The sequence below is a fragment of the Vreelandella zhuhanensis genome (genome assembly GCF_009793355.1).
GTDB lineage: Bacteria > Pseudomonadota > Gammaproteobacteria > Pseudomonadales > Halomonadaceae > Vreelandella > Vreelandella zhuhanensis.
The window spans coordinates 57,031-284,596 of record NZ_WTKP01000004.1 but is presented as its reverse complement, the minus strand read 5'-3'; the positions used below and the strand labels follow the sequence as shown (position 1 = coordinate 284,596).

215 protein-coding genes, 1 tRNA gene, 1 other RNA gene, 2 pseudogenes and 1 riboswitch (2 of these 220 running past the window's edge) are annotated in these 227,566 nt (G+C 58.3%); of the genes and pseudogenes, 116 read left to right on the top strand and 103 right to left on the bottom strand.

The window, feature by feature from the left end:
- From pstA to GPM19_RS07545, 3 genes are all read right to left on the bottom strand, one after another.
- Positions 1-57 carry the 5' portion of a phosphate ABC transporter permease PstA gene (pstA, locus tag GPM19_RS07555; RefSeq protein ID WP_160418428.1) on the bottom strand. Its footprint begins 1,380 nt before the window's first position, so only the first 57 of its 1,437 coding nucleotides appear in the window; its start codon is at positions 55-57; its stop codon lies beyond the left edge, outside the window.
- Positions 54-1,169 carry an ABC transporter permease subunit gene (locus GPM19_RS07550; protein WP_160418427.1) on the bottom strand — a complete coding sequence of 372 codons (1,116 nt, stop codon included), beginning with the start codon at positions 1,167-1,169 and terminating at the stop codon, positions 54-56. Before GPM19_RS07550 ends, pstA begins: the two co-directional genes overlap by 4 nt.
- A gap of 94 nt (positions 1,170-1,263) precedes the next feature.
- A complete protein-coding gene (locus GPM19_RS07545) occupies positions 1,264-2,226 on the bottom strand; it encodes a PstS family phosphate ABC transporter substrate-binding protein (RefSeq protein ID WP_160418497.1) in 963 nt (320 codons plus the stop codon).
- A gap of 150 nt (positions 2,227-2,376) precedes the next feature.
- Here GPM19_RS07545 and GPM19_RS07540 point away from each other — a divergent pair, with 150 nt between their 5' ends.
- Complete coding sequence (locus tag GPM19_RS07540; RefSeq protein WP_160418426.1) at positions 2,377-3,180, top strand: HAD family hydrolase; 804 nt, start codon at positions 2,377-2,379, stop codon at positions 3,178-3,180.
- Here the strand turns inward: GPM19_RS07540 and yihA are convergent.
- Entirely contained in the window at positions 3,110-3,757 is a 648-nt protein-coding gene (yihA, locus tag GPM19_RS07535) for a ribosome biogenesis GTP-binding protein YihA/YsxC (protein WP_160418425.1), read from the bottom strand. The two genes, GPM19_RS07540 and yihA, sit on opposite strands and share 71 nt — an antisense overlap.
- A 326-nt stretch (positions 3,758-4,083) precedes the next feature.
- On the opposite strand from yihA, the gene GPM19_RS07530 reads away from it, so the two are divergent.
- From GPM19_RS07530 to dtd, 8 genes are all read left to right on the top strand, one after another.
- Complete coding sequence (locus GPM19_RS07530; protein ID WP_160418424.1) at positions 4,084-4,704, top strand: c-type cytochrome; 621 nt, start codon at positions 4,084-4,086, stop codon at positions 4,702-4,704.
- A 137-nt stretch (positions 4,705-4,841) separates the two neighbouring features.
- Entirely contained in the window at positions 4,842-5,474 is a 633-nt protein-coding gene (locus GPM19_RS07525; protein WP_160418423.1) for a thiol:disulfide interchange protein DsbA/DsbL, read from the top strand.
- A complete protein-coding gene (locus GPM19_RS07520; protein WP_160418422.1) occupies positions 5,475-6,272 on the top strand; it encodes an endonuclease/exonuclease/phosphatase family protein in 798 nt (265 codons plus the stop codon).
- Positions 6,273-6,440: 168 nt separating this feature from the next.
- Positions 6,441-7,013 (top strand): TRAP transporter small permease subunit, encoded by a 573-nt coding sequence (locus GPM19_RS07515; protein ID WP_160418421.1) that lies wholly within the window; start codon positions 6,441-6,443, stop codon positions 7,011-7,013.
- Entirely contained in the window at positions 7,013-8,416 is a 1,404-nt protein-coding gene (locus tag GPM19_RS07510) for a TRAP transporter large permease (RefSeq protein WP_160418420.1), read from the top strand. Before GPM19_RS07515 ends, GPM19_RS07510 begins: the two co-directional genes overlap by 1 nt.
- Before the next feature lie 114 nt (positions 8,417-8,530).
- Entirely contained in the window at positions 8,531-9,640 is a 1,110-nt protein-coding gene (locus tag GPM19_RS07505) for a TRAP transporter substrate-binding protein (protein WP_160418419.1), read from the top strand.
- A gap of 101 nt (positions 9,641-9,741) precedes the next feature.
- Positions 9,742-10,551 (top strand): bifunctional hydroxymethylpyrimidine kinase/phosphomethylpyrimidine kinase, encoded by an 810-nt coding sequence (thiD, locus tag GPM19_RS07500; protein WP_160418418.1) that lies wholly within the window; start codon positions 9,742-9,744, stop codon positions 10,549-10,551.
- Between the two features lie 27 nt (positions 10,552-10,578).
- Entirely contained in the window at positions 10,579-11,016 is a 438-nt protein-coding gene (gene dtd / locus GPM19_RS07495) for a D-aminoacyl-tRNA deacylase (RefSeq protein ID WP_160418417.1), read from the top strand.
- 23 nt (positions 11,017-11,039) lie between these two features.
- On the opposite strand, the gene GPM19_RS07490 is transcribed toward dtd, so the two are convergent.
- Complete coding sequence (locus GPM19_RS07490; protein WP_160418416.1) at positions 11,040-12,998, bottom strand: ABC-F family ATP-binding cassette domain-containing protein; 1,959 nt, start codon at positions 12,996-12,998, stop codon at positions 11,040-11,042.
- A 28-nt stretch (positions 12,999-13,026) separates the two neighbouring features.
- Between GPM19_RS07490 and GPM19_RS07485 the strand changes: the two genes are divergently transcribed.
- From GPM19_RS07485 to GPM19_RS07455, 7 genes are all read left to right on the top strand, one after another.
- Positions 13,027-13,599, top strand: a complete 573-nt coding sequence (locus tag GPM19_RS07485; protein WP_160418415.1) for a TIGR02444 family protein — start codon at positions 13,027-13,029, stop codon at positions 13,597-13,599.
- 137 nt (positions 13,600-13,736) lie between these two features.
- On the top strand, positions 13,737-14,753 hold the full coding sequence (locus GPM19_RS07480) for a TRAP transporter substrate-binding protein (RefSeq protein ID WP_160418496.1): 1,017 nt from the start codon (positions 13,737-13,739) through the stop codon (positions 14,751-14,753).
- A 168-nt stretch (positions 14,754-14,921) separates the two neighbouring features.
- Positions 14,922-15,500 (top strand): TRAP transporter small permease, encoded by a 579-nt coding sequence (locus GPM19_RS07475; RefSeq protein WP_160418414.1) that lies wholly within the window; start codon positions 14,922-14,924, stop codon positions 15,498-15,500.
- A 30-nt stretch (positions 15,501-15,530) separates the two neighbouring features.
- A complete protein-coding gene (locus GPM19_RS07470) occupies positions 15,531-16,814 on the top strand; it encodes a TRAP transporter large permease (RefSeq protein ID WP_160418413.1) in 1,284 nt (427 codons plus the stop codon).
- Between the two features lie 21 nt (positions 16,815-16,835).
- On the top strand, positions 16,836-17,279 hold the full coding sequence (locus tag GPM19_RS07465) for a universal stress protein (protein WP_160418412.1): 444 nt from the start codon (positions 16,836-16,838) through the stop codon (positions 17,277-17,279).
- 178 nt (positions 17,280-17,457) lie between these two features.
- Positions 17,458-18,138 (top strand): BamJ family beta-barrel-assembly machinery protein, encoded by a 681-nt coding sequence (bamJ, locus tag GPM19_RS07460; protein WP_160418411.1) that lies wholly within the window; start codon positions 17,458-17,460, stop codon positions 18,136-18,138.
- Between the two features lie 47 nt (positions 18,139-18,185).
- The gene (locus tag GPM19_RS07455; protein WP_227842238.1) at positions 18,186-19,223 is read left to right on the top strand and encodes an alpha/beta hydrolase family protein; all 1,038 of its coding nucleotides are present in this window, start codon (positions 18,186-18,188) and stop codon (positions 19,221-19,223) included.
- Between the two features lie 8 nt (positions 19,224-19,231).
- Here GPM19_RS07455 and GPM19_RS07450 read toward each other — a convergent pair whose 3' ends face one another.
- Together GPM19_RS07450 and GPM19_RS07445 are read right to left on the bottom strand one after the other, a co-directional pair.
- A complete protein-coding gene (locus GPM19_RS07450; protein ID WP_160418409.1) occupies positions 19,232-19,831 on the bottom strand; it encodes an SCO family protein in 600 nt (199 codons plus the stop codon).
- Positions 19,832-19,833: 2 nt separating this feature from the next.
- Positions 19,834-20,385: a hypothetical protein gene (locus tag GPM19_RS07445; protein WP_227842237.1), complete on the bottom strand. Its 552-nt coding sequence runs from the start codon at positions 20,383-20,385 to the stop codon at positions 19,834-19,836.
- Positions 20,386-20,451: 66 nt separating this feature from the next.
- On the opposite strand from GPM19_RS07445, the gene GPM19_RS07440 reads away from it, so the two are divergent.
- Positions 20,452-21,369 (top strand): AEC family transporter, encoded by a 918-nt coding sequence (locus tag GPM19_RS07440; RefSeq protein ID WP_160418408.1) that lies wholly within the window; start codon positions 20,452-20,454, stop codon positions 21,367-21,369.
- A 184-nt stretch (positions 21,370-21,553) separates the two neighbouring features.
- Here the strand turns inward: GPM19_RS07440 and GPM19_RS07435 are convergent, their stop codons facing one another.
- Positions 21,554-22,510 (bottom strand): LysR substrate-binding domain-containing protein, encoded by a 957-nt coding sequence (locus GPM19_RS07435; protein WP_160418407.1) that lies wholly within the window; start codon positions 22,508-22,510, stop codon positions 21,554-21,556.
- Between the two features lie 191 nt (positions 22,511-22,701).
- Between GPM19_RS07435 and GPM19_RS07430 the strand changes: the two genes are divergently transcribed.
- Positions 22,702-24,081, top strand: a complete 1,380-nt coding sequence (locus GPM19_RS07430; RefSeq protein ID WP_160418406.1) for an L-serine ammonia-lyase — start codon at positions 22,702-22,704, stop codon at positions 24,079-24,081.
- Between the two features lie 55 nt (positions 24,082-24,136).
- Here the strand turns inward: GPM19_RS07430 and trmB are convergent, their stop codons facing one another.
- From trmB to thiS, 3 genes are read right to left on the bottom strand one after another with little or no spacing between them, the layout of a single operon-like run.
- Positions 24,137-24,901 (bottom strand): tRNA (guanosine(46)-N7)-methyltransferase TrmB, encoded by a 765-nt coding sequence (gene trmB / locus GPM19_RS07425; protein WP_160418405.1) that lies wholly within the window; start codon positions 24,899-24,901, stop codon positions 24,137-24,139.
- A gap of 27 nt (positions 24,902-24,928) precedes the next feature.
- Entirely contained in the window at positions 24,929-25,726 is a 798-nt protein-coding gene (locus GPM19_RS07420; protein ID WP_160418404.1) for a thiazole synthase, read from the bottom strand.
- Between the two features lie 30 nt (positions 25,727-25,756).
- Complete coding sequence (thiS, locus tag GPM19_RS07415) at positions 25,757-25,957, bottom strand: sulfur carrier protein ThiS (RefSeq protein WP_160418403.1); 201 nt, start codon at positions 25,955-25,957, stop codon at positions 25,757-25,759.
- 103 nt (positions 25,958-26,060) lie between these two features.
- Between thiS and GPM19_RS07410 the strand changes: the two genes are divergently transcribed.
- The gene (locus tag GPM19_RS07410) at positions 26,061-26,435 is read left to right on the top strand and encodes a DUF423 domain-containing protein (protein WP_371829353.1); all 375 of its coding nucleotides are present in this window, start codon (positions 26,061-26,063) and stop codon (positions 26,433-26,435) included.
- Here GPM19_RS07410 and GPM19_RS07405 read toward each other — a convergent pair.
- Together GPM19_RS07405 and GPM19_RS07400 are read right to left on the bottom strand one after the other, a co-directional pair.
- A complete protein-coding gene (locus tag GPM19_RS07405) occupies positions 26,418-26,849 on the bottom strand; it encodes a PaaI family thioesterase (protein WP_160418401.1) in 432 nt (143 codons plus the stop codon). The genes GPM19_RS07410 and GPM19_RS07405 overlap by 18 nt on opposite strands.
- A 118-nt stretch (positions 26,850-26,967) precedes the next feature.
- Positions 26,968-29,142, bottom strand: coding sequence for a malate synthase G (locus tag GPM19_RS07400; protein ID WP_160418400.1), 2,175 nt, complete (start codon positions 29,140-29,142; stop codon positions 26,968-26,970).
- Between the two features lie 155 nt (positions 29,143-29,297).
- On the opposite strand from GPM19_RS07400, the gene GPM19_RS07395 reads away from it, so the two are divergent.
- From GPM19_RS07395 to GPM19_RS07375, 5 genes are all read left to right on the top strand, one after another.
- On the top strand, positions 29,298-29,492 hold the full coding sequence (locus GPM19_RS07395) for a hypothetical protein (protein WP_160418399.1): 195 nt from the start codon (positions 29,298-29,300) through the stop codon (positions 29,490-29,492).
- A 103-nt stretch (positions 29,493-29,595) separates the two neighbouring features.
- Entirely contained in the window at positions 29,596-29,847 is a 252-nt protein-coding gene (locus GPM19_RS07390; protein ID WP_160418398.1) for a hypothetical protein, read from the top strand.
- Positions 29,844-31,127, top strand: a complete 1,284-nt coding sequence (locus GPM19_RS07385) for an MFS transporter (protein ID WP_160418397.1) — start codon at positions 29,844-29,846, stop codon at positions 31,125-31,127. Before GPM19_RS07390 ends, GPM19_RS07385 begins: the two co-directional genes overlap by 4 nt.
- 75 nt (positions 31,128-31,202) lie before the next feature.
- Complete coding sequence (locus GPM19_RS07380) at positions 31,203-31,364, top strand: NapC/NirT family cytochrome c (protein WP_319928102.1); 162 nt, start codon at positions 31,203-31,205, stop codon at positions 31,362-31,364.
- Positions 31,365-31,503: 139 nt separating this feature from the next.
- The gene (locus GPM19_RS07375) at positions 31,504-32,502 is read left to right on the top strand and encodes an alpha/beta hydrolase (protein WP_160418396.1); all 999 of its coding nucleotides are present in this window, start codon (positions 31,504-31,506) and stop codon (positions 32,500-32,502) included.
- On the opposite strand, the gene GPM19_RS07370 is transcribed toward GPM19_RS07375, so the two are convergent.
- The 4 genes from GPM19_RS07370 to GPM19_RS07355 form a co-directional block, all read right to left on the bottom strand.
- Positions 32,450-33,958 carry a YifB family Mg chelatase-like AAA ATPase gene (locus tag GPM19_RS07370; protein ID WP_160418395.1) on the bottom strand — a complete coding sequence of 503 codons (1,509 nt, stop codon included), beginning with the start codon at positions 33,956-33,958 and terminating at the stop codon, positions 32,450-32,452. The two genes, GPM19_RS07375 and GPM19_RS07370, sit on opposite strands and share 53 nt — an antisense overlap.
- 84 nt (positions 33,959-34,042) lie before the next feature.
- Positions 34,043-36,022 carry a Fe(3+)-hydroxamate ABC transporter permease FhuB gene (fhuB, locus tag GPM19_RS07365; RefSeq protein WP_160418394.1) on the bottom strand — a complete coding sequence of 660 codons (1,980 nt, stop codon included), beginning with the start codon at positions 36,020-36,022 and terminating at the stop codon, positions 34,043-34,045.
- Complete coding sequence (locus tag GPM19_RS07360) at positions 36,012-36,884, bottom strand: ABC transporter substrate-binding protein (protein ID WP_160418393.1); 873 nt, start codon at positions 36,882-36,884, stop codon at positions 36,012-36,014. The genes fhuB and GPM19_RS07360 overlap by 11 nt, the downstream gene beginning before the upstream one ends.
- Complete coding sequence (locus GPM19_RS07355; RefSeq protein WP_160418392.1) at positions 36,884-37,651, bottom strand: ATP-binding cassette domain-containing protein; 768 nt, start codon at positions 37,649-37,651, stop codon at positions 36,884-36,886. The genes GPM19_RS07360 and GPM19_RS07355 overlap by 1 nt, the downstream gene beginning before the upstream one ends.
- Positions 37,652-37,835: 184 nt before the next feature.
- On the opposite strand from GPM19_RS07355, the gene GPM19_RS07350 reads away from it, so the two are divergent.
- The gene (locus tag GPM19_RS07350) at positions 37,836-40,037 is read left to right on the top strand and encodes a TonB-dependent siderophore receptor (protein ID WP_160418391.1); all 2,202 of its coding nucleotides are present in this window, start codon (positions 37,836-37,838) and stop codon (positions 40,035-40,037) included.
- A 63-nt stretch (positions 40,038-40,100) separates the two neighbouring features.
- On the opposite strand, the gene fhuF is transcribed toward GPM19_RS07350, so the two are convergent.
- The 3 genes from fhuF to GPM19_RS07335 form a co-directional block, all read right to left on the bottom strand.
- Entirely contained in the window at positions 40,101-40,898 is a 798-nt protein-coding gene (gene fhuF / locus GPM19_RS07345) for a siderophore-iron reductase FhuF (protein WP_160418390.1), read from the bottom strand.
- Positions 40,899-41,121: 223 nt separating this feature from the next.
- Positions 41,122-41,436: a hypothetical protein gene (locus tag GPM19_RS07340; protein ID WP_160418389.1), complete on the bottom strand. Its 315-nt coding sequence runs from the start codon at positions 41,434-41,436 to the stop codon at positions 41,122-41,124.
- 144 nt (positions 41,437-41,580) lie between these two features.
- On the bottom strand, positions 41,581-41,961 hold the full coding sequence (locus GPM19_RS07335; protein ID WP_160418388.1) for an accessory factor UbiK family protein: 381 nt from the start codon (positions 41,959-41,961) through the stop codon (positions 41,581-41,583).
- Positions 41,962-42,302: 341 nt separating this feature from the next.
- Here GPM19_RS07335 and GPM19_RS07330 point away from each other — a divergent pair, with 341 nt between their 5' ends.
- The 3 genes from GPM19_RS07330 to glnK all read left to right on the top strand — a co-directional run bounded on the left by GPM19_RS07330 (position 42,303) and on the right by glnK (position 44,443).
- Entirely contained in the window at positions 42,303-42,641 is a 339-nt protein-coding gene (locus tag GPM19_RS07330) for a P-II family nitrogen regulator (RefSeq protein WP_160418387.1), read from the top strand.
- Positions 42,642-42,709: 68 nt separating this feature from the next.
- Positions 42,710-43,960, top strand: a complete 1,251-nt coding sequence (locus tag GPM19_RS07325; protein WP_160418386.1) for an ammonium transporter AmtB — start codon at positions 42,710-42,712, stop codon at positions 43,958-43,960.
- A 144-nt stretch (positions 43,961-44,104) separates the two neighbouring features.
- The gene (glnK, locus tag GPM19_RS07320) at positions 44,105-44,443 is read left to right on the top strand and encodes a P-II family nitrogen regulator (protein WP_160418385.1); all 339 of its coding nucleotides are present in this window, start codon (positions 44,105-44,107) and stop codon (positions 44,441-44,443) included.
- A 127-nt stretch (positions 44,444-44,570) separates the two neighbouring features.
- Here the strand turns inward: glnK and GPM19_RS07315 are convergent, their stop codons facing one another.
- Positions 44,571-45,347, bottom strand: coding sequence for a ferredoxin--NADP reductase (locus GPM19_RS07315; protein WP_160418384.1), 777 nt, complete (start codon positions 45,345-45,347; stop codon positions 44,571-44,573).
- Positions 45,348-45,571: 224 nt separating this feature from the next.
- Here GPM19_RS07315 and GPM19_RS07310 point away from each other — a divergent pair, with 224 nt between their 5' ends.
- Positions 45,572-46,498 carry a LysR family transcriptional regulator gene (locus GPM19_RS07310; protein ID WP_160418383.1) on the top strand — a complete coding sequence of 309 codons (927 nt, stop codon included), beginning with the start codon at positions 45,572-45,574 and terminating at the stop codon, positions 46,496-46,498.
- Between the two features lie 15 nt (positions 46,499-46,513).
- On the opposite strand, the gene GPM19_RS07305 is transcribed toward GPM19_RS07310, so the two are convergent.
- From GPM19_RS07305 to GPM19_RS07265, 9 genes are all read right to left on the bottom strand, one after another.
- Positions 46,514-46,942 carry a host attachment protein gene (locus tag GPM19_RS07305; RefSeq protein ID WP_160418382.1) on the bottom strand — a complete coding sequence of 143 codons (429 nt, stop codon included), beginning with the start codon at positions 46,940-46,942 and terminating at the stop codon, positions 46,514-46,516.
- A gap of 140 nt (positions 46,943-47,082) precedes the next feature.
- On the bottom strand, positions 47,083-47,811 hold the full coding sequence (locus GPM19_RS07300; protein WP_114485434.1) for an amino acid ABC transporter ATP-binding protein: 729 nt from the start codon (positions 47,809-47,811) through the stop codon (positions 47,083-47,085).
- A gap of 61 nt (positions 47,812-47,872) precedes the next feature.
- A complete protein-coding gene (locus GPM19_RS07295; protein ID WP_160418381.1) occupies positions 47,873-48,973 on the bottom strand; it encodes an amino acid ABC transporter permease in 1,101 nt (366 codons plus the stop codon).
- 25 nt (positions 48,974-48,998) lie between these two features.
- On the bottom strand, positions 48,999-50,189 hold the full coding sequence (locus GPM19_RS07290; protein WP_160418380.1) for an amino acid ABC transporter permease: 1,191 nt from the start codon (positions 50,187-50,189) through the stop codon (positions 48,999-49,001).
- Positions 50,190-50,276: 87 nt separating this feature from the next.
- Entirely contained in the window at positions 50,277-51,302 is a 1,026-nt protein-coding gene (locus tag GPM19_RS07285) for an amino acid ABC transporter substrate-binding protein (RefSeq protein ID WP_160418379.1), read from the bottom strand.
- Between the two features lie 269 nt (positions 51,303-51,571).
- The gene (locus tag GPM19_RS07280; protein ID WP_160418378.1) at positions 51,572-52,582 is read right to left on the bottom strand and encodes an amino acid ABC transporter substrate-binding protein; all 1,011 of its coding nucleotides are present in this window, start codon (positions 52,580-52,582) and stop codon (positions 51,572-51,574) included.
- A gap of 99 nt (positions 52,583-52,681) precedes the next feature.
- Positions 52,682-53,545, bottom strand: coding sequence for a polyamine aminopropyltransferase (gene speE / locus GPM19_RS07275; RefSeq protein WP_160418377.1), 864 nt, complete (start codon positions 53,543-53,545; stop codon positions 52,682-52,684).
- A complete protein-coding gene (gene hemE / locus GPM19_RS07270; protein ID WP_160418376.1) occupies positions 53,545-54,648 on the bottom strand; it encodes a uroporphyrinogen decarboxylase in 1,104 nt (367 codons plus the stop codon). The genes speE and hemE overlap by 1 nt, the downstream gene beginning before the upstream one ends.
- Before the next feature lie 168 nt (positions 54,649-54,816).
- A complete protein-coding gene (locus GPM19_RS07265) occupies positions 54,817-55,320 on the bottom strand; it encodes an invasion associated locus B family protein (protein WP_160418375.1) in 504 nt (167 codons plus the stop codon).
- A gap of 185 nt (positions 55,321-55,505) precedes the next feature.
- Here GPM19_RS07265 and ribA point away from each other — a divergent pair, with 185 nt between their 5' ends.
- Both ribA and GPM19_RS07255 read left to right on the top strand, forming a co-directional pair.
- The gene (gene ribA / locus GPM19_RS07260) at positions 55,506-56,141 is read left to right on the top strand and encodes a GTP cyclohydrolase II (protein WP_160418374.1); all 636 of its coding nucleotides are present in this window, start codon (positions 55,506-55,508) and stop codon (positions 56,139-56,141) included.
- Between the two features lie 35 nt (positions 56,142-56,176).
- Entirely contained in the window at positions 56,177-56,527 is a 351-nt protein-coding gene (locus tag GPM19_RS07255) for a hypothetical protein (protein WP_160418372.1), read from the top strand.
- Between the two features lie 55 nt (positions 56,528-56,582).
- On the opposite strand, the gene GPM19_RS07250 is transcribed toward GPM19_RS07255, so the two are convergent.
- Together GPM19_RS07250 and GPM19_RS07245 are read right to left on the bottom strand one after the other, a co-directional pair.
- Positions 56,583-58,148, bottom strand: a complete 1,566-nt coding sequence (locus GPM19_RS07250) for an alpha/beta fold hydrolase (RefSeq protein WP_227842235.1) — start codon at positions 58,146-58,148, stop codon at positions 56,583-56,585.
- A gap of 30 nt (positions 58,149-58,178) precedes the next feature.
- Positions 58,179-59,162: a DMT family transporter gene (locus GPM19_RS07245; RefSeq protein ID WP_160418370.1), complete on the bottom strand. Its 984-nt coding sequence runs from the start codon at positions 59,160-59,162 to the stop codon at positions 58,179-58,181.
- A gap of 92 nt (positions 59,163-59,254) precedes the next feature.
- Here GPM19_RS07245 and GPM19_RS07240 point away from each other — a divergent pair, with 92 nt between their 5' ends.
- The gene (locus GPM19_RS07240) at positions 59,255-60,139 is read left to right on the top strand and encodes a LysR substrate-binding domain-containing protein (RefSeq protein WP_160418368.1); all 885 of its coding nucleotides are present in this window, start codon (positions 59,255-59,257) and stop codon (positions 60,137-60,139) included.
- Positions 60,140-60,166: 27 nt separating this feature from the next.
- On the opposite strand, the gene djlA is transcribed toward GPM19_RS07240, so the two are convergent.
- From djlA to GPM19_RS07220, 4 genes are read right to left on the bottom strand one after another with little or no spacing between them, the layout of a single operon-like run.
- Positions 60,167-60,928, bottom strand: a complete 762-nt coding sequence (djlA, locus tag GPM19_RS07235) for a co-chaperone DjlA (RefSeq protein ID WP_160418366.1) — start codon at positions 60,926-60,928, stop codon at positions 60,167-60,169.
- A 30-nt stretch (positions 60,929-60,958) separates the two neighbouring features.
- The gene (gene dxs / locus GPM19_RS07230; RefSeq protein WP_202114752.1) at positions 60,959-62,887 is read right to left on the bottom strand and encodes a 1-deoxy-D-xylulose-5-phosphate synthase; all 1,929 of its coding nucleotides are present in this window, start codon (positions 62,885-62,887) and stop codon (positions 60,959-60,961) included.
- Between the two features lie 10 nt (positions 62,888-62,897).
- Positions 62,898-63,815, bottom strand: a complete 918-nt coding sequence (locus GPM19_RS07225) for a farnesyl diphosphate synthase (protein ID WP_160418364.1) — start codon at positions 63,813-63,815, stop codon at positions 62,898-62,900.
- On the bottom strand, positions 63,809-64,108 hold the full coding sequence (locus tag GPM19_RS07220; protein WP_160418362.1) for an exodeoxyribonuclease VII small subunit: 300 nt from the start codon (positions 64,106-64,108) through the stop codon (positions 63,809-63,811). Before GPM19_RS07220 ends, GPM19_RS07225 begins: the two co-directional genes overlap by 7 nt.
- Positions 64,109-64,332: 224 nt before the next feature.
- On the opposite strand from GPM19_RS07220, the gene serA reads away from it, so the two are divergent.
- The 6 genes from serA to ybiO all read left to right on the top strand — a co-directional run bounded on the left by serA (position 64,333) and on the right by ybiO (position 71,760).
- Positions 64,333-65,577 carry a phosphoglycerate dehydrogenase gene (serA, locus tag GPM19_RS07215; RefSeq protein WP_160418360.1) on the top strand — a complete coding sequence of 415 codons (1,245 nt, stop codon included), beginning with the start codon at positions 64,333-64,335 and terminating at the stop codon, positions 65,575-65,577.
- A 277-nt stretch (positions 65,578-65,854) separates the two neighbouring features.
- On the top strand, positions 65,855-67,138 hold the full coding sequence (locus GPM19_RS07210; protein WP_160418358.1) for an ATP-grasp domain-containing protein: 1,284 nt from the start codon (positions 65,855-65,857) through the stop codon (positions 67,136-67,138).
- Between the two features lie 36 nt (positions 67,139-67,174).
- Positions 67,175-67,969, top strand: a complete 795-nt coding sequence (locus tag GPM19_RS07205; protein ID WP_160418355.1) for an enoyl-CoA hydratase — start codon at positions 67,175-67,177, stop codon at positions 67,967-67,969.
- A gap of 79 nt (positions 67,970-68,048) precedes the next feature.
- Entirely contained in the window at positions 68,049-68,876 is an 828-nt protein-coding gene (locus GPM19_RS07200) for an IclR family transcriptional regulator (protein ID WP_160418353.1), read from the top strand.
- Positions 68,877-68,880: 4 nt separating this feature from the next.
- Entirely contained in the window at positions 68,881-69,312 is a 432-nt protein-coding gene (locus GPM19_RS07195) for a YqaA family protein (protein ID WP_160418352.1), read from the top strand.
- A gap of 66 nt (positions 69,313-69,378) precedes the next feature.
- On the top strand, positions 69,379-71,760 hold the full coding sequence (gene ybiO / locus GPM19_RS07190; RefSeq protein WP_160418350.1) for a mechanosensitive channel protein: 2,382 nt from the start codon (positions 69,379-69,381) through the stop codon (positions 71,758-71,760).
- Here the strand turns inward: ybiO and sstT are convergent.
- Together sstT and GPM19_RS07180 are read right to left on the bottom strand one after the other, a co-directional pair.
- Entirely contained in the window at positions 71,757-73,010 is a 1,254-nt protein-coding gene (gene sstT, locus GPM19_RS07185) for a serine/threonine transporter SstT (RefSeq protein WP_160418348.1), read from the bottom strand. The genes ybiO and sstT overlap by 4 nt on opposite strands.
- 252 nt (positions 73,011-73,262) lie before the next feature.
- The gene (locus GPM19_RS07180; RefSeq protein ID WP_160418346.1) at positions 73,263-74,012 is read right to left on the bottom strand and encodes an SDR family oxidoreductase; all 750 of its coding nucleotides are present in this window, start codon (positions 74,010-74,012) and stop codon (positions 73,263-73,265) included.
- A gap of 208 nt (positions 74,013-74,220) precedes the next feature.
- Here GPM19_RS07180 and folK point away from each other — a divergent pair, with 208 nt between their 5' ends.
- Entirely contained in the window at positions 74,221-74,673 is a 453-nt protein-coding gene (gene folK, locus GPM19_RS07175) for a 2-amino-4-hydroxy-6-hydroxymethyldihydropteridine diphosphokinase (protein ID WP_160418344.1), read from the top strand.
- Between the two features lie 52 nt (positions 74,674-74,725).
- On the opposite strand, the gene GPM19_RS07170 is transcribed toward folK, so the two are convergent.
- Complete coding sequence (locus GPM19_RS07170) at positions 74,726-75,148, bottom strand: CBS domain-containing protein (RefSeq protein WP_160418342.1); 423 nt, start codon at positions 75,146-75,148, stop codon at positions 74,726-74,728.
- 253 nt (positions 75,149-75,401) lie between these two features.
- A complete protein-coding gene (locus tag GPM19_RS07165; protein WP_160418340.1) occupies positions 75,402-76,130 on the bottom strand; it encodes a ZIP family metal transporter in 729 nt (242 codons plus the stop codon).
- Positions 76,131-76,511: 381 nt separating this feature from the next.
- Here GPM19_RS07165 and GPM19_RS07160 point away from each other — a divergent pair, with 381 nt between their 5' ends.
- From GPM19_RS07160 to GPM19_RS07140, 5 genes are all read left to right on the top strand, one after another.
- Entirely contained in the window at positions 76,512-78,197 is a 1,686-nt protein-coding gene (locus tag GPM19_RS07160; protein WP_160418338.1) for an ATP-binding protein, read from the top strand.
- 48 nt (positions 78,198-78,245) lie between these two features.
- A complete protein-coding gene (locus tag GPM19_RS07155; RefSeq protein ID WP_160418336.1) occupies positions 78,246-78,977 on the top strand; it encodes a response regulator in 732 nt (243 codons plus the stop codon).
- A gap of 206 nt (positions 78,978-79,183) precedes the next feature.
- Positions 79,184-80,185 (top strand): Bug family tripartite tricarboxylate transporter substrate binding protein, encoded by a 1,002-nt coding sequence (locus GPM19_RS07150; RefSeq protein ID WP_160418334.1) that lies wholly within the window; start codon positions 79,184-79,186, stop codon positions 80,183-80,185.
- Positions 80,185-80,637, top strand: coding sequence for a tripartite tricarboxylate transporter TctB family protein (locus tag GPM19_RS07145; RefSeq protein ID WP_160418332.1), 453 nt, complete (start codon positions 80,185-80,187; stop codon positions 80,635-80,637). The genes GPM19_RS07150 and GPM19_RS07145 overlap by 1 nt, the downstream gene beginning before the upstream one ends.
- Positions 80,637-82,160, top strand: coding sequence for a tripartite tricarboxylate transporter permease (locus GPM19_RS07140; protein WP_160418330.1), 1,524 nt, complete (start codon positions 80,637-80,639; stop codon positions 82,158-82,160). Before GPM19_RS07145 ends, GPM19_RS07140 begins: the two co-directional genes overlap by 1 nt.
- A gap of 107 nt (positions 82,161-82,267) precedes the next feature.
- Here the strand turns inward: GPM19_RS07140 and GPM19_RS07135 are convergent, their stop codons facing one another.
- Entirely contained in the window at positions 82,268-83,818 is a 1,551-nt protein-coding gene (locus GPM19_RS07135) for a BCCT family transporter (protein ID WP_160418328.1), read from the bottom strand.
- 271 nt (positions 83,819-84,089) lie between these two features.
- Between GPM19_RS07135 and GPM19_RS07130 the strand changes: the two genes are divergently transcribed.
- Positions 84,090-86,738 (top strand): AMP-binding protein, encoded by a 2,649-nt coding sequence (locus GPM19_RS07130; RefSeq protein WP_160418326.1) that lies wholly within the window; start codon positions 84,090-84,092, stop codon positions 86,736-86,738.
- A gap of 165 nt (positions 86,739-86,903) precedes the next feature.
- Here the strand turns inward: GPM19_RS07130 and GPM19_RS07125 are convergent, their stop codons facing one another.
- The 4 genes from GPM19_RS07125 to GPM19_RS07110 all read right to left on the bottom strand — a co-directional run bounded on the left by GPM19_RS07125 (position 86,904) and on the right by GPM19_RS07110 (position 91,139).
- A complete protein-coding gene (locus GPM19_RS07125; protein ID WP_160418325.1) occupies positions 86,904-88,016 on the bottom strand; it encodes an RNA-guided endonuclease InsQ/TnpB family protein in 1,113 nt (370 codons plus the stop codon).
- Positions 88,017-88,365: 349 nt separating this feature from the next.
- A complete protein-coding gene (locus GPM19_RS07120; protein ID WP_160418322.1) occupies positions 88,366-89,628 on the bottom strand; it encodes a TRAP transporter large permease in 1,263 nt (420 codons plus the stop codon).
- Entirely contained in the window at positions 89,625-90,143 is a 519-nt protein-coding gene (locus GPM19_RS07115) for a TRAP transporter small permease (RefSeq protein ID WP_319928101.1), read from the bottom strand. Before GPM19_RS07115 ends, GPM19_RS07120 begins: the two co-directional genes overlap by 4 nt.
- Entirely contained in the window at positions 90,144-91,139 is a 996-nt protein-coding gene (locus GPM19_RS07110; protein WP_160418320.1) for a TRAP transporter substrate-binding protein, read from the bottom strand. It abuts the gene before it with no gap.
- A gap of 155 nt (positions 91,140-91,294) precedes the next feature.
- On the opposite strand from GPM19_RS07110, the gene GPM19_RS07105 reads away from it, so the two are divergent.
- Positions 91,295-91,371: transfer RNA gene (locus GPM19_RS07105), tRNA-Arg, on the top strand.
- 323 nt (positions 91,372-91,694) lie between these two features.
- Here the strand turns inward: GPM19_RS07105 and GPM19_RS07100 are convergent.
- The 3 genes from GPM19_RS07100 to GPM19_RS07090 all read right to left on the bottom strand — a co-directional run bounded on the left by GPM19_RS07100 (position 91,695) and on the right by GPM19_RS07090 (position 94,910).
- Complete coding sequence (locus GPM19_RS07100; RefSeq protein ID WP_160418318.1) at positions 91,695-93,395, bottom strand: hypothetical protein; 1,701 nt, start codon at positions 93,393-93,395, stop codon at positions 91,695-91,697.
- A gap of 80 nt (positions 93,396-93,475) precedes the next feature.
- On the bottom strand, positions 93,476-94,051 hold the full coding sequence (locus tag GPM19_RS07095) for an SLATT domain-containing protein (protein WP_160418316.1): 576 nt from the start codon (positions 94,049-94,051) through the stop codon (positions 93,476-93,478).
- Positions 94,029-94,910 carry an SMODS domain-containing nucleotidyltransferase gene (locus GPM19_RS07090; protein ID WP_160418313.1) on the bottom strand — a complete coding sequence of 294 codons (882 nt, stop codon included), beginning with the start codon at positions 94,908-94,910 and terminating at the stop codon, positions 94,029-94,031. Before GPM19_RS07090 ends, GPM19_RS07095 begins: the two co-directional genes overlap by 23 nt.
- A 399-nt stretch (positions 94,911-95,309) precedes the next feature.
- Here GPM19_RS07090 and GPM19_RS07085 point away from each other — a divergent pair.
- The 4 genes and pseudogenes from GPM19_RS07085 to GPM19_RS07070 form a co-directional block, all read left to right on the top strand.
- Positions 95,310-95,675, top strand: a pseudogene (locus tag GPM19_RS07085) (type I restriction endonuclease); the annotation flags it as partial.
- Positions 95,676-95,816: 141 nt separating this feature from the next.
- On the top strand, positions 95,817-95,945 hold the full coding sequence (locus tag GPM19_RS15530) for a hypothetical protein (RefSeq protein WP_264766795.1): 129 nt from the start codon (positions 95,817-95,819) through the stop codon (positions 95,943-95,945).
- Entirely contained in the window at positions 95,926-96,123 is a 198-nt protein-coding gene (locus tag GPM19_RS15670; RefSeq protein ID WP_202114736.1) for a DUF1016 N-terminal domain-containing protein, read from the top strand. Before GPM19_RS15530 ends, GPM19_RS15670 begins: the two co-directional genes overlap by 20 nt.
- A 442-nt stretch (positions 96,124-96,565) precedes the next feature.
- Positions 96,566-97,555: a DUF8606 domain-containing protein gene (locus tag GPM19_RS07070; RefSeq protein WP_202114735.1), complete on the top strand. Its 990-nt coding sequence runs from the start codon at positions 96,566-96,568 to the stop codon at positions 97,553-97,555.
- A gap of 20 nt (positions 97,556-97,575) precedes the next feature.
- Here the strand turns inward: GPM19_RS07070 and GPM19_RS15660 are convergent.
- Positions 97,576-97,662, bottom strand: a pseudogene (locus GPM19_RS15660) (helix-turn-helix domain-containing protein); the annotation flags it as partial.
- A gap of 218 nt (positions 97,663-97,880) precedes the next feature.
- Between GPM19_RS15660 and GPM19_RS07060 the strand changes: the two are divergent.
- Together GPM19_RS07060 and GPM19_RS07055 are read left to right on the top strand one after the other, a co-directional pair.
- On the top strand, positions 97,881-98,822 hold the full coding sequence (locus tag GPM19_RS07060) for a cobyrinic acid a,c-diamide synthase (protein ID WP_160418311.1): 942 nt from the start codon (positions 97,881-97,883) through the stop codon (positions 98,820-98,822).
- A gap of 57 nt (positions 98,823-98,879) precedes the next feature.
- Positions 98,880-100,082 carry a toxic anion resistance protein gene (locus GPM19_RS07055; RefSeq protein ID WP_371829351.1) on the top strand — a complete coding sequence of 401 codons (1,203 nt, stop codon included), beginning with the start codon at positions 98,880-98,882 and terminating at the stop codon, positions 100,080-100,082.
- A gap of 734 nt (positions 100,083-100,816) precedes the next feature.
- Here GPM19_RS07055 and GPM19_RS07040 read toward each other — a convergent pair.
- The 4 genes from GPM19_RS07040 to GPM19_RS07025 all read right to left on the bottom strand — a co-directional run bounded on the left by GPM19_RS07040 (position 100,817) and on the right by GPM19_RS07025 (position 108,117).
- The gene (locus GPM19_RS07040) at positions 100,817-104,671 is read right to left on the bottom strand and encodes an AsmA family protein (RefSeq protein WP_160418307.1); all 3,855 of its coding nucleotides are present in this window, start codon (positions 104,669-104,671) and stop codon (positions 100,817-100,819) included.
- 514 nt (positions 104,672-105,185) lie between these two features.
- On the bottom strand, positions 105,186-106,046 hold the full coding sequence (locus tag GPM19_RS07035) for a PRC-barrel domain-containing protein (protein ID WP_160418305.1): 861 nt from the start codon (positions 106,044-106,046) through the stop codon (positions 105,186-105,188).
- 157 nt (positions 106,047-106,203) lie between these two features.
- Positions 106,204-106,968 (bottom strand): SDR family oxidoreductase, encoded by a 765-nt coding sequence (locus tag GPM19_RS07030; protein WP_160418303.1) that lies wholly within the window; start codon positions 106,966-106,968, stop codon positions 106,204-106,206.
- A gap of 207 nt (positions 106,969-107,175) precedes the next feature.
- Entirely contained in the window at positions 107,176-108,117 is a 942-nt protein-coding gene (locus GPM19_RS07025) for a sodium-dependent bicarbonate transport family permease (protein ID WP_160418301.1), read from the bottom strand.
- A 114-nt stretch (positions 108,118-108,231) separates the two neighbouring features.
- Between GPM19_RS07025 and GPM19_RS07020 the strand changes: the two genes are divergently transcribed.
- Entirely contained in the window at positions 108,232-109,203 is a 972-nt protein-coding gene (locus GPM19_RS07020) for a LysR family transcriptional regulator (protein WP_160418299.1), read from the top strand.
- Positions 109,204-109,210: 7 nt separating this feature from the next.
- Here GPM19_RS07020 and GPM19_RS07015 read toward each other — a convergent pair whose 3' ends face one another.
- From GPM19_RS07015 to GPM19_RS07005, 3 genes are read right to left on the bottom strand one after another with little or no spacing between them, the layout of a single operon-like run.
- Complete coding sequence (locus GPM19_RS07015) at positions 109,211-109,591, bottom strand: Rieske (2Fe-2S) protein (protein ID WP_160418297.1); 381 nt, start codon at positions 109,589-109,591, stop codon at positions 109,211-109,213.
- A gap of 54 nt (positions 109,592-109,645) precedes the next feature.
- The gene (locus GPM19_RS07010) at positions 109,646-110,020 is read right to left on the bottom strand and encodes a thiol-disulfide oxidoreductase DCC family protein (protein ID WP_160418295.1); all 375 of its coding nucleotides are present in this window, start codon (positions 110,018-110,020) and stop codon (positions 109,646-109,648) included.
- Positions 110,021-110,079: 59 nt separating this feature from the next.
- Positions 110,080-111,438, bottom strand: coding sequence for a Na+/H+ antiporter family protein (locus GPM19_RS07005; RefSeq protein WP_160418293.1), 1,359 nt, complete (start codon positions 111,436-111,438; stop codon positions 110,080-110,082).
- A gap of 251 nt (positions 111,439-111,689) precedes the next feature.
- Here GPM19_RS07005 and GPM19_RS07000 point away from each other — a divergent pair, with 251 nt between their 5' ends.
- Positions 111,690-112,229 carry a VOC family protein gene (locus GPM19_RS07000; RefSeq protein ID WP_160418290.1) on the top strand — a complete coding sequence of 180 codons (540 nt, stop codon included), beginning with the start codon at positions 111,690-111,692 and terminating at the stop codon, positions 112,227-112,229.
- Here the strand turns inward: GPM19_RS07000 and GPM19_RS06995 are convergent.
- Positions 112,219-112,695: a MarR family winged helix-turn-helix transcriptional regulator gene (locus GPM19_RS06995; RefSeq protein ID WP_202114734.1), complete on the bottom strand. Its 477-nt coding sequence runs from the start codon at positions 112,693-112,695 to the stop codon at positions 112,219-112,221. The two genes, GPM19_RS07000 and GPM19_RS06995, sit on opposite strands and share 11 nt — an antisense overlap.
- A gap of 141 nt (positions 112,696-112,836) precedes the next feature.
- Here GPM19_RS06995 and GPM19_RS06990 point away from each other — a divergent pair, with 141 nt between their 5' ends.
- Positions 112,837-113,280, top strand: a complete 444-nt coding sequence (locus GPM19_RS06990) for a hypothetical protein (RefSeq protein ID WP_160418288.1) — start codon at positions 112,837-112,839, stop codon at positions 113,278-113,280.
- 73 nt (positions 113,281-113,353) lie between these two features.
- Here the strand turns inward: GPM19_RS06990 and GPM19_RS06985 are convergent, their stop codons facing one another.
- Entirely contained in the window at positions 113,354-114,139 is a 786-nt protein-coding gene (locus tag GPM19_RS06985; protein WP_160418286.1) for a LuxR C-terminal-related transcriptional regulator, read from the bottom strand.
- Between the two features lie 148 nt (positions 114,140-114,287).
- Here GPM19_RS06985 and GPM19_RS06980 point away from each other — a divergent pair, with 148 nt between their 5' ends.
- Positions 114,288-115,973: an FAD-dependent monooxygenase gene (locus tag GPM19_RS06980; protein ID WP_160418284.1), complete on the top strand. Its 1,686-nt coding sequence runs from the start codon at positions 114,288-114,290 to the stop codon at positions 115,971-115,973.
- Complete coding sequence (locus tag GPM19_RS06975) at positions 115,973-116,182, top strand: hypothetical protein (protein ID WP_160418282.1); 210 nt, start codon at positions 115,973-115,975, stop codon at positions 116,180-116,182. The genes GPM19_RS06980 and GPM19_RS06975 overlap by 1 nt, the downstream gene beginning before the upstream one ends.
- Positions 116,183-116,221: 39 nt before the next feature.
- Here the strand turns inward: GPM19_RS06975 and GPM19_RS06970 are convergent, their stop codons facing one another.
- Complete coding sequence (locus GPM19_RS06970) at positions 116,222-116,710, bottom strand: Lrp/AsnC family transcriptional regulator (RefSeq protein WP_160418280.1); 489 nt, start codon at positions 116,708-116,710, stop codon at positions 116,222-116,224.
- Between the two features lie 181 nt (positions 116,711-116,891).
- On the opposite strand from GPM19_RS06970, the gene GPM19_RS06965 reads away from it, so the two are divergent.
- Entirely contained in the window at positions 116,892-120,416 is a 3,525-nt protein-coding gene (locus GPM19_RS06965) for an indolepyruvate ferredoxin oxidoreductase family protein (RefSeq protein WP_160418278.1), read from the top strand.
- Here GPM19_RS06965 and GPM19_RS06960 read toward each other — a convergent pair.
- The 7 genes from GPM19_RS06960 to GPM19_RS06930 form a co-directional block, all read right to left on the bottom strand.
- Positions 120,405-121,631: a multidrug effflux MFS transporter gene (locus GPM19_RS06960; protein WP_160418277.1), complete on the bottom strand. Its 1,227-nt coding sequence runs from the start codon at positions 121,629-121,631 to the stop codon at positions 120,405-120,407. The genes GPM19_RS06965 and GPM19_RS06960 overlap by 12 nt on opposite strands.
- Positions 121,632-121,766: 135 nt before the next feature.
- Complete coding sequence (gene maiA / locus GPM19_RS06955; RefSeq protein WP_160418275.1) at positions 121,767-122,411, bottom strand: maleylacetoacetate isomerase; 645 nt, start codon at positions 122,409-122,411, stop codon at positions 121,767-121,769.
- Between the two features lie 9 nt (positions 122,412-122,420).
- Positions 122,421-123,443, bottom strand: coding sequence for a fumarylacetoacetate hydrolase family protein (locus GPM19_RS06950; protein ID WP_160418273.1), 1,023 nt, complete (start codon positions 123,441-123,443; stop codon positions 122,421-122,423).
- 118 nt (positions 123,444-123,561) lie between these two features.
- Positions 123,562-124,872, bottom strand: coding sequence for a homogentisate 1,2-dioxygenase (gene hmgA, locus GPM19_RS06945; RefSeq protein ID WP_160418271.1), 1,311 nt, complete (start codon positions 124,870-124,872; stop codon positions 123,562-123,564).
- Between the two features lie 13 nt (positions 124,873-124,885).
- A complete protein-coding gene (locus tag GPM19_RS06940; RefSeq protein ID WP_160418269.1) occupies positions 124,886-125,107 on the bottom strand; it encodes a DUF2783 domain-containing protein in 222 nt (73 codons plus the stop codon).
- Complete coding sequence (locus GPM19_RS06935; RefSeq protein ID WP_160418267.1) at positions 125,094-126,806, bottom strand: FAD-dependent oxidoreductase; 1,713 nt, start codon at positions 126,804-126,806, stop codon at positions 125,094-125,096. The genes GPM19_RS06940 and GPM19_RS06935 overlap by 14 nt, the downstream gene beginning before the upstream one ends.
- Positions 126,807-126,912: 106 nt before the next feature.
- Positions 126,913-127,881, bottom strand: coding sequence for an MBL fold metallo-hydrolase (locus GPM19_RS06930; RefSeq protein WP_160418265.1), 969 nt, complete (start codon positions 127,879-127,881; stop codon positions 126,913-126,915).
- A 316-nt stretch (positions 127,882-128,197) separates the two neighbouring features.
- Here GPM19_RS06930 and GPM19_RS06925 point away from each other — a divergent pair, with 316 nt between their 5' ends.
- The 8 genes from GPM19_RS06925 (at position 128,198) to GPM19_RS06890 (ending at position 135,709) form a co-directional block, all read left to right on the top strand.
- A complete protein-coding gene (locus GPM19_RS06925; RefSeq protein ID WP_160418263.1) occupies positions 128,198-129,253 on the top strand; it encodes a TRAP transporter substrate-binding protein in 1,056 nt (351 codons plus the stop codon).
- 24 nt (positions 129,254-129,277) lie between these two features.
- On the top strand, positions 129,278-129,847 hold the full coding sequence (locus GPM19_RS06920) for a TRAP transporter small permease (protein WP_160418258.1): 570 nt from the start codon (positions 129,278-129,280) through the stop codon (positions 129,845-129,847).
- On the top strand, positions 129,840-131,135 hold the full coding sequence (locus GPM19_RS06915) for a TRAP transporter large permease (RefSeq protein WP_160418262.1): 1,296 nt from the start codon (positions 129,840-129,842) through the stop codon (positions 131,133-131,135). Before GPM19_RS06920 ends, GPM19_RS06915 begins: the two co-directional genes overlap by 8 nt.
- 13 nt (positions 131,136-131,148) lie before the next feature.
- Positions 131,149-131,697, top strand: coding sequence for a MarR family winged helix-turn-helix transcriptional regulator (locus GPM19_RS06910; protein WP_227842230.1), 549 nt, complete (start codon positions 131,149-131,151; stop codon positions 131,695-131,697).
- 451 nt (positions 131,698-132,148) lie between these two features.
- A complete protein-coding gene (locus tag GPM19_RS06905) occupies positions 132,149-133,201 on the top strand; it encodes a TRAP transporter substrate-binding protein (RefSeq protein ID WP_160418260.1) in 1,053 nt (350 codons plus the stop codon).
- Positions 133,202-133,228: 27 nt separating this feature from the next.
- Entirely contained in the window at positions 133,229-133,798 is a 570-nt protein-coding gene (locus GPM19_RS06900; RefSeq protein ID WP_160418258.1) for a TRAP transporter small permease, read from the top strand.
- Positions 133,791-135,086 carry a TRAP transporter large permease gene (locus GPM19_RS06895; protein WP_160418256.1) on the top strand — a complete coding sequence of 432 codons (1,296 nt, stop codon included), beginning with the start codon at positions 133,791-133,793 and terminating at the stop codon, positions 135,084-135,086. Before GPM19_RS06900 ends, GPM19_RS06895 begins: the two co-directional genes overlap by 8 nt.
- Positions 135,087-135,322: 236 nt before the next feature.
- Positions 135,323-135,709 carry a hypothetical protein gene (locus tag GPM19_RS06890; protein WP_160418254.1) on the top strand — a complete coding sequence of 129 codons (387 nt, stop codon included), beginning with the start codon at positions 135,323-135,325 and terminating at the stop codon, positions 135,707-135,709.
- A gap of 116 nt (positions 135,710-135,825) precedes the next feature.
- Here the strand turns inward: GPM19_RS06890 and paaE are convergent, their stop codons facing one another.
- The 11 genes from paaE to paaF all read right to left on the bottom strand — a co-directional run bounded on the left by paaE (position 135,826) and on the right by paaF (position 146,132).
- On the bottom strand, positions 135,826-136,905 hold the full coding sequence (paaE, locus tag GPM19_RS06885) for a 1,2-phenylacetyl-CoA epoxidase subunit PaaE (protein ID WP_160418253.1): 1,080 nt from the start codon (positions 136,903-136,905) through the stop codon (positions 135,826-135,828).
- Between the two features lie 19 nt (positions 136,906-136,924).
- A complete protein-coding gene (gene paaD / locus GPM19_RS06880) occupies positions 136,925-137,509 on the bottom strand; it encodes a 1,2-phenylacetyl-CoA epoxidase subunit PaaD (RefSeq protein WP_227842229.1) in 585 nt (194 codons plus the stop codon).
- Positions 137,493-138,272: a 1,2-phenylacetyl-CoA epoxidase subunit PaaC gene (gene paaC, locus GPM19_RS06875; protein WP_160418251.1), complete on the bottom strand. Its 780-nt coding sequence runs from the start codon at positions 138,270-138,272 to the stop codon at positions 137,493-137,495. The genes paaD and paaC overlap by 17 nt, the downstream gene beginning before the upstream one ends.
- A gap of 11 nt (positions 138,273-138,283) precedes the next feature.
- On the bottom strand, positions 138,284-138,565 hold the full coding sequence (paaB, locus tag GPM19_RS06870; protein WP_160418249.1) for a 1,2-phenylacetyl-CoA epoxidase subunit PaaB: 282 nt from the start codon (positions 138,563-138,565) through the stop codon (positions 138,284-138,286).
- Positions 138,566-138,670: 105 nt separating this feature from the next.
- Positions 138,671-139,657: a 1,2-phenylacetyl-CoA epoxidase subunit PaaA gene (paaA, locus tag GPM19_RS06865; protein ID WP_160418246.1), complete on the bottom strand. Its 987-nt coding sequence runs from the start codon at positions 139,655-139,657 to the stop codon at positions 138,671-138,673.
- Positions 139,658-139,969: 312 nt separating this feature from the next.
- On the bottom strand, positions 139,970-141,283 hold the full coding sequence (paaK, locus tag GPM19_RS06860; RefSeq protein WP_160418245.1) for a phenylacetate--CoA ligase PaaK: 1,314 nt from the start codon (positions 141,281-141,283) through the stop codon (positions 139,970-139,972).
- A 53-nt stretch (positions 141,284-141,336) separates the two neighbouring features.
- Positions 141,337-142,542 carry a 3-oxoadipyl-CoA thiolase gene (gene pcaF, locus GPM19_RS06855; protein ID WP_160418243.1) on the bottom strand — a complete coding sequence of 402 codons (1,206 nt, stop codon included), beginning with the start codon at positions 142,540-142,542 and terminating at the stop codon, positions 141,337-141,339.
- Positions 142,539-143,006, bottom strand: coding sequence for a hydroxyphenylacetyl-CoA thioesterase PaaI (gene paaI, locus GPM19_RS06850; RefSeq protein WP_160418241.1), 468 nt, complete (start codon positions 143,004-143,006; stop codon positions 142,539-142,541). The genes pcaF and paaI overlap by 4 nt, the downstream gene beginning before the upstream one ends.
- The gene (gene paaH / locus GPM19_RS06845) at positions 142,999-144,549 is read right to left on the bottom strand and encodes a 3-hydroxyacyl-CoA dehydrogenase PaaH (protein WP_160418239.1); all 1,551 of its coding nucleotides are present in this window, start codon (positions 144,547-144,549) and stop codon (positions 142,999-143,001) included. The genes paaI and paaH overlap by 8 nt, the downstream gene beginning before the upstream one ends.
- Before the next feature lies 1 nt (position 144,550).
- Positions 144,551-145,342, bottom strand: coding sequence for a 2-(1,2-epoxy-1,2-dihydrophenyl)acetyl-CoA isomerase PaaG (gene paaG / locus GPM19_RS06840; RefSeq protein WP_160418237.1), 792 nt, complete (start codon positions 145,340-145,342; stop codon positions 144,551-144,553).
- Positions 145,343-145,358: 16 nt separating this feature from the next.
- Positions 145,359-146,132 carry a 2,3-dehydroadipyl-CoA hydratase PaaF gene (gene paaF / locus GPM19_RS06835; protein WP_160418235.1) on the bottom strand — a complete coding sequence of 258 codons (774 nt, stop codon included), beginning with the start codon at positions 146,130-146,132 and terminating at the stop codon, positions 145,359-145,361.
- Between the two features lie 369 nt (positions 146,133-146,501).
- Here paaF and paaN point away from each other — a divergent pair, with 369 nt between their 5' ends.
- The 7 genes from paaN (at position 146,502) to paaX (ending at position 155,358) form a co-directional block, all read left to right on the top strand.
- The gene (gene paaN / locus GPM19_RS06830; protein ID WP_160418233.1) at positions 146,502-148,178 is read left to right on the top strand and encodes a phenylacetic acid degradation protein PaaN; all 1,677 of its coding nucleotides are present in this window, start codon (positions 146,502-146,504) and stop codon (positions 148,176-148,178) included.
- An 11-nt stretch (positions 148,179-148,189) separates the two neighbouring features.
- The gene (gene paaY, locus GPM19_RS06825; RefSeq protein WP_160418231.1) at positions 148,190-148,804 is read left to right on the top strand and encodes a phenylacetic acid degradation protein PaaY; all 615 of its coding nucleotides are present in this window, start codon (positions 148,190-148,192) and stop codon (positions 148,802-148,804) included.
- Entirely contained in the window at positions 148,804-149,589 is a 786-nt protein-coding gene (locus GPM19_RS06820) for an enoyl-CoA hydratase-related protein (RefSeq protein WP_160418229.1), read from the top strand. Before paaY ends, GPM19_RS06820 begins: the two co-directional genes overlap by 1 nt.
- Positions 149,590-149,747: 158 nt before the next feature.
- Complete coding sequence (locus GPM19_RS06815) at positions 149,748-151,307, top strand: sigma-54-dependent transcriptional regulator (protein ID WP_160418227.1); 1,560 nt, start codon at positions 149,748-149,750, stop codon at positions 151,305-151,307.
- Positions 151,308-151,553: 246 nt separating this feature from the next.
- Positions 151,554-152,645: a 4-hydroxyphenylpyruvate dioxygenase gene (gene hppD / locus GPM19_RS06810; RefSeq protein ID WP_160418225.1), complete on the top strand. Its 1,092-nt coding sequence runs from the start codon at positions 151,554-151,556 to the stop codon at positions 152,643-152,645.
- A 120-nt stretch (positions 152,646-152,765) separates the two neighbouring features.
- Positions 152,766-154,226 carry a sodium-dependent transporter gene (locus tag GPM19_RS06805; RefSeq protein WP_160418223.1) on the top strand — a complete coding sequence of 487 codons (1,461 nt, stop codon included), beginning with the start codon at positions 152,766-152,768 and terminating at the stop codon, positions 154,224-154,226.
- A gap of 202 nt (positions 154,227-154,428) precedes the next feature.
- Entirely contained in the window at positions 154,429-155,358 is a 930-nt protein-coding gene (gene paaX / locus GPM19_RS06800; protein WP_160418221.1) for a phenylacetic acid degradation operon negative regulatory protein PaaX, read from the top strand.
- A 107-nt stretch (positions 155,359-155,465) separates the two neighbouring features.
- Here the strand turns inward: paaX and katG are convergent, their stop codons facing one another.
- The 4 genes from katG to GPM19_RS06780 form a co-directional block, all read right to left on the bottom strand.
- Positions 155,466-157,664: a catalase/peroxidase HPI gene (gene katG / locus GPM19_RS06795; protein ID WP_160418219.1), complete on the bottom strand. Its 2,199-nt coding sequence runs from the start codon at positions 157,662-157,664 to the stop codon at positions 155,466-155,468.
- 114 nt (positions 157,665-157,778) lie between these two features.
- Entirely contained in the window at positions 157,779-158,051 is a 273-nt protein-coding gene (locus tag GPM19_RS06790; protein WP_160418217.1) for an antitoxin, read from the bottom strand.
- Between the two features lie 171 nt (positions 158,052-158,222).
- On the bottom strand, positions 158,223-158,906 hold the full coding sequence (locus GPM19_RS06785) for an MAE_28990/MAE_18760 family HEPN-like nuclease (RefSeq protein WP_160418215.1): 684 nt from the start codon (positions 158,904-158,906) through the stop codon (positions 158,223-158,225).
- Complete coding sequence (locus tag GPM19_RS06780; protein WP_202114733.1) at positions 158,890-159,834, bottom strand: GmrSD restriction endonuclease domain-containing protein; 945 nt, start codon at positions 159,832-159,834, stop codon at positions 158,890-158,892. Before GPM19_RS06780 ends, GPM19_RS06785 begins: the two co-directional genes overlap by 17 nt.
- Before the next feature lie 991 nt (positions 159,835-160,825).
- Positions 160,826-160,985: riboswitch (TPP riboswitch) on the top strand.
- A 75-nt stretch (positions 160,986-161,060) separates the two neighbouring features.
- Between GPM19_RS06780 and tenA the strand changes: the two genes are divergently transcribed.
- Together tenA and thiC are read left to right on the top strand one after the other, a co-directional pair.
- Positions 161,061-161,729 (top strand): thiaminase II, encoded by a 669-nt coding sequence (gene tenA / locus GPM19_RS06775; RefSeq protein WP_160418214.1) that lies wholly within the window; start codon positions 161,061-161,063, stop codon positions 161,727-161,729.
- Positions 161,730-161,774: 45 nt separating this feature from the next.
- Positions 161,775-163,679, top strand: a complete 1,905-nt coding sequence (gene thiC / locus GPM19_RS06770; protein ID WP_160418212.1) for a phosphomethylpyrimidine synthase ThiC — start codon at positions 161,775-161,777, stop codon at positions 163,677-163,679.
- Between the two features lie 80 nt (positions 163,680-163,759).
- Here thiC and GPM19_RS06765 read toward each other — a convergent pair whose 3' ends face one another.
- Positions 163,760-164,698: a LysR substrate-binding domain-containing protein gene (locus GPM19_RS06765; protein WP_160418210.1), complete on the bottom strand. Its 939-nt coding sequence runs from the start codon at positions 164,696-164,698 to the stop codon at positions 163,760-163,762.
- A gap of 142 nt (positions 164,699-164,840) precedes the next feature.
- Here GPM19_RS06765 and GPM19_RS06760 point away from each other — a divergent pair, with 142 nt between their 5' ends.
- The 7 genes from GPM19_RS06760 (at position 164,841) to GPM19_RS06730 (ending at position 171,042) form a co-directional block, all read left to right on the top strand.
- Positions 164,841-165,407 carry a TRAP transporter small permease gene (locus tag GPM19_RS06760; protein ID WP_160418208.1) on the top strand — a complete coding sequence of 189 codons (567 nt, stop codon included), beginning with the start codon at positions 164,841-164,843 and terminating at the stop codon, positions 165,405-165,407.
- Entirely contained in the window at positions 165,400-166,698 is a 1,299-nt protein-coding gene (locus GPM19_RS06755; RefSeq protein WP_160418205.1) for a TRAP transporter large permease, read from the top strand. Before GPM19_RS06760 ends, GPM19_RS06755 begins: the two co-directional genes overlap by 8 nt.
- A 52-nt stretch (positions 166,699-166,750) precedes the next feature.
- A complete protein-coding gene (gene dctP / locus GPM19_RS06750) occupies positions 166,751-167,749 on the top strand; it encodes a TRAP transporter substrate-binding protein DctP (protein WP_202114732.1) in 999 nt (332 codons plus the stop codon).
- 66 nt (positions 167,750-167,815) lie between these two features.
- Positions 167,816-168,937, top strand: a complete 1,122-nt coding sequence (locus tag GPM19_RS06745; RefSeq protein ID WP_160418203.1) for an NAD(P)/FAD-dependent oxidoreductase — start codon at positions 167,816-167,818, stop codon at positions 168,935-168,937.
- Entirely contained in the window at positions 168,915-169,247 is a 333-nt protein-coding gene (locus GPM19_RS06740) for a (2Fe-2S)-binding protein (protein WP_160418201.1), read from the top strand. The genes GPM19_RS06745 and GPM19_RS06740 overlap by 23 nt, the downstream gene beginning before the upstream one ends.
- The gene (locus GPM19_RS06735; protein WP_160418199.1) at positions 169,244-170,647 is read left to right on the top strand and encodes an FAD/NAD(P)-dependent oxidoreductase; all 1,404 of its coding nucleotides are present in this window, start codon (positions 169,244-169,246) and stop codon (positions 170,645-170,647) included. Before GPM19_RS06740 ends, GPM19_RS06735 begins: the two co-directional genes overlap by 4 nt.
- A gap of 29 nt (positions 170,648-170,676) precedes the next feature.
- Entirely contained in the window at positions 170,677-171,042 is a 366-nt protein-coding gene (locus GPM19_RS06730) for a RidA family protein (protein ID WP_160418197.1), read from the top strand.
- A gap of 156 nt (positions 171,043-171,198) precedes the next feature.
- On the opposite strand, the gene GPM19_RS06725 is transcribed toward GPM19_RS06730, so the two are convergent.
- On the bottom strand, positions 171,199-172,656 hold the full coding sequence (locus GPM19_RS06725) for a uracil-xanthine permease family protein (RefSeq protein WP_160418195.1): 1,458 nt from the start codon (positions 172,654-172,656) through the stop codon (positions 171,199-171,201).
- A 223-nt stretch (positions 172,657-172,879) separates the two neighbouring features.
- On the opposite strand from GPM19_RS06725, the gene uraH reads away from it, so the two are divergent.
- The 12 genes from uraH (at position 172,880) to GPM19_RS06665 (ending at position 184,084) form a co-directional block, all read left to right on the top strand.
- Complete coding sequence (uraH, locus tag GPM19_RS06720; RefSeq protein ID WP_160418193.1) at positions 172,880-173,233, top strand: hydroxyisourate hydrolase; 354 nt, start codon at positions 172,880-172,882, stop codon at positions 173,231-173,233.
- 44 nt (positions 173,234-173,277) lie between these two features.
- Positions 173,278-174,501 (top strand): urate hydroxylase PuuD, encoded by a 1,224-nt coding sequence (locus tag GPM19_RS06715; RefSeq protein ID WP_160418191.1) that lies wholly within the window; start codon positions 173,278-173,280, stop codon positions 174,499-174,501.
- A 150-nt stretch (positions 174,502-174,651) separates the two neighbouring features.
- Complete coding sequence (locus GPM19_RS06710) at positions 174,652-175,401, top strand: GntR family transcriptional regulator (RefSeq protein ID WP_160418189.1); 750 nt, start codon at positions 174,652-174,654, stop codon at positions 175,399-175,401.
- A 129-nt stretch (positions 175,402-175,530) separates the two neighbouring features.
- A complete protein-coding gene (gene puuE, locus GPM19_RS06705; RefSeq protein WP_160418187.1) occupies positions 175,531-176,454 on the top strand; it encodes an allantoinase PuuE in 924 nt (307 codons plus the stop codon).
- A 37-nt stretch (positions 176,455-176,491) separates the two neighbouring features.
- Entirely contained in the window at positions 176,492-177,328 is an 837-nt protein-coding gene (locus GPM19_RS06700) for a bifunctional allantoicase/(S)-ureidoglycine aminohydrolase (protein WP_160418185.1), read from the top strand.
- Positions 177,329-177,368: 40 nt separating this feature from the next.
- Entirely contained in the window at positions 177,369-177,857 is a 489-nt protein-coding gene (locus GPM19_RS06695; protein WP_160418183.1) for an ureidoglycolate lyase, read from the top strand.
- Between the two features lie 170 nt (positions 177,858-178,027).
- A complete protein-coding gene (locus GPM19_RS06690; RefSeq protein ID WP_160418181.1) occupies positions 178,028-178,192 on the top strand; it encodes a hypothetical protein in 165 nt (54 codons plus the stop codon).
- 33 nt (positions 178,193-178,225) lie between these two features.
- A complete protein-coding gene (pyk, locus tag GPM19_RS06685; protein WP_160418179.1) occupies positions 178,226-179,701 on the top strand; it encodes a pyruvate kinase in 1,476 nt (491 codons plus the stop codon).
- A gap of 119 nt (positions 179,702-179,820) precedes the next feature.
- Positions 179,821-180,552 (top strand): GntR family transcriptional regulator, encoded by a 732-nt coding sequence (locus GPM19_RS06680; protein ID WP_160418485.1) that lies wholly within the window; start codon positions 179,821-179,823, stop codon positions 180,550-180,552.
- Between the two features lie 259 nt (positions 180,553-180,811).
- Positions 180,812-182,650 (top strand): copper resistance system multicopper oxidase, encoded by a 1,839-nt coding sequence (locus GPM19_RS06675; protein WP_319928100.1) that lies wholly within the window; start codon positions 180,812-180,814, stop codon positions 182,648-182,650.
- Positions 182,637-183,557, top strand: a complete 921-nt coding sequence (locus tag GPM19_RS06670) for a copper resistance protein B (protein ID WP_160418177.1) — start codon at positions 182,637-182,639, stop codon at positions 183,555-183,557. Before GPM19_RS06675 ends, GPM19_RS06670 begins: the two co-directional genes overlap by 14 nt.
- Positions 183,558-183,640: 83 nt before the next feature.
- Positions 183,641-184,084 (top strand): protein tyrosine phosphatase family protein, encoded by a 444-nt coding sequence (locus GPM19_RS06665; protein ID WP_160418175.1) that lies wholly within the window; start codon positions 183,641-183,643, stop codon positions 184,082-184,084.
- Positions 184,085-184,364: 280 nt separating this feature from the next.
- On the opposite strand, the gene uraD is transcribed toward GPM19_RS06665, so the two are convergent.
- Positions 184,365-184,898 carry a 2-oxo-4-hydroxy-4-carboxy-5-ureidoimidazoline decarboxylase gene (uraD, locus tag GPM19_RS06660; protein WP_160418173.1) on the bottom strand — a complete coding sequence of 178 codons (534 nt, stop codon included), beginning with the start codon at positions 184,896-184,898 and terminating at the stop codon, positions 184,365-184,367.
- 467 nt (positions 184,899-185,365) lie between these two features.
- Here uraD and GPM19_RS06655 point away from each other — a divergent pair, with 467 nt between their 5' ends.
- The gene (locus GPM19_RS06655) at positions 185,366-185,920 is read left to right on the top strand and encodes a DUF4142 domain-containing protein (RefSeq protein ID WP_160418170.1); all 555 of its coding nucleotides are present in this window, start codon (positions 185,366-185,368) and stop codon (positions 185,918-185,920) included.
- A gap of 104 nt (positions 185,921-186,024) precedes the next feature.
- Positions 186,025-187,611 carry an ABC-F family ATPase gene (locus tag GPM19_RS06650; RefSeq protein WP_160418168.1) on the top strand — a complete coding sequence of 529 codons (1,587 nt, stop codon included), beginning with the start codon at positions 186,025-186,027 and terminating at the stop codon, positions 187,609-187,611.
- Positions 187,612-187,709: 98 nt separating this feature from the next.
- On the opposite strand, the gene GPM19_RS06645 is transcribed toward GPM19_RS06650, so the two are convergent.
- The 5 genes from GPM19_RS06645 to GPM19_RS06625 all read right to left on the bottom strand — a co-directional run bounded on the left by GPM19_RS06645 (position 187,710) and on the right by GPM19_RS06625 (position 190,391).
- Positions 187,710-188,024 carry a hypothetical protein gene (locus tag GPM19_RS06645; protein WP_160418166.1) on the bottom strand — a complete coding sequence of 105 codons (315 nt, stop codon included), beginning with the start codon at positions 188,022-188,024 and terminating at the stop codon, positions 187,710-187,712.
- Positions 188,025-188,101: 77 nt separating this feature from the next.
- On the bottom strand, positions 188,102-188,665 hold the full coding sequence (locus tag GPM19_RS06640) for a YqhA family protein (protein ID WP_160418164.1): 564 nt from the start codon (positions 188,663-188,665) through the stop codon (positions 188,102-188,104).
- Between the two features lie 127 nt (positions 188,666-188,792).
- The gene (locus tag GPM19_RS06635) at positions 188,793-189,290 is read right to left on the bottom strand and encodes an acyloxyacyl hydrolase (protein ID WP_160418162.1); all 498 of its coding nucleotides are present in this window, start codon (positions 189,288-189,290) and stop codon (positions 188,793-188,795) included.
- 265 nt (positions 189,291-189,555) lie between these two features.
- The gene (locus tag GPM19_RS06630) at positions 189,556-190,104 is read right to left on the bottom strand and encodes a DUF1415 domain-containing protein (RefSeq protein ID WP_160418161.1); all 549 of its coding nucleotides are present in this window, start codon (positions 190,102-190,104) and stop codon (positions 189,556-189,558) included.
- Positions 190,105-190,151: 47 nt separating this feature from the next.
- Entirely contained in the window at positions 190,152-190,391 is a 240-nt protein-coding gene (locus tag GPM19_RS06625; protein ID WP_160418159.1) for a hypothetical protein, read from the bottom strand.
- A gap of 298 nt (positions 190,392-190,689) precedes the next feature.
- On the opposite strand from GPM19_RS06625, the gene GPM19_RS06620 reads away from it, so the two are divergent.
- A complete protein-coding gene (locus GPM19_RS06620) occupies positions 190,690-191,175 on the top strand; it encodes a hypothetical protein (RefSeq protein ID WP_160418157.1) in 486 nt (161 codons plus the stop codon).
- A gap of 33 nt (positions 191,176-191,208) precedes the next feature.
- On the opposite strand, the gene GPM19_RS06615 is transcribed toward GPM19_RS06620, so the two are convergent.
- Positions 191,209-191,847 (bottom strand): dienelactone hydrolase family protein, encoded by a 639-nt coding sequence (locus tag GPM19_RS06615; RefSeq protein WP_160418155.1) that lies wholly within the window; start codon positions 191,845-191,847, stop codon positions 191,209-191,211.
- Between the two features lie 247 nt (positions 191,848-192,094).
- Between GPM19_RS06615 and GPM19_RS06610 the strand changes: the two genes are divergently transcribed.
- Both GPM19_RS06610 and GPM19_RS06605 read left to right on the top strand, forming a co-directional pair.
- The gene (locus GPM19_RS06610; RefSeq protein ID WP_160418153.1) at positions 192,095-192,763 is read left to right on the top strand and encodes a phosphoribosyltransferase; all 669 of its coding nucleotides are present in this window, start codon (positions 192,095-192,097) and stop codon (positions 192,761-192,763) included.
- Positions 192,760-194,121, top strand: coding sequence for an erythromycin esterase family protein (locus tag GPM19_RS06605; RefSeq protein ID WP_160418151.1), 1,362 nt, complete (start codon positions 192,760-192,762; stop codon positions 194,119-194,121). Before GPM19_RS06610 ends, GPM19_RS06605 begins: the two co-directional genes overlap by 4 nt.
- Here the strand turns inward: GPM19_RS06605 and GPM19_RS06600 are convergent.
- The gene (locus GPM19_RS06600; RefSeq protein ID WP_160418149.1) at positions 194,115-196,082 is read right to left on the bottom strand and encodes a RecQ family ATP-dependent DNA helicase; all 1,968 of its coding nucleotides are present in this window, start codon (positions 196,080-196,082) and stop codon (positions 194,115-194,117) included. The two genes, GPM19_RS06605 and GPM19_RS06600, sit on opposite strands and share 7 nt — an antisense overlap.
- A 78-nt stretch (positions 196,083-196,160) precedes the next feature.
- On the opposite strand from GPM19_RS06600, the gene GPM19_RS06595 reads away from it, so the two are divergent.
- Together GPM19_RS06595 and hmuQ are read left to right on the top strand one after the other, a co-directional pair.
- Positions 196,161-196,433, top strand: a complete 273-nt coding sequence (locus GPM19_RS06595; RefSeq protein WP_160418147.1) for a GIY-YIG nuclease family protein — start codon at positions 196,161-196,163, stop codon at positions 196,431-196,433.
- A gap of 97 nt (positions 196,434-196,530) precedes the next feature.
- Positions 196,531-196,833: a heme-degrading protein HmuQ gene (gene hmuQ / locus GPM19_RS06590; RefSeq protein ID WP_160418146.1), complete on the top strand. Its 303-nt coding sequence runs from the start codon at positions 196,531-196,533 to the stop codon at positions 196,831-196,833.
- 27 nt (positions 196,834-196,860) lie between these two features.
- On the opposite strand, the gene GPM19_RS06585 is transcribed toward hmuQ, so the two are convergent.
- On the bottom strand, positions 196,861-197,187 hold the full coding sequence (locus GPM19_RS06585; RefSeq protein ID WP_227842254.1) for a hypothetical protein: 327 nt from the start codon (positions 197,185-197,187) through the stop codon (positions 196,861-196,863).
- A gap of 122 nt (positions 197,188-197,309) precedes the next feature.
- On the opposite strand from GPM19_RS06585, the gene GPM19_RS06580 reads away from it, so the two are divergent.
- Entirely contained in the window at positions 197,310-198,287 is a 978-nt protein-coding gene (locus GPM19_RS06580; protein ID WP_202114731.1) for a ribose-phosphate diphosphokinase, read from the top strand.
- Between the two features lie 50 nt (positions 198,288-198,337).
- Here GPM19_RS06580 and GPM19_RS06575 read toward each other — a convergent pair whose 3' ends face one another.
- Positions 198,338-199,252: a hypothetical protein gene (locus GPM19_RS06575; RefSeq protein ID WP_160418144.1), complete on the bottom strand. Its 915-nt coding sequence runs from the start codon at positions 199,250-199,252 to the stop codon at positions 198,338-198,340.
- Between the two features lie 312 nt (positions 199,253-199,564).
- Entirely contained in the window at positions 199,565-201,271 is a 1,707-nt protein-coding gene (ilvD, locus tag GPM19_RS06570) for a dihydroxy-acid dehydratase (protein WP_160418142.1), read from the bottom strand.
- A 129-nt stretch (positions 201,272-201,400) separates the two neighbouring features.
- Here ilvD and GPM19_RS06565 point away from each other — a divergent pair, with 129 nt between their 5' ends.
- Positions 201,401-202,489: a CobW family GTP-binding protein gene (locus tag GPM19_RS06565; protein ID WP_202114730.1), complete on the top strand. Its 1,089-nt coding sequence runs from the start codon at positions 201,401-201,403 to the stop codon at positions 202,487-202,489.
- Here GPM19_RS06565 and GPM19_RS06560 read toward each other — a convergent pair.
- Together GPM19_RS06560 and ftsH are read right to left on the bottom strand one after the other, a co-directional pair.
- A complete protein-coding gene (locus GPM19_RS06560) occupies positions 202,450-205,455 on the bottom strand; it encodes a bifunctional diguanylate cyclase/phosphodiesterase (protein WP_227842227.1) in 3,006 nt (1,001 codons plus the stop codon). The genes GPM19_RS06565 and GPM19_RS06560 overlap by 40 nt on opposite strands.
- 254 nt (positions 205,456-205,709) lie before the next feature.
- Complete coding sequence (gene ftsH, locus GPM19_RS06555) at positions 205,710-207,638, bottom strand: ATP-dependent zinc metalloprotease FtsH (protein ID WP_160418140.1); 1,929 nt, start codon at positions 207,636-207,638, stop codon at positions 205,710-205,712.
- Between the two features lie 203 nt (positions 207,639-207,841).
- Here ftsH and GPM19_RS06550 point away from each other — a divergent pair, with 203 nt between their 5' ends.
- Positions 207,842-209,122, top strand: coding sequence for an MgtC/SapB family protein (locus GPM19_RS06550; RefSeq protein ID WP_160418139.1), 1,281 nt, complete (start codon positions 207,842-207,844; stop codon positions 209,120-209,122).
- Here the strand turns inward: GPM19_RS06550 and mobA are convergent.
- Positions 209,119-209,727 (bottom strand): molybdenum cofactor guanylyltransferase MobA, encoded by a 609-nt coding sequence (mobA, locus tag GPM19_RS06545; protein ID WP_160418137.1) that lies wholly within the window; start codon positions 209,725-209,727, stop codon positions 209,119-209,121. The genes GPM19_RS06550 and mobA overlap by 4 nt on opposite strands.
- Before the next feature lie 148 nt (positions 209,728-209,875).
- Here mobA and GPM19_RS06540 point away from each other — a divergent pair, with 148 nt between their 5' ends.
- Entirely contained in the window at positions 209,876-210,208 is a 333-nt protein-coding gene (locus GPM19_RS06540) for a DUF1244 domain-containing protein (protein WP_160418135.1), read from the top strand.
- Positions 210,205-210,795, top strand: a complete 591-nt coding sequence (gene moaB, locus GPM19_RS06535; protein WP_160418133.1) for a molybdenum cofactor biosynthesis protein B — start codon at positions 210,205-210,207, stop codon at positions 210,793-210,795. The genes GPM19_RS06540 and moaB overlap by 4 nt, the downstream gene beginning before the upstream one ends.
- Before the next feature lie 38 nt (positions 210,796-210,833).
- Here the strand turns inward: moaB and GPM19_RS06530 are convergent, their stop codons facing one another.
- Positions 210,834-212,027, bottom strand: a complete 1,194-nt coding sequence (locus tag GPM19_RS06530; RefSeq protein WP_160418131.1) for an NnrS family protein — start codon at positions 212,025-212,027, stop codon at positions 210,834-210,836.
- 188 nt (positions 212,028-212,215) lie between these two features.
- Here GPM19_RS06530 and GPM19_RS06525 point away from each other — a divergent pair, with 188 nt between their 5' ends.
- The 6 genes from GPM19_RS06525 to GPM19_RS06500 all read left to right on the top strand — a co-directional run bounded on the left by GPM19_RS06525 (position 212,216) and on the right by GPM19_RS06500 (position 216,481).
- Complete coding sequence (locus GPM19_RS06525; RefSeq protein WP_160418130.1) at positions 212,216-212,494, top strand: peptidylprolyl isomerase; 279 nt, start codon at positions 212,216-212,218, stop codon at positions 212,492-212,494.
- Between the two features lie 84 nt (positions 212,495-212,578).
- Positions 212,579-213,526, top strand: coding sequence for an ABC transporter ATP-binding protein (locus GPM19_RS06520; protein WP_160418128.1), 948 nt, complete (start codon positions 212,579-212,581; stop codon positions 213,524-213,526).
- Positions 213,526-214,287, top strand: coding sequence for an ABC transporter permease (locus GPM19_RS06515; RefSeq protein ID WP_160418127.1), 762 nt, complete (start codon positions 213,526-213,528; stop codon positions 214,285-214,287). The genes GPM19_RS06520 and GPM19_RS06515 overlap by 1 nt, the downstream gene beginning before the upstream one ends.
- A 49-nt stretch (positions 214,288-214,336) precedes the next feature.
- On the top strand, positions 214,337-215,332 hold the full coding sequence (gene yejK / locus GPM19_RS06510) for a nucleoid-associated protein YejK (protein ID WP_160418125.1): 996 nt from the start codon (positions 214,337-214,339) through the stop codon (positions 215,330-215,332).
- Positions 215,333-215,459: 127 nt separating this feature from the next.
- Positions 215,460-215,984, top strand: coding sequence for a DUF1269 domain-containing protein (locus GPM19_RS06505; RefSeq protein ID WP_160418123.1), 525 nt, complete (start codon positions 215,460-215,462; stop codon positions 215,982-215,984).
- A 47-nt stretch (positions 215,985-216,031) separates the two neighbouring features.
- The gene (locus GPM19_RS06500) at positions 216,032-216,481 is read left to right on the top strand and encodes a tellurite resistance TerB family protein (RefSeq protein WP_160418121.1); all 450 of its coding nucleotides are present in this window, start codon (positions 216,032-216,034) and stop codon (positions 216,479-216,481) included.
- Here the strand turns inward: GPM19_RS06500 and GPM19_RS06495 are convergent.
- The 3 genes from GPM19_RS06495 to GPM19_RS06485 all read right to left on the bottom strand — a co-directional run bounded on the left by GPM19_RS06495 (position 216,469) and on the right by GPM19_RS06485 (position 219,177).
- Positions 216,469-217,383 (bottom strand): YihY/virulence factor BrkB family protein, encoded by a 915-nt coding sequence (locus GPM19_RS06495; protein WP_160418119.1) that lies wholly within the window; start codon positions 217,381-217,383, stop codon positions 216,469-216,471. The genes GPM19_RS06500 and GPM19_RS06495 overlap by 13 nt on opposite strands.
- Before the next feature lie 79 nt (positions 217,384-217,462).
- Positions 217,463-218,488 carry a serine hydrolase domain-containing protein gene (locus GPM19_RS06490; RefSeq protein ID WP_160418117.1) on the bottom strand — a complete coding sequence of 342 codons (1,026 nt, stop codon included), beginning with the start codon at positions 218,486-218,488 and terminating at the stop codon, positions 217,463-217,465.
- 386 nt (positions 218,489-218,874) lie between these two features.
- On the bottom strand, positions 218,875-219,177 hold the full coding sequence (locus GPM19_RS06485; protein WP_160418116.1) for a hypothetical protein: 303 nt from the start codon (positions 219,175-219,177) through the stop codon (positions 218,875-218,877).
- Positions 219,178-219,353: 176 nt separating this feature from the next.
- Between GPM19_RS06485 and GPM19_RS06480 the strand changes: the two genes are divergently transcribed.
- The 4 genes from GPM19_RS06480 to GPM19_RS06465 all read left to right on the top strand — a co-directional run bounded on the left by GPM19_RS06480 (position 219,354) and on the right by GPM19_RS06465 (position 225,573).
- Positions 219,354-220,685 (top strand): UDP-glucose dehydrogenase family protein, encoded by a 1,332-nt coding sequence (locus GPM19_RS06480; protein WP_160418114.1) that lies wholly within the window; start codon positions 219,354-219,356, stop codon positions 220,683-220,685.
- Between the two features lie 139 nt (positions 220,686-220,824).
- Positions 220,825-222,105 (top strand): Glu/Leu/Phe/Val family dehydrogenase, encoded by a 1,281-nt coding sequence (locus GPM19_RS06475; RefSeq protein WP_160418112.1) that lies wholly within the window; start codon positions 220,825-220,827, stop codon positions 222,103-222,105.
- Positions 222,106-222,412: 307 nt separating this feature from the next.
- The gene (locus GPM19_RS06470) at positions 222,413-223,741 is read left to right on the top strand and encodes a sensor domain-containing diguanylate cyclase (protein WP_227842225.1); all 1,329 of its coding nucleotides are present in this window, start codon (positions 222,413-222,415) and stop codon (positions 223,739-223,741) included.
- Positions 223,742-223,800: 59 nt separating this feature from the next.
- Positions 223,801-225,573, top strand: coding sequence for a putative bifunctional diguanylate cyclase/phosphodiesterase (locus tag GPM19_RS06465; protein WP_319928099.1), 1,773 nt, complete (start codon positions 223,801-223,803; stop codon positions 225,571-225,573).
- A gap of 97 nt (positions 225,574-225,670) precedes the next feature.
- Here GPM19_RS06465 and nhaD read toward each other — a convergent pair whose 3' ends face one another.
- The gene (gene nhaD / locus GPM19_RS06460) at positions 225,671-227,167 is read right to left on the bottom strand and encodes a sodium:proton antiporter NhaD (RefSeq protein ID WP_160418110.1); all 1,497 of its coding nucleotides are present in this window, start codon (positions 227,165-227,167) and stop codon (positions 225,671-225,673) included.
- A 312-nt stretch (positions 227,168-227,479) separates the two neighbouring features.
- Positions 227,480-227,566, bottom strand: a transfer-messenger RNA (tmRNA) gene (ssrA, locus tag GPM19_RS06455) (it continues 294 nt past the right edge of the window).

Below are 227,566 nucleotides of genomic sequence, written 5' to 3'. Positions count from 1 at the left end.
TGCAGCGCTCAACCATGGCCAGGCCTCATCCCGATTTTTTGCCAGGTGCTGGATCATGGATGGCCTTCCAGGCGCCGGTAACGGCGTCTCAGACGTTGACGCACCGCTTCCGCCAAAGTGTTGACCAGGAAAGTGAACACGAACAACGCCAAGGCGGCGAGAATCAATAAATGATAGGTCAGGCCGCCGGGTGCGGCTTCAGGTAATTCAATGGCAATGGCCGCTGAAATCGAGCGCATGCCTTCAAAGGGACTGGCACTGAAAAGGGCGGTATTGCCACTGGCCATCAATACGATCATGGTTTCGCCCACCGCACGCCCGGCCCCGATCATCACTGCTGAAAACAGCCCTGGTCCTGCGGTGGGCAAGGCCACTTTCCACAGCGCCTGCCAACGGGTGGCGCCTAGCGCCTGGGCACCTTCGAGCAAGCTTTTAGGCACGTCGGCCAGGGCGTCTTCAGCCAGGGCGTAAATACTGGGAATCACGGCAAAACCCATTGCCACCCCCACGATCATGGCATTGCGGGTGGCATAGTCGATGCCCCACTGCTTATCCAGAAAACGTCGCAAGTCGTCTTCGGGCAGTTGCTGTTCCAGCAAGGGCGTGACCCAGAACGCCAGGGCGATCATCAAGACGAACCAGGGCACCAGCCACAATCCCGCCCAGCTTAAGGGAAGTGTGCGCTGCAGCCGAGTGCCGAGGTGATGCCAGATCGTTCCCGCGACTAGGGCGCTCAGCGGTAACCCGATTACCAGCAGCAAGGTGCCGGCCAGGTGACGTTCAACCCAGGGTGCGATGATCAGACCGGCGATAAATCCCACTACCACACCGGGAATGGCTTCCATCATTTCCAGGGTGGGTTTTAGCCGGTGGCGCAGGCGGGTGGACATGAACAGCGCCGAATACATTGCCGCTCCCAGCGCCAGGGGCACGGCGAACAACAGCGCATAGAAGGCGGCTTTCAATGTGCCCCAAGCCAGCGGCGTCAGCTTGGCCAAGGCTAGGGTGTCACCCAGACGCAGCAACGGTAGCGTTTCCCAGAGCAGAAACACGGCAATCGCCAGTACCGCTAACAGAACGCCGATGCCGCCGGCAGTGATCAAACCGGTAGCAAGGCGATCGCGGGCCAGGCGTAAGCGCTGATTGAGCGTATCGGATGGTGGTGTCATGGTGAAATCAATGAAGACTCACAAGTGGAAACGCAAGGTGAGCAAGAGGGACGCTGACCCAGCGTAAGACAATTTTATGACAACCGGGTGACAGCTAATCCCCTGTGAGCTCTTGCGCCTTGAGTGTAGGGGGGGAAAGCGGCACAAAACCCGCTGCTCGGGCAATGCGCTGCCCTTCGTCGGAGAGAATCAGTTCGATAAAGGCCCGTTCGGCAGCAGGAAGTGGCTCATCCGGTGGTAGGTTGACGTAAAGATACAGAAAGCGCGACAGCGGATAACGGCCGGATTGGATCGCCTCTTCAGTGGGCAGGATGGCTTGAGTCTCCTGCTCGGCTACCCCCAGCGGGTGGACCATCGGCGTCAGGTGATTGTAGGCGGCATAACCCATGGCGCCGGGAGATTCGCCCACGGCGGCGATGACCGCCGAGGAGCCAGGATATTCACTGATATCACGACGAAATTCGCCGCCGCACAGCACCTGTTGTCGAAACAACCCATAGGTGCCGGAAGCCAGATTGCGGCCATGCAGGGCAATCTTGCCGTAAGGCCAGTCAAGGGTGGCGGAAAAGGCTTGCCAGCGTCTCAGCGGTGCCTGCGCTCCACACTCCCGGGTGGTGGAAAAGATGGCATCCAGCTGAGCTAAGCTCAGCTGGCGCAAAGGATTGTGACGATGCACCACCACTACCAAGGCATCCAGTGCCACCTTCACTTCAAGCGGCGGGTAACCATAACGCTTCTCAAAAGCCTGGTATTCCTCGGCTGTCATCCGGCGTGACATCGGCCCCAGCCGAGTGGTACCGGCAAGTAGCGCTGGTGGGGCGCTGGCGGAGCCGCTGGCCTGAAACTGCAGCCGAACGTCGGGGTGGCGAGTCACCAGGGCTTCCCCCCAGCGTAGCATCAGCCCGGCCATGGTATCGGAGCCTACGGCCCCTAGGGTGCCGCTGATATTACTGGCCCATGCTCCGGGTGAGCTTGCCAGCAACGCCACCAGCAGTAACCGGATAAACGGCACGCATGTTCTGTGTTGCGTTGCTTGGACCTTGAATGGATTGCCCATGGCGCTGCAGATGTTGTAGTAAATAGGAAGTGAGCCGTCTTCGTTCAAGCGGTTGCCCTCTTGTGTTTTCCTGTACATTTGGCAGTGTATAGCACCACCGAGCCGCCATCAGGCCCTTCTTGAACGCCTTTTTCATGAGCCGAGTAAACGATGAAGCGATTGCAAGCGCTGACCTTCGACCTGGACGATACTTTGTGGGACAACGGCGGGGTGATGCAACGCACGGAGCACGGCCATTATGCCTGGCTGAGCCAGTGTCTGGATGTCTGGCAGCACGCTCAGGGGGACGAACCCCTGCAGCTTGCCGAGCGCCTGGGGCTGGCCGATTATCAGAGGCGCCGTTTGCAACTGGCGCAAACGCATACCTTGCGGCGTGGCGATTTCACCTGGCTGCGTGAGCGGGCCTTGGCTGAGCAGCTGCAAACTTTGAAACTGCCACGCAGCAGCGCGATCATGTGGGCCGCCGCTGCCATGGATGAGTTTCGCCGCTTGCGTTTGGAGGTCACGCCTCATCCGGAAGTAGTGCCGTTGCTGGCGTCCTTGGGACAACGCTTCAAGCTGGCAGCGATCACCAACGGCAATATCCACCTGGCCCGGCTGCCTTTTGCCAGCCACTTTAATGTCATGATTGCCGCCGGTGAGATGTTGGCGCCAAAGCCTGATCCGCGGCCTTTTCTGGCGGCACTGGCGCGGATGGGGGTGGCGCCCTCAGCGGCGCTGCATGTGGGTGATTCCTGGTGTGACGATGTGCAGCCGGCCCAGCGGCTGGGAATGCAGGTCGCCTGGATAGCTCCCCTTCAGGCGCCGCCACTTCGCTTGCCATCCGGGGTGCACCGCCTGGCTCACGTAAGTGATTTGCCGGCGTTGATCGAGCACCTTGCGCCTATGCCTCGTCCAGGGGCGACAACCACTGATCCAGACGCTGCGACAAGGTGTCCACCCCTTCACGCTTGAGCGAGGAGAACAGTTGGATCGACACCAGGTCTTCCCATTCATGCAGGCGTGAGCGAACCTTTTGCAGCGCCGCCTTGGCGGGACCGTTCTTTAGTTTGTCCGCCTTGGTCAGCAGAATGTGTACCGGCATTTCGCGTTTGTCGGCCCAGCCCAGCATCATCTGGTCGAATTCGGTCAAGGGATGCCTTACATCCATCAGCAACACCAGGCCACGCAGGCTGAAGCGCTCGCGCAGGTATTCGGACAGGTGACGTTGCCATTCGAGCTTGACCGCCTCGGGCACCTGGGCATAACCATAGCCGGGCAGGTCGACCAGACGCAGGGCTTCGTCGTTGGCCACACTGAAAAAATTGATCAGCTGAGTACGCCCCGGCGTACGCGAGGTGCGGGCGAGCCCTTTTTGCTGAGTCAACGCATTGATGGCGCTGGATTTTCCGGCATTGGATCGTCCGGCGAATGCCACTTCAGCGCCTATGTCGGACGGGCACTGGGCGAGCGTCGGCGCGCTGGTCATGAAGCTGGCAGTAGGGTAGTTCAAGCGCTTGATAGGCGCGTTGTCCTGGGGGCTTGTAGGCATGTAGAAAGATCCTGAAAATGACAAAACCGCAAGGGCAATAGCATGCAAACCACTCCTTGGAACAGCGATTTGGATGCAAAGAGGTGAATCTACCCCTAAAGCAGGTCGGGAGTTGCATTCCCGCCGCCTAGGTGATTCGGTATAATGCAAGTGTTTTGTATCTGCGACCTGTGGCGTTAGTGTACCATCGCGCTCTGGCCGGCAGCGACCAACCAACGCCTTGTTCGCCACCGTGGCAGGAGCGGCTCAGCTTGGTAATGTTGATGAAACCGGGCGGCGCCCAGGATGCGTAGCAGTCAATAACCTAACGGCATAGTGGAACAGCAATGAGAAAGTTACTGGCAAGCCTGGCAATTACCATGGGTGCCGTCGGCACCGTTCACGCCGACCTTCAAGCTGACGCCGATGCGGCGGCAGGTCGGGAAAAAGCGCAAGTCTGTGCAGCCTGTCACGGTCAGGAAGGTATTAGCTCCGCGCCTACCTTTCCGCACTTGGCGGGGCAGCAAATGTCGTATATCGCCAAGCAAATCATGGATATCCGTGATGGCAACCGTGTGGTGGCTCAAATGGCCGGTCTGGTCGATAACTACTCCGACCAGGATGCGTGGGATGCTGCGGCTTACTATTCCGCTAAAGAGCCCAACGTAGGCCAAGCCGTGGATGAAGGTGAATTGTTGGCGCGCGGTGAAGAACTTTTCCGTGCCGGTGACATCGCCAAGGGCATTCCCGCCTGTTCCGCCTGCCATACGCCGACCGGCCAAGGCATTGGCAGTGCTGTCTATCCGGCACTTTCCGGACAGTTCACTCAGTACACTATCGCCACTCTGAAAGATTTTGCTGCCGGCGATCGTGCCAATGATCCGGGCCGTATCATGCGTGACATTGCCTCGAAAATGAGCGATGACGACATGGCGGCCGTGGCCAACTATCTTCACGGTCTGAATTGATACAGCGCCCGGGAGGGGATTCGGTTGATTGACGAATCCGGCCATTGCCGGGTTCAGCAGGACCATTGCGAAACGGTTGAGGAACCTGGCGCGGCAAGTGCTGTCGTAATGTTGCTTTCCCACGGAGAATCAATGACATGTTAAAGACGCTAATGGTAGCGGTAGCTGGTTTGACCCTTTCCACGTTGGCCAATGCCACCCAGTTGGTGGAAGGCGAGCATTACACGGTGCTCGACAAGCCGGTGGAAACGCAGGTCGAAGAAAGTCAGATCGAAGTCACCGAAGCTTTCTGGTATGGCTGTCCGCATTGCTACAACCTCGAAGACCCGCTTAACGCCTGGGTGGCCGAACAGCCCGATGACGTCAACTTCCAGCGGCTTCCCGCTACCATGGGAGGCGATTGGAACAAGCATGCTCAGGCATTCTATGCCGCTCAAGAGCTAGGAATTCTAGATGCCGTTCATGATGACTTCTTTCATGCCATTCATGAAGATGGCCAGAGCTTGACCGCAGTCGATGAAGTGGCCGAGTTTTTCAGTGACTACGAGGTCAGCGTAGACGAGGCGCGTGATGCCCTTACCTCGTTCAATGTGCGTCGCCACGTCAATGAAGCCAACAGCCGTATGCGCGACATGCGCCTGATGGGCGTGCCGGCCTTGATCGTGGATGGTCGTTACGTGATTACTCCCAGCAGTGCGGGTAGCCTGGACAATATGCCGCAGATCGCGGGTGCCTTGGTTGAGCGTGTCCGCACGGAGCGCGCTGAGTAAATGCCCAAGTTGGACATCAAGTTGCCGCTGCATAAAGGCGGCCACTTGCGTCTGTTGACCTTCAATCTTCAGGTCGGCATTCAGACATCAGCCTATCACCACTATCTCACCCGTAGCTGGCAGCACCTTCTGCCTCATCCCCAGCGGCTAAAACGCCTGGACATGATGAGCGACGTGCTCGGCAACTTCGATATTGTCGGGTTGCAGGAGGTGGATGGGGGTAGCTTTCGTTCAAGCCGAATCAACCAGGTGGAGTACCTGGCCATGCGCGCGGGGTTCCCTCATCATTTCCAACAGCTCAATCGCAACCTGGGGCGCATCGCCCAGCACAGTAATGGTCTGCTCTCACATTGGGTGCCCAGTCGGATTGAAGAATATCGCCTGCCAGGCACCTTGCCGGGTAGGGGGGCCATCCATGCCCGCTATGGTGAAGGACCGGATGCGCTGCATATCTTTGTCGCGCACTTGGCGCTTAGCCATCGCGGCCGCGTGCGCCAGCTGAATTACCTGAGCGAGATCATTCAGCCGCTGCGGCATGTGGTGGTCATGGGGGATCTAAACTGTACACAGGATCAGCTGCACGCCCATGAACGTTTCACTAGCGCTTTTCCTCTGCATCCAGTCAAGCCGCTGCTGAGCTATCCTTCTTGGCAGCCGCGGCGTGGACTGGATCACATCCTATTGTCGCAATCGCTTCAGGCAACTAACGTCCGTGTGCTTGATCATCTTTTTTCCGATCATTTGCCCATTGCAGTGGATGTTGCGTTGCCTGAGCAATGCCGCCTGGCATTGCAATAGCGTTATAGCGACGTTTTCAGGTCGACGATTTCATACCGATAAGCCTGTGTTGAATGCGATGCGAACGTATATGCAGCGTTGGTTGATTTAGCGTGCGCTTTTGGGCGTTTTTTGGCACTCTGGAGAATAAATCCTACAGTATCGTCCCCCTTTCATAGCGAGAACGCCATGTCCTCCCCGTCCTATTCCGGTGAATTGCCTGCCGTGATAGCCAAACTGGATCGTTGCTCCGAACTGCTGGGCCGTGGCCTTTCCTGGTTGGTTCTGGCAATGATGCTGGTGCAGTTCCTGATTGTGGTATTGCGCTACATGTTCAATGTCAACAGTATTGTCATGCAGGAATCCGTCATGTACATGCATGCCGTGGTTTTCATGCTGGCGGCTTCCTATACCCTGCGCCACGATGGGCATGTTCGCGTGGATATCTTCTATCGCGGCATACGCCCTAAACGCCAAGCGCTGGTTGATCTCGTGGGTACGGTCTTTCTTTTGATGCCTGTCATGGTATTCGTGATCCTCACCAGCCTGGGCTACGTGAGTAGCTCCTGGCGTATTTTTGAAGGCTCTCCGGACACTGGAGGCATCCCCGGTGTCTTTCTGCTCAAGACGCTGATCCCTGCGTTTGCCGGTTTGATGATTCTCCAAGGCCTGGTCGAAGCGGTGCGCCATTGGTGGATTCTGACCGGACGCCTGGTCCCCCTGATTGATGAACAAGAGCCCCACCTCGAGGAACGCATCTGATGTTGGAATTCATGCCACTGGTGCTCTTTGCTGTTATTTGTATCGTATTGATGTTCGGTTATCCGGTAGCGTTATCCTTGGCGGGTACGGCGCTGGCCTTTGCCGGCTTGGGAATGGGGCTGGAAGCCATGGGTATCGATGCCCACTTTGATGGAGGCTATCTCTCGGCTTTTCCCAATCGACTCTACGGCATCATGACCAATCAAACCCTTCTGGCGGTACCCTTGTTCGTGCTGATGGGGGTATTGCTGGAAAAATCCAAGGTAGCCGAGACGCTCCTTGATGCCATGGCCATGTTGTTCGGCTCGATGCGTGGTGGGCTGGGCATTTCCGTGACCCTGGTGGGGATGCTGCTGGCAGCCTCTACCGGTATCGTTGGCGCTACCGTGGTTACCATGGGCCTGATGTCGTTGCCCACCATGCTCAAGCGCGGTTACAGCGTGCCGTTAGCCACAGGGACCATTTGTGCCACCGGTACGCTGGGACAGATCATCCCGCCCTCCATCGCTTTGGTGCTATTGGGCGATGTACTGTCCTCAGCGTATCAGCAAGCTCAGCTTTCCATGGGCATCTTCAGCCCTAAGACGGTTTCCGTGGGGGATTTGTTCATGGGCGCTCTGGTGCCCGGTTTGCTGCTGGTCGTGCTCTACATCACCTATGTGGCCTTCATTTCCTGGTGGAAACCGGAAGCGGCTCCTCCCGCCGACCGCAAAGAGCTGATGGAAGAACTAGGCCACACCGGGGGGTTGGGGCTGCTGCTGTTGAAAGGCATGGTGCCGCCGATTGTATTGATCGTCGCCGTACTGGGTTCGATTCTGGGTGGTTTCGCCACGCCTACCGAGGCCTCTGCCGTGGGTGCCTTCGGCGCATTGATGCTCGCGCTTATCTATCGGCGCCTGAGTTTCAAAGTGCTCGGAGAAGTGCTGCGTTCCACCGTCAACGTCACCACCATGGTCTTTCTGATTCTTATCGGTGCGGCATTGTTTTCGCTGGTATTTCGTGCCTATGGTGGTGAAGAGCTGGTTACCAGCCTGTTCGAGGGCATGCCGGGGGGAGTGGTCGGTGCCACGATTATTGTGATGCTGGTCATCTTCCTGCTGGGATTCATTCTCGACTTTATCGAAATCACTTTCGTGGTGGTGCCGATTGTCGGTCCTATCCTACTGGCCATGGGGGTGGATCCGGTCTGGCTGGGTATCATGATCGCGATCAACCTTCAAACATCCTTTCTTACCCCGCCCTTCGGCTTTGCCCTGTTTTACTTGCGCGGGGTTGCGCCTGACTCGGTACCCACCTCGGCTATTTATCGCGGCGTCATTCCGTTCATCGTATTGCAACTTGCCATGTTGACTGCGCTGGCATTCATGCCACAGTTAGCGACCTGGCTACCCGATCAGTTCTGACCATGAGAGCTGGCCGCGGTGCTGCAATGCACCTTTGCTCGGTAACGGGCATCTCGAAGCAATCTTCATAACAACGCTCATAACAACGTTCATAACAGCACGAGGGTACATCGTATGAAACTCAAGTCACTTGCCATGGCCGTGGCCATGACCACCGTCGCCTCTTCAGGAATGATGGTGGTATCAAGCTTCGATAACGCAGCCCAGGCCCAGGAAACTTTTGAGTGGAAAATGGTCACGTCCTGGCCCAAGAACTTCCCAGGGGTTGGTCAAGGCCCTGAGCGACTGGCGGAACTGGTCGAGGAAATGTCCGATGGCCGTCTCACCATTGAAGTGTTCGGTGCCGGCCAACTGGTACCAGGTTTCGAGGTGTTCGATGCGGTGTCCGAAGGCACTGCCGAACTGGGGCATTCCGCTTCTTACTACTGGAAGGGCAAGGCACCTGCCGCGCAATTCTTCGCCGCGGTACCCTTCGGCATGAATGCCCAGGAAATGAATGCCTGGCTGCATTACGGCGGCGGCATGGAGCTGTGGAACGAACTGTATGAGCCCTTCGGCGTCGATGTGTTGGTTGCCGGGGCGTCCGGTGTGCAGATGGGCGGTTGGTATAACAAGGAAATCAACTCTGTCGAGGACCTGGACGGCCTGAAAATGCGCATGCCGGGGCTCGGTGGGGAAGTGATGAATCGCATGGGCGTGGCTATCGTCAACATGCCGGGCGGCGAGATATTTACCTCGCTGCAGTCCGGCGCCATCGATGCCACCGAATGGATCGGCCCCTACAACGACCTGGCCTTCGGCCTGCACCAGGCAGCGGACTATTACTACTATCCGGGCTGGCACGAGCCGACCGTGATGTTCGAGGCGCTCATCAACGAAGAAGCCATGGCAGCATTGCCTGCCGATCTGCAGGCGATACTGAAAACTGCCGTGCGCGACATCAATGCCTCGGTGCTGGACGAGTACACCGCCCGTAACAACGATGCGCTCGAGACACTGCTCAACGAGCACGATGTCGAACTGCGTCGCATCCCTGACGATGTCCTGGAACAGGCCCGCGAACACTCTGAAGATGTAGTGGCTGAGCTGGCCGAATCCAGTGAGCTGGCAGGCCGCATCCATGAATCGTATCGTGACTTCCAGAACAAGGTCGTCAACTATCATGCGATTTCCGAGCAGGCCTATTACAATGCTCGCAACCCGGAAGGCGGCACTGTCGAGTGATCTGACGGGATAAAAGTAGTCCTTTAGCACGAAGCCGCCTACGGGCGGCTTTTTGCATAAACTGGGGCACGCTATTTTCAAGGACCGCGAAGCAGGATGTCATGGCAAAAAACTTTATTCCCAATGTATTGACCATCGCCGGCTCCGACCCCTCGGGCGGAGCCGGTATCCAGGCGGATATCAAGACGTTTTCGGCCCTGGGGGCCTATGCCACCAGCGTGGTAACCGCGTTGACCGCCCAGAATACCCAAGGGGTGGCTGGCGTCTGTCCTGTACCGGCGGCATTTATCGGCCAACAACTCGACACCTTGTTGGAAGATGTGCGCATCGATGCGGTAAAAATCGGCATGGTGGCGAGCCTTGAGGTCGCCGAGGTGATTGCTCAGGCCTTGGCTCGCCAACGGCCGCGCTGGGTGGTGCTCGACCCGGTCATGGTGGCCAAGAGTGGCGATACGCTCGTGGATGACGCGGGTATCGCTGCCGTACGCGACGTTCTGGTGCCTCTGGCGGATGTCATTACGCCTAATTTGCCGGAAGCTGCCGTCTTGTTGGGGCTACCGGCACCCCGGCGCCGGGAAGAAATGCTGGCGCTGGCACCTGCCTTGCGTCGACTGCGGGCGAAAGCCGTGTTGCTCAAGGGCGGCCACTTGGAGCAAAACGACTGCCCTGACCTTCTTATCGGTGCTGACAGCTGCGAATGGATGGAAGGCCGGCGCGTCGAGACCCCTAACCTTCACGGTACCGGTTGCTCGTTATCCTCCGCGATTACCGCACGGCTGGCCCAAGGCGATGAATTATCTTCAGCGGTAGCCTTTGCCAAGGCTTGGTTGAGCGAGGCTTTAGGGCAAAGCCATCGATTGAAGGTGGGTAAGGGCCAAGGTCCGGTTCATCATTTTCACTGCTGGTGGTAAACGGTTAATCGCCCAAAAGGAGGCAACATGAAGGCATTGATTCAGCGTGTCAGCCGTGCGGATGTCAGCATCGGAGGTACCAGCGTAGGTGCCATCGAACAGGGCCTGCTGGTGCTGGTCGGAGTGGAAAAACAGGATGATCAGGGGGCGGCTGACAAGCTGCTGCACAAGTTGCTGCATTACCGGGTCTTCAGCGACGCCGACGGCAAGATGAATCTCAACGTGCAGCAAGTAGAGGGCGGCATATTACTGGTGCCACAGTTCACCTTGGCTGCCGATACGCGTAAAGGGCTGCGCCCGGGCTTTTCCAGTGCCGCCGTGCCCGCCGAGGGGGAGCAATTGTTTGCTTACCTGCTTGCCCAGGCAAGACGTGCCTGGCCGATTGTCGCCAGTGGGCAATTCGGCGCCGACATGCAGGTATCGCTGATCAATGACGGCCCGGTGACTTTCCTGCTGGAAAGCTGAGGCTCGTGGCTTTCAGCGCTTGGTTAGTCGTTGCTGGAAACTAACTCGGCTTCCATGGCTTCGAGTTCCTCTTCTGCGGCCAGCCATTGTTGCTCGGCGGCATTGAGGCGAGTGGTCAACTCTGCTTGGCGCGCCAATGTCCGGGTCAGCTCTTCCTTGCGTGTACTATCGGTATAGAGGTCGGCATCGCCGAGCTGTTCCTCCACCTGGCTGAGTGCCTGCTGAGTGGTTTCCATCTCACGTTCGACCTTGTCGCGCTTGCGCTTGAGCGGGCGCAATTTTTCGCGCAATTCGGCGGCTGCCTTGCGTGCGGCCTTGCGCTCTTCGCGGCTTTCGCCACCCCCCTGTTCTGCCTGACGTTCGGCTTTTTCGTTGCGGGTGTCGCGGCGCACGTTTTCCAAACGCGCCTTCAGCCAGGTGCGATAATCCTCGAGGTCGCCATCGAATGGTTCGACGCGATGGTCGGCCACGCGCCAGAATTCATCCACCGTGGCGCGCAAGAGGTGACGGTCGTGCGATACCAGGATGACGGTCCCCTCGAATGCCGCCAAGGCTTCGGTCAAGGCTTCGCGCATTTCCAGGTCAAGGTGGTTGGTGGGCTCATCCAACAGCAGGAGGTTGGGTTTTTCCCAAGCCACCAAGGCCAATGCTAGCCGGGCTTTTTCCCCGCCGGAGAAGGTCGCCACCTTGCCGAAGGCGTCATCGCCATGAAAGCCGAATCCCCCCAGAAAATTGCGGATTTCCTGGTCGCTGGCGGTAGGCGATAAGCGCTGAACATGCACAAACGCCGTGGTGGAAAGGTCCAGGCTTTCCAGCTGATGCTGGGCAAAATAGCCGATAGCCAGATGTTCACCGGGTATCCGCTTGCCTGAAAGGAGAGGCAATTCACCGATCAGTGACTTGATCAAGGTGGATTTGCCCGCGCCATTGGGGCCGAGCAAGCCGATACGCTGGCCGGGCAGCAATGATATCTTCACCTGCTCCAGCTGTGCGTTCTCGTTGCCTTCTTTGTCACGATAGCCCAGCCGAGCGTCATCCAGCACCAGCAAGGGATGAGACGTCTTGTCGGCGGCGGGGATGGTGAAGTGAAAGGGCGAATCGACATGGGCCATGGCAATGGTACCCATGCGTTCCAGCATCTTGACCCGGCTTTGTGCCTGGCGGGCCTTGGTGGCCTGAGCCTTGAAACGGGCGATGAAACGCTCGATTTCCTCGCGGCGCGCCTGTTGTTTGATAGCTTCGGCCTGTTGCAGGGCAAGCTTTTCCGCCCGGGTACGCTCGAAACGTGAATAATTTCCGCGATACAGGGTCAGTTGTTGCTGATGAACGTGAACGATGTGATCACAGACGGCATCGAGAAAATCTCGATCGTGGGAAATCAGCAGCAAGGTGCCGGGATAACGGGCGAGCCATTGCTCAAGCCACAACAGCGCATCGAGATCGAGGTGGTTGGTGGGCTCGTCGAGCAACAATAGATCCGAGGGCATGAACAAGGTGCGTGCCAGGTTGATGCGCATCCGCCAGCCCCCGGAAAAAGCCGATAATGGACGCTTGAGATCCGCCTGGACGAAGCCGAGCCCCACCAGCAACTGGGCCGCGCGGGATTCGGCACGATAGCCGTCCAAGGTTTCGATCAAGCCATGCAGTTCGGCTTCACGGTGAGCGTCGTCGCGCAGGCGTGCATCTTCCAGTTGAGCTTCCGCATCGCGCAGGGCATGGTCGCCGTCCAGGACGTAGTCGAGAATGGCACGGTCAAGTGTCTCCACTTCCTGTGCCATATGGGCGATTCGCTGGCCCCCGCTCATGTGAATATCGCCACGATCCGGACTCAGTTCACCCAGCAACAGTTTGAATAGGCTGGTTTTACCGGCCCCGTTGGCACCGATAATGCCGGCCTTGACGCCGTCATTGAGGGTAAGGTCGGCGTCTTCCAGTAGCGGCTGGGTGCCGCGTTGCAGGGCAACTTGGCGCAGTGCGATCATGCAGGCTCCCGAATAAAAGGGTAATACGATGGGTGATTCTAACCGATTGGCACACTTGGAGCAGACTCCTCTGTGGGACTTTGCCTTGAAATGGTACTCACGCCCCGGGGTCGAAGCCGCTTGCCTGCGATTGCAGGAAGAGGCCGGGGTGGACGTCTGCGAATTGCTGTTTCATGGCTGGCTATACAGTCACGGCTTTCAGGCCTCTCCCGAGTGGGTGGAAAAGTACCGGAAAGAACGCCTGCGTTGGCAGCATGAGGTCACCGCTGTGTTACGTGACTTGCATCGTGGGCTCAAAGCCGAGGCAGCCACCAGGCAAGGGGTGTGGGCGCTAAGAGAGACGCTTAAGCAGGCGGAGCTTTTGGCGGAGCGTGAAAACCTTCAACGCTGGCAGGAGTGGGCGTTGGACGGAACGACCCCTGAAGCTCGTTTGAGAGTGACGCGAGTAGCCTCGGGTAATAGTGCTTGGTGGCTAAGAAATCAAGTAGTTATACAAGCCTATACAGACCGTGATGAAACGCTGGATTATTCATCCTCAACCCTTGAAAGTGCCTGGCAGACGTTGGGACGCCAGCTTGACCCCTTGCATGTAGCGCGCTAGCCTGAATTCAAATTACGTCTGAAATGATTACAATCTTGCTTAAACGCCAGGTAGTAATACCACTTCGGGTAATCTGCATAACCAACGGCTATGCAACCTATTGCAAGGGGAACGACTTGATGAAAACAACCCAGTTGATGAAAACAAGCAAGCTTCTAACCACCGCAAGTATTGGTGCCCTGCTATTTGGTCTATCGGCAGCCGCGCACGCCGACAACTGGCGTTATGCCCACGAAGAATACGAAGGTGACGTTCAGGATGTGTTCGCTCACGCCTTCAAGGATTATATCGAAGAGAACTCCGAGCATTCGGTTCAGGTCTACCGCTTCGGCGAGCTGGGCGAGTCCGACGACATAATGGGACAGACCCTCAGCGGCATCCTGCAATTCGTCAACCAGTCCCCCGGCTTTACCGGCTCGACGATTCCCGAGGCCCAGATCTTCTTCATTCCCTATCTGTTGCCTACCGACATGGAGACCGTGCTCGAGTTCTTCGAGGAAAGCGAAGCCATCAACGAAATGTTCCCGGAACTATACGCAGAGCACGGCCTGGAATTGCTGCAGATGTACCCGGAAGGCGAAATGGTGGTTACCGCCGACGAGCCGATCACCTCTCCCGAGGACTTCGATAACAAGAAGATCCGCGTGATGACCAATCCGCTGCTGGCCGAAACCTACAACGCCTTCGGTGCTACCGCCACACCGCTGCCTTGGGGCGAAGTCTACGGTGGTTTGCAGACAGGCATTCTCGATGGCCAGGAAAATCCGATCTTCTGGATCGAGTCCGGTGGTCTGTATGAAGTGTCGCCGCACCTGACCTTTACCGGCCACGGCTGGTTCACTACCGCCATGATGGCCAATCAGGACTTCTACGAAGGGCTTTCCGAGGACGATCAGCAGTTGGTACAGGATGCCTCTGATGCGGCCTACGATCATACCATCGAGCATATTCAAGGGCTGGCCGAAGAATCCCTGGATAAGATCATGAGTGCTTGTGAAGAGTGCACCGTGACCCGCCTCAACGAAGAGCAGATGCAGGCGTTCAAGGAACGTGCCCCCCAGGTCGAGGAAAAATACATCGAAATGACCGGCGAAGACGGTCGTGAACTGCTGAACCAGTTCCATGAAGACCTCGAAGAAGTTACCGAAGACTGATATTACTTGTAAGAGCAAACGACAAGGGGGCAGCTAAGCTGCCCCCTTGTCGTTTGTACCTGCGTCCAGCCAGCGTTGAACCGAGCGGCATACCAACAGGCGCTTTGCCGGTAAGCTGCTAGGAAGCCATGTTTTTACTGCATCAGCTGCAGAAAAGGGAGTGCGGCCATGTCTGATGAAGAAATTGAAAGAAATTACCGGTCCGGCCTTCCGGGGATACTCGGCACGGTCGATACGCTAATCAGCAAACTTGAAGCCGTCATTCTGGCAATGGGCGTCTTATTGATGGCTTTCAATACCGTTGCCAACGTCATTGCCCGTTTCGTCTTCGGTGAGAGTATTTTCTTTTCCGGTGAAATCAATCGGATATTAATCATCATGATCACCTTTGCGGGGGTCGGCTATGCGGCACGTCACGGTCGTCATATCCGCATGTCGGCGATCTATGATGCGCTCCCGGTGGGAGGGCGCAAGGCCCTGATGATTTTCATCTCCCTGTTCACGGCAATGGTGATGTTCTTCCTGCTTTACTACTCGATCTATTACATTCTCGATCTCTATTCGCGAGGCAGGATTCTTCCGGCGCTGGGGTTCCCGATCTGGGTGATCTATATCTGGGTACCACTGGGGTTCTTGATCACGGGTATTCAGTATTTGCTGACGGCTATCAAGAATATGACAACGCGTGATGTGTATCTATCGACTGCTGTGCTTGATGGTTACAAGGATACGGAAACGGAAGTCTGATCTAGGGCGCCATGCCCGGGGGAACGAATAATGACGACGATAATGGTTGTGACCATGATTGCCCTGCTTTTGCTGGGCTTTCCCATGATGGTGCCGCTGATAACCGCGGCGGTCATCGGTTTTTACATGATGTTCAATGGCTTTGGGCAAATGGAGACCTTAATTCAGCAGGTGGTGGCGGGTATCCGGCCAGCCTCGCTGATCGCGGTTCCCATGTTCATCCTGGCTGCCGACATCATGACGCGTGGCCAATCGGCGAATCGCCTTATCGACATGGTGATGTCCTTTATCGGGCATGTGAAAGGCGGGCTGGCAGTGAGTACCGCCGCTTCCTGTACTTTGTTCGGCGCTGTCTCGGGTTCCACTCAGGCCACGGTAGTCGCCGTCGGTTCACCTTTGCGCCCCAAGATGCTCAAGGCCGGTTATTCCGACTCTTTCACTTTGGCGTTGATCATCAATGCCAGTGACATTGCCTTTCTGATCCCGCCGAGTATCGGCATGATCATCTATGGGGTCATTTCCGGTACGTCGATCGCCGAGCTGTTCATTGCCGGTATCGGACCAGGGTTGCTGATTCTGTTGATGTTTTCAGCGTACTGCGTGCTTTACGCAGTAATCCGTGATGTGCCTACCGAGCCCAAATCTACTTGGCGGCAACGCCTTTCCGCTGTGCGCTTGGCATTATGGCCACTAGGATTTCCGGTAATTATCGTGGGGGGTATCTACGGGGGTATCTTCAGCCCTACGGAAGCTGCTGCCGCCTGTGTGCTTTATGCCATTCTGCTTGAGTTTGTGGTGTTCCGCTCACTGAAGATGAACGATATCTATGCGATTGCCAAATCCACCGGCCTGATCACCGCTGTGGTATTTATCCTGGTGGGGGTGGGCAACGGCTTCTCATGGATTATCTCGTTCGCCCAGATTCCCCAGGCTATTCTCGAAACCGTCGGGGTCAACGAGGCCGGGCCGACAGGGGTGCTGATAGCCATCTGTATCGCCTTCTTTGTGGCTTGCATGTTCGTCGATCCCATCGTGGTAATCCTGGTGTTGACGCCGATCTTTGCACCGGCCGTGGCAGCGACAGGGCTGGACCCGGTGCTGGTGGGTATCCTGATCACCTTGCAGGTTGCGATAGGGTCGGCGACGCCGCCCTTCGGGTGCGACATATTCACGGCCATCGCGATTTTCAAGCGGCCCTATTGGGATGTGATAAAAGGCACGCCTCCGTTTGTCTTCATGCTGATATTGGCGGCGGCACTGTTGATCATGTTCCCGCAAATCGCGCTGTTCTTACGTGACTTGGCCTTCCGGTAACCGTTCATAAGGAGTCGCTGAATGTTCAATCGTATACTGGTACCGGTGGATGGTTCGAGGGGGGCTTTGAAGGCACTGGAAAAGGCTGCAGCGCTACATTTGCTGACCGGTGCCGAACTTTATCTGCTGTGTGTCTTCAAACATCACAGTCTGCTTGAAGCATCGCTTTCCATGGTACGTCCAGCCAAGCTTGACATACCCGATGAAGCACTCAAGGAGTACGCCACGGAGATCGCCATGCACGCCAAGGCGCATGCTATCGAGCTGGGGGTCGATGCGCTTAGTGTGCGTTCCTTTATCAAGGGGGGGCAGCCGTCGCGCATTATCTCGCGTTTTGCGTTCAAGCACGATTGTGACCTCATCGTGATCGGTGCCCAGGGCACCAATGGCGAAAAAGGTGCGTTGCTGGGCAGTGTGGCGCAACGTGTGGCGGGCTCGGCTCACTGTCCTACACTGGTGGTGTGATCGAGACGTCTTTCTGAGACTTTCTGATTCGTACTGACAGCGAGCCGAGGCGGATGCAGCCTCGGCTCGCTGGTGTTAGGCTCTGTGTGAAACCGGTTATTGATTGGCGCATGGCGCTTTTTCCTATTAGCTTTTCTTTTTAGCTTTTTCTTATCAATTGTCTAATTAAGGTTATGTAATGAAAACACTGCTTTCTTCTACTGTTCTGACAGGTCTGCTGGTCGCCTCGCCCTGGGCGCTGGCCGCACCGGAAACCGAGCAGGAACAACTGGCCTACAGCCTTGGGGTAACCCTGGGCGAAAGTATGCAGGAAGATATCAGCGATCTGGACATGGATACTTTTACTCAAGGCATGCGTGATGTCTTTGAAGGCAATGAGCTTGCCTTGAGTGAAGAGCAGATGGCCGACGCCTTGATGGCTTTCCAGCAACGCTCCCTGGAAGCGCGTCAGGCCGAGGCGGATGAGGCGGCTCAAGCCAACCTGAAAGTCGGTGAGGCCTTCCTGGAAGAGAATGCCGCCCGCGAGGAAGTCACCGTAACCGAATCCGGTCTGCAATACGAAGTGGTCGAGTCCGGCGACGGCGCTACGCCGGGGCCTGAAGATACCGTCGAAGTTCATTACGAAGGCATGCTGCTGGATGGCACCGTATTCGATAGCTCGTACGAACGCGGTGAACCGGTCAGTTTTCAGGTCGGCCAAGTGATCGAAGGCTGGCAGGAAGCGCTGCAGCTGATGAGCGTCGGCGACACCTGGATGGTCTATATTCCCGCCGAACTCGGTTATGGCGCACAAGGTCAAGGTCCCATCGGCCCCAATGAAACGCTGACGTTCCGCGTGGAATTGTTGGACGTCGAGTAACCGCCATGAGACGCACCACGACAGTTTGTGTGCTGGTGGGCCTAGGAATGTCAGCATCACTGCATGCTGAGGAAACGGCTGATTCCCCCATGGCATTGCCCGCCTTGGCCGCCTCTACCGAGCAAGTGAGCGTGGTGGGGGTATCCTCCGGGGGATACATGGCCAGTCAGCTGGCGGTGGCCTGGCCGGAGCGTTTTAGCGGTCTGGGCGTGCTGGCCGCCGGCCCTTGGGGCTGCTCACAAGGCTCGCTTAGCCTGGCCTTGAACCAATGCATGATGACGCGCCGGGGGTTGCCCGATCTCGACCAACTGGAGCAGCGGCGACAGGATTATGCCGAGCGCGGCGAAGTAGGTAGCCGAGAGGCGCTTAGCCAACTGAAGGTCTTCATTTGGCACGGCGAGAATGATCCGGTGTTCGACCCCAGGTTGAGCGATGCATTGGCGGAGCAGTTTTCCACCTGGCTGGATGCGCCCGACGAGCAGCTCAAGGTGGTGCGAGATAAACAGGCGGGGCATGGCTGGCCGATACGCCTGCCCCAAGAGGAAGCCGTATCGCCCGAGATGCTGGGCGACTGCCAGGAAGGCGGGGGAAGTCACGTTTTATCCTGCAACAAGGATATCGCCGGCGACATGATGGAGTGGCTGCATCCTCGGAAAGAGGTGCAAGATCCTCAGCAGGATGGCGAATTACTGCGCTTTGATCAGGCGGAATTCGATGCCAAGGGACTGGCCGATGTGGGTTATCTGTTCATACCGCCGGGCTGTGCCGATGGCGATTGTGGGGTAACGCTAGCGCTACATGGCTGCCAAATGAGCCATGAACAGATCGGTGAGACCTTCGTGCGTCACAGCGGCTTGAACCGTTGGGCGCTTGAGCATGAGCAAATTGTGCTTTATCCCCAGGCAACCACCACCTTGGGCAACCCCCAGGGCTGTTGGGACTGGTGGGGGTTTGCCGAAAGCACCTGGCAGATAAGTCCCTTGCACGAAACACGCAGCGGGACTCAAATCGAAGCCTTGATGGCCATGCTGTCGCGTCTGCAGGAATCCACTCCGCAGGAACCCAGCGAGGCGTTATCGCAATAGCCGTTGCTTCAACCTTCCAGCACGCCCTGAAGCGCTGAAACCAGGGCGTGGGGGGTGGGCGAATACAGCACTCGCTGAAGAAGCTTGCCCTCAGGGTTGACCAGATATAACGAGGCGCTGTGGTCGATGGTGTATTCCATTGACGACTCCGGCGTCTCGACCCGCCGCCAGATCACCCCGTAGCGCTCGGCCAGTTCTTCAAGCTGCGCCCGACTGCCGGTAACTCCGATAAATTCCTCTCCGAAATAACCCATGTACTCTTTCAGGCGTTCCAGTGTATCGCGCTCAGGGTCGACGGAAACCATCACCGGCACGACTCTTTCACGCTGCTCGGCACTCAATTTCTGTAATGCCTGACGCTTGACCGACTGATTCATGGGGCAGACGTCAGGGCAGTAGGTATAGCCGAACGAGAGTACCGCGATCTGATCGTCGGCCAGCTGGGTCAGTGAAAAATCACCCTGAGTGGACGGCAGCTCTACCGGCCCGCCGATGATGTCTCCATTGGAGGAAGAAGATTGCTGGTGGTCGTACCAGGCAATGCCGCCGGACGCTATCGATGCAAGCATGGCGGCGCCGATTCCCAGGCCGAGTATTTTTCGTGACATCGTTAACTCCGGGTTACGTCGAAATCGAACCAACTGCCCATCTTGCCCTGCGGGGTATCGATAATCACACGGGCACGCCAAGGCATGACTGCCTGAGTGCATATACCCACTTGCCCGACCCCTGAAAACAGATTGGGCGCGGCGTTTTCAAGCGGGAAACGGTGCAGGCCCATGTCCATGTCACGTCCCACGAAATCCACCTCGGCAGAGCTTACTTGAATGTCTTCCAGGTGCAGGTTCAAGGGCAGGCGTTGCAGCGCCTCGATATGGCCTTCCGTATCAATGGCCAAAGAAATGCGACCGTGCTCACCCAACGTCGCCGAGCAAGGCGCTTCATGCAAATTACACCCCGGCTGGGCAGGAAACCAGGTTACGTTGGTATCGTCACGTAGCCAGTGCGTGAGTAAATACCAGCCGCTGACGGCAAGCGCCAGGCAGGTGAGTAACGTCAACAGCCGTAGAATGGGATAGCCTGGCGAAGAGCCGGCGGATTCCGGAGTCGTGTTCATGGCAGAATAAGTGACTACGCAAGTGTGGCGGAAAGTGTTTTCCATACTAGCAGCATTTAGCGTGAAGCCCCTGTGCCGGGATGTCGCAGAATACGAGGAGGAATAACCATAATGGGAAGTGTTGCGGGTGCGCTGGGGCCACTTTTCCTGTTGATTCTACTGGGTGCCTTGCTGGGCCATTGGCGCCAGCCGAGTGCCACTTTCTGGCCGCAGATGGAACGCTTGATCTATTTCCTGTTGTTCCCCGCCATGTTGGTGTCCACCCTGGCCACTGCCGACGTCGATCAGGTGCCGGTAGGCCGCCTGGCATTGGTGCTGTTGGGCGCCATTCTACTAGGCAGTTTCTTGCTGTGGCGGCTGCGTCACTGGCTCGGGCTGGAGGCGCCGGCCTTCACCTCGGTGTTTCAGGGGGCGGTACGCTTCAATACCTATGTGGGCGTCGCCGGAGCGGCGGCCTTGCATGGCAGCTTGGGCGCCACCACTGCTGCGGTCGCGGTGGCTTTAATGGTGCCGGTGGTCAATGTGCTGTGTGTTGGAAGCTTTATCGCTGCCGGTACGCTGGGGCCTTCCAGCCTGGGCAAGAGCTTTGCCGCTTTGGCGCGCAATCCTTTGATCCTGGCCTGTATCGCAGGTATTGCGCTGAATCTTTCCGGGGTGGGCTTGCCCGGCTGGAGCGGTGGTGCCGTGGAGCTTGTCGGTCGCGCGGCACTGCCGCTGGGGTTGGTGGCGGTGGGCGTGGCGCTGCGCCCGATGGCACTGTTGCGTCTTGATCGCGGCCTCGTTGCCTCCAACATGATCAAGCTGGGCTTGATGCCGCTAATGGTATTGGTGCTGGCGTCGCTACTGGGGCTGGATACGGTCAGCCGGGACGTCGCCCTGCTGTTCGCTGCTCTGCCTACGGCCACATCAGCCTACATTCTGGCGCGTCAGTTGGGCGGTGATGCCGAAATGATGGCCGCCTTGATTACCGGCCAGACGCTTTTAGCGATGATCACGTTGCCTCTCTGGCTACGCCTGGCAGGAGGATGAGAAGATCTAAATAAAAAAGATTCGCATTATTGTTGACGCGTTAAATGAGAATGATTACAGTGTGGGTGTGGCGTTGGTGAGGCGCCACACGACCAGGATGGAACTTGCCAGTTTCTGTCATGGTTTCTCCCTCTCATTGCTAGTCACGGTCTTTTGCCGTCCTCCTGCAGGGCGGCTTTCTTTTTTATGCAATGCCCCAAGGCAGGTGCCCACCCTCGGTTCGGTGGATAGTGCTGCGCGCCTCATTGACGATCCAGTCATGCACCGCCAGAACCCGGGGGTCGTCAAGAGCGCCCGGGCTACTCACGATGCCGTAATGCATGCCGGTGGCGACCCGTTCGGAGAAAGGCGCAACCAAGGTGCCGCTTTCCAGCTCGCCGCTGATCAGCGTCTGACGAGCGATGGCCACTCCCATGCCGGCGGTCGCCGCGCCAATGGTCAGCTGGTTGCGGTTGAAGGTGTAACCGCGTTGGACGTTGACATGAGGAGCACCGATGGCTTTCAAGTAATACTCCCATTCGGCGTAGTCATGGCTGCCGCGCCAGGCCGTGACGTCATGCAGCAAGGGATACTCGGCCAGGTCCTCGGGACGGCGCAACGGTGGGTGGTGGCGTAACAGTGCAGGCGAGCAGACAGGGAAGATGTATTCCTCCATTAACGGCGTGATCGAGAACCCTGGAATCTGACCATTGTTGAGGTCGATAGCCAAGTCAAAGTCGGCGTCGCGCAGCGAGATGGTGCTGTCTTCGGCGAGCAGGTGCAGTTCGATATCGGGAAAGCGTGCCTGTAGGCGTGGCAAGCGCGGCATCAGCCAGCGGGCTAGAAAAGAGGGCACGCTACGCAGCCGAATGATGCCGCTCATCACCCCGGAGCGCAGCCGTTTCACCTCGAGCTCCACTGCTTGATAGGCCTCATCTACCACGGCGGCCAAACGGCTGCCTTCTTCGGTCAGCTCAAGTTGGCGCGGGCGACGTCGGAACAACTTGAAGCCTAGCCGTTCCTCCAATTGCTTGATCTGTTGACTGATGGCACCAGTGGTGACATTCAATTCCTCGGCGGCGCGCGTGAAGGACAGGTGCCTGGCGCTGACCGCGAAAACCTTTAGCCAGGCGTGAGTCTGAGCGTTGAGATGACGGTTCATGGTTGAGTTCTGCTAAAGCGTGGAAAAGATATTATCGATTGTGCCTAGTGCAACGTGCGTTGAATATAGCGTCAACGCCTATTTTAGGCACCTGACCATCTTGATATGCCTCCTTACGATTTAGGCGAGCTCATGCATGGCAGACAAATAGAATTGATGACGACGCTCGATGTCGTCTTGGAGCAAACGAGATGTCCATTAGTGTATTCGATCTGTTCAAGGTCGGCGTTGGACCGTCGAGTTCGCATACGGTAGGCCCGATGCGCGCTGCTTACGACTTCGTGGCAGCACTGCGCAACGCCAACCTGCTGATGCGTGTGACAAGAATAGAGGTACAGCTGTTTGGTTCGCTCTCCGCCACGGGCCTTGGCCATGGTACCGACCAGGCCGTGATCATGGGGTTGATGGGAGAGCGCCCCGACCGTATCGACCCGGCGATGATCACGCCCGTCATCGAGACGTTACAAACCACCCGAACCTTGCAACTCGATGGCCACCTGGCGGTTCCCTTTGACTGGCGCCGGGATATGCAATTGCACGAAGAGAGCCTGCCGCATCACCCTAATGCCATGCGCTTGATCGCCTACAGCTGGGATGGCGAACTGTACCGCAACACCTATTATTCGGTGGGTGGTGGCTTCGTCATCGATGAGGCGCAGGCCAGTACCGGTGAGCTTGATAGTGATACCACGCCCCTGCCTTATGACTTCAATTCGGCGGCTGAATTGATGAGGCTTTGTCGCCAGCATGGTCTGCGTATCAGCCAATTGATGATGGCCAACGAAATGGCCTGGCGCAGCGAAGCCGATGTTCGTGCCGGGCTTCGGAAAATCTGGGAAGCCATGCAGGCTTGCGTGGAAACCGGCCTTCAGCATGACGGTGTTCTGCCCGGCGGACTCAATGTGAAACGCCGGGCAGCATCATTGCATCGTCGTTTGCTGGTCATGGAGGAAGATACCAGCGTCTTTGCCTCGACGTTCTCGGCCATGGACTGGGTCAATGTCTTTGCGCTGGCGGTAAACGAGGAGAATGCCGCCGGGGGGCGTATGGTTACCGCCCCTACCAATGGGGCGGCAGGCATTATCCCGGCAGTCTTGCACTATTACATGAAATTTCATGGCAATGCTCGAGAGGAAGATGTGGTGGATTTCCTGATGGCTGCCGGCGCCGTGGGTATCCTGTGCAAGAAGAATGCGTCGATTTCGGGAGCCGAGGTGGGGTGTCAGGGAGAGGTCGGTTCGGCTTGCGCCATGGCCGCCGCCGGGCTTGCCGAGGTGCTTGGGGGTAGTGTGGGTCAGGTCGAGAATGCCGCCGAGATCGGTCTCGAGCATAACCTGGGGCTGACCTGCGATCCGGTGGGAGGGCTGGTTCAGATCCCCTGTATCGAGCGCAATGCCATCGCGTCGGTGAAAGCGATCAATGCCGCTCAGATGGCCTTGCGGGGCGATGGCGAGCACTTCATCTCGCTCGACAAGGTGATTCGCACCATGCGCGATACCGGTGCCGACATGCAGGATAAGTACAAGGAAACGTCGCGTGGCGGCTTGGCGGTCAATACCATCGAGTGCTGATAAACCTGGATTCATGGAGTGATTGCAGCACTCGAGGCTGACAGAAGCGCCGTTTTCAGTCGGTACGCTGGTAGATCAGGTCCCATACACCGTGCCCCAGGCGTTCACCGCGCGCTTCGAACTTGGTGAGAGGACGAAAGGCAGGGCGCGGCACATAAGGGGCGCTCGATGCTTCGGCGGTATTGGTGAAGCCGGGGGCAGCGTCCATGAGCTCCGCCATCCACTGGGCATAGGCTTCCCAATCGGTGGCCAGATGAAAGTTACCGCCGGGCTTCAAACGCGTCCGAATCAACTCGACGAAGGCCGGTTGCACGATACGCCGCTTGTGATGCTTCTTCTTCGGCCAGGGGTCGGGGAAGAACAGCTGCAATGTATCGATCGAACCTTCCGGCAGGCACTGCTCAAGCACCGCCAAGGCGTCTTCGCGATAAATGCGCAGATTGGTCAGACCGCGCTTGTCGGCTTCATCGAGCAACTTGCCCACGCCTGGGGCATGTACCTCGATACCGATGAAATCGGTGTCAGGGTGGCTTTCGGCCTGCTCGATCAGCGAATTGCCCATGCCGAAGCCGATTTCCACTACACGTGACGCCCGGCGCCCGAACAGGGCATCAAGGTCTTGGAGGCCGTCGGCAAGGCTGAGGCCCAGGCGTGGCCAGATAGCCTCGAGCCCACGGGTTTGGGCTTGGGTCATGCGCCCGCCACGGATCACGTAGCTTTTGATGCCCCGCCGATGCAGCGGGGCATCCGAGTTTTCCGGGCCGCCGCTATCTTTTGCAGCAGCTTCTTCGTTACCAACGTTGTCGTGTGGTTCTGTCATGAGTTCTCGGATAGCGTGGAGTAGGGTTCAGCCGTTGATACGACCGGCAAAGGGAGAAGAGGGTTCGGCACTCTGGCGGCGCGGCATCCGCCCGGAGAGAAAGGCGTCGCGTCCGGCCTGTACCGCCAGCTGCATGGCGCGGGCCATACGTAGCGGCTCACGCGCATGGGCGATGGCGCTATTGAGCAGAACCCCGTCGCAGCCCATTTCCATGGCCATGGCAGCATCTGAAGCGGTACCGATACCCGCATCCACCAGCACCGGCACGCGGCTCTGTTCTACAATCAAGCGCAGGTTATGCGGGTTCTGGATGCCGTGACCGGAGCCGATCAACGAGCCCAGCGGCATGATAGCGCAGCAGCCCATGGCTTCCAGTTCCCGCGCCACAATGGGGTCGTCGCTGGTGTAGACCATGACATCGAAACCATCGGCCAGCAGGGTTTCGGCGGCTTTCAGGGTTTCCATGACATTGGGGTAAAGAGTGGTTTCATCACCCAGCACTTCCAGCTTGACCAATTTATGGCCATCGAGCAGTTCGCGCGCCAGGCGGCAGGTGCGTACCGCATCCTTGGCGGTGTAGCATCCGGCAGTGTTGGGCAGCAGGGTATAGCGGCTGGGCGGCACCACATCCAACAGGTTAGGCCCCTCGGCATCTTGCCCCAGGTTGGTGCGGCGCACGGCAAAGGTGACGATTTCAGCGCCGCTGGCGGCAATCGCTTCGCCGGTTTCCTGCATGTCCTTGTATTTGCCGGTGCCCACCAGCAGCCGTGAATGAAAGGTTTGGCCGGCCAGTGTCAGTGGGCTGTCGTTGAACTGTTGTGTCATTGAACGTTTCCTCAAGATAAAGCCGGTAGCTTAACCACCGCCGATGGCATGGACGATTTCTACTTGGTCACCATCGCAAAGACGCGTTTCGGCCAGCTGACTGCGTGGCACGATCTGCTCGTTGATCTCCACGGCGATACGGCGACCGGTCAACCCGAGCGTCTCGACCAGATCTGCCGCCGTGGTGGCGCTGTCGACTGCATGAGGTTCGCCGTTGAGTTGAATCTGCATGGCATCCTCGCAAATGAAATGAAAACGCTCCTATTATAGCGGTTCAGACAAGACCAAGGTATGGCGAAAGGGTAATAAGACAATGCCAACAGGAGAGGCAATGATGCGTGACAAGGCATGGTGGGTGGGCGTGGCGCTTTCCGGAGCGGTCATGGTGGTCGCCGGCGCTTATGCGACCCATGGGTTGGCGTCACGTGTCAGTGCCGTCATGGTGGGGGTGTTTGAAACCGGTGTGCGCTATCAGGCTTGGCATACCCTGGCGATGCTTGCGGTGTTGGCTTGGCGTGCGTCCATGCCTCTGGCGGGCCAGCGATGGGTATTAGGGCTATGGACACTGGGAATACTGGCTTTCTCCGGGTCGCTTTATGCCATGGCGCTGGGGGAGTGGAGCCTTGGCCTGATAACCCCGTTCGGTGGGGCGTTGTTGATCGCCGGCTGGCTTTGTCTGGTGTTTGTTGCGTTAACGAGTAATCGCTAGCTCGCTTTCCGGCAGGGCATAGGTGGCGGTGATGTGAGCGACCGGACGATCATCATCCGCGCAAAACAGCTGAACTTCGCCCACCGCCAAGCGGCGGCCGAGCTTGATCACTTTAGCCTTGGCGATCATGTCACGATCCCCCGGCGCTGCCCGCAGAAAATGGCAATTAAGGTCGGTGGTCACCGCCATGGCGACAGGACCGATTTGCGCCAAAATGGCCACGTACAGGCAAACATCGGCCAAGCCCATCATGGTGGGTCCAGATACCCGTGAGCCTGGGCGCAGATGTGTGTTGTTAATTGCCAAGCGCATATTGGCATGCATGTCATCACCGACACTTTCGATCTTGCCCATTCGCTGGGGAAAGACCTCGTCCAGAAAGTGCTCGATTTGCTCGACAGTCATCATGGTCATTGGAATTATCCTTGGATGATGGTGCGGTTGTAAGCATCCGTTAACGTTAACGTAATGGAGCATAAATAAAAAAGCCCCGGGGTGCGAGCCCGGGGCTGAGTGGTGCAGTATTGGCCGCTTACTTGGCCTTGTGTACTTGGCGCCATTCGTGGAGCAACGGCTCGGTATAGCCGGAAGGTTGTTCGCGACCCTTGAAGATCAGGTCGCTGGCGGCCTTGAAGGCGGTGGAGGCGTTGAAATTATCGCTCATGGCGGTGTAAGTCGGGTCACCGGCATTCTGCTTGTCGACCACCTTGGCCATGCGCTGCAGGGTCTCTTCGACGCGCGCTGCGTCAACGATGCCATGGTGCAGCCAATTGGCGATGTGCTGGCTGGAGATGCGCAGCGTGGCGCGGTCTTCCATCAAGGCGACGTTGTGGATGTCGGGTACCTTGGAGCAGCCCACGCCGTGTTCGACCCAGCGCACCACATAACCCAGGATACCTTGGCAGTTATTGTCGAGCTCCTGCTGAATCTCGTCATCCGACCAGTTGGCGTTTTCCGCCACCGGCACGCTAAGCAGGTCGTCGAGCAGGTCCGGCTCGCCCTGGTCTTCAAGTTCGCGCTGAACCTGGGCCACGTTGACCTGATGGTAGTGCAGCGCATGCAGCACGGCGGCGGTGGGTGAAGGTACCCAGGCGGTGTTGGCGCCGGCCTTGGGATGGCCGATCTTCTGCTCCAGCATGTTGTGCATCAGATCCGGCATGGCCCACATGCCCTTGCCGATCTGGGCGCGGCCACGCAGCCCGCAGGCCAGACCGACCAGAACGTTGTTGCGCTCGTAGGCCCCTATCCAGGCGGCGTTTTTCATGTCGCCCTTGCGGATCATCGGCCCGGCTTCCATGGCGGTATGCATTTCGTCACCGGTGCGATCCAGGAAACCGGTGTTGATGAACACCACCCGTGACGCCGCTTCGGCAATGCAGGCCTTGAGGTTGACCGTGGTACGGCGCTCCTCGTCCATGATGCCCATTTTCAGGGTGTCACGCTGCATGCCCAGAATGTCTTCGACGCGCGAGAACAGTTCGTTGGCGAAGGCCACTTCCTGGGGACCGTGCATTTTGGGTTTGACGATATACACCGAACCGGTACGCGAATTGCGCGGCTGGCTGGCATCCTTTTTGAGGTCATGCAGGGCGAGCAGCGAGGTCATCACTGCATCCAGAATCCCTTCCGGCAGTTCGTTACCCTCGGCATCGAGTACCGCCGGCGTGGTCATCAAATGCCCTACGTTGCGCACGAACATCAAGGAGCGGCCGGGCAAGGTGACGCTACCGCCATTGGTTGTCTGCCAGATACGGTCGGCATGCAGCCGGCGTGTGCTGGTCTTGCTGCCTTTTTCGATCTGCTCTTCGAGATTGCCTTTCATCAAGCCCAGCCAGTTGCTGTAGACACCCACTTTATCCTCGGCATCCACGGCGGCGACGGAGTCTTCGCAATCCATGATGGTGGTGAGCGCGGCTTCCGCGACGACATCCTTGACGCCCGCCGGATCTGTCTTGCCGATCGGATGAGACGGGTCGATCTGGATTTCCAGGTGCAGGTCGTGGTTGGCCAGCAGGATGCTCTCGGGCTTGGCAGCGTCGCCGGTGAAGCCGATCAGCTTGCCCGGATCCTTGAGGCCGGTTTCACGCCCGCCTTCCAAGGTCACGATCAAGTGCTCGTCGCGCAACACATACTTCACGGCATCATGGTGCGAGCCGGTGGCCAGCGGCGCGGCACGGTCGAGCACGCCTCGCGCGTAGGCGATGACCTTTTGGCCGCGCTTGGGGTTGAAGCTGGTGCCTTTTTCGGCGCCATCGGCTTCGGAGATGGCATCGGTGCCGTAAAGAGCATCGTACAGGCTGCCCCAACGAGCATTGGCAGCGTTCAAGGCGTAGCGAGCGTTGCTTACCGGAACCACCAGCTGGGGACCGGCCTGAACGGCGATTTCACGGTCGACATTGGTGGTGGTCGCCGAGACATGTGCCGGTGCTTGGACAAGGTAACCGATTTTCTTGAGGAAGGCGCGATAGGCCGGCATGTCTTGCACGGGACCGGGGTTTTCGCGATGCCAGGTATCGAGCGCTTCTTGCAAGGTGTCGCGGGTTTTCAGCAGTTGTTGATTCTTGGGCGTCAGGTCATGGAAGAGTGCATCCACGCCGGCCCAGAAGGCTTCGGGATCGACGCCGGTGCCCGGCAGTGCCTGTTCCGTGATGAACTGATCCAGCTCGGTGGCCACCTGCAGGCGATGGCGAGAGATACGTTGGGACATAGAGGGCTCCTCATGTTCGTCGGCGGTCGGCTTGCGCCTATCGCAGGATAAGCGGGAGTGGCATCACTCAACCGGCATGCCACGATTTTGTGGAAAATACTTCCACATGTAAACCTGAAGATCAAGATCCCTGCCCTAGACATAGGGTTAACCCAATGCCAACCTGGCCCGTTGCCATCGGGTCGAGCTACGCCATTGCCGACCTGGCTAGCCCGGAAATTGCACCAGAAATGAAAAAACGGCTGAAAATCGTTTATTATTCAAGCAGCTACACAAAAATCAACCGCAACGGCCACTATGACGAAATGTATCACGCCGACCGCCTCGTTTCCACGCTACAAGGGCCGTGAGATCACCTCCGATGGCGCCGCACTCCTGGGGCGCAGGCTTGACCGGCCCCCAGGAGTGCGATTCAATCGAGCGTCCTGACTTCACCCGCCAGGAGGCACTGCCATGGGCGCCACCCCGGATCGCGCGACCGTCCTCGAGTCCTTTGCCACCACGGTCGTGCCGCTGGCCCTCCCGACTTTACCTGCTGCTTCAGAGCGCGGCAGCTATTCCATGAACCCGAGATATGAGGGAGGCAGTGTGATCCAGGAAAATAACCATAGTGGGCATCAACAGGCGGTGATCGCGCGGCAAGTGCGGCGCCGGGCCCCGGGAGCAACCGGCATCGTCGATGCTTGCCTGGGGGAAGCGGCATGAAGCCTCTTTCGAGCACAGGGTTTGCGATCTTCGGTGCGGCGCTGGTCGCGATCAGTTACGGGCTCGCGCGCTTCGCCTTCGGGCTCTTCGTACCCCCCATCCGAGACGAGCTGGGACTCACGCCATATGTGATCGGCATCATCGGCGCGCTGCCGCTCATCAGTTTCTTGCTGGCCACGGCGATCGCGCCGTTCATCACCGACCATCTCGGCGCCCGCAACACGGCGGTGCTCTCCGGGGCATTCGGCGTCGGCGGCCTGACGATGATCAGCCAAGCCGCCGACGCGCTGCTGCTGGGCGTGGGGGTGTTCGCGTGCGGTATCTGCACCGGCCTGATGATGCCCGCGCTCACGGCCGTCATGCAGGCGTTGGTGAAACGCTCGATGCACGGACGCGTCAGCTCGATCATGAACGCGGGGACCAGCATCGGCGTGATCGTAGCCGTACCGACGGTGCTATTCCTGGCCGACGCCTGGCGTTTCGCGTACCTCTCCTTCGCCGTCCTGGCGGGCATCGGCCTGATTGCCGCCTGGCTCTTCCTGCCCTCCGTGTCGCGGATCGCGCCGGGGAACGCCGCGCCGCCGCCCCCGATCAGCGAGCTGCCATGGTCGCGCCTCGTCAGGCTATCGCTGTTTGCCTTCGTGATGGGTTTCGTCTCCTCCGCGTACTGGATCTTCGCGCCCGACCTGGTGGTGACCCTCGGCGGCCTTCCGTCCGGCACCACCGGCTGGCTATGGCTCGCGGTGGGCATCGCCGGCCTCGGCGGTGCCGTGGTGGCCGACCTGGCTGATCGTAACAATCCTCCCATCACCCAGGCCCTGATGCTGATGATGCTGGCCGCGAGCCTGGCGCTGCTGGCGGCGAGTCCCGGGCAGTCGTTGCTGGCGGCCTTCTCCGCACTGGTCTTCGGCCTGGCCTACATGAGCCTGACGGGGCTCTACCTGATGACCGGCATCCGATTGTTGCCGGGCCGGCTGTCGATGGGCCCGGTGCTGCCCTTCATGGCGGTATCGCTCGGGCAGGCGAGCGGCTCACCGGTCGTCGGCGGGCTGGTGAATGCCTTCGGCTACGCCGACGCGTTTGCCATGTTCGCCGCGCTCGGCATCCTGGCGGCCATCCTGTCGCCGTTCTACCCGGGCCACATAGCCCAGGCCGATGAGGAAGAAGAGGAGGATGCCGGCCTCCAGGCGGCGTACGATCATCAGCTCCAGAACGAGGAGGGCGAGCCGCTGGAGGAGCCCGCCGAGGATGAGGTGAAGAAGCCGGCCGTTCACCCATAAGGGCGGCACCGGCAGGAGTCGGGGAAAGACCCCGGTGAGTCAAGGCCTGTCCCCGGATACCTGGCTATTACGTCGGTGCAGCGCTGCCCACCGACCATCCACTTCACCAACCGCTCCGAGGCCAACGATTCACTGGAGTGTCGCAACTGTCACGACGAGGGGGCCATGGACTTTACCCACCACAAGAGCATCGCTCACGAGCTTCCTGACATGGCGGGCGTCGAGGACTGGGAGTGAGGCTGCAATCGTTTCATGCCGTCCTGCCGGCGCGGGTACCTTCTGGTATGGTGAGATTTTGCTGCGTTCACGCAAATCGCTTTCGTCCCAGCGTGAACGACTCATGGCACACCCCTGTCCTACCCTGTTGGAGGATACGATGACCGACTTTACCCCCCTGCAGGCCCTGGGGCCGATAGCCCCTTTTGATTCGAAAGGTGGTCAACCGCTGACCGATTACCTGGAATATTATGGTTTGGCCCCGCTGCTGACCGAGCACGTGGGTCTGTATGTCGGCTATCTCGACACGCAGCGCTTCCAGTTGTGGTGCCAGGTATGGAGTCCACCGGAACCGATAGGCACGGCGTTTGTGGTGCACGGTTATTACGACCATCTGGGGCTTTATCGACATCTACTCGAACGTCTGTTGGCACAACGCTTTCGCGTGGTGTTATGGGACTTGCCCGGCCACGGCCTTTCCAGTGGACCACGCGCCACGATTAAAGATTTTGAAGACTATCAACACTGCCTGATCTACCTGCAGGACTACCTTGAGCAACAAGGTCTGGCCCCGAAACCTTGGCTGGGTGTCGGGCAAAGTACCGGCGCGGCGATTCTGGCCACCGACGCTCTGACCCGTGCGGATAACGCCCATTGGTCGGGGCTGGTATTGCTGGCACCGCTGGTGCGCCCCTGGGGTTGGAGCCAATCGAGTTGGGTGCATTGGTTGGCAAGTCCGTTCGTGAGTCAGCTACCGCGCAAATACCGGGCTAACACGACCGATGAGGCCTTCACCGAATTTTTACGTGAACAGGACCCGCTCCAGCACAACCACTTGAACGTGGCCTGGATAAGCGCCATGCGCCGTTGGATGCCTCGGCTGCTAGCGCTGCCCCCCAGCCAGGTACCCACCTTGATTCTTCAAGGTGAACAGGATATTACCGTGGATTGGGAATGGAACCTGGCAGTGCTGGAGGAAAAGTTTCCGCAAGCGCAAGTGCATCGTCACCCCGAGGCGCGTCATCATCTGGTCAATGAAGCCGAGCCCATTCGCCAAGTGTTATTCAGCGCTCTGGATGACTTCATCGACCACCTGGCGCTGTCGGCTAGCCTCCTTTCAACAGCCGATCCAGCTGACGATAGCCAATTGCCTCCATGAGATGTGGTTGCGCGGGACGTGGCTCCCCTTGAAGATCCGCCAGGGTCAGCGCCACACGCAGCACCCGATGGTAGGCGCGGGCCGAAAGCCTGAGTTTTTCCAGTACCTCGGCAAGCCAGGCGCGTTCGTCGGCTTGCAGGGCGCAGGCGGCTTCGAGTTCGCGCCCACCCAGATGGCTATTCAATGCGCCACGTGCCAACTGGCGTTCCCGTGCAGCGATGACCCGCTCGCGTACCGCGGCGGAGGACTCCCCCTGGGTCTGGGCGGTGAGTTGCTGCGCAGGCAAGGCGGGCACCTCCACCTGGAGGTCGATGCGGTCCAGCAGCGGGCCGGAAACCCGGGCCTGATAACGCTGGATTTGGGCGTTGCTGCACTGACAACGCTGGCGCGGGTCGCCCAGATGCCCGCAAGGGCAGGGGTTCATCGCCGCCACCAACTGGAACTGAGCCGGATACCGGCGTTCGTGGCTGGCGCGTGCCAGATGAATGGTGCCGGATTCCAGCGGTTGCCTGAGCACCTCCAGCACATGGCGCGAAAATTCGGGTAATTCGTCCAAAAACAGCACGCCGTGGTGGGCAAGCGAGATCTCGCCGGGCTTGGGTTTGGAGCCGCCGCCGACCAAGGCCGCGGCACTGGCACTGTGGTGTGGTTGTCTAAAGGGTCTTCGCCCCCAATGCTGGTCCAGCGTCAGCCCGCAGACCGAGCGCACGGCGGCCACTTCCAGGGCTTCATCGTCGCTCAGCGGCGGTAAAATGCCGGGCAGCCGGCTGGCGAGCATGGTCTTGCCGGTACCCGGCGGACCTGCAAATAAGAGATTATGGCCACCTGCCGCGGCGACTTCCAGGGCGCGGCGCGCCTGATGCTGTCCGCGCACTTCGGCCAGGTCGTCGATCAGGCCTTCCGCCTTGGCTCTGGGGCCGAGCCGGTGCGGCGCAATGGGTTCCTGGCCGAGCAGATGGGCGACCACCTGCCAGAGGTTGTCGGCAGGCAATACCTCCAGGTCACCGGCCAGGGCGGCTTCCTCGGCGCATTCCCGGGGGATGATCAAGCGGCGCCTTGTCCGGCGGGTGGCCAGCGCAAAGGGCAGCACCCCGGGAAAAGCGCGCAACTTTCCGTCCAGCGCCAATTCTCCGGCGCACTCCATGCCTTCCAGAGCTTCCACCGGAAGCTGGCCGGAGGCCGCCAGGATCCCTAGGGCGATAGGCAAATCGAAACGCCCGCCTTCCTTGGGTAGATCCGCCGGGGCGAGATTCAGGGTAATGCGCCGGGTGTTGGGAAAATCGAAGCCGGCGTTGACCAAGGCACTGCGTACTCGCTCGCGGCTTTCTTTTACGGCGGTTTCCGGCAAACCCACCAGGGTCAAGCCCGGCAGGCCGTTGGCCAGGTGAACTTCGACGTGCACTTCCGGTGCTTCCAGCCCCAGCCCGGCACGGGTGGCGACAATGGCCAGTGTCATGGCGGTTCCCTCGCTCAATCCGCTTATTTAGGCAGCCAACTTAGCTTATTTAGCCAAGGCTGGGTAGGGAGCAAGCGGTGCGGCTTAAATGCGTGCCAAGCGCCACATGAAGTAAGCGCCACCGATCAGCGAGGCGACCAAGCCTGCAGGGATCTCTTGCGGGAATAGCCACTGACGGCCAAACCAGTCGGCACTGGTCATGATCAGCGCCCCGACTAACGCGCCACCCAATAGATGCGCGCGTGCATGCTGAAAGCCGAGCATCTTGGCCAGGTGCGGCGCGAGTAGCCCCACAAACGAGAGCGGGCCGACGACCAGGGTAGCGCTTGCGGTGAGAAATGCCACCAGCGTGAGGAGCGAAAGCCGAGCGTGCCGCAGCGGCAATCCGATGGCGGTCGAGGCCTCGCCGCCGAGCGGAAGAATGGCTAGCCAGCGGCTGAAGAGCAGGGTTAACGCGACACCGAGCGCGGCGATCACGGCAATGCCGATGGCGCCAGCTGGTGTGGTGTAGTAGGTCGAGCCCGAAAGCCACGCCAGCACCTGCTGACCGCGAGGGTCTCCACCGGCAAGAATAAAGGCGCGCACCGCGTCAAATAGCGCCGTGATGGCCACCCCGGTAAGCAGCAGGCGCGACGGGGTAAACCCGCTACGGTAGTTAAACAGAATCAAAATACCCAGCGTGACCAGCGCACCGAGGGTACCGGCACCCAGTAGCATGGCCGGGCTGGGTGAGGGTAAGGCGTAGATGGCGCCGATCAGGGCGATGGCGCTGCCCCCGCTGATACCCAGCACTTCGGGGCTTGCCATGGGGTTGGCGGTTACCCGCTGTAGCAGTGTGCCGGCCAGCGCAAGCAACACACCGCTACCAGCGGCGGCCAACAGGCGTGGCCAGCGCCACTGCAGCACGTCGATACTCTCTAGGCCGGCCCAAAACCAGCCACTGGCTCTCTGGCCTAACAGCAGCGCGATCACGATACTGAGCAGCGTTAATCCCATGAGAACAGCGCTACGCCGGCCTAAGTGAGAGGCGACGTGCGGGGGCAGGCCTCGCGATACATGAGGGGTTGTCAGCGATAAGCGCGTAATCAGCCACAGCAAAAGCGGCGCGCCCAGCGCGGCGGTGGCCGCCCCCGTGGGAATTAACGTCGGCAGCATGCCGGGGATCTGCTGCAGTGCTAAATCGGTGCTGGCTAGGAGTAACCCCCCAAGCAGCATGGAATACATGACGCGCTCACCCAGGCGCCGAGCGCCGGCCAACCGGGCAAGATTGGGAGCGGCTAGGCCTATAAAGCCGATAATGCCCACCACGCTGACCACGCAGGCGGTGATAAAGACCGCCACGCCCAGCCCGCCAAAGCGTAGCGCTTTGAGGGAGGCGCCGAGGCTGCGCGCCGAGGCATCGTCCAGCGTAAGGAGTTGCAGTGGGCGCAGTAGCAGTGCCGCCGCAAGGGCGCCGAACAGCAGGCGCGGCCACAAAAACTCAAGGTCGCTCCAACCATTTTGCGAAAGCGACCCCGCTCCCCAAATTAGCAGGCCCTTAAGCGCTTCTTGATGAAATAGAAGCAGCACCATCCCCAGCGCGCCGGCGTAGAGGTTCATCACCAGCCCTGCCAGGACGACTACTGCGGGAGCGAGGTCGCTGCGCCACGCGAGAAGGAAAACACCGCCCATGGCCGCGGCACCACCGGCAAGCGCTACCCATTCGCGTCCCCAAAAAAGCAGCTCGGGAACGAATAGCGTCGCCGCCATCAAGCCGAGGTTGGCGCCGCTGGCGACCCCGAGCGTTGTCGGTGAGGCCAAAGGGTTGCGCAGCACCTGCTGCATCAACACCCCAGCCAAGCCCAGACCAGCGCCTGCAAGCAGTGCCATTGCCAGCCGCGGCCAGAAGCTAAAGTGCACCACCGCAAAGGTAGGCATTAATGGCGTTTCTAGGACCCAGATAAGGCTAATTGCCTCGCTGAGCGTGACAGGCAAGAGCGCGGAAACGGCGAGCCCGGCCGCCAGTGCCGCGAGCAGCAGCGTCAAAACGGTGGGTTGATAGCGCTTTAGCTCCTTAGTCGTCATGTTGTGCCTCCAGCGCACTCACCAGTGTGCGCGCAAAGCGCTGTGCGGAGGGCAGGGCGCCAAAGCTCCACAACGGCGGTAGGGTGATAACGCGCTCCTCTCGCACGCTGGGGAGTTGCTGCCACAGGCCGCTTTCCGCCAACGACGCCTCCACCCCCACGGGCAGTGGCTCGACCACCACAAGTTGCGCGTCAGGGTACGCAGCGAGGCCTTCGAGGCCGACCAGAGAAAAGCCCCAGGCGTTGGTGGGCGCCTGCCAGGCGTTGGCAATACCCAGCTGCTCTAAAACAGCGTGATAGAGGCCGTTTTCACCGAATACCCGCACGTGGCGCTCATCCATAAATTGCACCATCAGCAGCGGCGCCGTGGGCGAAACACGCGCTTTCAGGCGGTTAATGAGCGCCATTGTTTCGGCAATCAGCGATTCGGCCTGCTTCTCACGGTCAACATGCTCGCCGAGTTTTCGCGTTAGCGCCTGCATCTCCTGCCACGTATCACTGTCGGCCTGGTAAAGCGGCAGCGATTCGACCGGAGCGATGCGCGATAGCCGCGGGGTTAAGTGGCTAAACATGGGCGAGATAAAAATGGCATCGGGCGCCAAGTCCGCGAGCAGTTCCAGGTTGGGCTGGGTGCGCAAACCTAAATCGATCGCCGTGTCGGGGATGCGGGGCTTATCAACCCAGGCGTGGTAGGCATCGATTTGTGCCACGCCACTTAACGGGGCATCCAGCGCGATCAGTGTTTCCACCAGCGTCCAGTCCAGCGTTGCCCACTGCGGCGATGCCGCGCTGCTGAGGGCGCTGGCTAGCATGAGAATCCAGCCGGTAAACAAAGCCGGTAGGTGGTGTAGCAGGGTGCGCATCACGCCACCACGGCAACAGGGTGTTCAGACGTAGGATGGTCCACGATGCGCATATCGATGCCGTAGATGGCTTGAAGCGTATCGCGTTGCATTAAACACGCCGGGGGGGCATCGGCCAGCAGGCGGCCACCGTGGAGCGCGACCAGCCGGTCGCAGTAGCGGGCGGCCATGTTGATATCGTGCAACACGATGATCACACCCAGCCCCAGCTCGTGCGTTAGCCGCTGAATCAGTGCTAGCACATCGACCTGGTGGGCGATATCGAGCGCGGCGAGCGGCTCGTCGAGCAGCAGAAACTGGCTCCCTTGCGCGAGCAGCATCGCAAGCCAAATGCGCTGGCACTCGCCCCCAGAAAGCGTATCCACCAGGCGGTCAGCCAGCGACTCGGTGTGCGTGAGCGTAAGCGCCCGCTCGACGGCTTCGCGGTCCTTGGCGGTGTGCCGGCCCAGCAAGCCGTGCCACGGATAGCGTCCCATGGCGACCAGTTCACGCCCAGTCAGGTGCTCAGTGGGGGGTAAATGCTGAGGAAGATACGCCACTTGGCGGGCGAATTCGCGCTGGCCCCAGTCGCTAACCAGGCGCTGGGCAAAACGGATTTCACCTTCTGAGGCGCTTTGCTGGCGCGCCAACAGTTTCAGCAGCGTGGATTTGCCCGAACCGTTGTGGCCGATCAAACCGCACACTTGGCCAGGGGCAAAGGTGGTGGTCGTGGCGTGTAGCAGTGCCTTATTGGCCACCTGAAAGCCAGCGGCGTTGACCTCAAACATGGTGCCTCTCCTGTCCGTGGACGTGGTGAAAATGATTCATTAGCGAAGGTGAATTCTAATCAAATAGAAATATTTATCAAATGCATTGGCTAATGCAATCGATTTGCATTGAGATAATAAATAAGTGTAATTATCATTCGTATTCGCATCATCTTCACATAATGATATCAGAGGCCCTCGGCTCATGTTTGATTCTTTGCTTTCCGTTATCCCATCATCTTCGCATGTCGCAAGGCATAAGCCGCTGACCATCGCCATTCGGCGCGCCCTCTGTACCTCCGCGGCCGGCTGTTTTGCACTGAGCGCGGCGCCTTTGTTGGCCCAAGAAGGCGCTGAAACGCTAGATACGGTCACCGTTCAGGCCGAGGCCTTGTCGGTCATTACCGAAGGCACGGATAGCTATCGTGCGCCTCTCACCAGCACCGCCACGGGGCTTGATCTGACGCCCCGCGAGACACCTCAGTCCGTGTCGACGGTAACGCGTGCCCAACTGGATGACTTTCAGTTAGATACGATCAACGACGCGCTCGAAAGCGTCCCCGGTGTGACCGTAGAACGCCTGGAAACCGACCGCACTTACTATTCTGCGCGTGGCTTTGAGCTTTCGAACTTCCAGGTCGACGGCCTGCGTGTGCCGATGCCCTACAACAATGTCCATGGTGATATGGACACCGCGATCTACAACCGCATCGAAGTGGTGCGCGGCGCCACGGGGCTGATGTCCGGTTCGGGCAATCCGGCGGCCACGGTGAATTTCATTCGTAAACGGCCAACCTTTGAGCCCCAAGCGTCTGTTTCAGGCACCCTGGGCTCCTGGGATCAGCGTCGCCTGGACGTGGATGTCTCCGGGCCGCTGGATGGCGAGGGACGGGTGCGTGGCCGCCTGGTCGTCTCGGGAATGCAAACCGATTCCTACCTGGATCGTCTCAGCCGCGAACGGGGGCTGCTCTACGGCGTAGTGGAAGCCGATGTGACGGATACCACTCAGCTGACGCTGGGGCACACCTGGCAAGATAATAATACCGACGGCAATATGTGGGGCTCACTACCCCTGTACGACTCGGCGGGAAACCCGACTCATTATGATCGTAGTACTTCCTCCGCGCCCGAGTGGTCCTATTGGAATGGTGAAACGCACCGCAGCTTCATCGAGCTTGCGCAGGAACTGAATGAAAATTGGTCACTTAAAGGAACCGTGACCCATCTGGATATGATTTCCGATACGCAGCTTTTCTATATCTATGGCACACCGGATGCGGCAAGTGGACAGATTGATAGCAGCCAGCTAACTCTTAGTCAGTACGATCGTCACCTGGAGCAATGGGTGGCTGACTTACATGCCAAGGGCGACGTGGAGGCCTTCGGGCGCACCCATCAACTGCTTTTAGGTACTGACTGGAGTCAAAGCCGCAATCAGCAGGAGTCGCGTTATCCCACCACGCCAGTCTCGACGCCACTCCCCTGGCTGGATCAATGGGATGGTGAATATCCCGAGCCTACCGACTGGATGGCTTATCCCACCACGGTTGGCGATGCCACGGTCAAGGAGCGCAGCGTTTACGGCGCGGCCAAGCTGGACCTCGCCGACCGCTGGACGGGCGTTGCCGGTACGCGGGTGAGTTGGTTTGACACCACTGGGGAGCAGTACGGTGTCTCTCAAACCACCGAGGCGGATGGGATCTTCACGCCTTATCTGGGGCTGATCTACGATGTGACGGGTAACGCTTCGCTCTACGCCAGTTACACCGAGATCTTTCAGCCGCAGACCGAAACTGACCGCAGCGGTAACTACTTGGATCCGATCGACGGCAAAGCGCAAGAAGTGGGTATCAAGGCGGATGTATTCGACGGCGGTGCCGATGCGTCGCTGGCCGTGTTCCGTATCGAGCAGGATAACATTGCCCAGCCGGCGGGGACCTTGCCCGATGGCAAGTCGTTCTACACGGGGGGCGACGGCATCACCAGCGAAGGTTTTGAGGCGACACTCACTGGCGAGCTTTCCCCAGGTTGGCAGGCCAGCGTCGGCTATACCTATCTTGAAGTTGAGGATGCCGACGGCGATGCCACTAATACCTATATTCCGCGTAATATGCTGCGGGCCTCCACCAGCTACCGCCCGGCGAATATGGACCAGCTCAAGGTGGGCGCGCGGCTACGCTGGCAGGATGCCATCGAGCGCGAACGGGACTTTGCCGACGGCAAGACGCGCCAGGACGCCTACGCCCTGGTCGATCTGATGGCCAGCTACGACTTCAATGACCAGTTAACCGGCTCGCTGAATCTCAATAACATTACCGACGAGAAGTACTTCACCAGCCTCAAGTGGGACCAGAGCTTCCATGGCGCGCCGCGCCACGTGATGGTCAATCTGAATTGGCGCTACTAAGCAACGTCCTGGCGCTTGACAGCGCATCCTGCCTTAAGCCCGCGCCTTGCGCGGGCTTTTTGGTTAGCTGGTTGAGAGCTTGGCCGGTGATGTGTGATGACGTTGGCAAGAGATCGGGCAGTTGCCGCAATAGTCCAGTGAAGGCAGCAGGTAACGCAGGCAACACAGCCGCCGGATACGCCGTGGAGTCGATTCGTCTTGGGTGGTGATATAACGCACCGGATGATAGAGAGGGTTCTTGTGCCCCTGGGCAAGGTGAGCTTTTTCAGGGTGTGTCGCGGTGTGCCGAGGGGTGTCGAGTAATTCTCGCGCCGTTAGGGTGCAGTCTGGCCAGGCGTGAGGGTGTGCCTCTATCACGCCGACAACATGCTCGAAGGTATTGCCGATGTTGCTCCAGAACACCCGTGGCGAGGCGCCTGAGACAGCAGCGAGAGCATTGACGACCCCGCTCAGGTGCGCCAGCAACGCGTCAAACCGCTCCAGGCGTACCTTGGTCAAGGGAAGGCCGTCATGGCAGAAATGCAACCGCAAAGGCTTGGCGTGGCTATCCAGTTCGAGAGAAACCCGCCCCATGGTCAACGGCAGCTGACGTTCGAGCAGCAGGTTACTCAACAGCGCGGGTAGCAGCAGTGCATTGAAATACCATTTTGACCACAGCGAAGCGACACCACGGATATCCGGCGTCGCTTGAGTGTCCGCTTGCTGATAGGAGCTTCCGAAGGAGGCCAAGACCGCTGCCAGCTCATCCGGTTGAAGAAGCTGTGCCAGCGGCCGAGCGTCGCCGGCAGCCACCCCGAAGCCTGGCTGTGGCGCCTCTTTCAAGGCGCCGAGATAGAGACTCGAGAGGGGGCGTGGCGACATTTTCATTTCAAGAGTCAGAGTTCCGTTCGCTGTGAATTGGGCATCCTCGTCTTTCAAAGCGAGTAGCAGCCAGTCCCCGAAATACGATGGATCAGAAGAAGGCAGGAGCGTCACGCAGCGTACCATTGCAATAAATAAAGTCAATGATAGTGATTTGCATTCATAATATTTGATGTTGGCATGTCAGAAGCTCTCTGTCCGACTGCCTTCGGGCCGGTCGGTGTTAACCGTTACGTCTGGGGTTTTTGGCCTTTTCGGTCGCTTCGTTGATGTGCTTCTTATGCTCGGCCTTGTCCTTGGTCAGTTGCCAGCCAGGCAGCTCCTTTTCATCATCATGCACGTTGCCGTGATGAGGCGTTGTCGTGCCCGCTTTTTGGTTATCTACATTCTCCTCGGGGCGATATACCTCTTCTTTTGCGTCTTCCGGGGAAGGTCTGGAAGGTTGAGATGGACTTCCCTTGGGCATGTCTCTTTTTATTAGCTCTTCAGCCCGTTGCTTTTCGTTGGCTTTTTCCTTATCGGTGGGGGTGTTTTTCATGTGATTGCTCCTTTGGCTGTGGTGGCCATTTAGCTTTCCGGCTGAACTACCTTTCCAGCTCCCTTCAAAAAAAATAGCAGAGCATCAAAAAAAACCAAGCCCAGCGGGTATGGGCTTGGCCAGTTGTTGTGGACTTGGTTTGCCTCATGAATCGCCGGGCTTGGGTGACGTATCCGCAGGCTTGGGTACTTCGCTGCTGGTGTCCGCCGGCAAAGGAGGCACTTCGGCTTCCACGGGAGGCGTATTTTTACCCGCAACGGGTGGGGCAGAAGAAGCCTGTGCCTTATCCACCGCCGCTTCGAGGGCGGCCACCTGGCTTTCCAGGGACTCTACCCGGGCACGGGTACGCTGCAGCACGTCCATCATGATATCGAAATCTTCCCGCGACACGAGCTCGAGACGATCGAATGCACCGCGCACGACCTGCTGCATGCTTTTTTGAATATCTTCGGGGGCTTGGGATGCATTCTGCAAACGCTCGCCGATTTGCTGGGCCAGCCGGCTGATGGGATCTTGGGGCGCCATGGCAGTCTCCTAAAAGTAAGGCCTGAAAGTAAAGCCTGTGGAATTGGGCGTTGCTTTGTACGGTATCCCTCACAGGATACGCAACCCAATGACGACGCGCATGTGCTTGTCAGGGTCTTTTATGCATCAAAATGATGCGAGCGCATTCACAAGCTGATCTTTCCTGGTGCATCGGCGGAAAACAGCTCTTGAAAACTGGCTTATATGTTTGGAGGAATATGAGTATTTTAAAAATAAGTTTTTGAAAAAAAACAAATAAATTATTGGTGGCACGGTATGCGCATTAACGGTTCAGGTAGTTGCCGGGCGGCATTTGCCGCTGTTCACCAAAGGAGTTCCGGATGAAACTCATTACCGCCATCATCAAACCATTCAAGCTGGACGACGTGCGCGAAGCCCTGGCAGACAATGGGGTTCAAGGGATCACCGTCACGGAAGTCAAAGGCTTCGGCCGCCAGAAGGGCCATACCGAACTTTACCGTGGCGCCGAGTACGTGGTGGATTTTCTGCCCAAGGTCAAGCTGGAAGTGGCGGTCGACGACGACCGTCTGGAAAGTGTTCTGGATGCCATCTGTAACGCCGCCAATAGCGGCAAGATCGGGGACGGCAAGGTGTTCGTCACTCCTCTTGAAGATGTCATTCGCATTCGTACCGGTGAACGCGGCGCCGATGCCGTTTAAATCTGATGCCATTTAAACATCTCGCCGTCCAGTGACTGCGTCGTTTGCAAGCCTAAGGGGACATTCCAATGACGGAATTAACAGAGCTGAGTTATGCGCTCGATACGTTCTACTTTTTGATTTGTGGTGTGCTGGTAATGTGGATGGCCGCGGGCTTTTCCATGCTGGAAGCCGGTTTGGTGCGCTCCAAGAACACCGCTGAAATTCTGACCAAGAACATCGCCCTGTTCGCCATCGCCTGCACCATGTACCTGTTAGTCGGCTACTACATCATGTACTCAAGTCCGGGCGGTGGTTTTTTGCCTAATCTCGGTTTCCTGCTGGGCGGCGAAAATAGCGTGGAGGCGGTGACCGCCGGTGGCGATGATGCCCCCTACTATTCCATGCGCGCCGACTTCTTCTTCCAGGTAGTGTTCGTGGCCACCGCCATGTCGATCGTCTCGGGTGCCGTGGCCGAGCGCATGAAGCTCTGGGCCTTCCTGGCTTTCTCCGTGGTGATGACAGCTTTCATCTATCCGGTGTCCGGCTACTGGACCTGGGGCGGTGGCTGGCTCGCCGAGGTCGGCTTCTCTGACTACGCTGGCTCCGGCATCGTCCACATGGCGGGTGCCGCCGCTGCGCTTAGCGGTGTTCTGGTGCTGGGTCCGCGTAAGGGCAAGTACGGCAAAGACGGCACTATCTTTGCTATTCCGGGTGCCAACATGCCGCTGGCCACCTTGGGTACCTTCATCCTGTGGATGGGCTGGTTCGGGTTCAACGGCGGCTCTGAATTGAAGATGTCCGATGTGGCGTCCGCCAATAACGTCGCTCAAGTCTTCGTCAATACCAATGCCGCCGCCGCTGGGGGTGTGATCGCTGCGCTGGTTCTGGCCAAACTGTGGTTCCGCAAGGCGGACCTGACCATGGCGCTGAACGGTGCCCTTGCCGGTCTGGTGTCGATTACCGCTGACCCCTTGTCGTCTTCTGCGCTAGGTGCTGCGGCCATCGGGGCCGTGGGCGGGCTGATCGTGGTGGGGGCCATCGTTACGCTGGACAAGATGAAACTCGACGACCCGGTGGGCGCCATTTCCGTGCACGGTGTCGCGGGTATCTGGGGCCTGATGGCGGTGCCGCTGTCCAATGCGGATGCCAGCTTCGGCGCCCAGATCATCGGTGCAATCGCTATCTTCGGTTGGGTATTCCTGGCCAGCCTGGTTGTCTGGCTGATTCTCAAAGCAGTGATAGGCATCAGAGTCAGTGAAGAAGAAGAATATGAAGGCGTCGATATCGCTGAATGCGGTCTCGAAGCCTACCCTGAGTTTAGTGCCAGCAAGAAATAAAGCAAAAACAACAAGCTGTCACTTACCTGGTGAGCTGGCGTGCTCCTCCTGGCCTCCCTTCGGGGAGGTCTTTTTTATTCTGTGACCTTGGCGGTGTATGCTTGGGCACTAAGCTCGATAATATGATCCATAGAGGAATTGGCGATGAAACTGATCACAGCAATTATCAAGCCGTTCAAGCTTGACGACGTGCGCGAGTCGCTGTCCGATATTGGCGTGCAAGGCATCACCGTGACGGAAGTGAAAGGCTTCGGCCGGCAAAAGGGCCACACGGAGCTGTATCGGGGTGCCGAGTACGTGGTGGATTTTTTGCCCAAGGTGAAGCTGGAAGTGGCGGTGGATGATGAAATGGCGGAGCAGGTGATTGATGCCATCACTCAAGTGGCCAATAGCGGCAAGATCGGTGACGGCAAGATTTTCGTGATGCCGTTGGAGCAGGTGATTCGTATCCGTACCGGCGAAACCGGCAAAGATGCGGTGTGATCGTCGCCGGGTTGCGGTAACCAATTAGTTTCGGTGAACAAGTTAGTTGCGGCAACAAAAAAGTCCCAGCGCATTCAAGCGATGGGACTTTTTTCGATAATGACTTCTTGATGGCGCCGGGGCGGGTTTACTTCTCGACGAAGGCGCGCTCGATAACGTAATCGCCCGGCTCGCCCATACGTGGCGAAATATTCAGACCCAATTCATCAAGCAAGGCACTGGTGTCGTCAAGCATGGCGGGGCTGCCGCAGATCATGGCGCGGTCCTGACGCGGGTCGATGGGAGGCAGGCCAGTATCCTCGAATAACTTGCCGGTGCGAATATGATCGGTCAGGCGGCCCATGGTGTGGAACTCTTCCCGGGTGACCGTGGGGTAGTAGACCAGTTTTTCAGCGATCTCTTCACCCAAGTATTCATGCGCGGGCAATTCACGTGTGATGAAATCCGTATAGGCCAGCTCGGAAACGTGGCGCACCCCATGAATCAACACGACTTTTTCGAAGCGCTCAAAAACTTCCGGGTCTTGAATCAAACTCATGAACGGCGCCAGGCCGGTGCCGGTCGAGAGCATGTAAAGGTTGCGCCCCGGCAGAAGGTCATCGGTGACCAGGGTGCCGGTGGGCTTGCGGCTGACCATGATCTGATCCCCGACCTTGAGGTGTTGCAGGCGTGATGTCAGTGGGCCGTCCGGCACCTTGATACTGAAGAATTCAAGGTGATCTTCGTAGTTGGGGCTGGCGATGGAATAGGCGCGCATCAAGGGCTTACCATTCACTTCCAGCCCGATCATGACAAATTGCCCGTTCTTGAAGCGCAGGCTTCGCTCACGGGTGGTACGAAAGCTGAACAGCGAATCGTTCCAATGATGAACGCTGAGAACTTCTTCCAGGGCGAATTTGCTCATGATGGCTCCTTGCTGTTGAGTCGTTTTTATTCGTTTTTAGAATAAAAAATTGAGTAAGGTTGCCGACAAGTCTAAAAAACTTTGCTATATCTGTTAAGCAGATAATATGGATAACGTTTATCAGTGGTTTCGATAAAGGGTTTTCGATAAGCAATTTTGATAAGGCGTTTCGCCAACGCTAATGTTCAACCGATAGGTCGGCATTCGTGTCATTGAGGTGAATCATGCATTACACCCTGCGTCAGCTGGAAGTTTTTGTGGCGGTGGCCCAGCATGAAAGCGTTTCTCAGGCGGCACGCACCTTAGCGCTTTCCCAGTCTGCTACGAGTACGGCACTTGCGGAGCTGGAGCGACAATTTGACTGCCAGCTGCTGGATCGCCTCGGAAAGCGCTTGAAGCTCAATGCGCTGGGATTTCAGCTACTACCCAAGGCGGTAGCGCTGCTTGATCGGGGCGAAGAGATCGAAGAACTGCTGCGTGGCCAGCAGGGGGTAGGCTCGCTGGATGTGGGGGCAACGCTGACCATTGGCAATTACCTGGCAACGCTGTTGATCAGTGACTTCATGCAGCGCTATCCCGGAAGCCGGGTGCGGCTGGCGGTGCGCAATACGCGCAATATCATCGAGGGTGTACGTCAACACACATTGGATCTGGGCTTGATAGAAGGCCAATGCGATGACGAGGCAATCATCAGCCAGCCGTGGGTGGAAGATGAGCTATGTGTGTTCTGCTCACCACGCCATCCGCTGGCGGGAAGTCAGAACCTTGAACTCGAGCGCCTGTTGCGCGAGGACTGGATCATGCGCGAACAGGGCTCGGGGACGCGCATGACGCTGGAGCAGGCCGCCCGCCACCGGCGCAGCCGTTTCAATACGTTGCTCGAACTTGAGCATACCGAAGGCATAAAACGAGCAGTAGAGTCGGGCTTGGGCATTGGCTGTATTTCGAAACTGGCCCTGCGCGATGCGTTCCGGCGCGGCAGTCTGGTACCGCTGCCCACGCCGGAGCTGGACTTGAAACGCCAGTTCACCTTCATCTGGCACCGTCACAAATACCTGACCACCGGCGTAAGGGAGTTTCTGCGGCTGTGCCGCGAGATGACTGCCGGGGCCAAGCGTAGTGATGAAATCGCGCTACCTTACACTCCTTGAGTAAAGAGCTCAGGTTCAACGCAACTCGCTGACGGCTTCCTTGATATCTTCCAGCGGCGCCTTGCTGAGGTCCTTGGACAGAGTGTGCAGAACCAGTTTGCGGGTGGGGTTATCCAGCTCGTCTCGCAGCAATCCGAGAAACTTGGGAGGGGCCACCAGGATGAGTTTTTCCATCTGGTTATCAACGCGAGCCTGGTAAAGCCGGTCGGCGACTTGTTTGGCAAATACTCTCGCCTCATGTTTCGAGGCGACGCCTTCCGGGTAAGAAGACCGTGAGCCAGGTGCCATCGACTCACTCACATCAGCGTCGCTACCTGTTACAAGGTCACCTTCGTGCAACCGCCCTTCGGCATGCACCAAGCTTTCCTTTTCGGTCACTGTCAGGGCGTCACGGGTGAAGATTCGAGCGCGTGCTGCATCGGCTACCACGATATAAGTCGTCATAGAGTCGCTTACTCCTGTGGGTGAGTGTCAGTTAAACCATGGCAAGTCTTGGGGAAATGGTCAACTACCGCTGCCGCTACAAAGACTCACGGTACCCCAAGACTCGCTATTTCAAAGACTCACTATTCCAATCCCATGACTCAGTGACCGAGGATCTGGCTGAGAAACAGCTGTGTGCGCTCGGATTGTGGGTTGTTGAAGAACGGCTCGGGTGCATTTTCCTCGATGATCTGTCCCTGATCCATGAAGATCACCCGATCTGCCACGGTCTTGGCAAAGCCCATTTCATGGGTCACGCACATCATGGTCATGCCTTCATGGGCAAGCTCGACCATGACATCCAGCACTTCCTTGATCATTTCCGGGTCCAGCGCCGAGGTCGGTTCGTCGAACAGCATGACGTCCGGGTGCATGCACAGCGAACGTGCAATGGCCACGCGCTGCTGCTGACCCCCGGAAAGCTGGCCCGGGTACTTTTTCGCCTGCTCGGCGATCTGGACCCGCTCCAGATACTGCATGGCTTCCGCCTCGGCCTCGCGCCGTGATTTCTTCTGGACCCACATCGGCGCAATACAGCAATTTTCGAGTACAGTCAGGTGGGGAAACAGGTTGAAGTGCTGAAACACCATCCCTACGCTTCGACGAATCTGCTCGATGCGCTTCACGTCCTGGGTCAGGGGGACGCCGCCCACCACGATTTCGCCTTTCTGATGTTCTTCCAGATGGTTGATGCAGCGAATCAGGGTGGACTTGCCCGACCCCGAAGGGCCGCAGATGACGATACGTTCACCACGCTTCACTTCCAGGTCGATGTCGCGAAGGACGTGAAAGTCACCGAACCATTTATTGACATTGTGCATCTCGACCATCAGGTCTGCTGGCTGTGTGGCTGTTTGATTCATGATGATTTCCTGACAGGTTCCTGAGGGATCAACGCTTGTGGCCGGTGTGCAGCTTGCGTTCGAGGTATTGGCTGTAGCGCGACATGCTGAAACAGAAGATCCAGAACATGAAGGCGGCAAAGACGTAGCCTTCCAGCGAAAAGCCCAGCCAGCGCGAGTCGGAAAGCGCCGCCTGCACGATCCCGAGCAAGTCGAATAACCCGATGATCATTACCAGGGTGGTGTCCTTGAACAACGAGATAAACGTATTGACGATGCCGGGAATCATCATCTTGAGCGTTTGGGGCATCACGATCAGGGCGGTACGTTTCCAGTAGGTCATGCCCAGCGCGGCGGCAGCTTCCTCCTGACCTTTGGGAATCGCCTGCAGTCCGCCACGTATCACTTCCGCCATGTAGGCGCTCTGGAACAGGGTTATCCCGATCAGGGCGCGTATCAGGCGGTCTACACTGAGCTCCGAGGGCAGAAACAGCGGCAGCATCACCGAGGCCATGAACAGCACCGTGATCAAGGGCACACCACGCCAGAATTCGATGAACACCACACAGAAGCTCTTGACGATAGGCATGTTCGAGCGCCGCCCCAGTGCCAGCACGATACCGATAGGTAAAGCACCCACCATGCCCACCACTGCCAGGATCAGGGTCAACATCAACCCGCCCCAGCGATGCGTCGGCACCCGCGGCAGGTCGAAATAGCCACCGTGGAGCAACACATAGGCGATGACCGGAAAAGCGGTCAGGGCGAAGATCGCCACCCAGCGCTTGTAAGGCAGGCGCGGGATCGCCAGCCAGGCAATCAGGATGGCGAAGCCTGCGAAGACGATATTGCCCCGCCATAGTTCTTCCCGGGGATAGAGTCCGTAAATGAACTGGGTGAAGCGCGCATTGACGAAGACCCAGCAGGCGCCTTCGCCGGAGCAGTCATCGCGTGAGGTACCGATCCAGTCGGCATTGATGAATGCCCACTGAATGGTGGGTACCAAAAGAAGGTACAGCACGTAGAGCCCGAGCAGCGTGAAGACGCTATTGATCGGTCCGCTGAACAGGTTGGCGCGCATCCAGGCTAGCGGGCCGATGGTGCTGCGCGGTGCCGGCTGCTGGGGAATCATGTCTTGATTATGGATCATGCTTGTCTCCTAACCTCGCCTGGGCCTAGCGTTCCACCAGCGCAACGCGGGCGTTGAACCAGTTCATGAACATGGAGACCACTAGACTGATGGTCAGGTATACCGCCATGGTCATGGCGATGACTTCGATTGCCTGGCCTGTCTGGTTCAGTGTGGTGCCGGCGAATACCGAAACCAGATCCGGATAGCCGATGGCGGTGGCCAGCGACGAGTTCTTGATCAGGTTCAGGTATTGGCTGGTCAGCGGGGGAATGATCACCCTGAGTGCCTGGGGAATGATCACCAGACGTAGAACCAGTTTGCGGGGCAGGCTAAGTGCTTGGGCAGCTTCGGTCTGTCCATGGGAAATCGCCTGAATACCCGAACGTACGATTTCGGCGATGAACGAAGCGGTATAAATCGATAGCGCCAGCCACAGTGCCAGGAACTCGGGAATGATCGTAATGCCACCGCGGAAGTTGAAACCGCTTAGCGCCGGCATGTCCCAAGTCACCGGTACGCCGGTGGCAACCAATGCCAATAGTGGCAGGCCGAAAATCAGCAGCAGCGATATCCAGCCCGCCGGCAGGCGCTTGCCGGTGGCATCCTGGCGCCGTTTGTTCCATACCACCAACACGATGCTGGCAATGATTGCCACAAGGAACGTCGCCGGGATGATGCCGAAACCCGATTCGAACAACGGCTCGGGCAGGTAGAGCCCACGCACATTGAGAAACACCGCTTCGCCGAACGCGAGGCTGTCCCTTGCGCTAGGCAGGGTACGCAGCACGGCGAAATACCAGAAAAAAATCTGCAGTAGCAGAGGGATGTTGCGAAAGATCTCGATATAGCCATTGGCCAGGCGTGCCAACAACCAATTGGGCGACAGCCGGGCAATACCCACGGTAAAGCCGATGATAGTCGCTGCGAGAACGCCCAGGCCCCCTACCAGCAACGTATTGAGTAGCCCCACCAGAAAGGTGCGTGCGTAGCTACTTTGAGAAGAGTAATCCACCAACGTCTGGACGATGCCGAAACCGGCGGTATTGCTGAGAAAACCGAAGCCTGTGGTGATGCCGCGAGCTTCCAGGTTGGCCTGGGTGTTTCCCACGATATACAGCAGGAAAGCTGCCACGGCAGCGACTAACAGCAGCTGAAAGATGAGGGCACGCTTGGCGCGGTCTCGCCAGAAAGGGGGCTTTTGGCCCCCTGGGCGAGCATTGGGTCTAACGGACATGGGTTGCGTCTCCGCCACACGGAAAGTCATTCAAAAGGCCCGCCATGCTCTTGAAAAGGGCGGCGGGCCAAAGGTCAAGCGAGACGCTTAGCGAATCGGCGGTGCGTACTGGATGCCGCCCTCTGTCCATAGAGCATTGACACCACGTTCAATTTCCAGCGGGGAGTCCATGCCCACGTTACGGTCGAAGCTTTCGCCGTAGTTGCCCACTTGCTTGATGATGTTGTAAGCCCAGTCGGCCTCGAGACCCATGGCTTCGCCGTAGTTGTCGCCCTGGCCCAGGATACGCGCGATGTTGGGGTCTTCGGAGCTCAGCATGTCGTCGACATTGGCGCTGTTAAGGCCATATTCCTCGGCATTGATCATGGCAAACAGCGACCATTTGACGATATTGAACCAGGTGTCATCCCCTTGACGAACCACGGGACCCAGCGGTTCCTTGGAAATGATTTCCGGCAGGATCATGGAGCCTTTAGGGTTGTCCAGCTGAATGCGCAGTGCGGCCAGCTGGGAGGTATCAGAAGTCAGGACGTCACAGCGCCCCGCCTGATAGCCGCCCACGGTCTGTTCGGAAGTATCGAAAACGATCGGATCGAACTGCATGTCATTGGCGCGGAAGTAGTCGGCCACATTGAGTTCGGTGGTGGTCCCGGATTGAACGCAGATGGCCGCCCCATCAAGCTCTTTGGCGCTGCCAACACCCAGGTCACGATTGATCATGAAGCCGATGCCGTCGTAGAAGCTCACGCCGGTGAAGTTCAGCCCCAGAGTGGTATCGCGGGTGGTGGTCCAGGTGGTATTGCGCGACAGGACGTCGACTTCGCCGGACTGCAGGGCGGTGAAACGCTCCACGGCATTCAGCGAAATGTAGTCCACGGCCTCGGAATCACCGAGTACGGCAGCAGCTACCGCGCGGCATACGTCCACATCCAGCCCTTGCCAGTTGCCTTGGTCATCGGGAGAAGAGAAGCCCGGCAGACCATCGCTGACACCGCACTGTACGGCGCCGTTGCTGCGTGTATCTTCAAGCGTATCGGCCTGAGCGGTGGTCATGCCCGTCAGTGCCAAGGAGCCGGCTGACGCCAGCAGTACCCAGTGTTTCTTGTTCAGCATGTGAGTTCCTCACCTACGAAAATAATATGTTGCATGCCTAGGCATGTGCTTTAAAACCTAACAAAGAAGGTGCCAAGAGGGGTATGGCTGTGAATTCATCGAGCTTTCAACGCTTGATAAAACTGCTCGAAAAAGGCGCAAGGCTTGGCGGTGAAATAGGCTATTCGTGGGGTACGCAAGACCCTGCCGACATCAGCTCGACAGGGTCTTGCAGGGTTTCGAGAATCGTTTTTGGCAACAGTTCTTGGAAGGAATCAGCGGGAAAGCAATCAGCGAATCGGCGGGGCGTACAGAATGCCGCCATCTGTCCACAAGGCGTTGAGGCCACGGGAAATGGCAAAATCGGAGTCCTTGCCCACGTTACGGTCGTACATCTCGGCGTAATTGCCCACTTGCTTGATGATGTTGTAGGCCCAGTCGGCCTCGAGACCCATGGCTTCGCCGTAGTTGTCGCCCTGGCCCAGAATGCGCGCGATGTTGGGATCTTCGGAGTCCAACATCTCATCCACATTGGTACTGCTGATGCCGTACTCTTCGGCATTGATCATGGCGAACAGCGACCATTTGACGATATTGAACCATTGATCGTCACCTTGGCGAACGGCGGGGCCTAGCGGTTCCTTGGAGATGATTTCCGGCAATACCTCGGCACTTTCCGGGTCGCTCAGCTGCATGCGCTGGGCGTAGAGCTGGGAAGCATCCGAGCTCAGAACATCACAGCGGCCCTCTTCGAAGCCGATGATCGACTGTTCAGGGGCATCGAATATGACCGGATCGTAACTCATGTCATTGACCCGGAAATAATCCGCCAGATTCAGCTCGCTGGTGGTGCCCGCCTGAGTACAGACGGCTGCGCCATCCAGTTCCTGTGCGCTCTGGACGCCCAGATCGCTTGCCACCATGAAGGCCTGGCCATCGTAATAACTGACGCCGGTAAAGTTCACCCCCATGCCGGTATCGCGGCTCGAGGTCCAGGTGGTGGTGCGCGATAACATGTCCACTTCACCGGATTGAATCGCGGTGAAGCGTTCCACCGAATCCAGCGGCACGAACTGTACTTTTTCGGAGTCGCCGAGTACCGCCGCTGCCACGGCGCGGCACACATCGGTGTCCAGGCCAAGGTAGGTCTCTTCATCGTTGAGCGCTGAAAATCCCGGCTGGGCGGCATTCACGCCACAACGCACACTGTCATTTTCCAACACATCATCCAGTGTTGCCGCCTGGGCCAATAACGGCCCGGTCATTAACGCGGCCATCCCCACCATCAACTTATTGCGCATACTTTTTCCCCTTTCTTGGCATTGTTTTTGGAACGACTGTTCTCGGAACGGTTGTTAGGTAGCACCGGCACTGAGTAGCTTCAAAGTATTTCGAGACGCTTATTCGACAAACGCACGACGCATGAAGGGCGGCAATGCCAGGGCACCACGATGCGCCTCGGGCGTATAGTAGTCCAATGGCATTTCGCTGCTGGCGGCGTCTTGTTCACGAAAAGCGCCGACATCGGCATTCTTGCCCGCCAAGGTCACGCTCCACCAGCCTGAAGGATATACCGGCTGCGGAAAGGGCAGCGTCGCCACGCTGTCGAATCCCGCTTCCTGCATGTCCCGGCGCAGTTCACGAATGATCGAGCCGCTGTGATAAAGCGGCGATTCGCTCTGTTGCACCATGACACCGCCGGGCTTGAGGATGCGGTAGCAGCGCTTGAGGAAATCGGTCTTGAACAGGCCTTCCGCCGGGCCCACCGGGTCGGTGGAGTCGATGATCAGGACGTCAATGCTTTCATCCGGGGTGTCATCCACCCATTTCACGCCATCGGCGAACAGCAGCTCGGCACGCGGGTCGTCATTGGCTTCCACCAGGGCAGGAAAGAAACGCTCGGCGGCCTTGGTGACTTCTTGATCGATATCGATCTGAGTGACCTTTTCCACCCCGGGGTGACGCAGCACTTCCTTCAGTGTACCGCAATCGCCCCCACCGATAATCACCACATGCCTGGGATCGGCATGGGTGAACAGGGCCGGGTGAGCGATCATTTCGTGATAGAGGAAGTTGTCGCGATCGGTCAGCATCACGCAGCCATCCAGCACCATCAGGTTGCCGAAGGTCTCGGTAGCGTAGACTTCAAGGTGTTGATAGGGGCTCTGCACGTCGAGCAGCTTTTCGGTTACCTTGAGCGAAAAGGCGCTGCCGTGGCTGTTGAAGACTTCGGTGAACCACTGACCGTCAAGCGATGAGGACATTACTTGGCTCCTTGAGTGGAGGTGCTCGCAATATCGCGGTGATACGCCGGGCTGAGCTCATGCAGCGCATCCATAAAGGCGGTGACGTGATCCGGATTGGTAAACTGGCTGATGCCGTGGCCGAGGTTGAAAATATGACCCGGGCCTTCTCCGTAGCTTTCCAGTACCCGGGCGACTTCCGCACGTATGGCCGAAGGCCGGGCGAACAGCACATTGGGGTCCAGATTGCCTTGGAGTGCCACTTTATGCCCCACGCGCTGGCGGGCATTGGAAAGCTCGGTCGACCAGTCCAGGCCCACGGCGTCGCTGCCGACGGCGGCGATGTGTTCCAGCCACTGCCCGCCGTTCTTGGTGAACAGGATGACCGGTACACGCCGCCCTTCGTGGTTGCGAATCAAGCCGGCGACAATCTGCTCCATGTAGCGCAGCGAGAATTCCAGGTACGCCGGCGTGGAAAGTGCCCCGCCCCAAGTATCGAAGATCTGTACTGCCTGGGCACCGGCACGAATCTGGGCATTGAGGTAGTCGGTGACCGCATGAGCCAGGGTATCCAACAGCTGATGCATGGTATCCGGCGTGTCGTACAGCATGGTCTTCACATGGCGGAAGTCCTTGCTCGAGCTGCCTTCGACCATATAGGTGGCCAGCGTCCAAGGGCTGCCGGAAAAGCCGATCAGCGGCATGCGACCGTTGAGTTCACGGCGGATCGTGGAAACCGCCCGCATGACATAGCCCAGGTCACGTTCGGCATCGGGAACGCTGAGCGCGGCGACGTCTTCCGCGGTACGCACCGTCTTGCGAAATTTCGGCCCTTCGCCGGTTTCGAAGTAAAGGCCCAGCCCCATGGCGTCGGGGATGGTCAGAATGTCCGAAAACAGGATGGCGGCATCCAGCGGGTAACGTTCCAGCGGCTGCATGGTGACTTCGCAGGCCAGGTCATGGTTGCGGCACAGGTCCATGAAGCTTCCGGCATCGGCGCGTGAGGCACGGTATTCCGGCAGGTAGCGCCCGGCCTGGCGCATCATCCATACTGGTGTGCGGTCGACGGGCTGGCGCGCCAGGGCGCGCAGAAAACGGTCATTATGCAGAGGTTGGATAGACATGAAAGACGGACTCTTGAGGCATTTGCCTGCATTGTACTTGAGTTGAGCGGAAGTGAGATAGCACGTACCGGCGCGCTACAAGGTCGCAAGCACTTCGCTCCAGCCGGGCTGAAGCGAAGCATCGCCTTGCTGAAATCGTCTTGATGGATAGAGCGTGTATCAACGCCGTTACTTCACGGCGTTGGTGGCCGCGGTGAACCCCATCAACGACACTTCCACCGCGTGGGTCTGGCGCGCATTGAAAGGCCGGAACCCGATGCGGATTACGCTACCGCTGCGCATGTTCTTCATGAGGTTGTCTTCAAGAGGCAAGATGGCATAGCAGCCCTGTTCCAGGCAGGTAGCGAAAGGCACGCGCATTTCCTCACCGTCGTCTATCTGCATCACGATACCCGAGGACACATCCAGCCCCAGGGGTAACAGCAGCTCCAGGATGCGAGGGGCGTTTTCGCCATTTTGCAGAACACTCGCCAGCAACAAGCGACTGCTGCCTTGCTCGTTTTCCATATTGAGTGACTGCTGGGCCTGGCAGCGCTCCCCCTGTGGCGTATCGATACAGACGCTGCGCCAATCCTGGTGTTCGGTGACACGCGGCTCGTTCTCCTGGGCGCTCACGCTCAAGGGAATCAGCAGCAACAGCAGTAACAGTAAGGTCTTGAGTCGGTTCGTCATGGGTAGGCTTCGTCCTTGTTAAAAAATAGCTGAGATCCCACCATACAGGCGGATCGGGGTCAGGTGAATCAGCATGGCTTCATGGCAGCGCCTTTCGTATACGCAACATTCGTGAGCCCGGCGCCGGTTCCTGCTAGAATGGCTCCCCTTTTGCCAACTTGGCGTGGCTGATCCCGAGGTACCCCGTGACGATTCGCTTCATTGCCGCTTCTCAGCTGCCCACCCCCTGGGCGACATTCACTATGCATGGTTTCGAAGACGAGGCCACCGGCAAGGATCACATTGCCTTGACCTTGGGCGATGTGGCCGATGGTGAGGCGGTGCTGGGCCGTGTGCATTCGGAGTGTTTGACCGGCGATGCGCTGTTTTCCATGCGCTGCGACTGTGGCTATCAGTTGCAGGAAGCGCTCAAGCGCATTGCCGAAGAAGGGCGAGGGGTGCTGCTCTACCTGCGCCAGGAAGGGCGCGGGATCGGTTTGCTCAACAAAATTCGTGCCTACCATCTTCAAGATCAAGGCCGCGATACGGTGCAGGCCAATGAAGATCTGGGCTTTGGCGCCGACATGCGTCGTTATGATCTTTGCATTCCCATGCTCGATCATTTGGGCATCAAATCACTTCGGCTGATGACCAACAATCCACGCAAGGTGGATGCCCTGACCCGGGACGGCGTGATTATCGCCGAACGCCTGCCGATCACCACCGGCCTGAACCCGCACAACGAACAGTACCTTTCCACCAAGGCAGGCAAGCTCGGCCACATGATGGCGCTGGGTGATTTCACCCAGGCCAGCGATGTGGACATCGAACGCAAGGAGTGAGGTGCTTCTTTGGCCCTTATTCACATGGAGCCGGCATGAACGCAGATAGCCGCAACGCCTACTTGGCGGCCCAGGTGCGAAAGATCCTCGAAACGACACCCGAAGCGAAGTTGCCGGTCACCTACCAACAACTTGCCGAGGTGCTGGGACTTAGCCCCCCGCGGACCATCCAGCGCGTTGCCATGGCCCTCGAAGCGCTGATGCGCGAGGACGCCGAGCAGCGACGCCCCTTCATTGCCGCCCTGGTGATCAGCAGGCGAGGCGAAGGATTACCCGCCGCAGGCTTTTTCGATCTCGCTGTAGAACTCGGGCGTTTCCCACCGGACCCCGCGCAGCACGCGAGCGCCTATCACGCCGAGTTTCGCCAAGCGCTTGCACAGCGTTAAGCCCCTAATGGGGTTAGCTAACGTCTGGCACCTGAGCTCGATAGGCAGCGTTCTTTCAGCGGTTCGATGATTGCGATTGCGGCGGTTCGATCACCCAAGGGTCGAGCTCTACCTCATTTTTGCAGCTGTCATCCACCTCGGCATGCGGGTCGTCAAGAAAGGCGTCGACCATGGTCGAGCGGCATTCGTTGACGGGGCTGTGCCCCAGCCCCTGATACTCCACGAACTGCAGGTTGGGCATGGTTTTCTTGACGTGTTCGCTCCAGCGCGTCCCGCAGCAGGGATCCATCTGGCCGTGAATCGCCAGGGCCGGTATGTCGGTGGCGGGCGGATCGTTGTGCTCGAGGGGGACGTCACCGTCTTCGCCCCACCAGCCGCATATCCAGGGTGGCTCGAAGCCCAGCACGGCGGGCTCGCGCTGTACCGCCGCAATTGAGTCGTCACGGCTGGGCCGGTTGTTGCCCATGTCGTTGCACACATGGGCCAGGAAATAGCCTAGGGCATAGTTGGGCGCTGCGGGTTCGGGGTTGTAGTCGTCGACCAGGAAAAAGTCGTTGAGGCGCGAATAGTCGTCGGCCTGGATGTCGGCGACCAGGCTGGGAAGCTCGGCATAGACGCTGGGAAGAAACAGATAGAGGGTGTCGAGAAAGGCGGCACCGTCGAAATACAGGGTTTTCTCGCGGCCATCGCTGTCTTCGACCGTGGCCACAAAGGGCCGCTCATCCAGGGTTCGGCGAGCCCTGTCCACCGAGAGTAGCCAGGCGGGCAGCAGCTCCCGGCATGCCGGATCCTCAGCCACGCACAGTGCCAGCACATCGTTGAAGGTCTGCTTGGCAGTGTAGAACTCGTCGACGGGCGGCCGGTTGCGCAAGTGGGCGAACCAGGGCCAGCCGAAAATCGCGGCGCGTACACTCTCGGGATGATACTGAATGTACGACAGCACCGTGCCGCTGCCGGTCGAAGAGCCGAAGGCGTCGATGCGTTCGTAGTCGAGCAGCTGACGGATTTCGTCGACATCCCGCGACACGCTGTACTGGTTGTACTGGGCGACGTCGATGCCTTCCTCCTTGAGCTTGTCATAGCAGTCTTCCACGACGCGGGTAATGCTCTCGAGCCGCTGCATGGGGTCGAGCGAGGAGGTGATGGCCGGCGTATGAACGATGTTGTGGTAGGGCGAAACATGGGCGTAGTCGGGACATTCCAGCGCCGGTTCGGAGTGGATGTAGCCGCGATGGTCCATTGTCACTAGGGTGCGCTCGCCGATATCCTTGCGCAGCTGTTCCAGGTAGTCCAGGTTGCCCAGCGAGGAGTAGCCGGGGCCGCCGGGAAAGAAGAACACCGGCACCTCGCCCGTCTTTTCGCCTTCCGGCTCGATCACCGCCACCGGCATCTGAAGGATATTGCCGTTGGGTTCGTCCCAGTTTTCCTCACCGTAAAAGGTGTAGCACTCCGCGCCTAGCGTCCTGAGCGCTTCGGTGGGGCAATCCGTGCTCTCCATGAGCGGTATCGTGCCGGTCCCCGCGGATTGGGCATAAACAAGGGAAGGTGCGAATAACAACGACAGGGCACCTGCCAGTAGCCGGCTGCGAGACCGGCCATGCTGCCAAGAAGGGAAATCCATGCCATGCCTCCATCAGTGTTGTTGTTGCTGTTATCGGGAGTACCGATTCAACTTAGTTGCCCGCCATAAGAGCGTCAACCGCTTGGCGGCAAGGGCGCCGATAGCCCCCAGCAGGCCCAGAAGCATGCCGGCACCGCCCAGCCACCCCGGCAGTTCCTTGAAAAGCAGCGCCGTCCAGCCCAATGTCATCGCCGGGGTCAGGGCGATCAGGGCAGCGCTTTGCCCGACGCCAAAACGCCGTAGGCTCTCGTTGAAGAAGCCGTAGCTGCCGAAGGTCGCCAGCACGATCAGCCAGGTCAGGGTGAGGAAGCTGTCCATGGACAAGGGCGGCGGTGCCACTCGGCCTTCGTCCAGATATCCGGCGGCCACAAAGAAGACCAGCGTGGCTGCGCCCAGCTGTACGGTTAACCGGGCCTCCAGGGGCAGTGTCGCGGGCCGACGTGCCGCCATGACGCTGCCCAGGGTCACGGCGGCGACTGCCAGCACCGGCAGGCCGTAGGCCCAGGCCGGGGCGCCGCCCATGCCTTGAAAATCATCCAGCACACTCACGCCGGCACCCAGTGTCGCCACGCTCATGCCCAGCCATTGAAGCGGCACGGAGCGTTCGCCTAGCCACCAACCGGCCAGAGTGATGGCGGCCAAGGGTTGCAGGGCGCCAACCAGCGCCGCCACATTGACGCTGACGCCGGCCTTTACCGCCAGCAGCATGGCAAGCAAGTAAATGCCCACCGTCAGGCTGCCGATCAAGGCCTCATGGGCAAGGCTCGGGAGATGGATAGCCCGTCTGCTTCGGCAAGCCCGAAAACCCCAGCATAACCCGACCAGCAAGGTAGCCAGCGCGAAACGCCAGGCATAAAGCGCCAAGGTGGGCGTTTCGATGGCCACTGCCAGCCGGCTTCCCACAAAGCCGCTACTCCAGCAGAGCACGAATCCTGCCGCGACAACCCATCCCCCCAGAAAGCTCGGGGTCGGAGGTGACAATGAATGATAGAGCTGGCGCGTGATAGCGGTCATGCAGCCTCCAGGTGTGTCATGTGACTTGTGACGACAGTCTGGGAGGCATACAGTCTTCAGGGAATCGATAATTACTTCACTGAGCGTTCAATATGGCTGAACCTCCCTTGAGCACCCTGGATCTCGAGGCACTGCGCAGTTTCGTGGTCGTGGCGCGTCTGGGCACTCTGGCGGCGGCCACCCAGCAACGCCATCGCACGGTCAGCGCGCTGAGCATGCAGATCAAACGCTTGGAAGCGAGCCTGGACACCCGCCTGCTGGTGCGCAGCGCCCGGGGCATGACCCTCACCATGAGCGGTGAGGTGTTACTTGGAGAAGCGCGTGAACTGTTGCGTCAGCATGATGGCATGGTGGCGCGAATGACGGGGCGGGGGCTGAGCGGGCGGGTGCGCTTTGGAATGCCGGAAGATTATGCGACGCAGATTGTCGGAAGGTTGTTGCCCGATTTCATGGCCCGCCATCCAGAGGTGGTGCTCGAGGCCGTCACGGCCACCAGTGGCGACCTGGTCAAGCAGCTGGAAAAGGGCGATTTGTCGTTGATCGTCGCCCTGGATCGCCCCCATTCGCTGGCGGGGGGCACGCCGCTGTGGCAAACCATGCCGGTGTGGGCCAGTGCCAGGGAGTTGGCGGTAGCCGCGGATAAGCCGCTGCCATTAGCGCTGCATCCACTGAATTGCCCTTATCGCCATTTGGGCGTCGAAGCCCTGGAAGCCGTGGGACGTGCCTGGCATGCCGTTTTCACCAGCACCAGCATCCATGTGCTGGAAGCGGCGGTGGAATCGGGGTTGGCAATCAGCATTCTGGAGCGCAGTCGGCTGACGCCGACCATGTGCGAGTTGGGCGAGACCGACGGCTTGCCGCCATTACCCAGCTGTCAGGCCCAGTTGCATTATGGACGCCACGTCTCCGCAGCTTCCTGGCCCGCTGTCGAGGCGCTGGGCGAGATGTTGACCCAGCATTTGACCTGGCGGCCTTGAGATCTCTTAGAGGAAAATACCCAATCCCTAAACGTCGCGAGCCTTGCGAATGCGCTCATAGGCATTGGTGATTTCGCTGGTACGTGCCTGAGCGACTTCGCGCATGCTATCGGGCAAACCCTTGCCGGCAAGCTTGTCGGGGTGGTTCTGGCTCATCAGGCGGCGGTAGGCTTTCTTGAGTTCGGCGTCGCTGGCCTCTTCCTCGACACCGAGCACGCGGTAGGCATCCTTGAGCGCTTCTTCGCTGGCGCCCTGGGAGTTGGCCGCCGCCCCATGGAGCATTGCTTCGATCTGCTGGACTTCCGCCTCGCTGCATCCCAGCCCGCGAGCCACGCGCAGAATCATCTCGTGCTCGGAAGTGTGGAGCACACCGTCGGCGGCTATAGCGGCAAGCTGTACCTGCAGGAAAACCTGGCGCAGGGCACGCTGCCCCTTGGTCAGGCGTTGAATCTCGCCCAGTTCGGCGTCCAGGTCGAAGTCATCGGCCCGGCCGCGCTCGAAGGCTGCACGCGCCTGAGCACGTTGCTGCTCCTGAAGATGCAGCTGATCGAACAGCTTTTCAGCGGCATTCAATTCGCCCTCGGTCACCTTGCCATCGGCTTGGCACAGACAGCCCATCACGGAAAAAACCGAATCCAAAAACTGTGTCTGGGTGCGGGTGCGTACCCTGTTCAATCCGCGGCGAATCCGGCGGGCAAGCCACCACCCCAGACCGCCGCCGATCAATATCCCCAAGGGGCCGCCGAACGCATACCCCAGCAGGGCAAAAATTAATATCAGAAATAGCATAGGAATCTCGAAAAATACTGCATTGAGTAATCAGCCCTTGGGCAAGCGGGCGCGAATGGCTTTCTCGACGCCGTCAGCATCCAGGCCGCATTCGGCGAGTAACTCGGCGGGCGTGCCGTGCTCCACAAAGGCATCGGGCAGGCCCAGGTTGAGCACTTCCACCTGGACGCCTTCGGCGGCGAGAAGTTCGTTGACGGCACTACCCGCGCCGCCGGCGATCACGTTCTCCTCCAGGGTGACGATCAGCTCATTGTCATCGGCGGCGGCAAGCACGGCATAGCGGTCCAGCGGTTTGACCGAACGCATGTTGAGGTAGGTGGCGTCCAAACGTTCGGCGACCTCGGCAGCCGCGGTGTTGAGGCTGCCGAACGCCAGCAGGGCGATGCGGGGTCCCTGTTTTTTGCTGGTGCGGCGCAGCTCGGCCTTGCCGATGGCAAGTGGTTCAAGATGGTCGGGTATCGCCGCGCCAGGGCCGCTGCCACGCGGGTAACGGACCGCCGCGGGGCCGGGGTGGTGGTAGGCGGCACTGAGCATGGCGCGGCACTCGGCTTCATCCGCTGGGGTTAGAATCACCATGTCGGGTACGCAGCGCAGAAAGGAAAGGTCCATGCTGCCGTGATGGGTGGGACCGTCTTCGCCCACCAGGCCGGCCCGGTCGATGGCGAACGTCACATCCAGGTGTTGCACGGCGATATCGTGAATCAGCTGGTCATAGCCGCGCTGCAAGAAGGTGGAGTAGATTGCCACCACCGGTTTCATGGCTTCACAGGCCATGCCCGCCGCCAAGGTGACCGCATGCTGCTCGGCAATCGCCACGTCGAAGTAGCGCTCGGGATACTCCTTGGAAAAGCGGATCAGGTCGGAGCCTTCGCGCATCGCCGGGGTAATGCCGATCAAGCGCTTATCGGCGGCGGCCATGTCGCACAGCCATTCACCGAACACGTTGCAGTACTTGCGTTTTACAGGGCCGGTTTGCGACGGGTCGAGTTTCTCAGGGGTGGGTGGCGGCTTGGCGGCGGCGGGCTTTTCCAGCTTGGTGATGGCGTGGTAGCCGATGGGGTCGGCTTCGGCCGGCAGAAAGCCTTTGCCCTTGCAGGTCTTGATATGCAGAAACTGCGGGCCGTCGAGGTCGCGCAGGTTGTGCAATGTCTGGGTAAGCGTTTCCAGGTCATGGCCGTCGATCGGGCCGATGTAATGAAAGCCCATTTCCTCGAATAAGGTTGCCGGGCTGACCATGCCCTTCATGTGCTCTTCCGTTCGCCGCGCCAGCTCCAGCGCGCCGGGCAGGTGCGAGAGCACTTTCTTGCCTTCCTCGCGCATTTTCAGATAGGGCTTGCTGGAAAGCACCCGAGCCAGGTAAGTGGCAATGCCGCCGACGTTTTCCGAGATCGACATCTCGTTGTCGTTGAGTATCACCAGCAGGTTGGCATCGACATGGCCGGCATGCGCCAGCGCTTCGTAGGCCATGCCAGCGGTCAAGGCACCATCGCCAATTACTGCGCATACCCGGCGCTTTTCACCCTGGGCACGCGCGGCAAGCGCCATGCCCAGGGCGGCGGAAATCGAGGTGCTGGAATGACCCACCCCAAAGGTATCGTATTCGGACTCGGATCGCCGGGGGAAGGCGGCCAGGCCGCCGTACTGGCGGATGCTGAGCATTGCCTCGCGACGCCCGGTGAGAATCTTGTGGGGGTAGGCCTGATGGCCGACATCCCAGACCAGGCGGTCAAAGGGCGTGTCGAAGGCTTGATGCAGGGCCACGGTCAGTTCCACCACGCCGAGCCCCGCACCGAAATGGCCGCCGCTTTGTCCCACGCTATACAGGAGGTAAGCGCGCAATTCATCGGCGAGCTGGGCCAGTTGCTGGGCGTTCATGGCCCGCAGCGCAGCGGGATGATCAAAGGAGTCGAGCAACGGCGTGGCCGGGCGCTCGCGGGGAATCTCGTCGAACAGCTTCATGGGCATAAGGTCAGTGGTCACGCTCGATCATGTAACAGGCCAGATCGGCCAGCGGGATGGCGGCATCGCCTAACGGTGCCAGGGCGGCCACTGCTTCGTCCACCAGGGCCAAGGATTTTTGCCTGGCGCCTTCCAGGCCCAGTAGGCTGGGGTAGGTGGGCTTGGCGCGGGCGGCATCGGCACCGGAGGCTTTGCCTAGCGTTACGGTATCGCCGGTGACATCCAGGATGTCGTCGTGGATTTGAAATGCCAGCCCAATGGCACGGGCGTAGCGCGTCAGGGCTTGCAGGCGCGGGTCGGTCTCGGCCACGGCAACGAGACCCCCCAGACGCACGGCGGCGACAATCAGCGCGCCGGTCTTGTGGGCGTGCATATGCGCCAGGGTATCGACATCCGGATGGCCGCCCACCGCTTCCAGGTCCAGCGCCTGACCGCCCACCATGCCATCACGTCCTGAGGCCTGGGCCAGCGTCAGCACCATACTGGCCAGACGCGGGTGCGCGGAACCGGCCAGCACTTCGAAGGCCAGGGCTTGCAGCGCATCACCGGCAAGAATCGCGCTGGCTTCGTCAAATGCCTTATGCACCGTGGGCTGGCCGCGACGCAAGTCGTCGTCATCCATGGCGGGCAGGTCGTCGTGAATCAGCGAATAGGCATGAATCAGCTCGATGGCAGCGGCAGGGGCGTCGAGGGCGCGCTCATCGGCGCCCAGCGCCTGCCCGGCAAGATATACCAGCAATGGCCGCAGGCGCTTTCCTCCCACCAGCAGGCCGTGGCGCATGGCGGCTTCCAGACGCAAGGCCGTCGCCGGGTTGCCATTAGTGCGCCGCTCGTCGAAAAGTGCCGCCAGGGAGGTGTCCACGCGGGCACGGGCCTGTTCACGCAAGGCATCCAGCGAGATCGGGGCAGCGGGCTGTGAGGCTACCATGGGGGTGTCTCCTGTGCCGCGTCATCGTCGACTTCAAAGGCTTGCTCAGCGCCGCCTGCGCTGAAAGAGGCGACCCCCAGGCTGCCGTCAGGCCTTTCGCTCAGGGCGCGCACCTTGAGTTCGGCGTTATCCAGGCGTTGCTGGGCGTCGCGGGTCAGGCGGACGCCTTGCTCGAAGGCGCTCAAGGCGTCTTCAAGCGAGAGTTCGCCGGACTCCAGGCGCTCGACCAGTGCTTCGAGTTGCTCGACCGTGGTGGCGAAATCCCGCTGAGATTGGTTGCTCGTGTCGCTCATGCCAGTGCCCGTCTACCCAGTGACTCGGAATAAAGCCGATAGTATACACCTTACCCCAGGGGTGGCGTCTGCCCCGCCATGCGGCGAATATGCGTCGCCTTCATGCGCGCAGCGCAGCATTTTCATCTTGCTCGGACCTTTGTGGGGAATCGGCTGTGCTAACATATTGCCCTTCCACGAACCGATACACGGCGTAAATCGCCGACCAAGGGGTTGATTCAGCCATGGCCAAAACGTCCCTGGACAAGAGCAAGATCAAGATCCTGCTACTCGAGGGCGTCCACCAGAGTGCGGTGGACAATCTTCGTGACGCGGGTTACAGCAACATTGAACATCTGCCGACCTCACTGGCCGAGGACACGCTGGTCGAAAAGATCCGCGATGTACACTTTATCGGCATTCGTTCGCGTACCCAGCTCAATGCGCGGGTGTTCGATGCAGCGGAAAAGCTGGTCGCGGTGGGTTGCTTTTGTATCGGTACCAACCAAGTGGATCTGGATGCGGCCTTGGCGCGCGGCATTCCGGTGTTCAACGCGCCCTATTCCAATACTCGCTCGGTGGCGGAATTGGTGCTCGCGGAAGCCATCATGCTGCTACGCGGCATTCCCGAGAAGAACGCCCGAGCCCACCAGGGTGGCTGGCTGAAATCGGCCAGCAATTCCCATGAAGCCCGCGGCAAGACGCTGGGCATCGTGGGCTATGGCAGCATCGGCGCGCAACTTTCGGTACTGGCGGAGTCGCTGGGCTTCAAGGTGCTTTTTTACGACGTCATCGCCAAGTTGGGCATGGGCAATGCCTCCCAGGTCACCAGCCTGGAAGAGCTGCTGAGCCGCTCAGAGGTGGTCAGCCTGCACGTGCCGGACCTGCCCTCCACCCGTTGGATGGTCGGTGAGAAAGAAATCGCCGCGATGAAGCCCGGGGGTATTCTGATCAACGCCTCGCGCGGTAGCGTGGTGGAAATCGAACCCCTGGCAGCTGCTATCAAGGAAGGCCGACTCAACGGTGCGGCCATCGATGTCTTCCCGGTGGAGCCCAAGGGCAACAACGAAGAATTCGAAAGCCCGCTGCGCGGACTGAAAAACGTTATCCTGACCCCGCACATCGGTGGTTCGACCCTGGAAGCCCAAGAAAATATCGGTATCGAGGTTTCCGAGAAGCTGATCACCTATTCCGACAACGGCACCACCGTCACCTCGGTCAACTTCCCCGAAGTGGCGCTGCCCGCCCACCCGGACAAGCATCGCCTGCTGCATATCCACGACAACGTGCCCGGGGTACTTTCCGAGATCAACCGGGTGCTGTCGGAAAACGATATCAACATTTCTGGTCAGTATCTGCAGACCAACGAGAAGGTCGGCTACGTGGTGATCGACGTAGACAAAGCCTACGGCCCCCAGGCGCTGGAAGCCTTGAAGAAGGTCGAGCACACCCTGAAGATCCGTGCCTTGTATTCGTCAAAGAACGGCTGATCTGCCAATCGCTTGCAAACCGATCACTTTCGAAGCAGTGCAAGAGGAAGTACTAAGAAGTAACACAAGAATGCCGCCGCCCTTTTTGGTGGCGGCATTTTTATTTGCACCCCTTTCAGGGGTAAGAGTGCCCTGATGCAAAAGTGTGAGTTTTGCGCTAGTCCGACTCTCTGTCTACGTTATCTTCATAGCCTGACACAAAAGATGAGTGCGACATCCTGACTTGATGTTCGTCGCTGATCGCTTGATGGGCGGGCGATACAAGGAGGGTGGAACGATGAAGAAGAATGTCTTTATTCCAGCGATGAAGAAGGGCCAGCACGCTGAGCTTGAAACCTTGCGCGATGCCGAGCATCTAGCGTTTCACAATCTGCTGGATGAAAAGCGCCTGACCCTCGCAGAATCGTTTTCCTTCGACCGGCTGGTGAACGAGGCCCTGGAGGAGCTCAAGGCGTTTTCCGGCTCGGTGGATGCCATCGTGGCACAGTGGGACTTTCCCACCAGCGTCATGGTGCCGCTTCTGTGCCGTGAATACGATCTTCCTTCCCCCACCCGGGAAAGCGTGCTCAAGTGCGAACACAAGTACTGGAGCCGCCTGGAACAGCAAAAGGTGATTCCCGAGCACGTGCCGGACTTTTGCAGCATCGACCCCTTTGCCGAGAACCCGCTGGAGCAATTAAGCCTCGATTACCCCTTCTGGCTCAAGCCGGTCAAGGCCTACGCCTCCCAACTCGGCTTTCGGGTCGAGAACGAAGCGCAGTTTCACGAAGCGATCAAAATCACTCGCGAAGGCATTCATCGCTTCGGAGACCCTTTCAACGAAGCCCTGGCTCATGCCGAGCTCCCGGAAGAGATCAAGCGTGCCAACGGCAATACCTGTATCGCTGAAGCGATCATTTCCGGTGTCCAGGGGGCGCCGGAGGGGGTAATGTATCGCGGTGAGTTCAGCGTCCATGGTGTGATCGACCAGCCCAAGGAGCAGGAGGAGCTTTATGATCGCATGGAGTATCCCTCGAGTCTGCCGGAGAAGATCCAGCAGCAGATGATCGATGCCAGTCGGCGTTTCTTCGAGCATATCGGTTACGACAACGGCGGCTTCAATGTGGAGTTCATGTGGAACGAGGAGCAGGATCGCCTTTGGGTGGTGGAGGTTAATCCGCGTATCTCCCAGTCCCACAGCCAGATATTCGTCATGGTCGACGGCATGACCAACCATGAGGTGATTATCGACATCGCCCTGGGTCGGCGTCCTAAGCTCTTGAACCGTGAGGGTCGTTTTGCAGTGGCCGCCAAATGCTTCATTCCTTATGGCAATGAGGACCGGATCATTACCCGGGTGCCCAGCCAAGAGGAGCTCGATGCGCTTGCCGAACGCTTTCCAGGAACCCAGGTGTATTTAGAGGTCGAGCCGGGCATGCGTCTGAGCGAATTGCCCAATCAAAGTCTGGTCTCTTATCACCTCGGCATTATCTTTCTGGGTGCCGAGAATCATGAGCAGCTTCGCGAACGCTATCAGCGCTGTCTGGAAAGTCTGCACTTTGAATCCGACCCCGTGGAATAATGCTGAACAAGAAAGTAACAACAAAGGAGCAACAAGATGACGACTAGCATTGCCATCCAACCTCTGGTTCAGCGACAGGCTCAACAGGGTGTCATCACGCTGACACTCAACAGCCCCAAAAGCTTCAATGCCCTTTCCGAAGAAATGCTCGAAGCACTTCAGGCGGCGCTCGATGAGGTTGCCCAGGATGAGGATGCGCGCTGCGTGGTTCTGGCCGCTCAAGGCAAGGCGTTCTGTGCCGGGCACGACTTGAAGCAGATGCGCGCCAACCCGGACAAGACCTACTATCAAGCGCTATTTGCCCGGTGCGGCCAGGTAATGCAAGCCATCGTCAACCTGCCGGTACCGGTGATTGCCCGGGTTCAGGGCATTGCCACGGCGGCGGGCTGTCAGTTGGTGGCGAGCTGCGATCTGGCGGTAGCCGCCCGTTCGGCACGCTTTGCCGTTTCGGGTATCAATGTGGGGCTTTTCTGTTCCACCCCGGCAGTGGCGTTGAGCCGTAACGTCTCGCGCAAGCGCGCCATGGAAATGCTCATGACCGGCGAATTCATTAGTGCCGATCAGGCCTGCGAGTGGGGGCTGGTCAATCGTGTCGCGGAGGAGGATGGGTTAGACGCTACCGTGGCCGAGTTCACCACGAGTATTTGCGCCAAGAGTGCCGTGGCGATACGTACCGGCAAGGCGATGTTCGCCCGCCAACTGGCGATGCCGTTGGAAGACGCCTATGTATTTGCCGGAGAAACCATGGCCTGCAACATGCTGGCAGACGATGCAGCCGAGGGCATCGATGCCTTCATGGCCAAGCGCGCGCCACAATGGAAGCATCGCTGAGCGCCTTCCGTGAAGGCGACAGCACAGGGCTGGCACGTTATCCTGATGCGCTTTGACGTTTTCAAGCGGGAGAAACAGGGTGAATGAAGTCAAGCGCAGGACGGCGGGCCGCCCAGCGGGAACCAAGAAAGCCAGTGGCGGACACAGCCAGTCGTTAGTGCGTGGCCTGAACATGCTGGAATATCTGTCGGCCAGTCCCGACGGTATGGGACTTTCCGAGCTTGCCGAGACCGCTGATCTGGCCCCTTCCACAACACACCGCCTATTACAGGCATTACAAAGCCAGGGATTTGTCACCCAGGAAAGCGAGCAGGGGTTGTGGCGCATTGACGTCAAGACGTTTCGTATCGGCAATAGCTTTCTCGAAGCACGTGATTTCGTCGCCACCAGTCGCCCTTTCTTGCGCCGGTTGACCGCTGAAACCGGGGAAACCGCCAACCTGGGTGTGCGTGACGCTACCACGGCGGTATTTCTCGCCCAGCATGAATCCCCGCAGATGATGCGTATGATCACCCGGCTGGGTTCAAGGGCGCCGCTGCATGCTTCCGGCGTGGGCAAGGCGCTTCTGGCTTGGTTGCCGGATGATGAGCGCGCGCGCCTGCTTGAAGGGCGTGAGCTGGCTCAGGTGACCCACAACACCCTGCACCAGCCCGAGGCGCTGCTGGAGAACCTGAGCGAGGTTCGTCACCAAGGCTTTGCCTGTGACCGTGAAGAACATGCTATCGGCCTGCATTGTGTCGCCGCCTGTATTCACGATGAAACGGCGACGCCCCTGGCAGCGATTTCGGTCTCCGGGCCGGTGGCGCGGATCCCTGAGGCACGTTTGATGGAACTCGGTGAGCTGGTGCGGGAAGTGGCCGCCGAGATCACTGCAACATTGGGAGGCCAGGCACCCAAGTGCTGCTGATCGCATGCTAAGCCTGTTTATCGTAGCGCTGCTAAGCGCCACGTTACTGCCCGGGGGCTCGGAAGTATGGCTGGCGCGCCAATGGTGCCTCGGCGAGCCGGTAGTGATGCTGTGGATAGTCGCCACCGCCGGCAATACGTTAGGCAGCCTGGTCAATGTCGCCATGGGACGCTACGCCAGGCATTTTCAGCACAAGCGCTGGTTTCCCGCCTCACCTCAAGGATTGGCGCGTGCCGAAGGTTGGTACCATCGCTTTGGTGAGTACAGCCTGCTGGTCGCCTGGGTGCCGGTGATCGGCGACCCCTTGACCGTCCTGGCGGGTGTATTTCGCTTGCCCTGGTGGCGGGCACTGGCATGGATACTGATTGCCAAGGGCGGACGCTACGCGGTGGTGCTGTCGCTGGCCCATCTGTGGCTTTCACCGCTGTGTCAGTAGCCCGACTTGTACAAAAAGTAGACAGACGTTAGCTTTTGATATTTCCCCACCGATACGGAGGTTATGGTGACGCCATTACGATTATTGTCCTGGCTGGGCATCTGGTTGTTGGCAATGCTGGTCTTGCTGGCAGCGCCTGTTTCGGCGCAGACCACCCTGACGCTGGACAGTCCCGCCGATCCACCTCAAGAATCATCGCAAGCCGAGCCCCCGGCGTATTCCACACTGGCGGATCTGCTCGAGAACGACCAGGCGCGCCAGGAGCTGATTGAGCAGTTGCGTAACTTGGCTGCGCAAACCTCGGAAGGTGCCGAGCTTTCGCCCGCACAAGCCGCTGAAGGCAGTGACATGGCGCCGGCGGATGTCTCGCTGCCCCGCCAACTGGCGGAGCTGACCAGTCGTATGGTCAGCGATGTTGGAGAACAGCTGGGCCAGACGGGCTCACTGGTTAGAGAACTGCTCAGTGCCGAGGGAGAAAACACCTTCGACCTGGCCGCCTTCACCAGCGCAGCGGTCAACCTGGGTTTGGTGATTCTCTCCACCGTTATTGCCTTCGTCCTGTTTCGCCGCTTTGCCAAGCCGCTATTCACCAGGATCAGTAGCTGGTCGTTGCATGGCACGGGGCTCAACCCGGTGTTGCGCCTGGTATTATGTGTGGCCCTGGCCGTGGTGCTGGATGTATTGGTCGTCGTGCTGGCCTATGTCGCCGGCAACCTGATCGCCACCTTTGCGGTGGGGGAAACCGGTGAACTCTCCACCCGCGCCTCGCTGTTCCTGAATGCTTTTCTGGTGATAGAACTATTCAAGGCAGCGGTTCGAATGTTGTTTTCCTCGCGCTATGAGGGCCTTCGCCTGCTTCCCATTTCCACGCAGGAAGCCTCCTACTGGAACCGTTGGCTGGCTCGGCTGGTTGGCATGGTCGGCTATGGCTTGATGGTGGCGGTGCCGCTGGTCAACTTCTACGTGGCCACGTCGCTGGGGCAAGTGCTGGGCACGTTGATCATGCTATTGGCGTTTATCTATGCCGTGGCGGTGGTGCTCAAGAATCGTGTCCACCTGCGCGATAACCTCAACCAGATGGCGGCCAATTCGAGTTTTACCGCCAGCCGAGTATCGTTGAAGTTGTTCGCGCGTACCTGGCACCTATTCGCCTTGTTCTACTTTCTGATGGTGCTGGTACTGGTGCTGACACGCCCCGCCGATGCATTGCCCTTCGTGCTGTTCGCTACGCTGAAAACCTTGGCGGCAGTGGTGGTGGGTCTGCTGATTTCCGCATTTTTGACGCAAGCCATCGGCCGTCGCATCACGCTTTCCGATGACCTGCGACGCAAGCTGCCGTTACTCGAAATTCGTCTCAATTCCTACGTCCCCAACGCCCTTAGGGTTATCCGCACGATCATCCTCATTGTAGTGATTATGGTGGTGCTCAATGCCTGGGGCGCCTTCGACCTGGCAAGCTGGTACGCCTCGGAAGCGGGGAGCGGGCTGGTCAGCAAGGTGTTCGGGGTAGCATTAATCCTGTTCATTTCCATCGCCATCTGGCTGGGGCTGGCGAGTCTGATCGAGCACAAGCTCAACCCCGAGACCGGGTCCGGCGAGCCGGATGCCCGGGCCAAGACGCTGCTCAGCCTGTTCCGCAATGCATTGGCGATCGCCATCATCACCATGACAGGGATGATCGTGCTGGCAGAAATCGGCATCAATATCGGCCCCTTGATAGCGGGTGCCGGGGTGCTGGGTCTGGCAATCGGTTTCGGTTCCCAGAAACTGGTGCAGGACATCATCACCGGGATCTTCATTCAGGTGGAAAACGCCATGAACACCGGCGATGTGGTCACGGTCGGGGGAATTACCGGCACGGCGGAGCGTCTGAGTATCCGCTCGGTGGGCATCCGCGATCTGAGCGGCACCTACCACATCGTTCCATTCTCGAGCGTCGATACCGTTTCCAACTTCATGCGTGAGTTCGGTTATCACGTGGGTGAGTACGGGATTGCCTATCGTGAGAGCATCGACGACGCGATCATCGCGTTACGTAACGCCTTCGATGAGCTGTCGAATGACGAAGAGCACAAGATGAGTATCCTGGCGCCGCTGGAAGTGGCGGGTGTGGTGGCCCTGGCCGACAGCTCGGTGAATATCCGGGTACGCATCAAGACGACCCCGGGCACCCAATGGGCCACCGGCCGTGCCTATAATCGTCTGGTCAAGCTGCACTTCGATCAGGCGGGCATCGAAATTCCCTTCCCGCACACCACGCTCTACTTCGGTGTGGGCAAGGAAGGCGAGGCGCCCCCGGCCAACCTGCGGGTCATGCAGCAACCTTTCGATATCGACGGCCGCCCCGGCGGGCAGCCGCGTTCCGAGGAGTCGGGCCGTTCGGAGGACCCGCGCTCCAGACCCAACCCCGCTTTCAAGGGCGATTTCGACGACGAGGAGACTACCTAGGCTCGTCTTGAGCTGAACGACACTTGAGTACCTCGACGGCGTTCCGCGGCGCGACAAGCGGCCGCGGTAAACAGCACGTCTGTGGAGGAGTTTAGCGCCGTCTCGGTGGAGTCCTGCACCACGCTGATCACGAAGCCGATCGCCACCACCTGCATCGCCACGTCGGTGGAGATGCCGAACAGGCTGGCGGCCATGGGAATCAGCAACAGCGAGCCGCCGGCCACACCCGAGACGCCGCAGGCGGCCAGCGCCGAGACCACGCACAGCAGCAGGGCAGTGGGGAAGCCGACGCTGATTCCCAGGGTGTTGGCCGCGGCCAAGGTGATCACCGAGATGGTGATCGCCGCGCCGGCCATGTTGATGGTGGCGCCCAGCGGGATGGAGATGGCGTAGGTGTCCGGGTCCAGATCGAGGCGCTCGCACAGCGCCATGTTGACCGGGATATTGGCCGCCGAGCTGCGCGTGAAGAAGGCGGTGATGGCGCTGCCGCGTAGGCAGGCGAAGACCAGCGGATAGGGGTTGCGGCGGGTCTGCCAAAAGACGATCAGCGGATTGGTGACCAGCGCCACGAACAGCATGCAGCCGACGATCACACCCAACAACTGACCATACTCGACCAGCGCACCCAAGCCGACCTCGGCCAGGGTGTTGGCGACCAGGCCGAATATGCCCAGCGGGGCGAATCGGATGACCACGCGGACGATGCCGGAGATCGCCTCGGAGAGGTCGTTGAGCGTGCCGCGGGTGGCCTCGCTGGCGTGGCGTAGCATCAAGCCGAGGCCGATAGCCCAGGCCAGGATGGCGATGAAGTTGGCCTCCATCAGCGCGGTGACCGGATTGGCAACGGCATTGAGCAGCAAGTTGCGCAGTATCTCGATGATACCGCCCGGCGGGTTGCCGCTGACCTCGGGCATGTCCAGCGTCAGGGTGGTGGGGAAGGTGAAGCTCGCCACTACGGCGACCAGTGCCGCCACCAGAGTGCCGATCACGTAGAGGATCAGCACGCCGCGAATATGTGTCGGCTGCCCCTGGCGGTGGCCGGCAATGGCGGCGGCCACCAGCACGAACACCAAGATCGGGGCCACGGCCTTGAGGGCGGAGACGAACAGCTCGCCGAGCAGCGAGAACGATACGGCGAGCTCGGGGGACACAACGGCGAGCAGGATACCGCAGATGATACCGATGGCGATCTGGGTGATAAGGCCCAGACGCAGCAGCGGGCCGAAGAGGGCGTTAAGCGTGGAAGTCATCGAAGATCTCTAAGAGGTTGCTGGATTGCTGTGTGGTCGGGTCGGATCAGGCGGCCCTGGCCTTGCAAACTTGCCCCGGCAAGGTAGCGCCAGGGCAAGGACTTCGGTCTTCCGTCACGGCAGTGGGTATTTCCCCCGCAGTTATTTGCCGCGATAGTAGCCCGTGGCGGTGAAGGGGACACCCGAAATGTCCGCGCCAATTAGAGCAGTTCAGATCACATTAGTCGATTCAAGCTGATAATAATGAACGTCTTAGAGGGGTGCATAGTTCTCCGAGTGCCGACCTTCCAGGTTGACCGATTCCCCACCATCCACGAACAAAATCTGCCCGGCCACGAAAGGGTTGTCGAGCAGGTAGTGCAGCGCTTGCACCAGGTGATCCGGGTCGCCCTGACGCTTGAGCGGAATACCATCGATACGCCATTGGATGTAGTCGCTGGTGCGCTGCGAGGCAGGCAGCACCACCCCCGGCGCTATGCCGTTGACCCGAATGCGGGGGGCGAACTCCAGTGCCGCCATGCGGGTCATTTCCGCCAGGCTTTTCTTGGAAAGCAGATAGGCCGCATAGGGGTATTGGTGATAAGCCACCTTGTTGTCGATGATATTGACGACGCGGCCCTCTTTCACCACGGCAGCGAAATGCCTCAGCAGCAGCAGCGGGGTGAATACGTTGACGCGAAATTGGCTTTCGAGCATCGCCATGTCGGTTTCTGCCAGCAGTGCCGGCGTATAAGCCGAGGCACTGTTGATCAGGACATTCAGTTGAGGGAAACGCTGAGACACCGCTGTGATCAGATCGGCGACATCCTCTTGCATGAAATCGCAGCTGAAGATCTCGCACTCTCGTCCCTTGGCGCGAATGCCGGCGGCGACTTCTTCGGCTTCATCGCGAGAACGGTTGACGTGCAAGGCGATATCGAACCCGGCCTCGGCCAAGGCTTCGGCAAAGTGGCGACCCAGCCGGGTGGCTCCCCCCGTAATCAGTGCAGCATATGAGCTCATGAACTGTCCCTCATTGATACAGTAGGCTGGCAGGCTGCGTGAGTGCAGCATTTGTCAATAAGTTGTACAGCACTTGCACATGGGGCGTAAAGCGCTAGGCTAGGCACAAGACAGTTTCATACTGGTTTTGTATATTTCTCTATATATTTTTCTTTGCCATGGCAGCCATGCTGCGTTTCGATTTGAGCTTGATACAAGGTAGCCCGTTATGCCGCAGCCGATGTCACCGTCGGATACGTCGAGAGACATGCATGAATGCCTGATTTCGGTAGGTTCGAACATTGAACCTGAATGGCATATTGCCCAGGTCCAAAAGATTCTCAAGGAGGAATGTGAGCTGATAAAGGCTTCGCGCGCCATTCGTACCGCTCCGGTGGGGTTGCAGGAGCAGCCGGACTTTCTCAATGCCGCCTTATTGGTGAAAACCTCGCTGGAGCGAGAGGTTTTTCGTGCTTATCTCAAGGAAGTAGAAGATAGGCTTGGTCGGGTGCGCGGACCGGTCAAGTCCGGCCCGCGCACCATGGACCTGGATATCATTGCCTGGGATGGCGAAGTGGTGGACGACGGCTATTACCAGCATGATTACGTACGCCAGCCGGTGGATGAATTGCTCTCCGGTAGCGGGCGACAGTTGAATGGGCGAGGCTGCCCTTCGCTATAAAAGCCTCTCGGGCAGCCTAAAAAGTCCTTATGAAAGTCCTTAACGAAAGACCTTAACGATAATGCTGGGCACAGTTAACCAGCTCCTTGGCCACTGCCTCCTCTTTACACTGATCGGCAATATCACCCACGGTAATAATACCCACCAAATCCTTTTGGTCCGGGCTCTTGAGTACCAGGAGACGCTGGACCTTCTGCTCCTGCATGTTCTTCAGCACATCCACCACATCCGTGTCTGAAAAAGTATAGAGAGCAGCTTGCGTCGCGATATCGGTTGCGTTGTCTTCGGGATTCTTGCCTTCGGCAATGCCGCGGATGGCGATATCCCGGTCGGTGAGTACCCCTTCCACTTTTGCACCCCGGACGAGAGGCTCAAAGCCGGAGTCGGTATCGCGCATCAGTTCAGCGACTTCGCGGATGGATACGTCCGCATTCAGGTACTCCGGGCGTGTGGTCATGACTTCTTTGGCTTGCATCGTTAGTCTCCCTTTACGTTTAATCAATCACTTGAAGCGCGTTAGCCGGGTGCTTGTGTTACCTGCTTTCCCTTTTGCTTCAGCGCTGATGCAATACCCGAGCGTTCAAGCTTGCATGCTCTAAAAAAGCTAGTCGGCCATGGCGAAAATTTCAATTTAATTAACGTCATGAAATAGGGACCACGCGAATGTGACGTCCTAGAAATAAGCGAGAAAATTCGTTTGACCTTTACAAGAATCGAATCAGCGGCCTCTATTTCGACAGTACGATAAGCACAGCCACCAGGATGCCGGTACCCAGCGCACACAGGCTGTACTTGCGGTGTTCCTTCTCCGCCTGCGGCAACAGATGCGTGGCGCCCACGTAGACCAGCGCGCCGGCAGACAGGGAGAGCAGGACACCGAGCAGTGGTTTGTCGATCTGACTGATAAAGGGCCAGGAGACCAGCATGCCAAGCGGCGTGGACAGTGACGCGGCAATGACCGCCAGAATGAGCGCGGCCTTCTCGCTGAAGCCACCGCGTAACAATAATAAATAGGTAATGATGCCTTCGGGAAACTCATGCAGCACCATGCCGATGGCGGCCAGTACGCCGGTGAACATACTAACGCTGAAAGTGATGGAGTAGACAAAGCCGTCGATGAACGAGTGCAACCCGATACCGATCATGGGTACCAGACCGATGCCGTAAGCCGGGTTCGTGCCGCGCTCGCACACGAAGGCGGTGATGAAACGGTTGAAAAGGTGCATCAACACGAACCCGCCGAGCAGATAGCCGGGGGCATAGGGACTCAATTCGAAAGACTTGGGAATAATGTGTAGGAAGGATACTGAGATCAGCACACCGGCGGCGAAGCACACAAAGTAAATGCTGTATTTGCGGCCCCAGTCCTCGAAGCGGCGAATGGTGTAGATACCGATACCCGTCACCAGTGCCGCCAGAGCACTGGCGCCAAAAGCCGTCCAGAAGCTATTTTCCATTGTTATCTCCAGATCATGGCTGTCATCAGCCCGGCCGCTGCGCGCCTACCACGCCAAAGGCCCAGCCCCTATCAGGCAGTAGTGCACGCACCACCAACTCCTGGATCCATTTTGCCCAGAACAGCCTGACACCAAATCCTCCTAACCAGCTTCACAGCCCAAGGTCGACTATTTTGATTGTGGCAGAGATTTCTCTCTACTGTGTAATCTCAGTGACGGCGCCGAGTTCATTCTTGTAGAGGCCAAACGAATTTGCTCGCTTATTTCTGGGACAGCACACTAGGTGAGTATCGATTAGACTAGTTCAGTAACAAAAGGCATCGATTAACCTCAAACATCGGGCGTGCCATACTGGCGCAGCAACCGCCGATGAGTACCGCCATGTCCTCCCCTCGCTATCGAACCATTGCCGACATTCAGCGTTGGCGCCGAGCGCGTGCCCGGCGAAGCTGGCTGACGCGTAGCTTCCGCTTGCAGGTCATGGTGCTCGTCGGGGTACTGCTGGCGGGGATGTTGCTGGCCCAAGGTACTTACCTCAATCATCGCAAGGCGGAGATCATCAGCGACCAGATGGGCGAACGTGCCCTGGCGGTGGCCAAGAGCGTGGCGAGTATCCCCACGCTGATCGATGCCTTCTCCGATGAGAACCCTGCCGCGACCATCCAGCCGATTGCCGAGCGCATTCGCCTGAGAACCGGAGCGCGCTATGTGGTGGTGGGCAATACCCAGGGGGTGCGCTACTCCCACCCCTTGCCCGAGCGGATTGGCTTGCCGATGGTGGGCGGTGACAACCAGCGAGCCTTGCTTCACGGCGAATCCTACGTCTCCGAAGCCACCGGCTCGCTGGGTAAGGCGATCCGCGGCAAGACGCCGGTCTTCGACGGCGAAGGCAATATCCTCGGGCTGGTCTCGGTGGGCTTCATGCTTGACCGAATCGCCATGGACGTGGGGCGTCATACCAGCTTCGGCTGGTGGTTGGTGGCGGCGATGATCGTGCTCGGATTTGCCGGGGCCTACCTGCTCTCGCGCCATCTGAAGAAAGTGATTCTGGGGCTGGAACCGCATGAAATCGCCCGCCTGGCCATGGAGAAAGAGGCCATCCTGCAGTCAATCCACGAAGGTATCCTGGCGATCAATCGGGAAGGGCGCATCACCTTGGTCAATCAGCAGGCGCGGCGCTTTCTGGGTTTGGCCATTACCGAAAAAGCCGTGCTGGGCCAGCACATTCAGGCGGTGGTGCCTAATTCGCGCTTGCTTGAAGTACTGGAGCGAGGAGAGCAGCAGTTCGATCAGCAAATGTGGCTGGGGGACCATCCGGTGGTCGTCAACCGGGTGCCTATTTCCTATGAAGGCGAGATCGAAGGAGCGGTGGCGACCTTTCGTAGCCGCCGTGAAATCGTCGATCTTTCCCAGGCGCTTAGTCAGGCCAGTCGCGACGTGGACATGCTGCGCGCTCAGGCCCATGAATTTTCCAACAAGCTGTATACCATCTCGGGGTTGTTGCAGCTTGATCGCATCGACGACGCCCTGGCATTGATCCATCAGGAAAGCGAACGTGCCCAGGCGCAGATGAATTTCCTGATGCGGCATGTCGCCGATGCCGTGCTGAGCGGCACCTTGTTGGGCAAGCTGACCCGGGCCCGGGAGCTTGGTGTCAGCCTGGAAATCGACGAACAAAGCTCGCTTTCCCAACCGTTGACCGCCACCGGCCAGGAAGTGCTGATGAGCGTGGTAGGCAACCTTCTGGATAACGCCTGCCACGCCGCCTTGCAGGGAGCCTCCGATGAGCCTCAGGTGCGATTGTTTTTCACCGACCTGGGCGAGCAGCTGTTGATCGAGGTGGAAGACAATGGCCCGGGCGTACCGCCGGAGGACATTGAACACATCTTTCGCGAAGGCTATTCGACCAAGCCGGGCAAGCACCGTGGCATCGGCCTGGCGCTGGTGGCGCGGCTATGCCGTGAACATGGCGGTGCCATCACGCTGGAGGAAAGCGAGCTGGGCGGGGCCTGCTTTATCGTGGTGCTCGACCGCTCACTGTGTCGCGCACCAGCCGGTTTTGCCTGACCCCACGCCAACCATGACAAGACGATGCCCGACATCGCAGGAGGAGGGATGCCCGCTTCGAATTACGGAATCCTGATCATAGAAGACGACTTTCGAATCGCTGATATCCATCGTGCCTTTATCGAACAAAGCCCGGGTTTTGAGGTGGTCGCCGTGGCCCGCAACGGGGTGGAAGCCCGCGAGCTGATGGCGCGCCATTCATCAAATATTCAGCTGGTATTGCTGGATGCTTATCTGCCCGATGTGGAAGGCCTGGAACTGCTCTGGGCGCTGCGTCGCGATTACGTCCAGGTGGATATCGTCATGGTCACCGCCGCACGCGAGGTGGAAACCATCAGCGAAGCTTTGCGCGGCGGGGTGTTCGATTACTTGATCAAGCCTACCGAAGCTGCACGTATGGCGCAGATGCTGGCGCGCTTTCGCCGTGAGCGGAGTGCCTTGGCGGCCCAGGGGGAAATGAGCCAGGAAGAACTGGATCGCGCCTTGGCCAGGCTACGCCCGGAAAACTCATCAAACGCAGGGACGCGTGCCTTGCCCAAAGGCATCGACCGCCTGACGCTACGCTCGGTGGTGGAAGCGCTCAAACAAGTGCCTGAACCGCTGGCTGCCATGCAGGTGGCGCGCGCCATGGGCGCAAGTCGTTCCACGGCGCGGCGCTATCTGGAATTTCTGGTATCGGTACAGGTGGTGGAAGCGGAACTGGGCTACGGTGATGTTGGTAGGCCCGAGCGACGTTATCGGTTGCAGGCGGATACCACCGGCTGGCTGGAAAGCCCTTAAGAAAGCCCTTGAAAAAGCCTTGAGAAGCGTCCGTGAACAGAATGAACAAAATGCTCACAATGCTCTTTTTGTGCTTTATGTTCACAAGCTTGTCGCCAGGGTCTGCATTCTTCTAACGTTCGCAGCGTGAAGTGCCAGACATCGCCACAACACGCAGCACCACAACACGCATCACTACAAAAACAGATTGAAACGTGGAGAACGCCATGACCCTCAAGCCTTCCTTGAAGTACGTAACCCTGCTGGCCCTGCCGCTAGCCGCTGTTACCACTTTTTCCAGCACTGCCGCCGCCTTCGAACCGGAGGGTAAGGTGGAATGTATCGCCCCCTCCGACCCGGGCGGTGGCTGGGACTTTACCTGCCGCAGCGTGGGTAACGTCATGCAGGAGCTCGATCTGGTCCCGGCGAATGTCCAGACCATCAACATGGCTGGTGCCGGCGGCGGCGTGGCGTTTGCCCATACCGTGAGCAAGCGCGCCGGTGACGACCATCTGCTGGTCGCAGCCTCCACTGCCACCACCACGCGTCTGGCCCAAGGGCAATTCCCGGGGCTGTCCGCCGATATGGTCAACTGGATCGGTGCTCTGGGCGCGGATTACGGGATTATTGCCGTGGCTGCCGATTCCGAGATTGATGACCTCAACGAACTGATGGACTCGCTCAAGGAAGACCCGCGTAGCGTCAAGTTCGCCGGTGGTAGCGCCAAGGGCGGCTGGGACCATCTCAAAGTGTTGATTGCCGCCCAGGCAGCCGATGTCGAAAACCTCCCGCGCATTGCCTATCTGTCGTACAACAACGGCGGCGAAGCCTTGACCCAGGTGATCGGTGGGCACGTTGATGCCTTTACCGGCGATGTCACCGAAGCCCAGGGGTTCATGGAATCCGGTGACCTGCGTGTCTTGGCAGTCCTCTCCGAAGAGCGCCTACCCGGCGATCTGTCCGACATCCCCACCGCCCGTGAGCAGGGCATCGATGCCCTGGGTCCCAACTGGCGTGGCTTCTACATGCCGGCGGATATCTCCGAAGACGCCGAGGCGTACTGGACCGATGCCATGGACACCATCTACCAGAGCGAGGAATGGCAGAACGTCATGACCCAGAACGGTTTGATGCCTTTCCACATGACCGCGGGTGAATTCGAGGAATTCGTGCTCAATCAGATCAAGGACATCGAACAGCTTTCCAAAGATATCGGATTGATTCAGTAATGACCTTCAACGACCGCATCTTTGGGGTCCTGATGATCGTCCTGGCCGTCGCGTACGGCTGGGCCGCGACTCAGTTCCCGGAACCGTTCGGGGGGGCCGAGGCCGTCGGCCCCGATACTTTTCCCAAGTTGCTGGCCATAGTGCTGGCGCTTTCCAGCCTGTATCTGATCGTACGCCCCGATCCCGACAATGCCTGGCCCTGGAGCCGTACCGGCATCGAGCTGATTATCGCCGTGGGAGTATTGCTGCTGTATGCCATGCTGCTTCAGCCATTGGGCTTCATCATCAGCACCACGCTGGCGGTGGGAACGCTTTGCTGGCGGATGGGCGCGCCCCCGGTCAATGCTTATATCACCGGGGCAGTCTCGGGGGTGGTGGTGTACTTCCTGTTCAGTTTTGCGCTTGATCTCGCTTTGCCGTTGGGTCTGCTTTCGTTCCTGGAGGTGAACTGATGGAAACCCTCGGCTATCTGATGGACGGTTTCGGCGTTGCTCTGCAGCCGCATAACCTGATGTTCGCTTTGCTTGGCGCTTTTCTGGGTACCCTGATCGGTGCCTTGCCGGGGTTGGGCCCGGCCAATGGCGTGGCCATCCTGATTCCGCTGGCCTTCAGTCTGGGGCTGGCCCCGGAAACTGCCCTGATCATGCTGACCTCGGTGTATGCCGGGGCCATGTACGGCGGGCGCATTTCGTCGATTCTGCTGAATATTCCCGGCGATGAGCCGGCGATGATGACCTGCCTGGACGGCTACCCCATGGCCCAGAAGGGCAAGGCCTCCGAGGCGCTGGCGATCTCCGCCGTGGCCTCGTTTGTGGGTAGCCTGATCGCCACTATCGGTCTGATCCTGCTGGCACCGCTGCTGGCCAACTTCGCCCTGACGTTCGGCCCGGCGGAATATTTCGCGCTCTTCTTGCTGGCGTTCGCCACCCTTGGCGGAATCACCGGCAAGAACCCCATCAAGACGGTGGTCGCCGCCTGTATCGGCCTGATGATCGCGACTGTCGGCATCGATAACACCGGGGTACCGCGCTACACCTTCGGCGTGCTCGAGCTCTTCGAGGGCGTGGACTTCATCATCGCCATCGTGGGGCTGTTCGCCATTTCCGAGCTGCTGTTCTTCATCGAGGAACGCGCCGGTGGCGGCAAGGAAAAGATGCAGGTCAATAGGCTCTCGCTTTCCTGGAAGGATATCCGCGATATCCTGCCCACCAGCTTCCGTGGTGGGGTGCTGGGGTTTGTCGCCGGGGTATTGCCGGGCGCCGGTGCCTCCTTGGGTAGCTTCATCAGCTATACCCTGGAAAAGCGTGTGCTGGGCAAGAAAGGCTATTTCGGACAAGGCGACCCACGCGGTGTGGCGGCTCCCGAAGCCGGCAACAACGCCGCTTCCAGCGGTGCCTTGGTGCCCATGCTGACTCTTGGCGTACCGGGCAGCGGTACCACGGCGGTACTCTTGGCGCTGTTGATCTCGCTCAACATCACCCCGGGACCCTTGATGTTCACCCAGAACGCCGACATCGTCTGGGGCGTGATCGCGGCATTGTTGATCGGTAACTTCCTGCTGCTGGTGCTCAACATTCCGCTGGTGGGCATCTTCGTCAAGCTGCTTTCGGTGCCGCCGATGTACCTGCTGCCGATCGTCACCATGGTGGCTTTCGTGGGCATCTACTCGATCAGCAACACCATATTCGACCTTTACTTCATGGTGGCCTTCGGGGTGGGCGGTTACGTACTGCGCAAGCTGGAGATTCCCTTGGTGCCGGTGATCCTCGGCTTGTTGCTGGGGCCGGAAATGGAGAAGAACCTGCGCCATGCCATGGACATCTCCGACGGTGACTGGATGATTCTGTGGGACAGCGGGCTGGCCATCGGTTTGTGGGTCTTCGCGGCACTGGGCTTGATCCTGCCCTATATCGTGGGCCCCATCCTGCGTCGCCGGATGAAGGCACCCACTGAAGGTACGCCTGAAAGCGATTGATCCTGGAAGCGATTGTTTCTGGAAGCGAGTAGTACCGAAAAAAACGGGGCGTCGACGAAAGTCGGCGCCCCGTTTTCATGGGCAAAACACCGGCGGTTTATGTCGTGTTAATCAATAATCCCTTGTTCGCGCGCCATGGCATAAGCCGCTTGCGGCCCTTTCCAAAGTGAGGGAAGCAGGATCAAGGAAACCGGGATCGCGGTAAGCACGATGAATTGTTGCAACACGCCGATTTGACCGGCTCCCATGTACAGCAGAATGGCGGCCATCAGCGCCATGGTGATCCCCCAGAAAGCCCGAATGAGAGAGCTCGGGGCGTCATGGCCTGCGCCGACCATCGCAATCGAGTAGCTCATGGAGTCGCCGGTCGTGGCCACGAAGATACTGGTCAGAAGCAGAATGGCGAATGCCATCCAGGTGCCGCCGGGCAGTGCCTGAGCCACCGTGAGGGTCGCCACATCGAACTGGAAATTATTCAGCGCTTCGGTGAGGTCGATGGTATCGGTCAATTGATAATAAATGCCCGAACCACCCAGCAAGGTGAACCAGATAGTGGTGGCAATCGGTGCAATGACGGCCACTGCCAGAATCATCTGACGGATGGTGCGGCCACGAGAAATTCGCGCCACGAAAATGGCCATCAACGGCGCATAGCCGATGAACCAGGCAAAGAAGAACACCGTCCACCATTGCATCCACCAGGCCGGTGCGGTTTCTGCGGTCATGCTCGCCATGGTGAAGAATTCACTCAGGTAAGTGCCGGTACTTTGCAGGTAGCTGTTGACCAGAAACAGGGTGGGACCGAACACCACGATGACCAAAGCGATGGCCAGCGCCAGGAACACATTGAAACGGCTGAGCAACTGGATACCGCGATGCACGCCACTGACCGCTGAGCCGACATAGACAGCTCCCAATACCCCCAGAATGCCCAGCTGAGTCGGGTAGCCTTGCGGCAAACCAAACAGTTCATGCAGGCCGTAACTCATCTGGGTCGCCAGAAAACCGATGGGTCCCACCGTGCCGGCCACGACCGCGATAACGCAACAGGCGTCCACTACGCCGCCCAGCGGCCCGCGCATCAGGCGCTTGCCGAACACCGGGTAGAGCAGGGTACGCGGTTGCAGGGGCTCACCTTTGACGTAGTGCGCATGCGCCAGCACGACCGCAGACAATGATCCGAGCACCGCCCAGGCCAGAAATCCCCAATGCATGAACGATTGCGCCAAGGCACCGGCAACCGCCTCGGCGGTGCCTGCCTCGGTATCGAAGGCCGGGGGCGTCACCACGAAGTGATACACCGGTTCACCGGCAGCAAAAAAGACGCCACCTCCGGCAAGCAAGGTGCACAAGATAATCGAGAGCCACTTGAACGTACTCATCTCCGGCGCATCGAGATTGCCGATACGCGCCTTGGCGGCGGGCGTCATGGCAAGGCCGATAGCAATGAAGAACGTCAGAATCAGCAGCAACTGAAAATAAGAACCCAGGGTCAGCGCCGTCCAGGCGAAGCCGCTGCTGATGCTGTCGGCCACCAGGTCGGTGTCGTAAAGCGAAAGCAGCACAAAGGCGAGAACGAACCCGATGGTCAATACAAGCACCACGGGATCGCCTAGCTTATGTGAGCGAGGAGGTGAATCGGTTTGAGTTTGAGCCATTGAACGACGTATCCAGTAGGAAAAAAGAGCATAAAAAAACGCCACTCAATGAATGGCGCTGGAAATAGAACGAGATTTTTAGAATTGTAACCTAGGCATAGACAAAGGTCTAATATTTGTGAAGGATGTCAACACGAATGAAACCTCAGCGCTACAAGGCACGCCGAGCCCAGCGTTGAGCCACCTCATCGGCGGCGCATGGCGATGGCGACCAAGCTTGACTAGGGTTAAGGCTAAGTAGTTATTCCAAAAGTGAGGAGTCGCCTAGTCAATGGATGTCACCACGCTCAATCAGATGTTGACCTCTGCGAAGGTGGACGAACGGCACCCGGCCGTCGTCGAACTGGGGCGAGAAACGCTCACTACCACCAGCCGCCAGGAGGTGTTCGAACGTTATGCGCGTCTCGCCGGCGGCTTGGAGCAGCAAGGGCTGGAACGTGGCGACCGGGTGATTATCCTGGCCCCCAACAGCGTCGATTGGATCATCTCGGCGCTGGGCATCCTGCATGCCGGGGGCGTGGTGGTGCCGTTGGATACCCAGATGCCCGGTGAAGACATGCAGCATGCACTGAACGATTGCGAGCCACGTTTCGCGATCACCACCTGTGCACTACGTTCACGTCTGGCGGATATCGAAGACCAGGTGACGCTGTTTCTGCTGGATGCCGAATCATCCGATAACGCCCAGGGCGAGCCCGAACCCGCAGAGCCTTGGGGAAAGTTACTGGAAGCCGAACCGATACCGATACGCGCGCAGGTGGAGGATATCGCGGCGCTGTTTTATACCTCCGGCACCACCGGCCCTCCCAAGGGTGTGCCGCTGACCCATTACAACATCGCTAGCAACGTGGAAGCGTTGCGCACCCAAAATCTGGCGGACAGCAGCGACCGCGTCCTGGTGCCCTTGCCGTTTCACCACGTCTATCCCTTTACCGTGGGGATCCTGATTCCCTTGACCCTTGGCGCACCGATCATCATTCCCTTCTCGTTGGTGGGGCCGCAGATCATCCGGGCGCTGCGCGAGGGTGACGCCACCCTGATAGAAGCCGTGCCCCGCCTTTATGAAGCGATCTGGAATGCACTGCACGAGCGCGTGGCCGGGCGCGGCAAGCTGGCGGCTGAGCTGTTTTCAGGAATGCTCCAGCTTTCGATTACCGCACGCCAGCGCTTTGGTTGGCGGCTGGGAAAACGTCTATTCGGCAAGCTTCATCAACGCATTGCTCCCCGGCTACGCCTGATGGTGGCGGGGGGCGCGGCGCTAGACCCTGAACTGGGCGCCAAGCTGCAAGGGCTGGGCTGGGAAGTGGCCACCGGCTACGGGCTCAGCGAAACCTCGCCGATTCTGACCATGAACCCGCCGGAAAGAGTTCGCCTTCAAAGCGCCGGCATCGCCTTGCCCGGGGTCGAGCTGAGCATTTCCGAAAAGGGCGAGATACTGGCGCGTGGCCCCAACGTCTTCAGTGGCTACTGGAATCTGCCGGAAAAGACCCGGGAAGACCTCGACGACCAGGGCTGGTTTCATACCGGTGATGTCGGCAGGCTGGATGAGGACGGCTATTTGTACATAGAGGGTCGCAAGTCAGCGATGATCGTGCTTTCCGGCGGCGAAAACGTCGACCCCGAACGCGTCGAGAAGGCCTTGACCGTCTCCGGGAAGCTCCGCGAAGCAGGTGTGCTCGAGCATCAGGATCGCCTGGCGACGGTGGTGGTGCCGGAGCCCGACCTGCTGCATGAAGCCAGCGGGGAAGAGCTGCGCCGGGCCGTCGAGAACGCCGTGAGCGAAGCGGCCCGCGAGCTTCCCAGCCACCACCGGCCGGGGGAGATAAGAATCACGCTCGACCCCCTGCCCCGCACCCGCCTGGGCAAGCTGCGCCGCCATAAATTGAAGGAGCTGTTCGAGAGCCTGGGTGAGGTTGACGAGACGTCCCAGGCAGCGCCCGAACCGATCACCCCGGAAGCCATGGCCCCGGAAGATCAGCAGCTACTCTCCGACCCAGCGGCGGAGAAGACCTGGCACTATCTGGCCAGGCGGTTCAATGACATTCGCCTTACCCCGGACAGCAGCCTGGCAGGGGACTTGGGGATTGATTCGCTCAGCTGGGTCGACTTGACCCTGGCGCTGCGCGAGCATGCCGGCATCGAACTGGATGATGCCGCGATTTCCCGCGTACAGAATGTGCGCGACCTGCTCAACGAGGCTGCGGGGGCGTCCGGCGCGGATGAAGCCGGGGAGGATCTGTTGACCTCGCTCGGTCAACCGGAAGAAATGCTCGATGCCGACCGGAAAGCCACGCTGGCGCCACGCAGCGCCTTGCAACGAGCGACCGGCGTGGTGCTATTGGGACTGGCGCGAGCGATCAGTTATCTGTTCATGGACCTGGAGGTACGCGGCAGGCTGCCCGCCAAGGGCAAGTATCTGATCGCACCGCGCCATTTAAGCTTGCTCGACCCCCTGGTGCTGGCGCGTATCCTCGACCGCGATCAGCTGGAATCGCTCTACTGGGCGGGCTGGACCGGCATGCTGTTTTCCGGGCCGGTGACGCATTGGTTAAGCCGCTGTGCGCGGGTATTGCCTATCGACCCCGGCGCTGCGCCACGCAGCAGCCTGGCGCTTGCGGTAACCTGCCTTGAACGCGGCCATAGCCTGGTCTGGTTTCCTGAAGGTAGGCGTTCGCTCGATGGCAACTTGCAACCTTTCAAGCCGGGCTTGGGGCTGGTATTGCGCGCCAAACCTGTGCCGGTGATACCCATATGGATCGAAGGCACTTGGGAGGCACTGCCGCCGGGGCGGCGAATGCCGAAGCGCGAACGGGTCAGGGTGGTGATTGGCGACCCCATTGATCCTGAGCGCTTCAAGGGTGACGAACAGGCAATTGCCGAGCTTGTACATGACGAAGTCGCTGCGCTGGCTAAGCGCTGATTGACATCCTCCCCCACCTTCAGCGCTAGCGCGCTTGTGGAAGGGGATTCCCTGGTCGTTACCTCCCAGGTTCCTGCTTCGCTGTCCGTCGCCTCAATGCCTTGGCATTGCCGGTCTTACACAAACTCCACAGGCGTATATTCCCGAGTGCCCCTCGGTATTGCTTCAACTCTCGGCACCGGCTAACAGCGCGGTGCCGGCTTGTAGGATGTTGCGGGCGGCATTTACGTCGCGGTCGATGCCTTGGGTGCCGCAGTCCGGGCAGTCCCAGATGCGAACATCGAGCGGCAAGGATTCCAGTACAAAGCCGCAGCCATGGCAGCGCTTGCTGCTGGGGTACCAGCGGTCGATCTGGACGAACTGGCGTCCCGCCCAATCGGCCTTGTACTCAAGCTGGCGCACCAGCTCGCCCCAGCCCACATCGCTGATGGCTTTCGCCAGAGACCGGTTCTTGACCATGTTCTTCACCGCGAGGCTTTCAGCACAGATCACTTGGTTCTCGTTGACGATCTGCCGGGTGAGTTTGTGTAGGTGGTCAAGCCGGGCATCGGCAATTTTCGCGTGGCGCTTGGCCACTTTCTGCTTGGCTTTCGCCCGATTGTTCGAGCCTTTTTGCTTACGCGAAAGCTTGCGCTGTGCCAGCGCCAGTTTGCGCGCATGACGCGCCGTATGGCGGGGGTTATTGACGCGCTTTCCATCGCTGGCCACAAACAAGTCTTTCAGCCCGAGATCGATACCCACCATCTTGGGCGTGATGGGCAGGGATTCGGCGTCCACTTTGCACAGGCAGCTGATGAAGTAGCGACCGGCGCGGTCTTGGGACACGGTAACGGTGCTGGGCGCTGACGGAAGCTCGCGGCTCCAGCGGATGTTAAGCGGTTCCTTGCACTTGGCCAGCGTGATTGCGCCATTGCGGTACGAAAACGCCGAACTGGCAAAGGTGGCGGACTGCCGCTGCTTCTTTGACTTGAAACGCGGGTATCGAGCGCGCTTGGCAAAGAAGTTCTTGAAAGCCGATTGTTGATGGCGCAGGCCTTGCTGCAAGGGCACCGAACTGACCTCGGCCAGGAACGCGGTGTCAGGCTGTTTTTTCAACTGGGTCAGGAAAGCGCTGGCGTCGTTGTAGCCGATCTTTTCCTGACGCTGATAGAACGCATCGGTGCGATAGCGCAGCACCGCGTTCCAGACAACCCGCACGCACCCAAACGTCCGTGCCAGCAGGATTTCCTGCTCGGGCGTGGGGTAGAAACGGTACTTGTAGGCGCGTTCGGTTTTCATGTCTTACAGTTTTAGTATCATTTGCGTAAGGATGCAAGGCGTCCTCTCGGGCGGCGCGCTTATATCCCCTTCCTTCGCGCTACGCGACTCAGGAAGAGGTATTACGCGCTTTTAAATAAAAAATTGCCCTGACCGGGCAGGAGAAGGTCAGAGCAATTGTAAAAGGCGTGGCAGGCCTTTTTCCTTTTCCCTGTGTGTCGCGCGCTTCCCTTCACAGGCCTCGAGGGCCTTCCATGGCCGCCACACCTTCACTGTGCACTGCATGCTCGGTAGGACTCGTTAACCTAAGTTATAGAATGCTAAATCTTCTTTGTTTTGAATTGCCTCCTTGGCTCTCTCGGGCCGCTGTTCAAGCCCCTGACCAGCCGGCGAGAATCGGCACATACACCACCAATAACAACACGCTGATCAACCCCAGCAAGTAGGGAATGATCGCCCTTGTAATGCGCTCCAGGGGCAGCTGGGTGACCGATGAAGCCACATACAGGTTGATCGCCACCGGCGGGGTGATCATGCCGATCGCCAGCCCCACCACAATGATCAAACCGAAGTGAATCGGGTCGATGCCCAGCTGGAGCACCAGCGGCAGCAACACCGGCGTCAGAATGATCAAGGCGCTGGCGGTTTCGATGAACACCCCGGTCAGCAGGATTATCCCCACCACTAGCAGCATTATCACGTAAGGATTGGTGGACATAAACAGTACCGCTTGCGCGATGGCGCCGGGCACCTGCCAGCTGGAAAGCGTCCAGCTCAGCACCGCCGAGGTGGCGATCACCAGCATGATCACCGAGGTGGTCATCGCCGAGCGAATCAGGATGCGATACACATCGCCCAGCTTGAGGTCGCGATAAACGAACAGCGATACCAGCAGGGCGTAGTTGACCGCCACCACCGCCGCCTCGCTGGGGGTGAAGATGCCCGAAAATATCCCGCCCAGAATGATCACCGGGGTCATCAACCCCCAGCTGGCACTTTTCAGCGTGCGCCAGATAGTCGCCAGAGAAAGCGGCGTGCCTTTGGGGTATTGACGCCGGTACGCCTGGGTAATCGCAATCGCCATCAGCCCTAGCCCCATGGCCAGCCCCGGCAGAAAACCGCTCAAGAAGAGCTTGGATACCGATTGCTGGGCGATCACCGCATAGATGATCATGGGCACCGAAGGCGGAATTACCACCCCGATGGTGCCGCTGGCGGCAATCAAACTGGCGGCGGAGGCCGGGTCGTAGCCTTTCTTGCGCAGCTCCGGCACCAGGCTTGAGCCCACCGCCGCGGTGGTTGCCGCTCCGGAGCCGGAAATTGCGGCAAAGAACATCCCTGCCATCACCGACACCACCGACAAGCCGCCGCGCAGAAAGCCGAACAGGGAGTCGGCGAAGTTGACCAGCCGCTCGCTGACCTTGCCCTGGGCCATCAAGTCGCCGGCCAGAATGAACATGGGAATCGCCACCAGGGCAAACGAATTGATGCCTTGGAACATCTGCTGGGTGACCACCATCAAGGGCACCCCGGCCTGGCTCAGGGCGACCAGGGAGCTGGCGCCTATCGCCAGGGCAATGGGTACGCCCAACAGCATGAAGCCGAAAAACAGCCCGAACAGTAGCAGCGTCATAACTTCGGCTCCTCAAGGCGCTTGCCATCCACAAGTAGCTCCAAGAGATCGACCAGGGCGTACCAGCCCATCAGGGCTGCGCTGAGTGGAATCACGGCGTAAACGTAGGTCATGGAGAGTCGCATCGACGCCGACTTCTGAAAGCTCTGCACCTGCATATAGCGATAGCCGATCACCACCAGCGCCACCATGAAGGCCAGCACTATCAGAGTGGCGGCAATTCGGGCGACTTGGCGCAGGCGCCCGGGCAGGGCGTCCACGGCGAAGGTCACGGCGATATGCCGGCCGCGCTGAAAGGCCAGCGTGGCACCCAGAAAGGTAATCCACACCAGCAGAAAGCGGGCGACTTCCTCCGTCCAACCCACGGCGGAGAACAACACCCGGGAAATGATCTGCAGGGTGATCACCCCGATCAACGCCGCCATGCCCAAAAAAACCGTAGGCTCGATGACGGCGTCAACGCCCCGCTCGATACGCTGCAGAAAGCCTAACAACGGTCGCGCAAGCTTGGTCACTTACTCCAGCGCCTCGCGGATGCGTGTCAGGTAGTCGCCGAACTGCTCACCGTATTTTTCGTATACCGGGGTCACCGCTGCCTGGAAGGCCTGGATATCCGGCGTTTCGTTGATCTGCATGCCAGCTTCGCGCAGATCGGCCAGTTGCTCGGACTCCATCTCGGCGTTTACCTGACGCTCATGCTCGGCGGCTTCCTGGGCGGCCTGAGCCAGCACATCCTGAGCCGCTTCCGGCAACTGATTCCAGACAGGCATGCCCATCACGAAGATCGCCGGGGCATAGGTATGCCGCGAGAGGGTCATGTAGTCCTGGGTTTCGTAGAGCTTGAACGAATGGATCACATTGACCGGGTTTTCCTGGCCGTCGATGGTGCCTTGCTGCATGGCGGTCAAGGCTTCCGTCCACGCCATGGGGATGGCATTGGCGCCCAGCTCGCGGAAGGTATCCACATACACCGGGTTTTCCATGACGCGAATGCGCAGGCCGTCCAGGTCTTCCGGGGAGTTGACCGGGCGCTCGCTGTTGGTCAGGTTGCGAAAGCCGCGCTCGGCATAGGCCAGGCCTTTCAGGTTGACCTCGGAAAGCTTGTCGAGCAGTTCCTGACCGATCTCGCCATCCAGCACGCTGTAAGCGGCTTCCGGCGAGGGAAACAGGAACGGCAGCTCGAACACCGCCATCTCTTCGACGAAATTGGCCACCGGGCCGTTGGTGATCACGCCCATATCCACGGTGCCGATCTGCATGCCCTCCAGCAGGGTGCGCTCGTCACCCAGCGAAGCGTTGGGGTAGATCTCGATATCCACCTTGCCGTCGGTGCGCTCTTCAACCAGTTCCTCGAACTTGGTGGCGGCAATATGAAAGCCATCCTGCTCGTTGACCACATGCGCCAGGCGCAGCGTGACCGGGTCCATATCGGTGAATTCGGAAGCGGAAGCCGTACCGGCCAGCGCGAGGGAGACCCCGAGCGCCAGCGTATTCAAAGCGAATTTTTTCATTATGATTTTTTCCTTGAGGAATAAGGCGATAACGCCTTGAAAGAATGCACCAAGGGAGCGAGAACGGTCAATCGGCTTTCCCGCGCCGGACTCGTCTCGCGGCTGGACACATTGCCCGCGTACGGTTACGATACGCACGCGTTGAAAAACGCAATGCGCCCGTAGCTCAGTTGGATAGAGTATCGGCCTCCGAAGCCGAGGGTCGCAGGTTCGAATCCTGCCGGGCGCACCAAGAATATCAAGGGCCTACGTTAATTCGTAGGCCCTTATTTTTTGTCTGTGACCACTCTGTGCCCTGTTCGCCCATCATAGGCATCCTTCCTCGATCTGCCGAAGGCTGACGATGATTTTCTGGAAGAACGCCCCGGGGTCATTGGTAGCGAAAATAGGGAAAAATAGAGCCCCGGGAAGGACAATCCTGAGCGCACTACAGGAACCAGGCGCGTAGGAAAGAAAACATCCGTTTTATATGCCTGCCGGTAACGGCCAGGAGCGGCCTTTTAGGTAGTGCTGATATAACGCCGCAATCACGCGCTTGTCGCGTGCATTGCCTTGTTAGTTTCCACCTTGGGCAGCGATTTCGTGCTCTGAAAAACCTGCAACAATCAGCTCAAGTGATTCATCGCAACGTTGGCAAAGAGACTTGAAATGAATTTTATACTCGCCAAACTCGTGCAAAACTCGCTTGCTCTCACTGGCGGCATCAGAGCCCCATCGATGACCTCGAACTAGAGACCTCAAGTTATGCAGTTCATGAAAAGGACTGATGAGACCATGAGCATGTTCTTCTTCGAATCCTAATCCGACCATACAGGCCTCCAGTAACTTTAACTGCCTCATCGTCGCTGATGGTTTTTGACCTAATTCTACAGCTTTTGCCTTTAGCCATTTTTGATTAAGTCCTTCAACAACCAGTTGGTCTAACGCCATGATTTCGTTTGCCCATTCATCCCTTGATGCAGTCACCGGGTAGTGAACTTCCTGAATCTGATCAGTATTTGGCAAATCCCACCAAGGGCATTTCGCTTTAATAAGTTCACGCAGCCTAGATTTTAAAGCCGGAAGAGCATCGTATTCGTCGCGCCACTGGCCTTCAAAGTCGGTCGTGAATGCTCTTTTTGACAACCCTGCTTTCGGCAATTCGTTAAACTGCTTCCAGTGCAACTGTTCCTCATAGGGAAGTTGCCGCAGGTCCACAAGATATGTATGTACTTGCCCCGCCTCGTTGATATCGTATGATTTTAAATACCAAGCACCACGGCAAGTTATGGAACGATCTTCCAGAGTATATTTTTGACGATCAGCTTTGTATTTAGAAAGCACTTCAGGTCGAAAATAAGCAGGGCTAAGTTCAAAAGGAAGATCTGATTCTGTGAAGTAGTTTACTGTCGCACCGGGAGCGCAAGATATTTCTGCTATTCGTTTGTTCTTCCAATCTTGAGCAATGAAGCTAGCATACTCTCGTTGGTCGTCATTAATTCCCCAAGTTTCTGAACAAACTGAAGAAGCCGACATTTTTGGCTCGATTAACTGCACCCCACGCGAGTAGCTACCAACCCCAGGTTGAACCGTTAGCCGCATGGCTATTCCGTCGTGCTTGGGAAGATCGCTTTCGTCTTGACCATTTCCCCACCCTGAGAAACTGCCTTTTCGATACCTCGTGAAATCGAACATTCTTAAAAGCTTCGTTCGGGATGCTGCACAATATTTATCCAACACGTTAGCTTTCACCAGGATTGCCCGACCACCTTTGAGATCAAGTACACTTATGCAATCCTCGATATCTCCGTGCTGATCTAATCTACACCATGCATTTCTTTCACTAACGTAGTGAAGGTCTAGAACCTGTATTATTTCCTGGTTAACTTCAAAATAGCTGGAGTCGCTAGTATGCCCCTCAAATGAACGTCCAAATATTATTTGAGTTGCAGTCTTTAAAACTTCGCTTCCTTCGGACTGACAAGGCCTTTCAATCCAAACATCATCTTGGCTAGCGACCAGACTCCATCCAGAGAAAGGATTCGAGCTCCAGCCCATAAGATCATTTCCGTGATCTTCGAGATTTACGTCATCCGGTACCAGCAGCGCGTACATATAGACATGGTCAAGGCTCACATAAATCAGGACATACTCATCCTCCGCCTCTTCGGAAAGGAACGGCAGAATATCGTTCTGACTACACCATTCGTCAAATGCTTCCGAATCATTCGGAGCCTGCGAAATAGCTATCAATTTTTCAGGGTTCAAAAGATCCATATGCTTACCAAGGAAACTAACGCCGCGCTCTGCGGCAAATTTGGAGCGCAGCGGAAAATATGTCCGACAGCAGCGCTTTGTTATAAGCCATTGTTTGATGTCTTTCGGAGTGGCTTTGGCAAAATAGCATCGATCTCTTCGTCGCTGAAAGTAAGCTCTTCTAATTGCTTCAGTGCTTTCGTTGCTTCTTTATAGGCTTTAGCAATGGTTCGTGGAGAACCTCGATATATCTCTGATAGCCTTTCCTGTAAAGCATCTCTGAGCTCTCTAACTTTGCCATCCTCAAGATGACCTGATCTTATGTCAGTTAAAAGAGAAAGATAGCACTCACGTATACTCCATAAATCTACTGCTGCATCAGCATGTTTTTGGGCCAATCCGCCGAGATCGTATTGCTTAACATAAGTGCTCAAGACGGTAAGAAAAAACGAAAGCACAGCTGAAACGATACCTATTTCTTTAGACTCACCAAAAACAGCAACCATAATACCGGTTGTCGTTATCGCTGATAAAATTATCTGCCATAGCTTTATTCTATTCAGCCTTGTATTTAATATGTCAGAGCATTTTTCATGTGTTTTATGTGACCATGCAACACGGCCGTAACACTCCCTTATTTGATCTTCTAGTGCATTATGTGGAGAATTTTGTTCCATATATCTCGCGCCATTTGCTATTTGCTGAGTACGGCATATCATCCGTTTCGTATTTTATTGCCTCTTTTGCAATGTTATAGCAACGAAGCGCTTTATATTCGAAAGCACCTTTGCGCCATACGTATTGCGAGCTTCCCGGTGCAAGCCAATAATTTTTATTCGAATCTTGATTCTTTAGGTACTCAAAAAAATCCCGTGTCATCCAGTCATAGTAGACATAGGATTTATCTCTGTACCCCCATTGCTTTAGAAAGTTATAAGCAAGCGTGTCGATCAGCAAGCCTCCCATAGGGACATCCCAAGTATCTTTCCATGCTCGCGCCATGCGGCATAGCCGCTTAAGATTTTTATTCCATTGCTTATTCGCGCTACTGATCTCCGAAATTTCCTCACGCGGCTTGGTCACCTTCCACGAGCCTTTATTGTTGGTATCTGGATAGGTATAACTTGAGCCATCTTTATTGATGAATCCAGGAACAATTTCGTAGCATATTCCATCCTGGAAATTTAGCTTTACTACTTGGCCATCTCCACTCACATGAGTGGTAGAGTAGGTTTTCTTTATCGAATTTTTAACTGCCTGTATAAGCGCAGATTGGCCATTGCCAATGTACCTGTCATATTTCTCATACTCAGGGTAAGGAAGCTCGACAATCATATCAATATCGCTGACATGAATGTCTGTCCCCCTGCCATAAGACCCAACAAACAGACTGTATCTCGTATCAGAGTCAATTCCTCTGAAATCAGAGTTTACTCGCTTGGTAATTTGCTTTGCCCTATATCGAACATTCGAAACTGTCGTATCGCTCATACGTAAAGCGGTACAAAAATTTGAGAACTTATCGCTGATGCTCAAATAGAACTCCTTGCTTATAACATTGATTAGGTGGAATGCTCTGATACCAGATGAACGTGTTGGCAAGGTCGAGAATGTTATCTAACGCGTCATGCATCCTATAATCCACTGATATTTCTGTATATTAATTTTTATTCAGCAATATAACACCAATCATCGTGCCCGCTGTATAACACGTATGAACGTGCAGGCATTATTTGCCAGCATGACCGCTTTGGGTCGTTAGCTGCCCCCAAGCTCAATATTGATGCCTCGCGCAGCTACACCCTCGCCATTACTTTACTGCTTGCTTTGGCCAGCCGAATCACTGAGACAAGCCTACCACAGGATAATTAAGTTGACTGAGTGCCGTAAGCTTGGGTGATCAACGCCTAACCCGCCAGACGAGCAGGATCTGCCATGGATAAGAAGGCCCTCAGCGAAAGGGATATTTGCACCAAGTTCATCACTCCCGCTCTGGAGCAGGCTGGGTGGGATGTTCAGGCCCAGGTTCGTGAAGAGGTTTCCTTCACGGCAGGGCGGATTATTGTGCGGGGGCGCTTGCATACGCGGGGCAAAAAGCGGCGTGCCGATTACCTGCTGAGCTACCAGAAGAACCAGCCCATCGCGGTGATCGAGGCCAAAGACAACAAGCACAGCCTCGGCGACGGTATGCAGCAGGCGTTGGCCTATAGCGATGCGTTGGACGTACCGTTTGTGTTTTCGAGCAACGGCGACGGCTTTCTGTTTCATGACCGCACCGGCTTGAGTGGGCAGACGGAAACCGGAAGGGTGGGATAGACAGTATCAAGCAGTGGTTGATGATGGAGTCAGGGACGTCATGGACAGTGCCTGAAATTCAGCAGCACCATGACGAAATGCTTGAGGTGTTAAAAAAGGATCTTGATAGTGCCCAAGGAGAGCGGCATGGCTCTACCACCTGAGCATCCTGTGCTTTTAAATGACCTTCGTCATCTGATTGATTCTGCACACCAGCGCACGGCGGCGGCTGTCAATGCCGAGCTGACTTTGGCAAGTGGGCAAGCGGATCAATAAAGAAATCCTGAGAGAACAGCGTGCTGGATACGGTGAAAAAGTCATGGCGCGATTGGGAAGTGAGCTGACGCGTACTTATAGACGTGGCTGGTCAAAGCGCAATCTGGCCAATATATGTCCCTCTTTTCTCAATGCTACCCTGACATCAAGATTGTGCAGACGCTGTCTGCACAATTGAGTTGGAGTCAGGCGAGCATCCGCCGTTGGGTATCATACTTTGCGCCAGTAAACAGCAAGAGCAAATCGAGTTGCTGGAGCTGGATAAAAGCGGTATCCATGTCGCCGAGTATCTTACCGTACTGCCACCCAGAGAAGCTCTGCAGGCCAAAACTGCACGAATCTATTGTGAACGCGCGTTCACGCTTGGGTAGCGACCAGGATGTTGATGACAGCGAGTCACTGGAGAGGAAGCCATGACCTACGCCGACCCCGCTCAGAGCGCCGAACTCAGAATTGCTTAGAGAACCTGCTCGCCAAATCAGCACAATAAGGAACCACCATGGCCATAGAACAAGGAATCTGGAAGCTCGCGAGCTCCTCCGGCGAGCTCCTCCGGCGAGCTGCCCGAGAAATTGCGCCCCGCGGGACTTGCTGACGAAGGGCTGCTGGAAGAGCAGATCATGCAGGATGTTTCGATTCTCAACCGGGACTGGCTGCTGATCGGCCGTCAGGTGCGGACCGCTTTCGACAAGCTGATTGATCTGATGGCCATCGACGCCAATGGCACGGTGATCATCATCGAGCTGAAGCGTGATAAGACCCCACGTGACGTGGTGGCCCAGGCCATCGATTACGCCTCTTGGGTAGTCACCCTGGTCGACTACCAGCTGATCGATATCTATCAGCAGTTCGCCGAACGCTATCATCGCCCACACGCTACCTTGGAAGAGGCTTTCGAGGCCAAGTTCGGTATCTCGCTGGACGCTGCTCCCCTTAACGAAAGCCACCAGTTGGTGGTGGTCGCCACCCGGCTCGATGCCAGTAGCGAGCGCATCATCAATTACCTCAACGAACATGCCCAGTTATCGATCAACGCCATGTTCTTCGCCGCCTTCGAGGATGGCGGAAACCGTTATCTCAGCCGTGCCTGGATGATTGATCCGGACGAGCCGGCTCAGCCCACTTCCCGGAAGGCAAAGAAAGAGCCCTGGAACGGTGAGTTCTACGCTTCTTTTGGCGACGACCGTCCATGGGAGTTGGCGCGCCAATACGGTTTTATTGCCGGTGGTGGTGCGACCTGGTACTCCAAGACCCTTGCCATGCTCTCGGAGGGCGACCGAGTTTGGGTCAATATCCCCAAGACAGGCTATGTGGGTGTCGGGGAGGTCATTGGAGAGCGATGCCGCGCGGATAGCTATTTGTTCGAAACAGCGCAGGGCAGCAAAACCCTGCTTGAACTTGCCTCGCAATCGATATATCCGCACCTTTACCGTAACCATGACGACGAACAAGCCGAGTATCTGGTGCCAGTGCGCTGGCTACATACCGTCAGCCGTGAGGAAGCCTTCAGTGAGGTAGGCCTGTTCGGCAACCAAAACACCGTATGCAAACCCACCACGCCCAAATGGTCACATACCGTCAGTCGTCTCAAGCAGGTCTGGCAGATTTAGCGTCAAGAATTGCTTAAATATCATAATGATTGATTGGTGCCATGAGGCTGATATTCAAAGATATCTCCTACCTGGCAGTCAAAGTAGCGACACAATTCCTCGACTACCTCAGGTTCTACTTAGCCAGTTTTCAGAAACATGGTTCGCAGAGAAGGAAATCGAATGGCGTGAGTCGCAAGTTGTAACGGTGCAGGGATGTTTGGATCGCCATATCATGACTTCATTGCGCATGAATCTCGTAGTGTGCCCAGCTGTTGCTTAGCATCCCATCTCGGTTACTCTACACTCGGTGTTTGCGTTCCATGAATGAAGGATAGCCGTATCAATGTTGGGATTCCTGCAGGGATTTTCCTATGGTCTCTTTATGACCTGCCTGCCCTGGCTGCTGGTGGGGCTCTTCAATCCTGGCCTGGCGCTTCCGGTGGCGGCCCCCAGCCGGCTGCAGGTGATCTTCCGCTATTGCCTGGTGGTGCCCTTCATCAGCATGCTGTTGTGGCTGACCTCCCTGTGGGGTGGTTTCAGCCCCAGCCTGCTTGGCTGGCTGGCGGGCATCGTCGCCATTCCCGTGGCGCTGCCCGTTGAGCGAGCCCTGCGTGGCTGGCTGGCCCGCCGTCGCGAGCGGCGTCGGCAGGCATTGACGGCTGCCGAGACCCGGCGTCACCGTGCCCAGCAGGAACGCGAGGCCCATGAGGCAGGCTTGGCAGTACTCGACCCGGCCAGGCCGCCCGAAGGCGCCGATGACCTGGTGCTGGCCATGTGCCGGGCCAAGCAGCGCCTGCTGGAGGTTAACCGTCCCGACCTGGCGGTCCTGGCGGATCGCCTCTACAGCCGTTATCGCCATGTGCTGGATGTCCTGGGTAGCCGTTTCCACAGTGGCGAGCTGGCCTTCGAGCGCTCGCGCGGCCTGGTGACCCAGGTCTGTCTCGGCGCGGTGGATACCCTGACCACCATGGCGTCCCAAGCGCGAGGGGTGGTCAGCGTGGACGGCGACTACGTGCGGCGGCGCCTGGCGCGGGAAGGCAAGCGGCTGAGCGAGGAGGAGCGCGCTGCCCTGGTGCGGCGCCTGGACCTGCTGGTGGAGACCGAACAGCGGCTGAGTGAGCTCTCCGCTCGCATCGAATCGGCCTTGACCGTCCTCGACGATACCGCTGTTTCCATGGCGCGGATCGAGACGGCCCGCCCTCAGGCCTCGGTCACCACCGAGAAGGCGCTGGAGGACCTGCGCCGCTTCGTCGAGGGCGCCGATCGTTACGCGCGCAAGGATTGATCAGCCGTTCGATTTATTGTGACGGCCTTCACAACGGTCTTTTTAATCGCTCAGGAGATGCCCATGACCCCGCAATCCGAAGGTGACAGTCGCCTTTCTCTGCCACCGGTGGACGAGATCGCCAGCCAGCTGGGGACGACCAAAGCCGACTCGGCCGAGCCCGATGAGCGGGACATCGACCCCGAACTCGAGGCGATGGCCGACCGCTTCGTCGAGGAGGTCCTCGCCGAAGATGAAGAAGGCTCGGTGGTTCGCCAGCGGCGTGCCGTGGACGAGATGGGCTTGGAGTTGCAGCAGCAGGCCGCGCATCGTAGCGCCATGCTGCAGACGCCGCTGCGCAAGCTGGCTCACCAAGGCGATGAGGGCGGGCCGGTGGCCAAGGCGCTGGTCGATCTTCGCGGGCGCATGGAAGGGCTCGATCCCGCTCGCCATCGCCTGGCACCGAGTGCCCTGGACCGCGTCCTGGCGATCATCCCCGGCATCGACAGCCGCCTGCAGCGCTATTTCCAGAAGTTCGAAAATGCCCAGCAGGCGCTGGATGCGGTTATCGAGGACCTGAAAGGCGGTCGCGACATGCTGCATCGTGACAACCTCACCCTGAACGATGACCAGCAGGCCCTGCGCGATATCCTGCGCGAGCTGAACCGCCAGATCGCCCTGGGCCGCTTGATCGATCGCCGCCTGCAGGACGCTATCGCCGCTCGCGATGCCGAGGATCCGCGGCGTCGCTTCCTCGAGGAAGAACTGCTCTTTCCCCTGCGTCAGCGCATCGTCGACCTTCAGCAGCAACTGGCGGTGAGCCAGCAGGGCGTGCTGGCGCTGGAAGTCATCATCCGCAACAACCGGGAATTGATGCGCGGCGTGGACAGGGCCATCAACGTCACCGTCTCGGCCCTCACCGTGGCGGTGACCGTGGCCATGGCCATGGCCAACCAGCGCCTGGTGCTGGATCGCATCGAAGCCCTCAACTCCACCACGTCGCAGATGATCGGCGGGACCGCCAAGGCGCTGCGCCAGCAAGGTGTGGATATTCAGAAGCGGGCATCCGGCGCGATGCTCGACATGCAAGTGCTCGAGGAGGCCTTCGGCGAGGTGATGGGCGCGATCGATGATCTCTCGACCTATCGTCAGGAAGCCCTGCCCCGGCTGGATGAACAGATCGACCGCCTGGCGACCCTGTCCAGGCAGGGAAATGCGTCCATCGAGCGCCTCCGAGAGGGTAGCGAATCGCAACCACAGGACGGTCGCGCCCCCAGCTGATTCTTCAGGATCGTCTTTTATCTTGTATTTAAGCAATACCGAGACTCGCCTTCAAGTGAAGCATGTTGTTACTTGAAACGAGAAGAGGCGTCCCGGAACAGTCAGCCGGGGTGGCGACGGGATAGGTCGCCACGGCAGAGCGAAGGCGTTGGGAGAAGAATCCTCGAAGACGACGACCTCCCAGGCCTCGGGCAAGTCGACGGCAGGGCATCTCGACGGCAACTCTCTATAATTGGCGGAAACAGGCCAGAGCACGAGGGCAGATTTTGCCATCACGTTCCATCCAACCCAACCCAACCAGTGGACCAGCCAGGAGAAGTTCCAGGTCGTCCTGGAGACGGCCCCGATGAACAAGGCCGAACTCAGCGCCTACTGCCGTGAGCTGCACCGCAAGGACAAGGCACTCGCCGAGACGGCGGCCCTGCTGACCTTGTCAAAAAAAGCAGAGGCGATCTGAGGTACGACTCACGACGGACGACTGGCCAGCCTCCCGGATCGCCAGCGCATCGTGACATGGTGCAAGACGCCCAGCGTGACGGTGCTCGGCTGGTCAAGGCCTGTCAGGTGATGGGCATCAACGTGCGAACCTACTACCGCTGAATCACCAAAGGCGAAGTGACGGCTGATTGCCGCCCCGACGCTGACCGCCCGGAGCCGGCAAACAAGCTGTCTCCCTAGGAGCGGGAGGTTGTTGTGTATATTTGGGGTCACGCTTCTTGTCGAGTCGCCTCGCTTCATGGTCCGCCCACCTCGTCTCGGATCGCTTCCTGAGCGCGACTGACCAGCCCCTCGCAATACGCCATGTCCGGGTCGTCCCCCGTGCCCAAAAAGGGCACCAGGGCGGCGATGGGACCGGCGATGGCCCCGAGCACGGCACTGGCCCCGGCGCGCATTCCCAGCCCCAGGCCACCATTATGGACACCTGGCTCGATGGCATCGAAGGTCCCGCCCAGATGGAAGGGCGCGCTGCCGGTAAAGACGCTGGGATCCTTGGGGTGGGCGAAGACGGAGATATCCAGGCGCTCCGTGTTCAGGTCGACCTCGCCACCCGCCGTGAAGGTGGTATCCCGGGTGTCGATGACGAGGGTATCCAGTTCGGCGACGCCATTCCTCGCCTGCAGGTCGGCGTAGACGCACTCGATGGGGATCGGCTCGCGCCCGCGCAACCAGCTGAAGAACGCCTGGAGAGCATCGAGACCGGCCAGTTCCACGAGCACCGCATCGAGCCGGCCGCCGGTCATCAGCAGGAGCAGGCCGCCATCGGCCGACGCCAGGAGCTGGGCGACCGATCGGCCCTCGACCCAGAACTTCCCCCGTCCCCCCACGACGCCCGCGCTCTCTCTGGTCAGGTTCCAGTGGCGCAGGACATCGTTCAGATCCACGCGTCGCATCTCCACCTGCAGGGTACCGACGGGTGGCCAACTGCCGGCATCCAGGTCGAGTTCCAGGTCGATGTTTCCCTCGCCGATGCCGAAACTGACCGGCTCGAAGCGGCCGTGGCCGTCCTCGAGGCGAAAGTCGATATCCACCTTGCTCAACGGCACATCACCTGCCCGCACGGACGTTCCCCGGTAGCTTACGTCCGCCGTCAGGGTGTGCCAGCCCTCGCCGACGAAGGGCGTGTCGGGCAGGATGAAGCGGTCACCGTTTTCCTGTGCTTCCTGTGTTTCCTGTGTTGCCCCGAAGATGACCCCCAGGTCCGCGATATCGAGGGCGTCGGACTGCAGCTCGCCCGTCAGGTGCGGCGGGCGGGGTCGGGTATCGAGGCTAAGCCAGCCATCGAGGTCACTGCCGCCGATCTCCCCTTCCATGTTGCCGAGCTTCCAGCGCTGGTCGTTCAGCTCCAGGTTCCCCGACACCGAGTAAGGCGGCAGCTTCGGCAGCGCCACGCCCAGCAGGCGGCTGAGGCGCTGGGGGTTGGGGCCCTCCAAGGTAAACGTTAGCTTCTGGCCCTGCAGGGCGAGCGGTCGCAGAAGGGAGCCCTGCACCGCGATCCGGCTGCCGACGACCTCGGCCTCGAGGTCCAGTGCATAGGGTCGGCCTGGGTCACGGGCCTCGAGCAGGGAATCGCCTACCAGCGAGAGCGTTGCCGGTTCGCCGTCAAAGCGGCCTTCCCCCGCCACATGCAACTGCCGATTCCCCTCCTCCAGGCCACGACTCTCGAGCCTTAGGGTGAAATCCGTGTCGGACTGGGGATCCTCGAAGCGCAGCGTCGAGGGCTCGACCCGCATTCGGCCGATAAACGGTAGGAGCAGGTCCTGGCGCCTGCCGACGGGCAAGGTATCGCTCATCTCCAGGTGCCATTCTCCGGAGAGCCTGCCCAGCCGGTCTTCCATCGGCGTGAAGGTATCGACCAGCCGGGCCAGCGACAGGTCGTCGATTACCGTGTCGAGGCTTCCCGAGGCCGCCGCGCCGGAGGCGTCCATCACCAGGCGACTGGTGATGGTGCCGCCGGCAAGACCGAAGCGGAGGGGATCGACGTTTAGCGTTCCGGCATCGAGGCCGGCGTCCAGGTCGAGGCCCTGCAGTACGGTGCCGACAGGCAGTACCAGGCTGTCCGCGCGCAGCGCCACTTGCCCATCGAAGCCACGCAGCGGCGCCAGCAGTGAATCTGGCTCGGCCTCCCAGTTCGTTTCGGCGCCATCGGGGAGAAGCCGGGCAAGGACGATGCGTCCCGCCTCGAGGTCGGCCTGCACCACCGGACGCTCGGCATTGCGAAACTCGACGCTGCCGGCGACACGGGCCCCGCCTATCTCGCCCTCGAGCCCGGTGGCGGACCAGCGTTCGTTGTCCCGCGCCAGGCGACCTGCCAGGCGAAACGCGGGCAGGGGAGGCAGCACCGGCCCTGTCCAGGCGTCCAGATCGTCAGCGCCCGGGGCCTGGAGCATCACGTCGGCGGAGAGTGTCGCCGGATCCAGCAGCGAGGCGAGGGTGGTGTCGACCCGAGCCTGGAGGTTCCCGGAGCTGGCCTCCGCTGCGAGGCGATAGTCCTCGTCCAGCGCGACCAGCCCGGGCAGAGGGTCGCCCTGGACCTCCATGGTCAGTGGCTTGTTGCGGAAGGTGCCATTCATGCTGAGAAGCAGCGGCGGTGCCTTGCCGGTGGCGAGGGTAAGATCGAGGTCGCTTCCCACCTGTGGGTTGCGGTAGGAAAAACGGCCGTTGTCGATCTGCAGGTTGGCAAGCAGGGTCTCACGCGCGAACGCCCCGCGCTGCTCCAGCGGCGAAAGGCGCAACGCGACGTCGCCCGCCAGGGTGTCGCCCGATGCCGCATCACCGGGTTCGAGGGCGATGCCGAGGGTCTCCATGTTCAGTCTCTGCAGCGAGATCCGCGCCTCTGCCGAGAGCCTATCGGGGGTGCTGGTCAGGTCGGCGCTGGCCTCGACCTCGCCGCCTGCGATGCCGAAGGTGATCGGCTCCAACGCCAGCGCGTGTTCGGCAAGGTGCATCTCGGCGTCCAGGTCCTCCAACACCCGTTGATCCAGCGCCAGTCGACCCACCGACAGCGCTATCTTGCCGCGCAGGTCCGGCAGAACCGGTATGGCCAAGCCTGCCGTCTCTTCTCCTTCCGGCAGGGCCTCTCGCCAGGCAGCGAGATCGATCTGGGTGACATCCAGGCGACCGTTCAGGCGCGGGGCCTCGTCGGCGGTCTTCACCTCCAGATCACCGGTGAGGCGGCTATCGAGGGCGGAGGCGTTGATCTCGCTGAGTCGCCACTCGCTGCCTTCGCGGACCAGGCGTGTCGCCACCTGCAGAGAGCCCAGCTCCACGACAGGCAGCCCCAGCCACTGGGCCCAGTCAGCGGTTGACGCCACGCTGAGCTCGGCGTCTGCCTGCAGGGCCGCCAGGGAGGGGAGCTCGGGGAGACGGAAGGTGCCATTCAGCCGGTCATCGTCGGCGCCCAGGGATATCTCGCCACCGAAGGACGCGGCATCCCCAAGCAGGGCCTCCAGGGGATCGGTCTGCGCCTGCAGCGTAAAGCGGCGTTCCCTGAAGACGAATGTCGCCTCAGTGTTCATGGAGTCGCTGTCACGCTCGATCTGCAGGGAGGGAATCGTCAGCTCCACCGGCGTGTCCGCGCCGGCGGCTCGGTAGCGCACTTGGGCATCGGTCACGGAGAGCTTGCGGATGGTCACCGGCGGCGCCGTCGGATCATCGCCGGCAGCCGACGACTCGGCTGTCGTGCCCTGCGCATTCCGAAACACCCAGTTGCCGGGAGCGTCATGGCGCTGTTCGAGGGTGATGGTGGGGCCGGTCATCTCGACCGCGTCCAGCACGAACTCGCCATCGAGCAGGTCGCCAAGCGATGGCGAGACACTGACGCGCTGCGCCTTGAGCATCTGCGGCGAGGCGGCCCACGCCGGGTTGCCGATCCTGACGGCGTGCAGCGAGATCTTCGGGCGCGGGAGCAGATCGACGGTGATATCGCCCTCAATGGCTACCGAGCGTCCACTCGCCGCCTCGAGACGCTCGACGATCAACGGTTTGAAGACGTTCCATGACATCAGCTGCACGAGGGCAATGACGAGTACCACCAGTATCAGCGGGGCGAGCCACCACCAGCGCAGCTTCCTTGAGGCTCCCTGTGTCATCGGCTCCTCTTAAAGTGGTCGGATGCTAACTCCCCTTCTTAAATCTCTTCCCGGATTACTGTTCAAGTATAGCCTATCGTGCCTCTACATTCGGCTGATTGTGATGACTTGACTAACGCCGAAAAGCATTCTCGTTCGAAGCACAAAGCGACGCTTTGAGCATATATGCAAAGCTCCTAAAAGGCCGCTAAGGGTCGTTAGCTGCTCCAAGCTTAATATTGATGCCTCGCGCAGCTACTCCCTCAACATTACTTTACTGCATGCTTTGCACAGCCAAATCACCGTGATCGGCCTAGCACAATCTGCTTAAGTCGACTGCGTATCTTAAGCTTGGCGTTCAACGCCCAAGCCGCCAGACGAGCAGGCTCTGCCATGGATAAGAAGGCCCTCAACGAGCGCGATATTTGCACCAAGTTCATCACTCCCGTTCTGGAGCAGGCTGGGTGGGATATCCAAACCCAGGTTCGTGAGGAGGTTTCCTTCACGGCTGGGTGTGGGGGTTATCCAGGAACGGTCAGTCTTCCCGGTACTGCTGCCAGTAGCCTTCGATCTCATCGGCCATCTCGGCGGTAACTTCCCGGCGCTCTGGGTCCAGGCGCGGCGCATTCTCGATCGCATCCTCGGGTACATCGAGGATGAAAGTTTCTACCCCGGGCGTCACCAGCAACATGTCCCACGGCACGGCAACATGATCCTGTTGGAAGCCCAAAAAGCCGCCCTGGCCGACGATCGCGTAGGCAAGTTCATCACCCTCCGGCCCCATTACTCCATCTTCGATACTGCCCAGCTGCTCATCCTCGAGATTGCGCAAGTCAGTGCCGGTAACCCAATCGATCGAGAGCATCTGCCCTAACTCATCCACTGGGATTGCCGACACGATTTGCTGCTCGCGCCACGCGACCACATCGCCTGGCTGGACTCCTGCCTCCTGAAGCTCCTCAACATAGCCGTTATAAATCATCTGCAGACGTTGGCTGACTAACTCACAGCCTTCCGCGTCGCCGCGCCGCGCCAACGTGACGGCGGCATTCTGCAGAGATCGGAGTTCGTGCCCCGGGGCAGCCTGCCAGCCGATGGCAGCCCAAGGCACCGTCGCTTCCGGATCGGGAACGGGCGGAACGCTATCGGGTGCTGGGACAGGTTCCGATGCAACGCCGGGCGTCGTACCATAACCACGCCAGCCCCAGCCTGCGCGAAAACCGCTAAACCAATAACCCTCCTCGGCTACTTGCTGGGAGAAGACCATCAGGTCGTTGAGACATTCTTCGGCGATCTCGGCCTCGTCGAATGCCAGTGTCATTTCCTCTTGTTGGGCCAATGCCGCAGAAGTGCTCATAAGGGCGATGGTGCTGGTTGCGAAAAGAATGCGTAGCATCAGTGCCTCCAAATCTTGTTCAGTCACTCAGGAATGAATGCCATCGTTGGTCTTATGAGCCCTGCAACAGACTGGTCGGGCCTTATGGCCAAATGTCCTGCAAGTCATCAGACCTCTTGAAGAAGATAGGACTGATTTACGCCCTTTTCCACACAACTTAATCGGCGTAAATCATCTTGCGCGTCATGCCACCATCTACCACGAAATTCTGTCCAGTGATAAAGCCGGCTTGATCGGAAAGCAAATAGGCGACCATGGCGGCGATGTCCTGGGGCCTTCCCACCCGACCGGCGGGATGCTGGGCATGATCCTGTTCGTCGAGTTCAGCTGGCTGGCGTTGTGACGTTTTCTGCCAGTCGCTCACGTCAATCCATCCGGGACTGATGGCGTTGACGCGGATATCCGGTCCCAGGCTTACCGCCAAGGCATGAGTAAGCGCCTGGATGCCGCCTTTGCTTGCCGCATAGGCAATGCTGTCGGGCTCCGATTGCAGGGCGCGAGTCGATCCTATCAAGATCAGACTGCCGCAGGTGGCACGCAAATGAGGTGCTGCATGCTTGGCACACAGAAAGCCCGGGGTGAGGTTGGTATCCAGATAATTCTGCCAAGTGGCTAGTTCAAGGGTCTCGACGGGGCCACAAAACGGATCGGCAATCCCGGCATTATGAATCACGCCGTCCAGCCGGCCAAAGCGCGTCAGCGTTTGAGCCAGGCTATCGGCAATCTGTGCTTCATCGCGTACGTCCGAGTGCATGGCAAGCAGTTGCTGCGGGTGGCCAAGCCGCTCCCGACAGGATTCAATCGCTTCGGCATCGATATCCGTCAAGGCAACACAGTCACCTTGGTGGAGTAAATGCTCGGCAATGCCCAGTCCGATGCCCTGAGCACCGCCTGTCAAATAAATCACGCGACTATTGCTCATTTTTTTCCTCGCTTTCAGGTTCTTTCTGTCGGAGCGCATGGAAGGCGCTCCAAGGCAGCAGACGTTAGATACCGCTTTATCACAAACGTTGGGCTCCATGCCGCTGGCCATTTCATGCATACGGTACACCCATGCCGAAGCCCACACGGTGGTTGGAGACCATGAAGGCGTCGGCGTCCTCGTTCTTCTTGCGGATGCCAAGCGTCATTAACCCGCTATTTTCTCGATCAAGACGTGATAGAAGGGAATGCCTATCATCACGTTAAGTGGAAAAGTCACGCCCAGCGACGCCAGCATCGCAAGGCCGATATTGGCTTGGGGAACGCTCGCGCGCATCGCCGCTGGTGCGGCAATATAAGAGGCGCTGGCGGTCAGGGCCGCGAGAATCACCACGGAGCCAGTCGGCAGGTCCAGTGCCATGCCCATGGCGATACCCAGCATCGCCAATAGTGGCGGTGTGACGATGGCAAACGTCAGTAAGCGCCAGTGGTGCCAAGGCAGTGGGCGCAACGTCTGGGCGGCCGTCAGCCCCATTTCCAGCAAGAACAGGGCCAGCACACCCTTGAAGGCACTGGTAAACAGCGCGGTGACTTCTCCTCCTTGGATAGGCCCGTAAAGCGCACCGATCAGCACGCCGCCGCCTAGCAGTATCACGCCGCGGTTGGTCAAGGTCTCGTGCCACAGCTTGCTGACGCTCTCGTTGACTTCGGCCCCTTGGTGACGGCGGAACAGTGCAATGGCGATCATGATCGCGGGCAGCTCCATCGCCACCAGATACAGGGTGACCTCGCTGCCTACCAGTAGGTTGCGCGCTTCGACATAAGCCAGTGCAACGGCAAAGGTACCCGCGCTCACCGAACCGTAGTGCGCCCCGATACTGGCGCTGTCTGCCGCCGAGAGACGCACCAGTCGCCGCAGCACCGGCATCAACATCAGCGGAATCAGCGCCGAAAGGAGCGCAACGCCGGCAAGTTCCGGCACCAACCCCCAGTGCAGGTTACCATGCAGCGCCATGCCGCCTTTCAGGCCGATGGTCAGCATCAGCAACAGGCTGAGGGTGTCGTAGGTGGCTTTGGGGACTTGCAGGTCGGACTTCACCGCGCCGGCCACCAAGCCCAGCAGGAAAAACATCACCACGATATCAGGCATGGATACATCGCTCCGCGAGTTGATTTGGTGCAGGAGTTTGCCCATGGTGGGCTTAGTCGACTAATAATAAATCGGGTTTTTAGCATAGATGATGTTCTATATGAGTTTATTTCGATGAATGTTCGCCATCTCACCTTTCGGCTGTTGCAGGTCTATGTCAGCGTGGTGCGCTGCGGCTCGATCAGCGAAGCGGCGCGGCAACTCCATCTCACTCAACCGACCGTCTCTCAACAGCTCAAGCGGTTGAGCGAAGCGGTGGGTGGCCCCTTGCTGGAGCATCATGCCCAGGAACTCAGGATGACCGACACCGGCCAGGCGCTTTACCAGGCAAGCCGCGACGTACTCGGCCGCTTTGAGGACTTCGCCGATCAGCTAGGTGCGTTGCAGCAAGGCAGCAAGGGGCGCTTCAGTATTGCGCTGGTGAACACCGCCCAGTACGTGCTTCCCCGCCTGCTGGGGCCTTTTAGTCGCGCCTTTCCAGACGTCGATGTGACGGTGCATATCGGCAACCGTCGCCAGATGCTGACACGCTTTGAGCGCCAGGAAGACGATATCTATGTGTTCAGCCACCCGCCTTCACTGGACCATGCGGTGGCCGCCCGCTTTATGCGTAATCCGCTGGTGGCGATTGCCTCTACCGCACATCCGTTGGCTCAAGCGCCAGGGGTGCTCTCGATGGAACAGCTGCTCAACGAACGCTTGTTGCTGCGCGAGCCGGGTTCCGCTACTCGGATGCTGCTGGAAAGCTGGCTGCAGGAACACGGCTTGGCGATGCGCTCGACCCTGCAAATGGCCAGTAACGAGGCAATACGGGTGTCGGTGGGAGCCCAGATGGGCGTGGCGGTGCTCTCTGAGCATGTGCTGCCCAAAGAGCATCCCGAGCTTGTAGTACTGCCAGTACAGGGCCTGCCGATCGAAAGCCATTGGCAGCTGATAATCCGTAATGATCGCCGCCTACCGCAGCCGGCCCAGCGTTTCTTGCAGTACACGCGAGATCATCTGGAAGAGTGGATCGAGCCTCGCTTTGTGTGCAACGAACTGGCAGCGTTGTTCGAGGCGCTACCCTTCAAGTTGGAAAAGGGTTAGCCCTGGCTTACTCAGGATTGCCGATCACTACCCAGCCGTCGCTTTCGACGCTTACCGGAACTGCATCCAGCGCACATCCCAGCCCATGGCCCCCGACACCTTCGCCGGTACGGGTTAAAAAACTCGCTTCATGGTTAGTGCAGCGCAGAAGCTCGCCGTCTTGACTTAAAATACGTTTGCCACGCTGGTCCAAAGGTAAGTACTGGTGTGGGCAGGCGTTGACATAGGCGACAAGTGTGGACTCAAGCTTGATGAGTAGAAGTGGAAAACGTCCCTTTTCATTTTCCAGCGTGAGACTGCGCGTACTATTGGGAAGCAGTTCCTCTTCCTTTACGAGGCGCGTGCCTGGGGAAGGGGCACTACGGTAACTCTGCCATGATTGGGACATACGGTGCTCTCGATGCTTGGTTGGTTATCGATGTATCCAGGAAAATAAGTTCACTCATTCGGGCAGGCGCCCCTGGCGGGCCAGGCGACGTTTTACCCAGCGCTGATAGAGCCAGCTCAACATTGGCTTGATGCCGGGAAGCCCAATCAGCCAGGCCAATGGCTTGAGCCTGGGGGCGCGGTTCATCAACAGGATATACGTATCGAGACCGTTGTAGATCCGCCCCTGTTCATCTTCCACGTGCAGCGATAAAAGAGCCTCTTGCGGGTCCACTCCTCGCTCACGCAGCAGTGTTGCATTATCAGTTACATCCACCCATTCAATACCCTTCGCCTTGCTGCCGGCAAGCCGTTCATAGCGCTGCCTGTCCCGGCGGCAACCGGGGCATTTGGCGTCGTAATAAACGTAAAGTGTCGTCGGCTGGGTCATGGTTTCTCCTGGATGTAGCATTTAAGGCTAGCTCATTGTGCCAAGTGCAAGGCGGCGTGTTACAGAATCATCGCGGCCACCCAGCCGAAGGCGAGCAGCGGGATATTGTAGTGCAGAAAGGTGGGCACCACGCTGTCCCAGATATGGTCATGCTGACCATCGGCATTCAGGCCGGCAGTGGGGCCGAGCGTTGAGTCCGATGCCGGGGAGCCTGCATCCCCCAAGGCCGCAGCGGTACCCACCAGCGCAATGGTGGCCATCGGTGAAAAGCCGAAACTCAGTGCCAGCGGCACATAGAGGGAAGCGATGATCGGAATCGTCGAGAACGAGGAACCGATGCCCATGGTGATGAACAGGCCCACGAGCAGCATCACCAAGGCGGCAAGCCCCTTGTTGTCTCCGATCAAGTCGGCGGAGCTTGCGACCAGGCCTTCCACTTCGCCGCTGGCCTGCATCACGCTGGCAAAGCCCGCTGCTGAAATCATGATGAAGCCGACCAGGGCCATCATGCGCATGCCTTCGGTGAAAATGCCGTCCTGCTCATGCCAGCGGAACACACCGCTTACAGAGAGCAGTGCGAAGCCGAAGATGCCGCCGAGCACCATGGAACCGCTAAGTAGCTGAACGGTGACGGTCCCGACCAGGGCCGCCAACAGTACTGCCTTTTGCCAGGTAGCGAGATGGCGTGCCGCCTCGGCGGGTGTCTCATCGCCGTGAGCCAGGTCGCGGTCTTCATAATCGCGCTTCTTGCGATAACTGAACAACACCGCCACAGCCAGCCCCAATGCCATGCCGCCGATGGGAATCACCATGGCCATGGGTACCATCTGGCGGGTGACCTCCAAACCCAGCTCAGCACCGCTTTCGTTGAGATTGGCCAGCAGGATGTCATTCAGAAAGATCGAGCCGAAACCTACCGGCAGTAACATGTAAGGCGCGGTGATACCGAAGGTGATCACACAGGCAACCACCCGCCGGTCGAGCCTGAGATGATTCATGAGCTTGAGCAGGGGCGGCACCAGCACTGGAATGAAGGCGATGTGCACCGGGATCAAGTTCTGCGAGCTGATCGATGCCGCCAATAGTGCCGCCAGCAGGGTGTAAATGATCAAACGGTGGTTATCGCCGGTAGCGCTTTTGGAATCGTTGAGGTTAAGGCCGTTGATGGCGCGGCTGGCGAGTAGCTCGGTGACGCCCGAACGCGATAGCGCCACGGCGAAAGCACCCAGCACCGCATAAGACAGCGCAATAGTCGCGCCGTTACCCAGGCCGTCATTGAAGGCATCGAGAATCTCGCCCAAAGGCATGCCGGCATACAGGCCGCCTACCAGGGCTGCGATAATCAGGGCAAACACCACGGAAACCCGGGCAAGACTCAGGCCAACCATGACCAGGATGGCAAGAACAATGGCATTCATAAAAACTCTTATAACTCGAAGGGGTGGGTAACTCCCCCACTTTCTTGGAGGGGAAAAGAGGCTGCGCAGTTTACCTGTTATCTACGATAGGGCGCCAGAAACCAGCCTTCCTTATCACCAATTTTGAGTTTTCTGCTCCTTGATAACGTGAGTGGCCAAGAAAGTATTTGCAGATAGTAACGTTTGTTACTATATTCTTGGGGTCACCAGAACACGTCAGGTAACCAACAACAAGCAAATCGGAGCAGCTCATGATCAATATCCAGCAGATTCACCATGTGGCCTATCGCTGTAACGACGCCAAGGAAACCGTCGAGTGGTATCAGGACAAGCTCAATATGGATTTTCTGGTCGCCATTGCCGAAGACCAGGTGCCTTCCACCAAGGAACCGGATCCCTACATGCATCTGTTTCTGGATGCGGGCCAAGGCAATATTCTGGCGTTTTTCGAAATCCCCAACTCGCCTCCCATGGGCCGGGACCCCAACACCCCGGAATGGGTGCAGCACATTGCCTTTCAGGTAGCGGATGAAAAAGCGATGCTGGAAGCCAAGGCCGAACTACAAGCCAAGGGTGTGGACGTGATTGGCCCGACCGAGCACGGCATTATCGGCTCGATCTACTTCTTTGACCCCAATGGCCACCGGCTGGAGCTGACTTACGTAAAAGGCACGGCGGAGCAGATGAAGCAGCTCAAGGAAGTCGCCCCTGCGATGATCGAAGAATGGGCGGTCACCAAGAAAGCGCCCAAGCATGCCGCCTGGCTGCACGAGGAAGAATTCACTCCTTGAGTTTATCCTGCTCGGCAAGCTGGTGGGTGCGTTCCAGCAGCTTGTCGAGCAATCCATCGAGCAGTTGTTGTTCTTCAGCGCTCAGCGCGTCCAGCAAGTACGCCTCTCTTTCCAGTACCAACGGTACGATGTCCCGGTAGGTTTGCAGGCCTTTTTCCGTCAGTTGCAGGCGTAGATAGCGTCGGTCGTGCGCTGCCGGGTGCTGGAGCAGAAGCCCACGTTCCGTCATGCGGGCAATCGCCCGGCTCACTTGCATTTTTTCCAGATTGGTATGGGTCGCGATGTCCTTGGCGGAAAGCTCGGGATATTCGCTGAGAGTCGCCAGCACCCGCCATTCCTGATGCGTCAGATTGAAACGCCCGGTATACAACCGCCCCACAGCGCCACTCACGGCTGCCTGCAGATTGGCGAGGCGGTAGGGGAAGAAACGCTTCAATGTCAGTTGGGGAGTATCCGAATGAGTCACGATCTGGCGTCCGGTGGCAAGTGGGCAAAAAGGTTCAAGCCGCAGGCTTATAGTTTCAAGTGAAACAAATTTGATCCTGGTCAAGGTAGGCGCTGAATATCGCAACGATACTGCAGTTATTCACTAGAAGGGAGAACGATCATGACTCATCCCCAATCTCAAACCCCTGCAAAGCGTCCATCCTGGTGGGAGCGTGTCAGTGAGCGTTGCTACCGGGCTTCCACCCCTGCGTTGGCGCGAGGTATGCAGAACGAGTCGCCGGGCGCCTTTCATGAGGTGGTCAACGATATCACCCTGCCGCTGGATGCCACCTTTGAACAGGAAGTCGCCAAACAGCTGGCACAGGGTACCTATGTCGGGTTTCGCCCCGCCCAATCATTGATGCCGGTGATGGTGCAGCGCTTCGGTCTGGTGCTCGAAAACCTCGGCGAGAAGCAAGCATCTCTCGAAACCACCTGCAATGCATGCCCTGTGGTGGGCCATTGCTGGAAGTCGCTGCGCCACACCACCGATGTCGAGACCTTCCGTGACTTCTGCCCCAACGCCGACTCGTTTGATCGGATGGGTGCCCACGTCGAAGAGTAACCTTTCGAGGCTCTTTCGTTTCACGCGTAAACCCCGGCTCTGTCGGGGTTTAATCGTTCAGGGTTCTTGTCATTCAGGATTCTTGCCGACAGAGCGCCACCAGGCGTGCCTTGGAAGGGACGCCGAGCTTGGCGTAGGCCCGCTTGCGGTAAGTCTCGGTGGTGGAAAGCGCGATATCGAGCTCGGCGGCAGCGGTCTTGAGCGTGTGGCCACGTAACAGATACAGGCACAGCTGGCGTTCACGCTCGGAGAGAGGCGCCAATACTGCGGCTTCATGAGCGCTAGGTTGCTCGGGTCCGGCGCGGGTGCTGCTGTAATGGCGGCGAATCAAACTGGCCAGCAGCGGCGCCAGGCCATTCAGGCAAGCCAGGTCGGTCGAGGTGAAAGGGCCTCGCTGAGTGTCTCGATAGAGATTGAGATAATAGGCACCGTCACTGGCTGCTACGTTGAGCGAGACCTTGTCGATAAGATCGGGAAAAGCGAACAGATGACTACGATACGAAGGTGACATGGCCTCGCCCTGCATGGTGGTCAACTCTTCGGTGGAAAGATTTTCCCGGTTGTCGACCAACCGACGCAGGTGCAGGTAATTGGGGTCCTGGCGAAACAATCCACCGGCATAAAGACGAGCCAGGCGCCCGGCAACCCGAGGCTTATTCTGATTGGCGGCCAACAGGCAGTCGACTTCGTCATTATCGGCGTAGGCAAATATCATGCATTGCTCGATGCCCACGGCCTGTTGCAGCAAGGCGAGCAATTGGGTTTCGAAGCTGTCGCTTCCCATCGCCTCGATGCAAGCGGCCACGCCGGGAAACAGACTCGGCCAGTCGGTCAGCTCGGTGTCGAGAAAGTCGCTCATGGGAAATCCTTCAGGGTGGCTTGAACTGAGGCTGATGCGGTTTAAACAATGGCGGTGTCCAGGCTTTTGCGGGACAACCCCCCAGGCGACTTGGGTATAGGCTATCCCTGAGCTGAATGCTTGAAAACAACAGTAACAGGAGAACGCCATGCGACCCGCCGGTAAAGGCGAGCTCGACTCGCTGTATTTCGATTATCCGCATTTTCCCTTCGTGCGTCCTGCTGAATTGAATGGTGATCAACCCCGCCATCGGGTGGCTATCGTCGGGGCAGGGCCGGTCGGCGTGGCGGCCGCACTGGAGTTTGCCCGCCAGGGTATCGAATCGGTGGTGCTCGATGATAAGGCCACGCTCAATGACGGCTCCAGGGCGATCTGTCTTTCGCGTCACAGCCTGGAAATCCTGCAGCAGCTGGGCGTGGAAAAGCCTTTTATCGACAAGGCGCTGGGCTGGACGAGGGGGCGTACCTATTTTCACGACCATGAAGTCTATCGCTTCGAGATGCCGCATTCCGATCAGGAACGTTTTCTGCCGATGTACAACCTGCAGCAGCAGTACATCGAACAGTTTCTGGTCGACGCGGCCATGCAGAGCCCCTTGATCGAGATGCGCTGGCAGCAAGCGGTCAGCGACGCAACACAGAACGACGACGGCGTGACCTTGAGCGTCACCACCCCCGAAGGCGACTATCGGCTTGAGGCCGATTATCTGCTGGCTGCTGATGGGGCGCGCAGCGTGGTACGCAAGGCGTTTGATCTGTCCTTGCACGGGGAGGCCTACGAAGGCCGCTACGTGATTGCCGATGTGCGCATGAAATCCGACTTTCCCACCGAACGCCGTGCCTTTTTCAGCCCCTCGGTGATGCCCGAATCCACGCTTCTGGTGCACAAGCAGCCCGACGATATCTGGCGTATCGACTATCAACTGTTGGCCGATGAAGACCCCGACCAGGCGGTGACCGAGGCGGCCATCCGCGAACGCGTGGGCATGATCATCGAGATGCTTGGCGAAGACAGCGAATGGGAGCTTGAGTGGTGGAGCCTTTACAAGGCTTACACCCTGGCGCTGGAGGATTATCGCCATGGTCGCGTGCTGTTCATTGGCGACAGCGCCCATCTAGTGCCCATCTTCGGAGTGCGTGGGCTCAATAACGGCCTGGCAGATGCAGTCAACGCCGCCTGGAAACTGGCCTGGGTGCTCAAGGGCGAGGCATCCGAGAAACTGCTGGATAGCTACAGCCCGGAACGGCGCGGCGCCACGCTGGAAGTCTTCGCCAATGCAGGCAAGAGTACCCGCTTCATGACCCCGCCCAGCCGTGGCTATCGGCTGATGCGCGATGCCGCTTTATCGCTGGCGCTGCGTAACGATTACGCCAGCAGCTTCGCCGACCCGCGCCAGGTGACCCCCTACACCTATGCCGACAGCCCGGTAACTGCCAGCGGTGATGCCGGTTTCACCGCTGGCCCGATGCCCGGCGCGCCCTTGATCAACCGCCGCTTGGGCGAAGACGATTTTCTGCTCGACCACCTGGGCGCGGGGTTCAACCTGCTGGTGTTTAGCGAGGATGGTAGCGTGACGCCTGAACTGCAGACAGCATTGACTGATCTTCAGGCACGCAATACCGGTCTGGATGTGCTGGTGATCGCGCGCCATTTCGGAACGGCACCCTTGGGCACCACTCTGGTCGATCGGCAGGGGGCTTGCTTCGATGGCTATGACGCCGAGCCCGGCAGTGCCTATCTGGTGCGCCCGGATCGCCATGTCACGGCCCGCTGGAAGACACTCGACGCTTCCACCCTGAACACTGCCTTCAAGACCGCTCTGGGAGAACACTGATGACCACGCCGACCTCGACACAGACAACCTTGCCGTTTTCCGATCTCGAACAGGTCTATGAGCAGCTGGCCGTGACGCTGGATGCCGTGCCCGAGACGCAGGAAACGTTGTTCCTCGCCCAACTGGCGCTGGCGCTGGCCCATCGTGTGCCCGACGTGGCGCAGGTGATGGCGGCGATACAGGAAGCCCGCGACGGCCTGGAAACTTAGTCAGCAAAGGCTCCCTGGCGCCGGGCTAACCCTTGGAAGCTAGCCCTTGCTAATAGGTATGGCGGTTTCTTCCTTGATATTACGCAGCACGAAATTGGAGCTGACCTGGGAAATACCGTTGAGGGTGAAGAGTTTTTCGTTCAGAAAGCGGTCATAGGCCGCCATGTCCTCGATCACCACGCGTAGCACGAAGTCGGCGTTGCCGGTGGTGGCATAGCACTGCAGCACTTCCGGGTACTGCAGGATACGATTTTCGAACTCGGCGGTATTGTCGATATGGTGGCGAACCAGCGTCACCATCACCAACGCCGATAACGGCTGCCCCACCCGGCTGGGTTCCACCAGGGCGGCGAAGCGGCGGATGACGCCGCTCTCTTCCAGGGCCTTGACCCGGCGCCAGCAGGCGGCGGGTGAGAGGCCAATCTGTTCGGCAAGTTCATTGTTGGTAATACGTCCCTGCTGCTGGAGTAGCGTGAGAATGCGCCGGTCATGTCCGTCCAGGGTGGTTTCTTTGGTGGTCTCTTTCATGGGGATATTTCATATTTTGATGAATGGCTGAATATAATTGCGTTAAAGCTAAAAAAAAGAAAGAAATTATTGAAATTTACGGTTTTAGAGAGTGTTTTAGCAAGCACCTTTAGCGCGCTCTTGGCTAGACTTCAGGTCATTACAATCATAAATAAATCTCCGACCTGACTGGTGACATCTCATGACGACTTCTCCTCGTGTCGAGCTCGAAGGCTCTCTCGACAGCTCTCTCAATGATTCTGTTGATATCACGCTTGATGACTATGCATTGGCTGATCGCTATAGCCGTGGCCAAGGGCGTATTTTTCTGACCGGCACCCAGGCGCTGGTGCGTATCGCCCTGCGCCAGGCCGAACTCGATCGCCGCGATGACCGCCAGACGGCGGGGCTGATCAGCGGTTACCGTGGCTCGCCCCTGGGTGGGGTCGACCAGGCGATCTGGCAGGCCAAGGCCGCCATGGACGAACATAACATCGACTTCGTCCCCGCGATCAACGAGGACCTTGCCGCCACCATGATGCTGGGTTGCCAGCAGGTCGAGACCGACCCCGAGCGGCAGGTGGAAGGCGTGTTCGGCATGTGGTACGGCAAGGGACCGGGGGTCGATCGCGCAGGCGATGCCTTGAAGCACGGCAATGCCTACGGCAGCTCGCCCACCGGCGGTGTGCTGGTGGTGGCCGGTGACGACCACGGCTGTGTGTCTTCTTCAATGCCGCACCAGTCGGATGTGGCCTTCATGGCCTGGTTCATGCCGGTAGTAAGCCCCGCGTCATTGGCGGAATACGAAACCTTCGGTCTGTGGGGGTATGCGCTGTCGCGGTTCTCCGGTTGCTGGGTGGGCTTCAAGGCCGTTTCCGAAACCGTGGAAAGCGGTGCTTCGGTCGAGGTGCCGCCGCTGCCTGAGTATGCGACGCCCGACTTCACGGTTCCCGAAGGCGGTCTGCACTACCGCTGGCCCGACTTGCCGGGGCCTCAGCTCGAGACGCGCCTTGAGCACAAGCTTGCCGCCGTGCAAGCCTTTGCCGAGGCCAACCCCATCGATCAGCGGCTGTTCCGCCACGAGAATGCAAGCTTCGGGATCGTCACCACGGGCAAGGGGCATCTGGACCTGCTCGAGGCGCTGCGCCTGCTGGGGCTGGATGAAGCCAAGCTGGGCGAACTGGGGGTCGAGCTCTACAAGGTCGGCATGGTCTGGCCGCTGCACCGGCGTGGCATCCTGGACTTCATCCATGGCAAGCGTGAGGTGCTGGTCATTGAAGAAAAGCGCGGGATTATCGAAAGCCAGCTGAAAGAGTATATGTCGGAACCCGATCACCCCGGCGAAGTGCTGATCACCGGCAAGCAGGATGAAACCGGCAAGCCGCTGATTCCCTTTGTCGGTGAGCTCAGTCCGCGTCTCCTGGCGGGCTTCGTGGCGGAGCGTCTGGAGCGCTTTTTCGAGATCGATCTCAGTGGGAACCTGGCGGCGATCGATCGTTGCCAGGCCGGGGCCAAGGAATTGGGTGGCGTACGCCGCATGCCGTATTTCTGTTCGGGTTGCCCGCACAACAGCTCAACCAAGGTGCCCGAAGGCAGCAAGGCCCTGGCGGGCATCGGTTGTCATTTCATGGCCTCATGGATGGATCGCAGCACCGAATCGCTGATCCAGATGGGCGGCGAAGGCGTCAACTGGGTGGGCAAGAGCCGCTTTACTGGCAACGGCCACATCTTCCAGAACCTTGGCGAAGGCACCTGGTTCCATTCGGGCTCGATGGCGGTGCGCCAGGCCGTGGCCGCCAACGTCAATATCACTTACAAGATTCTGTTCAACGACGCCGTGGCCATGACCGGCGGTCAGCCGGTGGACGGCCAGATCAACGTGCCCATGATCGCCCGGCAATCGCTGGATGAAGGCGTGCGCCGGGTGATGGTGGTGAGTGACGAGCCGGAGAAATACCGGGGACATGAAAAGGAATTTCCCGAGGGCGTGACCTTTCACGGGCGCGAGGAGATGGATACCTTGCAGCGTGAACTGCGCGAGATCCCGGGCTGCACCGTACTAATTTATGACCAGGCCTGCGCGGCGGAAAAACGTCGGCGTCGCAAGCGCGGCCTGCTGGAAGATCCGGCGCGCCGGGTATTCATCAACCACCACGTCTGCGAAGGCTGCGGCGACTGCTCGGTACAGTCCAACTGCCTGTCGGTGGTGCCTCGGGAGACCGAACTGGGTCGCAAGCGCAAGATCGATCAGTCCTCCTGTAACAAGGATATGTCCTGCGTCAGTGGGTTTTGTCCCAGCTTTGTCACCGTCGAAGGCGGCGAGCTGCGTAAAGGCCAGGGCGTGGCGGCGGATAACGCCTTCTGGGAACGCATCTCACGTTTGCCGACCCCGACGCTTACCAGTCTTCAGGCGCCTTATGACCTCCTGGTAGGCGGTGTGGGTGGCACCGGTGTGGTCACGGTAGGCCAGCTGATCACCATGGCCGCGCATCTGGAAGGCAAGGGCGCCAGTGTGCTCGACTTCATGGGCTTTGCTCAGAAGGGCGGGGCGGTACTCAGTTACGTTCGTCTGGCGCCACTGCCGGGCGAGCTGAATCAGGTGCGTATCGAAACCGGCCAGGCCGATGCCTTGATCGCCTGCGACATGGTGGTGGCAAGCTCGCAGAAAGCGCTCAATGTGCTGCAGCCGACGACCCGAATCGTCGCTAATCTGGCGGAGCTGGCCACCGCGGATTACGTCCTGTATCGCGATGCCGACATGCAGCCCGACAAGCGCCTGCAATTGCTGCGTGACGCCGTGGGTGAGTCGCGTTTCGCGACCCTGGATGCCAATCGTCTGGCCGAGCAGTTGCTGGGGGACACGGTATTTTCCAACATGATGATACTGGGCTTCGCTTGGCAACAAGGGCTGGTGCCGCTTTCCGAACCGGCGCTAAAGCGAGCCATCGAACTCAATGGCGTGGCGGTGGAGAAGAACCGCCAGGCATTTGCCTGGGGACGTCTGGCGGCGGTGGAACCCGACTACCTCCAGCAGCGCCTGGATGCGGTGCCGCTACCCACGGGCGCCACATTGGATGATGTGGTGGCGCGTAACGGCCGCTACCTGGAACGCTACCAGAACCGTGCCCTGGCCGAACGTTACGCAGCACGGATGGCCAAGGTGCGTGAGGCCGAGGCTTCCGTGGGTGGAAGCGAAGCGTTGAGCGAGGCAATCGCCCAACAGCTCTATCGCTTGATGGCTTACAAGGATGAGTACGAAGTGGCGCGGCTGTATACCCAGAGCGATTTCCTCGACGAGGTCAAGGCCACCTTTGCCGGTGATTATCGGTTGAATATCCACCTGGCGCCGCCGCTTTTGGGCGGACGCAAGGATACCCAGGGACGGCCGGTGAAGCGCCGCTTCGGCCCTTGGGTGTTGAAGGCCATGGGAGTGCTGGCGAAAATGCGCGGTTTGCGCAATACCGCCCTCGACCCTTTCCGTTTCAGTGCCGACCGCAAGCTCGATCGCAAGTTGCTGGCGGATTACGAACAGCTGGTCGATGAGTTGCTGGCGCGCCTGGACGGCACCAACCACGCCACGGCATTGGCCTTGGCCAAACTGCCGGAAGAGGTACGTGGCTACGGCCCGGTACGTGAGCAGGCCGCCGAGAAAGCCGCCGAGCGCCAGGCTCGGCTGCTCAAGGAACTGCGCGAAGACAAGCCGGTGACCATTGCCTCAGTGGCCTGATTCCGGTTTGCTGTCGACTGCCTGAGCCGATGCTGCGTCATGTCGCACCAGGCTCAGGTAACTTACCAGTGAAAGCAGGCCGGAGGCACCGATCGCCAAGGCCATGGTGAGCGATGAACCGTCATGTAGTTGCCCGACCACGCCGCCGACCACGGCGGCGATGGTCATCTGCAAGAAGCCGAATAGCGAGGAAGCCGCCCCGGCACAGTGGGGGTTAGGCGAAAGCGCACCGGCCATGGTCTGCGGCATGAGAATACCCACACCTATCATGAAGATCACATGGGGACCGACTACCGCCCAGGGAGCAAAGGCCCCGGCGATGGCCAGTACCGCCATGCTGCCTCCCCCCAACGCGCACAGCAGCGTTCCCCGTTGTATCAGACGATCGCGTCCCAGGCGATGGCTATAACGACCGCTGACCAAGGTGCCGGTGAAAAAGCCGGCCACGATCAGGATAAAGAAAAGCCCGTAGTGAAAGGGGGTCACCCCGAGAAACTCGATCAATACGAACGAGGAACCGGAAAGATAGGCGAACAGCCCGGAAAAGGCGGTGGCATTGGTCAAGGTGTAACCGATGAAGGCGCGCTGGGTAAGCAACCTGCGGAAATTGCTCAGGATGGCGCCCGGATGAATCGACTGACGCCGGTCGAGAGGTAGCGACTCGGGCATGGCCAGGCTGAGAATCAGCAACATCACACCGGCATACAGCGCCAGTACCACGAACACCGACTCCCAACCGAAGAACACCAGCAGCCCGGCGCCTACCAAGGGGGCCAGTGCCGGTGCCAACGCCATGGCGCTGGCCATGTAGGAAAGGATTCGCCCGGCTTCCAGAGGGCCGTGAATATCACGTACCGCCGCCCGCCCCAATACCGGGCCGGCAGCGCCGCCGAAGGCTTGCAGAAAACGCCCTATCAGCAACACCTCGATGCTGGGTGCAAAGGCACATAACAGGCTGGCCAGCAAAAAGAGTGTAATCCCCCCGACCATGATCGGCTTGCGGCCGAACCGGTCGGAAAGCGGCCCACAGAGTAGCTGCGCCATGGCAAAGCCGGCCATATAAAGGCTAAGGGTCAACTGCACCTGATCCGGGCCGGTATTCAAGGCCTCGGCCATGGCCGGCATGGCCGGCAGGTACATGTCGGTTGCCAAGGGACCCAGCGCCGTCAGGGCCGCGAGCACCGCGACGGTGGTGGGGGACGTCAGCTTCAGCACCCGAATCTCCTTGGGCAGCCGAGGCGTGGACGGGGCTGCCTTGAAAGCAATGGTGGAACGAGAAGTGGGTGCGACCCGCAAGGAGCACACCCACTTAATTAGCCTGCTTATTGTAACCGCAAAACGCTCGTCTATTTAATTGGCGTCAGGCTGCTCGCCGGGCGCTGCCAGGCGAAATGCTTCCAGGGCGCGACAGTTGGCGGTAATGCGCTGGATGGTCGGATAGGCCGCCAGGTCGCATTCAAAGCGTTCGGCGTTGAACACCTGGGGGACCAGACAAAGATCCGCCAGAGTCGGGGTATCGCCGTGGCAGAAGTCACCGGTACCGGCGGCCGGTGTAAGCATCGACTCCAGGGCATCGAAGCCTTCGATGACCCAGTGGCGATACCAGCTCAGCTTGTCCTGCTCACTGACGTCCAGCTCGCCCACCAGATACTTCAGTACCCGCAGGTTGTTGAGCGGATGCATTTCGCAGGCAACCAGTTGCGCCAGCGCCCGCACCCGGGCGCGCTCCTCGAGATTGTCGGGGAGCAGGGCCGGGGTGGGGTAACGCTCGTCAAGGTATTCGCAGATCGCCAGCGATTGCGTGAGCGGCACGCCTTCCTCGGTCTCCAGCACGGGTACCAGCCCCTGGGGATTGAGCGCGCGGTAAGCATCACCGCGGTTCTCTCCCTTGACCAGGTTAACTGGAACCAGGTCATGCTCCAGGCCTTTCAGGTTCAGCGCGATGCGTACCCGATAGGCGGCCGACGAACGGAAATAGCCGTGTAGCGTCGTCATGCGAACTCCTCAGGCCTTGGGCTGATACTTGACGACCTGCTGGTCGATGGTGCCAAAAATGTTGTTGCCGTTGCGGTCGAACATCTCGATACGCACCCGGTCACCAAAGTGCATGAAGGAGGTTTTGACTTCATCGTGAAGAATCTTTTCCACCATGCGGATTTCCGCAAGGCAGCTGTAACCCACGCCGCCGTCAGCCACCGGCTTTCCAGGGCCACCGTCCGGGTCGGGGTTGGAAACCGTGCCCGAACCGACGATGGCACCGGCACCTAGATAGCGCGTCTTGGCGGCATGGGCGACCAGCTGCGGGAAGCTGAAAATCATGTCGGGACCGGCTTGCGGCTCGCCGAATTTCTCGCCGTTGAAATGCACTGTCAGGGGCAAATGCACCTTGCCTTCCTGCCAGGCGTCGCCGAGTTCATCAGGCGTGACGCAGATCGGTGAGAAGCTTGAGGCCGGTTTGGCCTGGAAGAAACCGAAGCCTTTGGCCAGTTCTCCCGGAATCAAGCCACGCAAGCTGACGTCGTTGACCAGCATGATCAGCTTGATATGACCGGCGGCCTGTTCCGGGGTGACGTTCATCGGCACATCGTCGGTGATCACGGCGATTTCGCCTTCGAAATCGATGCCGTGTTCTTCACTGACGGCTTCGATGTCTTCGGTCGGCGCCAGGAAGCTATCGCCGCCGCCCTGGTACATCAAGGGGTCGGTCCAGAAAGTGTCCGGCATCTCGGCGTTGCGCGCCTGGCGCACCAGCTTGACGTGATTGAGGTAGGCGGAGCCGTCGGCCCAGTGGTAGCTGCGCGGCAACGGCGAGTGCAGGGCGCTCTGATCCAGATCGAAAGCACCTTCGGCCTTGCCCTCATTGAGTTGGGCGTAGAGCGCTTCGAGCTTGGGTGCCAAGGAAGCCCAGTTCTCGATGGCTTGCTGCATGGTGGTGGCAATGTCCGTGGCGCGCACGGCACGGGTCAGGTCTTTCGAGACCACAAGCAGTTCGCCGTCGCGGCCGGTATTAAGGGTAGCGAGCTTCATCGTTGTTCAATCCTTCTTGTCAGGGTCGTTATTGTAGGAGGGCTTTGCCGGGGGTGCTTTTCGGTAATCCCTCGCGCTAAAGCGCCCTCCCACTAGGCTGTGCTGTCGTCGATACCTGTCAGGGCTTGGTCGGGTCGAAGTGCGAGCGTAGGGTTGACCACACATCGACATAGTCGCGTTGACGAATATCAGCGTTCAGTGCCGCTTGCGTCGGATGGTAAACGTAGCGACTCTCGAACATGAAGGCCATGGTATCGCTCTGATACTGAGGTGTCAGGTCAGCGTTGGTGGCCTTCTCGAAGGTGTCGGCGTCGGGGCCATGGGGCGACATGCAATTATGCAGGCTGGCACCGCCGGGGAGAAACCCTTCCGCCTTGGCATCGTACTCACCGTGAATCAAGCCCATGAACTCGCTCATCAAGTTGCGATGGAAGTAGGGTGGGCGGAAGGTATTCTCGGCCACCATCCAGCGCGGAGGAAAGATCACGAAGTCCAGGTTGGCCATTCCCGGCGTATCGGATGCCGAGGTCAGTACAGTGAAGATCGAAGGGTCGGGATGGTCGAAACTCACCGTATTGATGGTGTTGAAGTTGGCCAGGTTGTACTTGTAGGGCGCATAGTTGCCGTGCCAGGCCACCACGTCCAACGGTGAGTGCGAAAGCTTGGTTTCCCAGAAACGCCCGGAGAACTTGGCCACCAGCGAGTAGTCGCCTTCCAGGTCTTCGTAGCTGGCCACGGGACTCAAGAAATCCCGTGGGTTGGCCAGGCCATTGGCGCCGATCGGGCCGAGTCCCGGCAGTTCCAGAGGGTTGCCGTAGTTTTCGCAGATATAGCCACGGGCGACGTCGGCACCATCACCCAGGCGAACCTGGAACTTGATGCCGCGGGGAATCACACCAATTTCGCCATTGGCGACATCCATCTCGCCCAGCTCGGTCCTCAGGCGCAACGTGCCCAGTTGCGGCACGATCAGCAGTTCGCCGTCGGCGTTATAGAAGAAGCGTTCGGTCATGTCGCGGTTAAAGGCATACACATGCACCCCGACGCCGCTTTGAGCGCCGGCATCGCCATTGACCGCAATCGTCAGCAGGCCATCGATGAAATCGGTGGGCTCGGCGGGCACCGGCAGCGGGTCCCAGCGCATCTGGTTGGGGTCGGCTGCGGGCTTGGCCAGCGGCGCGGTGGCTACCGCTTTTTCGGGTAGCGGCTGGTAGGCGCTTTGCACTACCGACGGGCGGATACGGTAGAGCCAGCTGCGCAGGTTCTGGTGGCGTGGCGCGGTGAACGCCGAGCCGGTGTACTGTTCGGCATACAGGCCGTAGGCGCAGCGTTGCGGAGAATTCTGGCCTTTCGGCAAGGCGTCGGGCAGGGCTTCCGTAGCGAAGTGATTACGAAAACCGCTTTGATAATCAAGTGTTTCAGTACTCATGAAAACCTCTTTTTCAACCTTGATGCAGAGCGTGCTGTGTGGTCACGGCTTGTTCGGCAATGCCCAGCGCTTCTTCGAGTACCTGCTGGTCACCGACATGGTTGGCCAGCAGCATGATCAAGCGCGCATTGATACGTTCGCTTTCTTCGTCGCTACGCTCGCGGTGGGTGGCGGTCAAGGCCGCGTAGAAAGCATCCGGCTGAGTGAAATTGGGGTTGAGTTCAAGCCGTGGCATAGCGTTTCTCCACTTCGTCAAGATGAGCGCCCAGGGCGCGGGCAAGGGCGCTGTTCACCGCTTCGGCGGAGACCTCGGCCCAGCGGGCAGTGACGTGCTGGTCGGGGCGCACGAGATAGCCGGCGCCGCCGCCCAGACGATAGCGTTCGCGAACCAACCCTTGAACATCGTTGATCACCCGACTGCGCGGCAATTCGCTGAGTTCGGCGGGGGCCGGACCCACGATCACCAGATCCAAGTCGGGATGAGCGTCAAGCAATGCCTTGAGCTCGGCGCCCAGGGTTGCCGCCCGTTCGCTTTCGATGCGGCCGTCAAGCAGTAGCACGAAGCGGTCGCCGAGCTGATTGAGCAGCCAGGCAGCGTTGCCGTCCTGTTTGATCGGGGCATCCTTGGCTGGGCTGCCGGGGCGCAACGCTTCGGGAAAGCCGTAATCATCGGCACCGTTGAGCGGTGACTCATCGTAGTGGCAGGGTAATGACAGACGACCACTGTTGACCAGGCTGCGGGCGAAAGGATAATGCTCCGCCAGTTCCAGGGTGGTATCGCGGAACAGCCGGCTGACACGGCTCTTTGGCGTGATGAAGTCGGTGGCACGGGTGGAGTTGAGAATATTTTCCTTGGCCCCGTGCTGGCGCTCGATGTTGTAAGTCTCGAGCAAGGCCTGGGGCGCTTGACCCTTGAGCACAAGCGCGAGTTTCCACGCCAGGTTGTCGGTGCTCTGAAGGGCGCCGTTGGCACCGCGAGCGCCGAAGGGCGACACTTGATGCGCGGCATCGCCCATGAAGAACACCCGATTGTGGATGAAGTTGTCCATCATGCGGCAGCGGAAGGTGTAGACGCTGGCCCATTCCAGATCGAACTCGACATCCTCGCCAAGCATCTCCTGCACGCGGGGGCGAATATTTTCTTCCTTCTTCTCTTCTTCCGGGTCGGCGTCCCAGCCCAGCTGGAAATCGATACGCCAGACATTGTCCGGCTGCTTGTGCAGCAATACCGACTGGTCGGGATGAAAGGGCGGGTCGAACCAGAACCAGCGCTCGGTCGGGAACTCGGCTTTCATCACCACGTCGGCGATCAGGAAGCGATCCTGGAATACCTGGCCTTTGCTTTCCAGCCCCAGGATGTCACGAATCTTGCTGTTGGCGCCGTCGGCCACCAGCAGGTAGTCACAGCTCAGCTGGTAGTCGCCGTCTTCAGTGGCTACCGAAACGAGGCTACGTTCGGCCTGGCTGTCCACCGTGGTGACCTTGTGCAGCCAGCGCAGATCGATGCGCTCGCTGAGTTCGTCGGTCCGGTCGACCAGATATTCTTCGAAATAATACTGCTGCAGATTGATGAAGGCCGGTACGCGGTGACCTTCTTCGGGCAGCAGGTTGAAGTCATAGACTTCACGCTCCTGGAAAAATACCCGACCGTGTTGCCAGGTGACGCCCTTGTCCAGCATCGGCTGAGCGGCGCCCAGACGGTCGAGGATTTCCAGGGTACGCTTGGAAAAACAGATCGCCCTTGAACCCACACTCACGGTGTTGTTGTCATCCAGCACGACGCTATCGATACCCTGCTGGGCCAAATCAATGGCGATAGCCAGGCCGCTGGGGCCGGCGCCGACGATAACCACCGGGCAATGGCGAACATCGCTGCGATCCAGTTCCGGCGGGCGATGGTAGGGATAGACGGGATTTTTGTAGGTTGTAATCATGTAACTCTCCCATGGCATCGCCGTGGCACAAAGCCCAGCGATGCGTCTTGATCCCGGCTAACCGGGAAGCTAACGGTTGTTAAGCTTTTTGATTACTGGCCTTCGATTACTGTTTCTCGAGAACTTCCTGCAGCGAATGCCACATTTCAGTGTCGCGCTCTGCAGTCCAGATGCGTGGGTCCGGATGCTCGCCGCCGGCTTCGTCATAACAGCGCGTCACATCGAACGGTAGGCAGTGATCGAAGATGACCCAGTGGCCGTACTTGGGCTTGAGCTTGGCGTAAGTCTCGGCATAGCACTCGGAAAGGGGCTTGCCGGCTGCCTTGCCCGCCTTGACGCTTTCATACATGTCGGCCAGGAAGTCGCGTGTGCCTTGAATCGCTTCCTGACATTTTTCCGGGGTTTCCAGGGCATCGCCGCGGCCGGGCACCAGCTTCTGCGGCTGCATGGCTTGCAGACGATCCAGCGTGGCAGGCCAGTCTTCGTGATAGGCATCACCGGTATAGGGCGTGGCGCCGTATTCGACCAGATCACCGGCGAACATGATTTTTTCTTCAGGCAGCCAGACGATGGTGTCGCCCTTGGTGTGGCCGCGACCCAGATGGATGATGCGCACTTCGCGCTTGCCCATGAAGACGGTGAGTTCTTCCTGGAAGACAATGTTGGGCCAGGTCAAGCCGGGTACCGATTCGACGCCCTGGAACAGGCGCGGGAAACGACCGACTTCGGATTCGTAATCCTGCTGGCCGCGTTCGACGATCAGGTCGTAAGTGTTCTGGCTGGCATAGATGTTTTCAGCGTTATACGCCGAGGCACCCAGTACGCGTACCGCATGGTAGTGGGTCATCAGCACATGCTTGATCGGCAGGTCGGTGACTTCACGAATGCGGCGGATCACATCCTGCGCCATGATCGGTGTGGCCTGGGTGTCGATGACCATCACGCTGTCATCGCCAATGATGATGCCGCTGTTGGGGTCACCTTCGGCCGTGTAGGCGTAAAGACCGTCGGCCAGCTTGGTAAAACTGATGTTCTTTTCTTCTGTATCGGCGTGGGATGCGAATTTCTTGCTCATGGTTCCTCCAATATCGTCAGGGCATCATGCTCAGGCAATGTTTCCGGCGGGACTTGCCCGTAGCATGAGGATGTCGCTCGATCATAGTTTCCAATGAAACTATGTGTCCAGTGATCCAGCGATATAATTCGTTAGCTAGCTAGGCAACTTGCCCTAAAAAAGCTTATTAATCATGTATTTTCTATTTTTTAAGACATAAGTATAATAGTGCTTTTTTGCAAATTAGTTGCGAAAGAAAGTATCTGTCGGCATGGTAAAAGCGTCAGATGACAACAATATGGCGCAATGCCGCCACCCGTGACGACGAGGTACATACATGAATAATTCAACCCGCCTGATGATCGGCGCCGTGGCAGCGGTTGGCTTGAGTTTCGGCACACAAGCCTTGGCCCAGACCACTATTACGGTAAGTACTTGGGGAGGGCCCAACCATGGAGTCAACACCATGGTCTGGCCGACCTGGAAAGCCTGGATCGAAGAAGCGACCGATGACCGCGTGACCGTCGAAGTCATCCACGACCTGGGGCCGCCGGCGTCGCAAATGGCCTTGGTAGCGGATGGTGTCGCGGATGCCAGCTGGATCTTTCATGCGCATATGGCGGGTCGCTTCCTGGCCACCCAGCTACCTGAATTCCCGACGTTCGAAGAATTCTCCTCCGAAGATGCCTCTGCCGCCTATTGGCATACCCACCAAGAGCATCTGGCCCAGGCCGGTGAGCATCGTGGCATCGACGTCATGGCGATGGGGGTACATGGTCCAGGGCAAATCTTCACTCGCGACAAGGTCGAGGACCTCGACGGTCTGGCCGGCAAACGCCTGCGTGTCGGGGGTGGTGTGATGAGCGGTCTCGCCGAGGCAATGGACGTGATCGGTGTTGCTCTGCCGCCGACCGGCGTCTATGAAGCAGCTTCTCAAGGCGTGGTTGATGGCGCCATGCTGACGTTGGAAAGCCTGAAAAGCTTCCGTGTGGCGGAAGTGGCGCCGCATACCCTGACCGTGGATGGAGGTTTTTACCGCGGCAGCTTCGCCATCGTGGTCAACCCAATGATCTGGGACCAGATGTCCGAGGAAGACCGTGTGGCCGTCCAGGACGTCTCGGGTGAGCGTCTGTCACGTCTGTTCGGCTACATGATGGATGTGTCCGACGAGCGCGGTGTCGAGTTTGGCAAAGCGGAAGGGCAGACCTTCACGCCGATACCGGAAAGCGATGTCGAAGCGTTGCGTGAGATTACCGATCGATTGATTGCCGACTGGTCTGAGTCCGTCAGCGAACGTGGTGTCAACGCAGAAGAGGCGTTGGCATATTTCTATGATCAGCTGGACGTTGCCGCCGAGCAGGACAGCATCGCACCGCGCGTCGTGGAACATTAAGTACCGGTCCCGGGAGACTAGATAATGCAGACCCTGACGAGTCGCTGGTCGAACGTCGGTAAGGTCATGCAGCTGGGACTGGAGGGGGTGGCAGGCGCCACCCTCTTTGCCTTGATGCTGCTGACCACCGCCGATGTCGTCGGCCGTTATTTCTTTAATGCCCCCATTCTCGGCACCGTCGAACTCACCCAGCAGATGCTGGCGGCGGTGGTGTTCCTGTCGTTGCCGGTGGCCTGCTGGCGGGAAGAGCACATCAGCGTCGACCTGCTGGACGCGGTGTTTCCGGCGCGCTTTATCTGGCTGCGCCAATTGATCGTCAACCTGGTGGTTGCCCTGGCGCTGTGGGTAATCGCGGGCCGCGTCTGGTCCCTGGCCGAGCGGGCTTTCGCCTGGGGCGACGTGACCGAGTTCCTGCGCATTCCCAACGGCTACCTGATTTACCTGATCTCCCTGATGCTGTTCCTGTCCGCGCTGCTGACCCTGGGGCGGGCGATTGGCTACCTGCTCGAAGGTTTCGGGGTGGTCGAACGCGGCGGCCCGGTCAGCCCGACCAAGCCGAACACCGACAAACAGCAGGGAGACACGCATGATTGAAGCACTGTATGGGTTTGGTGCCCTGTTGATTCTGGTGTTCCTGCGCCTCCCGCTGGCTTTCGCCATGGGCATCGTGGGGTTCGTGGGCTTTTATTACCTGACCGGCAACTGGAGCGCGGCCGAAGCCATGGCCTCGCGCCGGGTGGTGGACACCGCCATGAGCTACGGCCTGTCGGTGATTCCGCTGTTCATCCTGATGGGCAACCTGGTCTCGCATGCCGGGCTTTCGGATGCGCTGTTCCGGGCCTCCAACGGCTTTCTCGGTCACCGCAAGGGCGGCCAGGCCATGGCCACCATCGTCGCCTGCGGCGGCTTCAGCGCCATCTGCGGCTCGAGCCTGGCCACCTGCGCCACCATGGGGCGTGTGGCCATGCCACAGATGCGCAAGTACGGCTACAAGGACTCCCTGGCCGCCGCCTCGATTGCCGCGGGCGGCACCCTGGGGATCCTGATTCCCCCCAGCGTGATGCTGGTGATCTACGGCATCATCACCGAGACCAGTATCCGCGAGCTGTTCGCGGCCGGCTTCATTCCCGGGATACTGGGCCTCGTGATGTACCTGGGGGCGGTGAAATGGGTGCTGTGGCGCGACCCCGAGGCGGGCCCGGCGGCCGAGAAAGTGCCCTGGGGCGAGCGCCTCTTGGCCCTCAAGGACGTGGGCAGCACCCTGGCGCTGTTCGTGCTGGTGATCGGCGGCATCTATATGGGGATATTCACGCCCACCGAAGCCGCGGGCATCGGGGCGATGGGCGCCTTCATCATCGCCCTGCTCAAGCGTGCCCTGACGCCCCGGGTGCTGATGAATGTGCTGATGGACACGGTGCGCACCACCGCGATGCTGTTTGCCGTGGTGCTCACCGCCTTGATCTTCGCCAACTTCATCAACCGGGCGGGCTTGCCCAACGACCTGCTGGCCTTGGTCAACGGCCTCAATGTGGCGCCCTTCGTGGTGATCCTGGTGATTCTGGCGATCTACGTGGTGCTGGGCTGTGTGTTCGAGAGTATGTCGATGCTGCTGCTCACCGTGCCGGTGTTCTTTCCGGTGGTGGCGGGGCTGGGTTACGACCTGGTATGGTTCGGTATCCTGGTGGTGATCGTGATCGAGATCAGCCTGATCACGCCGCCGGTGGGGATGAACGTCTTCGTGCTGCGGGCGGTGCTGCCGGACGTGAGCACCGGGACGATCTTCCGCGGCGTGACACCTTTCTGGGTGGCCGGTACGCTACGCGCCATCCTGGTACTGGTGTTCCCGGGCATCGTGCTGTTCCTGCCACAACTGCTCTATTGAGCGGCAGTGTTACATGACCGATAGGGAAATGACTTTGATGGACGCTAACCACAAGCCTTTGGGTGGCGAAGAAGGGTCACGAAACTCTCCTTCCGCTGAGGAATTGCGTACTAAGGCCGAATTGGACCTCAACCAGTTCCTACCTTATCGGCTCAACCGCCTGGCCGACCGCATCAGCGATGAACTGGCGCGGATGTACCAGGAGCGCTTTGCACTCAATGTGGCTCAGTGGCGGGTACTGGCCTGGCTTAGCCATTGCGATGAGCTGACGGCGAAGAAGGTGTGCAACTACACCAACATGGACAAGGCGCGCGTTTCGCGGGCGGTGCAGGCGCTGGAGGACCGTGGGCTGATTACCCGCACGCCGTCAGCCCGGGATCAGCGGCTGCATGATCTGCATCTCACCGCTGCTGGGGAGTCTCTGCTCGCCGAGTTGATTCCTGAGGCCCAGGCCTGGGAGGCGGAGTTGGTCGCGACGTTGTCAGTAGGCGAGTATCGCGACCTGCTCCACGCCATGGGCAAGCTGGAGCGCCAACTTGAACGTCTGGGGCCGTCTTCTTGATCAAGGCCCTTGAGAAATGCACTTGAGAGGGGGCCCTTGAGAAAGCAGCCCTGGCTTTAAACATGTTTATCGGCTGTAATGAAGTAATTAGTGTAACAGGAAGAAGACTTCTTCCTGTTCTATTCTCATGCCATCGGCTCAGTACAGTTTTTGTTATAAAAACATAATAAATTCAATGAATTGAAAATAACACTACTTAAGTATTATTACCCGAAGCCGCATAAATCGTTGCGTTTACAATCGTCTTGCAGGCATTGTATATATGAATGTGTTTCTTTTATTTCTAATCTGGAATAATTGCTGTATCACATTTTTGAGATTAGACGTGCCACATGAAAGCTGCATCCGAGCACGATTTAGCTTCCACCATCCAACGAACGACCTTTCCACACAATAACAGCAACCAGGTCGTCACCCGTTCGTGACGACGGAGGTAAGGAAAATGAGCACAATGAAAAAGACCAGTTTAAGCCTGATGATCGGTGCCTTGGCGGCCGCCACACTGAGCACATCCGCCTTGGCCCAGACCACCATTACGGTAAGCACCTGGGCGGGTCCCAATCACGGTATCAACTCCATGGTCTGGCCGACCTGGAAGGGCTGGATCGAAGAAGCCACCGATGGTCGTGTCACCGTCGAGGTCATCCATGACTTGGGGCCGCCGGACTCACAGATGGAAATAGTTGCCGATGGCATCGCCGATGCGACCTGGGTGTTTCATGGCTACAACGCAGGCCGCTTCCTGGCGACTCAGCTGCCTGAATTCCCGACGTTCGAAGAGTTTTCCTCGGAGAATGCCTCCGCTGCCTATTGGAACACTCACCAGGAATACCTGGCTGAAGCTAATGAACACCGGGGCGTGGATGTCGTGGCTGCCGGCGTCCATGGGCCGGGCTGGATCTTCAGCAGCGAGCTGTACGAGACGCTTGACGATCTCGAAGGCGAGCGTATTCGCGTAGGTGGCGGTGTCATGGGGGACCTCTCCAACGCACTCGACCTGACCGGTGTGGCCTTGCCGCCGACCGGTGTCTATGAAGCCGGTTCGCAAGGGGTCATCGACGGGGCCATGCTGGTGCCGGAAGGCCTGCGTAGCTTCCGCGTGGCGGAAGTCTTTCCCCATACGCTGATGGTTGACGGCGGCTTCTATCGCGGCAGCTTCACCATCGTGGTCAACCCGATGATCTGGGACCAGATGTCCGAGGAAGACCGCGAAGCCGTCCAGGACGTCTCGGGTGAGCGTCTGTCACGTCTGTTCGGTTACATGATGGACGTTTCCGACGAGCGCGGTGTCGAGTTTGCCGAGGAAATGGGTCATACCTTTACTTCCTTGGGTGAAGAAGACCTCGATACGCTACGCGGTATCAGTAATGACCTGATAGAAACCTGGTCCGAAAAAGTCAGCGAGCGCGGTGTGGATGCCGATGCCGCACTGGATTACTTCCATCTAAAGCTCGAAGAAGCTGCCGAACAAGACAGCGTTGCACCCCTGGTGCCGCAGTCGTAATTAGCCTTCGCCACCTGGAGGGCGATAATGCAGACCCTGACGAGTCGCTGGTCGAACGTCGGTAAGGTCATGCAGCTGGGACTGGAGGGGGTGGCAGGCGCCACCCTCTTTGCCTTGATGCTGCTGACCACCGCCGATGTCGTCGGCCGTTATTTCTTTAATGCCCCCATTCTCGGCACCGTCGAACTCACCCAGCAGATGCTGGCGGCGGTGGTGTTCCTGTCGTTGCCGGTGGCCTGCTGGCGGGAAGAGCACATCAGCGTCGACCTGCTGGACGCGGTGTTTCCGGCGCGCTTTATCTGGCTGCGCCAATTGATCGTCAACCTGGTGGTTGCCCTGGCGCTGTGGGTAATCGCGGGCCGCGTCTGGTCCCTGGCCGAGCGGGCTTTCGCCTGGGGCGACGTGACCGAGTTCCTGCGCATTCCCAACGGCTACCTGATTTACCTGATCTCCCTGATGCTGTTCCTGTCCGCGCTGCTGACCCTGGGGCGGGCGATTGGCTACCTGCTCGAAGGTTTCGGGGTGGTCGAACGCGGCGGCCCGGTCAGCCCGACCAAGCCGAACACCGACAAACAGCAGGGAGACACGCATGATTGAAGCACTGTATGGGTTTGGTGCCCTGTTGATTCTGGTGTTCCTGCGCCTCCCGCTGGCTTTCGCCATGGGCATCGTGGGGTTCGTGGGCTTTTATTACCTGACCGGCAACTGGAGCGCGGCCGAAGCCATGGCCTCGCGCCGGGTGGTGGACACCGCCATGAGCTACGGCCTGTCGGTGATTCCGCTGTTCATCCTGATGGGCAACCTGGTCTCGCATGCCGGGCTTTCGGATGCGCTGTTCCGGGCCTCCAACGGCTTTCTCGGTCACCGCAAGGGCGGCCAGGCCATGGCCACCATCGTCGCCTGCGGCGGCTTCAGCGCCATCTGCGGCTCGAGCCTGGCCACCTGCGCCACCATGGGGCGTGTGGCCATGCCACAGATGCGCAAGTACGGCTACAAGGACTCCCTGGCCGCCGCCTCGATTGCCGCGGGCGGCACCCTGGGGATCCTGATTCCCCCCAGCGTGATGCTGGTGATCTACGGCATCATCACCGAGACCAGTATCCGCGAGCTGTTCGCGGCCGGCTTCATTCCCGGGATACTGGGCATCGTGATGTACCTGGGGGCGGTGAAATGGGTGCTGTGGCGCGACCCCGAGGCGGGCCCGGCGGCCGAGAAAGTGCCCTGGGGCGAGCGCCTCTTGGCCCTCAAGGACGTGGGCAGCACCCTGGCGCTGTTCGTGCTGGTGATCGGCGGCATCTATATGGGGATATTCACGCCCACCGAAGCCGCGGGCATCGGGGCGATGGGCGCCTTCATCATCGCCCTGCTCAAGCGTGCCCTGACGCCCCGGGTGCTGATGAATGTGCTGATGGACACGGTGCGCACCACCGCGATGCTGTTTGCCGTGGTGCTCACCGCCTTGATCTTCGCCAACTTCATCAACCGGGCGGGCTTGCCCAACGACCTGCTGGCCTTGGTCAACGGCCTCAATGTGGCGCCCTTCGTGGTGATCCTGGTGATTCTGGCGATCTACGTGGTGCTGGGCTGTGTGTTCGAGAGTATGTCGATGCTGCTGCTCACCGTGCCGGTGTTCTTTCCGGTGGTGGCGGGGCTGGGTTACGACCTGGTGTGGTTCGGTATCCTGGTGGTGATCGTGATCGAGATCAGCCTGATCACGCCGCCGGTGGGGATGAACGTCTTCGTGCTGCGGGCGGTGCTGCCGGACGTGAGCACCGGGACGATCTTCCGCGGCGTGACACCTTTCTGGGTGGCCGGTACGCTACGCGCCATCCTGGTACTGGTGTTCCCGGGCATCGTGCTGTTCCTGCCACAACTGCTCTATTGAGCGACCTCAGCGTAAGGGTCGGGCTATGCCCGGCCCTTTTGTTTTTCTGGAAGTAATCCAAATTAAGCCTCTTAAAGCGATACAGATAAAATTAATTTTTTAATTTTTGTGTGTCTTTTTTGATGCTGATTTGATCGAGGTCAAAAACACACCCATGACCCTGGGCTACCTTTTGAGAACCACCATATCGTTAGTGCAACCCGTCGGGTTGGCGATAGTTGGCCTCGGGAGGTTATATGGAACGCTTTGAAGACTATATTCAGGGGGAACGCGTGGTACGAGAACTGCGTCGGCATGCCCCGGAGGCACTCGAGACGCTGGCCAGCGACCTTGAAGCGCCGCTTAGCCCACCGATGGAGCGTGCCGTGGCCCGGTCGCTGGACGACAAACGAGTGGCCGACTTTGCATCCTCGCAAGTGATGATGCCGGCCATGATGAAGACCTTCGGGGTGAGCGGCCAAGCGTTGGCTGACGTGCAAGAAACCCTGGAGGTTCGTTGTGAAGAATGCACGGTCAAGGGCCGTTGCTGGACTGCCATGCGGGCAGGCGCCGATGCTGAGACCGCCCGCGAGTTCTGTCCCAACGCGCCTTATTTCACGGGGGAGCAGGGCCCTCAGCAATGAAAAACGCACCGAAGACAGAGTCTGCCGAGCATTTTCGGCAGATAAACAATACCGCCGGCTCTCCTTGGAGGCCGGCGGTGTCGTGTTTAGTGATCCGTGGTCTTGATGATCAATCGTCAGTGATCATAGTTGAGGGTCACGTGCTTGCTTAGAGGAAAGCACTGGCAGCTCAATACCATGCCGGCTTCGATCTCGTAGTCTTCGAGAGCAAAGTTGGCGTCCATTTCGACTTCGCCTTCCTCCACTTTGGCCAGGCAGGTGGAGCAGACGCCGGCCTTGCATGAGAAGGGAATATCCGCGCCGTGCTCGTTACCCGCATCCAGAATGCTCTGGGTATTGCGGGGCAGGTCATATTCAATGGTACGGCCGTCGATGATCACCTTGATGTGCGAGGTTTCGGCTTCCACCTGACCCACCTTGGTTGCCTGGCGGCGCTTGGCCTCCGTGCGTGGCAGGTTGGTATTGAACAGCTCGAAATACACCTTTTCCTTGGGCAGGCCGTGGTTGGCCAGCACGTCACGCACTGTTTCGGTCATTTCCTGAGGCCCGCAGAGGAAGGCGGCGTCGAGCTTGGGCACTTCCACCCAGCGATCGAACAGAGCGTTGCACTTGTCGGCATCGATGCGACCGTTGTAAAGGTCGATTTCCTGTTGTTCGCGGCTGAACACGTAAATGATATTGAGGCGTTCCAGGTAACGATCCTTGAGATCCTGCAGGCGCTCGCGGAACAGCGTACCCGTGGTGGAACGGTTGCCATAGATGACGGTGAAACGGCTTTTCGGCTCGGTTTCCAGAGTGGTGGACACGATCGACATGATCGGTGTGATGCCACTGCCGGCGGTCACTGCCAGATAATGCCCTTCACGGCTGGGGTCGAGAGGCACGAAGAACTTGCCCTGAGGCGGCATCACTTCCAGGGTGTCGCCGGCTTTCAATTCCTGGTTGGCAAAGGTGGAAAAGCTACCTCCCGGCACCAGTTTGACGGCGACTCTTAGCTCATGCTCGTGGACGCCGGTGCAGATCGAATAGGAACGGCGAATATCCTCGCCTTCGATGTCGCGGCGCAGCGTCAGGTATTGCCCTTGAGTGAAGCGAAAGGCGTCCAGCAGGTCGTCGGGAATGTCGAAGGCAATGGAAACGGCATCATGGGTTTCCTTGCGAACATTCTTGACGGTCAAGGCGTGAAATCGGCTCATAGGGAATGGTCTCGTCGTTTTACAGGCACTTGAAATAGTCGAAAGGCTCTAGGCAGTCACGACAGCGGTAGAGCGCCTTACAAGCAGTGGAGCCGAATTCGCTGACGCGTTCGGTCGCTTCACTACCGCATAAAGGGCAGGGCACTACCGGGTCGGCTTGACCGACCAGGCTGCGTTTGCTCGCGCTACCTACCGGGGGGGCAATGCCATAGGCGCGCAACTTTTCGCGTCCTGCCTCGGTCAGCCAGTCGGTGGTCCAGGCGGGGGACAGGCGGCGCTGGATCAAAGGGTCCGGGTAGCCCGCGGCCACTAGCGCTTCATGGATATGCTGCTCGATGACCTCGGTTGCCGGGCAGCCGGAGTAGGTCGGGGTCACGCTGACCACCAGCCGACCGTCGAGCCACTCGATATCGCGCACGATGCCCAGCTCAACCACGCTGACGACCGGGACTTCCGGATCCGGCACTTCCTGCAGCACCGCCCGCACGGCGTCGATATCGCCTTCATCGCCGGCGCGCGGCAGTCCGCTGCGATCGCTGCCGATCAAGTCGCTGGAAGGCCAGTCATCGACCGGCTTCGACGGATGGTTACCAGACGGTAGCATCGGGATACGTCCTCGGCAGATATTGCATTTCCGCCAGTAGAAAGCCCAGGTGCTCGGTGTGATGACCGACTTTGCCGCCGGTATACATCCAAGTGTCGTAGGAGGGGCGCACCAGGGTGGCTTCCTCGAGCACCTCTTCCACGGTCGCTTTCCAGCGAGTGGCAAGGATTTCCGGGTCAGGCGCGATACCGGCCTCGAACATGGCCTGATCGATCTCGTCGAACTGGGTCAGCTCGCCGGTGAAGCGCCAGAGGTTATCCAGGGCACGCTGCATGCGGGTATGGCTTTCTTCGGTGCCGTCGCCCAGGCGCATGACCCACTCGGAAGAGCGGCGCAGATGATACGTCGCTTCCTTGAGCGACTTGGCGGCCACTTCGGCGATGCGGGGGTCGCTGGACTGGGTCAGGCCGTCAAGCAGGTGAACGTGCCATGCGTCGAACAGGAACTGACGCCCCATGGTATCGGCGAAGTCGCCGTTGGGCTGCTCGACGATCAGGAGGTTACGAAAATCCTGAGCGTCGCGGCGAAATGCCAGATGATCGGCATCATGACCTTCACCTTCCAGTTCCGCGGCGTAGGTCAGCCAGTTGCGCGCCTGACCAAAGAGGTCGAGACCCACGTTCATCAAGGCCATTTCTTCTTCAAGCGCCGGGGCCTTGCCACATAATTGCGCGCTACGCTGACCGAGTACCAAAGCGCTGTCGCCGAGGCGCAGCAGGTAAGCGATCAACGGTGTTTGTGTCTTTTGAGCTACGTTATGCATCACAGCCTCCCTTACATGTGGCCGACTTCTTTCGGCAGTTTGTAGAAGGATGCGTGGCGATAGACCTTGTCGTTGGACGGGTCGAACAGCGGCTCTTTCTCGTCGGGAGAAGAAGCGGTGATTTCGCTGGCCGGGATGATCCAGATACTCACTCCTTCATTACGACGGGTATAAAGCTCGCGGGCGTTTTCGATGGCCATGCGACGGTCGGCGGCATGCACGCTGCCGACGTGCTTGTGATTCAGGCCGTGCTTGCTGCGTACGAAAACTTCGAAGAGGGGCCAGTCAGCCATGGGGAAAACCTCGGTGGTCAGAGGAGCCCCGCGCCGCGGGACTCCCTATTGTTTTAAAAGAACTGTTTTTAAAAACTTAGGTTTTAAAAGCTCGGGGTGTTGCGATTAGGCGGCCCGGCTTTGACGCTTGGCGGCGTGAGCCACAGCGGCTTCACGCACCCAAGCACCGTTATCGATGGCACTGCGACGTGCTTCGATGCGTTCGCGGTTGCAGGGGCCGTTGCCCTTGACCACGTCGAAGAATTCCTGCCAATCGATTTCACCGAACTCGTAGTGACCGGTTTCCTCGTTATATTTGAGGTCCGGGTCTGGTGCGGTGCAGCCCAGTAGTTCGAGTTGCGGGACGGTCTGGTCGAGAAAACGCTGACGCAGCTCATCGTTGCTGTGGCGCTTGATCTTCCAGGCCATCGACTGGGCGCTGTTGGGGGAGTTGTCGTCGGACGGACCGAACATCATCAAGGCCGGCCACCACATGCGGTTGATGGAGTCCTGCACCATGGCTTTCTGGTCGTCGGTGCCCTCCTGCATCATGGTCAGCAGGATCTGATACCCCTGGCGCTGGTGGAAACTCTCTTCCTTGCATACACGGATCATGGCGCGTGAATAGGGGCCGTAAGAGGTGCGCTGCAGCGGTACCTGGTTGACGATGGCGGCGCCGTCGACCAGCCAGCCGACGGTGCCCATGTCGGCCCAGTTGAGCGTGGGGTAGTTGAAGATGCTGGAATACTTGGCACGGCCGTCGTGGAGCTTGTCGATTTCCTCGTCGCGGTCGGCGCCCAAGGTTTCCATGGCGCTGTAAAGGTACAGGCCGTGTCCCGCTTCATCCTGAATCTTGGCCATCAGCTGCAGCTTACGCTTGAGGGTCGGCGCACGCGTCAGCCAGTTACCTTCCGGCAGCATCCCGACGATCTCAGAGTGAGCGTGTTGGGAGATCTGACGGATCAATGTCTTGCGATAGGCGTCCGGCATCCAATTCTTGGGTTCTATCTTGATTTCATCATTGATGCGCTCCTGGAACTGGCGTTCCTCGGGGCTCATCTCGTCAAGTGTCTTGAGTTTGCTGGAACCGGTTTCAACGAGCTGCGCGTACATAGAGACCTCCGCGGCGTCGGTATGTCAGGGGGGTGTGACTTATCTTTTGTAAAGTGAAGTGCTTCTACAAAGTATAGTGACACGGAATATTTTATCAACAAGTATTTTTGTGTGTCACTTTAAGACTTTGTGATAAGAGTCCATGCCAGGATAAGCGGGCTCTAAAGGAGTGGAGCTTAAAATAAAGTGATTCTGGATATTGGTCGCTTTTCTGAATCTGTTAACCATTCGGGTATGAAAAAGCCCCCGAAGGGGCTTTGGACCAATGCTGAGAATGCTGAGAGCGACTCATCAAGTGGCGGGAGGATTAAATCAGCGCAGATCCTTGACGCGCTTGGCCTTGCCCAGCGAGCGCATGACGCTTTCCACTTCACAGACTTCGATCTGGGTGCTGATGCCGATATAGGTCTTGATCGCATGCTGGAGTTGTTTTGAGGCCTGTTCGCAGGCCACCGGGTCGCGGGCGATGTCATGGTGGCTTGCCTCGACACGCACCAGCACCATGTCCATGTTGCCCTGGCGGCTGACTTCGATCTCGTAATGCGGCGAGAGCGACTCGACCTTGAGCAACTGTTCTTCGATCTGGGTGGGGAACACATTGACCCCGCGGATAATCAGCATGTCGTCACTACGCCCGGTGATCTTGTCGATGCGCCGCATGGGACGCGCGGTGCCCGGCAGCAAGCGGGTGAGGTCGCGGGTGCGGTAGCGAACCACCGGCAGGCCTTCCTTGGTCAGGGTGGTGAACACCAGCTCGCCGTATTCGCCGTCCGGCAGAACTTCGCCGCTGACCGGGTCGATGATCTCGGGATAGAAATGGTCCTCCCAGATGGTCGGGCCGTCCTTGGTTTCCAGGCACTCCATGCCCACACCGGGTCCCATGACTTCCGACAAGCCATAGATGTCCAGCGCATCGATACCCAGACGCTTCTCGAGGGCGGTGCGCATGCTGTCGGTCCAGGGCTCGGCACCGAAGATGCCGGTACGCAGCGGCAGCGTGTGCGGATCGATGCCTTGACGCTCCATTTCGTCAGCAATGTTAAGCATGTAGGAGGGGGTGACCATGATGATGTCCGGCTCGAAATCCCGGATTAGCTGGACCTGTTTCTCGGTCTGGCCGCCGGACATGGGGATTACCGCGCAGCCCAGGCGCTCGGCACCGTAATGGGCACCCAGCCCGCCGGTGAACAGGCCGTAGCCATACGCCACGTGCACCTTGTCGTTGCGGCTGCCGCCGGCAGCACGGATCGAGCGCGCCACCACATCGGACCACACATTGATGTCGTTCTGAGTGTAGCCGACCACGGTGGGTTGCCCGGTGGTGCCACTGGACGCATGGATCCGCACGATTTCACTCATTGGCGTGGCGAACATGCCGTAGGGGTAATTGGCGCGCAGGTCTGCCTTGGTGGTGAAAGGCAGTTTGGCGATATCCTCCAGCGTCTGGATGTCATCGGGGTGCACCCCCGCCTTGTCAAAGGACTGACGGTAGAACGGCACGTTTTCGTAGGCGTGCTTCAAACTCCACTTCAGGCGCTTGACCTGAGTGGCGCGCAGCTCGTCGACGCTGGCGGTTTCCAGGGGGTCGAGAGTCGCGGTATCGATACGCGTTGCGGGCTGATTCATCAGGAGTCTCCGGTCAAGCAAGTTGTTATTAGGCTTATAGCTAAGAAATAGGCTTACTGGCGCTGAATGATCAGGGCAATGCCCTGGCCGACACCGATACACATGGTGCATAGCGCAAAGCGTCCTTGCCGGCGCTCGAGTTCATGCAGGGCCGTGGTGACCAGCCGAGCGCCGCTCATGCCCAGCGGATGGCCCAAGGCGATGGCACCTCCATTGGGATTGACGTGTTCGGCGTCGTCGTCAAGGCCCAGGTCGCGCATTACCGCCAAGGCCTGAGCGGCGAAGGCTTCATTGAGCTCGATGACGTCCATCTGGTCGAGAGTCAGCCCGGTCTGGGCGAGCACCTTGCGGGTGGCCGGCGAGGGGCCGAACCCCATGATGCGCGGCTCCACCCCAGCGGTGGCCATGCCCACCACACGAGCGCGGGCCTTGAGGCCGAAGCGCTCGGCCTGGTCGGGGGACGCCATCAACAGCGCACAGGCACCATCGTTGACGCCCGAGGCATTGCCTGCCGTGACACTGCCGCCTTCGCGGAAGGGAGTGGGCAGCTTGGCGAGTTGCTCGGCGGTGGTGGAGGCACGCGGATGTTCATCGGTATCCACCACCAGCGGGTCCTGCTTGCGCCGGGGTATTTCGACCGCAACGATTTCCTCGGCGAGACGACCGGCCTGCATGGCGGCGGCGGTGCGCTGTTGGCTGCGCAGTGCGAAGGCGTCCTGATCTTCCCGGGAAATGCCGAACTGCTCGGCCACGTTCTCAGCGGTTTCGGGCATTGAATCCACCCCGAACTGGGCTTTCATGGCACGGTTGATGAAGCGCCAGCCGATGGTGGTGTCGAAGATATCGGCCTGACGCGAGAAGGCCTGTTCGGCCTTGCCCATCACGAAGGGCGCGCGTGACATCGACTCCACGCCCCCGGCGATCATCAGCCCGGCTTCGCCGGCCTTGAGGGTGCGGGCGGCATTGCCTATCGCATCCATGCCGGAACCGCACAGGCGGTTGATGGTGGTGCCGGGCACCTCGACCGGAAGCCCGGCGAGCAGGGCGGACATGCGCGCCACGTTACGGTTGTCTTCCCCGGCCTGGTTGGCGCAGCCGTAAAAGATATCGTCGATCAACGACCAGTCGACGCTCGGGTTGCGCTCCATCAGGGTACGCATGGGAACGGCCCCCAGGTCATCGGCGCGCATGCTCGAAAGCGCGCCGCCGTAGCGACCGACCGGGGTACGAATGGCATCGATTATCAGGGCGTCTTTCATGGATTATCTCCAGCAGCGATGTCTTCCAGGCGGCGTACGCTGCCGCGAATCTTATAGGAACGTCCACGGAACAAGGCAACGGTGTCGCCGTGCTGATTGCGCAACGTGATGTCGTAAATGCCGGTGCGCCCGCGGCGGCTGCGTTCTTCGGCGGTGGCGGTGAGTACATCGCCCAGCTGGCCGGGGCCGAGGTAGTCGATACTGCAGCCGGCGGCCACCGTGGCTTCATCATAGCTGTTGCAGGCAAACGCAAAGGCGGAGTCGGCCAGGGTAAACAGGAACCCGCCATGGCAGTTGCCGTGACCCTGCACCATTTCCTGGCGCACGGTCATGGTCAGTTCGGCGTAGCCGGGGGCCATGCGAGTGATGCGCATGCCCAGCCCTTGGCTAGCATGGTCGCGGGAAAACATCGACTCGGCACAGGCTTCGGCCAGCTGTTGCGGGGTCAGTGGGGACTCACTCATGAAAGTTTTCCTCGGTCAGGGCCTTGCGACGCAGCAGGAAAGAGGCGCGATAGCGCTCCTCGCCGTAGCTCTGCTGCAGGTGCGTGAGGGTGCGGTGGACGAAGGCCAGGCCCAGCGAGTCCGCCCAGGCCAAGGGGCCACGGGGATAGTTGACCCCGGCCTGCATGGCCAGGTCGCCATCCTCGGCGCTGCATACACCTTGCAAGACGGCGTCGGCGGCTTCATTGGCGAGCATCGCCACGGTGCGCAATACCACCAGCCCCGGAGTATCGGTCAGCCAGACCACGTCGATTCCCAGGCGCTGGAAGAAGGCGGTGGCAAGCTCACGGGCCTCGGCGGAGGTGGCGTGGCTGGCGGAAAGCGCGATGGCACCGGCGTTGCGGTAGTCCAGGCACAAGTCGAACAGCACCAGCGCTTCGAGCCCTTCGTTGACCGCACGCTCAGCGGCGCAACGCCCGTCGCTGAGGGCCAGCACCAGATCGCCCAGGCGCAGGCGGGTCGTGCCGTCCGGCTGCAACGACTCCCGGCGAACCACCTCGAGCCCGCTTTCCTGGGCGCGTTCCAGCAGCGGAGCGATTACCCCAGGCTCGCCCTGTACCACCAGCGGCGGTAATTCGGCCTGGGCCGGTGCAGAGATTGTGGGCTGAGGCTTGGCGGTATTTTCATGCTGCCCTTCACGAGAGTAGTCATAAAAGCCTTGTCCGGACTTGCGTCCCAGGCGTCCGGCTTCGACCAGGGCCTGCTGCACCAGGGAAGGCTCGAAACGGGTATCGCCGTAGTAGGCATCGAACACCGAGCGGGTCACGGCGTAATTGACGTCATGGCCGATCAGGTCCATCAGCTCGAAGGGTCCCATGCGAAACCCGCCGGCCTGACGCAACAGGGCGTCCAGGGTGGCGGCGTCGCCGGCGCCTTCCTGCAACAGGCGCAGCCCTTCGGCATAGAAAGGCCGGGCCACGCGGTTGACGATGAAGCCCGGGGTGGAGCTGGCGTGCACCGCGACCTTGCCCCAGGCGCTGGCGGTGGCATAAAGAGTCTCGGCGACCTCGGCGCTGGTCGCCAGGCCCGACACCACTTCGACCAGCTTCATGACGGGTGCGGGGTTGAAGAAGTGCAGTCCCGCCATGCGTTCGGGGCGTTCGAGGTTGGCCGCAATCGAGGTGATCGACAGCGAGGACGTATTGCTGGCGAGCAAGGTGTCGGGTGAGCACAGCGCTTCGAGCTGAGCGAACACCTGACGCTTGATCTCGAGATTCTCGACGATGGCCTCGATGATCAAGCGGCTATCGGCCAAAGCCTCGACAGTGTCGGCGGGCTGCAGGCGAGCGATGATGCCGTCCACTTCGTCCTGGCGCATCTTGCCCTTGGCCACGCGCTTTTCCAACTGGCGGCGAATGTTGTCGATGCCGGCACTGGCCGCGCCCGGCTGGTTGTCGTGCAGGATGACCGAATGGCCGGCCTGAGCGGCCACCTGAGCGATACCGGCACCCATGGCACCGGCACCGATCACGCCAATGACGGCGGTCGTGGGAAGGGCTGACATATCACTCTCCCTTGAAGGTGGGGCGACGTTTCTCGATAAAGGCGCTGACGCCTTCGCGGTAGTCTTCGGAGCGCCCGGCGAGGCGTTGCAGGTCGCGTTCCAGGTCGAGCTGTTCGTCGAAGCTGTTGTCGCTGCTGGCGTGCAGGGCGCGCTTGATCAGTGCCAGACCGCGCGTGGGTTGGGTCGCCAGGTGACGCGCCATGTCCATGGCTTCTTCCTGAAGCGCCTCGTCGTCGACGCAGCGCCAGATCATGCCCCATTGTTCGGCTTTCTCGGCGGGGAGCTTGTCGCCCAGCATCGCCAGGCCCTTGGCGCGCGCCATGCCTACCAAGTTAGGCAGTGTCCAGGTGCCGCCGGAATCCGGAATCAGGCCGATCTTGCAGAAGGCCTGAATGAAGCTTGCCGAGCGAGCCGCCAGCACGATGTCGCAGGCCAGGGCGATATTGGCACCGGCACCGGCGGCCACGCCGTTCACCGCGCAGATGGTGGGGAACGGCATGTCCTTGAGGGCGCGCAGCATGGGGTTATAGCGTTTCTCCAGCGACTCGCCGAGGTCGGGGGCTTGCTCGCCGGGGGCCACGCTACGGTCGGAAAGGTCCTGGCCAGCGCAGAAGCCGCGACCGTTGCCGGTCAGCAGCAGTGCCCGGACGCTGGGATCCTGACGCACGGCCTTGAGCGTCTTGCGCATCTCGGCGTGCATCTCGGTATTGAAGCTGTTCAGGCTTTCGGGGCGGTTCAACGTGATGCAGGCGACGCCGTCTTCCACGCTGTAAAGCAGGGGCGCTTGGCTCATGGGGTATATCCTTGTGTCAGTGCCCTTGAAAAGTGGCAGGTCGTTTTTCCTGAAAGGCGCGAATGCCCTCTTCGCGGTCGGTGGTGCCCGCCAGCAATGTAAATGCATGGCGCTCGAAGCGCAGGCCGGTGGCCAAGTCGGTATCCATCGCCTTGTGCAGCGATTCCCGCGCCAGGCGTACCGCCAGCGGTGCCTTGGCGGCGATGCGTGTGGCAATGGCCATGGCGCGCTCAAGGGTCAGTTCGGGCTGGGTAATCTCGCTGATCAAGCCGGCTTCAAGCGCGCGGCGAGCGGAAATCGGTTCGCCGGTCAGCACCATCTGGGTGGCCAGCGATTTACCCACCGCCCGCAGCAGGCGCTGGGTGCCGCCGGCACCGGGCATGATGCCCAGGTTGATTTCCGGCTGGCCGAACTGGGCACTCTCGCCGGCGATAATGATGTCGGCATGCATGGCCAGCTCGCAGCCGCCGCCCAACGCATAGCCGTTGACGGCGGCGATGATCGGTTTGCGAAAACGCGTGATGGCGGCCCAGTGGTGCTGGCGAGGGTCTTCCAGCATGCCGACCAGGTCGCGTTCGGCCATTTCCTTGATATCCGCACCGGCGGCGAACGCCCGTGCATTACCGGTGATCACCACGGCGCGCACCCTGTCATCATTGTCAGCATCGCTCAGAGTGTCGGCGAGTTCGGCGAGAAGCTGTGTGTTGAGCGCATTCAATGCGTCCGGGCGATTCAGCCTGATACATAGAACGCCATCCAGGGGGGGGGTGATTATTAGAGTCGTGGGCATTTTTTCCTCAGTTCGGCCTGTGGTACACAGGATGGACTATCCGCCGAGTATAGGTTTTTTTTGATACGCATCAACATTGATAATTAATGATTAGTGTATCGTTTTTCCTTTATGCATGGGGTTTATGCTCTATTAACAGCAGCTTGCATGCTTTTTCTAGGGCGTCAGAGCGAAGTTAGACCATAGTATTAAAGGTGGCGATAAGGCGAGTGCGGTTGAGAGAAGGGCGCGGACCCCGGGGCTCGTTGGCGTTGGCACGGCGATTTTCAGGCTGGATGTGCCGGGCAAGGCGTTTGATGTTTTGTTACGGGAAAGATAATCTCTATCTTGATACCGTATCAAAACAATGCGTAAACGCAGGAGTGCCCCATGACGCAATCAGCGCAGCAGATGTTCGACCGTCACCGCAAGACCCTTGATCAAGCCGTCGAGGCTATTTCCAGCCGTGATTTCTGGACGCCCTATCCGGAAAACATGAAGAAATATCCCGAGGATGCGGTTAAAGGGGCGCCGTCCAGGTTCGAAACTCTCCTCAATCAGCCGTTTACGCTCAAGGCCGTGGCAAGCACCCGGCAAGTGGGCGGCGAAGTGTCGCCCTATGGCTTTGACCTCGGTATCACTTATGACCAGCCGGACTCTGAAGCGCTGATTGCAGCCATGCAGAAGGCAATGCCCGCCTGGCGCGATGCCGGTGCCGAGGCGCGCGTCGGTGTCTGTCTGGAAATCCTGGCGCGTCTCAACGCCATGAGCCCGGATATTGCCCAGGCGGTGATGCACACCAGCGGCCAGGGCCCAATGATGGCGTTTCAGGCCGGTGGACCGCACGCCCAGGATCGCGGCCTGGAAGCCGTGACCTATGCCTGGCAGGCGATGGCGCAGATTCCCGCGACCGCCAAATGGGTCAAGCCCCAGGGCAAGCATGATCCCCTGGTGCTCGACAAGCGCTATCACATCGTGCCGCGCGGTGTTTCGCTGGTGGTGGCCTGTTCCACCTTCCCCACCTGGAACACCTACCCGGGGCTGTTCGCCAGCCTGGCCACCGGCAATCCGGTGATTCTCAAGCCGCACCCCGGCGCCATTCTGCCGCTGGCGATGACCGCACGCGTCGCTCAGGACGTGCTCGAGGAAGCGGGCTTCGACCCCTGCCTGGTCAGCCTGGTACCCGATAGCGTCGAGGCGCCGATGACCAAGACGCTGGCGCTCGACCCGGCGGTCAAGTTGATCGACTTCACCGGCTCCAACGCCTTCGGTGACTGGCTGGTGCAGAATGCCACCCAGGCCCAGGTGTTCGCCGAGAAGGCTGGTATCAATACCGTGATCATCGACAGCGTGGATAACCTCAAGGCGGTCACCATGAACCTTGCCTTCTCGCTGAGCCTGTATTCGGGACAGATGTGTACCACCAGTCAGGCCATCTATGTACCCAAGAGCGGCATTGAAACGGCCGAGGGTCATCTGAGCTTCGACGACGTCACCGCAGCGCTTTCCAAGGCGATCGATAAGTTTCTCAGCGACAACGACCGTGCCTGTGCCGTGCTGGGCGCCATCCAGTCGCCGGCGACCGAAGCGCGTATCGATGAATGTCGTGGCTTGGGCGAAATTCTGCTGGATAGCGAGCCGCGTGAGCACGCCCAGTTCCCCAACGCTCGCATTCATACGCCGCTGCTGCTCAAGGTGGATGCTGAGCAGAAGGCTGCCTATAGTGAAGAGCGTTTCGGCCCGATCAGCTTCGTCGTCGCCACCGAAGACACCCGGCACAGCATTGACCTGGCGCGCGAGGTGATTCTGGAAAAAGGCGCGATAACCTTGGGTGCCTATACCACCGACGATACCGTGGCCGAGCAGTTCGAACAGCTGGCCATGGACGTGGCGGCGCCGCTGTCGCTGAACATGGACGGCGGTGTGTTCGTCAACCAGTCGGCCGCTTTCAGTGATTTCCATGCCACCGGCGGCAACCCGGCGGCCAATGCCTCCTTATGCGACCAGGCCTTTGTCGCCAGCCGCTTCGTGGTGGTGCAAAGCCGTCGTCACGGCCAACCAGACTGACGGAGAACGTTATGCCGTACTATCGACTCGAAGGGGTGACGCCGGTGGTGCACCCGACCGCCTATGTGCATCCCACGGCGGTGTTGATCGGCGATGTGATCGTCGGCCCCGGTTGCTATGTCGGCCCCGGCGCGGTGATGCGTGGCGATTTCGGCCGTCTGGTACTGGAAGAAGGCTCCAACCTTCAGGACACCTGCGTGATGCACGGCTTTCCCGGCTGTGTCACCAAGGTCGAAAAGGATGGGCATATTGGCCATGGCGCGGTATTGCATGGCTGCGTGGTCGGGCGTGATGCCATGGTCGGCATGAACGCCGTGGTGATGGACGGCGCCCGGATCGCCGAGCGCTCGATCGTCGCGGCGGCGGCGTTCGTCAAGGCCGGTTTCGAGTGCGCGCCCCAGTCGTTGGTGATGGGCGCTCCCGCCAAGGTCAAGCGCGAACTGAGCGATGAGGAATTTGCCTGGAAGCAGCAGGGCACCCAGGAATACCAGCGCTTGGTAACTCGCTGTCGTGACAGCCTGGAGCCTTGCGAGCCACTTACCGAGCTGGATGTCGACCGGCCCGTGCTGGAAGCCGGTGATACGGCGCCAAAGCAGCAGCTTGGCGCCAAAGGGGGCGGGTCCTGATGAGTTATGAACTGATCGAGGTCTCGACACAGAAGGCGGTGGGCATCATCCGCCTTGACCGACCCAAGGCCTATAATGCCCTGTGCAATGCGTTGGTGGACGAGCTGGGACAGGCGCTGGACGCCTTCGAGGCGGACGAGGCGATAGGGACGATCGTGCTCACCGGGGGCGAGAAGGTCTTCGCCGCCGGGGCCGACATCGGCGAAATGCTCGATCGCGAGCATGCCGATCTGTTTCTCGACGACTTTCCTTACGTCAAGTCGCACGGCTGGGAGCGGCTGAACAATTGCCGTAAACCGACGGTTGCGGCGGTCTCGGGTTTTGCCCTTGGCGGTGGCTGTGAATTGGCCATGGCCTGCGACATCATCCTGGCCAGCGACACGGCGAAATTCGGCCAGCCGGAAGTCAAGATCGGCACCATGCCGGGGGCCGGAGGCACGCAACGCCTGGTGCGCGCCATCGGCAAGGCCAAGGCGATGGAGCTGTGCCTGACCGGCCGCATGATGGACGCCCCAGAAGCGGAGCAGGCGGGGCTGGTGTGTCGGGTCGTGCCGGTGGATGCCTTGATGGAGGAAGCCCTGACCATGGCGGCCACCATCGCTTCCCACTCGCGTCCGGTGGTCATGCAGATACGTGAAGCCGTTGAGCAATCCTTTGAAACCGGCTTGCAGGCGGGATTACTGTTCGAGCGCCGCGCCTTTCAGGCGACGTTCAACCTGGCCGACCGCAAGGAAGGCATGAATGCCTTTGCCGAAAAGCGCAAGCCGGTGTTTCGTCACCGCTGACCGGCAAAAAGCTTGAACGTGATGGCACCCAAGCGCCCCCTGCTGAGCAGGGGGCGCTTTTGCTTACAACAGAAAAACCGGCTATGTGTTTGGCGCGGTGAAGTGTCAAAATATCGTTACACGAATGCCGCACGCCTGTCTTGCGCCTCGAGGTACCTATGCGCCTTAAGTTTCACTGCCAGAATCGAATCGGAATTCTTCGCGATATCGTGGCCCAGTTCGCCGATTACCGCGTCAATGTGGCGCGAGGAGAAGTGGGCGGGGATCACGGCAACACCATCTATCTGTATGTACCGCAACTGCTCAATGCTCAGCTGGCCACGTTAAAGCCGGCCCTGGACGCGATCCCAGGGGTGTTCGGGGTCAAGCGGGTCAGTCTGATGCCCAGCGAGCGCCGCCACCTGGAATTGGATGCGCTGCTTTCGTCGCTTTCCGATCCGGTGATGTCGATCGATATGCAGGGGCGCATCGTCGCCGCCAATCGCACCGCCGTGCAGATGCTGGGCGTGCGCATCGACGAAGTACCGGGGCTGTCGCTGGATCGTTACCTGGAAGACCTGAACCTTCCCGACCTGATTCGACGCAACAACTCACGCATCAACGGGCTGCGCATCAAGTTGAAAGGCGATACCTATCTTGCCGATATTGCCCCGTTGCATAGCGAAAAAAATGATGTGGCTTCCCTGGCCGGGGCGGTCATGACCTTGCACCGCGCCGACCGTATCGGTGCGCGTATCTATCAGGTACAGCGCCAGGAGTTGCGCGGCTTCGAGGCGATTTTTCAGTCAAGCCCACGTCTGGAAGCCTTGATCCATGAGGCGCGGCGGATGGCGCCGCTGGATGCGCCCCTGTTGATCGTGGGTGAAACCGGTACCGGAAAAGAACTGGTCGCCAGGGCCTGTCACCTGGCAAGCCCGCGTGGGCAAGCGCCGTTCATGGTGCTCAACTGTGCTGGGCTCCCCGAGTCGATGGCCGAGACCGAATTGTTCGGTTACGCACCGGGCGCCTTCGAAGGGGCTCGCCCCGAAGGCAAGCTGGGCCTTCTGGAGCTCACCGAAGGCGGCACCATCTTTCTCGATGAAGTCGGCGAAATGAGCCCGCGGTTACAGACCAAGCTGCTGCGTTTTCTCCAGGACGGTGGTTTCCGCCGCGTGGGCAGCGACGAGGAAACCTATCTCGATGTGCGAGTGATCTGCGCTACCCAGCAGAACTTGCCACAACTCTGTGCCGAAGGGCTGTTTCGTCCCGACCTTTATCATCGGCTCAATGTGCTCTCGCTACAGGTGCCCCCTTTACGCGAATGTCTCGACGGCATCGAGGAGTTGGCGGCCTACTTTCTGGATCGTGCGGCGCGTCAGATCGGCTGTCCCTTGCCAGGTCTTTCGCCTGCGGCCCTGGAAAAACTCGCTCACTATGATTGGCCGGGCAATGTCCGCCAGCTGGAAAACGTCCTGTTTCAGGCGGTGTCGCTGTGCGAGGAGAAGGTCATCCAGCCGGTGCATCTGCGGCTCCCGCAAAGCGAAGGTGCGCCTGAGCTTGCCGGCATTCCGCTGGAAGGAAGCCTGAGCGATATTCTTGGGGATGTGGAAAAACGCATCCTGAGTACCTTGTATCGGCAGCACCCTTCCAGCCGCCAGCTGGGTAAACGGCTAGGGGTTTCGCATACCACGATTGCCAACAAGCTCAAGCGTTACGGCATTGGCGCGCAGGATGATTGAATTGCCTGTCATGTTTTCTTTACGCAGTGTCAGAAAAACGCAACGCTTGGCACCCACCGCTCAGCACTCCCGGCCAGGTGTAACGTTTTATTTACGAAGGTGGTGTGCCGACCATGGTCAGCGTGGCCATGAACGCGCTTTAGTCCCATTCCCGGCGCATGGCTAGCCCCCTAGACTCTTTATCACTGGGTTGACCCGCAGTTGGTCGACCTGTCGGAAAAACAATTATCTGTCTAGAGGCTTTTTATGAACGCCCCAGCAACCACACCCCTGTCTACGCATAACCCCATCGGCACCGATGGTTTCGAATTCGTTGAATATACCGCGCCGACCAGCGAAGGTATCGAGAACCTGCGCAAGCTGTTCAATCAGATGGGTTTCACCGAGACTCGCAAGCACCGTTCCAAGAATGTCTTTCTGTTCCAGCAGGATGGCGTCAACTTCGTGCTCAATGCCGAACCGGGCAGTCATGCGGCGAAATTCGCCGAGGTGCATGGCCCCAGCGCCTGTGCCATGGCCTGGAAAGTGGCGGATGCCCAGCAGGCCTTCGAGTATGCCGTGTCCCAGGGCGCCGAGCCGGTGGAGAACCATGTGGAGCCCGGAGAAGTGGGTATTCCCGCGGTGCGCGGTATCGGTGGTTCCCTGCTGTATTTCGTCGACAACAAGGTCGATGACCAGGGCCGCACCATTTATGACATCGACTTCGAGGCGATCCCCAACCGTTCGCCCAGCGATAATAGCGTCGGCCTCAAGGTGCTCGATCACCTGACGCATAACGTCGACCGCGGCCAGATGGACGTCTGGGCCAACTTCTACATCGATATCGCCAACTTCCGCGAGAACCGCTATTTCGACATCAAGGGCAAGAAGACCGGTCTGCATTCCCGTGCCATGACCGCGCCCTGCGGCAAGATGCACATCCCGATCAACGAATCCGCCGACGATAACTCCCAGATCGCTGAATTCCTGCGCGAGTACAACGGCGAGGGCATCCAACATCTGGCCATGTCCACCGACAACATCTACGCCACGGTGCGTGCGCTACGCGAAAACGGCGTGACCTTCCTGTCCACGCCGGACACCTACTACGAAAAGATCGATCAACGCGTGCCCAACCACGAAGAAAACGTGGAAGACCTGCGCGAGCTGAGCCTGTTGATCGACGGCGGTCCCGACGAGGGCGTGCTGCTGCAGATCTTCACCGAGACGGTGATCGGCCCGATCTTCTTCGAGATCATCCAGCGCAAGGGCAACGACGGCTTCGGCGAGGGCAACTTCAAGGCTCTGTTCGAATCGATCGAGGAAGACCAGATTCGCCGCGGTGTAATCAGCGAGTAAAAAGCCTGGACCGCCCGGGTAGGGCGGTCTTTTCATGCAACCAATCTGCTCTTCATTGGTTGTTTTTGCTGTCTAGAAAAAATAACCTAAAAAACAATTAAATCTATAAGGTTTTCCCCGATGACGACGACGAATACACCTACCAAGACGCTGTGGCTGGGCCGCTGGGGGTTTGTACTGGCTGCCACTGGTTCCGCAGTGGGTCTGGGTAATATCTGGAAGTTTCCCTACATCACCGGTGAGTTCGGTGGCGGTGCCTTCGTGCTGGTCTATCTGGCCTGCATTCTGGCGGTAGGGGTTCCTATCATGATGGCTGAAATCAGCTTCGGCCGCCGTGGCCGGGGTAGCCCGATTGACGCTATCCGCCGTGTGGTGCATGAATCGGGCCATGGCAGTTTCTGGTCGATCTTCGGCTGGATGGCCATGCTGTGCGGTTTCATGATCCTGTCTTTCTACGTGGTGGTCGCCGGCTGGGCGTTTTCCTATCTATGGAAAATGCTCAGTGGTGGGCTGGCGGGTACCAGCGTCGATGACATGGCGGCGATTTTCGCGGCCAATAACGCCAATCCCTTCAATCTGGGCGCCTGGAGCACGCTGGTCACGGTGTTGACCATGCTGATCGTGGGCAAGGGCGTGCAAGCCGGTATCGAGAAAAGCGTCAGCTGGATGATGCCGGGCATGGTGATCATGCTGGGTATCCTGATCGGCTACGGCGCCTTTTCCGGTGGCTTTGGCGAGGCTTGGTCGTTCCTGTTTTCCTTCAATACCGAAGGTCTCAGCAGTGAAGGCCTGCTAGCCGCGCTGGGGCATGCCTTTTTCACCCTGTCGCTGGCTTCCGGGGCGATCCTGACGTACGGCTCTTACCTGCCGGCGGGACACTCCATCGCGCGCACCACGTTCAGCGTAGCGATTGCCGATACCGTTGTGGCGCTGATGGCGGGACTGGCGATCTTCCCGATCATTTTCGCTAACGGAATGAGCCCGGGTGCTGGGCCGGGGCTGATCTTCATGAGCTTGCCGCTGGCCTTCCAAGCAATGCCGTTTGGCACCTTGTTCGGCATCCTATTCTTCCTGATGCTGGCGATGGCCGCACTCACCTCTTCGATTTCGATGATCGAAGCCACGGTGGCCTGGCTCACCGACAGTAAAGGCATGACGCGGAAAAAAGCTTCCTGGGGTGTGGGTATCGTTCTGTGGCTGGTCAGTACCCTGGCGATGCTGTCGTTCAACCTGGGCGCCGACTGGACCCTGGCGGGACGCAACTTCTTCGACTGGCTGGATTACCTGACCTCTCGCTGGATGATGCCGTTGGGCGGCCTGGGCATGGCCTTGATGGCAGGTTTCCTGCTGCGCAACGAAATCTTCCGGGAAGAGTTGGGACTCAGCCGCACCCAGCATGCGCTGTGGCTGTTCATGGTGCGTTACGTGAGCCCGCTGGGCATCGTGTTGATTTTCATCGATGCGCTGGGTCTTGCCACGCTTCAGATAGCCACCCAGTGGCCCTGGTTGCTGGCGCTATTGGCGCTGGTTACCGTGGTGGGCGAGTTGGCCAGTCCGCGGCTACGCCGCCAGGTCTCCTGAGCCACCTAGCCGAAACGCTCCCACTCCCCTGATGTGGGCGTTACACCAGGCTAGACGCTAGAACAGCCGTGCCGTTTCCGCTTACTGGCGGGAGCGGCACGGCGCCTTTTATGGCGTGATATATCTCCTTTGTGTAGCATGTGCGCCTTTGCTGCCAACGTTCAACACCCACGGAATTGCCGCACAGGGACTCACTATCACCATGTCGCTTGCTTCTGACTGTGTTGCGGATCTCGTCTGCAACTTCCAGGCACGTCGCCCGATTCGCGCCGGCTCTCTCATCATTACCGTTTACGGCGATGCGATTGTCCCGCGAGGGGGCACTGTCTGGCTGGGTAGTTTGTATCAACTGCTGGAACCCATCGGCATTAACGAACGCCTGGTAAGAACGTCTGTTTATCGGCTAACCCAGGATACCTGGCTGCAAGGCGAAAAGGTGGGCCGGCGCAGTTACTACAGCCTGAGCAATGCCGGGCGGCGTCGTTTTGAACAGGCCTTCAAGCGGGTTTACCACGGCCAGCAAACCCAATGGATGGGCAAATGGACATTGGCCATGTTGACGCAGCTGGAGCCTGCGACACGCCAGAAAGTGCGTGATGAACTGGAGTGGCTCGGGTTTGGCAGCTTTTGTCCTGGGATTCTGGCGCACCCCACGCTTAGCCGAAATGAAACGATTGCGGTACTACAGGAAATGGGGGCTGCCGAAGATACCATTATCATGCAGACCGAGCCGCTGACGCCCATGGTAAGAAAGCCCTTGAGGCTCCAGGTTAGAGAGAGTTGGAACCTTGATGAGTTATCCCAGAGCTACAAGGTTTTTCTGGATAAGTTTCGCCCTTTATGGCGCGCCCTGGCCAATGAAGATAATGCACTTAGCGAAGAAGAGTGCTTTATCGCGCGTATCTTGTTAATTCATGAATACCGCAAGGTTCAACTTCGCGACCCTCAACTTCCGGATGAGCTGCTTCCCGCCGCTTGGGAAGGGCGCAATGCCTTTCAGCTATGCCGAAACATATACCGTGCGATTCATCAGCGTGCGGAGAGTTGGTTGGACAAACACCTGGAAACCGCCGAAGGCCCCTTGCCCGCCCCTACGCCCGGGTTCTATCAGCGTTTTGGCGGCCTGGATTGAAGGGTGTTTTAGCCAGCCTAAAATACAAAACACCCCGAAGATTGGGCGTCCAACCTTCGGGGTGCAGTTTACCAGCAACGGCCCGCGTTCCCTCGCGGGCCTGACGCTCAGCGGTGCAGGTCGAAGCGGTCGTTCTCCATGACCTTGACCCAGCCCTTGACGAAGCGGTCGAGCATTCTCTCCTCACCACCGTTTGCGGCGTACTCCTCCGCGATGGCGCGCAGCTGCGAGTTGGAACCGTAGACCAGATCGACGCGTGTCGCGGTCCATTTCTTCTCGCCCGTGGCGCGGTCGTGGCCTTCGAAGCGTTCTTCGTTCTCGTCGACCGGCGCCCAGACGGTGCCCATGTCGATGAGGTTGACGAAGAAGTCGTTGGTCAGCTGGCCGGGGCGATCGGTGAGAACCCCTTCATCGTTGTCACCGACGTTAGCGCCGATGGCCCGCATGCCGCCGAGGAGTGCGGTCATCTGCGGTACGCTGAGATTGAGCATGAACGCCCGGTCGATCATCAGGTGCTCGGCGGGAATGGACGTCGTCTGCTCCTGCATGTAGTTGCGGAACGCATCGTGCCTGGGTTCGAGGTAGGCGTGGGTATCCACCTCGGTCATTTCCTGGCTGGCGTCGGTGCGGCCCGGAGTGAACGGCACCTTGATGTCATGCCCGGCCGCCTTAGCTGCCATTTCCACCCCGACGCTGCCGCCCAGCACGATCATGTCCGCAAGCGAGATGTTGGCGTCTGATGCGTCCTTGATCTCATCGAGCTTGTCGATCACTTCCGCCACACCGGAGCGCACGTTGATGTCCCAGCCGACCTGCGGCTCGAGACGAATACGTGCGCCGTTGGCGCCGCCGCGGTGGTCGGTCTGGCGATAGGTGCAGGCCGAGGCCCAGGCGGTTCCCACCAGCTGCTTGGCGGTGAGGCCGGCGTCGGCGATCTGCTGTTTGAGGGTGGCGATCTGCTGATCGTTGACCAGTGGCCCCTGGTGCTCGGGCACCGGGTCCTGCCAGACGAGAACTTCGTCGGCCACCTGCGGGCCGAGATAGCGGTCGCGTGGGCCCATGTCACGGTGCAGCAGCTTGTACCAGGCACGGGCGAACTCGTCGGTGAGCACCTCTGGGTTTTCGTGGTACTCCTTGGAGATCGCGAGATAGTCGGGGTCGGTGATCATCGCCATGTCGGCGGTATTCATCACCGGCGGGTTCTTCTTGCCTTCGACGTGGGCGTCGGGCACCCAGTAGCCTTCCTTGACTTCGACCGGCTCCCACTGGTTCGCGCCGGCGGGCGACTTCTTGACCTCCCACTGATGGGCGAAGATGGTTTTCAGGTAGGTGTGATCCCACTTGGTCGGCGTCGGGGTCCAGGCGCCTTCGAGTCCGGAGGTGATGGTGTACTCACCGAGGCCGGTCTCGTGCTTGTTGGCCCAGCCGATCCCCATCTCGTTGACCTTGGCTTCCTCTGGCGTCGCGCCGACGGCCTCGGCGGGGCCGTTGCCGTGCATCTTGCCGAAAGTGTGTCCCCCGACGGTCAGCGCGACCGTCTCGCGGTCGTTCATGCCCATCCGCGCGAAGGTCTCGCGTACATCCTGCGCGGATTTCATCGCATCCGGGATGCCGTTGGGGCCTTCCGGGTTGACGTAGATCAGCCCCATCTGGACCGCGGCGAGCGGGTTGTCCAGCACGCGGCTGCCATCTTCCCAGCTTCCGGTGTAGCGCTCATCGTTGGTCGCCAGCCACTCGGTCTCCGGCCCCCAATAGATGTCGTCTTCGGGCGCCCAGATGTCGGAGCGGCCGAACCCGAAACCGAAGGTGCGAAAGCCCATCGTTTCGAGCGCGCGGTTACCGGCGAAGACCATCAGGTCGGCCCAGGAAATCTTCTCGCCGTATTTCTGCTTGATCGGCCACAGTAGGCGGCGCGCCTTGTCCAGGTTGCCGTTGTCGGGCCAGCTGTTGAGCGGGGCGAAGCGCTGCGCGCCGGTGCCGCCGCCGCCACGGCCGTCGAGCGCCCGGTAGGTACCGGCCGCGTGCCACGACATCCGGATGAAGAACGGCCCGTAGTGGCCCCAGTCGGCGGGCCACCATTCTTGCGAGTCGGTCATCAACGCATCGACATCGGCGGAGAGTTCGTCGACGTCAAGCTGCGAGAACGCTTCTCCGTAGCTGAAATCCGCACCAAAGGGGCTGGCGTCGGGATGCTTCTGGTGCAGGACGTTGAGGTTGAGCTGGTCGGGCCACCAGTGTTCGTTGCCCTGCAGACGTGGCGTGGTACGTGCGCCCCATTCCGGGCGTGTAGGTTTTTGATCGGACACGTTATTATTCTCCTCGACTTGACTAGATGGGCTTACACTCAGTCTAGTCGACAATCCTGCATCGCGTCAGGTGGCGAAAGCTTCTCGGGCGGCTATAGGCACCATTGAAATTAGCTATCGATCCTCATGCAAGCGACCTTCCACATACTTGTGAAGGATGCTGGCCACAAGTGTCTGGTAGGGAATGCCTTCCGCCAGCGCTTTCTTCTGGAGCCCCCGAAGATCCTTGGAAGAAAGCCTGATGTTGATGCGTGCATCTTTCTTGAACATGGCCTCGGCGTACTGCTCATGCCGCGCTTTCCTATCCTCAACATCTGGCGCTCGCTGTAACTCTCCTGCATCGAATGCATCCAGAATTTCCTGCTCTTCTTTATCCAGCCTGCTCATTTCGGACCTCCCAAATAGCTTTTGGTCGCTTTCCGGCTCGGAATGATCTTTTTGATAGGTAGGACTGTGGCACATTGTGTGCTTTTTGTACTCAGGGACTAGCGCAAAATTTTGTGGCAAATTTGGAGCGCAGCGGTGGAAAAATTGTCCGACAACAGCGCCTTGTTAGCGCTATGCAGCACCAGAGTAGACATAATCTTTACTGTTAACTAGATTTTCAAATCCTGAAACAATGTGAAAACAAATTGTTTCAATATCTGCGACCCTTTGATTCAAGACATTAACTGTGTAACGCCCCCCAATCTTCGCTGCTTTTTCTCTACCATGAGCGATGGCATTTCTGTGTTCCTTAATTTCTCTCAATATCCATGGGTTTATGTTTGAAGGAAATGCATCGCCCGCCAAATGGAATATGGCCCATATGTCTTCAATTTGTTGTTGGGATATATTAATCCCATCGGTAGGAAATACTGAATCGTCTATCTGTGCAGGCGCAGTAGAAAATAGAGCATCAAACAGGTCCTTCTTTTTATTCCAAACATTCTTTTTAGAGCTATTTAAAAGAGCATTGAATTTACTATCTAGGACGGTGCACAATAAATATTTCTTGAACTCCAACGGTTTGAGCTGTTCTTGACTAATGACTTCAAGAAAGCGCGATACCACATTAGTAATTGTGTATTCAACTGATGAATACAAAGAAACAAAAAGAAACCCCTTTTGAATCTTAACCAAGTCGGTGCTTTGACCACTAGCTTCCAAAGCTGAGACATGGCTAATCAGCTCCTTAGATTGGTTTAATCTATCTAAAATTTCTAACTCTATTGTTTTAAATATCTCACTTGAACCTGTCATAGCAATATCCAATTCTTGCCTTTAATTTGGGCTTGGAGTTAGTTGCTGAAGAGGTAAGTTTAGTTAGCTCTTCATCATCAATCCAAGTTTCAACATCTTTTCCCCGTATGTCGGTTCCTTCCTCAATAGCATCTGCTGCTCCAATGGATATTGCTTCAAAGAGATTAAAGGGCGTGGTTTTCCTATTTCCTCTTTTTATTCCTTCAGGTAGCTCGCTAGCTAATGCTTCAAAAGTATTTTCGAATATTGAGCGGTTCTTTTTATAGTTAAATGATACAGAAGAATCAGCCATGTAATCATTAAGGAAATCAACTACGCTATGCTCAAAATTATCTCTATTATTTTTATAAGAAAAGAATTTTAGTATTAATTCTGCTTTTGTCCCATCACTTTCTTTTGCCTTAGGAAGGTTGACTACAGCATTGAAATGTTCATTCTCAGAAAGCTCTGAAATAAAATCATTGAATTGGCCGCGAAAAACGCAGGCTCGAATTTCTTGATCAGTTAATTTTATGCCTCCAGTATTCAATCTTTCAAACAAGTCAAAACGAACTTTAAGATCGCTTTTATCACTCAGTGTTGTGACTTTCAGAGGCCTCAAGCTGAACTTTAGTTTCAGGGTTTGTGGTAGATCCTTGTAACTAGATCCATTGAATTCCGTCAGAACATCAAGGCTATTAAGTGTTAAATTAGATTTAAAACCAAGTTTTTCTAATTGTTCTTCGTTGCCGACAAAGTGGATCAATGAACTCAATCGTTGAACACCATCAATCAATTCCCAAGAACCATCTTTGTTTGCTGCCATAAATAGGCTGGGTACGGGTATCCCTAGAAGGACAGATTCGATTAACCTCGATTGATTTTCACGGGGCCATCTAAATTGTCTTTGATATTCGGGGGCGATATCAACAATACCCTCATCTGCCATTGAGACCAGTTATTTTACTGATATATCGAATGAGTCAAAGTCAACTTTACGTGTTTCCTTTTCTAGTTGACTTGCATAGTCTTTCATATATTTTCCTAAATTCATAAGTTTTAGACTGGATTAATTTAGTAGTGCTAACGCGTAGCCTGAAGCCGATTGTTATGTCATCCCGGAACTTAATGAGAACCCAAATGGGTGCGTTGAATAAATAAAGAGAATGGTATGCCTCGACAGATGTATTTACGTTTTTTACTTCCGCTAGGGTAGTCATAGTAGACTGATGTGCCTTTGCAGTTAATAATCTTGCTTTCTATTTGGCGCATAAGAGACCCGATCTCATCCGAATGATCAAAGGCTCTGTTTTTTAGTCCAAAGCCGAACCCTGTCAGGTCCAAGGATCGCCACGAATTACTGTCAAATATGGTTGCGTCTATATATGGCGTTCTGCCAGACCCAGGGTGAATTGCTACATCACCGACTCTAGCGAATAGTTCCTTTCTGGGATGAACAATTCCAGACAGCACAAGTTGATCGGGTGGAGGCATAGACGAAGCATCCTTGTTATTGTTGGAGGCTAACAGTAATTATATGCTTGGTTGCATAATCTCAATAAACGTGCCGTCAGCGCATTTATTGAGGTTATGTAGCTGCCTCGATCAAATCTACCTCATTGATTCTCTTGAGCAAAGGTGAATGAGAAAATATGGGCAATATTCGTGTGCTTACGCGTTTTACCATTCCCAATAAGTCTGGATACAAGCACATGGTCTTGGCAACCACAGGGTGGCAATCCTGTGAAGCCTGGATTCATAGAATAACTGCAGCACTTTGGGCCACCCGGGGATAAAACGCTATCGCCTTCGTACCGAGTAAACCTATTGCTGCTGGATTCAGGCGAACGACGTCCATTGGCTTTCTCGTGGAAATACGCCACGCGATCACGCTATCTGTCCTTGCAACTCCCCCCTCGTCCTCCTAGACTCCATTCACGAACTGCTTGACGGGGTGCCGGTGAATCCGGCTGAGATGACGCAGGTGTGATGCAGGTTGTATACACACCACAAGCGTTGGTCCCGTTGAACCTGATCCGGCTAATTTCCTGAGCGCTTCTCGGGAAGGGTACCGGCGTAGGGATCAAGCATTGGCTGGGCCTATCTTTTTCTTTCCCCCTCCGCGCCATTCTTGTACCTGCCCGACCTCCGGATCTCATCTAAACCGGAGGCACCATGGGCTATCGTTTCGCAGACCTGACTACCGCTTGCCAAGACGACTGGACGGCTTACCTCCAGCACGATTTCGTGCGCGCTCTGGGTGCCGGCTCCCTCGACGAGAACGCCTTTCGCCACTACCTCAAGCAGGACTATCTGTTCCTGATTCATTTTGCGCGTGCCTACGCCTTGGCGGCCTACAAGAGCCGCACGCTTGCCGACCTGCGCCAAGCTCACGAAGGGCTGAAAGCTATCGTCGATATCGAACTCGACCTGCACGTAGGTTTTTGCCGCGAGTGGGGCATTTCAGAAGTTGACCTGGCCCAGCTGCCCGAGGCTCGGGCAACGCTGGCCTATACGCGCTATGTACTGGACACCGGCAATCGCGGCGACCTGCTCGATTTGCACGTGGCGCTGGCTCCTTGCCTGGTCGGCTACGGCGAAATCGCCAACTGGCTGAATGCGCAGCCCTTTACCCTGCGTGGCGAGGGCAACCCTTTTGATGCCTGGATCGCCATGTACGCAAGCGATGAGTTTCAGGCAGCGATGCACGCGGAACTCGACTGGTTGAACGCCCGCTTGGCGGATGTCACCCCAGCGCGCTTTGCCGAATTATCCACCACCTTCCGCGATGCCACCCGTCTGGAAATCGATTTCTGGCAAATGGGCCTGGACCAGGCCGATTGATTCACCCCTCACCCTCGAAATCATAACCATAAGAGAGATGACACCATGAACAAGACCCAGAATTTCCTCGCCGAGACCGCCCAGGTCGATAGTGCCGCCATCCAGCCGTTGCCCGGCTCGCGTAAGCTTTACATCGAAGGCTCACGCCCGGATATCCAGGTACCGTTTCGCGAGATTTCGCTATCCCCGACCAAGACCTCGGGTGCCGATGAAGAGAATCCGCCGTTGCTGGTCTATGACACCTCCGGCCCTTACTCCGACCCGAACGCCGATATCGATTTGCGCAAAGGCCTGCCGGCACTGCGCCGGGCCTGGATCGAGGAGCGTGACGACACCGAGCTGCTTGATGGCCTTACCAGTGAATACGGCAATCGCCGCGCCAACGACCCGATGCTCGCCCAGTTACGTTTCGACCTGAAGCGCACCCCGCGCCGGGCACTTTCTACAAAAGATGGCCGGCCAGGGAACGTCACCCAGCTGCATTACGCTCGCCAAGGCATCATCACCCCCGAGATGGAATTCATCGCCATTCGCGAAAACCAGCGCCGCCAGACATTGGGATCCGCGGAAGTCGAGCGTATTCTCGGCCACCAGCACCCCGGCCAAGGGTTTGGCGCCCGCCTGCCCGAAGAGATCACCCCGGAATTCGTGCGCGCCGAAGTGGCGGCGGGAAGGGCGATTATTCCCAACAATATCAATCACCCGGAATCCGAGCCGATGATCATCGGGCGCAACTTCCTAGTCAAGATCAACGGTAACCTGGGTAATTCGGCGGTTTCTTCTTCCATTGAAGAGGAAGTCGACAAGATGACCTGGGGCATCCGCTGGGGCTCGGATACCGTCATGGATCTGTCCACCGGCCAGAATATCCACGAAACCCGCGAGTGGATCATTCGCAACGCCCCGGTACCCATCGGCACGGTGCCGATCTATCAGGCGCTGGAAAAGGTCAAGGGCGTCGCCGAAGACCTGACTTGGGAAGTGTTCCGCGACACCCTGATCGAGCAGGCCGAACAGGGCGTGGATTACTTCACCATTCATGCGGGCGTGCTGTTGCGCTATGTGCCTCTGACCGCCAAGCGCGTCACCGGCATCGTCTCGCGTGGCGGCTCGATCATGGCCAAGTGGTGCCTGTTCCACCATCAGGAAAGCTTCCTCTACACCCATTTCGAGGAAATCTGCGAGATCTGCAAGCAGTACGATGTGGCCTTCTCGCTGGGTGACGGCCTGCGCCCCGGTTCGGTCGCCGATGCCAACGACGAAGCCCAGATGGCCGAGCTGAAAACCTTGGGCGAGCTGACCCATATCGCCTGGAAGCACGACGTTCAGGTGATGATCGAAGGCCCCGGCCATGTGCCCATGCACCTGGTCAAGGAGAACATGGACAAGCAGCTCGAATATTGCGACGAAGCGCCGTTCTACACCCTCGGCCCGCTGGTCACCGATATCGCCCCGGGCTATGACCACATCACCTCGGGCATCGGTGCGGCGATGATCGGCTGGTTCGGCTGCGCGATGCTGTGCTATGTGACCCCCAAGGAACACCTGGGCCTGCCCAACAAGGACGACGTCAAGACCGGGATCATCACCTACAAGATCGCCGCCCACGCCGCCGATCTGGCCAAGGGGCACCCGGCCGCCCAGCGCCGTGACAATGCGCTCTCCAAGGCGCGCTTCGAGTTTCGCTGGGAAGACCAGTTCAACCTGGGCTTGGACCCGGACACCGCCCGCGAATACCACGACGAGACCTTGCCCAAGGATTCGGCCAAGGTGGCGCATTTCTGTTCCATGTGCGGGCCGAAATTCTGCTCGATGAAGATCAGCCAGGAAGTGCGCGACTACGCCAAGGAGCATGGCTTGGACGGCGACCAGGAAGCGGTCATGAAAGGCATGGAGGAGCAGGCGGAGAAATTCAAGAAAGAAGGGCGGGAGCTGTACAAGGAAGTCTGACCGCCGCCGGCGCAAGCCATACCGCGAACCAGAACGCCCCCACCGGATGCCCGGCGGGGGCGCTTTTCATCGTGTTGCCTTCAAGAGGGGACTTGTCTCTCGAATAAGCCAGCGGATTCTTTCTCAAGCTCCATCAGCGAGTTGTTCAGCAGTTCTAGAAAGGATTTGGTAAGACCGGATTGCCCCCTCTGCTTGGGAAAAATCATGCTGTAGCGGTAGGGGACCCTCGGCTCGAAGCGCTTCACGATCAGGCCGAGACGTCGATAGTGCCAGGCAGTGATGGGATCAACCAATGAGACACCACTGCCGGCCAGCACGAAGGCGCAGGCGGCGTAATGCAGTTGGGTCTCGATCATCAATTGTCGGCTGACGCCCTCGCGCTCGAAGACACTATCAATCTTGTGGCGGATACTCTGCTCCGAGCCCAGCGATACAAAGATTTCCCCCTCCAGGTCCCGCGGTCGAATGACGTCGTGGTCGGCAAGCCGATGCCCGGAGGGCAGGATGCAGACCAAACGGCTATCGGCGAGAACGCTTGCCTCAATGCTCGGGTCGTTGAGTTCTATGCCCGAAATCACCCCCAGATCAAAGTGCTGACTGGCCACCAGGTCAGCCACCTGCTGGGTGCTGCGCACCTGGAGGGTGACTGACACGCCGGGATGCAGTTGACAGAATTGGTCGGTCAAGGCTGGCAGGAACTCTACCGATACGGCAGGCATGGAGGCGATGCGCAGCGACCCCAGGTGGAATTCTCTCAGTTCCTCCGCTGCCCGGGATAGTTTTTCCAGCGAGACGAAGGCTCTTTCCACTTCCTCATAGAAGAAGCGTGCCTCTGGCGTGGGAACCAGCCGGCGCCGGCGCCGTTCGAACATCTTCACGCCGATGGTCTCCTCGAAGTCGGTCAACAATCGGCTTACAGCAGGCTGGGAGACGTAGAGAATCTCCGCTGCCCCTCTGGTTGTTCCATTGATCATGACGGCCCGGAAGGCTTCGATCTGCCGGTAGGTCAGTTTAGTCATGCAGACTCTCCGAGCAAGTTGACAACATAATGTTATCAAAAGATATGAATAAACGATTGGATGTTATATATGGCGGCGGCCAAGATGTCGATGACACTACTTCACGGCCCTGGCATACAAACACAACACGCGAGAAGGCCCTATGGAACGATTCTTTCGCTACACCTTGACCCTGTTGATCATCCTGGTGGCAGGCAGTCAGTTCATCCAGGTTATTACCCGTTACCTCCTTGAAATGCCGGTCATGGGTCTCGAAGAAGCCACGCTGATTCCTACCCTTTGGCTTTATATGCTCGGCAGTGTCAATGCCTCGCGTGAGGACACTCAGATCAGAGCCAACGTCCTGGACATCTTCTTGAAGACGGACCGTGCCAAGGGCTTCCTGCAGGCATTTTCCGACACCATCAGCGTGATTATCTCGATTTGGCTGGCTACTTGGGCATGGGACTACTTCAGCTATGCATCCCGGGTCGGCAAGAGCACCCCAACGCTTTATATCCCGACCATCGTCTATGAATCCGCGCTAATAGTCGGCCTGGTTCTGATGGTCGTCTTTACCCTCTGGCACTTGCTGCGCAATCTCGGCTACCTGTTGGGTATTCGCCAAAACCCCGACCATCCCTCTAGCGACCCCGATTATCCCGAAACTGCCGAGGTCCAGGAGTTCAAGGTGTTGGCTGATAACAATAAGGACAAAAATCATGATTGAGATAGCGCTGTTGGCATTTGCTGTATTGATCGTGTTGCTGACCCTCGGTGTACCCCTGCCCTATTGCTTCGGTGCAGCTCTCATGGTCATGACCATGATTGGCGAGTCCACGATGCGCGGCATGATGATGTGGGGGTTCAGCCAACTAACCAATCCGATACTCCTGGCGATTCCTCTTTTCGTCTTTGCTGGAACGCTGATGAGCGTCAGTGGCATTGCCTCTAGCCTTCTCAGATTCGTCAACATCTTTGTGGGGCGCGTTCGCGGCGGCCTGGGGGTGATGGCAACGATCAGCTGCGCCATCATTGGCGCCATTTCCGGCAGCGGTCTGACTGGCATTGCGGCCATTGGCCCCATTCTCATTCCTGAGATGGAGCGCAAAGGTTATCCCCGGGCCTACGCCACGGCGCTGATTGCGAACTCCTCGATTCTCGGCTTACTGATACCACCCAGCGTCACGATGATCGTCTATGGATGGGTCACGGACACCTCCATACTGGCGAGCTTTCTGGCTACCCTGGGGCCGGGGCTGCTGATCATGCTCCTCTTCTGCATCGTCAACATGGTCATGTCGCGCAAGTTTGATCTGGTGCTTGACGAGCCGTTGGCATTCGACCAGCGAATCCGTGATGCCGGCCGACGCACTTTTCATGCGATACCGGCACTATTAATGCCAGTGATCATTCTCGGTGGAATCTACGGTGGCATCATGACGCCTACCGAGGCTGCAGCAGTGGCCGTCATCTATGCACTGCCAGTGGGCTTCATGATCTATCGCGGACTGACCTGGAGGACGCTGCTTGAGTCAGGCAAGGAGTCCGCTACTTCTATTGGCGCGATTCTGATCATGATCCTGTTCAGCTTGATACTCAGTCAGCTGTTCGTACGGGAAGGCATTCCCCAAGCCTTGGTCGAGATGATCTTCGAGATTACCGACAACAAGTTCCTTTTGTTGCTGCTTATCAATCTGATGCTTTTCGGCATCGGCATGGTAGTCAACGATATCACCGCCATCATCCTGACCGGCCCTTTGCTACTTCCCCTGATGGAAGCCCTGGGAGTCAGTCCCGTTCAGTTCGCTGCCATCATGGGCGTCAACACCGCCATGGGCGGCGTGACCCCACCCTATGCAAGCATCCTCTATCTCGGTGCCCGTATCGGCAAGGTGAAGTTCACCGAGGTAGTCAAGCCCGCCATGAAACTGATCCTGTTTGGTTACCTGCCCGTGGTGGTGCTGGTTTCAGCCTGGCCTGACCTGTCCGAGTTTCTACCCGGCCTGTTCGGCTACTGATCGGTCGCAATAAAGCGATCACGACACCCGCAATGAAAGAATGGAGAAAACAATGAAAATGCCTTCAGTTAAGATCCTGACTGCCGCTATCGCCCTATCGGTCTCGGCAAGCACGATGGCCGAAGCTGCCACCCTGATGTTGTCGCATGTACGCCCCGAAGGGACCGCCATCGACAATGACGCCCGCGTATTCGCCGAAGAAGTAGCAGAGGCCACCGATGGCGCGGTGAATATCCGGTTGTTCCCGGCCAGTGCCCTTGGCGACTACACCACGGTTCAGGAAGGGCTTAGCATCGGTTCAGTGGATATGGCTGTTCAGCCTCCTTCCTCAGAAGTCGATCGTCGCTTCCAGCTGGCCTACCTTCCTTATCTTGTGCAGAGCTGGGAAGACGCCGAAAAGACATTCACGGCTGGCGCCCCCCTGCGTGAGACGGTCGAGGAGCTCTATGCGGAACAGGACATTCATGTTCTGGGGGCCTGGCCGGTCTACTTCGGCGGCATAGCACTGAATACCGAGGTGGAGAATGCCACGAATCCGCACGTTGAAAAGAGTGCAAAATTGCGTGTGCCACCGATGAAATCCTTTCAGCTAACGGCAGATAACATCGGATACATCGCTTCCCCCTTACCTTTCTCGGATGCCTTTACCGCCATCCAGACTGGCGTGGTCGACGGCATCATGGGGTCGGGAGCCGAGGGCTATTACGCCTCTTTCCGCGATGTGACGGAGTATTACCTGCCGCTCAATACGCATTTCGAGATGTGGTACCTGCTGATCAATCAACCCGCCTACGATAGCTTGACCGAAGACCAGCAGGCAGCTTTGTCCGAGGCGGCAAAACGCTTCGAAGAAGACCGCTGGGAGACCGCCGAAGCCGACCAGGCGCGCAACGAGAAACTTCTCGAGGAAGCAGGTGCCACCATCATTCCGGTCTCGGATGAGCAGATCGCCGAGCATGCTGAAATCGTCCGCGAGACAGTATGGCCCGTGATTATCGATGATATCGGTAGCGAATGGGCTAACGACGTGCTGGATCGCGCCGGTCGTTGATACGTTTCATGGCCCGGCCATTCGGTCGGGCTCATCGAATTTCCCGGAACGACGCGAGGATTCACCATGACGGAAACAGCGACGCAAGGGGCGCGTATCGCCGATGTCTGCCTGATAGGCGGCGGCCTGGTCGGCATGGCAATCGCACTAGGGCTACAACGCAACGGGCTTCATGTCGCTGTGCTCGACGAGGGTGATGTGGCGTTGCGTGCCTCCAGGGGGAATTTCGGTCTGGTATGGGTGCAGGGAAAGGGAGACACCCTGCCGGAATATGCCGATATCACTCGGCTATCCGCACGGCTGTGGCCCACCTTCGCTGCTTCTCTTCAGGATTCCACAGGAGTCGATGTCCAGCTTCAGCAGCGTGGAGGCTTGTATCTCTGCCTGACAGAACAAGAGCTCGACGCCCGTGCCCGCATGCTGGGCAAAATGCACGAAGCGGCAGGTGGAGACTATCCCTACGAAACATTGGACCTGAAGCAGGTTCGGGAGAAGATTCCTGAAATAGGGGATACGGTAGCTGGTGCCACTTGGTGTCCAGAGGATGGCCACGTAAACCCATTGCTGCTACTGCGTGCCATGACGGAACGCTTCAAGGCGCAGGGGGGCATCATCGACAACACTGGACGGGTGGAAACCATTGAACCCCATCCTGAGGGTTTCCGTATCCATGCCGGTGGTGACTGGGACTGTGCCCGGGTCGTGCTCTGTGCCGGCCTGGGTAATCGTGAGCTGGCCCCACAGGTTGGTCTGTCTGCACCGTTGTCGCCCAACCGTGGGCAAGTACTCGTGGGCGAACGGGTTCGTCCCTTCCTCGATTATCCCACTGGGCATGTCCGGCAGACCGGTGAGGGCACCGTCCAGATCGGTGATTCCAAGGAAGACGTGGGCTTCGACAGCGGGACCACTACCGAAGTCATGGCAAAGATAGCCCATCGGGCCATCAGACTGTTCCCTTTGCTGCGCGATGTGAAACTGGTCCGCGCCTGGGGAGCATTGCGTGTCATGACACCGGATGGCTACCCCATCTATCAAGCATCGACCTCCTGTCCTGGTGCGTACCTGGTCACTTGCCACAGTGGCGTGACCTTGGCGGCCTTTCATGAAGGTCCGCTGGCTGACTGGATTGCCAGCGACCGGTACGACCCTTCGCTGGAGGTATTCCATGCCGAACGTTTCACACTTTGAACGTCTGCCCATGCGTGCAGGCGAACAGGTGACTGTCTTCGTGGAGGGCCAGGCACTCAAGGTGGACAGTTATGACACAGCCGCCGCGGCCGTGTTGATCGCTGGCCTGGTACCGTCCCGCACGACGCCGACAAGCGGTAGCCCGCGGGCACCTTATTGCCTGATGGGGGTGTGCTTCGAATGCCTGCTAGACATAGACGGTGTGGCCAATCAGCAGGGCTGCATGGTGAAGGTCCGCGATGGGATGCAGATTCGCCGCCAAGCCGGTGCCCGCGATATCCATGAGCCCCGGCAGGAGACAGCAACATGAGTGACCGCGACACGACCGAGTATTGTTATGACCTTGCTATCATCGGTGCAGGCCCCGCTGGAATGGCCGCCGCCGCAGAAGCGGGACAACTTGGGCTAGCCACCGTCCTGATCGATGAGCAAGAGGAGGCTGGTGGACAGATCTACCGCGCTATCGGGCGAGCACCGTTAGCTGACGAGGATGTGCTGGGCAGCGACTATTACAAGGGTCGGCTCCTGCTGGAGGCCATGCAGGCATCGCACACCAACTATCTGCCCGGCACCTCGGTATGGGATGTCGAGGACGATCTGACGATGAGCGTCTCTCATCATGGCCATAGTCGGCAGGTCCGTGCTCGCAGACTATTGATTGCGACCGGCGCCCAGGAGCGCCCCGTACCGTTTGCTGGCTGGACACTGCCTGGTGTTATGACCTGCGGCGCCGCTCAAGTGCTGCTCAAGAATAGTGCCTTGGTGCCGCCGGCACCGCTGGTACTGGCTGGCAGCGGCCCTCTCTTGTTGTTGATTGCCAGCCAGCTGTCTCACGCAGGTGTACCGATCGAGGCTGTACTGGATACCACTCCTCGCGACAACTACCTTCGTGCAGCACGATATAGCCCCGGTGCGCTGCGTAATCCCAAGTTGCTTCTCAAGGGAGTTGGCCTGCTGCGCACACTCAAGCGCTCGGGGGTTCCACATATCACGGGGGTAGAAAGCCTGAGAGCCGAGTCGGGTAACGATGACCATGTAGACAGGGTGTGCTATCGCCGTAAGGGGATTGATCACAAGCTCTATTGTCGCTCCCTTCTGGTCCACCAAGGCGTCGTACCCAACGTGCAGTTGACGAGAGCGTTGGAACTCGAGCACCGCTGGCACGAGCAACAGCAGTGCTGGCATCCGCACGTCGATGTCTGGGGTGAAACTTCTAGAGCCGGTATCTTCGTGGCAGGTGACTCAAGCGGCATTGCCGGTGCTCAGGCAGCGGAAGAAGCTGGACGACTTTCAGTATTGCAGATTGCCAAGCAGCTGGGTCAGCTGGAGGAAGGGGAGTGTGATACGCGAGCGGTGCCCATTCGTCGGCGCTTGGGGCCGCATCAAGCCATCCGGCCCTTTCTTGATGTCCTCTATCAACCCGCCCGGTCCTTCCTTATTCCCGAGGATGACACTATTGTTTGCCGTTGCGAGGAAATCACCGCCGGTGAGCTGCGCCACATCGCAGATGCCGGTTGCCAGGGGCCCAACCAGGCAAAGGCTTTCTGTCGGGCCGGCATGGGGCCTTGTCAGGGACGCCTTTGCGGCCTGACGGTTTCCCAGGTGCTCGCCGAGCGCAGCAATCAATCTATCGATGCTGTCGGTTACTACCATATCCGTCCACCTATCAAGCCCTTGACCATCGGTGAACTCGCAGATATCGCAAACTGATCCTTTCCACTTTTTTCAGGAATCCCAAGATGACAATTTCTCGCCATGAAACCGGCGTCCGCATGAGCCGGGCCGTCGTACACCACGACACGATTTACCTCTGCGGCCAGGTAGCCGAAGATCGCCATGCCGACATCACCGGCCAGACCGAAACGATGCTGGCCAAGGTCGACGCCCTTCTCGAATCCGTCGGCAGCGACCGTAATCACATGCTTTCTGCCACTTTATACCTGAAAGATATGGCGCTTTTCGAGGCGATGAATCGGGTCTGGGATGCCTGGGTGCCCGAAGGGCAGGCGCCGGCACGGGCCTGCGTCGAGGCCCGCATGGCCAGCCCTGAACTGCTTGTGGAAATTTCAGTGGTTGCCGCTGTCATTCCAGGGAAGGGAGAGTAAGACAACGCCATGGGGGTAGCGTAAGGAAGAAGAGGTTGGTCGCGGTTCTATTAACTGCTGACTGAAGTGGCCCAATTGGATTGTCATCCAATTGGGCACTTTTCGTTCAGGCGTAACCAACCCAGTAGTCTCTTCTCAGGTCTTATGGCAATCGACTTAATCGGCATTGGCATTATTTTGGGAGAACTTCTGTTTCAGTTTGTCGCTCTCTGCCTTGGCGGCTTCTTCATCTGCCTTGGCAATCGCCTCGCGCTCTTTGGCCTCGTCCGAAAGCGATTTATCAGGCAGTACGATGTTAAGGGTGAAGGCGGTGATCGCCGCTACCACGATAGGTGCGCCGCCGATCAGGTCTCTCAACACTGCCGGGAACTGCTCAATGGCCGACGGTACCGAAGCGATGCCCAGACTCAATGCCAGGGCGAGACCCACGATCGTCATGTTTCGGGCGGACATCTCATCTTTGACCAGTAATTGGATGCCGGTCATGGTGATCATGCCGAAGACGGTAATGGTCGCACCGCCCAGCACAGGGTAGGGGATGGTGGTCATGATCGCCCCGAACTTCGGGCTAAGCCCGGCCAGGATCATGAAGATACCCGCCAGCGCCAGGACGTAACGGCTGATGACCTTGGTCATCGCGACGATACCGACGTTCTGGCTGAAGGTGGAGGTCGGCAATGCACCGAAGAAAGAGCTGATGGTGGTGGTCAGACCATTGCCCAGCAAGCCACCGGTCAATTCCTGGGTCTTTAGCTCACGGTTCATACCGCCTACGGTCGTGGCGGACAAATCGCCGATGGTTTGCACGGAATTGATCACGCAGATGACCACCATGGAAGCGATAGCGGCGGCGTGAAACTCCATCTCGAAGGGCATTACCTTGGGAACGGCGATCCAGGGCGCATTGACCACATTGCCGAAGCTGACCATACCCAAGGCGAGCGACAGCAGATAGCCCACGACGATGCCGACAATGATCGCGGAAAGCTTGACCACTCCTTTACCGAACTGAGCGGCAATCAACACGGTGAGTAGCGTGACCACTGCCACGAACCAGTTGATGGGGTCGCCAAAATTGGGTGCGTTCACGTTGCCACTGCCCGCCATGTAGCGAATGGCAATGTCGTAAAGAGACAAGCCGATAACCAGTACCACCGTACCGGCGACGACGGGTGGAAAAAGGTGGCGGATATACTGGATGAAGTAGCCCACCACGACCATGGTCATGCCGCCGATCAGCTGGGCGCCAAGAATCCCTTCAATACCGTACTGAGCCCCCACCGCGACCAACGTCGGCACATAGGCAAAGCCCACACCAAAGATGGCCGGCAGGCGTGCGCCGAATTTCCACACCCCATAAAGGTGGAAGACGGTACATACCCCTGATGCCAGGACGGCAATCTGAATGAGCAGCAGTTTTTCTTCCATGTTCGCACCCACCACGCCGGCAACGATAATGGGTGGCGTAATCACGCCGGCGATCATGGCAAGCAGGTGTTGAAGCGAGAGAGGGAGAGCCTTCAGAAAGCGCGGTTTTCCGTAGAAATCAAACAGGGAAGTGTTCTTTTCATCGGTTCGCTTCCGCTGGCCGGAAGAGGCTGAGGCTTCACTCATGAAGGTCTCTCCATTGTTGTTGTATAGTAATAATAATACTGTACACAAAAATTTAGTAGAAAATATAACAAAAAGTGTATACAAAAAAGCTTTGAAGTGTCGCAATTAAAGAGATAACAGTGTCGTCATTATGTTGGAGGATGCTATGTTGCATGCTCAACCACTTTGATACCAATGATGCGCCGCCGATGGTGGCTTCGTCAGACAAGCACGGGAGAAACCGATGGGACGCCTTACGACTCATGTTCTGGATACAGCCCAGGGCCGCCCTGGAGAAGGCATTAAAATCGAGGTTTATCGTTTGGATGCTGAACGACGCCAGCTTCTCAAGACAGTCGAGACCAATGATGACGGTCGTTGCGATGCCCCGATACTGGAAGGTGTCGATCTAGTAATAGGGGAATACGAACTGGTATTTCATGCAGGTGATTACTTGACGCGCCAAGGAGTGAAAGGTGAGGAGCCGCGCTTTCTGAGTGTTATCCCGCTACGCTTCGGGGTCAATGATGCATCGCAGCACTATCATGTGCCGTTATTGCTATCGCCTTACGCCTACTCGACGTATCGCGGTAGCTGAAGGCCGTCCGTCCAACAATAATCAAACGAGGTGAGGTTCCCCTCATGCAGGCCTATTTCATTGAATTTGCTAATTTCATGCTGCGCTGGCTACACGTCATCGCGGCAATCGCCTGGATTGGCGAGTCCATCTATTTTGTGATGTTGGATAACGGCTTGAGACCCCCCAAGGCCGCTGAAGACCGTGAAAAAGGCGTCTTCGGCGAGATGTGGGCGGTTCACGGTGGGGGGTTCTATCACAATCAAAAGTACGCCACCGCGCCTGCCAAGCTGCCTAACGACCTGCACTGGTCGTTCTGGAAGGCTTACACCACCTGGTTAACCGGTTTCGCGCTGTTCGTCATCCTGTACATGGTCAATCCGGGCTTCTATCTGGTAAACCCCGGCAGTGACTGGGAATGGGCCGCCAACCTGACGGGGTGGCAGGCAAATCTTCTGGCATTGACGTTCCTGCTGCTGGGCTGGGTCGTTTACAACGAACTCTGCAAACGTATCAGCCCGAACATGGAACGTGACGGCCTCTTGAGTATCGCGGTGGCGATCATGATGGTGGTGGTGGCCTACCTGAGCACCCAGATGTTCTCCGGACGCGCCGCCTTCCTGTTGACCGGCGCCGTGATGGCGACCGCCATGTCGGCCAATGTGTTCTTCTGGATCATTCCTGGTCAACGTCGCATGGTAAAGGCGATGAAGGCGGGCGAAACGCCCAACCCGCTTGACGGCAAGCGTGGCAAGCAGCGCTCGGTACATAATACCTATTTCACCTTGCCGGTCGTGTTGCTGATGATCAGCAACCACTACTCCTTCGCTTATTCCCATGAGCATGCCTGGGTGCTGATGACGTTGTTCATCTTTGCCGGTGCCTTGATTCGTCAGTACTTTGTATTGATGCACCAGGGCAAGATACAGCCTGCCTATCCGATAGTCGGTGTCGTCCTGATTCTAGTGGCTTTCTGGGCGGGTATGCCGGCGAGTAGCTCGGCGCCCTCTGGCGCCCAAGCGGCGGGAAGTGGGCCGGACATCACGGAAGTAAAGGCGTTGATTGATCAGCATTGTGTTGCCTGCCACTCACAATCGCCGACACAGCCGGGTTTCTCGGCGCCTCCAGCCGGTTTGGCGTACGATAATATTGAGCAGATTTTCCTTCAGAAAGACAAGATTCAACAAGTCGTCGAGAGTGGCTATATGCCGCTTGGTAACATGACGAACATGACGGAGGAAGAACGTGCCGTGATTCAAGCCTGGGCGGAGTCATCGTCCAAGCGTTGACGTCTCTGGAGTCGCTGCCACACAGCCCGCCTCATGGCGGGCTGTGTGCGTTTTCGAGGCGGCTATTTTTTCGTCAAATGACGCACGGTGATAGTCATCCTACAATGCGTATACAATGATGGTTGAATAAGGCATACAAGGAGTCCTGGCATGGAGCAGAAAAACAACTTGGTGGATGGCGCAGAAAACAAGGCGCGCCCTAGACGTCTGGGCAAGAACGGCGATGGCACCGAGCGTCATGAAGTGATCTATCGATCGATCAGCGATGCCATCATCGAACAACAGCTGCGCCCGGGAGCCAGGTTGCGAGAAGACGCCCTGACAGAAGTCTTCAATATCAGTCGCACGGGCATACGCAAGATCCTGCAGCGCCTGGCGCTGGAGCAACTGGTAACCCTTACTCCCCGGCGTGGCGCCAGTGTCACACGGCCGACGGCCAGTGAGGCGCGGGATGTCTTCGCCGCCCGGCAAATGGTCGAGTGCGGCTTGATGCCGGAGGTGGCGCGGCGTATCACCGAACAGGACGTGAGCGAATTGCGCGAGATGGCCAAGCGCGAGCGTGAAGCGCTCAAAACCGGTGAGCAGAGCACGGCGATCAAGCTGTCTGCGGCATTTCATGAGCGCCTGGCACAACTTTCCGGTAACGCTACCCTGGCGGCATTCGTCGGCCAGCTCTGTTCGCGTTCATCGTTGATTCTCGCGGTTTACGGGAGCGCCGGGCATCTGGGCTGTGAGTCGCATGACCATGACGATCTGATCGACTACCTGGCCGAAGGCGACGGTGAAAAAGCCAGGACGTTCATGAATCATCATCTCAAGGAAATCGAGGCCTCGCTTTCCATCATCGAAGAAGAAGCGGTAGCGCCCGACCTGCATCAGATATTCGGCATGAACTCTTGATGACCCTGCCCAACGTCAACAATCCTTACGTGTAAACTTGCAGGTTATTTGAGTACAGTTTATCTTCTTGTTGTATACAAAGCATTCGGTAGAATTTCTCAAAGCGCATACCGGCAAGGAACTTACCTCATGCATTCGCCCGATTACCCCCGTGACCTGGTCGGCTATGGCCGCACTCCCCCTCATGCTAACTGGCCTGGCAAGGCGAAAATTGCCGTGCAGTTCGTGCTGAATTATGAAGAAGGCGCAGAGAATTCGGTGCTGCACGGCGATAGCGGTTCCGAGCAATTCCTTTCAGAGATACTGGGGGCGCCCGCCTTCCCCGACCGTCACCTGAGCATGGAATCCATCTATGAGTATGGCTCACGGGCCGGGGTGTGGCGTGTGTTGCGCGAGTTCGAACGGCGCGGCTTGCCGTTGACCATCTTCGGTGTGGCCATGGCCCTGGAACGTAATCCCGAGGTGGCGCATGCCTTCAAGGAGTTGGGTCACGAGATCGCTTGTCACGGCTATCGCTGGATCAACTATCAGGAAGTGCCGGAAGCGGTGGAGCGCCAACACATGCAGCGTGCCATCGAGGTGTTCCAGAACCTGTACGGCGAGAAGCCGCTGGGTTGGTATACCGGCCGCGATAGCCCCAATACGCGTCGCCTGGTACTCGACCAGGGCGGATTTTTGTATGACAGCGACTATTACGGGGATGACCTGCCGTTCTGGACGCGGGAAAAGGACAGCCAGGGCCGGACGCACTCCCATCTGGTGGTGCCTTATACGCTGGACTCCAACGACATGCGTTTTGCCTCGCCACAGGGCTTCAATACCGCTGATCACTTCTTCAGTTATCTGCGCGATGCTTTCGACGTCCTGTACGCCGAAGGCGAAGAAGCACCCAAGATGCTTTCCATCGGCTTGCATTGCCGGTTGATCGGCCGCCCGGGTCGCTTCCGCGCGTTACAGCGTTTTCTCGATCATATCGAGGCTCATGAGCGTGTCTGGGTGACGCGACGTGTGGATATCGCCCGTCATTGGGCCGAGCACCATCCCGCTCTCTGACGTAATGCTTTTCTAATAATGAACGGAAAGGAAGATGATGGCCAAGCGCAACTATTACGCTCCCCAAGGCGGTCATCCGCCCCAGACACAGCTGCTGTCGGATCGCGCCGTGTTTACTGAAGCCTATGCAGTGATCCCCAAGGGGGTCATGCGCGACATCGTGACCAGCAACTTGCCGTTCTGGGACAAGACCCGCTTGTGGGTGCTGTCTCGTCCGCTGTCCGGGTTTGCCGAAACGTTTTCCCAGTACATCATGGAAGTGGCTCCTGAGGGTGGCAGCGACAAGCCTGAGCCCGACCCGACGGCGGAAGGCGTGCTGTTCATCGTCGAAGGCGAACTGACCCTCACCCTGGCAGGGGAAACCCACCTGATGCAGCCCGGCGGTTATGCCTTTCTTCCCCCGGGAACAAGCTGGCAGGCGCATAACCGGTCTGAAGAGTCGGTACGTTTTCACTGGGTGCGCAAGGCTTATGAGCGGGTCGAAGGCATAGAGGTACCGGCGGCATTCGTCACCAATGAAAACGACATTGAACCGACGGCCATGCCGGGTACCGATGAAAAGTGGGTGACCACGCGCTTCGTCGACCCGGAAGACGTCCGCTACGACATGCATGTCAATATCGTCACCTTCCAGCCTGGTGGGGTTATTCCCTTCGACGAAACCCATGTCATGGAGCACGGGCTTTACGTGCTCGAAGGCAAGGCGGTCTATCACCTGAATCAGGACTGGGTGGAGGTCGAGGCCGGCGACTTCATGTGGTTGCGCGCTTTCTGCCCGCAAGCCTGTTATGCCGGTGGTCCCGGGCCGTTTCGCTACCTGCTCTACAAGGACGTTAACCGCCACATGAAGCTGGGTGGCGTGGGACCGCCCTAAGTCGCCAATAAAGCCACCGATACGTAGACAGGAGCCACCCATGCTGGAATTGAAAGCACAGCCATTGACGCCGGAGGCCTTTGCGCCTTTTGGCGATGTGATCGATACGCGCACAGCGGATTATTTTCCTATCAATGCCGGGCGTACGCGTCGTTATCATGACCTGGCGCCTGTCGAAACGCTGGGTGAAGAGGCGCGCACCCTGATCAATATCTTCGTCAGCCAGCCGGTCGAGATGCCCCTGACGCTGGATTTTCTCGAATGCCATCCACTGGGCAGCCAGGCTTTCATGCCGCTGCATGAAGAGCGCTTCGTGATCGTGGTGGCGCCAAAAGGCGAAACGATCGATACCCAGGAGGTGCACGCCTTTGTGACTGATGGCCGCCAGGGGGTTAATTACCATGCCGGTACCTGGCATGCCATCCAGTCGGTGCTGGAGAGAGAAGGGCGATTCTTGGTGGTGGACCGTGGCGGAGAAGGCAACAATTGCCTTGAGTATCCGCTGACTATCAAGGTAGAGATTGAATAGGGCATCAATCCCTGGTAACCGCCAAGCGCGGCATCCTGGATGCGACACTTGCCGATTGGGATCATGCGGGCATCCTGCGTGCTCTGGAAAAACTGGCGGATAATGAAGTCGGCCAGTAACTTTCTTCTTTTTTCCTGTTTGCCCCTGGCCCTTGCCTGAGGAGTCTGCCGATGAACGCCCTTTTTCGCTCAGCAGCCCTTACTGATAAGGTGCGGGGCCTTGATCGGTCCCGGCTGCTGGAAGCATGCCGACGCCTTGCAGTTGTCAGCACGGGTTATCTGGCGCGTAATGATGCTTACAGCTTTTTTGCCGCCATTGACGACTTGAGTCAATGATTTTCGAGCCATTCTTGTTCTCCCGAGGCCAGCATGAAACCTAACGCTTATATCCCGATTCGTCGCACCAAAATCGTTGCCACCCTAGGCCCCGCCAGCGACCGTGACGGCGTGCTGGAAAGCATGCTGCGTGCAGGTGTGGATGTGGTTCGGCTCAACTTTTCGCATGGCTCGGCTGACGATCATCGGCGTCGGCTGAGCGAAGTACGTGAAATCGCCCAGCGCCTAGGCAGAAGTGTGGCGGCCCTGGCCGACCTGCAAGGCCCCAAGATTCGTATCGCTCGCTTCAAGGACGGTGCCGTTGTGCTTGAAGAAGGTCAGCCCTTCGTACTCGACATGTTACTGGATGGCAATGCCGGCGACGCCACACGTGTGGGTTGTGACTACAAGACGCTGGCGGATGATGTCAGCGTCGGTGACCGCCTGCTGCTTGACGATGGCCGCCTGGTACTCGAAGTCAGCGACATTCAGGGCAAGGAGGTTCATACCCAGGTTATCGTCGGCGGCAAGCTTTCCAACAACAAGGGCATCAACAAGCAGGGCGGCGGCTTATCCGCGGCAGCGCTTACCGACAAGGACAAACAAGACCTCAAAACCGCCATCGAGATCGGTGTCGACTACTTGGCGGTGTCTTTTCCGCGCAGTGCCGCGGATATGCAGGAAGCGCGCCAACTGCTGGGTGAAGCCGGCAAGGAAATTGGTTTGATCGCCAAGGTCGAACGTGCCGAAGCGGTGGCCGACGATGAAACCCTGGACGGTATCATCAAGGCCTCCGAGGCGGTCATGGTGGCGCGGGGTGATCTGGGCGTAGAAATCGGCGATGCCCAGTTGATCGGGGTGCAAAAACGCATGATCAAGCGCGCGCGCAGCCTCAACCGTGTGGTGATCACCGCCACCCAGATGATGGAGTCGATGATCAGCGCGCCGCTGCCCACGCGGGCCGAGGTTTTCGATGTCGCCAACGCGGTGCTCGATGGCACCGATGCGGTGATGCTCTCCGCGGAAACCGCCGCCGGCGACTTTCCTGTGGAAACCGTCGAAGCGATGGACCGCCTGTGCCTGGGCGCCGAGCGCGAGCGCAGTGCCCAGGAATCCGGTCATCGCATTCATCAGGGTTTCTCGAGAATCGATGAAACCGTAGCGCTTTCCGCCATGTACGCCGCCAACCACCTGGAAGGTGTCGCCGCTATCGCCTGTATGACGTCCAGCGGTTTCACGGCGCTGATCGCCTCGCGCATTCATTCCGGTCTGCCCATCGTCGGCCTGGCACATAGCGCGATTGCTCAGCGACGTATGGCGCTGTATCGCGGGGTGGTCTCGCTGGCATTCGACACCACGGAAATTAAGGCGGAAGAACTCAATGATCGGGCATTGGAGCTGCTGGTCACTCATGGGGTCGCCGCTCCGAATGATCACGTCATTCTTACACGGGGCGATCACATGAATGCCCATGGCGGTACTAACACCATGAAAATACTGGATGTGAAGCCCGAACATCAGCGCAGCTAAACGCCATTCAAGGGCACTTGTGAGCAATAGTGCCTCTGTGAATGTAAGTGTTGTTGTTAGGTGGCCAGTCGGGGGTAAACATGCGAGAGTTCGATGAGGATCATCTGGAGAGCGTCACCATGAACCTCGGCTGGCACAACAAACGTCTGAGCAAACCCAAAGAGGGTGGGCGTGTCAGCGATCAAGACATCGTTGAACATATCCGAGCGGCGGTACTGATGCAGCGCCTGCCGCCGAACACCAAATTGCCCGAAATCACCCTGGGCGAGGTGTTCGGCGTCAGCCGTTCCGTGGTGCGCAAGGCACTGACACGGCTGGCTGCGGAATATGTCATCAATCAGCGCCCCAATCAGGTCGCTCGCGTTCGGGCACCCACTATCGAAGAAACCCGCGAGACGTTTTCGGCACGCCGGTTGATCGAGGGTGAAATTGCGGCACTGCAGGCCGGTAAACTCGACGCCACCACCATGGCGGCGTTGGAGCAACAAGTCACCGCTGAAAAACAGGCCTATGACCGACGAGACGAACCCGCTCGCATCGAGCACTCACTGACCATTCATCACCTGCTTGCCGAGCATGCCTCCAACCGTATCTTGGGCACCATGCTGACCGATCTGGTGTTACGCACCTCTATCGTTATCGCCCTTTATAAGCGCCCCAGCCTGGCTTCCTGTTATCTGGAAGGCGACCATGCCCAACTGCTGACGCATCTGGCTCGCGGTGATGCCGAAGCGGCTCGACGTTGCGTACATGACCATCTTTACAGCCTGGAAGCCCTGCTCGATCTCTCGCCTAGAGCGGCGGATACCGATCTGATGGCCATTCTGGGCGGTAAATCAGCCCAGGCTTGATTTATCGTTCTGCCAAGATCTGGGGTTTATCTTGAGGTTTATTGGCATCTTGTGCCGATAAACAATTGTATTGCATGAAATAAAAGTTAAGAGGGATGCCTGATTTCTGTGACCCTATGAGGCAGGCACAAGCAATAAACAGGAACGTACTTGTACTGGACAGTTCCAGCTTTCGAGAATACCTTCAGGAAAAGCTTCCCGCTGGGTCCGCCGCCGTCGGGACAAGACAGAATACAAGACAGAGTACAAGGAGGTACTAGTGACAGACCAATGCCGTTTTATCGGGTCAAGGTTGATCACGCGACGCAGATTTCTCGTCACGACAGGTTCGTCGGCATTGGCCGGTTACCTGTTACTAAACCGCCCGGCCTGGGCAGCGGATGTCGATGTGGCTCGCGCTGGAAATTTTGGCCAACTTGATGCTACCGCAGAGGAAGGCATCGATCTCTACCTCGAAAACCAGGATCTGCTGGTCGGTGGCCGCATCGGTCGGGCGATCACCATCAACGGCTCGATCCCCGGACCTGTCATTCGCATGACAGAAGGCAGGGATGCACTGATTCGCGTCCACAACCGCCTGCATGAAGCGACCTCGATCCACTGGCACGGCATTCTTCTACCCTTCGATATGGACGGTGTGCCGGGTATCAGCTTTGCCGGCATTCCCGCAGGCGAAACCTTCACCTATCGCTTCCCGGTGCGACAGAACGGCACCTACTGGTATCACAGCCATTCCGGCTTTCAGGAACAGCGCGGTCACTACGGGCAACTTATCATCGAGCCCGCCCAAACCGATCCGGTGGATTACGACGTCGAGTATACGGTTGTCCTATCGGATTGGACGTTTGAAGACCCGCATAGCGTGTTTCGGAATCTTAAAACCATAGAGGGCTATTACAATTTCCAGCGGCCGACGCTGGCGAATATCGATGACCAGATGCGGGCGACGGGCATGTCGCTGGGGGAGGTCATCGACAAACGACTGGCATGGCAAGGGATGCGGATGGACCCGACCGATATTGCCGACGTCACGGGGGCCACTTATACCTTTCTCATGAATGGCAAGGCAGCCGACGAGAACCCGATTTTTCTGGCCCAGCCGGGCCAGAAGGTTCGGCTGCGCATCGTCAATGCCTCCGCTCAGACCTTCTATGATGTTCGCATTCCGGGCCTGCCCATGACCATGGTTCAGGCTGACGGCCAGAATATCAAACCCGTCGAAACAGATGAGTTCCGGATCGCGGTCGCCGAGACCTACGATGTGGTGGTCACCCTGCCGGATGATCAGGCTTACACGCTGTTTGCCGAAACCATGGATCGTAGCGGCTATGCCCGCGGGACCCTGGCCCCACGGGACGGCATGGCTGCTGCCATTCCCGAGCGGCGACGCCGGCCCATGCTGACCATGGCCGACATGGGCATGATGATGAACGGCGGTATGCAAGGCATGGAGGGTATGAGTCGCGGTGAGCACGAAAGCATGCAGATGCCGAAGGACCGGCAGGCTGAAGGCGGGTTGCCCACCGAAAATCTGATAAGTCGCGTCAAGCACGGGCCCGACGGCCATGGTCCGGCGAGTATCACCATGGCTCAGACCGCCTATCGACGCCTGGACTACCCTGGGGCGGGCCTTGGTGATGACGGCTGGCGTGTGCTGACCTACAGCCAACTGCGAGCCCGCGAACGCCCTCCGCTCAGGCGCCCACCGACCCGCGAGTTCTACCTGCACCTGACCGGCAACATGCACCAGTTCATCTGGGGCTTCGACGGCAAGAAATGGTCGGAGTCGGACATGATCCGGTTCCAGTACGGTGAACGGCTGCGCATCAATATGATCAACGACACCATGATGAGTCACCCGATCCATCTGCATGGCATGTGGATGGATCTGTATGCCGGCGGCAACCTCGACACCAACCCGCGCAAACATACGGTTAATGTTCAGCCGGCGGAACTGCTGACCGTGGATATTACCGCCGATGCGCCAGGACAGTGGGCCTTCCACTGTCATCTGCTCTACCACATGGAAGCCGGCATGTTTCGCACAGTGGCTGTTGTCCGTTCGCTGCAAGGAGGATCGATCGATGCCGATGCCTAAACGCCTCACAGCGGCGATGATGGCCGTTGCTATTCTGCTTTCCAGCCCTGCGATGGGACAGGGTAAGCAGAAAATGGAAAATATGCCGAGCACCGCGAATCAGCCAGACCATCAGCAATCGGCGCAGCACCACCAGGACACGCCGCCGCCTGATCTCGACGTTCCGCCGCTACCCGAAGGCATGACGCTGGACGAGGTATTCAACTATGCCGAGAGCGATCCGCCCGCAAGCTTCCCCGACCCGGTGGTCGACGACCAATGGTTTGGGTTCGTGCGCTTCGATCAGTTTGAATATCGCGTAACGGATGACGACGTCCCCGACCATTTAGGCTGGGAAGCCGATGTCTGGTTTGGTGGCGATATCAACAAATTCTGGTGGAAGACCGAGGGTGAGGTGATTTTCGATGGCCCTGACGAAGGTGAAAGCGAGAACGATTTCCTCTATTCGCGTCTTTTTACACCCTTCTGGAGTATTCAGACCGGCGTACAGTACGCCAACGAATGGACGCCCGATGATTATGGAGATCGTTGGTCGTATGTGCTCGGGTTGCAAGGGCTGGCACCTTACCAGTTCGAACTCGATAACTCCCTGTATGTCTCCGAGGACGGCGATCTGACGGTGGAAGTCGAAGGAGAGTACGATTTGCGTATCGCTCAGCGTCTGGTGCTTCAGCCGCGTGTGGGACTGGGGTTTGCGGCTCAGGACGTGCCTGAGCGCAATCTCGGGTCCGGCATGACCAGTGGCGACTTGGATATGCGCCTGCGCTATGAAGTCAAACGCGAATTTGCCCCTTACATTGGCGTACGCTATCAGTTCCTCTTGGGCGAGACTGAAGACATCGCGGCGGCGGCGGGAGACAAGACCGAACAATGGATGGTGCTGGCGGGATTGCGCTTTGCGTTTTGAGCAGGGCAAGTGGCCAGTCAATGGGCTGGACTGGCGCCAGGTACCTGAACAAAAACGAACTATTCAACGAATGGGAGAGTTATATGGACATCAAGCCGCTCGATGAACGGCTCAGCGTAATGGCTCAGCCCAGTTACGAGGATATCGATACCTTGGCAAAAGAGGGTTATCGCACCATCATTTCCAACCGACCGCGCGGAGAAACCGAGGATCAGCCGGATATGCAGGCGCTTAAAGAGAAAGCGGAATCCTTGGGCATGGTCTGGCGCGAGATACCGGTCAAGCCCGGAGAGTACTCGCAGCAGGACATTGATGCGTTTTCCGAGGTGCTGCAGTCATCGCCCGAACCCATAGTGGGTTTTTGCCGCACCGGCAAGCGGGTGTCGCATCTTTGGGCCTATTCTCAAGCCCCTGAATGCCCGATCATGGACTTGATGAAGGCATCCCAGGCTGCTGGCCACGACCTGGATCCCCTGAAGGATGATTTGCACCGTTACGCCGAGCAGAATAGCTTGTCACGCCGGTGAGCACGAATATCAATACCACCCCGATCAGAAACGGCGCCCGAAGGCGCCGTTAACGTAGCGTTACTTAAACCGACTCTGTTACAGCAACAACCGCCGGATATCGCTCAGCACCTCCGCCAGGAAGGCGGCGCCGTCCCAGACCGGCTTCATCGATGCCTTGGATACCCAAGGATGGCCACTTCCGGCGCATTAACGATCGGGGGTTAACGCCGTGCCGCCGATCGACCCCCAGGTTCGGCCAGCCCATACGCTGACGGGCGTCTAGCCGTTTCGCGAGTCTTTACTGTGTCTCGCCCGTACGTGCATGCAGGCGGAAGCGCGCAATCTTGATGATCTGTTCGATTGCCGTGCGGCGTTCGGTGGCCAGGTCGTTTTCGAGACGTTTTTCGAAAGCATCCAGAATAGCGTGCCGATCAAGCCCCTTTACCGCGATCACGAACGGAAAACCGAACTTGTCCTGATAGGCCTGGTTCAGGTTCTGAAAGCGTTCGAATTCAGCGGCGGTGCATTGGTCCAACCCCGCCCCGGCTTGTTCACGTGTGGAGTCTTGAGTCAGCTCACCTGCCAGCGCTGCTTTTCCCGCCAGATCAGGGTGGGCACGAATCACGGCAATCTGCTGATCGATATCGGCTTGCTGCAGGATGGCCCCCATGCTGTCCGCCAAAACATCCGGATCATCATGCTGTGTCGTAAGGCCCTGTTTCCAAGCGCCTTCGGCCACCCAAGGCGAGTGCTCAAAAATATCCCCGTACTGAGCCAGGAAGGCATCCAATTCCAGTTCGCTAGGACGAGGAGAGGGTAGGATGTTAGACATTATTCTTTCCTTTGTATGTATTGTCTGTAGTTATTGTATACAATAATATAAAGTGACAGTACTTTATACAACACTACTTTCGCAACAAACCTTCTGAGGTCTAGACACGTACTTGATTGTGATAGTTAAGAGGCAGGTGTTCGATGAGTCGATAGCCTTTGGGCCGGTGCGGGACATGGCGTTGACGTTAGGCTTCGACCCGAATACCAAGAGCATCCCTAGATAAATAACCTCGAGTGCTGGGCGGTAACGCGAGCGACGGTATTTCAGGTGAGTCGTCAGCTTCAATGGCCTTGGGCTAGAAAATAATGCCTTGTGCCGCGAGCTAAATCCAAGGTTTGGATTCCTAGAATAACTTTATCAGCTGCTTTTATCCTCTGCTCATCGGGTAATCAGCCGCCAAAACGCGATGTTTTGGTCTACCGTAAAAATAGGCGTTGAAGTGGATGAATTTCAGGAGAGCAACGATGAAACAGTTTCTACTGCTAGGGTTAATCGTGATCAGTGCGCTGACGTTTTGGTCGGCGTTGGCACAGGCGCAGGCTTCCGAAGGTCAGCAGCCACTAACCAGACAGGAGCAGCGCCAGGAAGAGGTGAAGGCCGCGCTGCGTGAGTTGCATCAACATCAGGTCGAGCTGACCGCACTCGCCGAAGACCGGGCTGAACGGGACGCCATCCTCGAGTTGACCGACACCCTGCAAACAGACCACAAGCGTCTCTACGAAAGGTTGATGGAGGTTGAAGAGGAAGACGCCAGCGTCGTTTCGGGAACCCGTATGCGCGATACACAAGCCTTCGAGGAGCTTAAACAGCAGGAAGGGGCTGAGTTCGAAGCCGCCTACCTGCGCTATCAGGAACGGCTGCACCTTGACGCACTTGAGCTTCTAGAACGCAACCTTCCCGGTGAAGGGGAAGTATCCGAGTATGCCCGTCACGTTAAGGCAACCCATGACACTCTGCGCCAGCACCTGGCCTTGATTCAGCAAAATCAACAGGCTGGTGACCGTGAGGCTGAAACGTGAACGCATGCTTTTGAGACACGCCGGTTAAACCTTGGGTTGTGGGGTGAATGCGGGGCTGATAGCGCGTAAAATAGCGAACTTTTGCACTACGACTGGACCATTACGTGATCGCAACCGCCAATATCACTATGCAGTTCGGGGCCAAGCCCCTGTTTGAAAACGTCTCCGTCAAGTTCGGCAACGGTAATCGCTATGGCCTGATCGGGGCCAACGGCTGCGGCAAATCGACCTTCATGAAGATTCTTGGTGATGACTTGGAGCCGACTTCCGGGCAGGTGATGGTGGATTCCAGTGCACGGCTGGGCAAGCTGCGCCAGGATCAGTTCGCGTTCGAGTCAATGCGTGTCATCGACACCGTGATCATGGGCAACGCCGAGCTGTGGCAGGTGGCGGCGGAACGTGAGCGCATCTATTCGCTGCCGGAAATGAGCGAGGACGACGGCATGGCGGTCGCTGACCTGGAGGTTCGCTTTGCCGAACTCGACGGCTATACTGCCGAGTCGCGTGCCGGTGAGTTGCTGCTCGGCCTGGGGATTCCCATCGAGCAGCATTTCGGCCCCATGAGCGAGGTGTCGCCGGGCTGGAAACTGCGGGTACTGCTGGCTCAGGCGCTATTCTCCGACCCGGATGTATTGCTGCTCGACGAGCCGACCAACCACCTGGATATCAATACCATCCGTTGGCTGGAAGACATGCTCAAGGCACGCAGCAGCACCATGATCATCATTTCCCACGATCGCCACTTTCTCAACAGCGTCTGCACCCACATGGCGGACCTGGACTACGGCGAGATCACCCTGTTCCCCGGTAACTACGATGACTACATGACCGCGGCCACCGCCGTGCGTGAACGTCAACATTCGGATAACAACAAGAAAAAAGCCCAGATCGCCGAACTGCAACAGTTCGTCAGCCGCTTCTCGGCCAACGCCTCCAAGGCCAAGCAGGCCACCTCGCGTGCCCGCCAGATCGACAAGATCAAGCTCGAGGATATCAAGCCCTCAAGCCGGGTGAGCCCTTTTATCCGTTTCGACCAGGCCAAGAAGATTCATCGCAATGCGGTCAATGTTGAGGCCATCACCAAGGGTTACAACGACACTCCCTTGTTCGAGCGGCTTTCCATGACCGTGGAGGCGGGCGAGCGCATCGCCATTATCGGCCCCAACGGTATCGGCAAGACCACGCTGCTCAAGACCTTGGCCGGGGAGCTTCATCCTGATGCAGGGGCAGTGAAGTGGACCGATAGCGCCGACCTGGGTGTTTTCGCCCAGGAGCATGGGGATGACTTCGCCTTCGATGCCACCTTGTTCGAATGGATGGCCCAGTGGACCCAGGGCGGCGAGCAGGTAGTGCGCGGTGCGCTAGGGCGGATGCTGTTTTCCAGCGACGATATCGACAAGTCGGTAAAGGTCATTTCAGGGGGTGAGCAGGGCCGTATGCTGTTCGGTAAGTTGACGCTTACTCAGCCCAACGTTTTGCTGATGGACGAGCCAACCAATCACCTCGACATGGAATCCATCGAGGCGCTTAACCTGGCACTGGAAAATTATCCCGGCACGCTGATTTTCGTCAGCCATGATCGTGAATTCGTTTCATCGCTTGCCACTCGGGTGTTCGACATGAGTAACGACGGTATCGTCGACTTCAGCGGTAGCTACGATGACTATCTGCGCAGTCAGGGCGTGGTCTGATGTAGATAGTGGGTGTAAAGAATAGATAGCAGCCGCGCAGCCAAGAAATAGGGTACAAGAACCGAGCAAAAAAAACCGAGGGCTGTCCCTCGGTTTTTTTATAAGCGTTGAATATCCACCAGATGGCCGATGATGGGATAGCCGGCTTTTTTGGCGGCCTTCTCGGCTTCCATCTGCGCTTCCAGCCTGGAAATGCTTGAGGATTGATGCTCGAACACCGTGTCCAGCGCAAGTCGCTTGGTACGCACGGCGAGCTTCACCAGATGTCCGGTCTTGTAACCCTTGCCTGATTGCCGCTCTTGAGAAGGCGCTGAAGAGCGGGGTGGCGTCGACTGGCGGCGTTGATCCGGGTTCATGAAAGAGTCAATTTCACGCTTCATGTTAGTTTCAAATTCGCTTAATTCTGTCTCCATGAGACCTCCAATTAGTGATTTTTTAATCAATTAAATATAGAAATAATGTGTAGTCGAAACAGTGCGTGATCGGTTTTTTATTCCGATTGATGCGCCAGGCTCATCAAGTAAAGAGCGGCTGCCAGGGCGAGTGCCGAGACTGCCAAATAAATAGCGTCAAGCGGTGTCGTGAATTGAATGTCCACCACGGCGCGGAAGAATTCAATGATTACCGCCAGTATCACGACGCGAACAATTTTATCTTTTAGCTGATCGAATGATTGAACATTAAAGGGGTGGTTTTTAGCATGCTGTTCCGACTGTTCTATTTGAGACACAAATAACCGGTAAACGCCTAAGCCAAAAATTAACAATACGATCGCTATCAAATAAATATCAACGGCCACGATAATGTCTGTCACTACTGTGTCGTGAATGTCCCCGACGTTAGCGCCGGTGTAATATAGGACTGCATTGGCGACAACCTTGAAAATATCAAAGGTGCCTATAATAAAAAGTACCAATGCACCCAGAAGACTCGGGATAACCGCCAGCATGACCAGAAAACGTGAACTCCAGAGCAAACGCTCGAAATGTTTCTCCCATTTGTCTTGCCGGTTTAACCGTTTGCCAGGCTCGGCTGTTTCATGCTCAGATACCATCGTACTTCCTTTGGTTCCATTGTTTCTGTGAATGTTTTTGTGAATGTTTCGGTGAAATATTATCAATCAGTGCAACGGCACAGCCTCATTGCCTGGTTAAGTCTGGTCTATGTATAAAGGTTCAGGGCTACCAGCGATAGCCTAGCGTCACCATCTCGAAACCATCATTGGGCTTTTTGATTCCGGCATTGGAATAATGCGACAGGCTCAACGCCAATTCTCCATTGCCAGCGGGCATGCCTACGGCCAGGCGATCCTGGAACTGAAAGGCGGTACTGAGCTGGCGTGACTCCATGCGGGTGTTCAGAAACACCGCGGCACCAATTCCCCCTTCCACAAAGACCTGTGACTTTCCGGAAAATGTGTAGCGTAGCGCCGGCGTTAGCAGCCAGGCGGCATTATCCCGTTCATCGTCACCAGGTAGCAATAGTAAACCGGTGCTCAGCCGAAGGTCGAGCTGGGGGTGCCAGCGTTCCAGTGAGAACAAACGGTCAGCTTCGATGTGAAGTGAGGCGGTGGACTCGCTGGTAACACCAGCGGCTATGGAGATATCCGCCATTACCGAGTGGCTTCCGAGGAGCATCGACAGCGTGGTTACAAGCCATAAAGTTAGTTTTCGAAACATCCGTGTGCCTTTTTGGTTGGGTATGTGAGCCGCTGTACGATGCAAGAACTACAAGGTAGAGGGTAATGCCTCCGGGCATTTTTTGCCGCTGACGTTATCAAGGAGGCTAGACGCTTGAGCTTATTCTGCAAAGAAAAAGACGTAAAGGCCATCTCAGATGTCAGCAGTAGGTTTCTCTGCCTACCTTGGCGAGCTCATCGAAATGTACTGGCTATCGTCGAAGGTCGTAGGCACCCGAACTGAGCTTGACGGTTTTTCAAGGCATTCATTTTAAGCAGCTTTGTAACAAGTTTTCCACGCTAGCTTTGCCCATCGTCTGCATTTTTTGTATGTTTTTATCGGGTATGGCGGAGGTGTCTCCATAAGCATCGATGGCTTTATCCAGGCTCGCCTCTCTGAGAAGGTGCAGCATTGGGTAAGGTGAGCGATTGGTATAGTTGGAGACATCCATTGGCTCTGTCTCGGCAAAACAGTAATCTGGATGAAATGTCGCCAATTGATAGATACCTTCATATCCTTGCTCAGTCATCATGGCTTCTGCCAGATCGACGAAATCCAGGTAATGATGAAAGTCTCTGAACAAGGTGGGAAATATCAATAGTGTCGTTTCAGTTTCCTTGTGAGAATCCAGCCACTGAATTTCCATCATCAACTCTTCGAGCGCTACTTCAATTTTCTTGGAGCGAACAACGCAGAGTCTCAGGGACTCTTTTTCCACTTCCCGCTTTGCAAAAGGGCAAATATTAAGCTCTACAATAAATCGTTTCACCCAGTTCATGGTTTGTTGAGTGATAGTGCTGTCGGATAGTTGCATAACTGACTCTCTAGCCTTTGACAATGATACGGGGTAGGCCGGCTACGTTATCTGCCGATAAAGGCATCAATGCCTTCTTCATGAATAGCCGTTCTGGCTTCCTCAAGGGCAGCGCGATCCGTGGGGAAGGTATTATCCCATACCTCGGAATTTCCGTATTCATCAACGATTTCCAGACTCCATTCGGCATCTTCATCACTACGATAAATAGTCACGTTTACGCTTTTAGCGTCTTGCACGATCGCTTGGCTCAAGTTGCTGTTTTCCAGCTTTTTGTCAGAGTTCATTCGGGTTCTCAAAGGAGTGCTTTCAAGGAAGGTGGCAGCGAAAGGCTGGGATGGCCAAAGGTCAGCTGACAATCTCAGGAAGGACAAGCATAAGGCTGAGTTTAACATGAAATCCCATAGTGCCAATGGGTAGCAAGGGCCGCCAAGCATTAGGAAAAATGAATTTTTAGTGTCTGTCTTTGAAAATTTTTAAAACTTGATCCATGTCATGGGGAAAACGGATCTCCTCACCTACGCTGAATTGGAGAAGCACTTGGAAGAAGGCTTCCTTTCCAACACATCAGGAGGTGTTATCACCATGTCAAAGGCCACAGCCGATATAGCTTTTCTCACGTGCTTGCCCGGAGAACAGCTTGCTTTGATCGGGGCTCACGAAATCGAGGAAATGCACCGCTACCGTGGGTTTGCCCTAAGCTTTCTACCCATCAAACCATGTGTTAGCCGGTTGATGGTGGCCTTGGGTGTCGAATGCGAAAACCGAGTAGCTAGCCTGAGATGCACTGCCGAAAGTATGTACCTAGCGGAAGATTTCATGGCCAATAGTGAGATAAGAGCAGATCACTTGGCGGAACTTCGTCGGCAGCATTTCTTCGTGGTCGATGATGACATGGCGTGGTTGACGCTGGTTCAGGTACTGGCGGCAGCTTACAACTCTTGGCAATTCCATGAACTTATACTTAATACCTGCAGCACCCCAGAGTTGCGCGCTTTACTTAATCAGTTCGTTCAACAGAAACGTAATGCCTGCGGCATCCTGGAAGACCTGCAAGATACTCTCAGATAGCCGGTCTTCCTGCGTCTTTTCTTCGTCCAGTTTTTAAAGCCAGCGTTCAAACCATTGAGTGGCTAGCTGGGAGGCTTTTTCCAGAGTGCCTGCCTCTTCGAAAAGGTGAGTGGCACCCGGGACAATCTCAATTTCGCAGGTAGCTTTCATGCGTGAACGCGCCTCCTTGTTGAGGTCAATGACCACAGGGTCGTGGCCACCTACGATCAAAAGGGTAGGTGCCTCGACGTCGGGTAATTTCTCTTCCGCCAAGTCGGGGCGTCCTCCTCGGGAAACCACCGCACGAATCATGTCGCCTTGTTGAGCCGCTGCCTTCAAGGCAGCGGCTGCTCCGGTACTGGCACCGAAATAACCCTGCGGAAGATTCGATAGCGAGGATTCTCGACTGGCCCATTGTGATGCCTGTATCAAACGCCGAGCCAGTAGGTCGATATCGAAGCGGTTTTCGAATATGCGATCTTCCTCTTCGGTGAGCAGATCGAAAAGCAGAGTGGCGAAGCCCGAATCCTGCAATACCTGGGCCACGAAATTATTGCGTCCACTCAAACGGCTGCTGCCGCTGCCGTGGGCGAATATCACCAGGCCCGCGCAGGCGGAGGGCAGGGCAAGAATACCTTCATGGGGCTGATCATCCAGCATCAGTTTTACCGTTTGTGCCTCATTGCGTTGCATGGTGGCCTCCTTGGCAGACGTTGGGTATTGACGTTTTGAAAGTTAATTAGAGAGAACGTTAGTCGAGAGAAAGGCAGGTGGCCACTGCTTGTCCAGTTTGAACAATCGATATGATTAGCTATACCTGTGAGTACTTGTTTTTTTAATAAAACGTTTTCATCTTTATTTTCTGTTAATTATTCAGCTTCGTTATGGATTAAAAAAGCTATAAATCAGTCTATTACCAAGCGGGCAAGGAGTAGCCAAAATGATTTTTACTGATCGTATTCATGCCGGTGCCGAGCTGGCCACGGCGTTAGCGGACTATGCTGAGCGTGACAACACCATTTTGCTGGCCTTACCCCGCGGTGGCGTGCCGATTGCAGCCGAGGTAAGCCGTGAATTGAGTTTACCGATGGATCTGATGCTGGTGCGAAAACTCGGGGTGCCCGGTCATGAAGAGTTTGCTATGGGGGCCATCGCACCCGGTGATCATCGTGTGCTTCATCAAGAGGTCATTGAAGCGCTCAGGTTGACTCCCGAACAGGTCGAGAAGGTGGCGGAGCGAGAGAAAGCCGAGCTTGAACGCCGTGACAGGCTGTATCGCGGCGAGGCACCCGCACTCGATCTGACGGGCATGACAGTAATTCTGGTTGATGATGGCTTGGCAACCGGCGCCAGCATGGAAGCCGCGATTGCTTCCGCGCACCATGGCGCCGCCGGCGAAATTGTGGTCGCCGCTCCCGTGGCCGCCCTGGACACTTGTCGCAGGCTCGAGGGTCAGGTGGACCGAGTGGTATGTCCGCATCAGCTTGACGATTTTGGCGGGGTAGGGCGTTGGTATGTCAACTTTCCCCAAGTCACGGATAGCGAGGTAATCGAGCTTCTGCGTCAGCACAAGCAAGCGGGGCAAGACACCCAGGAGGGGCAGGTATGAAACGTGATGATGACAAGCGTGCCGTGCAGGCAATCGAGGAAAATGCGCTGGAACTCAAGGGCACGGCTGAAGACTATGATGCCATTGTCGAGGCGGCACGGGGCAAGCGGTTCGTCATGATCGGCGAAGCTTCGCACGGTACCCAGGAGTTCTATCGGATCCGTGCGGAAATAACCCGCCGCCTGATCGAGGAAGAAGGATTCGCAGCAGTCGCGGTGGAGGCCGACTGGCCGGATGCCTATGCCGTCAACCGCTATGTATGGAACGTTTCTTCGGCAAGTCGCGCTGAAGAAGCGCTCAACACCTTCAAGCGTTTTCCGGTATGGATGTGGGCCAATACCGAGGTACGTGATTTCGTGCGCTGGCTAGCCTCGTTCAATGAAGCACGCAGCACCACCTTCAGCCAAGGCGAGCGCCCGGTTGGCTTTTATGGGCTCGATTTATACAGCATGGGCAATTCGGTTCATGCGGTGCTCGACTATCTTGACAAGCATGACCCGCCTGCCGCAAAGCGTGCCCGTGATCGCTATGCCTGTCTGGATCAGTTTCTCGATGAGCCGCATCGCTACGGCAGGTCGGTCGAGCTGGGACTGACCCTGTCGTGCGAACAGGAAATCATCGACCAGTTGGTTGAGTTGCAGCATCAGATCCTGCCGCGCCTGAAAGGCGAACATCAGATTGAAGAAGAGCATCGCTTCTGTGTCGAGCAGAATGCCAAGGTGGTACTCAATGCCGAAGAATATTACCGCTCCATGTTCCAAGGCCGAGTCAGCTCCTGGAATCTGCGCGATGGGCATATGTTCGAGACGCTGGAAGCCTTGCAGGCGCATCTCAGTGAGAAGTTGGACCGGCCTGCAGGTATCGTGGTCTGGGCGCATAATTCGCATATTGGTAATGCCGCGGTTACTGACATGGGCCGTTGGGGGGAATTCAATATCGGCCAGCTGGCCCGCGAAAAGTATGCCGAAAATGCTTTGCTGGTGGGCTTTTCCACTGCGACCGGTGAGGTCACTGCTGCTACCGATTGGGATGGAGCCGGTGAGCATAAAAGCGTACGCGAACCGCTGGAAGACAGCTATGAGCGGCTGTTCCACCAAGTAAAATACGAGCGCTTCCTGCTCGACCTGCGCAAGCGTAATGCGGCAACGGCGGCGCTGGAAACACCTCGTCTGCATCGCGCTATCGGGGTGATCTATCGTCCGGAAACCGAGCGTCAGAGTCATTATTTTCACAGTACCTTGTCACAGCAATACGATTTCATCCTGCATATCGACAAGACCCATGCACTTGAGGCGTTGACGGAGGTACCGCGTGCCGCGGACAACGAACCCGCTGATACCTATCCCACCGGCTACTGAACGCCGCTGGATAATGCCTGAGCAAGCTGGCGGCGAACGTCAGCGTAGGAATGGCCTTCCAGGGCGGCGAAGCCGGGTAACTGTCTGGCTTTCATGCGGGTGAACAGCGGCGTGGTGATCCCGCATAGAAAGCGGGCCAGCAGATCCGGCGTGGCGGGATGGCTATCGCCGCGCTGTTCAAGCTGAATGCGAAACTCACTGAGTAGCGCGGTAAGCTGTTGAGCTTCCAGCGCCGCTGAAGGCGCCTCGGCAGGCAAGTGCGCGGGCCGGCCACGACAGGCTGAGCAATGACCGCAGTGCATCGGGGCGCGGTCGTCACCGAACCACTCGGCCAGGCGGCGGCTGAGGCAGCTATCACTTTCGAACAGCGCCAGCATGGCGTGCAACCGGGTGATTTCCGCGGCTTCCTTGTCGTGAAAATAGCCGTGCAGTTCCTGGCCGAGTGCTTCGGCGTCGATGTCTGTTTTCAATACCGCATAGACCTCGGTCAACTGGCGGCTCTGTAGCTCAAGCCAGCCCTTCTCGACGAAGTAATCCAGAGCGGTAAGTACGCGTGGCCTGGCGGTATCCAGGCCACGCTCCCGGCCAAGTATTTCCAGGCTGGAAAAATCCAGTTCATACCAGGTGCGGGCACGCTTCGAGGCATCGAGAATCGCCTGAACGAACGCCCGGCGCTCGCCCTGGAAACGCGCCACCAGGGCATCGGCGTCGCCCAGCAACTTGAAACGATAGTCGGCGAAATAAGCGTGGTGAGGTTCGATGATGTCGCGCAGTTCCAGCTGCACCAGCAGGGTCTTGAGGGGCAGCGGGCGGATATTGGTGTGTTGCGATAGGGGTGTGAGCAGAAGCTCCCAGCGCGGCCCTGCGGCTTGGAGTTCGTCGATCAGGCGACGAATGGCGTGATACTCCGGGGTATCGCCGTAAACGAAGGTTTCCAGCACACCTAGGGTATCGCGACCGGCCAGCATCAGGCAGGTCGAAGGTTTGCCGTCGCGACCGGCCCGGCCGATCTCCTGGCTGTAGTTCTCGATCGACTTGGGCAGGTCGAAATGCACCACATGGCGGATGTCGGCCTTGTCGATGCCCATGCCGAAGGCGATGGTCGCCACGATGCAATGGCAGCGACCCTGCATGAAATCCTGCTGGATGGCTTGGCGGGTCTCGCTTTTAAGCCCCGCGTGATAAGCCGTCGCCTGAATGCCCGCCTTGCTCAGGTAAGCCGCTAGGCGTTCGGCGCTCTGCTGCAGGGTCACGTAAACAATGGTGGGGGCGGGTCCATCGGCCAGCCTGGGCTGCAGCCATTCGACCAGGGCGCGAGGCCGAGCATTGGCCGGTGCCGGGGCTACTTCCAGAGCCAGATTGGGGCGGTAGAAACCGGTGGCGGTCACGTCATCAGCCGCGATGGCGAAGCGGTTGCGCATATCCTCGATCACCCTTGGCGTGGCGGTGGCCGTCAGCAATAGTGCCTGGGGGATGGCGAATTCACGCTGGTAGTCGGGGAGTTTGAGATAGTCGGGACGAAAGTTGTGCCCCCATTCAGAGATGCAGTGTGCTTCGTCGACCACCATCAGCGAAATCGGCACTCGGCAGATAAAGGCGCGAAACCGCTCGTTCTTGAGGCGTTCCACCGAAATCATCAGAATGCGGATATCGCCGCGCTCCACACCGTTCATCACCGCGGAGGTCTCTTCGCGGCTCTGGGCGGAATCGATACTCGCCGCCTGAATGCCGTGGCGCTCTAGAAACGCCAGTTGATCCTGCATCAGCGCCAGCAGCGGCGAAATCACCAGCGTCAGGTGAGGCAGGTGCAGGGCGGGTAACTGGTAGCACAGCGACTTGCCGGACCCGGTGGGAAAGATGGCCGCGGCCGAACGACCCGCCACCACCGCCTCGATCACCGGGCGCTGGCCGAGACGAAAATCGTCGTAGCCGAAAACTTGCTGGAGAGTGCGCTCGATCATGATAGTTTCCTGACATATGGCATGCTCGCTCAGGGGCAGGCTTGATTTACCCTAAACGGCATAAGAAGGCATTTTTCGATGTGGTATCTTTACTTGCTGGAATGCCGAGGCGGCAATACCTACGCTGGCATCACCAACGATGTGCTCAGGCGCTATGCCGCGCATCAAGCTGGAAAGGGCGCGCGTTACACCCGGGCCAACCCGCCCAGCGCGATTCTGGGCGTGCAACCTTTTGCTTGCCGTAGCAGCGCTAGCCGCGCCGAATACCAGCTCAAGCGCAAGACACCCACACAGAAACGTCTGTGGGCCGATACTTGGCCTTGGCCACCCGAGGCTTGCTCCGCCGAATAGAAAGAGAAACCGGAAGCCTTGAAGCGCCTGACTTGAAGAGCCTAAAAGAAAAGCCCACTCTTTAGCGACACTCACCCATCCAGAAGAGACCTTGCTTATGTATATTGCCATGAATCGCTTTCGTATTGCGCCCGGCCGTGAAGAGGAATTCATCGAGATCTGGCGCAACCGGGATTCACACCTGAATGAAGTGCCGGGTTTCAAGAGCTTCCAGCTGTTGCAGGGACCGAGCCACGAAGACCACACCCTGTTTGCCTCACATAGCATCTGGGAATCGGAAACCGCTTTCATCGACTGGACCAAGTCGGAATCCTTCCGCAAGGCCCATGCCAATGCCAAAGCCGCCAGTGGTGTGTATCTCGGCCCGCCGGTATTCGAAGGTTTTGAGGTAGTGCTTTAGGGGAGATGAGCAAGCCCGCCCCCTCAATTACCGCGCCCTTGGGATCAAGTCCTGCGCAGCATTTTCGGTGACCATGGCCTCCGCCAAGGCACGAAAGACACTGGCAAAGATATGGCTGCGCAACAACGCCGCAGACAGCGCGGGGGGCGGATCGCGCTCGGGCTGGCGCAATGCCGCCCGGACCGCAGCGCCCCGGCTCAGGCGCGCCCGGGTGACGTCATCCAGACGGGCGACAAAGCGGGCAAAGGCTTCCAGCTCCTCGAACTGGGTCAAAGTGACACGCAGGTTGCCGGCGACTTCCCGAAACGCGCGATGCTGGGCCTTATCGCCGGGCCAGAAGGGGGCAACCGGCAGGGGAATGGTACGTCGTGACAGGTCATATCCTGGTTCATCTCAGGGAGCGAATTTCATACCCAACGACGAAAATTCACCTTCAGCCTCGTCAAATCCTTGTGCCAGCGTCTATGCTGGAAGGTATGAAACTATTTTCTCTCAACGCCAGTAGACCTTTTGGCGAAAAAGTGGCGCAGGCACTGGGCATCTCGCTTGCCGAACACGAAGAGCGCGACTTCAAGGACGGCGAGCACAAGGCGCGACCGCTGGAAAGCGTGCGTGGCGAGGACGTCTATGTGCTGCAGAGCCTCAATGGCGACCCGGAGCAAGGGGTCAACGAGCGGCTTTGCCGGCTACTGTTCTTCCTGGGCGCCGTCCGCGACGCGGGCGCCCAGCGGGTTACCGCGGTGATCCCCTACATGGCCTATGCACGCAAGGACCGCCGGACCAAGTCACGCGACCCGCTTTCCTCTCGCTATCTCGCCATGCTTCTCGAAGCCATGGGCATCGACGCCGTCATGACGCTCGACGTCCACAATCCCGCGGCCTTCCAGAATGCCTTCCGCTGCCCCACTCACACCCTCGACACGCGTCGTCTGTTCGCCGATTACATGCGCGAGCGCTGTGGCGACGGGCCGGTGGTAGTGGCATCCCCCGACCCGGGCGGCGTGAAGCGGGCGCAGGGCTTCAGGGAAATGCTCGAGCCCATGCTGGATCGCGAGATCGGTGCAGCCTACATGGAGAAACGTCGCAGCGAGGGCAAGGTCAGCGGCACCCTGCTGACCGGTGGGGTCGAAGGCGCCACCGTGCTGGTCGTGGATGACTTGATCAGTTCGGGAGGTACCCTGCTGCGCGCCGCCCAGGCATGCCTGGACCGAGGAGCAAAGGTGGTATACGGGCTGGCGGCCCACGGCCTGTTCGTCGGCGATGCCGACCGGGTGGTCAGCGACCCCCAACTGAGTAAGCTTATCGTTACCGATACCGTCCCGCCAACCCGCCTCGATGCCGAGGTAGCCAGCCAACACCTCGAGGTGGTCAGCGCCGCCCCGCTCTTTGCCGAGGCAATCCGCCGCGCCCATGAGAATGGCTCACTCACCGAACTGCTCGGGGGTCCGGCGTAACGGCGGTAACTATCCCACCCCAATGGCAGGGGATTCAGGCAGGTTTTTTGCTAGTCCAGTTCACGACAGGCCTGCTGCCCCAAGGCCAGGTATTCCCTGGCCTGCGGTTCCCATTTTTCCGGGGTGCGCGGATCTGGCTCGAGCAGGTGAGCGAGCGACAGGCGCGCTCTGAGACAGGCACGATACGCCTTATAGAAGGCCAGCAACCGCCTGTCTGGCCGATCATCGAGTGTCCGGGCGCAGTCGTTGACCAATAGCTTGCCAATCCAGGCTGTCCCGAGTCGGTCGCACTCGAGGCCCAGGAAGCTCAATTCGTCGAAGGGATCCACCAGCCGCAGAGGACGGCTGAATTCGAGGCAATCGATGACAACGGGAGGCTCGGTGAGGCAGACATGCTCGGGGCGCAAATCACCATGTCCCTCGACGATCCGCCCCTGATGCGCGCGCTCCCCCAGCAGGTCAGGCTCTTCGGCGAGCAGGCGATCGAGGCGGTTGATGACCGGCGCCACCCCATTCCTTGTCACCGAGAATCGCGTATCAGCGATGACTTCTCGGCTTCTGTCGAGCTCGCGCTTGAAATGATCCAAGTAGGTTTCTATCGATATCTCGACCGGCTCGAGGCCCTGATAGAAAACGGAGAGCCGCTCGGCGACCCGGGTGGCCCGGGCCCTGGTGACGGTACCCTGCGACAGCGCCACATCCAGCATGAGATGCTCGGGCAGTCGCCTCATCACTACCAGCCAGTCGACAACCTCTCCCTCGCCATTGATCTTGAGCCGACCCTCGGAATTCAGCCCCAGCGATGCCACGCCCAAGTAAACCTCCGGTGCCAGGCGACGGTTGAGACGAACCTCCTCGTGGCAAAGAAACTCGCGGTCGCGCAGGACATGACAGTCGCGATGATTGTACTCGACAGGCTTCTTGAGCTTGTAGACCCGATCCTTTGTCAGAAAGACCCAGGCCATGTGGGTCTCCTTGACATCGACCTCGCCCTCGAAACCGGGGTAAGCCCGGGGACTCGACAGGAACGCGACCTTGTCTCGAAGTGAGACGTCGTTTGCGGTCGCGCCAGAGATAGGGTGCGAATCCTTGGCCATAGTGACTCCCTTTCGATCTAGCGGGAGGGTACCACACCTTCCTGACGAACTCGGACTTGAGCTCAATCGCCCAAGGTAGAGAGCCGGTCGGCCGATACGACCCCGATCCACTAGCCGTCGATATCCTTGATGAACACCACGACCCGGGGCCAGGCAAGCCCGCCCCGTCAGTCGCTGTGCTTATTTCTTGAGTTCAGGACCATCAGCAATATCAGTCACCGCGCCGGTCGAGGCCGAACTTACCGTCTTGGCATACTTGGCCAGCACGCCGCGGGTGTAACGTGGCGCAGGTTGTTGCCAGGCCGCGCGGCGGCGGGTCATTTGCTCGTCGCTTAAGTCGATCTCGATGGTATTGACCTTGGCATCGATGGTGATCATGTCGCCATCTTCCACCAAAGCCAAGGGGCCGCCGTCGAAGGCCTCCGGCGAGATATGCCCGACCACGAAGCCGTGGCTACCGCCGGAAAAACGCCCATCGGTAATCAACGCCACCTCACTGCCCAGCCCCCGACCCATGATGGCGGAGGTTGGCGTTAGCATCTCGCGCATCCCCGGGCCACCCTTGGGACCTTCGTAACGAATCACCACCACATCGCCCGCGACCACGGTGCCGTCATTGATGCGTGCCTGGGCCTCTTCTTCGGAACTGAAGACCCGGGCGGTGCCGGAAAAGCGTGTACCTTCCTTGCCGGTGATCTTGGCCACTGCCCCTTCTGGCGCCAGGTTGCCGAACAGAATACGCAGGTGACTCTCGGTTTTCAGGGGTGCCGAAAGCGGCGCGATGATGGTCTGGTCGTCGGGGTAAGGGGCGACTGTGGCCAGGTTTTCAGCCAGGGTCTTGCCGGTGACCGTCAGGCAGTCGCCGTGTAGCAGGCCCGCTTCGAGCAGCATCTTCATCAGCGGTTGAATGCCGCCAATCGCCACCAGCTCGCTCATCATGTAATGGCCGCTGGGTCGCAGATCGGCGAGCACCGGCACGCGTTTGCCGATGGTGGTGAAGTCGTCAAGATCGAGTTCGACCCCCACGGTATTGGCCATGGCGATCAGGTGCAGTACCGCATTGGTCGAGCCGCCCAGAGCAATCACCACGGTGACGGCATTTTCGAAGGCTTCGCGAGACATGATGTCGGAAGGTTTGATGTCACGTTCAAGCAGCGCCAGCACCGCTTGCCCGGCGGCGTGGCAGTCGTCGTGCTTGGCTTGCGATACAGCGTTTTGCGCTGAGCTTCCCGGTAGGCTCATGCCCAATGCCTCGATCGCCGAGGCCATGGTATTGGCGGTATACATGCCACCGCAGGCGCCAGGACCGGGAATTGCCGTTTCCTCTATCTGCTTGAGTTCGATCAGGTCGAGGTCGCCGCGGCTGTGAGCGCCCATTGCCTCGAATACCGAGACGATATCCGTGTGGCCCTTGCCGGGCAGGATGGTGCCGCCATAGACGAACACGCTAGGACGGTTAAGTCGTGCCAGACCCATCAGGCAGCCCGGCATGTTCTTGTCGCAGCCGCCGATGGCGACCAGGCCATCGAAACCTTCACAGCCGGCCACTGTCTCGATGGAATCACAGATCACCTCCCGCGACACCAGCGAATACTTCATGCCTTCCGTGCCGTTGGCAATGCCATCGGATATGGTGATGGTGTTGAAGATCACTCCTTTGCCTCCGGCGGCATCGGCTCCGGCACTCGCCTGTCTTGCCAGTTCATCGATATGGCTGTTGCAGGGCGTAAGATTGCTCCAGGTGGAAGCAATGCCTACCTGGGGCTTGGTGAAGTCCTCATCCTTGAAGCCCACCGCACGCAACATGGCGCGACTGGCGGCTTTGCCGACACCATCCACTACCGGGGCGGAATGTCGACGACGGGGATCTGTAGGCGAATCGCTCATGGGCGAGCTCCAGTTGGGTTGAAATAGTGGCTGAAGCAAAGGGTGGCCGCTTGGAGGCGCGCTGGCAAGAGGCAGCGGCTAGTCGTCGCTAATAGTGGTACGCTTTATGAACATGACTGGAGGCTAATTTTGAAGAAGACACCCGCTCACTTGATCACCGGTTTTCTGGGGAGTGGCAAGAGCACGCTTATCCACAGCCTGATCGAACACAAGCCTGTGGATGAACGCTGGGCAGTGCTGGTCAATGAATTCGGACAGATCGGTATCGATCAGGCCATGTTCACCGAACGCGACGATGTAGTCGTCAAAGGACTGCCCGGCGGCTGCCTGTGCTGCCAGCTGGCGTTCGTGATGCAGGCTACCCTGGTTAACCTGCTACACCGCCATCGCCCGGATCGTTTGATCATCGAACCTTCCGGGCTCGGCCACCCTGCCGGGCTGCTCGATATGCTGCGCGGCGAGGCGTTTGCCGAGGTGCTGGAGGTTCAGGATATCATCGCCACCCTCGACCCGCGCCGACTCGATGAACAACGGGTGCGCGAACACGAGACCTTCCGCGACCAGCTGGAAATGGCCGATGCCGTCGCGCTGACCATGACCGACCAGGCCAGTACCGCGCAATGCCAGGCCGCTCGTGAACGGGTGCAAGCCTACTGGCCACCGAAAAAATGGCTGATCGAGGCTCCTCACGGCGCCTTGCCGATTGATTTGTTGTTGAAAAGCGAACAGTTGAAAAACGAACCGCTGAAAAACCGCCATGCCTCGACGGTACCAAGCCCTTCCAGGCCGGCCTCGCATCAGGCATTGCATGTCCCTGCGTCGCCCGCCATGTTGGATGACGTTTTCGCCGCCGTCGTGGATAGGCCGCCCCCGTTGGGCAAGCCTCAGCATGAGACCGGCAGCGCCCTGGGTTATACCAGCCTGAGCTGGCGTTGGCACCCTGAGGAATGCTTCGATCTTGATCAGCTCACCGCGCAAATCAGCGCCTTTCCTCGAGAGGTACGCATCAAGGGCATCCTGCATACCCACGATGGCTGGAAGCTTCTCAACCGTGCCGAGGGCGCCATGCACATGCAAAGCAGCGCCTGGCGTCAGGACTCACGCCTGGAAATCATCGCTCCGCCGCAAGCTTTACCTGGTGCCGAGAGTTTGGCCGACGGGCTCGAGGCCTGTCGCGATCACAGCGCCTCGACCGGAAGCGGGCGTGCAAACAAGTAACCCTGGAAGACGTGGCAGTGATGCTCGGTCAACCAGACTCGCTGGGCCTCGGTTTCCACGCCTTCGGCGATAACCTCCAGTCCCAGGCTATGAGCCAGCCCGATAGTGCTTTCGACGATGACCGCATTGGCAAGGTCATCCAACAGATGCCGTACGAAATATTGATCGATCTTGAGCTGGTCCAGGGGTAATTGAGTGAGATAGGCAAGCGATGAATAACCAGTGCCGAAATCATCCAATGAAAAGCTCAAGCCGGTCTGTTTCAGGCGCAACATCTTTTCGCGGGCCTGCTGCTGTGCTTCGACAAGCAGGCCCTCGGTCAGCTCGAGTTTGAGACGCTGAGGAGAGGCGCCGGTACGTTCGAGAATTTGCATGACTCGCTCGACGAAATCCGGCTCGTGAAATTGCACCGGACTGATGTTGACCGCCACGGTAAGCTTTGCCGTGGCAGGGTTGTCGGCCCAGACCACCAATTGATGACACGCAGTTTCCAGCACCCAGGCACCTATCTCGATAATCAGCCGGTTTTCCTCGGCCAAGGGGATAAACTCGCCCGGCGAAACCATGCCACGCACGGGATGTATCCAGCGCAGTAAAGCTTCATAACCAGTGGGGATGCCGGCGGCATTAACTTGTGCCTGGTAGTAGAGCACCAGTTCGTTATTGGGTAACGCCTTGCGCAAATCGGCTTCTAGTCGTGCCCGATTCTGCAGGCGCAACTGCATCTCAGTGTCGAAAAAGCGCAAGGTATTGCGGCCGGCTTCCTTGGCCTGAAACAGTGCCATATCGGCTTGCTGGAGTACTTCATTCTTGGTGGCATTGCTTCCGCATACCAAGGTAATACCGATACTTCCCGTAATGGTGAGCGACTCGCTTCCCAGAGAAATAGGGCGTTGTAGAACGGCGAGCAGTTTGAGAGCCAAGCGCTCGGCCAGTGCCCCCCCATTTTCCAGGGTACTTCCCAAGTTGTGCGCCAATACGGCGAATTCATCGCCGCCCAGGCGCGCCAAGGTGTCGTTGTCATCCAGCACCTGGTCAAGCTCTCGGGCTATGTGTTGCAGCAGCTGGTCACCCGCATAGGGGCCCAGGGTATCGTTGACTTGCTTGAAATTATCCAGGTCAATGAATAACAAGGCGGCACAAGATTTCTTGGGTGGGCAGCTGCTCTGGACGACATGACTCAGGCGCTCCTGAAGCAGCCTGCGGTTGGCAAGCCCGGTCAGGGTGTCATAGAAGGCTAACTGATGGATTTCCTGTTCGGCAGCCTTGCGTTCGGTAATATCGCTCAGCGTTGCTACATAGTTGGTCAGCGCACCTTTGGCATTGTGCACGGCACTGATGGTCAGCCACTCGGGAAACACTTCGCCGTTCTTGCGCCGGTTCCATATTTCCCCTTGCCAGCTGCCGTTTTTCACGACGCCTTGCCACAGTTTGCGGTAAAAGTCTTTGTCATGATGTCCCGAACTGAGCATTCGAGGGTTACGACCCATTACCTCGTCCTGGTGATAGCCGGTGACTCTGGTAAAGGTACTGTTGACCTTGAGAATATTGCCGTGGACGTCAGTGACCATCATGCCCAGATGAGTCTCGAAGGCCGTCGCTGCGATTCTCAACTGAGCTTCGTTGGCCTTGGCCTGGGTCACATCGCGGACCACCGCCAAGACCCCGCTAAAGGCATTGGCGGCATCCTTCAGCGGGCTGACAACCGAATGAAAGGCGCGCGTTTCTCGCCCGATACGCAGGGAATACTCGAATTCTTCGGACGTTTCCGTGTGACGCACCCGAGCGGACACTTCGGCGAACCGGTCAGCGACCGACCTTGGCAGAACGTCGCGGTAATGTTGCCCGAGTGCCGCCTCGGGATCGAGCGCTAGCCGTTCTTGAGCAGCCGCATGCACATAAGTAAAGCGACCCGCTTGGTCAAAGACGAAAACCATGTCCTGTATCGAGCTGACTAGGGCCTGGAGCCGAGCGGCTCGGGTGCGGGCTCGATGGCGCGCCTGTTCACGCTCGGCCATGCGCTGACTCAGTGTTTCTTCCAAGCTTAAACGTCCCATGTAGTGGCGCAGCACCAAGCCACCCAATAACGCCAAGAGCAAGGCGATACTGACCAGTACCCATAGGCGTTGCAGCCAGTTACTCAACAACCCTTGAAGGTCCTCGCCTACCACTACGATGAAGGGCAGCCCATTGACCTGTTGCAGCCAGTAAAGCTTGTCTTTGCCGTCAAACGGGGATGCCATACGCAAGCTTGTCGGCTGCTCCTTGCTTTCGATAAATGCCGGAGTAAACGATCTGTGGAGGGATACCCCTAGGGTGCTTGCATTCAAGCTATCCGCCGATTCGGGATGGTGCGCGATCAGCTGCATTTGATTATCGAGGAGAGTGATATTTTCACCCGGAGCTCTTCCCAGACCTTTGAGTGTGTCATGGAACACGACGGGGTCGATCCAGGCGACACTAAAGCCCTCGGTGTGACCTTCCAGGCCGCGTAAGCGGTGTAGGTGGATAATATAATGACGTTGATCTTGAACGGACCAAACCAAGGGCGACACCAGTTGATCACGCCTTGAGTCTTGTGCGAACGCCTTAAAGAAGGGCAGGTCACTGATATCGTAACCAGCTGAGTGCAGCGAACTGGAAGAAAGGATGACCCGACCGTGGGTATCGACCAGTCCCAGCTCTTCCAGAATCGGCACGCTGTCGCGTCGTGTCGCCAGAAAGGTTTCAATACGCCGGGCGATATCGTTTGAAAGAGAAAATAGCGACTGTCCCGGTGCTCCCAATAGATGGGATATACCCACCAGGGTGTATTCATTCACCATGAATACATTGCTCACCCATTCGGCGACTAGCTCCGCACGCACTGCACCCTTCTCACGCCCCGCCTGAATATCGCGTTGATATTGATCACTCAATACCCAGCCCAGCATGGTGGTCATCATCAGGAGTGCCAGTACATACATGGCAATCGCGCGGCGTCTATATGACTGATATGAAGTAGTGGGTATTTGAGTATGGATGGCTTCGAACCAACGCATGTGATCATTAAGCCTTATTTAAACGGTAAACCTCATGCATGGTATCAAGATAAAACGTAAATTAACGTTAAGCTGTGTTGAACCACCGTATTGATTCCCGGCTATTTAACCTGGCCAGCCGGCAGCAGCACAGCTGACCAGTACTCAAGCGAATTAACCTCTGTGTTTATGCCGTGTTTTTATGCCGTGTTTTTATGCAGTATTTCGTGGATTTTTTCGGCATCTAGGGTTTCATGTTTTTCCAGCGCTGAAGCGAGCGCGTCCAGTGCCTTACGATGCTGCTTGAGCAATTCACGGCCATGCTCTTCCACTTCCTGCAGCAGGCCTCGAATCTCCTCGTCGACCAGATTGGCGGTCTCTTCACTATGTTCGCGCTGTTGCGCCATTTCCTTGCCCAGGAAAAGGTGATCCTGGCTTTGAGCGCACATCATCGGCCCCACTCGTTGGTTCATCCCCCAGCGCGCCACCATGCGCCGCGCCAATTGGGTGGCTTGCTGCAAATCGTCTTCCGCGCCGCTACTGGTTTCCTCGAAGACCACCGACTCCGCCAAGCGTCCGCCGAACATCACCGTGAGACGGTCGCGTAGATAAGACTCCTGATAGTTGTAGCGGTCTTCATCGGGCACTTGGGCTGTCACACCTAGCGAACGCCCGCGCGGTAGCACGGACATCTTCTCGAGCGGGTCGGCATGGGGTAGCAGATAAGCCAGCAGGGCATGGCCGGATTCATGGTAGGCCACGAGATGACGCTCTTCATTTGAGAGCCCGACGTCCTTGGCCTCGCCCAGTAACAGCCGGTCGCGAGCATCGGAAAAGCACTTCCAGTCGACTTCCTTCTGTTCACGGCGCCCTGCCAGCAGAGCTGCTTCGTTGGCCAGGTTGGCCAGGTCCGCCCCGGAGAAGCCAGTGGTCATCTCGGCCAGACGCTCCAGGTCGACGTCATCGCTTAGTGGCATCTTGCGGGTATGCACTTCCATTATCTCGCGGCGAGCATCGCGGTGAGGGTTTTCAAGAGTGATCTTGCGGTCGAAACGCCCTGGACGCAGCAGTGCCGAATCCAGCACATCCGGACGGTTGGTGGCCGCCAGCACGACTACCGACTCGCCTTCCTCGAAGCCGTCCATCTCGGCGAGAATCTGGTTCAATGTCTGTTCGCGTTCGTCATGGCCGCCCCCCATGCCCGTTCCGCGTGAACGACCGATGGAGTCCAGCTCGTCGATGAAAATCACGGAGGGGGACTGTTCCTTGGCTTTCTGGAACATGTCGCGCACCCTGGAGGCGCCGACACCCACGAACATTTCGATAAACTCCGAGCCACTGATGTTGAAGAAAGGGACTTCGGCCTCGCCGGCCACCGCCTTGGCCATCAGGGTCTTGCCGGTGCCGGGTGGGCCCATCAACAGCAAGCCGCGGGGGATCTTGGCACCCAACGCGCGAAAGCGTTGCGGGTGCTTGAGAAAATCGATCACCTCAATGACATCCTGCTTGGCGTTTTCCGAGCCGGCCACGTCATCCAGGCGTACCTTGCTGTCTTCGCTGCGCACTTGGCGCGCCTTGGATTTCCCCATGCTGAAAATGCCGCCACCCCCCGACATGGCGCGTTGCTGCATTCGATTCCAGAACCAGAACAGCAACCCGAGAAACAGCACCCACGGCAATACCCCCATCAGCATGCGCTGCCACCAAGGCGGGTCGACTGGCCTGGCGGCTATCTCGATGCCATTGGTCTCCAGGCGCTCCAGCAGGCGGGTGCTTTCGACATCCGGGCGGATAGTCTCGAAGGTTTCGACCTCTTCGGCCTCGCGGGCTTCCCGGCCGGCTTCGCTGAAGCTTCCCTCCACGTCCTGGCCATGTAAAGTAACCTCCGCGATGTGGCCGGCATCCACAGCGTCAAGAAACTCCGAATAGGTGAGTTCCACCTGGCTCTGCTGTTCGGCGGCATCGAAGTAATTGAATACCAGGAAAATACCCAGCGTTAGCCAAAGGAATAGCAGCCACTGATTTCCGGCGCCTGTGGGTTCATTCTGGAAAGGTGAGCGCTTTTCTTCCCGCTTTTCTGAGCGTGAATCCGTTGGAGACGATGAGGTTCTGCGGTCGGTTTCGGACATGGCAACCCCCGTGGTTGTTGAATAGGATGGTGTGTGTTTTCTTTGACATGCCACTGCGAGGCAATTTAGCCATTGCAGGCAGCGGCGATGCTGGCAACGCTGTGTATTTACTGGAAGACTACCTCCAGCGTAGGCCCATCTTGCACGGAACACCTTGTTACCTTGGCATAAAACAGCCACTGCCACCTAGCGAGCAGCACCTCATGGATGACATCACACAGCAATTTTTTGCCACCAACGAGACCGCCATTCGCTTGGTCGTGGCCTTGTTGTTGGGCACCTTAATCGGGATCGAGCGTGGCTGGGTGGCTCGCGAACAGAAAGCCGGGCAGCGAGTAGCGGGTATTCGTACCCATGCGTTGGTGGGACTGCTGGGGGGAATTGCCGCGCTGCTTTCGCAAGCGCTCACTCCCTGGGCCTTTCCGCTGATTTTTTTAGCGGTGGCCGGGATTAGTCTGGTGGCATGGCGAGCGCATGCAGTCGAAACTCAAAATTACAGCATTACTGGCATGATAGGGTTGTTACTGACCTTCTGCTTCGGCGCTATTGCGGTGGCGATCGACCTTGTCTTGGCCACGGCCTGCGCGGTGATTACCGCTGTGATTCTCGACAATAAGCGAGAAATTCACGGTTTGTTGTACAAATTGCAGTCGCATGAACTTGATGCGGGGCTCAAGCTACTCTTGATCAGCGTGGTGATGTTGCCATTGTTGCCGGACGAGAACATGGGCCCGGGCGGGGTGCTTAATCCTTATCATATCTGGTGGCTGGTGGTGCTGGTCGCCTCGATTTCCTTTGTCGGCTATTTCGCCATCCGCCTCGGGGGCACCGAAAAAGGCATTCTATTCACTGGCCTGTTTGCCGGTCTCAGTTCATCCACCGCCTTGACCTTGCAGTACGCGCGCCAGTCGCGCCGGAACCCTGATCTGGAACCGATGTTGGCAGTAGGCATCTTGCTAGCCTGCGGCACCATGTTTCCGCGCATTTTACTTTATACCGTCTTGATCAACCCCGCCCTGTTACCCACGTTGACGCCTCCTGTTCTACTGATGGGGCTGGCCCTGTATATGCCGGCATTTTTTATCTGGCGCACCCAGCATCGTAAGCTCAAGGTGGATAGGCCTACCCTGACCCAGAACCCCCTGGAGCTGCGCATTGCCTTACTGCTCGGCGCGCTGCTGGCGTTGATTCTGGTACTGGGAGAGTGGCTACGGGAGGTATTGGGTCAAACCGGCGTCTATCTGCTGGCTGCCACGTCCGGACTTGCTGATGTGGCCCCCATCACCCTGTCATTATCGCGTATGTCGCTGACCACCATAGAGGGAGGGACGGCAGTACTGGGCATCGTGATCGCTGCCTCAGCCAATAACCTGTTCAAGACAGGGCTGTCCACGTTCGTCGGCACTTACCAGCTGGGCAGGCGTGTGGCCTTGCCCATGCTGCTGTCGCTTGCGGTAGGGTTGTTGATGGCTTGGCTGGTTTAGATGTTCGTGAACGTTGCCCCTGCCTCTTTCAACGACAACCTGCGTTTGTCGGCTTCGCTGTTAAGGTTGGTAAACGCCTCGGCGCAATCTGACATATCCACTCGGCACCAGGCGTGGCGCGCCTGCCAGCGTTCGACCTTGCGCTCACCTTGGCTAAGGACCTGTTCGAGGTCATCGGCCAGGGTGGTGCGAATCAGTGCCACCACCGGATGCAGGCGCTCGCCGTCATCGGCCACGGCGATGTCGTTCTCGCCAATGCCGTTTACCAAGCGAGCCACCAGGTCCGTGGGCAGCGCCGGGCTATCACAGGGCGTCACCACGACCCAGGGGGTAGAGGCGGCCCGGAGGCCGGTATAAATGCCCATCAGCGGCCCTAGAAATCCGCCTTCGCTATCGACGATCACCCGGTCGCCGAAGTCGGCGTAGCGTTCAAGGTTGCGATTGGCGTTGATCAACACTTCGCTCACATGATTGGCAAGGCGGTTTTGCACATGGGCCACAAACGGCTGACCAGCGAGCAATTCGAGGCCCTTGTCGCGACCGCCCATACGACGGCCTTTGCCGCCGGCCAGAATCAGACCGGTCAGCTCAGCGCGGGAAATCATCGATGCGCCTCCAGGTGAATGCGAGATGAACAAGTGTCTGAACAATAGCTGAGACAACTATCATGGTGGTCGCTCCTGTGTCTTTTGTTAAGCTGAGTGCAATCTGATTGCCACACCTATTTGCCATCTAAACAGCGGGAGATTTTCCATGCAGCATCTTGACGACGCCACCCGTACCGAGCTTGAAGCCGCCGCCTTTCGTCGCTTGCTCCAGCATCTCGACGAGCACAAGGAAGTGCAGAACATCGACTTGATGATCCTGGCGGATTTCTGTCGTAACTGCCTTTCCAAGTGGTTGGTGAGCGCCGCCGATGAACGCGGTGCCGACCTGGATTACGATGCCGCGCGTGAGCATGTCTACGGTATGCCTTACGCTGAATGGAAAGACAACCACCAACAGAAAGCCACTCCGGAGCAACTGGCTGCCTTCGAGGATCGCCAAACGCGAAAAGCCGCCCAGGAACAGGAGCAGACGCAATGACCGAGCCGATGGATACGCTCAACGTCGTGGTACTCACCATTTCCGATACGCGTACCGAAGACACAGACCGCAGCGGCCAGGTGCTTGTCGAGCGGCTAACCGCTGCCGGGCATCAGCTGGTGGAAAAGCGCATTGTGCCCGATGACGTCTACCGGATTCGGGCCGTGGTCGCCGGATGGATCGCCGACCCTCAAGTGCAGGTAGTGTTGACCACCGGGGGGACTGGCTTTACCGGGCGTGACTCCACACCGGAAGCAGTAGCAGTGTTGCTCGACAAGCAGATCCAGGGGTTTGGTGAGTTGTTTCGTCAGCTGTCGTACCAGGAAGTGGCCAGCTCCACCATTCAGAGCCGCTGCCTGGGGGGGCTTGCCAATGCCACCGTGGTGTTCTGCCTGCCGGGTTCCACCGGTGCCTGCCGCACTGCCTGGGATGGCATTCTGTTGACGCAGCTGGATAGTCGCCATAAGCCGTGTAATTTTGCCAACCTGGTGATTCCCGAGCGTGGCCGACATGACTGGACGTCACAGGGAGAGAGCCCTGGCGGTGATGCTCGGAAATCCTCGGGCCGTCCCGTTGCCGGGGGATGAAGATGGCTTGTGTGGTTCAGGGGTGGTTGAAACTCACCCTACCCTTCTTTGCCATCCTTTCGTGGGGTAACGAGCGGCCAAGTGTAATGCACCAGAAAAATACCATAAGCCATACACCAGGCCAGAATACTGATGCTGTAAACCCAGTGGCTCAGTTGCGGCATCACTGCCAGAAGAGGAGCGCGTAGCACGGCGGCGAGGAACAAGAGAGCCAATGCCCAGCCGATGCCCGGCAAGGTGCGTATCGGGCGCCCGGTATGGCCTAGGGAAACTCGCGAGATCATTGCCAGCATCATGGCGCCGATGGCGCCGATGGTCAGCGCATGGACGGCCAGTTCCACCCGCCATGCGTCCAGCAGTGCCAGCGCCCACATGCCCAGCCCGATCACGATAAAGGCATAACTCAGGTGAAGCCCCCACAGAAGCGCTTCATGTCGGGTGCGCAGGCTCTCCCAGCGTGCCAGGCGAATGCCGTTGGTAACGGCAGCGACCAGCAAGAGCGCCGCGAGCAAGACAGCGGGCACCGGCACACTGACCACTACTAACGCTTGCAAGACTACGACCAGGGCGGTGCTGGCTAGCGTCGCGGCTTCCAGCCGCGGCAGGCCTGCCACTTGTGTGCGGCCCAGCTTGAGTGAGGTGAAGAAAGGAATTACGCGCCCGCCGAGTACTACCATCAGCAGGCCAATCAACAGCACAGCCAGGTAAGCGGCCTCGCGAATGAGGGTGGCATCCCCCCATATCCAACCCAGGTGCATAGCCAGATTGGCCAAGGCCAGAAGCGTGAGTACCGGCAGGAAGATCAGGTTGCGCCAACGCTTGGCTGAAACCACCAGGGTCCCCACGACCACAGCGGCCAGAGGCAAGAAGGCGACATCCAGAGCGATAAGCCAAGCGGCGGGTATGCCCATGGGAAATGCCAGCAATAGGCGCGCAGCTAGCCACACCGACACCAGGCCAAGCAGGGGACCGCCATGCAGGCTGCGTTTGCCTGTCCAGTTTTGTACCGCCGAGAGCAAAAAGCCGACAATAATGGCCGCTGCAAAACCGAAAATCATTTCGTGCTGGTGCCACCACACCAACCCGCCATAAGGGCGTAACCAGATGATGCCGTGCCAGAAGGCCAGCCATATCAGTAGCGAGATAATGCTAAAGGCGGCACCCAGCAAGAAGAAGGGGCGAAATGCCAAACCCAGCAGGGGAACTTGAGCGAATCGGAAAGGAGCTTGCATGGCGATACCCGAGTGATTCAGTAAGGTATCGCCATGGTGACCTAGTTAAGGCCTGAGGACCATGACGAGCATCAACAAATCCAAAGCAACGTCAGGCCGAATTCCAGCCGATTTGCATGGTAAGCTTGGGGAGTAGTTGTTAGCCCTTTCTCGTAAAACGATCACGTAACTAAACACAGGAGCATCCCATGGCAAAGGCCAGCGCACGTCACATTCTGGTAGACAGCGAAGACAAATGTATCGCCCTCAAGCAAGAGATCGAGAGCGGCAAGGACTTCGCCGAGGTGGCCAAGCAGCACTCATCTTGCCCCTCCGGCCAGCAGGGCGGTGAATTGGGTTCCTTCGGCCCCGGTCAGATGGTGCCGGAGTTCGATAAGGTGGTATTCAGCGCCGACCTGAACCAGGTTCAAGGCCCGGTGAAGACGCAATTCGGTTATCACTTGCTGGAAGTCACCAGCCGTACTTGACGCTAGTCGGAGAGCGGTAAGCGTTTCCTGCACCACTACACTACTCGACCGTGGCGGTTTCGCCGCGGTCGATGGGAGTTTGTCTTGAGCGAACCAATCATCCGTGTCAGTGCCCTCAACAAGATCTACGAGGGAGGCTTCCAGGCGCTCAAACAGATTGACCTGGACATTCAGCGGGGCGAAATATTTGCCCTGCTCGGCCCCAATGGCGCAGGCAAGACAACTCTGATTAGCGTGATATGCGGGCTGGTCAATGCCACGAGCGGTCAGGTAGTGGTGGACGGCTTCGATAACCAGGCCGATTACCGAGAGGCGCGCTCACGTATCGGCCTGGTGCCGCAGGAATTGACCAACGAGGCCTTCGAAACGGTCTGGAACACCGTCAATTTCAGCCGCGGACTGTTCGGCAAGCCGCCCGATCCGGAGCATATCGAACGCGTACTCAAATCGCTCACCCTGTGGGACAAACGCCATAATCGCCTGATCACGCTTTCCGGGGGTATGAAGCGCCGGGTGCTGATTGCCAAGGCGCTGTCTCATGAGCCGCGCATTCTGTTTCTGGATGAGCCCACCGCCGGCGTGGATGTCGGGCTGCGCCGTGAGATGTGGGATGTGGTGCGTCAGCTGCGCGAAAGCGGGGTAACCATTATTCTCACTACGCATTACATTGAAGAGGCCGAGGAAATGGCCGACCGTATTGGCGTCATCAACAACGGTGAAATCGTGCTGGTGGAAGATAAGGCCGCCCTGATGCGCAAGCTGGGCAGTAAGCAGCTGGCCCTGCACCTGCACGAGCCGCTGGATAGCGTGCCGCTGGCTCTTGCCGCCTATGACCTGCAACTTGCCGCCAATGGCAGCGAGCTGATCTACACTTACGATGCCTCTCGGACCGGCGGTGCGGAAGGCCAGGAAAGCAGTACTATTTCTGCGCTTCTGGCCGACGTTGAGGCCGCCGGTCTCGTCTTCAAGGATTTGCATACCCGCCAGAGCTCACTGGAAGATATCTTCGTCGACCTGGTCAAGGAGCGTTGATGAACCTCTATCCCGTTCGTGCCATTTACATGGCGGAACTTTCGCGTACCCGGCGCACCCTGTTACAGAGCATTGTCTCGCCGGTCATTTCCACCTCGTTGTATTTCGTGGTGTTCGGGGCGGCTATCGGGTCACGAATCAGCGAGATCGATGGCATCAGTTACGGGGCTTTCATCGTGCCCGGCCTGATCATGCTGATGCTGCTGACCCAGAGTGTCTCGAATGCTTCTTTCGGCATTTTCTTTCCCAAGTTTTCGGGAAGCGTCTACGAGCTGCTGTCGGCCCCCATCTCCTATCTGGAAATCGTGATCGGCTATGTCGGGGCGGCGGCGACCAAGTCGGTGGTATTGGGCTTGATCATACTCGCCACCGCCGGCTTCTTCGTGCCGTTGGAGATCGCGCATCCGCTGTGGATGATGACGTTTCTGGTGCTCACCGCGATCACCTTTAGTCTATTGGGCTTCATCATCGGCATCTGGGCCGACGGTTTCGATAAACTGCAGCTGGTGCCACTGTTGGTGATCACTCCCCTGACGTTTCTGGGGGGCAGCTTCTATTCCATCGACATGCTGCCGCCGTTCTGGCAAGGCGTGACTCTGTTCAACCCGGTGCTCTACTTGATCAGTGGTTTTCGCTGGAGCTTCTATGGCACCAGCGATGTCAGCCTGGCGGCCAGTGTGGCCATGATTCTGCTGTTTCTGGGCGTGTGCCTGGCACTGATCAGCTGGATATTTCGCACCGGCTATCGCCTCAAGCCGTAAGCCACCGTCCGTTCTTGCCCACCTACCGTTCGTTCTAGCCGAGTGAGTCATGCCGTTACTGCAAAGCATAGTGCATCGCCTTGAGCCCAGCGCTGAAGGCGATCGTTTGAAACTCCACGCCGCGCCGCAGGCGCATCCCTCGAGTGCCGTGATGGATGACTTGATGGCGGCGGTCAGCGATGCCTACAACACCAAGCCCAAGGGCTGGGGTCGCTTCGTGGAAGGCGAGGGCGCGAGCCCGTTTTCCGGTTGGTTGGCCGCTTATCTGGCCGGTGACCAGGACTTTTCCCAGCTCAGCCATGAGATCGGCGAGCGGCTGTGCCGGGTGCTTGAAGAGCGTCTTGCCGTGGGGGGTTATCTGATATTCGGCCATGCACGCCAAGGCGAAACCGAAACCCTGAGCCTGGCGCTTGTGCACCAGCGCCACGGTATCGGTATCGACGACAGCCACACGGCGGTGCCCGCCGCACAGCTCAATCTCGGCCAGCTGACCCTGGCGGCACGCATCAACCTGACGCAATGGCAAAACGCGGCCCCTGAGGCCCAGTATGTGTCGTTTCTCAAGGATCGTGGCGGCAAGAAACTCGCCGAGGCGATGGCCGAGCTTCTGGGAATGGAAGAAGGTATCGATGCGCCCAGCGAAACCCGCACCTTGCTCAAGGCCTTCAGCGACTACGTGGAGCAGGAAGACTTCGACGACGCGGCCAGCCGTGAAAAAACCGACGCCCTGGTAGGCTATGCCGATGAGCAGTTGCGCCGTGGCGAGCCGATCACTCTTGAAGAGCTTTCCGGGCTGGTCGACGAGCAAAAGCCCAAGGCGTTTTTTGATCACATCCGTAATGCCGACTATGGTTTGGCAGAGGAGATCCCGCCCGACAAGCGTACGTTGAACCAGTTTCGGCGTTTTACAGGGCGCGCCGGCGGCGTCTCGATCAGCTTCGATTCGCACTTGCTAGGCTCAAGCATCGAGTATGACGAAGCGCAGGATCGGCTGATCATCAAGAAGGTTCCAACCCAGTTGCGTGATCAGCTTAAACGGCGTTGATCGAGCCGTGCTGATATGAATGTAAACCATCCAGCAGGAGGTTTGTCCTCAGAGGGCTTGCTCTACAAAGAACAACAAGATCATCTTGGGCCACGCCTCGGCGTGGCAGGATAAGGAGTAAGAGGCCATGCAACGTCTGTATTTTCTGATCCCCGACAAGGAAACCACGTCCAATATCGCCAATGAGCTCAATGCCATGGGCTTGACCAAGGACCACTTGCATGTTCTGGGCAAGGATTGGAGACCGCTGGAAAAGGAAGGCGTGCCGACTGCCACGCTTATCCAGACCACCGATGTCGCCAATGCGTCTAAGCGCGGCCTGGTGATAGGGGGGGCGATAGGCGCGGTATTGGGTCTTGTCATCCATTACATACTCGAAGGCACCAACTTGGTCTGGATGCTGGTGGGCATGACGATTTTCGGCGCGCTGTTCGGGGTCTGGACCAGTACGATGCTGGGTGTTTCGGTGCATGACGTCAAGATCAGCGAGTTCGAGAAACCCATCAAGGGCGGCGCCATGCTGATGATGGCGGATGTTCCCGATGACCGCGAAGGTGACTATCGAGCGGTGATTCGCCGCCATCATCCCGAAGTGGTGATCGATAAAGTGACTTCCCGAGAAAAGAAAGCGCACTTGGGCCAGGGCCGCTGACCCAGGCTTGCTGGTCCAAGAATCCTACCCCAATGGAGATCCGATAGATGCTTGATGCCATTCAGCAGTTTTTCCAGCGTAGCTTGGCCGAGCCGGAAAGTGCCTTCACACTGGAACTGGCCTCCGCCGCGCTTCTCTGCGAGGTGATGCGCGCCGACCATCAGGTCAGTGAGGCGGAGCTTTCCACCCTGAGGCACCTGCTTCGAGAGCGTTATCATCTTGGCGACACGGCGGTGGACGAGCTGATGGAGCTGGCGCGACAGGAAGTCGAAGACGCCGTGGATCATTATCAGTTCGTCAGCCTGATCAAGGAGCATTACGGCTATGAACAGCGTGTGGAACTGGTCAGGTTGATGTGGCAGCTGGCCTGGGCCGACGGCAAGGTCGACTCGCTGGAGGAGCACCGTATCCGTCGCCTGGCGGATCTGTTGCATGTCGGGCACAGTGATTTCATCCGTACCAAGCTGAGCGTGGAAGAAGAACGTCAGTCGACGTGAGTCACCACCGCCCGGCGTGGGTCGATGTGCCAGGCCACGCCCACCCGGTGGCTGTGCTCAAGCTCAGCGATAACCTGGCCGCCCAGCAGCAAGATGATGGCGCCTACCTCCAGGCTGAGTAATACCACGATCAAGGTCGCCAACGAGCCGTAGACGGCATTGACGAATGACACCTGGGCAAAGTAGAAAATCAACAACAGGCGCACGCCTTCCCACAACAACGCTGCGACGAACCCTCCCACCACCGCACGGTGTAGCGAGATGCGTACCACCGGCAACACCTTGTAAATGCCGCTGAACAGCACGAAAACACCGACAAAACTGAGCAGGTTAAGCAGCGATACCGAGAGGCCCGCCAAGGGCAGGCCATGGCCGAAGATCACCAGTAACAGTTCATTGATGGCGCTTGTCGCCGAGACCAGCAGTGTCAGGCTGAGAATTCCGCTGCCCAGCACCAGCATGAAAGCGTAAGGCAGTAGCGCCGATACCCAGGCACTGCGCCGGATGGGGTTGTCGGGTTGGTGGAAGATGATCCCCATGGCATCTTCGAGCATGCGAAAGGCGAAGGAGCTGAACACCAGCAGTACCACGATCCCGAAGTTTCCGATGGCCTCGCGAGAATCGAGCAGGGCGCGCACTGCATCGATCAGGATATCGCCATGTGCCGGTGTCAGGTGCTGCGCCTGGATCGCGATCACGCCGAGCAGCTGTTGTTCGTCGACGATATGGGTCAGCAGTACACCGAGAAGCGCCAGAAGGGGCACTATTGAAAGCATCACGTTGTAGCCCACGCCACCGGCGAGCAAAATGCCGCGGTTACGCACAAAGGCGCACAGCACACGCCAGGTAAAATGCGCCAGCTGAGGCAAGAGGGTCGTGCTCCAAAAGCGGGTGTGCTGCATGGGGACTCATCTGTTTGCGCGCGGGCTCGCTACCAGTGTCCCCTCTGGGCTGGATCCTGTCTACAGCTCTTTCTCGACTCTAGGGCGTGTCTTCCTCCACCTGGGTTTGTTCCGTCAGCAGGATATCCATCAGGCGATTGAGCTTGCCTTGAAAGCCTCTGCCCGGCGACGGCGGGTGGGGGTTCGAGGTGATGACAACCGTCAAGTCGCGTGATGGCACCACATACAGCGCCTGGCCACCGAATCCACGCCCGTAGTAGACCAATTCATCGGCGATCCGGGTGCTGAACCAGCCGTAGCCGTAACCATGCCCGGTCCATTTCGAGGTGCCGCGCGACTTCCAGGAGGTCTCGACCCAGCCTTCCGGTAGTACTCTTTGGTCATCGACGCGGCCATTGTTGCGATAAAGCTCACCGATCTGGATCAGCGCCAGCGGGGAAAGCCGCATGTTGTTACCGCCGAAATAGATGCCTTGAGGGTCGCGCGGCCAGGCGGGAATCCTGATATCCAGCGGCTCGCCCAGCAAGCGCCTTGCAAGCGCCAGGGTGGATTCACCACTGGCTTGGGTCAGGGAGACGGAAAGCAGGTGGCTGGAGCCGGTGGAGTAGAGCATGATGCCGCCGGGCTCGTCTTCGAAAGGACGGCTGAGTACATACGCCACCCAATTGCGGCTGGCGACCCAGGCGCTGTAATTGTCCCCGGAGGTGCGCTCGAGCCCCGCCTGCATCGAAAGAAGATGCCTCACGCTGATCTCCTCGACCTTGGGGTCGGCATCCGCCGGAACCAGAGAGCCGAGCAGATCGACCACCGGTTGTTCCACCGATTGGATGATGCCTTCTTCGATGGCGGCGCCCACCAGGGCGGCAAGCACGGTTTTGGAAAGCGACTTGATGTTGACGGGCTGGTCGACAGTCGGCCCGCTCTGATGGTGCTCATGGATGATCTCACCCTGATGGGCGACCACGATGTTGTGAAGCGGCTCAAGACGCTGCGCTGCGGTGCTCATGGCAACCAGCGTGCTAACGCTTGGCGGTGCAGCCAAAACCTGGGTGCTGAACAGTAGTATCATCAAACCGGGTATTTGGCCCAGGCGAGCAAGGCGCATGACATCATTCCTTGATTGAGGGCACCCATGTTCGAGCTCTGCCAGGAGGCAAGGTTCCCCGCGGTGCGCACGCTCAAAAGAAAAGTGAAGAACCACTCAGGCCGCAGAGGCCGGAATTCAGGCAAGTTGCTGGAAGGGCTGTTAGGCTGAAAGCGTTGGCCGGTATTGCGCCAAGCCATCCCCTGTAGGCTAATAAAGCAAGGAGTTTCGCTATGCGTAATATTATCTACATCATCGGGTTGATCGTGGTTGTGTTGTTTATCCTTTCCCTGCTGGGATTGCGCTAGCGCTGGATAAAGACCTGATGAACTCCCACGGTCGCCACCAAGATGAAGTCCCGGCCGTGGGGCGCTTCATCGAGCGATTAAATAAGCGCCTGTTTGCCCTCAGGCACAATCAGCGGCGCCTTGGCCGAACATATCGAACATCAACTCACGGCCCAGATGGGTCAATACGAAGCGCTCGTGCTCGTTGTAGGTGGCGGCTTCGCTGCTTTCCAGCACTTGCTGGCAAGCTTTCCATTGGCGCGAAGCGGCACCTAAGGAGCTAAGCTCGCGTTGGTCCAGCCCGCGGTGAGGCAGAGTGATGCTTTCCAGCACATGGCCGTGGTCGTAAAGTAGTGCCGCCATGGTGGACAGGCATTGGCGAAGGCTGCGTTGCAGGTGGACGGTCGAAATATCGTAAGACATGGAGATGATCTCCTGGGGGAAGCCCCTGGTAAAAATAGGTTGCTGCGACGCATTATAAACCAAAGTCGTACTCAGACTAAAGTCGTTACTCTTGTATTTTTTCAGCCGCGCTCAACTCCTTTTGACCGGCATGCTAAGCTCGTTTTCGACGCAGCTATCAGCAAACAGGAAACCTCATGCATATCAGCGTATTCGGAACCGGCTATGTCGGCCTGGTAGCAGGCGCCTGTCTGGCAGAAGTGGGCCACCAGGTCGTCTGCATGGATGTCAATGCCGAGCGCATTGCCCAGCTGGAAACCGGCGAAGTGCCTATCTTCGAGCCCGGCCTGAGCAGTATCGTGGCGCACAATGTAGCGGCCGGCAGGCTGCGCTTCACCTCGGATGCCGCCACCGCCGTCAATGAAGGCGAGCTTTTGTTCATCGCCGTGGGAACGCCCTCGGATGAAGACGGCAGCGCCGATTTACGCTACGTGCTTGAGGTTGCCCGCACGATTGGCGAGCACATGCAGGGCTACAAACTGGTGATCGACAAGTCCACCGTGCCGGTGGGTACCGCGGAAAAAGTCACCGCCAAGATTACCGCGGCGCTGGAAGCACGCGGCGCCAACCACGCCTTCAATGTATGTTCGAATCCTGAATTCATGAAAGAAGGCGCGGCGATCGACGACTTCACGCGCGGTGCACGAATTATCGTGGGTACCGAGAGTGAAGGGGTCAAGCAGCGCATGCGCGAATGCTATGCCCCCTACAACCGCAACCACGACAAGCTGATGTTCATGAGCGTGCGCGCCGCGGAGCTGACCAAGTACGCCGCCAATGCCATGCTCGCCACCAAGATCAGTTTCATGAATGAAATCGCCAACCTGGCGGAACGCCTGGAGGTGGATGTAGAAGACGTGCGCCGCGGTATCGGCAGCGACCCGCGCATCGGTTATCACTTCATCTACCCCGGTTGCGGTTACGGCGGCTCCTGCTTTCCCAAGGATGTGCAGGCGTTGGAACGCACCGCCCACCAATACGGCTACACGCCGCAATTGCTCAGTGCCGTGGAAGCGGTCAATCAACGTCAGAAGCACACCCTCTACACCAAGCTTGAAAGCGCCTTGGGTGAGCTGGAAGGCAAGACCATCGCCGTCTGGGGGCTGGCCTTCAAGCCCGATACCGATGACATGCGTGAAGCGCCCAGCCGCACCCTGATGGAAGCGCTATGGCAAGCCGGTGCCAGGGTACAAGCCTTCGACCCGGAAGCCATGGCAGAGTGTCGCCGCCTCTACGGCGAGCGCGATGATCTGGTGCTCGTCGGTGATCGCATTCAGGCGGTAAAAGGCGCCGATGCTCTGGTTATCTGTACGGAATGGAAGGAATTTCGCAGCGTGGATTTCGCCTGGCTCAGCGAACAACTCAAGGCAAAAGTGATCGTGGACGGTCGCAACCTCTACACCCCGGAAGCCGTACAAGGAGCCGGAATGCGCTATCTAGGTGTAGGGCGCAGCAGTACGGAAGGATAGGCCTTTTACGCTTCGCATTTTTCCCCGAACTTGCGGTATCTGTCGAAAATTCTTCCACGAAGAAAGTGGCAGGGTTGTCGTGCGTCCTGTGAAAGGTAACTGCTACGCTGAAAGTGTCTACACAAAAGGAGCTTCGGTGATGGGTGATAATGCCGTCACGCCTGGAACTGGAACCGCGCTGTTCGAGGATGCGCGTTCGCGACTGGAAGACGTGTTCGATGCGCTGGCCCTACATCCTGATGCTCGGGAGCGGCTGATGCAGCCGAGCCTTGCGTTGCAAGTTAGCGTCCCGGTGCGCATGGATGACGGCAGCCTGAAAGTGTTTCCCGGTTGGCGAGTACAGTACGACACCAGTCTGGGACCGGCCAAAGGCGGAGTCCGCTTTCATCCCCAGGTGTGCCAGCAGGAAGTGACCACCCTGAGTTTCTGGATGGCGATCAAGTGCGCCGTGGTCGGGCTGCCCTATGGCGGCGGCAAGGGCGGCGTGCAAGTGGACCCCAAGGCGCTTTCGCTGTTGGAGCTTGAACGTCTAGCGCGGGGTTACGTGCGCGCCATTGCCGATGTGATGGGACCTGACCGGGACATTCCCGCGCCGGACGTGAATACCAATGCCACGGTGATGGGCTGGATGGCGGATGAATACGCGCACATCGTGCGTGCTCAGGCGCCTGCGGCGGTTACCGGTAAACCTATTTCGCTGGGAGGCTCGCGTGGCCGGGTAGCTGCGACAGGTTGCGGTGCGTTGCAGGTGCTCAATCTATGGGTCGAGCGTAAAAAGCGCCGTCCGCAAGATATCCGTATAGCTGTTCAGGGTTTCGGCAATGCGGCGTATCACTTTGCTCGGCTGGCCCATGCCGAAGGCTACAAGGTGGTGGCAGTGTCGGACTCCCGCGCGGCGATCTACGCCGAGCAAGGCCTGGACCCGAATGAGGTCAAGGCAGCCAAGGCGCGTAACGGCAAGGTGAGTGATGCCTCCAATGTCGAGATCTTTCCTCCCGATACCTTGTTGACCCTGGACGTGGACGTGCTGGCATTGGGAGCTCTAGAAAATCAGATTCACTGCGATAACGTGGATGAAGTACGGGCGGGCCTGATACTCGAAATTGCCAACGGCCCCTTGACCAGCGCTGCCGATGCAACCCTGGCCAAGCGCGGCATTCCAGTGCTGCCGGATGTGCTGGCCAACACCGGCGGGGTGATCGTGAGTTATTTCGAGTGGGTGCAGAATCGCACCGGCGACCATTGGTTGGAAACGGACGTGCATAACCGCATGACATTGCGCTTGCAGCAGGCCGCCACCCTAGTGCTGGATCGAGCGGAGAAAGAGGTCATTACCTACCGTCAAGCGGCCTATCACCAAGGTATCGAACGTATCAGCGAGGCGATCATGGCACGCGGCAACTGCCAGGAGTGCCAGTAAATCCGTCGCTGTCATTTTTCGGCACCGCTGTTATATCACGCTTGGCCTTGGATGTTGTCGCGGATTAATTCAAGGAGTAAAGGACAGCCCGAGATGCCGATGGTATCTCGGGCGAAATTGATGCATGCCGATAGACGAGGTGATCAGACAGGTCAAAAAGCATGAGTGTGTAATTTTCGCTGTCTAGTTTTGCTATGATCAACGCTTGTCACACCTTGTCATACGTCTTGATGAATGCACATAACAGGATAAAAATTGCATCTCAATCAGGCGAAAGATGACGCTGATCGGTAGCAGGAGAACCATTATGATGACTGAGCCGGCTTCCCTTTCATCCTTGCCGTCCTCGCCGGAGGCGAACCTGGATGTTGCTTATAAAGCATTGGAAAAACGCTTTGAGCAATTCTATGTGGCGGTGGAACAAAGCCCCACCGCCACAGCCATTACCGATGCCGAGGGTGTCATCGAATTCGTTAACCAGCGTTTTAGCACCATCACCGGCTACAGTCGTGAGGAACTGGTGGGCAAGACGCCGGCAGTGATTCAGTCCGGCATGACCCCGCATATGGTTTATCAAGATATGTGGAAAACGCTGAGAGCCGGGGATGTATGGCAAGGAGAGCTGCTTAATCGGCGCAAGAATGGCGAGCTTTATTGGGACTCGGAAATCATTACCCCGGTCAAGAATGCCGAGGGCGAGATCGTCAACTTTGTCGCGGTAAAGGAAGACATCACCTTGCGTCGCCAGCAAGAAAGCGAACTGCGATTATTGGCGACGGTGTTCGAAACGGGCCAGGCCACGCTGATTGCCAATGCGGATATGGTGATCGAGCGTGTTAACCAGGCCTTTACCGATATTACCGGCTATCACAGTGAAGAAGTGGTCGGGAGAACTCCCAAGTTGTTCAAGTCCGGGCGGCATGATAAAAGCTTTTATCAGCGAATGTGGATGGCTTTGCGAGAGACCGGGCATTGGCAAGGAGAGATCTGGAACCGCAATAAGTACGGGAATATTTATCCCTTATGGCAATCGATCACCGCGGTGATGGATGCTGAGAACAGTGTGCGTAATTATGTCTCGGTATTTCATGATATCGATGAGCGAAAGTCTCTTGAGCGCGAACTGGAAGACCAGGCGACACGCGATCACTTGACCGGCGCCTACAATCGTCGGGCCTTTGATCGTGTTGTAAGCGAGCACGTTGCCCAAGTGGCCCACTCCGATGAGACGTTTGTTTTGTTGATTTTTGATATCGACCACTTCAAGAGCGTCAATGATACCCATGGTCACGAGATGGGGGATGAGATACTCAAGCAGCTGGTCGTATGCATCAAGGGCTGCCTGCGAGACAGTGATGTTCTGGCGCGTTGGGGCGGTGAGGAATTTACCGTCTTGCTGCGCGGTACCGGCTTGGAGGGCGGTGAGATATTTGCCGAGCGCATCCGGCGGCGCGTGGCCAATCGCTCCTTCTCCGGGCATGACATCACCATCAGCATCGGTATTGCTGAACACTGGCCCGGTGAGCATCAGGATAGGCTACTGGTGCGTGCAGATAAGGCTCTCTACCAAGCCAAGCATCAAGGCCGCAATCAGGTGGTGGCATGTCGGAAACCGTTAAGCTGTGAGGAAAGTTAACATCACTTGTCTCAGCCGGCACATGGCATGGATATGGGCAATAGGGAGAGTTAACGTTTATGTGCCAACTTTTACACCTAAGTAATGACAGTGGCTCTTATTCCAAGAAAAGGCGAGAGCCGCCGTTGGCCATGCCTTGCCTGCATGAGCTGGCTTCCGCCAGTGTGTTCTGCCATGCCAATGAAGCAATTATTCTCACGGATGAAGAAAATCATGTGCTTGATGTTAACCCTGCCTTTACCGAGTTGACTGGGTTCACGCTTGAGGAGGTGCTAGGTAAACCCTTGGAAAAATTCAGCATATTGCCGCTGGAGATCGCTCAAACCGCCCGGGTGATGCAAAAGGAGATACAGTTGCATGATCGCACCAAGGGGCAGGTGAGTTACAAGAATCGTGAGGGACACGTATATCCGGGCATGATGTCGATCAATCGGGTGCGCGATAAGAAGGGCGATATTCGCCACCATGTCATTGTGCTGGTGGATCTTTCCGCGATTCCCTCTCATGCCTGGCATTTGAGCCGCGAAGTATTCTTCGATGCGCTGACCGGCTTGCCCAATCTACAATTGTTGACCCAACTGATTCAAAAATCCATGCAGCATGCGCAGGCTACCCAAAAGCCCATGGCGGTATGTTCACTGGATATCGATTTTTTCAAGAAGGTGAACGACCGTCTCGGAGCGAGCATGAGCGATTTATTGCTTTGCTCCTTTGCGCATCGTATCAGCCATCTTTTATTTGGTGACGACGCTCTGGCTCGTGTGGGTGGCGACGAATTTGTATTGTTGTTGCATAACGGGGTGGATGAAGCGTCCTTCCACAACATGCTGGAAGCCATTCGCCAACCATTGATGGTGGGGGGGCATTGCGTCAATCTGACAGCCAGCCTGGGAATAACCTTCTACCCCGATGATCACGTCCAGGGCGATGTGTTGTTGCGCCATGCCAACCAGGCCATGTATCGCGCCAAACAGCGAGGGCGCAATACATTCCATATTTTCGACCCGAGCCAGGATCGTCTTTTGCAGGTGCGTCATGAGCAGCGTCAACGCTTCATCGAGGCGTTGCGAAACGACGAACTATGCCTGTATTACCAGCCGCAGGTCGAGATGTGTAGCGGGCGGGTAGTGGGAGTGGAAGCCTTGATCCGGTGGCAGCATCCGCAAGAAGGGTTGCTGGCGCCGGGCATGTTCTTGCCGATTATCGAGGCCACACTGCTGGAAGTGGACTTGGGTGAATGGGTGCTGGAGCAAGCCATGTTGCAACAGGAGCGCTGGCAGGCGCAGGGGATTCATCTGCCCATCAACGTCAACATCAGCCCGACGCATTTGCTGGTCGAGGATTTTAGCAGCCGTATCCAGCAGCTGCTGGAGCGCCACGCAACGGTGCCTTCCGGTATGCTCAAACTGGAAGTGCTGGAAACCGCCGCCATGCACGACATTCAGGCCGCGTTAGCCACCATGGCGCGCTGTCAGGAATTGGACGTGAGTTTTGCGATTGATGATTTCGGCACCGGCTTTTCATCGTTGACTCACCTGCGCCAGCTGCCGGTCAACTTGATCAAGATCGACAAGAGCTTCGTGTGCGATATGTTGACCGATGAAGATGACATGGCAATCGTGGAAAGCGTGATCTATATGGCGAATCGCTTCAAACGGCCCATGCTCGCCGAAGGCGTGGAAACCCTGGAACATGCCAAGGCGTTGGTTGGACTGGGCTGTAGGCTGGCTCAGGGTTACGGTATCGCACGCCCGATGCCCGCTGACCAGCTCTCCCAATGGTTGAGAAGCTGGCCTCGGCGAGAAGGGTGGAATTCGCTGAACCGGCTGTAAGCGGGGTATTGCCATGGGCCGCTGCTTGACACCCCCCCCCACCACGAAGGTGGGGGAAATAGCGAAGATAACGTCGCGAAGAAAGCAGCTAAGCGAATCAGCCAAATACGGTAAACGTTTCGGCATTCAACCACAGGTGGACGAGGATACTGGCGACATACCCCAGCGCTATGATCGGTGCCCATTTCAAATGGCCCATGAAGGTATAAGAGCCACGCGCTTGGCCCATTACCGCGACGCCCGCCGCTGAACCGATCGATAGAAGGCTGCCGCCGACACCCGCCGTCAAGGTGATCAATAGCCAATGCCCATGAGACATGTCGGGTTCCATGGTGAGAACGGCGAACATCACCGGAATGTTATCGATCACCGCTGAAATGACGCCCAGTGCAACGTTGGCCCAGGTGGCATTCCAACCCGTGTACAGGGCTTCTGAAAGCAGGCCCAGGTAGCCCATGAAGCCCAGGCCACCGACACACATCACCACCCCGTAGAAGAACAGCAAGGTATCCCACTCGGCGCGTGCCACACGGTTGAAGACATCGAACGGCACCACGCTGCCGAGCTGCTCGAGCTTTTTATTATCGCCTCGGCGGCTGTAGCGTTCACGCTTGCGTTCCAGGGAGCGTGGCAAGCTGCGACGCAGGTAGTAACCGAAGAACTGAAGGTAGCCCAGACCGGTCATCATGCCGAGTACCGGCGGTAAGTGCAGGAAGACATGACACATGACCGCGGTAGCCACTGTCAGCAGGAAAAGCGCCACAATGCGGCGTGCCCCGCGCTTGAGCCACACATCTTCATAAACGCTTTTGGGCTTCTCGTTCTTGATGAAGACGCTCATCACCACCGCTGGAATCAGGAAATTGACCAGGGAGGGAACAAAAAGAACAAAGAATTCCTGAAACTCGACCATGCCGGCCTGCCACACCATCAGGGTGGTGATGTCTCCGAACGGACTGAAGGCACCGCCGGCATTGGCCGCCACCACGATATTCACACAAGACAGGTTGATAAACCGCTTGTCGCCTTCAGCCACCTTGGTGACCACCGCGCACATCAGCAGCGCCGTGGTCAGGTTGTCCGCAATCGGTGAGATCACGAAGGCCAGGCCGCCAGTCAGCCAAAACAGCGTGCGGTAGCTGAAACCCTTGCGTAGCATCCAGGAGCGCAGCGCATCAAATACTTTGCGCTCTTCCATGGCATTGATATAAGTCATTGCCACCAAAAGGAACAGCATCAGTTCGGTGAATTCGAGCAAGGTAACCCGGAACGCATATTCCGAGTCACTCGACATGCCATTCTGCACGTATACCCAGCCGATCAAGCCCCAGATAATACCGGCAGCAACCAGTACCGGCTTGGACTTACGCATATGGATTTTTTCTTCGACCATCACCAGCATGTAGGCGAGCACGAAAATGGCAATGGCAAAAAAGCCAATGCCGGTACTGGTCAGGTCAATGTCGCCGGTAACGGCGTAAGCGCCAGGGCTGAAAAACAGTAGTGTGAGAATGATAGGAATAGCGGGCATGGCAAGCCATGACCGCCGAGAACCTAGTCGGGGCCTGAAGGGGAAATTACTCAAAGTGAGCATGGCGTTGAGCTTCCTAAAGTATGGGTTTGTAGGGGGAGGAAAAGTCGGCGTTATTCTAACAGGCCATATTGCGCTGCAATATGGAAAAAATCCGAAAGGAAATAAGCCATAACCCCCTGATTCCGTCTTTTTTTAGTAATTAAAACGTATTGATAATTGTAGTTTTTTCTTTGACAGGGTTCTGTTATGCCTGAAAGATAGTCAGACAGAGATTAATCGAGTGGCTGAAAAAACGGGGAAAATAGGATTTTAGAAAGATAGAATTTAAGGCACAAAAAAAGCACCCGTAGGTGCTTGATTTGTCGACATGTTTGGTGGAGGCGGCGGGAATTGAACCCGCGTCCGCCAGCACTCGCCCATTGGCTCTACATGCTTAGATTACGTCATTTATTTTAACGC

Coding starts and splice junctions, on each gene's coding strand:
- GPM19_RS06805 (WP_160418223.1), top strand. CDS start 152,766: ATGACGACGACGAATACACCTACCAAGACGCTGTGGCTGGGCCGCTGG.
- GPM19_RS06665 (WP_160418175.1), top strand. CDS start 183,641: ATGGACATCAAGCCGCTCGATGAACGGCTCAGCGTAATGGCTCAGCCC.
- GPM19_RS06895 (WP_160418256.1), top strand. CDS start 133,791: ATGATTGAAGCACTGTATGGGTTTGGTGCCCTGTTGATTCTGGTGTTC.
- GPM19_RS06915 (WP_160418262.1), top strand. CDS start 129,840: ATGATTGAAGCACTGTATGGGTTTGGTGCCCTGTTGATTCTGGTGTTC.
- dctP (WP_202114732.1), top strand. CDS start 166,751: ATGAAAATGCCTTCAGTTAAGATCCTGACTGCCGCTATCGCCCTATCG.
- GPM19_RS06980 (WP_160418284.1), top strand. CDS start 114,288: ATGCGACCCGCCGGTAAAGGCGAGCTCGACTCGCTGTATTTCGATTAT.
- GPM19_RS06580 (WP_202114731.1), top strand. CDS start 197,310: ATGAAACTATTTTCTCTCAACGCCAGTAGACCTTTTGGCGAAAAAGTG.
- GPM19_RS06780 (WP_202114733.1), bottom strand. CDS start 159,834: ATGGCAGATGAGGGTATTGTTGATATCGCCCCCGAATATCAAAGACAA.
- paaI (WP_160418241.1), bottom strand. CDS start 143,006: ATGAGTGAGTCCCCACTGACCCCGCAACAGCTGGCCGAAGCCTGTGCC.
- GPM19_RS07165 (WP_160418340.1), bottom strand. CDS start 76,130: ATGGAAAATAGCTTCTGGACGGCTTTTGGCGCCAGTGCTCTGGCGGCA.
- GPM19_RS07035 (WP_160418305.1), bottom strand. CDS start 106,046: ATGCTACGCATTCTTTTCGCAACCAGCACCATCGCCCTTATGAGCACT.
- djlA (WP_160418366.1), bottom strand. CDS start 60,928: ATGCTATTTCTGATATTAATTTTTGCCCTGCTGGGGTATGCGTTCGGC.
- GPM19_RS06965 (WP_160418278.1), top strand. CDS start 116,892: ATGACGACTTCTCCTCGTGTCGAGCTCGAAGGCTCTCTCGACAGCTCT.
- GPM19_RS06695 (WP_160418183.1), top strand. CDS start 177,369: ATGCTGGAATTGAAAGCACAGCCATTGACGCCGGAGGCCTTTGCGCCT.
- GPM19_RS06755 (WP_160418205.1), top strand. CDS start 165,400: ATGATTGAGATAGCGCTGTTGGCATTTGCTGTATTGATCGTGTTGCTG.
- GPM19_RS07220 (WP_160418362.1), bottom strand. CDS start 64,108: ATGAGCGACACGAGCAACCAATCTCAGCGGGATTTCGCCACCACGGTC.
- GPM19_RS06700 (WP_160418185.1), top strand. CDS start 176,492: ATGGCCAAGCGCAACTATTACGCTCCCCAAGGCGGTCATCCGCCCCAG.
- GPM19_RS07465 (WP_160418412.1), top strand. CDS start 16,836: ATGTTCAATCGTATACTGGTACCGGTGGATGGTTCGAGGGGGGCTTTG.
- GPM19_RS06645 (WP_160418166.1), bottom strand. CDS start 188,024: ATGGAGACAGAATTAAGCGAATTTGAAACTAACATGAAGCGTGAAATT.
- GPM19_RS06730 (WP_160418197.1), top strand. CDS start 170,677: ATGACAATTTCTCGCCATGAAACCGGCGTCCGCATGAGCCGGGCCGTC.
- GPM19_RS06715 (WP_160418191.1), top strand. CDS start 173,278: ATGCAGGCCTATTTCATTGAATTTGCTAATTTCATGCTGCGCTGGCTA.
- glnK (WP_160418385.1), top strand. CDS start 44,105: ATGAAACTGATCACAGCAATTATCAAGCCGTTCAAGCTTGACGACGTG.
- GPM19_RS06470 (WP_227842225.1), top strand. CDS start 222,413: ATGATGACTGAGCCGGCTTCCCTTTCATCCTTGCCGTCCTCGCCGGAG.
- GPM19_RS07455 (WP_227842238.1), top strand. CDS start 18,186: ATGTCAGCATCACTGCATGCTGAGGAAACGGCTGATTCCCCCATGGCA.
- GPM19_RS07300 (WP_114485434.1), bottom strand. CDS start 47,811: ATGGTCGAGATGCACAATGTCAATAAATGGTTCGGTGACTTTCACGTC.
- GPM19_RS06610 (WP_160418153.1), top strand. CDS start 192,095: ATGATTTTTACTGATCGTATTCATGCCGGTGCCGAGCTGGCCACGGCG.
- GPM19_RS06595 (WP_160418147.1), top strand. CDS start 196,161: ATGTGGTATCTTTACTTGCTGGAATGCCGAGGCGGCAATACCTACGCT.
- GPM19_RS06735 (WP_160418199.1), top strand. CDS start 169,244: ATGAGTGACCGCGACACGACCGAGTATTGTTATGACCTTGCTATCATC.
- hemE (WP_160418376.1), bottom strand. CDS start 54,648: ATGTCTATCCAACCTCTGCATAATGACCGTTTTCTGCGCGCCCTGGCG.
- GPM19_RS07160 (WP_160418338.1), top strand. CDS start 76,512: ATGTCCTCCCCTCGCTATCGAACCATTGCCGACATTCAGCGTTGGCGC.
- dxs (WP_202114752.1), bottom strand. CDS start 62,887: ATGAAGCTGTTCGACGAGATTCCCCGCGAGCGCCCGGCCACGCCGTTG.
- GPM19_RS07225 (WP_160418364.1), bottom strand. CDS start 63,815: ATGGTAGCCTCACAGCCCGCTGCCCCGATCTCGCTGGATGCCTTGCGT.
- GPM19_RS06490 (WP_160418117.1), bottom strand. CDS start 218,488: ATGCGCCTTGCTCGCCTGGGCCAAATACCCGGTTTGATGATACTACTG.
- GPM19_RS07055 (WP_371829351.1), top strand. CDS start 98,880: ATGCCCATGACCCCGCAATCCGAAGGTGACAGTCGCCTTTCTCTGCCA.
- GPM19_RS06615 (WP_160418155.1), bottom strand. CDS start 191,847: ATGCAACGCAATGAGGCACAAACGGTAAAACTGATGCTGGATGATCAG.
- GPM19_RS07435 (WP_160418407.1), bottom strand. CDS start 22,510: ATGAACCGTCATCTCAACGCTCAGACTCACGCCTGGCTAAAGGTTTTC.
- GPM19_RS07265 (WP_160418375.1), bottom strand. CDS start 55,320: ATGACGAACCGACTCAAGACCTTACTGTTACTGCTGTTGCTGCTGATT.
- GPM19_RS07370 (WP_160418395.1), bottom strand. CDS start 33,958: ATGACACTGGCCATTGTCGCCACCCGTGCCGGGCTGGGGCTGGAAGCA.
- GPM19_RS07030 (WP_160418303.1), bottom strand. CDS start 106,968: ATGAGCAATAGTCGCGTGATTTATTTGACAGGCGGTGCTCAGGGCATC.
- GPM19_RS06575 (WP_160418144.1), bottom strand. CDS start 199,252: ATGGCCTGGGTCTTTCTGACAAAGGATCGGGTCTACAAGCTCAAGAAG.
- GPM19_RS06905 (WP_160418260.1), top strand. CDS start 132,149: ATGAAAAAGACCAGTTTAAGCCTGATGATCGGTGCCTTGGCGGCCGCC.
- paaN (WP_160418233.1), top strand. CDS start 146,502: ATGACGCAATCAGCGCAGCAGATGTTCGACCGTCACCGCAAGACCCTT.
- folK (WP_160418344.1), top strand. CDS start 74,221: ATGCCGCAGCCGATGTCACCGTCGGATACGTCGAGAGACATGCATGAA.
- GPM19_RS06930 (WP_160418265.1), bottom strand. CDS start 127,881: ATGAGCAAGAAATTCGCATCCCACGCCGATACAGAAGAAAAGAACATC.
- GPM19_RS07430 (WP_160418406.1), top strand. CDS start 22,702: ATGTCCATTAGTGTATTCGATCTGTTCAAGGTCGGCGTTGGACCGTCG.
- GPM19_RS07295 (WP_160418381.1), bottom strand. CDS start 48,973: ATGATCCATAATCAAGACATGATTCCCCAGCAGCCGGCACCGCGCAGC.
- GPM19_RS07480 (WP_160418496.1), top strand. CDS start 13,737: ATGAAAACAAGCAAGCTTCTAACCACCGCAAGTATTGGTGCCCTGCTA.
- hppD (WP_160418225.1), top strand. CDS start 151,554: ATGAACGCCCCAGCAACCACACCCCTGTCTACGCATAACCCCATCGGC.
- GPM19_RS07060 (WP_160418311.1), top strand. CDS start 97,881: ATGTTGGGATTCCTGCAGGGATTTTCCTATGGTCTCTTTATGACCTGC.
- yihA (WP_160418425.1), bottom strand. CDS start 3,757: ATGCCTACAAGCCCCCAGGACAACGCGCCTATCAAGCGCTTGAACTAC.
- GPM19_RS06485 (WP_160418116.1), bottom strand. CDS start 219,177: ATGTCTTACGATATTTCGACCGTCCACCTGCAACGCAGCCTTCGCCAA.
- speE (WP_160418377.1), bottom strand. CDS start 53,545: ATGTCCTCATCGCTTGACGGTCAGTGGTTCACCGAAGTCTTCAACAGC.
- GPM19_RS07120 (WP_160418322.1), bottom strand. CDS start 89,628: ATGACGCTGCTACTGTTCGGGCTGTTTTTCGGCTTCATGCTGTTGGGC.
- GPM19_RS07510 (WP_160418420.1), top strand. CDS start 7,013: ATGTTGGAATTCATGCCACTGGTGCTCTTTGCTGTTATTTGTATCGTA.
- GPM19_RS06465 (WP_319928099.1), top strand. CDS start 223,801: ATGTGCCAACTTTTACACCTAAGTAATGACAGTGGCTCTTATTCCAAG.
- GPM19_RS06635 (WP_160418162.1), bottom strand. CDS start 189,290: ATGTTTCGAAAACTAACTTTATGGCTTGTAACCACGCTGTCGATGCTC.
- paaH (WP_160418239.1), bottom strand. CDS start 144,549: ATGTCAGCCCTTCCCACGACCGCCGTCATTGGCGTGATCGGTGCCGGT.
- GPM19_RS07040 (WP_160418307.1), bottom strand. CDS start 104,671: ATGACACAGGGAGCCTCAAGGAAGCTGCGCTGGTGGTGGCTCGCCCCG.
- GPM19_RS06760 (WP_160418208.1), top strand. CDS start 164,841: ATGGAACGATTCTTTCGCTACACCTTGACCCTGTTGATCATCCTGGTG.
- GPM19_RS07010 (WP_160418295.1), bottom strand. CDS start 110,020: ATGACCCAGCCGACGACACTTTACGTTTATTACGACGCCAAATGCCCC.
- nhaD (WP_160418110.1), bottom strand. CDS start 227,167: ATGCTCACTTTGAGTAATTTCCCCTTCAGGCCCCGACTAGGTTCTCGG.
- GPM19_RS07020 (WP_160418299.1), top strand. CDS start 108,232: ATGAATGTTCGCCATCTCACCTTTCGGCTGTTGCAGGTCTATGTCAGC.
- GPM19_RS07490 (WP_160418416.1), bottom strand. CDS start 12,998: ATGATCGCACTGCGCCAAGTTGCCCTGCAACGCGGCACCCAGCCGCTA.
- GPM19_RS07390 (WP_160418398.1), top strand. CDS start 29,596: ATGGGCGCCACCCCGGATCGCGCGACCGTCCTCGAGTCCTTTGCCACC.
- GPM19_RS06725 (WP_160418195.1), bottom strand. CDS start 172,656: ATGAGTGAAGCCTCAGCCTCTTCCGGCCAGCGGAAGCGAACCGATGAA.
- GPM19_RS06495 (WP_160418119.1), bottom strand. CDS start 217,383: ATGCAGCACACCCGCTTTTGGAGCACGACCCTCTTGCCTCAGCTGGCG.
- GPM19_RS06950 (WP_160418273.1), bottom strand. CDS start 123,443: ATGAAGCTCGCTACCCTTAATACCGGCCGCGACGGCGAACTGCTTGTG.
- GPM19_RS06540 (WP_160418135.1), top strand. CDS start 209,876: ATGCAGCATCTTGACGACGCCACCCGTACCGAGCTTGAAGCCGCCGCC.
- GPM19_RS06560 (WP_227842227.1), bottom strand. CDS start 205,455: ATGTATGTACTGGCACTCCTGATGATGACCACCATGCTGGGCTGGGTA.
- GPM19_RS07310 (WP_160418383.1), top strand. CDS start 45,572: ATGCATTACACCCTGCGTCAGCTGGAAGTTTTTGTGGCGGTGGCCCAG.
- paaB (WP_160418249.1), bottom strand. CDS start 138,565: ATGGCTGACTGGCCCCTCTTCGAAGTTTTCGTACGCAGCAAGCACGGC.
- GPM19_RS07150 (WP_160418334.1), top strand. CDS start 79,184: ATGACCCTCAAGCCTTCCTTGAAGTACGTAACCCTGCTGGCCCTGCCG.
- GPM19_RS06670 (WP_160418177.1), top strand. CDS start 182,637: ATGCCGATGCCTAAACGCCTCACAGCGGCGATGATGGCCGTTGCTATT.
- GPM19_RS07145 (WP_160418332.1), top strand. CDS start 80,185: ATGACCTTCAACGACCGCATCTTTGGGGTCCTGATGATCGTCCTGGCC.
- GPM19_RS07375 (WP_160418396.1), top strand. CDS start 31,504: ATGACCGACTTTACCCCCCTGCAGGCCCTGGGGCCGATAGCCCCTTTT.
- thiD (WP_160418418.1), top strand. CDS start 9,742: ATGGCAAAAAACTTTATTCCCAATGTATTGACCATCGCCGGCTCCGAC.
- GPM19_RS06745 (WP_160418203.1), top strand. CDS start 167,816: ATGACGGAAACAGCGACGCAAGGGGCGCGTATCGCCGATGTCTGCCTG.
- GPM19_RS06640 (WP_160418164.1), bottom strand. CDS start 188,665: ATGGTATCTGAGCATGAAACAGCCGAGCCTGGCAAACGGTTAAACCGG.
- GPM19_RS07385 (WP_160418397.1), top strand. CDS start 29,844: ATGAAGCCTCTTTCGAGCACAGGGTTTGCGATCTTCGGTGCGGCGCTG.
- GPM19_RS06475 (WP_160418112.1), top strand. CDS start 220,825: ATGGGTGATAATGCCGTCACGCCTGGAACTGGAACCGCGCTGTTCGAG.
- GPM19_RS06925 (WP_160418263.1), top strand. CDS start 128,198: ATGAATAATTCAACCCGCCTGATGATCGGCGCCGTGGCAGCGGTTGGC.
- GPM19_RS07340 (WP_160418389.1), bottom strand. CDS start 41,436: ATGAAAAACACCCCCACCGATAAGGAAAAAGCCAACGAAAAGCAACGG.
- GPM19_RS06970 (WP_160418280.1), bottom strand. CDS start 116,710: ATGAAAGAGACCACCAAAGAAACCACCCTGGACGGACATGACCGGCGC.
- ftsH (WP_160418140.1), bottom strand. CDS start 207,638: ATGTCCGAAACCGACCGCAGAACCTCATCGTCTCCAACGGATTCACGC.
- GPM19_RS06655 (WP_160418170.1), top strand. CDS start 185,366: ATGAAACAGTTTCTACTGCTAGGGTTAATCGTGATCAGTGCGCTGACG.
- GPM19_RS06975 (WP_160418282.1), top strand. CDS start 115,973: ATGACCACGCCGACCTCGACACAGACAACCTTGCCGTTTTCCGATCTC.
- bamJ (WP_160418411.1), top strand. CDS start 17,458: ATGAAAACACTGCTTTCTTCTACTGTTCTGACAGGTCTGCTGGTCGCC.
- GPM19_RS06710 (WP_160418189.1), top strand. CDS start 174,652: ATGGAGCAGAAAAACAACTTGGTGGATGGCGCAGAAAACAAGGCGCGC.
- GPM19_RS07155 (WP_160418336.1), top strand. CDS start 78,246: ATGCCCGCTTCGAATTACGGAATCCTGATCATAGAAGACGACTTTCGA.
- GPM19_RS07410 (WP_371829353.1), top strand. CDS start 26,061: ATGCGTGACAAGGCATGGTGGGTGGGCGTGGCGCTTTCCGGAGCGGTC.
- paaY (WP_160418231.1), top strand. CDS start 148,190: ATGCCGTACTATCGACTCGAAGGGGTGACGCCGGTGGTGCACCCGACC.
- GPM19_RS07170 (WP_160418342.1), bottom strand. CDS start 75,148: ATGCAAGCCAAAGAAGTCATGACCACACGCCCGGAGTACCTGAATGCG.
- sstT (WP_160418348.1), bottom strand. CDS start 73,010: ATGACTTCCACGCTTAACGCCCTCTTCGGCCCGCTGCTGCGTCTGGGC.
- thiC (WP_160418212.1), top strand. CDS start 161,775: ATGAACAAGACCCAGAATTTCCTCGCCGAGACCGCCCAGGTCGATAGT.
- GPM19_RS07525 (WP_160418423.1), top strand. CDS start 4,842: ATGTTAAAGACGCTAATGGTAGCGGTAGCTGGTTTGACCCTTTCCACG.
- GPM19_RS07400 (WP_160418400.1), bottom strand. CDS start 29,142: ATGTCCCAACGTATCTCTCGCCATCGCCTGCAGGTGGCCACCGAGCTG.
- GPM19_RS07330 (WP_160418387.1), top strand. CDS start 42,303: ATGAAACTCATTACCGCCATCATCAAACCATTCAAGCTGGACGACGTG.
- GPM19_RS07005 (WP_160418293.1), bottom strand. CDS start 111,438: ATGAATGCCATTGTTCTTGCCATCCTGGTCATGGTTGGCCTGAGTCTT.
- GPM19_RS07195 (WP_160418352.1), top strand. CDS start 68,881: ATGCTAAGCCTGTTTATCGTAGCGCTGCTAAGCGCCACGTTACTGCCC.
- puuE (WP_160418187.1), top strand. CDS start 175,531: ATGCATTCGCCCGATTACCCCCGTGACCTGGTCGGCTATGGCCGCACT.
- paaC (WP_160418251.1), bottom strand. CDS start 138,272: ATGCATAACGTAGCTCAAAAGACACAAACACCGTTGATCGCTTACCTG.
- ilvD (WP_160418142.1), bottom strand. CDS start 201,271: ATGAGCGATTCGCCTACAGATCCCCGTCGTCGACATTCCGCCCCGGTA.
- GPM19_RS07290 (WP_160418380.1), bottom strand. CDS start 50,189: ATGTCCGTTAGACCCAATGCTCGCCCAGGGGGCCAAAAGCCCCCTTTC.
- GPM19_RS06900 (WP_160418258.1), top strand. CDS start 133,229: ATGCAGACCCTGACGAGTCGCTGGTCGAACGTCGGTAAGGTCATGCAG.
- GPM19_RS07135 (WP_160418328.1), bottom strand. CDS start 83,818: ATGGCTCAAACTCAAACCGATTCACCTCCTCGCTCACATAAGCTAGGC.
- GPM19_RS06505 (WP_160418123.1), top strand. CDS start 215,460: ATGCAACGTCTGTATTTTCTGATCCCCGACAAGGAAACCACGTCCAAT.
- GPM19_RS06990 (WP_160418288.1), top strand. CDS start 112,837: ATGACTCATCCCCAATCTCAAACCCCTGCAAAGCGTCCATCCTGGTGG.
- GPM19_RS07485 (WP_160418415.1), top strand. CDS start 13,027: ATGGGTGATTCTAACCGATTGGCACACTTGGAGCAGACTCCTCTGTGG.
- GPM19_RS07250 (WP_227842235.1), bottom strand. CDS start 58,148: ATGGATTTCCCTTCTTGGCAGCATGGCCGGTCTCGCAGCCGGCTACTG.
- GPM19_RS07315 (WP_160418384.1), bottom strand. CDS start 45,347: ATGAGCAAATTCGCCCTGGAAGAAGTTCTCAGCGTTCATCATTGGAAC.
- GPM19_RS07450 (WP_160418409.1), bottom strand. CDS start 19,831: ATGTCACGAAAAATACTCGGCCTGGGAATCGGCGCCGCCATGCTTGCA.
- GPM19_RS07475 (WP_160418414.1), top strand. CDS start 14,922: ATGTCTGATGAAGAAATTGAAAGAAATTACCGGTCCGGCCTTCCGGGG.
- GPM19_RS07110 (WP_160418320.1), bottom strand. CDS start 91,139: ATGAAAAAATTCGCTTTGAATACGCTGGCGCTCGGGGTCTCCCTCGCG.
- GPM19_RS07000 (WP_160418290.1), top strand. CDS start 111,690: ATGATCAATATCCAGCAGATTCACCATGTGGCCTATCGCTGTAACGAC.
- GPM19_RS06910 (WP_227842230.1), top strand. CDS start 131,149: ATGACCGATAGGGAAATGACTTTGATGGACGCTAACCACAAGCCTTTG.
- trmB (WP_160418405.1), bottom strand. CDS start 24,901: ATGACAGAACCACACGACAACGTTGGTAACGAAGAAGCTGCTGCAAAA.
- GPM19_RS06765 (WP_160418210.1), bottom strand. CDS start 164,698: ATGACTAAACTGACCTACCGGCAGATCGAAGCCTTCCGGGCCGTCATG.
- paaK (WP_160418245.1), bottom strand. CDS start 141,283: ATGAATCAGCCCGCAACGCGTATCGATACCGCGACTCTCGACCCCCTG.
- GPM19_RS06740 (WP_160418201.1), top strand. CDS start 168,915: ATGCCGAACGTTTCACACTTTGAACGTCTGCCCATGCGTGCAGGCGAA.
- GPM19_RS07445 (WP_227842237.1), bottom strand. CDS start 20,385: ATGGAAAACACTTTCCGCCACACTTGCGTAGTCACTTATTCTGCCATG.
- GPM19_RS07505 (WP_160418419.1), top strand. CDS start 8,531: ATGAAACTCAAGTCACTTGCCATGGCCGTGGCCATGACCACCGTCGCC.
- GPM19_RS07130 (WP_160418326.1), top strand. CDS start 84,090: ATGGATGTCACCACGCTCAATCAGATGTTGACCTCTGCGAAGGTGGAC.
- fhuB (WP_160418394.1), bottom strand. CDS start 36,022: ATGACGACTAAGGAGCTAAAGCGCTATCAACCCACCGTTTTGACGCTG.
- GPM19_RS07210 (WP_160418358.1), top strand. CDS start 65,855: ATGAAGAAGAATGTCTTTATTCCAGCGATGAAGAAGGGCCAGCACGCT.
- GPM19_RS06920 (WP_160418258.1), top strand. CDS start 129,278: ATGCAGACCCTGACGAGTCGCTGGTCGAACGTCGGTAAGGTCATGCAG.
- GPM19_RS07440 (WP_160418408.1), top strand. CDS start 20,452: ATGGGAAGTGTTGCGGGTGCGCTGGGGCCACTTTTCCTGTTGATTCTA.
- GPM19_RS07350 (WP_160418391.1), top strand. CDS start 37,836: ATGTTTGATTCTTTGCTTTCCGTTATCCCATCATCTTCGCATGTCGCA.
- paaD (WP_227842229.1), bottom strand. CDS start 137,509: ATGCTACCGTCTGGTAACCATCCGTCGAAGCCGGTCGATGACTGGCCT.
- yejK (WP_160418125.1), top strand. CDS start 214,337: ATGCCGTTACTGCAAAGCATAGTGCATCGCCTTGAGCCCAGCGCTGAA.
- tenA (WP_160418214.1), top strand. CDS start 161,061: ATGGGCTATCGTTTCGCAGACCTGACTACCGCTTGCCAAGACGACTGG.
- GPM19_RS06820 (WP_160418229.1), top strand. CDS start 148,804: ATGAGTTATGAACTGATCGAGGTCTCGACACAGAAGGCGGTGGGCATC.
- GPM19_RS07095 (WP_160418316.1), bottom strand. CDS start 94,051: ATGGAACAAAATTCTCCACATAATGCACTAGAAGATCAAATAAGGGAG.
- GPM19_RS07025 (WP_160418301.1), bottom strand. CDS start 108,117: ATGCCTGATATCGTGGTGATGTTTTTCCTGCTGGGCTTGGTGGCCGGC.
- GPM19_RS06940 (WP_160418269.1), bottom strand. CDS start 125,107: ATGCCACGGCTTGAACTCAACCCCAATTTCACTCAGCCGGATGCTTTC.
- GPM19_RS07325 (WP_160418386.1), top strand. CDS start 42,710: ATGACGGAATTAACAGAGCTGAGTTATGCGCTCGATACGTTCTACTTT.
- mobA (WP_160418137.1), bottom strand. CDS start 209,727: ATGATTTCCCGCGCTGAGCTGACCGGTCTGATTCTGGCCGGCGGCAAA.
- GPM19_RS07240 (WP_160418368.1), top strand. CDS start 59,255: ATGGCTGAACCTCCCTTGAGCACCCTGGATCTCGAGGCACTGCGCAGT.
- paaG (WP_160418237.1), bottom strand. CDS start 145,342: ATGAGCCAAGCGCCCCTGCTTTACAGCGTGGAAGACGGCGTCGCCTGC.
- fhuF (WP_160418390.1), bottom strand. CDS start 40,898: ATGTCGCCACGCCCCCTCTCGAGTCTCTATCTCGGCGCCTTGAAAGAG.
- GPM19_RS07015 (WP_160418297.1), bottom strand. CDS start 109,591: ATGTCCCAATCATGGCAGAGTTACCGTAGTGCCCCTTCCCCAGGCACG.
- GPM19_RS07245 (WP_160418370.1), bottom strand. CDS start 59,162: ATGACCGCTATCACGCGCCAGCTCTATCATTCATTGTCACCTCCGACC.
- GPM19_RS07515 (WP_160418421.1), top strand. CDS start 6,441: ATGTCCTCCCCGTCCTATTCCGGTGAATTGCCTGCCGTGATAGCCAAA.
- moaB (WP_160418133.1), top strand. CDS start 210,205: ATGACCGAGCCGATGGATACGCTCAACGTCGTGGTACTCACCATTTCC.
- GPM19_RS07100 (WP_160418318.1), bottom strand. CDS start 93,395: ATGGATCTTTTGAACCCTGAAAAATTGATAGCTATTTCGCAGGCTCCG.
- GPM19_RS07395 (WP_160418399.1), top strand. CDS start 29,298: ATGCCAACCTGGCCCGTTGCCATCGGGTCGAGCTACGCCATTGCCGAC.
- GPM19_RS06480 (WP_160418114.1), top strand. CDS start 219,354: ATGCATATCAGCGTATTCGGAACCGGCTATGTCGGCCTGGTAGCAGGC.
- GPM19_RS06600 (WP_160418149.1), bottom strand. CDS start 196,082: ATGATCGAGCGCACTCTCCAGCAAGTTTTCGGCTACGACGATTTTCGT.
- paaA (WP_160418246.1), bottom strand. CDS start 139,657: ATGTACGCGCAGCTCGTTGAAACCGGTTCCAGCAAACTCAAGACACTT.
- pyk (WP_160418179.1), top strand. CDS start 178,226: ATGAAACCTAACGCTTATATCCCGATTCGTCGCACCAAAATCGTTGCC.
- GPM19_RS07140 (WP_160418330.1), top strand. CDS start 80,637: ATGGAAACCCTCGGCTATCTGATGGACGGTTTCGGCGTTGCTCTGCAG.
- GPM19_RS06785 (WP_160418215.1), bottom strand. CDS start 158,906: ATGACAGGTTCAAGTGAGATATTTAAAACAATAGAGTTAGAAATTTTA.
- uraD (WP_160418173.1), bottom strand. CDS start 184,898: ATGTCTAACATCCTACCCTCTCCTCGTCCTAGCGAACTGGAATTGGAT.
- GPM19_RS06680 (WP_160418485.1), top strand. CDS start 179,821: ATGAACCTCGGCTGGCACAACAAACGTCTGAGCAAACCCAAAGAGGGT.
- GPM19_RS06530 (WP_160418131.1), bottom strand. CDS start 212,027: ATGCAAGCTCCTTTCCGATTCGCTCAAGTTCCCCTGCTGGGTTTGGCA.
- GPM19_RS06985 (WP_160418286.1), bottom strand. CDS start 114,139: ATGAGCGACTTTCTCGACACCGAGCTGACCGACTGGCCGAGTCTGTTT.
- GPM19_RS06525 (WP_160418130.1), top strand. CDS start 212,216: ATGGCAAAGGCCAGCGCACGTCACATTCTGGTAGACAGCGAAGACAAA.
- GPM19_RS07545 (WP_160418497.1), bottom strand. CDS start 2,226: ATGGGCAATCCATTCAAGGTCCAAGCAACGCAACACAGAACATGCGTG.
- GPM19_RS07420 (WP_160418404.1), bottom strand. CDS start 25,726: ATGACACAACAGTTCAACGACAGCCCACTGACACTGGCCGGCCAAACC.
- GPM19_RS06550 (WP_160418139.1), top strand. CDS start 207,842: ATGGATGACATCACACAGCAATTTTTTGCCACCAACGAGACCGCCATT.
- paaE (WP_160418253.1), bottom strand. CDS start 136,905: ATGAGCCGATTTCACGCCTTGACCGTCAAGAATGTTCGCAAGGAAACC.
- GPM19_RS07360 (WP_160418393.1), bottom strand. CDS start 36,884: ATGCGCACCCTGCTACACCACCTACCGGCTTTGTTTACCGGCTGGATT.
- hmuQ (WP_160418146.1), top strand. CDS start 196,531: ATGTATATTGCCATGAATCGCTTTCGTATTGCGCCCGGCCGTGAAGAG.
- uraH (WP_160418193.1), top strand. CDS start 172,880: ATGGGACGCCTTACGACTCATGTTCTGGATACAGCCCAGGGCCGCCCT.
- GPM19_RS07280 (WP_160418378.1), bottom strand. CDS start 52,582: ATGCGCAATAAGTTGATGGTGGGGATGGCCGCGTTAATGACCGGGCCG.
- GPM19_RS07255 (WP_160418372.1), top strand. CDS start 56,177: ATGAACGCAGATAGCCGCAACGCCTACTTGGCGGCCCAGGTGCGAAAG.
- GPM19_RS06690 (WP_160418181.1), top strand. CDS start 178,028: ATGAACGCCCTTTTTCGCTCAGCAGCCCTTACTGATAAGGTGCGGGGC.
- GPM19_RS15530 (WP_264766795.1), top strand. CDS start 95,817: ATGGCTCTACCACCTGAGCATCCTGTGCTTTTAAATGACCTTCGTCAT.
- GPM19_RS06605 (WP_160418151.1), top strand. CDS start 192,760: ATGAAACGTGATGATGACAAGCGTGCCGTGCAGGCAATCGAGGAAAAT.
- serA (WP_160418360.1), top strand. CDS start 64,333: ATGGCCAAAACGTCCCTGGACAAGAGCAAGATCAAGATCCTGCTACTC.
- GPM19_RS07285 (WP_160418379.1), bottom strand. CDS start 51,302: ATGCTGAACAAGAAACACTGGGTACTGCTGGCGTCAGCCGGCTCCTTG.
- GPM19_RS07520 (WP_160418422.1), top strand. CDS start 5,475: ATGCCCAAGTTGGACATCAAGTTGCCGCTGCATAAAGGCGGCCACTTG.
- GPM19_RS06790 (WP_160418217.1), bottom strand. CDS start 158,051: ATGAGCAGGCTGGATAAAGAAGAGCAGGAAATTCTGGATGCATTCGAT.
- GPM19_RS06630 (WP_160418161.1), bottom strand. CDS start 190,104: ATGCAACTATCCGACAGCACTATCACTCAACAAACCATGAACTGGGTG.
- GPM19_RS07550 (WP_160418427.1), bottom strand. CDS start 1,169: ATGACACCACCATCCGATACGCTCAATCAGCGCTTACGCCTGGCCCGC.
- paaX (WP_160418221.1), top strand. CDS start 154,429: ATGTCGCTTGCTTCTGACTGTGTTGCGGATCTCGTCTGCAACTTCCAG.
- GPM19_RS06625 (WP_160418159.1), bottom strand. CDS start 190,391: ATGAACTCTGACAAAAAGCTGGAAAACAGCAACTTGAGCCAAGCGATC.
- thiS (WP_160418403.1), bottom strand. CDS start 25,957: ATGCAGATTCAACTCAACGGCGAACCTCATGCAGTCGACAGCGCCACC.
- GPM19_RS07355 (WP_160418392.1), bottom strand. CDS start 37,651: ATGTTTGAGGTCAACGCCGCTGGCTTTCAGGTGGCCAATAAGGCACTG.
- GPM19_RS06935 (WP_160418267.1), bottom strand. CDS start 126,806: ATGATTACAACCTACAAAAATCCCGTCTATCCCTACCATCGCCCGCCG.
- GPM19_RS07180 (WP_160418346.1), bottom strand. CDS start 74,012: ATGAGCTCATATGCTGCACTGATTACGGGGGGAGCCACCCGGCTGGGT.
- GPM19_RS07530 (WP_160418424.1), top strand. CDS start 4,084: ATGAGAAAGTTACTGGCAAGCCTGGCAATTACCATGGGTGCCGTCGGC.
- maiA (WP_160418275.1), bottom strand. CDS start 122,411: ATGACGACGCTACACGGCTATTTCCGTTCGTCGGCCGCCTATCGGGTA.
- GPM19_RS06815 (WP_160418227.1), top strand. CDS start 149,748: ATGCGCCTTAAGTTTCACTGCCAGAATCGAATCGGAATTCTTCGCGAT.
- paaF (WP_160418235.1), bottom strand. CDS start 146,132: ATGCCCACGACTCTAATAATCACCCCCCCCCTGGATGGCGTTCTATGT.
- pcaF (WP_160418243.1), bottom strand. CDS start 142,542: ATGAAAGACGCCCTGATAATCGATGCCATTCGTACCCCGGTCGGTCGC.
- GPM19_RS06890 (WP_160418254.1), top strand. CDS start 135,323: ATGGAACGCTTTGAAGACTATATTCAGGGGGAACGCGTGGTACGAGAA.
- hmgA (WP_160418271.1), bottom strand. CDS start 124,872: ATGAGTACTGAAACACTTGATTATCAAAGCGGTTTTCGTAATCACTTC.
- GPM19_RS06500 (WP_160418121.1), top strand. CDS start 216,032: ATGCTTGATGCCATTCAGCAGTTTTTCCAGCGTAGCTTGGCCGAGCCG.
- GPM19_RS07305 (WP_160418382.1), bottom strand. CDS start 46,942: ATGACGACTTATATCGTGGTAGCCGATGCAGCACGCGCTCGAATCTTC.
- GPM19_RS07205 (WP_160418355.1), top strand. CDS start 67,175: ATGACGACTAGCATTGCCATCCAACCTCTGGTTCAGCGACAGGCTCAA.
- GPM19_RS07070 (WP_202114735.1), top strand. CDS start 96,566: ATGCAGGATGTTTCGATTCTCAACCGGGACTGGCTGCTGATCGGCCGT.
- GPM19_RS06515 (WP_160418127.1), top strand. CDS start 213,526: ATGAACCTCTATCCCGTTCGTGCCATTTACATGGCGGAACTTTCGCGT.
- GPM19_RS07540 (WP_160418426.1), top strand. CDS start 2,377: ATGAAGCGATTGCAAGCGCTGACCTTCGACCTGGACGATACTTTGTGG.
- dtd (WP_160418417.1), top strand. CDS start 10,579: ATGAAGGCATTGATTCAGCGTGTCAGCCGTGCGGATGTCAGCATCGGA.
- GPM19_RS07335 (WP_160418388.1), bottom strand. CDS start 41,961: ATGGCGCCCCAAGATCCCATCAGCCGGCTGGCCCAGCAAATCGGCGAG.
- GPM19_RS06620 (WP_160418157.1), top strand. CDS start 190,690: ATGTCAAAGGCCACAGCCGATATAGCTTTTCTCACGTGCTTGCCCGGA.
- GPM19_RS07405 (WP_160418401.1), bottom strand. CDS start 26,849: ATGACCATGATGACTGTCGAGCAAATCGAGCACTTTCTGGACGAGGTC.
- GPM19_RS07470 (WP_160418413.1), top strand. CDS start 15,531: ATGACGACGATAATGGTTGTGACCATGATTGCCCTGCTTTTGCTGGGC.
- GPM19_RS07125 (WP_160418325.1), bottom strand. CDS start 88,016: ATGAAAACCGAACGCGCCTACAAGTACCGTTTCTACCCCACGCCCGAG.